The organism is Rhizobium lusitanum (assembly GCF_014189535.1).
Taxonomy (GTDB): Bacteria; Pseudomonadota; Alphaproteobacteria; order Rhizobiales; family Rhizobiaceae; genus Rhizobium; species Rhizobium lusitanum_C.
This window is the reverse complement of sequence record NZ_CP050308.1, coordinates 679,101-908,315: the sequence shown is the minus strand read 5'-3', so window position 1 is coordinate 908,315 and position 229,215 is coordinate 679,101. Positions and strand designations below refer to the sequence as shown.

The window sequence follows — 229,215 nt, the reverse complement described above, 5'->3', positions numbered from 1 at the left end:
CTTCCATTGTGTGGAAGGCGCTCGCGGGCTCGGAGACAAGTCTCCATACCGCCGGTGGGGAATCTCACCCCGCCCTGAGAACGATTGGAATATAAGTGCAGCGCAGCAGAAATCAAAGAAAAACACCGGGCGATTAACCCGGCGCTTGTGAAAAATTTGTTCAAGAGCGGTCGATCAGTCCTGGATGACCAGCAGATCGGAGGAGGCGAAGCGCAATGTCACCTTTTCACCGACGCTGGGCGGCAGCAGGCCGGGGCTATTGAACATGTCGAAGGAGATGGTATTGCCGCCGACATTCATGCGCGTGCGGATCACCGAACCGAGGAAATGCGCCGAGGAGACTTCGCCGGTCAGCGCGGTGTCACCCTTGGCCGATTCGGCCAGCGAGCCGGCTTCCGGACGCAGTGCCAGCGATACGGTGTCGCCTGGCTTGTAGGCTGTGACCGACTGCTTCAGCGTCACGCCCTGATCACCGATCATGATGCGGTTATTGTCCGGATCGACGACCTTGCCTTCGATCAGGTTCAGCGTGCCGACGAAGGAGGCGACAAAGCGGGTGGCCGGGGTGTTGTAGATCTCGTAGGGCGTACCGATCTGATCGGCGCGACCGCCATTCATGACGACGATGCGGTCGGAGATCGACAGAGCTTCTTCCTGATCGTGCGTCACGAAGACGGTGGTAATGCCAAGCTGCCGCTGGATGGCGCGGATTTCCTCGCGCAACGATACGCGGATCTTGGCGTCGAGCGCCGAGAGCGGTTCGTCGAGCAGCAACACCTGCGGCTTGACGGCGATGGCGCGGGCGAGCGCCACACGCTGCTGCTGGCCGCCGGACATCTGGTAGGGATAGCGGTCGGCAAGATGATCGAGCTTGATCAGGCCGAGCATTTCCTTGACTCGGCTGTCGATGTCGGGCTTGGCCATGCCGGCGACCTTGAGGCCGAAGGCGACGTTGTCGTGCACGGTCATGTTCGGAAACAGCGCATAGGCCTGGAACACCATGCCGATATTGCGCTGGTTCGGTTTCAGCGGCCGCTGGTCCTTGCCGTTGATCGTTAAGGTGCCGGCGGTCGGGTTTTCGAAGCCGGCGATCATGCGCAGGACTGTCGTCTTGCCGCAACCCGACGGTCCGAGGAAGGAGACGAATTCTCCCTTCTCGATGTGCATGGTGAAGTCGTGAACGACCTGGACCTCGCCGAAGGATTTTTTGAGATGGGTAAGTTCGAGAAAAGCCATGGTGAGGAGCCTTACGCCTTAATCGGAGCGGATTTTGAGAAACGGGACACGAGCTGGAGCAAGCCCATGCTGAGCCAGGTTATGGCGAGTGCGATGATCGCCAGCGCTGAGGACTGATAAGCTTGGTTGGCGCCGACGAGCTGCATATAGGGGCCGAATGCCGGACGATTGAGGAGTGAGGCCATGGTGAACTCGCCCATGACGATCGCAAGCGTGATGAAGGCGCCGGAAAGCACGCCGCTCATGACATTCGGGAAGATGCATTTGAACATGATGGTCGTCCAGCTGGCACCCAGGCTTTCGGCGGCTTCGGTCAGCGTGCCAATGTCGATCGTGCGCATCGCCGTATCGACCGAACGATACATATAGGGCAGCGACAGCACAATGTACGAACAGACGAGCAAGATATTGGTCGTTTGATTATAGCCCGTCAGCGGCAGGATCGACGACGAGTTATAGAGACGCAAATAGCCGAAGACGATGACGATTGCCGGGATGACCAGCGGCATCAAGGTGATGAATTCCACCAGCGGGCGTATTTGCGGCAGCCGCAGGCGAACCCAATAGGCCGTCGGCACCACAAGCAGCATGCCGAAAATGATGGTCAGCACGGCCATCAGCATGGAATAGCCAAAGGCGTAAAGGAAGTTGGGATCGGAAAAGACCGAGGTATAGGCATCAAAACTGTAGGCGTTGCGGCGCATGCGCAACGAGAATTCCAACGTGCCGATAAGCGGTACGATGAAATAGAAGGCGCCGATGGCGACCGCGATCCAGGCAAAGAATTTTTGCAGCTTCATTTTTGCCACCGTTCAGCGCGCATGCGCATGAGAATGTAGATGACGTTCGAGATGCCGGTGATGACGATCATGCCGAGCGCCATGGCATAGCCGAGATTGGCATTATGCAGCACATCGCCGCGAATTTGGGCGTAGAGCTGGATCGGCACGATATTGAGCGAGCTGCCGGTCAATGCGATGGCTGTCGCGATCGCGCCGAAAGCATTGGCAAACAACAGCAGCGTCGTGCCGAGCAGGCTTGGCCAGAGGATGGGCAGTGCCACCATCAGCCAATATTGCCCGTTGGTGGCGCCGAGAATGGAGGCTGCCTCGCGCCATTCCTTCTTCATGCCGTCCAGCGCCGGCGTGATAATCAGCACCATCAGGGGGATCTGGAAATACATATAGGTGATGGTGAGGCCGATGAAGCTGTAGAGGTTGAAGCCGGTCGAGTAAAGATTGAAGCCGAACAACTCAACCATCAACACGGTGACGAGCCCGAGACGGCCGATCGTGGCGATGAACGCGAAGGCTAGCGGTACACCGGCGAAATTGGAGGCCACGCCCGAAAAGGTCAGAAATGTATGGCGGACCCAGGCCGGAAGGCCGCCCATGACCAGTGCCCAGGCGAGATAGAAACCGATCAGCGCGCCGCCAAGCGCGGAAACAACCGACACTTTGATGCTGATCCAGTAGGAGTTCATGATGGACGGCGTGAACAGGCCGACGATGTTCTGGAGGGTGAGGCTTCCATCGGGCGTCAAAAAGGCGCCGGCGACAAGATAGATCGTCGGGAAAATCAGAAACAGCAGCGCGAAGATCAGGAAGGGCGCAATGCCCAGCCAATCGATGACCGCGCGCTTGCTGATCAGGGGAGCAGAACTGATCGTTGATGTTGTGACGGTGCTCATGAAGTGCCCAATCTGCGGCATCGAAAACGGAAAACCTCCCCGTCGAAACGGGGAGGTCATTTCAAGTCGGATTACTGCACGTTCGAACCGACGACGCTGTCCCAATTGGTGGTGATGGCGGTCTTGCCAGCAGCCTGTTCGTCGAGCGTCGGGAACACGGCCTTTTCATAGGCGGCAGCCGGGGGCAGCTTGTCGAGGAGCTCCTTCGGAACCTTGCCGTTCTTTGCAAGGTCGTTGAAGCGGATCGGGTGGCAATAGCCCTTCAGCCAGCCAATCTGGCCTTCGTCGGAATAAAGGAATTCCATCCAGAGCTTGGCAGCGTTCGGGTGCGGAGCGAAAGCCGAGATCGCCTGGACGTAGACGCCAGCGACAACGCCCGAAGCCGGAACCGTAACATCGACCGGCGGGTTGCCGTTCAGGCTGTCACGCCATGCAAGACCGTTATAGTCCCAGGCGACGACGATCGGGGTCGCGCCCTGAGCGAGCGAAGCGGACTTGCCGATGACCGGAACGAAATTACCAGCCTTGTTGAGCTGAGCGAAATACTTCAGGCCGGCTTCGCCGATCTTGGTCGCATCCTTTTCGCCAGCGGCGAGGCCGGCAGCGTAAGCGGCCTGGACGGCCTGATTGGACGTGCGCGGGTCGCCAGCGAGCGATACCGTGTTGGCGTATTCCGGCTTCAGCAGGTCAGCCCAGTCCTTCGGCGGGTTCTTGACGATGTCCTTGTTCACGACGAAGGAGAGAACGCCGTAATAGTCGCCGTACCAGTAGCCGTCGGCATCCTTGGCGCTGTCCGGAATCGAATCCCAGGTCGAGACCTTGTAAGGCTGGATCAGGCCGTCTTTCTTGGCGGACGGACCAAAGGAGAGACCAACGTCGATGACGTCGGGAGCCTGCGGGCCGGTGTTGCCCTTGTTGGCGCGGATGGCTTCAACTTCGTCGCCCGAACCGGCGTCCGGGTTGAGTTCGTTGACTTCGATGCCATATTTCGCCTTGAAGGCTGCGATAAGGTCGCCATAACCGCACCAGTTGTGGGGCAGGGCGATGGTGGTCAGCGTGCCTTCCTTTTTGGCGGCAGCAATGAGGTCCGCGCTCGGTTCAGCAGCGGCGATGGCGGTCGACGCCATGATCATCGCGGTGGAGAGCGTCAGAAGACGATGAATTTTCGTGATCACTGGTATTCCTCCTTTTAGGTTTTCAGTGTCTGGCGTTGCTGTTAATGACGTTGCATGAAGGTTGTGTGACGGGTTCAATGAGTTGCGTTTCCAGCAAATGCAAGGATTTACTCTTATTCACGAACTATGACGGACAATGTCTCGCTGGCGAATTCGTAGGTCGCTATTCAATACTTCTTTTCCTTCTAACTTAGCTTGCGGAACAGGCGCGTCTGTTCGAAGAGGCCCTCCAGGGTTTTCATGCGCTCGCTCGTCTCGTCCCAGGTCGAACTCTGCACGGCCTCGATCAGCGCCTCGACGATGAAGAGGGTGACGACAGAGGAATCCCAGGCCGAAGGTGCTTCAATTTGCACGCGAAAGGTGTGCTTGGCATGCTTGGCGGCTGGAGTCGCCCATTGGTCGGTGAAGACGATGATCTCTGCCCCGTGGCGGCGGGCGGCGGCGGCGAGATTGACCATCTCCTGCTCATAGCGCCTGATATCGAAGATCACGAGCAGGTCGCCGGGGTTCATGTTCAAAACATATTGCGGCCACGAGCTGGAATTGGAGGAGAGCAAGGTCGTGTTCGGGCGGATGACCTGCATATGGGTGAAGAAATATTCCGCAAGCGCGCCGGTGATGCGCCCGCCAACGAAATAAAGCCCGCGTTTACGCTCCGACAGCAGCGCGGCGACGCTCTCGAAGGTCGCCACATCGAGATCCGTCAGGGTCTGGCGAAGATTGCCCATGATGGCGTCGGCAAATCGGTTGAGGATATGCGTGCCAGGGGCCTTGGATGCCCAGCGATCATGCTTCGTCAGCGGATTGGAGATGGTCGCCTCGACCTCGTGATGGAGGTGCGACTGAAAATCCGGATAACCTTTGTAGCCAAGTTTCTGCACCATGCGCGCCACGGTCGGCGTGGACACGCGGGCGTTCTCGGCGACCGTCGTAATACTGCCCAACCCCGAAACGGGGTAATTGTCGAGCAGGCTCTTGGCGAGCTGCTTCTCGGCGCGCGTCAACGCGTCGAATTGGGCATGGATTACGTCCGAAACTGTCTTCGACGCATTGCTCACTCGATTTTAGCTCCCCGGGACGGTCTTATGCCAGTCTCCTGCGACGATATAACAACGCTGTCACATTTCGAGTCAATGTCACAAATGAAGAAATAATTTCAGTTTGCAGTTGACAGTCGCCGGAACCTGAAGAATTCTTTTCTTATAAAAAATTTATTAAGTAGCGATGGGGCGCCTGCAATGCTTGCCCAGCAAGGCATTTTGACGGAAGCGGATGGCGAGTGCGTTGCGGTCGAGCGGCCGGACGGAAAGAGTCCGTTTTTCATCATTTGCGAACATGCATCTCGCAGGCTGCCGGAGCGCTTCGGCGATCTTGGCCTGTCACCGGAAGCGCTTTCCAGCCACATTGCTTGGGATCCGGGGGCATTGGCTGTTGCCCGGAAAATCTCCGATAGCCTCGATGCAACATTGGTTCATCAGCGCTTCTCGCGCCTGATTTATGATTGCAACCGGCCACCGGAAAGCGCCGGCGCCATGCCGGAAATCAGCGAGATCTACACGATCCCTGGCAATCAGCATCTGCGGGCTGTGGATCGGGAGGCACGGACCGAGGCGCTTTACATACCGTTCCACAATCGCATTCGGGCGCTCCTGAAAGAGCGGGGGGCCAGGGGACAAAAAAACGTGATCGTCACTGTCCACAGTTTTACGCCCGTCTACAACGGCAAGCGTCGGGCAGTAGAGCTCGGCATTCTGCACGATAATGATCGCTGGCTGGCGGATCGCATGCTGGACGCGGCGGCTGAGGCGCCGCTCTATCGTACCGAACGCAACGAGCCCTACGGGCCTGAGGACGGAGTGACCCATACGCTGAAATTGCATGGGATCGCCAATGGTTTGCATAACGTGATGATCGAGGTCCGCAACGACCTCGTCGTGGATGACGTCGGCCAAGGGGTCGTGGCCGACTATCTGACAGGGCTTCTCCAGAGCAGTCTGGAAGCCTGATTAGAAGAAGAAAAGACCCCGGGGAGCAGCTCAACTGCGATCGGGCCATACGGCAAAAAGTCGGTGGTTCACATGAGATACGGTCTTTCGCAATTCCGCGGAAGGCTTGGTTTTAGGGGGAATGACATGTCTGATTACACAGACTTAGACAAGAAAGAGGATGTGCATATCCTGCACTCCATGGGCTATGCCCAGGAGTTGGAACGGCGAATGAGCTCGTTCTCGAATTTCGCGGTTTCCTTTTCGATTATTTGTATTCTTTCCGGCGGTATCAATTCGCTTGCCCAGGCAACGTCAGGTGCCGGCGGTGCCGCGATCGGCATCGGCTGGCCGGTCGGATGCTTTATTTCTCTGGTCTTTGCTGTTGCTATGGCACAGATCAGCTCGGCCTATCCAACAGCGGGTGGGCTCTATCACTGGGGTTCGATCCTCGGCAACCGCTTCACCGGCTGGCTGACCGCCTGGTTCAACCTCCTCGGTCTCGTCACGGTTCTCGGCGCGATCAATGTCGGCACCTACTACTTCTTCATCGGCGCTTTCGGTGAGTATTTCGGCATGACCGATACGACATTGGTCCGCATGGCGTTCCTGGTCGTCATCACCGGCCTTCAGGCGCTGGTGAACCATATGGGCATCGGTCTGACGGCCAAGTTGACCGACTTTTCCGGTTACCTGATCTTCGCAACGGCGATCGCACTGTCGATCGTGTGCCTGGCCGCCGCGCCATCCTTTGACTTTGCACGGCTGTTCACCTTCACCAACTATTCGGGCTTGGCCACGATCGCCGCCGACGGCACAGCGACCGGCGCTCCGGTCTGGCCGCAGGTGTCTACCTTCTGGGTCTTCGCTCTCGGTCTGCTGCTGCCGATCTACACGATCACCGGTTATGACGCCTCCGCGCATACCTCGGAAGAGACCGTCAAGGCGGCCCATTCCGTTCCGCGCGGCATGGTAGGCTCCGTGCTTTGGTCGGCATTGTTCGGCTACATCATGCTGTGCTCGTTCGTGCTGATGCTCCCGAACATGGACGATGCTGCCAAGCAGGGCTGGAACGTGTTCTTCTGGGCGATGAACTCTCAGGTGAACCCGATCATCAAGGATATCCTGTACTTCCTGATCCTCATCAGCCAGTGGCTGTGCGGTCTGGCGACGGTAACGTCGGTGTCGCGCATGATCTTCGCATTCTCGCGTGACGGCGGCCTTCCGGCTTCGAAGGCACTCGCCAAGGTCAGCCCGAAATACCGCACACCAGTTTCGGCGATCTGGACCGGTTCGATCCTTTCGGTGCTGTTCGTCTGGGGTTCGTCGCTGGTGTCGATCGGCGATACGCCGGTGTACAGTATCGTCGTTTCCTGCACCGTCATCTTCCTGTTCTTCTCCTTTGCGATCCCGATCACGCTCGGCCTGTTCGCATGGGGCACGTCGAAGTGGGACAAGATGGGTCCGTGGAACCTCGGCGAGGGGTTGTTCAAGCTCTTTGCCGTGCTGACGGTCATCTCGATGATCATCATCTTCGTTATTGGCATTCAGCCGCCGAATGATTGGGCGGGTATCATCACGGTCGGCTTCCTCGTGCTGACGGCAATCGTCTGGTTCGGTTTCGAGCGCCGCCGCTTCAAGGGGCCGCCGATCGGTGACGCAATCGCCAAGCGCAAGGCCGATATCGCAGCGGCTGAAGCGGCTGTCGGCGAAAGCTGAGAGCTGGGCCGCAGGTCCTAAAACCAAAACCAAGAGGCCGCATGCGTGCGGCCTCTTTCACCGGCACAAACGCAGCACGGAATACGCGTTGTTCCCGCCAGGGAATGTCGTTTCGTTGTCCGATGTCACCATTAGTATTCAGGCGGATCGATCATGAGCACCAGCTATACGTTAGACGACCTCAGACAGGATGTGGCCGAGGGGCGCATCGACACGGTTCTGGCATGCCAGGTGGATATGCAGGGCCGCTTGATGGGCAAACGCTTCCAGGCGGAATTCTTCGTCGAAAGCGCCTGGAAGGAAACGCATAGCTGCAACTATCTGCAGGCGACCGACATCGAGATGGAGACCGTTTCCGGCTACAAGTCGACAAGCTGGGAAAAGGGCTATGGCGACTATACGATGAAGCCTGATCTCTCCACGCTTCGCCGTATTCCCTGGCTCGAAGGCACGGCGCTCGTACTCTGCGACGTGCTTGACCATCACACCCACGAAGAAGTGGCTCATTCGCCGCGCGCCATCCTCAAGAAGCAGATCAAGCGTCTAGAGGCTCTGGGCATGAAGGCCTACATGGCCTCGGAGCTCGAATTCTTCCTGTTCGATCAAACCTATGACAGCGCCCGCGAGTCCGGCTATCGCAACCTCAATCTCGTCAGCGGCTATAACGAGGACTACCACATCTTCCAGACCACCAAGGAAGAGGATGTCATGCGGGCGATCCGCAAGGGCTTGCAGGGCGCCGAGATCCCGGTTGAGAACTCCAAGGGCGAGGCTTCGGCCGGCCAGGAGGAGATCAATGTCCGCTACGCCGACGCGCTTGATATGGCCGACCGGCATGTGATCATCAAGAACGGCTGCAAGGAGATCGCCTGGGCAAAAGGCAAGGCCATCACCTTCCTGGCGAAGTGGAACTACAGTGCCGCCGGCAGCTCGTCGCATATCCATCAGTCGCTGTGGAGCGCCGACGGCAAGACACCGCTGTTCTTCGACAAGGAAGCAGAGCACGGCATGACGCCGCTGATGAAGCACTATGTCGCCGGCCTCTTGAACCATGCCAGCGAGATCACCTATTTCCTCGCTCCCTATATCAATTCCTACAAGCGTTTCGTCGCGGGCACCTTCGCACCCACCAAGGCGATCTGGAGCACGGACAACCGCACGGCGGGCTATCGTCTCTGCGGCACCGAGACCAAGAGCATCCGCATCGAATGCCGCGTCGGCGGCTCCGACCTCAATCCCTATCTCGCCTTTGCCGCGCTGATCGCCGCCGGCCTTGACGGCATCGAGAACAAGCTTGAGCTGGAAGCGCCGTTCGTCGGAGATGCCTATGGCGCTCGCGAAGTCCGCGAAATTCCGCGCACGCTCCGCGACGCTGCAGTGGCGCTGTCGGGCTCGAAGATGCTGCGCGCAGCCTTCGGCGACGAGGTGATCGACCACTATACCCGCGCTGCCGAATGGGAGCAGGAAGAATACGACCGCCGCATCACCGATTGGGAGGTGGCGCGCGGATTCTGAAAGGGCGTAAGCCTGCGTTGATTGTGAGCCCTGCCCAATTTTCGTCGCCAGGCGAGGGCAGGGAAGGTTGCTGCGGAAAACGCTTCTTTCGGCGGCGCAGGGCTTGCGAAAACCTTCTTCGCGGCTAGCCGAAAATATGTTCGTGACTATAAAAACAGGATTTCGATCATGACCATGATCACATGCGTATCACCCGTGAATGGCGAGGTTTATGCGGAACGTCCAGCGCTGTCGCTGGAGGCTGCCAAGGATGTGGTGGACCGCGCCCGCAAGGCGCAGAAGGATTGGGCGCGCCGTCCGCTGGAAGACCGCGTTCAGCTGGTGCTGAAAGGCGTTGCCCGCCTTAACGAAATGGCCGATGTCGTCGTGCCGGAGCTGACCTGGCAGATGGGTCGGCCGATCAAGTATGGCGGCGAATATCGCGGCTTCAATGAGCGCTCCAACTATGTCGCCTCGATCGCCGCCGATGCGCTGTCGCCGCTGGTGGTGGAAGACAGCGCGAATTTTGCGCGGCGTATCGAGCGCGAGCCGCATGGCGTCGTCTTCGTCATCGCGCCGTGGAACTATCCCTATATGACGGCGATCAATACGATCGCTCCGGCGCTGATGGCCGGCAATACCGTCATCCTGAAGCATGCCAGCCAGACACTTCTGGTCGGCGAGCGGCTTGTGCAGGCCTTTGTCGAGGTCGGTGTTCCCGCCGACGTCTTCCAGAACGTCTTTCTCGATCACGCGACGACCTCGGCGCTGATCGCCGCCGGCAGCTTCAACTTCGTCAACTTCACCGGTTCGGTCGAAGGCGGACGCTCCATCGAGCGCGCCGCCGCCGGCACTTTCACCAGTCTTGGCCTCGAGCTCGGCGGCAAGGATCCGGGCTATGTCATGGAAGATGCCGATTTAGAGGCTGCCGTCGATACGCTGATGGACGGCGCCACGTTCAATTCCGGCCAGTGCTGCTGCGGCATCGAGCGCATTTATGTCCATGAATCGCTCTACGACGCCTTCGTTGAAAAGTCGGTTGCCTGGGTGTCGAACTACAAGCTCGGCAATCCGCTCGATCCGGAAACCACGCTCGGACCGATGGCGCATAAGCGCTTCGCCAAGGTCGTGCGCGAGCAGATCGCCGATGCCGTCGCCAAGGGCGCCAAGGCGCTGGTCGATCCCAAGCTTTTCCCGGCGGATGATGGTGGCGCCTATCTCGCGCCGCAGATCCTCGTCAATGTCGATCACTCCATGGCTTTCATGCGCGAGGAAACCTTCGGTCCGGCAGTTGGCATCATGAAGGTAAAGAGCGATGCGGAAGCGCTGGAGCTGATGAATGACAGCCCTTATGGCCTGACGGCGTCGCTCTGGACCAAGGATGTCGAGCGCGCCGCCCGTATCGGCCGCGACATCGAAACCGGCACTGTCTTCATGAACCGTGCAGATTATCTCGACCCGGCGTTGTGCTGGACTGGTGTCAAGGAAACTGGCCGTGGCGGCTCGCTCTCTGTCATCGGATTCCACAACCTGACGCGCCCGAAATCTTACCATCTGAAGAAAGTAACAGCATGAGCACTATCTCAGCCAATTGGAGCTATCCCACCGCCTTCAAGCTCGGTCGCGGCCGGATCACGGAACTGGCGGATGCCTGCAAGAGCCTGGGGATTAAGAAGCCGCTGCTGATCACCGACCGAGGCCTCGCCTCGATGGCGATCACCAAGACGGCGCTGGATATTCTCGAGGATGCCGGTCTCGGCCGCGCCATCTTCGCCGATGTCGATCCCAATCCGAACGAGAAGAACCTCGAGGCCGGCGTCAAGGCGTTCAAGGATGGCGGGCATGACGGCGTTGTCGCTTTCGGCGGCGGCTCTGGCCTCGATCTCGGCAAGTGCGTTGCCTTCATGGCGGGCCAGACACGTCCGGTCTGGGATTTCGAGGATATCGGCGACTGGTGGACTCGTGCCAATGTCGAAGGCATTGCCCCGATCGTTGCCGTGCCGACGACGGCCGGCACCGGCTCCGAAGTTGGCCGCGCCAGCGTCATCACCAATTCCCAAACGCATGTGAAGAAGATCATCTTCCATCCGAAGTTCCTGCCGGGTGTTGTCATCGCCGATCCGGAACTGACGGTCGGCATGCCGAAGGTCATCACCGCCGGCACCGGCATGGATGCGTTCGCCCATTGCCTGGAAGCCTATTCCTCACCCTTCTACCACCCGATGTCGGCGGGCATCGCGCTGGAAGGCATGCGGCTCGTCAAGGAATTCCTGCCGCGCGCCTATAAGGAAGGGACTGACCTCGAAGCTCGCGCCAACATGATGAGTGCCGCCGCCATGGGCGCCGTTGCGTTCCAGAAGGGCCTCGGCGCCATTCACGCGTTGTCGCATCCGATCGGCGCCGTCTACAACACGCATCACGGCATGACCAATGCCGTTGTCATGCCGGCCGTCCTGCGCTTCAACCGCAAGCTCATTGAAGACAAGATCGCCCGTGCGGCCGCCTATCTCGGCATTTCCGGCGGTTTCGACGGGTTTTATGACTATGTGCTTCAACTGCGCGCTGAACTTGGTGTGCCGGAAAGCCTCTCGGCCATGGGCATCGCTCCGGATCGGATCGACGAACTCTCGGCCATGGCGATCGAGGATCCCAGCGCCGGTGGTAATCCGGTGCCGATGACGCTGGAAAACACCAAGGTGCTGTTCCGCGATTGCTTCTAAAAGACCATCGGTGCGCCGTGGCTGGATTGCGGCGCATCGACCATCTTAAGACAAACAAAAGGGCCGCCGGGAGATCTCCCGGCGGCCCTTTGTTTGTTTAGACTATCAATCAATCGACGAATTCAACGACCACGCCGGGCTTGACCATCTTGGCGAGTGCGGTGGCGTCCCAATTGGTAAGGCGCACGCAGCCGTGGCTCTGCGACTTGCCGATCTTCGAGGGCTCGGGCGTGCCATGGATGCCGTAGGTCGGCTTCGATAGCGCCATCCAGACAACACCGACCGGGCCGTTCGGGCCGGGTGGAATGTCGAGGATCTTGTCGTTGGCGCCCTGCTTGAAATTGATCTTCGGATTGTAGGTGTAGCCCGGATTGAAGGCGACGCGTTCGACCGTGACCGTACCGGACGGCGAAGGCGTGTCGGTCGAGCCGATGCTGGCGGGATAGGCGGCGATCAGCGTACCGGCAGCGTCATAGGCGAAGACCTGCTTTCGACCCTTGTCGGCAAGAATCTTTGCGACGGTACCGGTCTTGCTCGGGCCGGTATTGACCACTTTGATCGTGTTGCCCGGGACGGTGAAATCGACACCCGGGTTCAGCTCCTTGAGATAGCCTTCATCCATATGGAAGCGCTCGGCCAGCATTTCGGTGGTCGAGGTATAGCCGAGCGACGGCATCTGGGCCTTTTCGGCGTAGTCCTCAGGGATCGACGCGACATAGGGGCCGGCTGCGTCGGCGGGCGTGATCGTGTAGTTGATGATCGGCATGCCGCCTGACAGGCGCAATTGCTCGAGGATCGAATCGGTATCCTTCGGATCAAGCGCCTGGCCGGTCATCTGCTGATAAGCGTAGATGGCCTTGGTGACATTGCCGCCCATGCGGCCGTCGATGGCGCCTGGCGAAATGCCCTGGCGAGCGAGGAAGACCTCGATCGCCGTGATCTCCATCTTCGATTTGCCCTTCAGCGTGATGACTGGTTCGGCCGGAGGCTTGCTCTGGACCTCGGGCGTCTGCTGCGGATCGATCGAGGCATAGTCGTTGCCGTTCGGATTTGCCTGACCCTGCTGGGTTTGTGCGTCCGTATTCGGCTGGGCCTGGTCATCGAGCGGCACGCGCTGAATGGAGCTGTCGCGAGGGATGCCGCCGGTAATGACGCTACCATCACTGCCGTCGCCGCGATATTGTCGATAATCGCGGTAGCCGCCATTGTTGGAAAGCTGCGTGTCGCCATAGCCGCCGCCGTTGCTGGATCCGTCGTCACTATAGGCGTCGTGAGCTGGTGCCTGAGGGTAGTACGTGCTGGCCCGCATCTCGGTGGCGACGACATTGCCGTAGCGATCCACCAATACGCGCCGGCCGCGCCCGTCTCGCGTTCTCACATAATCCTGCTCTGAATACTGATCGAGGATCCGCCCGTCCGGCGTCACCAGAACGACGTCGTTGTTCCCGCCGCGATAATACTGCGCCTGCGCATCGGTCAATGCGAGAGCGGATGCCGTGGCCGTCAGGGCCAAGGAAAGGCTTATTTTCAGGAACCGGTTCACGTCAGTCGAATCCTCGGATGGTGGCTGAGCCGACACACACATGGCAATTTTGACACTAGTGTGGAATTTAAGATTATCATGCTGAATAAAATATAAAAATTTGTGTGATCAAGGCGTCAAATTAACGTTCGGTAAGAGAAATCGCCATTTATTCTTGCCGTACCCCATTTTGAGGCCACTTTCGGATGGGTGTCTAATCAGACGCCGACCAGGGAGAATTGCCAGACATGATCGACTTTGCCGCGGCCAACGGGCCGAAATTGACGCTGGATGAGGACTCCGTGCTGGATATCGGCGCCTGCGTCGTCGATGGCAACAACCTCGCGCCGGGACGCGCCATTCCCGATGACGGCGATCCGCGTATCGATCATTCCCTGGAGGGGTTTCTCTTCACCTGCGGCCCTGATCACATTCGTCATCCGCAGCCGATGTCGGGTGCTTTCGAGGGCAGGCGCTATCCTTTGCACGGCTCGTTCTCCTCGCATCCGGCCAAAATTCTCTGGACCCGGTTCGAGGATGGCGATGCCGAATGCCGTGCCGATATCGATGTTGTCACCGCCGAAGGCCGCCCGGCGCGGCTGGAGCGTCATTGGCGAATCGATGGCGCCACGGGCGAGGTTTCGCTCACGGATCGCGTCGTCAATACCAGCACCGAGGCGATGCCGGTCTTTCTGATGTATCACATGAATGTCGGCGGCAAATGGTTCGATGACGGCGTGCGTCTCTCCGGCCAGATGCTGGAGAATGGCGGCTTTCCCTGGACTTTTGGCGAGGAGCACGGCGGGATTTTCTGTGTGCCGTCGGCGGGAAAGGGCGAGGATTGGTCGGAGCTCAGCCTCGGGCCGATCGCCGCCATTGGCGGCAAGTCGCTCAGGGTGCGATTCGGCACGGAGACGTTGCCGTTCCTGCAGGTTTGGCGCAATCAGCGTGCGCCTGCGCATGTCCTCGGCATCGAGCCTGTTTCGCACCGCTGGGTGTCGCGCGACGAGCTGGAGGAAGCCGACGAATTCAACATTCTTCAGCCCGGCGAAGCCCGGAGTTTTACACTCAACTTTGCCTTCGTCTGAGGGGCTTCAGCGGTTGACGCTCGCTTTGTGGCGGCGTAGATCAAAGCCCTCGGTTTTATAGAGGAAGCGAACGATGGATATCCGCCCGATCGATGACGAATACTCGGTTTCCGGCCAGATCAGCCTGGAGGATCTCGACCAGATCAAGGCATTAGGTTTCAAGTCGCTCGTCTGCCATCGTCCGGACGATGAAAGCCCGGACCAGACGCCGTTTGCCGTCATCGAAGCACGCGCCAAGGAGCTTGGCCTCGAAATCACCCATGTGCCTGTCGGGCCGATGGGCGTGACCGAAGAGGCCGTGCAGGGCATGGTCGACGCGCTCGACGAATTCCCGCGCCCGATGCTCGGATATTGCCGTTCCGGCGCGCGTTCGACCGCGATCTACCAGAAGACACACCACATTCGCGGCTGAACCGCCGCTTCCCGAACATAGAAGAGATTTTGGGCGTTGCTGGTGAGCAGCGCCCGGTTTGTGATCCGTCACCGGACAACATCAGGAGAGAACCATGAGCATCAAGCGTATCGACGTCGGAGCCCGCATGAGCGGCGCCGTCATTCACGGCAACACCGTTTACCTCGCCGGCCAGGTTGGTGAAGGCGCAAGCGTCACGGATCAGTGCAAGTCGGCGCTGGCCGAAGTCGATCGCCTGCTGGCCGCTTCCGGCTCCAGCAAGTCAAAGATCCTGCAGACGCTGATCTATCTCTCCGACATTTCCGACTTCGCCGAAATGAACGCCGCCTGGGAAGCATGGGTCGATCCGGCCAACACCCCGGCTCGCGCCACCAGCGAAGCCAAGCTCGCTGCACCGAAGTACAAGGTCGAGTTCATCGTCATTGCCGCGATCGACTAATTCGATCTGACGCGTTTTATAAGGCCGGTGAGTAGGAGCAATATGCTCCTACTCACCGGCCTTTTGCTTGCGAAATTTCCGTCAGCGTCCGTGACGGCGTAATGGCTTCTGGATCGAGCACGATCTCGATGATCGCCGGCTTACCGCTGGCACGCGCCCGTTCAAAGGCCGGACCGAATTCCTCGGTCGCCTTCACTGTTTCGCCATGGCCGCCATAGGCGCGGGCCAAGGCCGCGAAGTCGGGATTGTTCAGCGCCGTGGCGCTGACGCGGCCGGGGTATTCCCGTTCTTGATGCATGCGGATGGTGCCGTACATGCCGTTGTTGATGACGAGTGCGATCAGCGGCAGACCATATTGAACGGCGGTCGCGAATTCCTGACCGTGCATCATGAAGCAGCCGTCGCCGGCAAAGCAGATCACTTCGCGCTCCGGAAAGAGCTGCTTGGCGGCAACCGCTGCCGGCAGGCCGTAGCCCATCGAGCCGGAGGCGGGAGCCGCCTGGGTGTTGAAGCGGCGAAAACGATGGAAGCGGTGCAGCCAGGTGGCATAGTTGCCGGCACCGTTGGTGAAGATCGTATCGGCTGCCGTGTTGGCTTCGATCCAGTCCATGATCCGGCCCATATGCACCGCACCGGGGTTAGTTTCCGGCGTCTTCGACCAGGCGAGATAGGCGGCGTGCATGCGCTCCGTCCGCTCAGCCCAGCGCGGCTCCGCCGGCGCATCGAGGTCGGCCAGGGCCGCCACGAAATCGTCCGGGCTGGCGCAGATCGCCAGATCCGGGCGATAGACGCGGCCGAGCTCGGAGGGATCGGGGTGGATATGGACGAACTGTTGTTGTGGGTAGGGGATGTCCATCAGCGTATAGCCGGAGGACGGCATTTCCGAGAAGCGGCCACCGAGCAGGATCAGCAGGTCAGCTTCCTTGATCTCCTTTGCCAGTGCCGGATTGATGCCGATGCCGACATCGCCGGCGTAATTCGGATGCAGATGATCGAACAGCATCTGCCGGCGGAAGGAGCAGCCGACCGGCAGCTTGAAGCGCTCTGCGAAACTTTTGATGCCGGCTACCGCATTCCCGTCCCAGCGCGTGCCGCCGAGGATGACCAGCGGCCGTTCAGCCGTGCTCAGGCGCCGGTGCAGATCATCGATTTGGGAGCCACCCGGATGGGCCGCTACCGGCGTGTAGGGCTTGGCATATGCAGCTTCGACATCATCGCGCAGCATGTCTTCGGGCAGGGTCAAGACGACCGGGCCGGGTCGGCCTGATGTCGCGACGGCGAAGGCGCGGGTGACAAATTCCGGGATGCGGGCGGCGTCATCGATCTCGCCGACCCATTTGGCAAATTCGGTGAAAGCGCGGCGGTATTCCACTTCCTGGAAGGCCTCGCGTTCGCGGGCATCCCGCTGAACCTGGCCGACGAAGAGGATCATCGGGATCGAATCCTGCCGGGCGATATGTAGGCCGGCCGAAGCGTTGGTCGCGCCGGGGCCGCGGGTGACCATGCAAATGCCGGGCTCGCCGGTGAGCCGGCCCCAGGCATCTGCCATCATCGCCGCACCGCCCTCCTGGCGGCAGACGAGGACCTTGATATCGCTATCGTGCAGCGCGTCGAGCACAGCGAGAAAGCTCTCGCCCGGAACGCAGGAAATGCGCTGGACGCCATTTGCCTTCAGGGCTTCGACGATGAGCTGGCCGCCGGTGCGTTTCATGCTTTTGCCTTTCCCTCCAGTTCCGCCAATTCGGCCAGAACCTCCTCCTGATGTTCGCCAAGGCGCGGGCTCGGCCGCGTGTAGGTGAGCGGTGTCTCCGACAGGACCACCGGCGTGCGCACGCTCGGGATGACGGTGCCCACGGCATCCTCGAGATCGATCTTCAAGCCACGCGCCTGAATTTGCGGATCCGCGAACATGTCCTCGATCGTATTGATGGCGCCGACCGGCACGGCATTGTCCCCGCAGGCTTTCAGTAGATCCGCCTTGTTCCATGCCAACGTTTTTGCCGAGATGAAGGCCCGGACGTCATGACGATGAGCGACGCGGGCCTTGTTGGTGGCATAACGCTCATCGTCCGCATGTGTATCGATGCCGAGGATCGCGCAGAGGCGGCGGAATTGCCCGTCATTGCCGATGGCAAGGATCAGATGGCCGTCGGCGGTCGGTACGACCTCATAGGGTGAGATATTGGGATGGGCGTTGCCGAGGCGCACGGGTGCCTTGCCGGAGATCAGATAGTTCATATTCTGGTTGGCGAGCACGGCGGATTGAACGTCGAGCAGAGCCATGTCGACAAGCTGGCCTTCGCCGGTCTTCAGCGCATGGATCAGCGCTGCTTCGATTGCGGAGACCGCATAGATGCCGGTGAAGATATCGGCGATCGCCACGCCTGCTTTCATCGGCTGTCCGTCCGGCTCGCCGGTGATAGACATGAAGCCGGACATGCCCTGGACGATATAATCATAGCCTGCAAGGCCGGCATAGGGACCAGTCTGACCGAACCCGGTGATAGAGCAATAGACCAGCTTGGGATTGATTTTGATCAGGCTTTCATAGTCCAGGCCATATTTCACCAGCCCACCGAGCTTGAAATTCTCGATCACCACATCGGCGGTCAGGACCAGCCGGCGAACCAGATCCTGCCCCTCTTCGGTCTTGAGATCGGCAATGATCGAACGCTTGCCGCGATTGGTGGAGTGGTAGTAGGCGGCCGAAAGGTTTTCGCCATCCTTGCCCTCGACGAAGGGCGGCCCCCACTGGCGCGTGTCGTCGCCACCATCGGGATTTTCCACCTTGATGACATCGGCGCCGAGATCGGCCAGCATCTGCCCCGCCCAGGGGCCGGCGAGAACGCGGGCCAATTCGATAACGCGGATGCCGGTGAGGGGCGGTTTCTTAGTGCTATTGGCTGTCATGTCGATCCGGATGGCGGCTAGGGCGTGAAGGTGACCTCAGATGTATCGGATACCGGCTTGGAAGCAAAGCGGCGCTCGCGCCAGAGGATATAGAGGCCGGAGGCGATGATGATGAAAATGCCGGCCCATTTGATCACGTCTGGGAAGTTGCCGAAGACCAGCCAGCCGAAGATCGTCGCCGAGACGATCTCAAAATATTGCAGCGGCGCAAGCGTCGAGGCCGGTGCGGCGCGATATGCATGGATGGTAAGGACGCCGGCGACAGCGGCAGACACGCCGACACCCAGCAGATGGAGCATGGCGATGCCGTCCGGTACGACGGGGTCGATGATCGGCGAACCTGTGCCCTGGCCGATCGCCAGCAAAATAAAGCAGATGACCGAGCCCCAGATGCCGGTCTGGAACTGCATTGGCCATGCATCCTCGCTATGCGAGACGACGCGCGTAATCATAACGTAGACGGCGATGCAGAAGGCGGTGACGACCGGCAGCAGTGCAACAAAACCGACCTCCGCGAAGCTCGGTTGGATGATCAGCATCGCGCCGAAGAAACCGACGGCGCAGGCTGTATAGCGCCGCCAGCCAATGGTCTCCTTCAGGAAGATGCTGCTGAGGATGGTTAGTATTATCGGCTCGACAAAGAAAATGGCGATGGCGTCGGCCACTTCCATGACCTGCAGCGTTGTGACGAAGGAAACCATCGACAGCGTCAACACCGCGGCGCGAATGGCATGAACGCCGCTTCGGCGCAGCGACCACAAGCCCCATTGTCCTCGTAACGCCATCATCGGCAAGGCGAACAGCGATTGGAAGACGAAGCGCGCGGCCGTGACTTCCGCCGGCGGGATGGTCGTGGCGGCAAGCTTTGCGAAAATGTCGATGATCGGCGACAGGATCACCGACAGGAACATCATCATCAGGCCGAACGTCAGATCCGACTGACGAAAACGGGGCAGGTAACCGCCGGTGGCATTCATTCGAAAAATCCTTTGGGGATCAGGCTTTTGCCGTTACTTGCCGACACCAGTCCGCAAAATCGGAAATGGCTGCGGCCGCGCCGATCTCGTTCAGCGTCTCATGGCGCATGTCCTGGTAGATAGTCAGGCTAGTATGCGAGAAACCGGCCTTTTTCAAATGGTTTGACAGCCAGGACATCGCCTTTCCGTTGTTCGTCGCCGGGTCGTGGCCGCCGCCGACCAGATGGATCGGCATGTTGTGCCGGAGCCGGTCAAGATAGGTCTTTTGCGGCGCGCGGAAGGTTAGTTCGAAGAGATCCAGCCACAGGGATACCGAGGCATCGAAGCCGCAGAGCGGATCGGCGATATATTTGTCCACCTTCTCAGGGATGCGCGTGAGCCAATCGAATTCGGTACGTCGGTCGGCGATCGCTTTGCCCCAGACGCCGAAGGTCAATTTCGGCAGCAGCTCGCTCGGCACGTCCGACCCTTTGAGCATGCGTTCCGTCTTCAGAATGATCTGCGCCGCACGCCCGGCAAGACCGGGATTGAAATTCGAGTTCCAAACCGTAACGGCATCGAACTTGTCGGGATGCGTCACCGCGGTGTTAAGGCTGATCAGCCCGCCCATGGAGTGGCCGAACAGGATGATCGGCAGGCCGGGATGGGCGGTCGCGGCAAGCCCGCGCATCGCCAGAACATCGGCGATGACCGCATCGACGCCATCCCGCCGGGCAAAACGGCCGAGTGGCGCATCGCTGGCCGTTGTTTCGCCATGGCCGCGATGATCGTGGGCATAGACATGAAAGCCGCGAGCGGCCATGGCCTCGGCGAAGCCTTCGTAGCGGCGGGAATGCTCGGCAAGGCCATGGCTGATGAGGAGAATGCCATGCGCTTCGTCCCGCGCCGGCAGGTGATGATAAGCCAGCGTCGCGCCCGTCGGGCTGTCCAGATGCCTCGTTTCGGCAAACATGTGCATTTCCTCTTCACGCAGACGAAAGGTTATCACCTACCGGATTGCAATGGAGTGTTGGTGAAGCACACAGAAATAATCTCCATGACGTCTTTGAATCAGGGTTGCGTCCGGTCAATCAAACTGCTTATTTGTTCTCATATTGTTCTATCTGGAGACGTGGGATGAGGCATTGGGTTCGCGGATGTGTGGTCGCGGTTCTGTCTATGATGATGGCAGCGAGTGCCGTGGCACAGGAGAATAGTCGGGGCCGGACGCGGTTTATTTTGGCGGCAAGCTGGGAGCCTGCCTTCTGCCAGACGAACCAGAGGAAAGCGGAGTGCCGCAACCAGTCATCCGATAATCATGATGCGAAGAATTTTTCGCTGCATGGCCTCTGGCCGATGCGACAGGAATATTGCGACGTTTCTGATGATCTGAAGCAGGCCGATCGCAGCAGTGACTGGAAGGATCTGCCGGCTGTCGAGCTGTCGGCGGACACCAAGGCTGCACTGGACAAGGTCATGCCGGGCACGCAATCTGGTCTGGAGCGGCATGAATGGATCAAGCACGGCACCTGCACCAAGCTTAGCGCCGATGATTATTTCGGCGCCGCAGCCGGTTTGATCGATGAGCTCAATGCGTCCGCCGTACGCGATCTCTTCGTGCAGAATATCGGCAAGACGCTCGATGCCGATACGATCAAGGCCGCTTTCGACAAGAGCTTCGGCGAGGGCGCCAGCGACCGCGTGAAGATGAGCTGCCGCCGTGTGGGCAAGGTGCGGGTGATCTCGGAATTGACAATTGGCCTCTCCGAGGACGCCATTCAGCCTGCGCCAGGGAACGAGCCTCGGCTTGCGGAACTGATCCAGAGTGCCGGCAGGACGTCGTTCGGTTGCGATCAAGGTGTCGTGGATGCAGCCGGTTTTTGAGGTCTTGCGGCCCCGCTGAAGCGGATAAATAGCTCTCGGACAAGGTTTCGCCGTTGCCCGAGAGCGGGGTTTCGCCTACATAGCGGCACAATTCGCATTGTTATCCGCCCGTGGAGTAACCCAAGCTATGGCACGTCAGTTCATTTATCATATGACCGGTCTGAATAAGGCCTATGGCGCTAAGAAAATTCTCGAGAATATCCATCTCTCCTTCTACCCCGACGCCAAGATCGGTATTCTCGGCCCGAACGGCGCCGGTAAGTCGACGGTGCTGCGCATCATGGCCGGCCTCGACAAGGAATATACCGGCGAAGCCTGGCTGGCCGAAGGCGCCACCATCGGCTACCTGCCGCAGGAGCCTCAGCTCGATCCGGCGAAGACCGCGCTTGAAAACGTCATGGAAGGCGTTGCAGCAAAGACGGACGTTCTCAATCGCTACAATGAGCTGATGATGAACTATTCCGACGAGACCGCGGAAGAGGGCGCCAAGCTCCAGGACATCATCGATGCCCAGAATCTCTGGGACCTGGAAAGCCAGGTCGAGATGGCGATGGATGCGCTGCGCTGCCCACCCGGCGATGCCGACGTCACCAGTCTCTCCGGTGGTGAACGCCGCCGTATAGCCCTATGCAAGCTGCTGCTGTCGCAGCCGGACGTGCTGCTGCTCGACGAACCGACCAACCATCTTGACGCCGAAACCATCGCCTGGCTGGAAAAGCATCTGCGTGCCTATCCGGGCGCAGTACTGATGATCACCCACGATCGCTACTTCCTGGATAACGTCACCGGCTGGATCCTTGAGCTCGACCGCGGCCGCGGCATTCCCTACGAAGGCAATTACTCCTCGTACCTGCTGGCGAAGGCAAAGCGCATGCAACAGGAAGGTCGCGAGGAGGCTGGTCGCCAGAAGGCGATTACGCGCGAACAGGAATGGATTGCCTCCAGCCCGAAAGCACGTCAGTCGAAGTCCAAGGCTCGTATCCGCGCCTATGACGAGCTGGTCGATGCAGCAGAGAACCAGCGTCCAGGCGATGCGCAGATCATCATTCCGGTCGGCGAGCGTCTCGGCCAGGTGGTCATCGAGATGGAAGGCATCAACAAGGGTTACGGCGACCGGATGCTGATCGAAGGTCTGTCGCTGAAACTGCCGCCGGGCGGCATTGTCGGCGTCATCGGTCCGAACGGCGCCGGCAAGACGACGCTCTTCCGCATGATTACCGGCCAGGAAACGCCGGATAGCGGTTCTATCCGCGTCGGCGACAGCGTTCATCTCGGCTATGTCGACCAGAGCCGTGATGCGCTCGATGGCAACAAGAATGTCTGGGAAGAAATCTCCGGTGGTGCTGAAGTCATCAAGCTTGGCAAGTATGAAATGAACTCGAGAGCTTATTGCGCGACGTTCAATTTCAAGGGCGGCGATCAGCAGCAGAAGGTTGGCAACCTCTCCGGCGGTCAGCGCAACCGCGTGCATCTTGCCAAGATGCTGAAGGCCGGCGGCAACGTTCTGCTGCTCGACGAACCGACCAACGACCTCGATACCGAAACGCTCGGTGCACTCGAGATCGCGCTCGAAAACTTCGCCGGCTGCGCCGTGATCATCAGCCATGATCGCATGTTCCTCGATCGCCTGGCCACGCATATCCTCGCCTTCGAAGGCGATAGCCATGTCGAATGGTTCGAAGGCAACTTCGAAGATTACGAACAGGACAAGATGCGCCGCCTCGGTGTTGACAGCATCAATCCGAGCCGTGTGACTTACAAGCGTCTGACACGATAGGTCTGCTGCTTTCGCGACTTAAAAAAACCCCGGCCTGTCCGGGGTTTTTCTTTGTCCTGACGCAGGAAGATGCATTCCCCCGCCGACAGATACTAACAGATTTCCGACGTCGAATTCCGCCGGGAATGAATTGGCCCTTGCAGATTTCAGCGAAATGACATAAAGATATCTTTATATCTTGATTGGGTGGAAAATGGCGGATTTGGTAAAATTGGGCCTTGATAATCTGGTGGATGTGCTGAAGGCGGCCGGTGAGCCGACGCGGCTGCGTCTGCTGGCGCTTCTTGCCGCCGGCGATCTGACCGTCACCGATCTTACCGAAATTCTGGGCCAGTCACAGCCGCGCATCTCGCGGCATCTGAAGCTGCTCGGCGAGGCCGATCTGATCGATCGCTACCAGGAAGGCGCCTGGGCTTACTTCCGCCTGAAACAACAGGGCAAGGCGGTGATCCTGGCGCGCGAGCTTCTCCGGCATACGGCCGAAAACGATCCCGTATTGCTGCGCGACGGCGAGCGGTTGACTGCCGTCAAGCGTATTCGCGCCGAGCGGGCGCAAGCCTATTTCAGCCGCAATGCCGCCGAATGGGACGAACTTCGCCGCCTGCACGTTGCCGACGAGGATGTCGACAAGGTGATGATCGAATTGATCGGTCCGCAGCAGATCGACGCCTTTCTCGATCTCGGCACCGGCACGGGCCGGATGCTGCAATTGCTGGCGGGCCACTATCGCCGCGCAGTCGGTATCGACGCCAGCCGGGACATGCTGGCCGTTGCGCGCGCCAATCTTGACCGGTCGAACATTACGGCCGCATCGGTGCGGCATGGCGATATCTTCAACCTGCCGCTCGAGGCGCAGGATTTCGATCTGATCACCATCCATCAGGTGCTGCATTTCCTGGATCAGCCGGAGATCGCCATCAACGAGGCGGCGCGAATGCTCCGTCCCGGCGGGCGGCTGGTGATCATCGATCTTGCACCGCACGGGCTGGAATATCTGCGCGACGAACATGCGCATCTAAGGCTCGGCTTTTCCCATCAGATGATGTCGGATTGGCTGAAGACGGCGGGGCTTGATGTCGAGCAGGTGCAGGACCTTCATTCGGGGAGGGAAGGCGGCTCGGGGCTGACGGTTACGATCTGGCTGGCGCGTGACCCGCGTCTGTTGATCGCTGCCGAACATAGCCGACAGGCATCCCCCATTCTTGCTGGGAGAGTTTGATATGTCTTCGAAAATCGAGAACGGCCAAAGCGAGATCCGTATTTCCTTTGAGTTCTTTCCTCCGAAATCGGAGGAGGCCGAAGCGCAATTATGGAATACGGTCGAGGAACTCAGCGAATGGGAACCGGAATTCGTTTCGGTGACCTATGGCGCTGGCGGCACGACCAAGGCGCCGACATTGTCTGCCGTGCGCCGGATGATCCACGAGACGCCGTTCACCACCGCCTCACATCTGACATGCGTCGGGGCAACGCGTGAAGACACGCATCGGGTCATCGATGATTTTCTTGCGACTGGTGTGCGCCGCTTCGTGGCATTGCGTGGCGATCCGCCAACAGGCGTCGGCTCCGCCTATCAGCCGCATCCGGATGGTTATGCCAATGCCGCCGAACTGGTAGCGGCCCTGCGCGAGCGCGGCGATTTCGATATTTCCGTGTCTGCCTATCCGGAAAAGCATCCGGAGAGCCGCGATACCGCGGCCGACATCGACATGCTGAAGCGCAAGGCCGACAATGGTGCCGACAGGGCTCTGACCCAGTTCTTCTTCGACAATGACGCGTTCTCGCGTTATCACGACCGCGTTCGTGCTGCGGGTATCACGATTCCCGTCGTGCCGGGCATCATGCCGATCCAGAACCTCACGCAGCTGAAGCGCTTTGCCGGTGCCTGCGGCACCAGCATTCCTTCCTGGCTGGACGATCGTTTTGACGGCCTCGACGATAATGCCGACGAACGGGCCAAGGTCGCCGCCGATGTCGCCGCCGAACAGATCAAGGATCTGGTTCGCCGGGGCATCCACGAGTTTCATCTCTACACGATGAACCGTTCGCCGCTCGTCTCGGCTGTTCTGGAGCGATTGGGCATGCAGCGCAAGGCGGATGCACGCGCCGTCGCCTGATAAGATCTCGGAAACGCAGCCATGAAAAAGCGCATGTTGATCTTCGGCATGCGCTTTTTAAATGGATAGGGTGTTTTGTTTGCTTTCAGGAGTTCGGTTGTCTGTGACGGTCGTTCTTCGTCAGATGAAAAGCATTGTCACGACGAATACGAAGGCTGCACCGACCACTAGGACGTTGATGGATCGTGTCAATCCCATGTCTTCCTCCTTAGTCAACCGTTAGAGTCTATGTCGGAAATGTGTCGCTTGGAAAGCGAATTCGATGCTGCAGCGCGTCATGCGGCGGAGAATTTGAATCTAGATATTCGAATAAGCTGTTGTTTTAATATGGAAAATCTGAAAAAATTTCCGTTCACGAAATTTAATGCATCGTTAATTTAGCTGTGAACTCAGAATGATGTCTGCGCCATAAAAGCAGAAAGGCGGCCCGAGGGCCGCCTTTCGCAGAAAGAGAAGAAATTCTCAGAGAGCGTTCAACAGCGCTTGCGTCGCCCAGCCGTCGGCCGGGAGGCCGAGGCGGAACTGTTCCTTCTGGATGGCAACGCGCGTGCCGGAGCCGAGGATACCGTCGATCTTGCCGACATCGTAGCCGCGAGCCGTGAGCTTGGTCTGAAGCGCCTTCATATCAACATCGTTCAGGCCCGGTTCCGGCGTGCCCTTGTTGTAGGTTGGAGCGCCGCTGAAGCGGGTAGCGAAGTAGGCCGCTGACGTTGTGTAGATGAACGACTGGTTCCATTCGAGATAGGCGTTGTAATTTGGGTAGGTCAGGAAAGCCGGACCTTTGCGACCCTGTGGCAGGATGAGAGCGGCCGGCAGTGAACCGAAACTTGTATTGCCGTCTCGTGGCTTGACGCCGAGCTGGAACCAGTCTGCGGCCGTGAGCGCGCCGCCAAGGCCGGATTTTTCCCACGGCAGATTATCCGGAAGGGTTACTTCCTGCAGCCAAGGCTGACCGCGCTGGAATCCGAGACTTTGGAGGAAGCGCGCTGTCGTCAGAATGACATCGGGAGCGCTTGTCTTCAAGTTGACATGGCCGTCGCCATCGCCATCCGTGCCAAAAGCGATGATCGAGGGCGGGAGCATCTGCGTCTGACCGATTTCGCCGGCCCAAGCGCCGGTCGTCGTTTCCGGATCAGCATCGCCGTGTTGAACCATTTCGATCAGCGCTATCAGACGCGGGCGGAAAAATTCAGGGCGACGGCAGTCATGCGAGAGAGTGACAAGCGCGTTCCGGGTATTGAAATTACCCTGAACGGCGCCGAAATCGGTCTCCATCGCCCAATAGGCGGTAATAACGCCGGGGGGTACGCCATAGTCCTTTTCGGCCTTGGCGAAGACATCGGCATACTGCTTCATCTTCTGGCGACCGATATCCAGGCGGCCCTGGCTGACGGTGCGCTGCGAGAATTCGAGAAAGGTCTGGCGGAATACGCCCTGGCTACGATCCATGGCGAGAACCTTGGGATCGATCTGCGCGCCGGCCAAGGTCTTGTCGGCGGATGCGGCATCGGCGCCATCGGCGATGGCTTCGGCCTTGACGCCGGCCAGGAAGGCAGAAAGGTCACCGCCGCAGGCAACTTTGGGATCGCCGCTACCCTGTGCATTCGACGGGGCAGCCGGTGTTGCGCTCTGTGCCATCGCCATGCTCGTCACGGCTGAAGCGAAGATCAACGCGAGTGCGCTGCGTCGGATGGTATAGCGGTGCATGGGCGATCCTCTTTTCTGACAGAATAGGGTCGCTTTCACAGAAGATTGTGACGGAAGCAAGAGAGAAGTTAGAGCAGACTCAAGAATTTCCCTGCTTCTCTACTGCAGCCAACCAATTGTGCCAATTCTGCTCGGAACCGGCGAAAACATTGATGTCCGTCGGCCCCTTGATGCCGGGGATGACGCCGGTTGAGGTGTACTGCCAGAAAGCCCAGGAACGGTCGGTATAGGTCGCTGTCGGATGCTTGGCGACCGAGCGAACCCAGAAGTGATAGTCCTTGAAGTAACCCGCAAGATTCTCGCGATGGAAATCGACTGAGGTGTAGATGATCGGGCGCTTGCCGTAATAGGCTTGCAGGCGATCCATGAAACGCTTCATTTCCGTCCGAACCGTCTCCGGGGCCGGTCTGGTACGGCAGGTCGGTGAACCAGGATTCCATTCGACGTCAATAACAGGCGGAAGCGCCATGGCATCCTTCGGCACGTTGCGGATGAACCAATCGGCCTGCTCATCTGCCGTCGAGCAGAAATAATAGAAATGATAGGGTGCGTGCAGGATGCCGGCCGTGCTGGCTTCCTGCCAATATTCGCTGAAGCGAGGATCGATCCTGTCCTTGCCTTCGGTGGCCTTGATGAACACGAAGGCGACGCCGGAGCCCTTGACCGTCTGCCAGTCGATATCGCCCTGCCATTTGGAAACATCAATACCGTGGATGGGATGGCGCTCGGGGTGATCGCGGCCGAAATCCTGCGGCTTGGTATCCTTGAAGCGGGTCTTAGGAAGGGACGCCGTCTCGAGGGCATCATAGCCCGTCGTGCAGCTATTCAGGAGAAGGGCGAGCGGCAGTAAGCACAACAGAAGCCTGCGCATGGATATCCCGTTATGACGCGAGTGATCTTGCTGCCCCAAGGCTTGGCTTCCGTGATGTGTGGTCCCCGAAGATCCAAAAGAGGCAACAGCCAAGCTGATTGCAGCCCGGCCTTACCACTTTACTCACCATATCAACGTAAAAAATCCGTTATCTTCAAGTAAATTCTTATACTTGGAGCACTGAATAGGTGGATTTCGCGCCGAATTTGCCTCTTTGGCTAGGTGGCCGGCTTGATGATAACGGCTCTCCAGGCGTACCCCCGCCCAATCTCTTCGAAGATCAGCTTCGCGCCGCAGGCCTTAACCCGTTCTTCCAGCACCGTACGCAGGTCGGCGCGCGGGGTGACGTGGAACTTCTTCAGCCAGCCCTTCAGCATGGTGCGGAACCAGCCGGGCAGGCGCTCCTGCTGACCGAAATCGACAATATGCAACTCGCCGCCGGGCGCGACAGCATCGAGCGAAGCATCGATCGCGCTCTTCCAGTCGGGGATCATCGACAGGGCGTAGGAGACCATGACGCGGTCAAAACCGCCGACACCGAAATCAGTGGGCGAGAAGTCGGTGGCATCGGCGACGCGGAAGTCCGGTATCTGCTTCATGCCGCGAAAATTATTGCGGGCCGAGATCAGCATTTCCTGGGAAATGTCGAGGCCGTAGAGCTTGGCCGACGGGAAGCGGCGATGCGCCAGTAACATGTTGCGGCCGGTGCCGCAGCCGACTTCGAGCAGCGAGCCGCCGAAGGGCACGTTGAGATGGGCGATCGTACGGTCGCGGCCGAAGAGGTAGTATTTGCGGGTCAGGTCGTAGACATGCCGCTGGTAGCGGTACATGCCGTCCATCAGCCCGGCATGGTTCTTCGAATTCGCCTCGAGGCCTGTATCCGCCTGGCTCACGCTTTTTTCCCGTAAATATGGAAGCCGCCATAGATCGCCGAGCGGTCGCGAAGGTTAAGCGCCTGCGAGCGCTCTTCGTGATAGACCCATTGATCGCGGATCGCGGTCGAAAGTCGGCCCTCGATGATGCTCTTTTCAGCCGCAGTGCGGAAAATGACGCGGGCGCCTTCGCGGGCCGTGCGGGTGATTTCCGCCCAGAGTTCGTTGAGCTGCTCGTCGGTCATCCAGTCTTGTGCGTCGAGCAGGATGTAGCGGTCGCGCGAGGCGGCGGGCTTGGAGGCGAGCAGCTCGGTGAAGTTGGCGTGATGCACGCTGACACGGTCAGCGTTGGCGCGGATGGCGGCATAGTGCTCGGGCTTCAGGTAGGTTGGCAGCGGTCCCTGGTGCTGGGCGGCATAGCGACGCGCGAAGGCCTGCCAGGCAAAATAATTATCCTGCATCGGGAAGTGGCATGCCAGCTTTTCCAGGCGATGCTTCAACACTCCGGCTATGGAATCGTCACCGGCAAGGCTTGCGAGCTCGTCATATTGCTGCGGCGGAATGCCAAGTCCGAAAAGGGAGCTCTTGCGGCCGAGCAGCCAGCGCACCATCGGCCTGTCGAAGATCGGTGCGATCTCGTTGTCGAAAAACTGCCGCTGTTCGCGCAATGTACGTGCTTCGGTCAAGGGGGCGAGACGGACGCCGTGCAGGCGGGCCAATATATGCGCCGCGCCGATGAAGCGGCCAAGTAGGCCCGTCTTGTAGATGTTACGGTTGAACACCGTAACGCGGCGGCGACCGTACATGTCGCGGCCATCCCAATAGGCGGCGGTTGCCGGATCGAGCCGCGGTGCTATGAACTCTTCGTAGGCTTGGCTGTTCGTGTCTACGCCGGGCGTGGCGAAGAATCGCACCAGATCGGCATGACCGGGCAGCAGCCGGAAGGCGGCCAGCTTGAGCTTGTTCAGCGCGATATGGTGGCGATTGAGGTCGACCACGTCGATCGAAGCAGGGCTCTGCGAGAGATAGGCAAGCATGTTGCAGCCGCCGGAGCCGATGGTGACGATTCGATGATGGGGCTGAAGCTCCATCGCTTCCATGTCGATATCCGGGTCTTCCCAGATCTGCGGGTAGACAAGGCCGGAGAACAGCATACCGAACAGACGCTCGGAAAAGCCGGCCTTGGACAGGGCCTTATGTTGCAGCAGAGCGTCCTTGAGTTTCCGATTCTTGTGGAGACCGGCTTCCGGGGCGAATTCCGTCATCTGAGTCTTGTCACCAATTTGTCAGGTTCAGGGCGTGTAACCCGGCAATGCTACAGTCTGATGACGTGGGCTGTTGGTAGGTTCGGCCGCGCGGCGGTCATGCGGATATTTGCGAAACTGTAATGATGAAGGTCTTTCATATTGCACCGTTTCCTGATTGTGTCCGCATACCTTTGGAGGTGTATGGCATGCGTTTGATATCGAGAGCGATTACGGCTCTTGTTCTTTTATTGTTGATCATTGTCGCCGGTGGCGTCGTCTGGCTTTCCGTTTCGCCGCCTGAATTGCTGAGAGTCGGTGACGGCTATGCCGCCAAGATCGTCTGCTCGAATGTTTTTGTCGCCAAGCGCGATCCGGAGCAGGTGCTGGCTGACGATGTGCAGGCGCCGGGCAATCCGGCGCTGAAGCTCGTCCGGGTTTCGGTCGATCGGGAGGAGGGGGTGGTGACCGCCCGTATCCTTGGGATGTTTGCGCCGAATTATGCGCTCTATCGTGGCGCTCTCGGCTGCACGACGGTGTCGGATGGCGACCTACAGGCAGCGCGCAGTGCGGTCTTTCTGAACAAGGTGAAGGTGCCGAAGCGCGATTCTCCCTGGCCGGATGGCGACAAGGTCGCGAGCGATCAGGATGAGACGAATGCGACGCTGTCGAAGCTCTTGACCAATACGGATCTTGCCGGCCCATCCATGCGCGCCGTCGTCGTGATCAAGGATGGTCGCGTTGTGGCGGAGGCCTATGGCGAAGGGTTCGGCAAAGGCACACCGTTGATCGGCTGGTCGATGACGAAGACGGTCAACGCCGCGATCATCGGCCGGCTGATGCTGACCGGCCGCATGTCCTTTGACGACGAGAACCTTTTGCCGCAATGGAGCGGCGACGCCCGTAAAAGCATCAAGCTCAGCGATCTCCTCGCCATGGAAAGTGGTCTCGTCTTCAACGAGAGCTATGGCGCGGTATCGGACGTGACGCGCATGCTCTATCTCGATCCGGACTCGACCGGGATTGCCGCAAACGCGCCGCAGCAGGCTCCGGCTGGCGAGCGTTTCAGCTATTCGAGCGGCACGGCGACGCTGCTCTCAAGGCTCTGGATGAACAGGCTCCCGAATGAAAGCGCTGCGATCGCCTATCCGCGCGATGCGCTGTTTGCGCCGCTCGGCATGTCGAGCGCCGTGCTGGAGGCGGACGAGCGCGGCACCTTTATTGGCAGTTCCTATCTCTATGCAACGGCCCGCGACTGGGCGCGCTTCGGGCAATTCCTGTTGCAGGACGGTGTCTGGAAGGGCCAGCGCCTTTTGCCGGAAGGTTTTGTCGGTGCGATGCGCACGCCGACCAAGGCATCGGAAGGCGTCTATTCGCAGGTTCAGGCCTGGCTTGCTGGGCCGGGCGGTTCCAACGCACAGTTCGGCCTGCCGGCGGATACGTTCTGGATGCTCGGGCATGATGGTCAAAGTGTCGCCATCGTCCCATCCGCCAATCTTGTGCTGGTGCGCATGGGGCTGACGCCGAGCTGGCTGAATTACAAGCCGCAAATTCTGCTGAAGAAAATCCTGGATGTGACAACGCCGGCCAAGACTTGAGGTCGGGCCGGCGTTTGCAAATCTAAAGCTAGGATCAGTAATTGCCGTTGGCGACGTCCGTCAGGCCCTTGCGCTTGGCGTCATAATAGTAACCACGTGCGTAGAGCTGAACGGCACTGGCCTCTTTATTGGTGGCCTTGTTGTCGGCAACCATCCAAGCGCCGCGTAGGTATTTTGCCGCGTATTTGATGTTGGTCTCGGCATCGAGCAGACCCGACGCCGGGCCTTCATAACCCATCGACTTGGCGGTGTTGTACTTGATCTGCATCAGGCCGAAATAACCGGCCTTGTTATAGGCTTTCGGATCGTAACGGCTCTCGCGATGAACGACGCGATGGATCAGCGATTCAGGTATTTCGTAAATCTTGGCGTATTTCTGGATGAGCTTCGTAACGTAGCTCTTTTCCGCTGGCGGCACGTTGGATTCGTAATTCGGAGTGGTCAATACGGCTGAAACGACAGTGGGACCGCTGGTGTCGAAGTTGAAGTCGTAGCGCATGCGGTTGTCGGCATAACGCAAGGCGCCGATCTGCTGGGGAGCGGCATAGGCGACCTCGGCAGGTGCCATCACCGGTGCATCTTCATCGGGGCGTGGTGTTGGCACTGCTACTGAGCGGATTGCCGCGACGTCCGACGTCATAGGAATGGTCGCTTGAGCAGCGGAGGCCGAACTCGAGACCGGAAGCAGCGCGTTATCGCCGGGACGTGCCGGGTTTGGCATCGGGATGGCGACGACGGAGGGGACCGGCGGTTCGTCGGAGGCGGCATAGGCGGCCGCTGGTGACGTGTTCGCGGTCGGTGCACCAGTAGCGGCAGCGATGGCTACCGTGCCCTGGTTCGCGGCGTTGAGAGCATTTGCGCCCGGAGTGCCCATGCGGTCCTGAGCTGCCTGGATCTGGCCCTGGCCAACCGAACCGGCTTGAACGCGGTCGGACTTCGTCAGGACTGCCTGCTGCTGGGGTTGACCTTGCACGCCGGTCGCAGGAGCGGCGGCCGCCAAGGCAACGCCGCCAACGGGCGCGGCGACAGTCGTCGAGGCTGTATTCGGATGCGGCACGTTGGTTTGTGCCGACGGGAGACCGGCCTGGGACGTCTGCTGCTGAGTGCTTGCACACCCCGCAAGAGCGCCGCACATCATCGCCGAAAAGGCAACGCTGCGCTTCAGGCTGGAAAATCCAATCGCTACCATTCTGTCACTTTCGAAAAACCACCCCGTGTCCTGCGATGCAAATTCGTCACAGGATCAGCATATTTATGAATTCCCATTAACCTATGAATGATCCCATCGCAACCCTGGACGACCTCACGCGGCCATTCGACGGTATCCGGCGGTGACTGCGCCGGCTGCGATCAACAGGGTTCCGCCCGTGCGATTGACGGCGCGTTGCACGCTTGCCTTGCGAATAAAGCCGCGCGCCATGTCAGCAACGAAGACGTAAACCAACGAATTCAAAGCCGCCAAGGTCAGGAAAGTGGCTTCCAGAATAAAGGTTTGCTGGAGGAATGGTTTCGACATGTCGAGAAACTGCGGCACGAAGGCGATGAAGAAGATGATGCTTTTCGGGTTCAAGGCCGTTACAACATAGGCGTGTAGCATAATCTTCAGCGGTTTTTCCTCTGGAAGATTGTCGTTGTCACCCATCGGACCAGTGACGATCGGCGCACGCCAGAGCTTGATTCCAAGAAACATGAGGTAGGCCGCGCCGACCAGCTTCAGGACAGTAAACAGTGTCGCAGAAGTGGCGAGCAGCGTGCCAAGGCCGGCAAGTGAAGCCGTCATCGCGGTGAAGTCGCCAAGCGTTACGCCGGTCACGGTTGCCAGCGCCGTCTTGCGACCATGGCCCAGCGCATATGAGATCACGAGGAGAATGGTCGGGCCGGGAATAGCCAGCATGATGCAGGATGCGGCGGCGAAAGCGAGCCAGGTTTCAATCGTCATGGAATCCTCCTCTATTCCTTTTCGCCGCCAGCAAAGACATTGGATTTGCAATCCGTCAATTAGGATTGCGTGTATTTCTGGCCGATATGGTCCATGACCCCAGCAAACCACGGCAAGGACAGATCGAAGGGTTTGCCACCCTTGATGCGCGGGAATTCGATGGTGCGCAGCTTGCCGCCCTGGCCTTCGTCATGGCCGGTGACGCCGGATACCTTGTTCTGGGCGCTTTCGACTGCGAGGTCGACCATGCCCTGGATCAGGCGCAGATCTTCGCCGTTGGCGGGCGCGGAGCGAGCGAAATAGCCTGACTTCTGCACCATGGAGCGTTCGGCGCCGAGGAGGGCCGCGAATTGCTTTTGGAACCAGCTGCCGACATTGATGGTGTCGATCTTCACATGGCCGAAGGCGTCGCGCTTGATCGTTTCACCGGCGGCCTCGCGCTCGGCGACGATGGCGTCGAGTGCCGCACCTTCCGAGACGAACAGCGTCACATGACCGGTCTTTTCCATCAGCGATTTGAGACGGTCGGCCTCGGCCTCGATGTCGAAGGCCATCTCCGGGAGATAGAGGCCGTCGATGCTCTTCATCTCGGCATTGGTCATGAAGCCTTCAACATATTCGTTGGCGCTGGTCTTCTGGATATAGGCACGGGCAGTTGCAGCCGTCAGCCAGCCGCAGCTACGGCCCATAACTTCATGGATGACGAGAGTGCGCGGAGCGGCCGTCTGTTCGTTGCTGACATTGTCGAAGAAATGCGCCCCGACTTCGGCCGCCGTCCAGGCGCCGAGAGACTGGCGGATCGGCACGACATCGTTGTCGACCGTCTTCGGCAGGCCGACCACGGTGAGGTCGTAGCCATTGGCGCCGAGATAGGCGGCGAGATCGGCCGCTGTCGTGTTGGTGTCATCGCCACCGATCGTATGCAGGATGGTGACGCCATCGGAAGCGAGACGTTCCGCGGCGACGCGCAGCGGATTTTCACCTTCCTTGACCAGACCGCGCTTGACGCAGTCGGCGGCGTTGGTGAGCTTGACGCGGCTGTTGCCGATCGGCGAGCCGCCGTAGCGGTGCAGCAAGTACGCATCCTCGCGCATGCGGGGGGTGATTTCGATGCGATCGCCGAGCAGAACGCCCTGATATCCGGAGCGATAGGCGATGAGATCGAGATCGGGCGCTACGTCGGTATAGCGCTGGATCAGGCCGCCGACAGCGGAAGAGAGACAGGGCGCCAATCCGCCTGCGGTGAGCATTGCGACTTTCTGTTTGGCCATGGGGATCCTCCTTGCAGCCGTACTGCATCATTTCGGTGAGTGCCGTCGGAATGGATGCGACAGGCGGGCATGGGTGTAAAGTAAAGAATTTAAGAAAATCGCGGTTTGTCGGTTATCTCCATGGGGATTATTCCCGGTCGCACGAGTTTGAAAATGACGGTATCGAACACGGTATCATTACCGAATTGTGAAAAGTGTTTTCGGCCTTGCGACCAATGGACAGCTTGCAATTGCAACCATTATTTGATCAACGTGTTTCCTATCAGGAAGGATGATTAAGACCGTGATGTCGTTTTGGGAAAAGTTGCTGAATGCTGTTGGCGGCACCGCTGGCAATGCCCTGTCGGCTGTGGTTGAAGCTATCCGCACGCTGTTTGAAGGTGACCCGGAAACCCGCCGCAAGGTGGCTTTTTCGGTCTCCATAATAGCGCTTTCCGCCAAGATGGCGAAGGCAGACGGCGTGGTGACCGAAAAAGAGGTCAATGCCTTCCGCGAGATTTTCGAGTTTCCGGACGATCAGGCGAAGAACGTTGCTCGCCTTTATAATCTGGCGCGTCAGGACGTTGCTGGTTATGAGGCCTATGCCGAGCGGCTGTCGTCGCTTTGCGTCACCTGCGCTGCCAATTGCCCGGTCTTGGAAGAGGTGCTCGACGGCCTTTTCCATATCGCCAAGGCCGACGGCTTGATTCACGAGAAGGAAATGGCCTTCCTTCAGCACGTCGCGCAGATTTTCCATATGAGCGAGCAGCGCTTCGAGCAGATCATGGCGCGCCATGTCAGCGCCAATGGCCGCGATCCCTACAAGGTGCTGGGGGTTTCGCCCCAGGATGATTTCACGACCATTCGCCGCCGCTATCATGGACTGGTGTACGAGAACCATCCCGACCGTCTCGTTTCGCGTGGCGTGCCGGAGGAGTTCCACGTCATCGCCAATGAACGCATGGCGGCTCTGAATGCCGCATACGAGGAAATCGAGAAAGAACGCCGCGCCGCATGACGTCCTTTCCGGCAGATTTTGCGGGAGCCAGCGTGCAGCCGTCGCCGAACCATAGTGAGCGGAAAGACGGGCGCAAGCCGGATATGATCCTTCTGCACTACACCGGCATGGGCACTGCCGGAGGCGCTCTTGACTGGCTCTGTCGCAGTGAGAGCCAGGTGTCGAGCCACTATTTCGTCCACGAGGACGGCCAGGTGATCCAACTCGTGCCGGAAGAGCGTCGTGCCTGGCATGCCGGCAAGAGCTTGTGGCAAGGCGAAGCGGACATCAATTCGCTATCGATCGGCATCGAGATCGCCAATGCTGGCCATCCCGGCGGGCTGCCGGATTTCCCTGACGCGCAGGTCGAAGCGGTCATCGAACTATGTCGTGATTGCGGCAAACGCTGGGCAATCGCGCCTGAGCGGGTGCTTGGACACTCGGATGTTGCCCCTGTTCGCAAGGTCGATCCGGGCGAAAAATTCCCCTGGGCGCGACTGGCTGCGGCGGGTGTCGGCCATTGGGTCGAGCCGGCACCGATCACCGGCGGACGGTTCTTCCAGAAAGGCGATGTCGGTCAACCGATCGAGGCGTTGCAGTCAATGCTCTCGCTCTATGGTTATGGAACTGAAACCACAGGTGAATTCTCCACCAAGCTGGAGGGCGATGTCGAGGCGTTCCAGCGCCATTTCCGTCCGGAACGGGTGGACGGGATTGCCGATTTTTCGACCATCGACACGCTGCACCGCCTGCTCTCCGGCCTGCCTCGCTTTTCCTGACTCTAGCAGTCCTTTGTCTGCGGTTGCAGGCCCGCCTTCGTGCTGGAAATGCCTAAGGTGCTGCACTGCCACATCATTTCCCTATTATCTCCGCATTGCACTGGTCTAACGGCGCTTGCTGAACGGCGGCCGTGCAAGTTTAGTTTGTGTGTCGCACGGCCGTAAACAAATAACGGGGACCGTGCCCTCCGGCGGCTCTTTTTGCCTCCCGCCGGACTGATGGTGAATGCCATCCGCGATCCCACGCCCGGAGACAAAAGACTACATGAAAAATTTGATTGTTGCGGCGGCAGCGTGCGTGAGCGTGCTGCTGACAGGGTACGATTCTGCCTTTGCTGGCCCGCGTGGCGAAAAAACCGAGACCGTTTCCCTGCGGATCACCAAGCGCATGGCCAACTACCCGATGTCGGGTGTCCCCGCCGAATTACGTGACGTGGAAAACTCCTTCACCGGAAGAAAAGCCTATTCGGCTCTGATTACCAAATACGCCAAGCAAAATGGCGTGCCGGTCGAACTGGCGACCGCTGTCGTTCAGATCGAAAGCAATTTCAATCCAAGAACGCGCGGCAGCGCCGGCGAGATCGGCCTGATGCAGATCAAGCCGGCGACGGCACGGCTGATGGGTTATGCTGGCACCACCAAGGGTCTCTACGACCCCGAGACGAACATCAAGTTCGGCATGAAATACCTTGCCATGGCGCAGGATCTTGGCGGTGGGCAGACCTGCAACACCATCCTCAAGTACAATGCCGGCCACGGCGCGACCCGCATGAATCCGATCTCCAAAAGATATTGCGGCAAGGTGCTGGCACTGCTCGATTAAGCTCGCTTTCCAGTGGGATCGCGGGTAGGGCGGAATCGCTTTCCATGTTATCGAACACGCGTTCATTTGCGAGGGACGTAACATGGCAGCGGATTTCAGGTTCATCGTCGTCGGTCGGGGAATGATGGGGGCGGCTGCCGCCCGCCATCTGGCCAGGCAAACTGACGGTATCGCCGTCATCGGCCCGGATGAGCCTGAAGACCGAGCCACCCATCAGGGTGTGTTCGGCAGTCACTACGACGAGGGCCGCATCACCCGCACCATCGACCCCGACGCTGACTGGGCGCGGCTCGCCAATCGCTCGATCGCCCGCTATGCCGAGATCGAGCGTGATAGCGGCATCCAGTTCTACTCGCCGGTCGGTTGCCTCGTTGTCGGACCGAAGCGGGGTGGCGCCGATGCCTATGTTGGCGATGTCATCGATGCGGCCACTCGACTGGGCGTCCAGACGGAGCTTTTGGACGATGTCGGGCTGAAGGCGAAGTTTCCGTTCTTCTCCTTCGCGGCGAAAAACGAAGGCGTCTACGAGCCACAGGGCGCGGGCCATATCAGTCCGAGACGGCTGGTGAAAGCGCAGTCGCTGCTGGCGGAGAAAGCGGGAGCGAAGGTCATCAAGCAGACCGCTGTCTCGATCCGCGACGAAAGCGGTCTGGCCGCGGTCACCACGGCGGAAGGCGAGACGTTTCGTGCCGAGAAAATCCTGCTTGCCGCTGGCGGTTTCTCCATTGCGGAGAATCTGTTGCCGCGACCTGTTGAGATGAAGGTTTATGGGCGCACGGTGACTTTCTTCGAGGTCAGCAAGGACGAAGCCGAGGCGATGTCGGCGATGCCGTCGCTGATATCCAAGACGCTCGACGATATCGACAGCATCTATATGCTGCCGCCGATCCACTATCCTGACGGCAAATATTACATGAAGATCGGCGGCGATCCGGACGACCTCCAGTTCGATAGCGAGCCGGAGTTGCGCGCATGGTTCCGCACAGCCGGCCGCGACAAGGCGCGCGATCACCTGGCGCGGATTTTCCACGAACTGGTTCCCGGTGTGACCCGGCCGTCCTCACTGACCAATTCCTGCGCCGTTTCCTACTCGCCCACCGGCTATCCCATGATCGGTTACACGTCTTCGCCGCGCGTGGCGGTTTTGACCGGCGGCTGCGGCGCAGCGGCCAAGAGTTCGGATGAGATCGGCAGGCTCGGTGCCGAGTTGCTGCTCGAAGGTCGAATCAAGGACGACGGCTACCACACGGATTTCTCAGCACATTTCGACGCCTAGGTCGAAGCTGGGATAAAGCCACATATTTCGGTGGCAATTGCTGGCGGTCTCGGCTAATGAGCCCCTGCCAGTTGGCTGGGCAGCCGCGCTTTACCAATGCCGAAAGGCGGTAGGGGGAGGAAAGTCCGGGCTCCACGGAAACACGGTGCCGGATAACGTCCGGCGAGGGCGACCTCAGGGAAAGTGCCACAGAAAGCAAACCGCCCGATCCTCGGATCGGGTAAGGGTGAAAGGGTGGGGTAAGAGCCCACCGCGTCTCTGGAAACAGCGACGGCACGGTAAACCCCACCGGGAGCAAAACCGAATAGGGATGACGCGGAGCGCGAAAGCGTTCCAGCCCGTTTCCGGGCCGGTCATCCGGGTGGGTTGCATGAGGCGGCGCGTAAGCGTCGTCCCAGATGAATGGCTGCCACGTTCCGGCCTCGGTCGGAGCCATACAGAACCCGGCTTACAGGCCAACTGGCAAATCATCCTTCGCGACGCTGATGCATCGTCATCCGGGCTCGCGAAACATTTTTCAGGCGATCGAAAGCCTTGGTTCCCAGCCTCTTCGCCATGTCCGGAGAAGGCGTTTTCGCCTGTGAAAACAAACTGTTTTGGAGCATCCGCTCAGGGTGATCATAACCTTTCGTTAAACTTAACGGGTTATGAATATTTAAGCTGTGGCCACGTCTCTGTGGCTTCATCCCATTGACGCCCATATGGTCCCATGGTATCCCAAAAGCACATTGCACAAGGGCAAATCAGTGCCCATTCATCGCAAAGCCATGATCCCTCCCGTCAAGGAGGCGTCGGAAGAGTGTTCGTTCTTTCGGCTTGCGAAGCTGTGTCCGATTTTGGCTGTGTCTGTGGGCGAGTAGTTGCCCGTGGGTCATGGGGAACGGGTGTTTCGCGTCATGAACCGCTTCCTGTCGAATGCGACAAACAGGATCGATACCAAGGGCCGTGTATCGGTGCCGGCGGCGTTTCGGTCCGTGCTGGCGGAGCGCGATATCCAGGAGCTGTATTGTTTCCAGGATTTTGTGTTCCCGGCGATCAGCGTCGGTGGTCTCGATCTGCTCGACCGCTTCGAGCGGCAGATTGCGGCGGACGATCCATTTTCGCCGGCGGCGAACCAGATGTCGCTCCTCATTCACGGGGGCGGGGTCTTTATGAGGCTCGATGCGGAAGGGCGGTTGATGGTCACGGATTTTATCCGCGACTTCACCGGTATCACCAACGAGGTGACCTTTGTCGGTCGGGCGGACCATTTTCAACTGTGGCAGCCGGAGGCCTTTCAGGCCTTGCAGGCGCACGCACGAGAGGAGCGCAAGCTGGTGGGGCGGCGCTCAGAATAGAACGGGGAAGCGGAATGGTGGCGAATTCAGGCGGAGGTTTGACTGATGCCGATGGCGGACCGGTTCGCCACATCCCGGTTCTTCTTGCTGAAGTGCTCGATGCGCTGGCGCCAGCGGTCGGTAAAGTTATTCTCGATGGCACGTTCGGTGCTGGCGGGTACACATCGGCCATCCTGTCGGCCGGCGCCGACGTGATTGCGCTCGATCGCGATCCCTCGGCAATCTCCGCAGGGCAGGCCGTGGTCGCAGCGCATGCGGGCCATCTCACGCTCATCCAAACGCAGTTTTCGCAGCTCGCCGATCACGCTCCTCAGGGTGGGCTCGACGGTATTGTGCTCGATATCGGCGTTTCCTCCATGCAGCTCGACGAGGCCGAGCGCGGTTTCTCGTTCAACAAGAACGGCCCGCTCGACATGCGTATGTCGGCGAGCGGCGTGTCGGCGGCCGATGTTGTCAATCACGCCAAGCTTGCCGATCTCATCCGCATCTTCGTCTTTCTCGGCGAGGAGAAGCAGGCTCCGCGGATCGCCCATGCGATCGAAAAGCGCCGGGCGGAAGCGCCCTTCGTCACGACCCGCGATCTTGCCGGCCTTATCGAAATCGTTACGCCGCGGAAGGCCAAGGACAAGATCCATCCGGCAACCCGCGTCTTCCAGGCGCTGCGTATCTTCGTCAATGACGAGTTGGGTGAGCTCGCGCAGGCGCTGTTTGCCGCCGAGCGCGCGCTGAAGCCGGGCGGGCGTCTGGTGGTCGTCACCTTCCATTCGCTGGAGGATCGCATCGTCAAGAAGTTCTTCGCCGATCGTTCCGGCCGCGCAGGCGGTTCTCGCCATATGCCCGTGGTGCATGAGCGGCTGGCAACATTCGATCCGATCGGCAAGCCGATGATTTCGGCTAGTGATGCGGAGGCGGAGGTCAATCCGCGGTCGCGTTCGGCCAAGCTGCGCGCTGGTCTTCGCACAAGCGTACCGGCTGAAGCCGCCGATCTATCCATCTTCGATCTGCCCAATCTCGCCAGTCTCGGAAAGCTTGGAGGTTGATATGCTGAGGACTTTTGACATCGTTCTGATTGGCGTCATGACGGCAACGGCCAGTGTCACCTACACGATCAAGCATCGTGCCGAGCTGAAGCTCGAGGAGGTTCACCGCCTTGAATCCGAGATCAAGCTGGAGAAGGACACGATCGAGCTTCTGAAGGCGGACTGGGCGCTGGTCGTTCAGCCTAACCGCCTGGAACGGCTGGTCAACAACTACAATAGCGAACTCAAGCTGCAGCCGACGCTCTCGACCGCGATCGTGCAGCCGAGCGAATTGCCGATGCTGCGCACGCAGCTTCCGCCTGAAATAGTCGCTGATGCCAAGGATGATACGACGTCAGGGAATGCCAAGGCCGGTGGCGCCAAGACGAGCGGCGGCAAGGTGACTGCTGCCGCGGCTGCGAAGAATAGCGATACGACGGATGCGGCGATCAGGAAGGCGATCGCTGACGTCGCCTCCGCTCCCGCGCCGCGCCAAGCTACAAAGCAGCCGTCGCTGGCAAAGCGCAAGAAGCAGGATGTCGACAATATCGCAACGGGATCGGTGAACGAGTGATGTCTTTTCTTTCGCGCATCATGGTCTTGAAAAGCAAGGCGCATTTCTCCACCGACGGCAACAATCGCCCGAGTGGCGGCTTCGGAAATTCGACCTTCGAAGGCGTCCGTAAGCGCAAGTCCAATCAGGCCAAGAGCCGCGTTGTTCTGCTGGTTGCAAGCTTTGCCGTTGTTTACTGCGTCATCGGCGGACGTCTTGCCCAGTTTGCCATGACGGCGCCGGATACGACGTCGAGCATCCTGCCGCCGGACCGGCTGATGGCGTCACGCCCTGACATCGTCGACCGTAACGGTGCACTGCTTGCGACTGATATCCGCACCGTTTCGCTGTTTGCCGAACCAAACAAGATCATCGATCCCGACGAGGCGGTCGAGGAGTTGCGCACCGTTCTGCCAGATCTCGATACCAAGGGCACCTACAAGAAGCTTGCCGCCAAGACCTCGCATTTTGCCTGGCTTCGCCGTCAGCTGACGCCGAAGCAGCAGAGCCAGATCCTGGCACTCGGGATTCCCGGCATTGGCTTTCGTCCGGAGAAGCGCCGCTTCTATCCGGGCGGCTCAACCGCTTCCCACATTCTCGGCTACGTCAATATCGACAATCGCGGCGTTGCCGGGATGGAGAAATACATCGACGATCAGGGGCTTGCCGATCTCGCAGCTGCCGGCATGACCAACACTCAGCCGCTGCAGCCGGTCAAGCTTTCGATCGATCTGCGCGTGCAGGACATCGTCCATGACGCCGTCGTCAACGCCGTCAACAATTTCCAGGCCAAGGGCGCCGGGGCGGTGGTGCTTGACGTTCATACGGGCGAAGTGGTCGCGATGGCGTCCGCCCCTGATTTCGATCCCAATTATCCGAACGAGAGCGCTTCGGAAGGCTGGCTCAACCGCATGACGAACGGCACGTTCGAAATGGGGTCGACCTTCAAGACCTTCACCATGGCGATGGCGTTCGATTCCGGCAAGGTCACGATGCGTGACGCCTTCGATGCCACCAATCCAATCCGTATCGGTGGTTTCACCATCAAGGATTTCCATGGCCAGCGTCGCGTGCTGACCGTTCCGGAAATTTTCCAGTACTCCTCGAACATCGGCACGGCGAAGATCGCCGATCTCGTCGGCATCGAAGGTCACAAGGAGTTTCTGACGCGCATAGGGCTGCTCAGCAAGATGCACACCGAGTTGCCGGAAGTGAAGATGCCGAGCCAGCCGCGCGTGTGGAAGAAGATCAACTCGATCACCATTTCCTTCGGACACGGCGTTTCCACTACCCCGCTGCAGACGGCCGTCGCCGGTGCCGCCCTTGTCAACGGCGGCAAGCTCATCGACCCGACCTTCCTGCCGCGCAACCGCTCCGATGCTGACGAGATCGCGAAAACCGTCATCAAGAAAAGCACCAGCGACAATGTGCGCTTCCTGCTCGACTTCAACGGCTCGAAGGGTTCCGGCCGCGCTGCCCGTGTTCCGGGCTATGATGTCGGCAGCAAGACCGGCACGGCCGACAAGGTCGTCCATGGCCGCTATTCGAATACGCTGAACTTCAACACCTTCCTGGCGGCGTTCCCGATCGACAATCCGCAATACATCATCATGACCTTCTGCGACGAGCCGAAGACCGGTGAGCATGGCGGCACGATCTCGGCCTATACAGCGGCGCCGATCGCTCGCGATATCATCGCCAGGGCCGCGCCGATCCTTGGAATCCAGCCCAGCTTTGGAAAAGATAACTCGGCCTTGCTGGTGTCTTATTAAGCGTGAAAGAATACACGGGTCGATTCGCGAGAGGGCGGAGCGATCAAAAACGAAAAGTATATTCGATGAACTTGCGGGACATTGCCGGAAATACGTTTCCGGAACTCAACGGACAGGTCGGCGGGACACTTGGCGATCTCGAGATAACTGGCCTTTCCGCCGACAGTCGCAAGGTTACACCGGGCATGGCGTTTGTCGCTGTTGCCGGCACGAAGGCTGACGGCGCAAGTTTCATTGCCGACGCCGTTTCCCGTGGCGCATCTGTCGTTATCGCCGGCCATGGCGCAGCCGCAACCGGTGCGCCGCTTTTGACCGTTGCCGAGCCGCGCCGTTTTCTCGCCGTTGCCGCTTCACGCTTTTATAACAAGCAGCCCGAAACGATGGTTGCCGTAACCGGCACCGCCGGCAAGACCTCGGTCGCTTCCTTCACCAGGCAGATCTGGGCATATGCAGGTCATCCGGCCGCGATGATCGGCACGACCGGCGTCGTATCGCCGACACGCAACGACTACGGCTCGCTGACGACGCCCGACCCGGTGTCGCTGCACCAGTTGCTTGTCGAACTTGCCGACGAAGGCGTCACCCATGCGGCGATGGAAGCTTCAAGCCACGGTCTCGACCAATTCCGCCTCGACGGCGTCAGGCTGGCTGCCGCCGCCTTCACCAATCTTGGCCGCGACCACATGGATTATCACCCGACGGTCGAGGATTATATGGCCGCCAAGATGCGGCTGTTCCGCGATCTGCTGCCCAAGGGCTCGCCGGCGGTCATCTTTGCCGATGATCCATGGTCGGAACAGGCGATTGCCGCTGCGCGTGACGCCGGGCAGGAGATACGGACTGTCGGCCGCAAGGGCGAATTTTTGGCGCTGAAGCGCGTCGAGCATTTCCGTCATAAGCAGATTGCCGAAGTGCATTTCGGCGACGATATTTTCGAGATTCACATTCCGCTCGCCGGCGACTTCCAGGTTGCCAACGCACTCGTCGCAGCAGGTCTTGCCATATCAACCGGCGTTGCCGCGCCGGTCGCGATGGCGGCGCTCGAGAAACTCGTAGGTGCTGCAGGCCGATTGGAGCTTGTCGGTCATACGCATGACGGCGCGCTGGCCTATGTCGACTACGCCCATAAGCCGGATGCCCTGGAAAATGTGCTGAATTCCGTACGGCCGTTCACCACCGGCCGCATCATCGTCGTCTTCGGCTGCGGCGGTGATCGTGATCGCGGCAAACGGCCGATCATGGGAGAAATTGCCTGCCGTCTGGCTGACGTGGTCATCGTTACCGATGACAATCCGCGCTCTGAAGAGCCGGCGGCCATTCGCGCCGAGATCATGGCGGCGGCATCCTGTGCCACCGAGATCGCCGATCGCGCCGAGGCGATCCGCGAAGCTGTCGGCATGTTGAAATCCGGCGACACGTTGATTGTCGCGGGCAAGGGGCACGAGGAAGGTCAGACGATCGGTAGCGTTACGCTGCCCTTCTCCGATCATGCTGAACTGCGCAAAGCATTGGAAGAGGTAAAGTCTTGAGCTGGCTATGGACAACTGAAGACATGATCGCCGCCATTGTGGGCCGCTCCTTCGGGGCGATGCCTGAAGGCATTACGGGGATTTCCATCGATAGCCGCTCGATCAAGCCCGGCGAAGCTTTCTTTGCCATCAAGGGCGATCGTGTGGATGGTCACGACTACGCCAATCTGGCGATGGCCAATGGTGCGGCAATGATCATCATCAGCGAGGCGCGGCTGCCGGCCATGGGGCGGCTAACCGTGCCGAAGATCGTTGTCGATGACGTCCTGGCGGCGCTCGGAAGATTGGGTGTTGCCGCTCGCCAGCGCACACAGGCGAAAATCATCGCCGTCACGGGATCGGTCGGCAAGACGACCACAAAGGAGATGCTGCGTCGGACACTCTCGCCGTCGGGCAAGGTGCATGCTTCCGTCGCTTCCTTCAACAATCATTGGGGCGTGCCACTCACCTTGGCGCGCATGCCTGAGGATACGGATTTCGGTGTCTTCGAAGTCGGCATGAATCATGCCGAAGAGATCCGGCCGCTTGCCAAGATGGTGCAGCCGAATGTGGCGATCATCACCACGATCGCACCGGCTCACCTCGGCAATTTCAAGAGCATCACGGAAATAGCCGCCGCCAAGGCGGAGATTTTTGACGGCGTCGCGCCGGGCGGTCATGTCATTCTCAACCGCGACAACGACCAGTTCGAATTCCTGGAGCGTGCCGCATTGGCGGCCGGTGTCGAGCATGTGCATAGCTTCGGGCAGCATGCCAAGGCGGATGTGCGGCTGGCGGAATTCAACGCCTCGGAAGAGAACTCAACGCTGTGGCTGACGATTGGCGGCGAGACTATGGAAGTGGCGATCGGCGCACCCGGACGGCATATTGCGGAAAACGCGCTGGCCGTTCTCGGGGCTGTGATGCTGGTCGATGCCGATCTCGACAAGGCGATCGATGCGCTGGCGGGCCTGCAGGCCGAAAAGGGCAGGGGACAGCGCCACAAGCGGGCGGTCGGCAACGGCTATTTCACGCTGATCGACGAAAGTTACAACGCCAATCCCGCTTCCATGCGCGCGGCTATCGCGCTGCTGGCGACATCTTTGCCGGATGCGAATGTCGGGAGCAGGGCGGGCAGGCGGATCGCTATCCTCGGCGACATGCTGGAAATGGGGGATTATGTCCAGCGGGTGCATGCCAACCTTGCCGGGCCGCTGCTTGCGGCCGGCATCGAGCATGTCTGGCTGGCGGGTCCGGAGATGGTGGCGCTAAGGGATGCGCTGCCGGAAAGTGTTTATGTCGAATACCGCGAGAACACGGAAGAACTCTCGGAATTCGTACTCAATTCCGTCGCCCCTGGCGACGTCTTGATGGTGAAATCGTCGCTGGGGACAGGTTTCGGGAAGATCGTGACGGCTTTGCTTGACAAGTTTCCAGCATTCTCCGACACGGAGCCCCACTCCCATCAGGGGCTTTAGAAAGGGCTCTTATGCTAATCTGGCTTGCCGAACTGTCGGACCATATTCATTTTTTCAGTACCCACTTCAGATTTCTCAATCTGTTCAGATACATCACGTTCCGCACAGGCGGCGCCTTGTTCACCTCGGCGTTGATCGTATTCCTCTTCGGACCGCGAATCATCGCTTCCCTGCGTGTGCGTCAGGGCCGGGGACAGCCGATTCGCGCCGACGGTCCGCAGACCCACTTCAAGAAGGCCGGTACGCCGACCATGGGCGGCCTGATGATCCTGGCCGGCATCGTGGTGTCGTCGTTGTTGTGGGCCGATCTTGCCAATGTTTACGTGGTTGCGACGCTGCTCGTCACCCTGGGCTTCGGGGCTATCGGTTTTTATGACGATTATCTCAAGGTAACGAAGCAGAGCGACAAGGGTTTCTCCGGCCGCGCCCGCCTCGGCCTCGAATTTATCATCGCCGCGATCGCCGTCTACTTCATGATGAACACGGCGCTGTCCTCCGGTCCCGCCGGCTCGACCTTCGGTTCGTCCGTTGCCTTCCCGTTCTTCAAGAGTTTCATGCTCAATCTCGGCATGTTCTTCGTGTTGTTTGGGGCTTTCGTCATTGTTTCGGCGGGCAACGCCGTGAACCTGACCGACGGCCTTGACGGGCTTGCCATTGTGCCCGTCATGATCGCCGCGGCGTCCTTCGGCGTCATCTCCTATCTCGCCGGCAACTTCGTCTTCGCCGACTATCTGGCGATCAACTTTGTGCCCGGCACCGGCGAATTGGCCGTGGTGCTTGGCGCAGTCATCGGCGCCGGCCTCGGATTTCTTTGGTTCAACGCTCCACCGGCGGCCATCTTCATGGGCGACACCGGTTCGCTGGCGCTCGGTGGCCTGATCGGTACGGTGGCGGTTGCCACTAAGCATGAGATCGTCATGGCGATCATCGGCGGTCTCTTCGTGTTGGAGGCACTTTCGGTCATCATCCAGGTCGGCTTCTTCAAAATGACCAGGCGGCGCGTCTTCCTGATGGCGCCGATCCACCATCACTTCGAAAAGAAGGGGTGGACGGAAAGCCAGGTGGTTGTTCGTTTCTGGATTGTCGCGGTCATCCTGGCGATGGTCGGCCTTTCCACCCTGAAGCTCCGGTGAGGCGACGATGATCCCAGTCACCACGCTCAAGGGAAAAAAGGTCGCATTGTTCGGCCTCGGCGGCTCAGGCTTTGCCACGGCGCGGGCGCTTGTCGCCGGCGGCGCCGAGGTGACTGCCTGGGACGACAATCCCGATAGCGTGGCAAAGGCTTCGGCCGAGGGTATCCCGGTCGCCGATCTTAGAAGCATCGACTGGAACGCGCTGTCGGTCTTCGTATTGTCGCCGGGCGTGCCGCTGACCCATCCGAAGCCGCATTGGACGGTCGATCTCGCCCGCGCCGCCGGTGTCGAGGTTATCGGCGATGTCGAGCTGTTTGTCCGCGAGCGGCGGGCGCATGCGCCGGATTGCCCGTTCATCGCCATTACCGGCACGAACGGCAAATCCACCACGACGGCCTTGGTCGCCCATATCCTGCAATCGAGCGGTCGCGACACGCAGCTTGGCGGCAATATCGGAACGGCCATCCTGACGTTGGATCCGCCGAAGGCGGAGCGTTACTACGTTGTCGAATGCTCCTCCTATCAGATTGATCTTGCCCCGACGCTCAACCCTTCTGCCGGCATCCTGCTCAATCTGACCCCCGATCATCTCGATCGGCACGGCACGATGCAACACTACGCCGACATCAAGGAACGGCTCGTCGCGGGCAGCGGCGTCGCCATTGTTGGTGTTGACGACAGCTATTCCTCGCTGATCGCCGAGCGCATCGAGCGGGCGGGCGCCAAGGTCACTCGCATTTCGCGGCGGCATGTGTTGGCGGACGGGTTCTTTGCCGAAGGCAGTCGCATTATCGAGGCTTCGGCCTGCGCGATAGCGGAGATTGCCGATCTCGACGGGATCCAGACGCTGCGCGGCAGCCATAATGCGCAGAACGCCGCGGCTGCGATCGCTGCCTGCTTGGCGGTCGGTGTTTCCGCCGACGATATACGTGCCGGGCTCCAATCCTTTCCCGGCCTCAAACATCGCATGCAGCCGGTCGGTCGTCGCGGTCGCGTTGTCTTCGTCAATGATTCCAAGGCAACCAATGCGGATGCGGCCGCTCCTGCGCTGTCCAGTTACGATCGCATCTACTGGATCGCCGGCGGCTTGCCGAAAGAGGGTGGCATCACGACGCTGGCTTCGCTCTTTCCGCGTATCGCCAAGGCCTATCTGATCGGTGAAGCTGCGCCCGCCTTTGCGGCGACGCTCGGCGAACAGGTGCCATACGAGATTTCCGGCACGCTGGAGCGCGCGGTCGCCCATGCGGCTGATGATGCGGACAAGGACGAGCATGACGCGGCGGCGGTGATGTTGTCACCGGCCTGCGCAAGCTTCGACCAGTATAAGAATTTCGAAGTCAGGGGTGACGCCTTCGTCAGCCATGTGGCTGCGATTGAGGGTGTCACCATGCTGGTTGGTTCAGCAACAGGAGGCAAATGATATGGTAAGCCGCGTTGAACGTGGGGCCTTGGCCGAATGGTTCTGGACCATCGACCGTGTGTTCCTGGCATTATTCGTTCTGCTGATCGGTATCGGCTTCATGCTTTCCTTCGCGGCCTCGCCCGCGGTTGCGGAGCGCATCGGGCTCGAACCCTTCCATTTCGTCAAGCGCCATGCCCTGTTCCTGGTTCCCGCGATTTCGGCGATGATCGGCATCTCCTTCATGACGCCGCGGCAGGTACGGCGAACGGCGGTCATTCTGCTGATCGTCTCGCTGGCGATGATGCTGTTCGCCTTGTTTTTCGGCATTGAGGTCAAGGGGTCGCGACGCTGGGTCAATATCGCCTCGCTCTCCGTCCAGCCGTCGGAATTCATGAAGCCGGCCTTCGTCGTCGTCTGCGCCTGGCTGTTTGCCGAGCACGCACGCCAGCCGGAGATTCCGGGTAATCTCTTTGCCATCATCCTTTTCGGTATCGTCGCCGCACTCCTCGTTGCCCAGCCGGACCTTGGCCAGACGATCCTCACTTCGGCCGTCTGGGGCGGCATGTTCTTCATGGCAGGCATGCCCTGGCTGTGGATTTCGGTGCTCGGCGGTCTCGGCGCCGGCGGGTTCGTGACGGCCTATTACGTCTTTCCGCATGTGGCGCTTCGCGTCGACAAGTTCCTGACTGGCGAAGGCGATACGTTCCAGGTCGATACTGCCAAGGAAGCCATCATTCATGGCAATTGGTTCGGGGTCGGTCCGGGCGAAGGTATCGTCAAGCGCATCATTCCGGACGCCCATACCGACTTCATCTTCTCCGTGGCTGCCGAAGAGTTCGGCGCCGTCTTCTGCATGGCTCTGGTCTGCATCTTCGCCTTCCTGGTTTTGCGCGGGCTGTCACATGCCTACAAGGAAAAGAACGACTTCAACCGCTTTGCAGTTGCCGGCCTGGTGCTGCAGATCGGTATCCAGTCGATCATCAATGTCGGCGTGAACCTGCAACTGCTCCCGGCCAAGGGCATGACCCTGCCGCTCATCTCATATGGTGGTTCGTCGATGACCGCCATTTGCGTGACGGCGGGCTTCATCCTGGCCCTGACGCGCCACCGGCCGGAAAAGCGGGCTCAGGACCGCACCCAGTTCCGTGTGACACATGGATTGCCGGCGGAGTGATCGAGTTGGACCTGTCTATTCCTTGCTCCCGTCCCCTGGTTTTCGACCATTCTCCGTTCGCATTTGCGAAGAGGGCGGTTTATGAAGGAAGCATGACGCACTTCGATGACGCAGCCGTGGCGACTTCCTATATGAGGGAGATGCCCCGCGTAGAGGGGTATTCGCGGGAGCGAAGATTATGAGTAAAGGCATTATTCTGCTTGCCGCCGGTGGAACCGGCGGCCACGTATTTCCGGCCGAGGCGCTGGCTCACAAGTTGAAGGAGCGCGGATATTCCGTGCACCTCGTCACCGATAGTCGCGCCGAACGCTATGCCGGCAAGTTTCCGGCCGACGAGATTCATGTCGTGCCATCGGCAACGATTGGCTCGAAGAACCCTGTTAAGGTCGCCCGCTCGTTGTGGACGCTGTGGACCGGCATCCGCGCTGCGCGCAAGCTGATCCGCACCATCAAGCCGCTCTGCGTCGTCGGCTTTGGCGGTTATCCGACTGTGCCGCCGCTGCTTGCCGCCACCCGCATGGGCGTGCCGGCGATGATCCACGAACAGAATGCCGTGATGGGCCGCGCCAACAAGGCGCTTGCCGCGCGCGTGCAGGCGATCGCCGGCGGCTTCCTGCCGGAGAACGGCGGGGCTTTTCCCGAGAAGACGGTGACGACGGGCAATCCCGTGCGTCCGGCGGTCATCGAGGCCGCCAAACAGCCCTATGTGCCATCCGTCCCGGACGATCCTTTCAATCTGGTCGTTTTCGGCGGTAGCCAGGGCGCGCAGTATTTTTCCAAGGCGGTGCCGACGGCAATCAGCCTGCTGGAAGAGCCGCTGCGCAAACGCCTTCGCATAACGCAGCAGGTGCGCCCCGAGGACATGGAAACGGTCAATAGCTGCACCAGGAAACTGGAAATGGGCGCGGATATCGCGCCGTTCTTCAGCGACATGGCAGAGCGCATCGGCGCGGCTCACCTGGTTCTCTGCCGCTCCGGCGCATCGACGGTGTCGGAGCTGGCGGTCATCGGCCGTCCGGCAATCCTCGTGCCCTATCCTTATGCTCTCGATCATGATCAGGCTGCCAATGCGGCGGCCCTGGCGGCCACTGGCGGCGTTAAGGTCATTCCGCAAGCCGAGCTCACACCGGAGAAGCTTTCGACCATCCTTCGCGGTGCGATGACGATGCCGGAGAAGCTCGCGAAGATGGCGGCCGCAGCCAGGCAGGCCGGCAAGCCGGATGCAGCAAGCTTGCTTGCCGATATGGTAGAGGCTATTGCCGCAAAACGTTCAATTCAAGACTTCAAGGGGGCAGGCGTATGAAGCTGCCGAAGGCCATTGGCCTTGTGCATTTTATCGGTATCGGCGGGATCGGGATGAGTGGCATCGCCGAGGTGCTGCATAATCTCGGTCATCGCGTGCAGGGGTCCGACCAGTCGGAGAGCGCCAACGTCCAGCGGCTGCGCGACAAGGGGATCCCGGTCCATATCGGCCACAAGGCGGAAAATCTCGGCGATGCCGAGGTCGTGGTCGTTTCCACCGCCATCAAGAAGAGCAATCCGGAACTTGCTGCAGCGCGCGAAAAATTGCTGCCGGTGGTGCGTCGCGCCGAAATGCTGGCCGAGCTGATGCGTTTCCGCAATGCCATCGCCATCGGCGGCACGCATGGCAAGACCACCACCACCTCGCTGGTGGCGACGCTGCTCGAAGCCGGCGGGCTTGACCCGACTGTCATCAACGGCGGCATCATCAACGCCTATGGTACCAACGCGCGCATGGGCGAGGGCGAGTGGATGGTGGTCGAGGCCGACGAATCGGACGGCACCTTCCTGAAGCTGCCCGCCGATGTGGCCGTCGTTACCAATATCGACCCGGAACATCTCGATCACTACGGCAATTTCGATGCCGTGCGCGCCGCCTTCCGGCAGTTTGTCGAGAATGTGCCGTTCTACGGCTTCGGCGTGATGTGCATCGACCATCCCGAAGTACAGTCGCTGGTCGGTCGCATCGAGGATCGCAAGATCATCACCTATGGTGAGAACCCGCAGGCCGATGTGCGCTTCTCGAATGTCCGCATCGACGGCACGCGCTCGCTGTTCGATATCGAAATCCGCAGGCGCCGCACGGGCAAGGTGATCCAGATCAAGGATCTCGTCATACCGATGCCCGGTCGCCATAATATTTCCAATGCCACGGCAGCGATAGCCGTCGCCAACCGCCTTGGCATCTCAAACGAGGCCATCGCCAAGGGGCTTGCCTCTTTCGGCGGCGTCAAGCGGCGCTTCACGCTGACCGGTGAATGGAATGGGGTTAAGGTCTTCGACGACTACGGCCATCATCCGGTCGAGATCAAGGCCGTCCTGAAGGCGGCGCGCGAGGCGTGCAATGGCCGTGTCATCGCCGTTCATCAGCCGCATCGCTACACGCGCCTGTCGAGCCTGTTCGAAGAATTCGCCGCCTGCTTCAACGATGCAGACAGTATCTTTCTCGCACCGGTCTATGCCGCTGGCGAAGAGCCGATCGAGGGCGTGGATTCGCAGGAGTTGGTATCTCGCATCAAGGCTGGCGGTCATCGCGATGCGCGCTATCTCTTGTCTCAAGAGGATCTAGCCCCTCTGATTGCAGAGATTGCGCAACCGGGTGATTTTGTGGTTCTCTTGGGGGCTGGTAGCATCACATATTGGGCAGCATCATTGCCAAAGGAATTGGAAGGCCTCTCGGGTAAGTCCGCATGAAACAGGTAAACGGGGAAAAGCTTCTGGCGTCGCTCGGCGACAGTGTAAAGGATATCAGGGGTCGGCTGACGCCGGATGCGCCGATGGATCGCGTTACATGGTTTCGCGCCGGCGGGTTGGCGGAACTGATGTTCCAGCCGCATGATACGGACGATCTGATCGATTTTCTGAAGGTGCTGCCGGACGAAGTGCCGTTGACGGTGGTGGGTGTCGGTTCGAACATTCTGGTGCGTGACGGCGGTATTCCCGGCGTCGTCCTGCGGCTTTCGGCCAAGGGCTTCGGTTCGGTCGAGCTTGTCGGCGAGAACCGCATCCTGGCCGGCGCCATCTGCCCGGACAAGCATGTGGCTGCCATGGCCATGGATAACGGCATCGGCGGCTTTCACTTCTACTATGGCATTCCCGGCGGCATCGGTGGCGCTGCGCGCATGAATGCCGGCGCCAACGGTGCCGAGACGCGCGATCGTGTGATCGAGGTGCATGCGGTTGACCGCAAGGGCGTGAAGCATGTGCTGACCAATGAAGAGATGGGTTATACCTATCGTCACTCGGCGGCAGCGGATGATCTGATCTTCACGCATGTTCTTTTCGAGGGCTATCCCGAGGATCGTACCAAGATCCGGGCCGAGATGGATGCCGTGCGTGCGCATCGCGAGACCGTGCAGCCGATCCGCGAGAAGACCGGTGGTTCGACCTTCAAGAATCCCGACGATCTGTCCGCCTGGAAGTTGATCGACGAAGCGGGTTGCCGCGGTCTTGTTATCGGCGGGGCGCAGATGTCGTCGCTGCACTGCAATTTTATGATCAACATGGAACAGGCGACCGGCTACGATCTCGAATATCTCGGCGAGCAGGTTCGCCGCGAAGTCTTCGAAAAGTCCGGTGTAAAGCTGGAATGGGAAATCAAGCGTCTCGGCGGCTTCATGCCCGGTCGCGAAGTTCGCCCGTTCCAGGGCGTCACGACGGAGTAGAGCAACTCCATTTGTTTTGACTTCATGTATTGATTCAACAAAAAAGGCCGGGTTTTCACCCGGCCTTTTCAATTGGTTATGTCGAGATCCTCAGATCTCTTCGTTGCCTGACAGCAGGATGCCGACGAGCGACAGGGCGGCTGCGCCGGCGAGATAGTAGCCGACATAGCCAAGACCGTAGTTCGTCGCCAGCCAGGTGGCGATATAGGGCGCCAACGAGGCGCCGACGATGCCGCCGAGGTTGAAGGTCATCGACGCCCCGGTATAGCGCACCGCCGTCGGGAAGGGCGCGGAAAGTGCCGCGCCGATCGGGCCGTAGGTGAAGCCCATCAATGCCAGGCCGATGATCGAGCAGGCGAAGGCGCCGGCGAGGCCGGCGGTCAGCAACGACGAATAGAACAGGCCGAAGATCAGAATGCCGACCGTCGTCAGGCCGAGGATCAGCCGGCGCGAATAGCGGTCCGACAGCAGGCCGGAGATCGGGATCGTCAGGCCGAAGAAGACGACGCCGACGAGCTGGACGACCAGGAACTGACCCTGCGAATAGCCGAGGCCCAAAGGCAGCGGTCCATTGCCGGGTGCTCTGGTGCCCCAGCTCAGCGTAAACGCCGTCATCAGGTAGAAAAGCACGAAGGTCGCGACGGCAATGATGGTGCCGAGTACCAGGCTGCGGAAATGCGAACGGAAAATCACCACGATCGGAACGGAGACACGCTCTTCCTTTTCGATGGCGCGGCGGAATTCCGGCGTTTCGGTGATCTTCAGACGGACGTAGAGGCCAACGCCAACCAGCAACAGGCTAAGCAGGAAGGGAACGCGCCAGCCGTAGCTGAGGAAATCCGCGTCCGACATGGTTTCGCGCAGGATGAGGAAGAGGCCGGCGGAGAGAATAAAGCCGATGGGTGCACCGAGCTGCGGGAACATGGCGTACCAGCTACGCTTACCCTCTGGCGCATTCTCTGTGGCGAGCAGTACCGCGCCGCCCCATTCGCCGCCGAGGCCGAGACCCTGGCCGAGGCGGCAAAGCGCCAACAGGATCGGCGCGAGAACGCCGATCGATTCATAGCCGGGCAAGAGGCCGATCACGACGGTCGAAAGGCCCATGGTCATCAATGCCGCCACCAGCGTTGCCTTGCGGCCGACCCTGTCGCCGAAGTGGCCGAAGATCATCGCGCCGATCGGACGAGCGAAGAAAGCGATGGAGAAGGTCGCGAAAGACTGCAGCGTCGCCGAGGTTGGGTCGCTGGCCGGGAAGAACAGCTTCGGGAAGACGAGAACCGCCGCCGTCGCATAAACATAAAAGTCGAAAAATTCGATTGTCGTGCCGATAAGGCTCGCGATCAGAACGCGCGCCGGGGAGTTCGCAACAACGCTGTTTGATGACGAGGGGGTCGGCGATAAGGGGGATATCGCGTCAGTCATGGTTCCACCAATTTTTATGATGCTAAAATGCTGCCTCAGTAGGCAACGCGTGTCCTTAGCGTAATTTTTGTTCAGCGCAAATGTTAAAAAAACAAGAAATCAACAAATGCGTGCTACTATTTAGCCGTAATCGTTGAGTCGCAAGTAGTTAGGTGGGCGTTTGCCGTTTTCGTAGGCATCCAATCGGCGGGTTGGGAAGACTCTATTTTTCGCAAATGGCAGGCTTTCACTTTGGTCTAGGGCAAAGGAGAGGGGTTCATGCAGAAAAAGCTTATTGCGGAGTTTCTTGGGACGTTCTGGCTCGTATTCGGCGGCTGCGGAAGTGCAATTTTCGCAGCGGGGTTTCCGGGCCTTGGCATTGGTTTTCTGGGCGTCGCACTGGCGTTCGGCTTAACCGTACTCACCATGGCCTATGCGGTCGGCGGTGTCTCGGGCGGTCATTTCAATCCGGCGGTTTCCGTCGGGCTTACGGTTGCGGGTCGTTTCCCAGCTTCGCAGCTCATTCCTTATATCGTCGCTCAGGTGATCGGCGCTATCGCGGCGGCGGCCGTGCTTTATCTGATCGCCAGCGGCAAGGCCGATTTCCAGCTCGGGGGCTTTGCGGCCAACGGCTATGGTGAGCATTCGCCGGGCGGTTATTCGCTGGTTTCGGCGCTGGTTGCCGAAGTCGTCCTGACGTTGTTCTTCCTGGTCGTGATTCTCGGCTCGACCAGCAGCAAGGTGCCGGCAGGGTTTGCGCCGATCGCCATCGGTCTCGCGCTGACGCTGATCCATCTGATCTCGATCCCAATCACCAACACATCGGTCAATCCGGCCCGTTCGACGGGGCAGGCGTTGTTCGTGGGTGGTTGGGCGTTGCAGCAGCTCTGGTTGTTCTGGTTAGCTCCGATCGTCGGCGGCGCGATCGGTGGCCTCGTCTGGAAACTGGTCGACGATAAAGACTGAGATCAGGCGCCATAATCCTAACGAAGGCCCGTGCCGGATACCCCGTCGCGGGCCTATTTGTTTAAAAAAACTAAAGTTGGATATTTCCAACGTAGCAACTCTCTGATTCTAATGGCAGAATTCTTTAGACCGGTTTGATTCGAGAAAATCGATTTCAGCGCGAGCGGTTAGAAGTTAACGAAAGTAAACGCTTCATTAACCTTAATGTCGTTCTAATCGGGTCACGGAAGACGTAGCGAGAATCGCTGCAAGGCGGACCGAGCGGACGTCAGTTGAAGATGGTGAACTGGGGGTATTGATGGGTGGTGGCAAGCATGTGGCTGTCCTTTTGGGCGGATTTTCCTCGGAGAGGCCTGTCAGCCTGTCCTCGGGAAATGCATGCGCTGATGCCCTCGAAGCTGAAGGCTATCGCGTTACGCGCGTCGACGTCGAGCGCGATGTGTCCGCACGTCTTGCCGACCTGAAGCCTGATGTCGTTTTCAATGCTTTGCACGGTCCCTTTGGTGAGGACGGCACGATCCAGGGCGTCCTCGAATATCTGCAAATTCCCTACACGCATTCCGGCGTGATGGCTTCGGCGCTGGCGATGGATAAGTCGCGCGCCAAGACGGTTGCGGCCGTCGCCGGCGTTCCTGTTGCCGCTTCGCTCGTTCTGGATCGCTTCGCCATTGCCGGCGAGCATCCGATGGAGCCGCCTTACGTCGTCAAGCCGGTGCGGGAAGGGTCCAGCTTCGGCGTCGTGATCGTCAAGGAAGATCAAGCGCATCCGCCGCAGATCGTCACGTCGTCCGAATGGCGATATGGCGACGAGGTTCTGGTCGAACGTTATATTCATGGCCGCGAACTGACCTGCGGTGTCATGGGCGATACCGCGCTTGGGGTCACCGAGATCGTGCCGCTGGGGCATAGCTTCTACGATTACGACTCCAAATATGCGACGGGTGGCTCAAAACACGTCATCCCGGCAGAAATTTCACCGAATCTTTACCAAAAGATACAAATATTGGCGCTAAGGGCGCATCAAGCTATCGGCTGCCGTGGCGTCAGTCGGTCTGACTTCCGTTTTGACGATCGCTTCTCCGAGGAAGGTGAGCTTATCTGGTTGGAAATCAACACCCAGCCAGGCATGACTCCTACCTCGCTGTTGCCCGAAATGGCGGCTCACGCCGGTTACACTTTTGGTGAATTTCTCCGGTGGATGGTGGAGGACGCGTCTTGTTCGCGCTGACGGTCAAAAATATGAGGCGGTCCCGCCACCGTGTCCAGCTCGAGATCGATGATGTCGAGGACGCATTTGTATTGCCTCGGCCGATGCGTCGCGTTGTGCGCTTCCTCGTGAGTCTCGGTTCGGGTCGCGTCAATATTCCGGCGCATATCGGCACTGTCTCCGCGCTGGCTTTGTTCGCTGCGACCGGCCTCTATGGCATGTCGATCGGTGGTCATGCGCAGGATGTCGCGCAGGCAACGACTTCGGCTGCCGGCTTTGCGATCGAGGACGTGAAGGTTTCCGGCAATGACCAGACCTCGGAAATCGAAATCCTGCAGCTTCTCGGTCTTGATGGCACCACGTCGCTGGTAGCGCTCAATGCCGACGCGGCGCGCCAGAAGATCGCCAACTTGCCGTGGGTAGAGAACGTCGAAGTCCGCAAGGTCTATCCGAAGGCTATCGAAGTGAAGCTCACGGAGCGCAAGGCTTACGCGATCTGGCAGCACGGTTCCGAACTGTCGCTGATCCAGAAGGACGGCAGCGTGATCGCTCCGTTGCGCGACAACAAGTTCGCCAAGCTGCCTCTTTTTGTCGGTCGCGATGCGGAGACGGCTGCTGCATCGATCGATGAAGCCTTCGCCAAATGGCCTGATGTTCGCAGTCATGTGAAGGCGTTCGTGCGTGTCGCCGGCCGCCGTTGGGATCTCTATCTCGACAATGGCGTGATCATCAAACTGCCGGAAGACAACATCGACGGCGCACTGGCCCGGCTGACCAAGATAGACAAGGATCAGAACCTGTTGCAGCGCGATATCGCAGCCGTGGATCTTCGTCTCGACGATCGCATGGCCATTGAATTGACTCCGGATGCAGTGGTTCGTCGCCAGATGGCGGTGGATACAAGAACCAAGGCTTTGAAGAAAGCAGGGCAGGATACATGAGCTTGTTCAGTTCGTCCCATTTCGGTCTGCCGCGTCTGAAGCCGCTGTCTTCCAAGCGGTCGCATATCGTATCGGTCCTCGACATCGGCTCGACGAAGGTCGTCTGCATGATCGGCCGGCTTACGCCGCGCGAGGAAAGCCAGATTCTTCCGAACCGCACGCATAATATTGAGGTCATCGGCATCGGACATCAGCGTTCGCGCGGTATCAAGACCGGTGTGATCGCCGATCTCGATGCGCTGGAAAACGTCGTCCGTCTCTCGGTGGATGCAGCCGAGCGTATGGCCGGCCTCACCGTCGATAGCCTGATCGTCAATGTTTCCGCCGGTCGTCTCGGCAGCGACATCTATACGGCCACCATCGATCTGGGCGGCCAGGAAGTCGAAGCCAACGATCTGAAGAAAGTGCTTTCCGCCGCTTGCCAGCAGTCGCTCCGTCAGGAACGCGCCATTCTGCATTCGCTGGCAACCGGTTATTCGCTCGATGGGGAACGCGGCATTCGCGATCCGCTTGCGATGTTCGGCGATGAGCTGGGCGTTGACATGCATGTGGTCACCGCCGAGCGGGCAGCACTTCGCAATCTCGAACTTTGCATCAACCGGGCGCATCTGTCGGTCGAGGGTATGGTGGCAACGCCTTATGCCAGCGGTCTTGCCGCGCTTGTCGACGATGAAGTCGAGCTCGGCTGCGCCGCCATCGACATGGGCGGCGGCACGACGACCATCTCGGTCTTTGCCGAAGGCAAGCTGGTGCACACCGATGCTGTCAGCCTTGGCGGCCATCATGTCACCACCGATCTTGCGCGCGGTCTTTCGACCCGCATTGAGGATGCCGAGCGGCTGAAGGTGGTACATGCCTCGGCGCTCGCGAATTCCTCGGAAGAGCGCGAACTGATTTCCATCCCGTCGATCGGCGAGGATGAACGCGACCAGCCGACACAGGTGCCGAAGGCGCTGGTGTCGCGCATTGTCAGGGCCCGTGTCGAAGAGACGCTGGAGCTGATCCGCGATCGCATTCAGCGCTCGGGCTTCAGCCCGATCGTCGGCAAGCGCGTCGTGCTGACAGGCGGTGCCAGCCAGTTGACCGGTCTGCCGGACGTGGCGCGGCGCATCCTTGCCCGCAACGTCCGCATCGGCCGCCCGATGGGCGTGTCCGGCCTGCCGACGGCGGCCAAGGGGCCTGCCTTTTCGACGGCAGTCGGACTGATGATCTATCCGCAGGTCGCGGACATGGAGACACATGCGGCGGGCGGCGGTCTGCTCTCGTCGCTTGGAGGTAACAACAGCCGCATCGGCCGCGTAGGCCAGTGGCTGAAGGAGAGTTTCTGAGTGCCTGATCCCGGATCGCGACAAGCGCTTTCCGGGCAGGGGTCAGGCGAGTGAAATTTAGTGAATTGGCCGGCGTGGCGATGCGGCCATAAAGAGAAGGAACGGGTACAATGACTATCAAGCTGCATAAGCCAGATATCACCGAGCTGAAGCCGCGGATCACCGTGTTCGGTGTTGGTGGCGGCGGCGGCAATGCCGTCAACAACATGATCACGGCAGGCTTGCAGGGCGTCGATTTTGTCGTCGCCAATACGGATGCACAGGCTTTGACGATGACGAAGGCGGAGCGGATCATTCAGCTCGGCGTTAATGTCACCGAAGGCCTCGGTGCTGGTTCGCAGCCGGAAGTCGGTCGCGCCGCCGCTGAAGAATGCATCGACGAGATCATCGACCACCTGAACGGCACCCATATGTGCTTCGTCACCGCCGGCATGGGCGGCGGCACGGGCACGGGCGCTGCACCGGTCGTTGCACAGGCAGCCCGCAACAAGGGCATCCTGACCGTCGGCGTCGTCACCAAGCCGTTCCACTTCGAAGGCGGCCGCCGCATGCGGCTTGCTGAAATGGGCATCCAGGAACTGCAGAAGTCGGTCGATACGCTGATCGTCATTCCGAACCAGAACCTGTTCCGTATCGCCAACGACAAGACGACCTTCGCCGACGCATTCTCGATGGCCGACCAGGTTCTCTATTCGGGCGTTGCCTGCATCACCGACCTGATGGTGAAGGAAGGTCTCATCAACCTCGACTTCGCCGACGTCCGTTCGGTCATGCGCGAAATGGGCCGCGCGATGATGGGTACCGGCGAAGCCTCCGGCCAGGGCCGTGCGATGCAGGCTGCTGAAGCCGCTATCGCCAACCCGCTGCTCGACGAAACCTCGATGAAGGGCGCGCAGGGCCTGTTGATCTCGATCACTGGCGGCCGTGACCTCACGCTGTTCGAAGTCGACGAAGCTGCGACCCGCATCCGCGAAGAAGTTGATCCGGACGCCAACATCATCCTCGGCGCCACCTTCGACGAATCGCTGGAAGGCATCATCCGCGTTTCCGTCGTTGCGACCGGTATCGATCGCGCGATGAACGAAGCTGCCGAAAGGAATATGGAATTCCGCCAGGCCGCAAAGCCGGCTATCCGTCCTTCCGCGGCCGCCGCTCCGGTAGCGGCCGCAGCCCAGCCTGCCCATGTTGCGCAGGCCCATACCGCACAGGCGCACGTCAACCAGGCTCCTGTTGCACCGGCTCCAAGAGCCGCCGACCCGATCGCGCAGACCATTCGCATGGCCGAAGCCGATATGGAACGTGAGTTGGAAATCCAGATGGGAGCGCGTCAGGTTCCTGCTCCGCAGCCGGTCATGCAGCAGCAGCCTGTCGCTCAGGACGAAAGCTTCCGTCCGCAGAGCCGCATCTTCGCAGCCGCGCCCGAGGCTCAGCCGGTGCGTCAGGCTCCGGTTCAGCCGCAGCCGGCCGTGTACCAGCAGCCGGTGATGCAGCAGCCGATCGTTCGGCAGGCTGTTGAACAGGTCCGCATGCCGAAGGTCGAGGATTTTCCTCCGGTCGTTAAGGCCGAGATGGAACATCGCGCTCAGCCGGCTGCCGCACAGGCCGCCGAGGAGCGTGGTCCGATGGGCCTGCTGAAGCGAATCACCAATTCGCTCGGCCGCCGCGACGAGGACCCGGCCTTCAACGAGATGACGGCTTCGGCTCCTGCTGCTGCTCCGCAGCAGCGCCGCGCCCCGTCGCCGGAGGCCAGCCTCTACGCACCGCGTCGTGGCCAGCTCGACGACCAGGGCCGTCAGGTTCCGCAGGCTCGCATGACGAACCAGGAAGACGACCAGCTCGAAATCCCGGCCTTCCTGCGCCGGCAGTCGAACTGATCCGGTCCAAGACATCCTTTTAATAGGATGCTAACCATGTTTGGTGAATCCGGGGCTCACGAGCCCCGGATTTCTTTTTTTGATGCCCATCTTTAATCCTAAAATTACCTAGTAAATTCAATCATCTGCTTTCGTAACAAAGCGAAAGAAACAGTGATTTGGAATGCTATCCCCCCGCGCGTATGTAAAGGGCGAGCGAGCCTGCGGAATCGCATTCGGCAATGATTGCATGCGGCTTCTGCGGACTAGGTAACAGACTGAACCAGCCATGAGGGCAGAGGTCCAAAGGTGACCGCCCCGGCTTGGTACAGACAGACGAAGGCAGATTTTATATGGCAATCGGATTGCTGGGTTTTCAGACCACCATTGCAGAGCCTGTAACACTTTCGGGTATCGGCGTTCATTCTGGCGCCAATGTGTCGATCACGTTCTACCCGGCCGAAGCTGGCGCAGGTGTTATTTTTCAGCGCATGCATGACAATGGCGACGTTACGGAACTGCGCGCGGTTTCTTCGCAGGTCGGCAATACCGATCTCTGCACGGTTCTCGGTTTTTCTCCGGCGCGCTCGGTCGCGACGGTCGAGCATGTCATGGCGGCAATCTATGCAATGGGCCTCGACAACGTCATCGTCGAAGTCACCGGCGCGGAAATGCCGATCATGGACGGCAGCTCCTATCCTTTCATCGAAGCTATTGAGCAGGTCGGCATCGTTTCGCTCGGCGAGAAGCGCCGTTACATCCGTATCACCAAGCCGGTTCGTATCGAAGCCGGCGGTTCCTGGTGCGAATTCCGCCCCTATGACGGCACGCGCTTCGAAGTCGAGATCGACTTCGATTGCCCGCTGATCGGCCGCCAGAAGTGGGAAGGCGACATGACCGCGGAGACCTTCAAGAAGGAGCTGTCGCGCGCCCGTACCTTCGGTTTCATGCGTGACGTCGAGCGGCTCTGGGCTTCTGGTCATGCGCTTGGCTCTTCGCTGGAAAATTCCGTCGTCATCTCCGACGACAACACTGTGATCAATGTCGAAGGCCTGCGTTACGCCAAGGATGAATTTGTCCGTCACAAGACGCTGGATGCCGTTGGCGATCTGGCGCTGGCCGGCACACAGTTCATCGGCTGCTACCGCTCTTATCGTGGCGGTCACCGCATGAATGCAAACGCATTGAAGGCGCTGCTGAGCGATTCCTCCGCTTACGACGTCGTCGAAACTTCGGCGCCGCGCCAGCGCGCGCACAGCCGCGATTTTGTCACCGTGAATGCTGCTGAATTCGCTCCCTGGTCGGCGTGACCTCCAGAAATCCAGATGAGCAAAGTCGCCGCTCCCGCAAGGGGGCGGCTCTTTTTTGACAGGAGATTCGTGGGTGATGCCTGGAGATCGAGCACTTTCTCGCAATGGCGCAGCTTCGAAAGAAATCTCTTGTCAATACAGCGGTTAAAGCCTGCCATTCGGCGGGCTTTGCCACAAAAATGCGTTAATGCTTCATCATTGCGTTGCCCTGATGGTGCTTTTGCGGCTAGAAACGCCAGCGAGAGAACGCCGTTTCCGCAACAACGGCTAGTGGGACAGTCATCCGATGGGTTTTGCAGGGTCTGAAAGCATGAAGATTACAGCACGGGCGTTGCTCGTATCGCTTCTCCTGGCCGGTACCGGTGCGGTGGTAACGGGTTGCAATACGGACAAGGATATCGACATCAGCAAGCTCGGTGTCGAGACCGATCCGCCGGAAACCCTCTACAATCAGGGCCTTGCCAATATCAAGGCCGGCAACATGGCGGAAGCCGGACGCAAGTTCGACGCCATCAACCAGCAGCAGCCGTTCTCCGAATGGGCGCGCAAGGCGCTGGTGATGAGCACCTTCGTCAAGTATCGCACCGGCAGCTATGACGACGCCGTGCAGTCGGGCAATAGCTACCTCAAGCAATATCCCGGCTCGGAAGATGCCGATTACGTGCAGTATCTCGTCGGTTCGTCCTATGCAAAGCAGATCGTCAGCGTGACGCAGGATCAGCGCGCGGCGCAGCAGACGATCGAGGCGATGAGCAAGGTCGTCAGCAACTATCCGAACTCGCAATATGTCAGCGACGCACAGGCGAAGATCCGTTTTGCCCGCGACCAGCTCGCCGGCAAGGAAATGCAGATCGGCCGCTACTATCTGGAGCGCAAGGATTACCTTGCAGCCATCTCACGCTTCCGTATTGTCATCGAGCAATACCCGACGACGAATCAGATCGAAGAGGCGCTGGCTCGCCTTGTTGAGGCCTACTATGCCATGGGCATCGTTCAGGAAGCGCAGACGGCAGCCGCGGTTCTGGGTCACAACTATCCGGATAGCCGTTGGTACGCCGATTCCTTCAAGCTTCTGAAGACTGGCGGGCTTTCGCCGAATGAAAACGAAGGCTCCTGGATTTCAAAGGCGGGCAAGAAACTTCTTCTTGGGACGTGAGATTGAGCGCGCATGCTGATCCAGCTTTCGATCCGCGATATCGTTTTGATCGAGCGGCTGGATCTTGCCTTCGAGACCGGGCTCTCGGTGCTTACCGGCGAGACCGGAGCGGGCAAATCCATCCTGCTTGATAGTCTGTCGCTGGCCCTTGGCGGGCGCGGTGACGGCGATCTTGTGCGCCATGGCGAGGACCGCGGTCAGGTGACGGCGGTGTTCGATGTCGGCATGCAGCATGCCGCTCGCAAACTCTTGCGCGAAAACGGCATCGATGACGATGGCGACCTGATTTTCCGCCGCACACAATCCGCAGACGGCCGCACCAAAGCTTTCGTCAATGATCAGCCGCTCAGCGTTCAGCTGATGCGCCAGGCCGGCCAGCTTCTCGTCGAAATTCATGGACAGCATGACGACCGCGCCCTTGTTGATACCGATGCGCATCGCATGCTGCTCGACGCTTTCGCCGGCAATACCGAGGACGTGCAGGGTGTCGGTCGGCTCTACAAGGTCTGGCGCGATACCGAGCGGACGCTCAGGAAGCAGCGCGAGCAGGTGGAGAATGCCGCTCGTGAAGCCGATTATATCCGCGCGGCGGTCGAGGAGCTGGAGAAGCTGTCGCCGCAGGATGGTGAAGAAGACGATCTGGCCGAGCGCCGCGCGCGGATGATGAAAGCGGAGCGCATTGCCGGCGATATTGCCGAAGCCTCCGAGTTCTTGAACGGCAATGCCTCTCCGGTGCCCCATATCGCCTCGCTGGTGCGCCGGCTGGAGCGCAAGAGCCATGAGGCGCCGGGTCTGCTAGAAGACACTGTAGCCCTGCTTGACGCGGCTCTGGACCAGCTTTCCAATGCGCAGATGGAGGTGGAGGCCGCCCTTCGCAAGACAGAATACGATCCGCGTGAATTGGAGCGGGTCGAGGAGCGATTGTTCGCGCTGCGCGCCGCCTCGCGCAAATATTCCGTGCCGGTGACCGAACTGCCGGCGCTGGCCGAAAAGATGATTGCCGATCTTGCCGATCTTGATGCCGGCGAAGAGCGACTGGCGCGACTGGATGCCGAGCTTGCTGTAGCCAAGGCTGCCTATGATGCTGCCGCGCACAGCCTCTCCGACAAGCGTCATCATGCTGGCGAGGCGCTTGCCGCCGCTGTCATGGCGGAATTGCCGGCGCTGAAGCTGGAACGCGCGCGCTTCATGGTGGAGATCACCACGGATGCCGAAGGCGCCACGGCCGAGGGCATCGATGTCATCGAGTTTCATGTACAGACCAATCCGGGCACGCGGCCAGGGCCGATCACTAAGGTCGCGTCCGGTGGTGAGCTGTCGCGTTTCCTGCTGGCGCTGAAGGTGGCGCTGGCCGATCGCGGCTCGGCTCCGACCCTGGTCTTCGACGAAATCGACACCGGTGTTGGCGGCGCAGTGGCTGACGCGATTGGCCAGAGGCTCAAGCGGCTGTCTGATCGCGTGCAGGTGTTGTCCGTGACCCATGCGCCGCAGGTCGCGGCGCGCGCAGCCACGCATCTGTTGATCTCCAAGGGGCCGGTCGCAGACGGTTCCGAGAAGATTTCTACCCGTGTCGCCACCATGGCGCCCACGGACCGCACCGAGGAGATCGCCCGCATGCTTGCCGGTGCATCGATTACCGAGGAGGCAAGGGCGGCTGCCAAGCGGCTGTTGGCGGGCAACGGCTGAGAGCGTCAAGCCTTATCCTACGCACTTCCCATTCCGCAAATTTTCACTAAAACATCTCGGAAATCCGGGAGTGCGAATCCATGAGCAGCGAACAGAAGCCCGTCGAAGATTTGACCGAAGAAGAGGCAGCCGCAACGCTTGCCTATCTGGCAGCCGAGATCGCGCGCAATGATGCGCTTTATCACGGCAACGATGCGCCGGAGATTTCAGACGCGGAATACGATGCGCTGAAGCGGCGCAACGATGCCATCGAAGCGCGCTTCCCGGCGCTGATTCGTGCCGACAGCCCATCGCGGCGGGTCGGTGCCGCCCCATCCGAAACCTTTATGCCCGTCGTCCACGCAAGACCGATGCTGTCGCTCGACAATACCTTCTCGCAGGAAGACGTGCAGGATTTCGTCGCCGGCGTCTATCGCTTCCTCGGCCGGTTGCCCGACCAGTCCATCGCCTTCACCGCCGAGCCGAAGATCGACGGTCTCTCGATGTCGATCCGCTACGAGAATGGCCGGATGGTGAGCGCGGCGACGCGTGGCGACGGCACGACCGGTGAAAACGTCACGGCCAATATCCGCACCATCAAGGAAATCCCGCAGACCTTGCCGGCCGGCGCGCCCGCAGTCGTCGAGATACGCGGCGAAGTCTATATGGCCAAGAGCGATTTCCTGGCGCTGAACGCGCAGATGGAGGCGGAGGGCAAGCAGACCTATGTCAATCCGCGCAATACCGCAGCCGGCTCGCTGCGTCAGCTCGATGCCAAGGTCACGGCCAGCCGCAAGCTGAAATTCTTCGCCTATGCCTGGGGTGAGATGTCCGACATGCTGACCGACACGCAGTTCGGCATGGTGCAGACATTCGGGGAATGGGGTTTCCCGGTCAATCCGTTGATGAAGCGGCTGAATTCGGTCGCGGACATTCTCGCGCATTATGACGAGATCGGCCTTCAGCGTCCGGATCTCGACTATGATATCGACGGCGTCGTCTACAAGGTCGACAGTCTGGAACTGCAAGCGCGCCTCGGCTTCCGCTCGCGCTCGCCGCGTTGGGCAACGGCACACAAGTTCCCGGCAGAACAGGCGCTCACCCGGCTGCTCGATATCGACATTCAGGTCGGCCGTACGGGCGCGCTGACGCCGGTCGCGCGGCTGGAACCGATCACCGTCGGTGGTGTCGTGGTGACCAATGCGACGCTGCACAATGCCGATTACATCAAGGGCATCGGCAACAAGGGCGAGCCGATCCGCGACGGCCGCGACATCCGTGTTGGCGACATGGTGATCGTGCAGCGCGCCGGGGACGTCATTCCGCAGATTGTCGATGTCGTGCTGGAGAAGCGGGAGGCGTCGAGCGTCGCCTATGAGTTCCCCAAGACATGCCCGGTCTGTGGCAGCCATGCGGTGCGCGATATCAATGAAAAGACCGGCAAGGTCGATGCGGTGACGCGTTGCACCGGCGGCTTCATCTGCCGGGCGCAGGCGACGGAACATCTGAAGCATTTCGTGTCGCGCAATGCCTATGACATCGAAGGTCTCGGCGCGAAGCAGATCGATTTCTTCTTCGAGAGCGAGGACCCGGCGCTACAGGTGCGTACCGCGCCCGATATCTTCACCCTGGAAAGGCGTCAGCAGTCGTCATTGACCAAGCTGGAGAATATCGACGGCTTCGGCAAGGTCAGCGTTTCCAAGCTCTATGCGGCCATCAACGAGCGGCGCGATATCGCCCTACATCGCTTCATCTTCGCGCTTGGCGTTCGCCATGTCGGCGAGACCACAGCAAAGCTGCTGGCGCGCTCCTACGGCACTTACGAAGCCTTTGAGGCGGGAATGAAGGAGGCGGTTCCGCTTTCGGGCGACGCCTGGAACGACCTCAATAATATAGAAGGCATCGGTGAAGTGGTCGCCCGCGCCGTCGTGGAATTCTACAAGGAGCCGCGCAACGTCGAGGTGATCTCCAAGCTGCTTGACGAGGTGCGTCCGCAGGAGGCCGAGCAGCCGACGACCTCGGGCAGTCCCGTCGCCGGCAAGACGGTGGTCTTCACCGGTTCGCTGGAAAAATTCACCCGCGACGAAGCCAAGGCCAGGGCCGAAAGCCTCGGCGCCAAGGTCTCCGGCTCGGTTTCGAAAAAGACCGACATCGTCGTGGCGGGACCTGGCGCGGGCTCGAAGCTGGACAAGGCGCGGGAATTCAACGTGCAAGTCATGAGTGAGGATGAGTGGCTGGAGCTGATCGCGGGGTGACCGGCGGCGGCGATCCGTGGACCGCTGCGTGTTGCCATTTACATCCTGATGCGTGCCATTGTGAACGCGTCCACATACTCGCCGTTACGAAACGCAAAGGCCTTGAGCCTTCCCTCAGTCTCGAATCCGAATTTCTCGTAGAGTCGGATCGCGGGCTCATTGTCGACATAGACGGTCAGCTCCAACCGTTTGATCGCCAGCCAGTTGTCGGCGGTGTCGATCAGGGCGGCGAGCAGTGCCGAGCCTATGCCCCGGCCGACGAAATTGTCGTGGACGCCCATGCCGAGGTTGCCGATGTGGATCTGCCGACCGGAATGGCGGCGCAGACCGGCATTGCCGACGACCTGTCCGGCGACGACCGCGACGAGGCTGATCGAGGTAGGGGAGGGCTTTTCCAGCCATCGCCGCGTCTCTTCGATGTTCTGAAAGGGCAGGCGTAACGTGCCGGCGCGAAAGCCGGGCAGGTTGGCGATGAGGGCTATGCCTTCGGCGTCGGACGGACTTGCGGCGCGAATCTCCACTCCAACGGCCTTTTGCGGTCGTCGCTGGTCTGGATCTTCCTGTTCTGAATTCATTTGGCTCTCCTTGATGTTCGGGAGGAGAGCAAGGACTTCAAACCCTGCTCGCCTCGGCAGGGTTGAAGGGGATCGCTGTCAGCTTAACGCAATGCAGCTTCCACTCGCCCTGCAAGGGGTGAGGTGGTGAGAATATGCATCATGGTGGCGCGGTTTGCGATCATGCCGGAAGCTTCCAGCGCTTTTGCTCCGAAGTCAACAGGATTGCCGACGGTGGCTTTTCATCGTGGTGCTTGACATGCAACCAAACAGTTGCTTATAAGATCTCCAACAGGCAACCAAATGGTTTCATATTTAACATGAGCGATGACGCGGTCTTTCGAGCTTTGGCGGATGCGAGCCGGCGGCAATTGCTGGACCGGTTGTACGAGCAAAACGGCCAGACGCTCGGCGAACTTTGCCAGGGGCTGGAGATGACACGGCAGGCGGTGGCGAAGCATCTTGCCATCCTGGAGGAGGCAAATCTTGTCTCCGCGCAGCGACAAGGCCGGGAGAAGCTGCATTTCATCAATCCCGTTCCGATCAACGATATTGCCGAGCGCTGGATCAACAAGTTCGAGCGCCGGCAGCTCACCGCTCTTTCCGCTCTCAAGAAGGCGCTCGAGGGTGAGGGCGGCCAATAGCAGCGAGGCGACAGCGGAGATCCCAACCAACAGGAGGAGAAAGATCATGACTGGCAGCAATTTCGTATACGTCACCTATATCCGCACCACGCCGGAAAAACTCTGGTCGGCGCTGACCACGCCGGAGTTCATCAAGAAATACTGGTTCGATGCGACGCATGTGACTGACTGGAAAGTCGGCTCGCCATGGAAGATCGTCTTTGCGGACGGCCGGGTCGCCGATACCGGCGAGATCGCGGAGTTCGAGCCGCCAAAGCGCCTCGTCATCAAATGGCGCAATGAATTCATGCCCGAGATGAAGGCCGAGGGCTGGTCTCTATGCGTGATGGACATCGAGCCCGCAGGCGATGCGGTGAAACTCACAGTTACCCACACGATGGAGCGGGAGAATGCCAAGTTCATCGGCGCGGTTTCGGGCGGCTGGCCGAAAATCCTCTCCAATCTCAAATCGCTGCTGGAAACCGGAGAGATCGTGTTGTCTGGTAAATAGATTCGCGGCGCTGCTCGCGGTTCGAGGCTTTGTCGCCCAGGCGGCGTTATGGAGTCTCGAACCACGAGCGTAGCCGATGGCTCCTCGACGCCTCTTGCATCCCCCGAGTGCTAACTTACTTTAGCAATGCCGCTTGAACTCTCGGCGGCGCATGTCGGAGGATGATTGATGACGTCTTTGAAATTGCATGCCGCCATTGCCGCCTTGTTTCTGGCGCTGGCACCTGTTTCCGCATCCGCCGAGGTCGTCGGCAAGGTCGGGGTGGACTGGACCGGCAATGATATTCTGGTCGATGCCGTGCCTGATCCGGGCGTCACAGGGGTCACCTGCCACGTCACCTATTTCGACCGCAGCGTCATCGACCGGCTGAGAAAAGGCAACTGGTTCGAGGATCCCTCCAATAATTCCATTGCCTGCCGCCAGACCGGGCCGATCTCGATCGGGGACATTGACTTGTCGCAAGGCGGCGAGGAGGTGTTTCGTGCCGGGTTGTCGCTGATCTGGAAGAAGCTGGTGGTCACCCGGATCTACGACAAGAAGAACGATACGCTGATCTATCTCATTCATTCGCGCGAATTGACCAACGGCTCGGCGAAGATGGCGATTTCCACTATCCCGTTGTTCGGTCAGACGGTGTCCTGGAAGAATGGCAAGCCCAATTGAGATTGCCTGGATACCGCTCGAACAACCATAAGGGGGATTGTACCAAAAAAGTTTAGCCTTTTGGTTGCTAAACCCACTTAAATGCTTCCGCATTGCGTCATTTTAGTGCAATTTTATGGACGAACGTGGGAGTGCCACTTCCATCTGTTCACGGCCTGCATGATCCGCCCGCGTCGGCTGCACCCCTGCCGACGTCGGTTTAATAACATGATCGCCCTGAAGCAGCTGCTTCAGGGCGATTTTGGTTGGAGCTATTTTCCCAGATCAGGCTGCCTGCGCCAACTGCTCGGCGATGACCGTGTCGAGGTTGAGGAAGCAAACCATCGTCTTTTCCCGCGCTACGATACCGCGGCAGAAAGCCCGCTGTGTTTCCGGAATGATTTCCGGCGCCGGCTGAAGGTCTTCGCTCTTGATGGTCATCATGTCGGACACCTGTTCGACCAGCAGGCCGACGAGCTTGCCGGCGATGTCGGTGACGATGATGGCTGAGCGCTCGGACGGCTCGGTCATCTTCATGCCAAGACGGCAGGCCATGTCGATGACCGGGATCACCGCGCCACGCAGGTTGATGAGGCCGAGTACATAGGGCGGCGTATGCGGCATCGGCGTCACTGGCGCCCAACCGCGGATTTCGCGGATGGCCATGATGTCGATGCAGAATTCCTGGCCGCCCAGATGGAAGGAGACAATCTCCAGATAGGCGCCCGATTGTTTGATGGCATTCGTCATGGTCGAGGACTTCCCGTTTGGCGCCGGCGGCAGGCGGCGGTGGCGATTACAAGGGGATCGGCTGAAGCAATTGAAGGCTGCTACAGCATCCGAAGGCTTGGGCGCTCGAAAGGCGACTGGCTGCTTCGGCGGGCGTCATGCCCTTCTGAACGAAAATGGATTTGCCGCGGGTCTCGCGGTTGGCGAATCTGACTTCGCCTACAGGATTTTGATGTTGGCGCGAACTGATTAGGATAGCTTTAACGCGGGCGCGATTTCGGGACGTTCGAAAACATCTTCTTGAATTGCGTCGTCCGATTCAACCCGTTACACCCGGGCAATGATCGCCCGCCGTCTCGCATACCGAGTTGTCGCCGGGCGTGGTGGGGAAGAAGCATTGATGAAAACCGTGCGAATTGTTGTCTGGGTGGCCGTGTTGATCATGGCGGGAGTGCTGGGATGGTTGACTTTCGGGGTCAACAAATCGCCGGAGGCGGCGGCCGAAGGGCCTTACGGGGTGCCGTTCACGCTCACGGCGCAGAATGGCCAGCCGGTCAGCGAGCAGGCTTTTCGCGGAAGGCCGACGGCGCTGTTCTTCGGCTATACGCATTGCCCTGATGTCTGCCCGACCACGCTGTTTGAAATGAACGGCTGGATGCAGAAGGTCGATCCTGACGGTACCAAGCTCAACGCCTATTTCGTCACCGTCGATCCCGAGCGCGATACGCCCGCGATCATGAACCAGTATGTGTCCAACGTCTCGAACCGCATCACCGGCATTTCCGGCGACCCCGCCAAGGTGATAGACATGGTCAAGGGCTTCCGGGTCTACGCCAAGAAGGTTCCGCTCGACGAGAAGGATCCGAACGGCGATTATACCATGGACCATACCGCCTCGGTCTTCCTCCTCGATGCCTCTGGCCGTTTCGCCGGCACGATCGCCTATCAGGAGGATCCGGATATTGCGGTCAAGAAGCTGGAGAACCTGATCAAGAAGGGATAGGGCGCCTATGGGAGATAGCGCCGGGGGAGAGAGGAAATCCAAGTCCATTCTGATTGCGGGTGCGGGACCAGCTGGTCTGACCGCAGCGCTGGAATTGGCCCACCGCGGCTTTGCGCCTCGCATTATCGATGATGGCCAGGGGCCGACGCCCCTGAAAGAGAGCCGGGCTCTCGGCATCAATGCCCGCACATTGACGCTGCTTTCACCTTCCGGCGTTGCCGAGCGCATTGTCACGGCTGCCCAGCCGATCATGCATTTTCGTATCCGCTCCGGAGCGAAAGTCCTGGCCGATGTCGATACGCGGCAGGTGCCGGGGCGCTTTGGCGCCATGCACGTTCTGGCGCAGGGCGCGACCGAGCGGTTACTGATCGAGGCGCTCGCCGCTTACGGCATTGCGCCGGAATGGCAGACTGCTGTCGTCGCGGATCCGATCACCAATACCTGGAAGCCGGAAGTGACGCTGCGACGCGCCGATGGCGGCACGGAAGCTGTTCGTCCCGATATACTGATCGGTGCCGACGGGGCGCATTCCGCTGTGCGCAAGGCGCTTGGCGCCGGTTTTCCCGGTGAGGCGTTGGAGGCTTATTTCTATATTGCCGATTTTCGCTATGCCAAACCGGTGGACTCGCATTTCGTTGAGATCACCCTTTGTGATCCCGGCATGATCGGGCGTCTGCCGGTATCTTCCGATGTCCTGCGCTATATCTCGACGCGGGAGGATTTTGAAAGCCGCATCGTTCATCCGGAGGCGGTTGCCGAGAAGATCTGGGTCTCGCAGTTCCGCATTCATTTCCGCCACGTCGAGCCGATGGCCAAGGGCAATGTGTTCCTGGCGGGCGACGCGGCTCATATTCATTCTCCGGCAGGGGCTCGGGGTATGAATCTTGGTATAGAGGATGCCTGCTGGCTTGCCTGGCTCATTGCGGAAGGGCGCGAAGAGGAGTATTCGGCCCTCAGAATTCCAGCCGTGAAACAGGTGCTGAAGCAGACCTATGGTCTGACCCGCTTGATCACCATGGAAAATGCGCTGGCGATCGCGGTGCGCAATCTGCTCGCGCCGCTGTTTTTGCGTTTCGGGCCGGCGCGGCGCAGGCTGCTTTACAATGTCGCCGGCTACGATACGCCGAAGCCGCCTTGGATCGACTGGGCCGAGTAAGAACAAGAGAGAGCGAAGAGTTGAGTGAAATCCGCCTTTACGTGACGACGACCGAGAAAAAGGCCGAACTGGTTCTCGATCTGATGACGCCGGTATTCGAAGACGAAGAATTACCGATCGCGACCAGCGAGATCGATGAGAAGAAGGACATCTGGGAAGCGTCTATCTATCTCTACGCGGATGATGAAGACGACGTGCGCGCGCGCTTTGCAGCTTTGCTGAAGCCGACATTTCCCGAGCTTGTCGTCGAAAAGGAAGTCATTCCCGATGTCGATTGGATCGCCAAGTCGCTGGAAGGCCTGAAGCCGGTCCGCGCCGGGCGCTTTCTGGTGCATGGTTCCCACGACCGCGACAAGATCGGCTCGAGCGATATCGCCATCGAGATCGATGCCGGCCAAGCCTTCGGGACCGGCCATCACGGCACGACGGCGGGCTGCCTGGAGACGATCGAGACGGTGCTTGCCAGCCGGCGGGTGCGCAATGCGCTCGATCTCGGCACAGGCAGCGGTGTGCTGGCGATCGGCGTGCGCAAGCTGCGCAATATCCCGGTTCTTGCCACCGATATCGATCCGATCGCCGTCCGTGTCGCCCGCGAGAATGTCCGCCGCAACGGCATTGCGTCTGGCATCGCCCTGGAAACAGCACCTGGCTTTCATTCCACGGCCTTTTCCCGCCATGGGCCTTTCGACCTGATTATCGCCAATATCCTGGCCCGGCCGCTGATCAAAATGGCGCCGCAGCTGGTCGCTCATCTTGCCCCCGGCGGCTCGGTCATTCTCTCGGGCATCCTTGCCACACAACGCTGGAAAGTGCTGGCCGCCTATAATGGTGCGAAGATGCGGCATGTCCGCACCATCTGGCGCAACGGCTGGGTCACCATTCATCTCGACCGGCCCTAAATCCTTCGCCCCGCTCCTGAGCTTGTCGAAGGGGCGGGGAGAGGAGACTTTAGTATGGCCCTTAAAACGCAAAAGGCGGTGCCGAAGCACCGCCTTGCTGATCGGTATTTGACCGATCTTGCCCGCGAGCGTGTGGAGGAGTGCTCAAGCGGGCTCTACCGTTCTGGTTCGATCCGGGTAGGAGGAGGAGTCCCGGGCCGATCCAATAGGAACGCTAGCTCTTGGAATTGTTAGTAGCGACCGCCACGGCTTCCGCCGATTGCTTTCGACGTTTCGACTTCGAGCTGACGAAGTGCGCCGATGGAGTGGCGTACAGTGCGCCGCTCGCCAGCCAGTGCCGGGCTAACATATGCGGAGCGAGAGATAGGCATTTTTATTGTCCTTTTCGAGCGGGTTCGTTGTGAACCCCGTTTGATGTGCTGCATATAGCGACTCGCCCTCTCGCGTGGCAGGGGGTATGTCTCATGGGAGCTATGCATTTAATGCATATTGCCTGCCGCTATGATGTCACAATCGACCTCGTTTGCTCACGAAATGGGCGAAATCGTTAACGAGCGACTCGCATCGCCGACCGGCGCGTCTGTTGAAAATTCTTGCCCGCTTATTCGTGCGTGATCTCGCGTGAAAATCGTTTCGCACTTGCCGTGATCATGCTCTAACATGCTGTTGCCGCTCAGTTTCGCGGATTCTCGGTTAGTTCTTGGATTAAGCCATGTTCCAGTCTTTCGACGTCACATCCACCCCGCAATTCGGTCGCGAACGCGTTACCGGCCTGCGCACCGCCTTCAGCGACCTTGGTATTGACGGCTTCCTCGTGCCCCGTGCCGACGAATATCAGGGCGAATATGTGCCCAAATGTTCGGAGCGCCTGGCTTGGCTGACGGGATTTACCGGATCGGCCGGTGTGGCACTTGTGACACAGTCGCAAGCCGTTGTTTTCGTCGACGGTCGCTACGTGACGCAGTTGGCCGAACAGGTGGACCGATCCGTCTTCACCGGCGGCGATCTCGTCGACGAGCCGCCGCATGTCTGGCTGCCGCGTCATGCGAAGAAAGGGTTCAGGCTCGGCATCGATCCGTGGCTGCACACCGGCGCCGAAGTCCGGCGGCTGGAAAAGGCGCTGGCGGAAATCGGTGGCAAGCTGGTCTTTCTGCCGCATAACCCGCTGGACAAGCTCTGGAGCGACCGGCCGGCCGAGCCGCTCGGCGGCGTCATCGTTCAGGACATCGGGCAGGCCGGCATCTTGGCGAAAGACAAGCTGGTGACCATCGCGGCCGATCTGAAGGCGAAGAACCTCAAGGCGGCGTTGATCACTGACCCATCCTCGGTCGCCTGGATCTTCAATATTCGCGGCAACGACGTGCCGCATACGCCGCATCCGCTGGCGCGCGCCATCATCTATGCCGAGGGTGAAGCCGAAATTTTCCTTGACAAGCGCAAGACCAAGATCGAGGCGGAAGCTTACCTCACGCAGATCTGCAAGCAGCTTCCGCCATCCGAACTCGTCAAGCGACTGGCAGCTGCCTCCGCGAATGGCGGGCGCATCCTGGTCGATCCCGATCTGGCGTCCTATGCACTAACCGACATCATTCGCCGCGAGGGTGGCGAGGTGGTGGAGGGCACGGATCCGGCCAAGCTGCCGCGCGCCCGCAAGAATGCCGCCGAGATCAACGGCTCGGCCGCCGCCCATCTGCAGGATGGGGCTGCCATGGTCGAGTTTCTCTATTGGCTGGAGACCAGCAAGCCGGGCACGGTGACGGAAATTGCTGCCGCCGAGCGGCTGGAAGCAAGCCGCGCCCGCGTCGGCCAGAGCATGCAGAACCCGCTGAAGGATATTTCCTTCGACACCATCTCCGGCGCTGGCGAGCATGCGGCCATCATGCATTATCGCGTGACGACGGAGACCGACCGGCTGATCCAGGCGGGCGAGCTGTTCCTGATCGATTCAGGCGCACAATATATCAATGGCACCACCGATATCACCCGCACGGTCGGCATCGGCGCGGTCCCCGAGGAGCAGAAGCGGCTGTTCACGCTGGTGCTGAAGGGCATGATCGCCATCAGCACGGCGCGTTTCCCCAAGGGCACACGCGGCTGCGATCTCGATCCGCTGGCGCGCATCGCGCTCTGGAAATCCGGCGTCGACTTTGCCCATGGCACTGGCCATGGCGTCGGCTCCTACCTCTCGGTGCATGAGGGGCCGCAGCGCATCTCGCGGCTATCGACGCAGGAACTGCTCCCCGGCATGATCCTGTCGAACGAGCCCGGCTATTATCGTCCCGGCCATTTCGGTATTCGTATCGAAAACCTGATCTATATTCGCGATCCCGAGGAGATCGAAGGCGGCGATATCCCGATGCTCGGCTTCGAAACGCTGACCTTCTGCCCGATCGACCGCAGCGTTATCCTTCCGGAACTGCTGACCCATGACGAACTGCATTGGCTGAACGACTATCACGCCAGGACTCGTGAAGCGCTGATGCCGCTGATCCACGATCCGGATATTCGGGCTTGGCTGGAGAACGCGACGCTGGAATTAAGTCATTGAAGTAACTTACCTTCTCCCCACCGGGGAGAAGGCTTTAAATCCCGGCGAAGTGCCGCCAAGCCATCACGACGATCCATCCCGCGATCAGCATGAATGTCGACGAAAAGCGCAGGCCGACCAATAGCGCGGCGAACATGGCCACCTTGATATCCCAGCCGCCGTTGAAGAAGGCGGGGGCGACGAGGGTCGTCAGCACGGCGGCGGGCACGGCGTTCAGCGCGGCTTCCACGCGCGGCGGAATGCGGTTCATCTTGACGATCAGGATATAGCCGCCGATGCGCGTGAGGAAAGTGACGACGGCGGCCGTGAGGATCAGCAGGACCATATGCAGGTCGAAATCAAGCATGATCAGACCTCGTGATTTTCGTGCGCGAGGTCGGGCTTGCGGTTCGCCTTGACCGGCGGCAGCACGGCGGCGAGGGCGACGCCCGCGAGCGCGCCGATGCTGACATGCCAGGGCGAGCCGACATAGCGATAGGCAATGGCCGAAACACCGGCGCTGGCGATCACCACGGGCAGGAAATTATCGCGCTTGCGGAAGCCGATGACGATGCCGAGGAAATAAACCGGCAGCAGAATATCGAGGCCGATCGCCTTGGGGTCGCCGATCATGCTGCCAAGCAGGCCGCCGATGAGGCTGAGCGCCACCCAGACGACATAAACGACGGCTGCGAAACCCAGATACCAGGCGAAGGTGACAGGCTTGCCGCTCTCGTGCCGCTTGACCGTTTCGGCAAATTGCGGATCGACCAGCAGGAAGAAGGTGAAGAATTTCTGGACCGGCGAGAAATGCCGGATGTAGCGGGCGATCGCTGCCGAATAGAGCACATGGCGGAAATTGACCGCCAGGATCGACAGCACGATCAGCCAGGCCTGTACGTTGTGGCCGAAGAGATCGATGCCCACCATCTGGCTGGCGCCGGCATAGACGGTGCCGCTCATCAGGGTCAGTTCGCCAAGCGACAGGCCCTGGTCGCGCGCCAGGGCGCCGAACAATGCGCCGAATGGTGCTGCCGCGAGAGCGACAGGAATACCGCCTCTCAAGCCGTCAAAAAAATCCGCGCGACTCATGGTCCGCTCTGCCCTTCATGGAAATTCCCGCACATAACCCGTTAAATCCACGTGGATTTAACGGGTTATGTGCGGAGCAAAATGCAACTGGCTTTGCGCGTCAGGTGGGATGCGCGGCGCACGGAGGAGCTGTAAGCTGGGAGGCAAGCATCGGCAATTCAATTTCCTTGATAGGGCTATCGATTCCGTTGAACTGCCGATGGGATGTGCCCACGAAGCGCATGGATGTCATCGATAAAGAAAATCACTGCTTCTTCACCTGAAACGTATGCTCCGGCCCCGGAAACGTCCGCGCCTTCACCTCTTTCGCATAGGCTTCCACTGCCTTTGAAACCGTCGGCGCCAGTTCGGCGAAGTGCTTCACGAAGCGTGGTTTGAAATCGCTGAAAAGGCCGAGCATGTCGTCGGAGACGAGGATCTGGCCGTCGCAGGCCGGGGAGGCGCCGATGCCGATCGTCGGGATACTGACCGATGCGGTGATCTCACGGGCAAGCGGCTCGACAGTGCCCTCGACGAGGAGCGCGAAGGCGCCGGCTTCATCGATTGCTTTCGCATCCCGCCGAATCTTCTCGGCTTCTTCCTCAGACCGGCCGAGCGCGCGATAGCCGCCTGCCGTTTTCACCTGCTGCGGCATCAGCCCGACATGGCCGAAGACCGGCACGCCGCGGGCAGTCAGGAATGCGATGGTCTCGGCCATCTCCTCACCGCCCTCCAGCTTGACGCCGTCACAGCCGGTTTCCTTCAGGATCCTCACGGCATTGCGGAAGGCTTGCTCTTTTGATTCCTGGTAGGAGCCAAAGGGCATGTCGACGATGACGCAGGCTTTTTGGACGCCGCGCATGACGCCTTGGCCATGGGCAATCATCATCTCCAGCGTTACGCCGACCGTCGATTCCATCCCGTAGAGCACCATGCCGAGGGAATCGCCGACCAGAAGCAGGTCGCAATGCGGGTCGAGCAGCCGGGCGATCGGCGTCGTATAGGCCGTCAGACTGACGATCGGGCGCGTGCCCTTCATCGCTTCGATCTGGGCTATGGTGTTGCGTTTGGTCTGTCCGGTAGCGCTCATGTCAGGCGGCCTTGTCGCTGGCGGCCTGCTTGCGGCCGATCACGCGGTTGTCGAGCAGGCGGGTCGCGCCGATGCGCACGAAAAGGGCGACGAGGATGGGCTGGCCTTGCAGGTTTGTCAGGGGCTCCAGCGTGTCGGGATGGCGGACGGCGGCGACTTCGGGTGTTGCCAATGGTTCGCTGGCGATGAAGTCGCGCAGTATCGCCTCGAATGCGATGGGATCGTCGGCGCCCTCGCTATACAGCCGTTCGGCTTCCGCCAGCGCTTTCGGCACGATGACGGCGGCGGCGCGCTGTTCCGTCGAGAGGTAGACGTTGCGCGAGGACAGCGCCAGGCCATCGGTATCGCGGACGGTCGGCACTGGCACGACACGGACCGGCTGGGCCAGATCCTCCACCATGCGGCGGATGATCGCCACCTGCTGATAGTCCTTCTCGCCGAAATAGGCGCTGTCGGGTTGGACGATATTGAAAAGCTTGGTGACAACAGTGGCGACGCCGGCGAAATGGCCCGGGCGAACCGCACCTTCCAGCTCCATGCCGAGCTTCGGCACATCGACAAGCGTTTCCATCGGCCGGGGATACATGTCGGCGACACCGGGCGCGAAGATGAAATCGACCTTGCCGTCGCGCAGCATGGCGCTGTCACGCTCGAGATCGCGCGGATATTTCGCCAAATCCTCGTTGGCGCCGAATTGCAGCGGATTGACGAAGATCGAGACGACGACGATGTCGTTTTCTGCTCTGGCGCGGGAGACCAGCTCCATGTGACCGGCATGCAGATAGCCCATGGTCGGCACCAGGCCGATGCTTCTGCCGGCCTTGCGATGTGCGGCAAGGCGCTCGCGCAATGCGGCTATCGTGCTGATCGTTTCCATGATGCTCCTCCACGAACCGCGCGACCCAACGCCTGTCCGTCTCCCGTCTTTTGATTTTGGCGGCTCTTCTAACGTGTGCAGTGCAAAAAGGCAATTCAAGGAGAGGCGGTCACCCACCCTCGTGGTTCGAGACGGCTCTGCGGGCCTCTCCACCATCGGGGCTAACCCTCCGGGTAATCTAATGCCAAATCAGTGCTTGCGAGCAGCGCGGCGTTCTCTTCACCTCACCCTGAGGAGCGCGGCTCAAAGGGTGGCGCCTCGAAGGATTGAGGCGGCCCGGATCCATCAAAGCTTCTCATATAACTTAGCGTTTTTCTCAATCTTTTGCTGTTAGCTGCCGCCATGGCGAAGATCGTGGCATTGGCGGCATATTTTTATCAGGCAGCGATTGCCTTCGGGCTGCTGATCGCGGTGGCGCATCTGTTGGCGCCGGCGGATTATGCCGCCTATTCGTTGTTCATCTCCATCAGCCAGTTTGCGGCGATCTTCTGTTTCGAGTGGATCCGTTTTGCCTGCAGCCGCTTCTATCCCGGCCAGGCGCCCGGCAGCGAGGCGGCGGAGCGTACGGCGTTGAGCATCGAGTTTGCCGCTTGCGCGGTGATCTGCGTTCTGGTTGCCGGTGCATCAATCTTCTTTTCTGTCGCGCCTGAAATTGCGGTGGTTGGCTGCCTTGTTGTCGTCCTTCAGGGTGGCAGCGACCTGCATCTGACGATGCTGCGCTTCCGCCAGGAGTTTCACGCCTTTTCACGCCTGCAGGGCTCACGCGCCACCATTCTAGCCATCGGTACGCTCGCCGGTGCGGCGATTGCGCCGAATTTCACCTCGACAGTGGCCGGTCTGCTGGGCGGTTATGTCGTCTATAGCGTCCTGGCGATGTTTCTCACCCGCAACAGCCTTCGCGAGGCAGCAAGCTTCCAGCCGCCGCTGGTGCGAAAGCATTTCGTTTACGGCAGCGTCGCGGCTGGTGCCTCGGTGATCGGGCTTCTGGCGCCGCTGGGCCTGAAATCGATTCTGACGGCGGTGTTGGGTGCAGGTGGCGCTGCGGGTGCGCTGCTGGCGCTCGATCTACTGCAGCGGCCCTTCGTGCTTATTGTTGCGGCTCTGCAGGCCATACAATATCCGGATGTGGTCGCGACCTATGATCGCGAGGGGCCTACGCCGGCGTTCCGGCGGCAGCTTGGCGGTTATTATTCGCTGCTTTCGGGTTTCACGCTGATGACGGCGGCGGGGATTTTCGCGCTGTTGCAGCCGGTCGGTCATTTCGTCATCGCAGCCGGTCTGCGCGACGGCTTTCTCAGTGCCGCGCCATTCGTCACCGGCCTTGCCGTCTGTCGGGCCTTGACGCTCAATATGTTGCCGACGCCGGCGCATCTGCGCCACCGGCTGCTGGCGATCTTCCTGCTGGCGGTGGTGGATTGCGTGTTGCTCAATGCCGGAGCTTTGGCGGGCGGCTATCTTCATTCCTTTAGCGACGGTGCGTTGATGGCCGGCGGCATGGTTGGGGCGCTGATTGCGATGGTGATCGGCGGGAAGGTGCTGATGGCATTGCCGTTTGATTTCGTCTGGCAGCCGGTCGTGCTTTCCGCCGTCGGGCTTGCCGTGCCGGTCCTTGCGACCGCTGGCTTCGACTATTCGCTGTGGATCTCGGTGGGGGCGGGCATCATCGGCGGCGGCACTTTCTGCCTGCTCGGCCTCTACAGTTATTTCGTGACGATGTTCCGTCCACGGATGGCGTCGTAGCTCAGAGACTTTCGAGCATTCTAAGCACTTTTTCGGCGCTGCTGTCCCAGGAGAAGCGGGCGACATTCTCTTGGCTTTTTTGGCGGAGATCCGCGCGCAACGCCTCATCGCCGGCGATCCGGCGCATGGCCGTGACCAGTTCATCCTGTTTCGTCGGATCGAAATAGAGCGCCGCGGTGCCGGAAGCCTCGCGCACGGCGGGGATATCGGCTGCAAGCACCGGGCAGCCCTGCGTCATGGCTTCCAGCGGCGGAATGCCGAAGCCCTCATAGAGGCTTGGGAAGACGAATGCGGTGGCATGGCGCTCAAGTGCGGCGATCTCGGCATCGCTCAGCCGGCCGGGGAAGAGCATATGGTCGTTGGATCGAGGGCCGGCCGATTTGAACACGGTTGGCGCGGTGCCGCCGACGACCACAAGCTTTTGATCGGGATCGCCGAGAGCCTCAAAGGCGCGGATGGCGAAATCGAGGTTCTTGTTCGGCTTCATCGTGCCGACCAGCAGGAAAAAGCCGTTCTTGTTGAGGCCGAGGCGCTGGATGATGGTTTCGTCCGGCTCGATGGCGGCGAAATGATCGACGGCGTTGTAGACGACATCGATGCCGTCTGCGGGGACGCGGAAAACGGAGGCCAGTTCCTTGCGGGAGAAGTCCGAGACGGTGCCGATCTTCGCAGTGCGGGTCAGCACCGAGCCGAGCGCGCCATGCAGCAGTCGATAGCTGCGCTTGAATGACTGCGGATGCCGGAAGATCGTCACGTCATGGATGATCACGACTTGCCGGCGATGCAGCAGCGGACCACTGCCGCCGAAACCGATCAACCGGCCGCCTCGCGAGCGGGCAAGCAGCGCCGTCTGCTCCCAGAGATGGCCGGGACCGGAGCCGAAGGCATCGACCGATATGGCCGAGAGCTTGATATCGACCGGCGTGTCGTGCGGCACGGCCAGCCGCCAGCTTGCGCCCTTCAGTGCAGTAGGCACCGCGCCGGTAGCGATCTTGCGGTCAAGCGCTAGCGTCAGCTCACGCGCGAAACGCTGCACGCCTGAGAGAGGCTGGCCGAGAAAACGCCCGTTGATGGTGATCGACTGCACACTAATATCCCGATTTTCTAATATCTGGAATAGTTTGCGTCATTTTCTTTATAGAAGCTTTAGCCTGCCAGAAGAGATTTTAAGCAAGCGCATCTTTACTGCTGATAATGGCGACGCCGCGCGTCCGCATCTCGTTGATCGCCGCCGTAACGCCGGTGGGATCGATACCACGGCTGGCGTCCTCGATGAAGCGAACGGTGACGCCCGGCAGCATCTCGACGGCGTCCAGCGCCGAGAATTTCACGCAATAGTCCGTCGCCAGCCCGCAGAGATCGAGCTCGGTCACGCCCTCGGCGCGCAGCTGCGCGGCAAGGCCGGTGAGAGCCGCCTGATCATTGTCGCGGAAGGCGGAGTAGCTGTCGACATCCGGCTTCTGGCCCTTCTGCTGGATGAAATCGATGCCGTCGACATTGAGAGCGGGGTGAAGCCGGGCGTCCTCGGTATTCTGAACGCAATGGTCCGGCCACATCATCTGCGGCTTGCCGGAAAGCATGCCCATCTCGAAGGGCTTCTTGCCAGGATGGGCGGAGGCGAAGCTGCCATGGCCCGCCGGATGCCAGTCCTGAGAAGCAAGGACCATGTCGTATTTGCCGCTGTCGATAAGCTTGTTGGCAACAGGCACCACCTGATCGCCTTCGGGAACAGGCAGATTGCCGCCGGGGCAGAAACCGTTCTGGATGTCGATCAGCAGCAATGCTTTCATGAGGCCTGTCCTTCCGTTTCTGTTGCACTGCACGATGCCAAGCGTTGCGCCGCGGATCAAGCCTTTTGCGCCGCGCCTGATGATCAGGCGCGGCGCAAGGTTTTCGAAAGCTTACTGCATAACTCCTTAAATCGGCATCGATTTAAGGATAAAATTATGCAGCAAATTTAAAGTGCTACAGCGACCTTTGCGCGTCAAATGTGACGCGCGGCGCTGTAGGACGGCTTGTGGCCCTTGAGGCCGTAGAAGGCGATGTAGACGTAGCAGATGATCGGCATCAGGAAGGCGAGGTGGATGCCGATGGTGTCGGCAAGCCCGCCCTGGATCATCGGCAGGACGGCGCCGCCGACGATGGCGAGGCAAAGGATGCCGGAGCCCTGGCTCGTATATTTGCCGAGGCCGTGCAGCGCCAGGCTGAAGATCGTCGGGAACATGATCGAGTTGAACAGGCCGATCGCCAGCACCGACCACATGGCGACATGGCCGGTCGTGAGCACGGTCACCAGAAGCAGGATAGCGACGATGACGGCGTTGAAGGCCAGCGCATTGCCGTCGTCGACATGGCGCATGACCAGCGAGCCAACGAACCGGCCGATCATCGCGCCGCCCCAGAAATAGGATACGTAATGCGCGGCTTCGGACTCGGAGAAATGTGCGATATCCGGCTGGCTGAGGAAGTTGACAAGGAAGCTGCCAATGCTGACTTCAGCGCCGACATAGAGGAAGATGCCGACAGCGCCGAGGACGAGGTGGCGGTACTGCCAGGCCGATCCGCCGCCGCGCATGGGCTCGATCGTTTCCTCATCTTCGACCTGTGGAAGCTTCAGCGCCGCGAAAATGGCGGCAAGCAGGAGGAAAGCGGCTGCAAGCATCAGGTAGGGGAGTTTCACCGCGCCAGCCTCTGCAAGCCTGCTGGCATCGAGCTGTTCCGGTGTCGCATTGGCGATTGCCCCCGTTGCGGCAGAGAGGATCAGCATGGCGCCGAACCAGGGGGCAAGCGTGGTGCCGAGCGAATTGAAGGCTTGGGTGAGATTGAGGCGGCTTGCGGCGGTATCCGGTGGGCCAAGCACGGTGACATAAGGGTTGGCCGCAACCTGCAGGATGGTGATGCCGGCGGCGAGTACGAAGAGGGCGCCCAGGAAGAGGGCATAGATGCGATAGCTGGCAGCCGGGATGAACAGGGCGCAGCCGATGGCGGCAATCACGAGGCCGACGACGATGCCCCATTTATAGCTGATACGCTTCACCAGCGCGCCCGCCGGCAACGACACAACGAAATAGGCGCCGAAGAAGCAGAGCTGAACCAGCATTGACTGCGTATAGTTGAGCTGAAAGACGCTTTTCAGGTGCGGCACCAGAATATCGTTCAGGCAGGTGATGAAACCCCACATGAAAAAGAGTGAGGTGAGTGCGACAAGCGCGAATTGATAATTGCCCTGGCCTTGATGTGCGGATGCACCGGCGCTCGTGGGCGCAGAGCGTGTTGCTATGCCAGCCACTTTTTTATCCTCGATTTTTGTTTTGCCAGACCAGGGTGGGGGCCCTTCAGGTGTGCCGAACGGCAGGCTGGCAACGGCTTGCCGAGACATCGCGGGAGGCGCGCTGACTCGAAGCCGTGGGGTTGGATATAAGGGAATGGTCCGAGATTGGTAGTGTGCTAGCGATGCGGAATCCGCAGGGCAGAGGTGTTGTGGGCGGGAGGCTGGAGTAAGGGCTCACCACAACTCATAATATAGGTCGCGCCAATCCGGATTGGCATTTCCCGCCTGCTGTCCAAAGCGAAGTCAAAGGCTGTGCCGAAATGCTTGTGCCTGGATCCTCGGGTCAAGCCCGAGGATGACAGAGTGTGTGAGGAGCGCGGAGACACCCGGAGAATTCAGTGTGCATTCTCCGCTATTTGCTGAGCCATTCGATCCTCTCGTCCTTAACCAGAGGCGCTACTTCACTCACACCCGCTCCACAAACCCATCCAGCACCCTTTTCTGCCCCGCCCGGTCGAATTCGATCGTCAGCTTGTTCCCCTCGACGCCCGAGACATTGCCGTTGCCGAACTTGATGTGGAACACGCGGTCGCCGACGAAGAACTTTGAGGGTTCGGAGGAAGTGGATTTGGCGATGAGTTCGCCGTCGATGGTGCGGGTTTTCGGGCCGCTTTCGCCATAGCCGATACGCTCAACAGCGTGGCCGGAGCGGGAGCCCCAGTTGTCGCGGGTGGCGTCGGTCTTGTTGGCCTGGGCGCGTTTCCAGCCGGGGGTGGAATAGGAGTTGGCGAAGGGCTCGGTCTTGTCGAAGCGCGACTGGCCATAGCCGCCGCGGCCGTAACCGCCGTAGGATTGCTCCACTTCGGCGACTTCGACATGGGTGACCGGCAGTTCGTCGAGGAAGCGCGACGGAATGGTCGATTGCCATAACCCGTGGATGCGGCGGTTGGAGACGAACCAGATGTGGCAGCGGCGCTTGGCACGGGTGAGGCCGACATAGGCGAGGCGGCGTTCTTCCTCAAGGCCGGCGCGGCCGCTCTCGTCGAGAGAGCGTTGGTGCGGGAACAGGCCTTCTTCCCAGCCGGGCAGGAAAACGGTTTCGAATTCCAGGCCCTTGGCGGAGTGCAGCGTCATGATCGAGACGGCATCGAGATTTTCGTTCTGCTCAACGTCCATGACGAGCGCGATGTGCTCGAGGAATCCGCGCATGGATTCGAAGCTGTCCATCGAGCGGACGAGTTCCTTCAGGTTTTCCAGCCGTCCGGGCGCTTCCGCCGATTTGTCGTTCTTCCACATGTCGGTATAGCCGGACTCTTCGAGGATCTGCTCGGCAAGTTCGGTATGCGGCGTGTTTTCGAGCAGGCCCTGCCAGCGGCGGAAGGATTGCACGACGTCGAACAAAGCCTTGCGTGGCTTCGGCTTCATCTCGTCGGTCTCGATGATGTCGGCTGACGCCGCCAGCATCGGGATATCGCGGGCGCGGGCGTAGTCGTGCAGGGCGCGGACCGTGGTGTCGCCGAGGCCACGTTTCGGCGTGTTGACGATGCGCTCGAAGGCGAGATCGTCGGCCGGCTGGCAGACCAGGCGGAAATAGGCCATGGCGTCGCGGATTTCGAGGCGTTCATAGAAGCGCGGGCCGCCGACGACGCGGTAGTTGAGACCGAGCGTGACGAAGCGATCTTCGAATTCGCGCATCTGAAAAGAGGCGCGCACCAGAATCGCTATGTTGTTCAGCTTGTGTTGATTGCGCTGGAGCTGCTCGATCTCCTCGCCGATGGCGCGGGCTTCCTCTTCGGAATCCCAGGAGGCATGCACCTGCACCTTGATGTCGTCGGGGTCGGAGCGGTCGGTGAACAGCGTCTTGCCGAGGCGGCCTTCATTATGGGTGATCAGGTGCGCGGCGGCGCCGAGAATGTGCTCGGTGGAGCGATAGTTGCGCTCCAGCTTGATCACCTTGGCGCCGGGAAAATCCTTTTCGAAACGCAGGATATTGTCGACTTCCGCGCCGCGCCAGCCATAGATCGACTGGTCGTCGTCGCCGACGCAGCAGACGTTCTGCAACTCGCCCTTCGGCCGCTGTGCGAGCAGCCGCAGCCACATATATTGCGCCGTGTTGGTGTCCTGATACTCGTCGACGAGAATGTAACGGAAGCGCTGGTGATAGTCCTTCAATATATCCGGATTCTGCCGGAACATATTGATCGGATGCAGCAAAAGATCGCCGAAATCGCAGGCATTCAGCGTTTTCAGTCGCGCCTGATAGGCGAAATAGAGCTCGCGGCCCTTGCCGTTGGCGAAAGCGCGAGCGTCGCCCTCGGGAATATCGGCTGGGCTGAGACCCTTGTTCTTCCAGGTGTCGATCATTCCGGCGAATTGCTTGGCCGGCCAGCGCTTGTCGTCCAGGCCCTCGGCCTGGATCAGCTGTTTGATCAGGCGGATGACATCGTCGGTGTCGAGAATGGTGAAGCTGGAGGAGAGGCCGACCAGCTCGGAATGACGGCGCAGCAGCTTGACGCCGATCGAGTGGAAAGTCCCGAGCCAGGGCATGCCTTCGACCGCACCGCCGACAAGCAGGGCGACGCGCTCCTTCATCTCGCGGGCCGCCTTGTTGGTGAAGGTGACAGCGAGGATTTGGCTGGGGAAGGCGCGGTTGGTGGAGAGGATATGGGCAATACGGGTCGTCAGCACCCGCGTCTTGCCGGTGCCGGCGCCGGCGAGGACGAGAACCGGCCCGTCCAGCGTTTCGACGGCTTCCGTCTGTTCCGGATTGAGGCCGGTGAGATAGTCGGGCCGCCGTCCGCCGTCGCGTGCCGCCATGGCGCGGGCCGCAATGCCGCCGCCTACGATGGCAGGGCCAGGTGCGGGAGCAGGTTGGCGCGGAACCAGGTGTTCCGGCTCCTCGTCGAAGAAGGGAATGTCGTCATGTCCGATGGTCATGCGGCTCAATGTAATGATTCTGCCCTGAAAGGCAAAAGAAACGGCCCGAAAACAGAACAAAAAGTGCACATTCACAGGTGCATCGGGGTTATAGAGAGGCTATTCCCGCGCCTGAACGGAGATGTGCAGATGCGAATGAAATGCCTCGTTGTCCCCGCCAAAATTACAACTTCGTCATAATGCGCGGCAAAGCTTGCCGCATATGTTCAAAAAAACGATAGTGCAACAAATAGGCACAATCCTGCGTTATATCGCCGCTTGCCCGATACTTGGCCTCAGTCAGTGCGCTTGACGTGACGAGGCCATACCAAACTGATGACGCGATTTCATCGCCTCTGACACAATGAGCCGGAGACGTACATGACCGCCTGGAAACAGCTTTCTTTGTTTTTTCTCCTGCTAGCGGCGGGCATTGTCGCGGTCGTGGCTTTCGTGCCCGGTGCAGCCGGCCTGCTGCGGGGAGCTGGCGTCCCAGAATCCGTCGTGGGGGCTGTTGCGCCTGGCGAGGGTGACAAGGGTGAGAAGGTAGCGAGTGGCGGTGCGCGGCGTGGCGTCGATACGCCGTTGGTGGTGACCGAGGCTGTGGTCAGCGGCGTGGTCAACGATCGCCTGAGCGCCATCGGTACCGGCGATGCCATCCGCTCCGTCGTCGTCATGCCGCAGGCAACGGGCACGATCCGCGAAATCCTCATCAAGTCAGGCGATCATGTGAAGCAGGGCCAAGTGCTGGCCCGCCTCGATGATGACGAACAGATCATCGCTCGCGGTCAGGCAGAGGTGGCGCTGAAAAGCGCCGTCGAGAAGTCGCAGCTGTATCACACCATCAAATCCAGCGTGTCGCGCATGGATGTCTTCGACTCGGAGATCGCCGAGCAGGGTGCCAGACTGGCGCTGCAATCGGCCGAGCTGGCGCTGAAGCGCCGGGATATCGTCGCGCCGATCGACGGCATCGTCGGTATCGTGCCCGTCGTCATCGGCGACAACGTCACGACGACGACCAGCATCGTCACGCTTGACGACCGCTCGGAAGTGCTGGTCGATTACTGGGTGCCGGAGCGGTTCGCCAATACGGTCAAGGTCGACCAGCCGGTGGAGGCGACGTCGGTGGCGCGGCCGGGACGGTTGTTCTCGGGTGTGGTCGAGGCGGTCGACAACCGTGTCGATGGCGCCAGCCGGACATTGCGGATCCGAGCCCGTATCGACAATGCCACGGACGAGTTGCGCGCCGGCATGTCCTTCAATGTCGGCATGCGCTTTGCCGGCGAGACCTATCCCTCCGTCGATCCGCTGTCGGTGCAGTGGGACGGCGAAGGTTCCTATGTCTGGCGCGTGGTCGAGGCCAAGTCGTCCAAGGTGCGCGTCAGTGTCGTGCAGCGCAATCCGGATGCGGTGCTGGTTCAGGCCGATCTCAAGGACGGCGACCGGATCGTCACCGAGGGATTGCAGCGCGTGACTGAGGGCGGCGCCGTGCGCTTTGCCCGTGAAGTTGCCGAGGCCACGGAGGCCGTGACGCAATGATGGGGCACGACAAGGACACCGGCGATGGGGCCGAGACCGGCGCAGGCTCCGGCAAGCAGGCTTTCACCGCGCTTTTCGTGCGCCGGCCAATCCTGGCGCTGGTCCTCAACACGCTGATGATCGTTGCCGGCCTTGCCGCCTATTTCGGCGTCGAGGTGCGTGAACTGCCCGATGTCGACCGTCCGGTGGTCACCGTGCGGACCATGTTTGACGGAGCTTCGCCGCAGACGGTGGATCAGGAGCTGACCAAGGTCATCGAAGGCGCGGTTGCCCGCGTCAGCGGCCTGAAATCGGTCTCGTCGAGTTCATCCTTCGGCCAGAGCCGTGTAACGCTCGAGTTTTCCGACGCCATAGATCTCTCCGTTGCCGCCAATGACGTTCGCGATGCGATCGGTCGTGTCACCGAGCAATTGCCCGATGAGGCCGACGCGCCCCAGATCGTCAAGGCGGATTCGGATTCGCAGCCGATCATGCGCCTTGCCGTCACCTCCAATACACTCACCATGGACGACCTGACGCAACTCGTCGATAACGAGATCACCGACCGGCTGGCCTCCGTCGATGGCGTCGCCGATGTCGAGCTTTATGGCGACCAGGAGAAAGTCTTCCGCATCGATGTCGATCAGGGTGCGCTTGCCGGGCGAGGGCTGACGATCGGCGACCTGACGACGGCGCTGGCAACGGCCGCGCTCGATGTCCCGGCGGGATCGCTGAAGAGCAACCGGCAGGATATTGTCGTGCGCGCTACGGCGGCGCTGCAGACCCCCGAGGATTTCTCGCGGCTGATCGTCAAGGATCGCGTCCGGCTCGCCGATGTCGCGACCGTGACACTCGGCCCCCGCGACGGCACGACGGCCCTGCGCTCCAACGGCGTGCAGGGCATTGGTCTCGGCATCATCCGTCAGGCGCAATCAAACACCCTGAACATTTCCAACGGCGTGAAAGCTGTGGTGGCGCAACTGTCGAAATCCCTGCCTGAGGGAACCCATATCGCGATCACCAGCGATGACGCCGTGTTCATCCAGGGGGCGATCCATGAGGTGGTGCTGGCGCTGGTGCTGTCGGGGCTGATCGTCACCATCGTCATCTACCTTTTCCTGCGCGATTGGCGCGCGACACTAATCCCGGCGGTCACTATGCCGGTGGCACTGACGGGGACGCTGGCGGCGCTCTACATGGTCGGCTTTTCCATCAACATCCTGACGCTTCTGGCGATCGTGCTTGCCACCGGCCTCGTGGTCGACGATGCCATCGTCGTGCTCGAAAACATCGTGCGCCGCAGGTCGGAGAAGATGGGGCCGCGCGCGGCGGCGGTGCTTGGCACGCGTGAGGTCTTCTTCGCGGTCATCGCGACGACCGCGACGCTTGCCGCCGTCTTCATTCCGCTATCCTTTCTGCCCGGGCAGGTGGGTGGCCTGTTCCGCGAATTCGGCTTCGTGCTCGCTTTTTCCGTCGGCCTCTCGTCGATCGTGGCGCTGACGCTTTGCCCAATGCTGGCCTCGCGCATGCTGACCAGGGAGATGCGCGAGGATCACGGCATGCTCGGCCGCTTCGGTGAGCTGTTTTCCGGTGTCTATCGCCGTACGCTCAGTGCTTGCTTGAATGCTCCGCTGGTGGTCATCATCTTCTGCGTGATATTCTCCGCCGCTGCGATCTTTGCTTTCCTGGGCATCAAGAGCGAGCTGACGCCGAATGAAGACCGCGCGCTGGTAATGCTCAGGCTGACCACGCCGCAGGGCGCCAGCCTCGGTTACACCAAGGATCAGCTGCAGCGCGTGGAAGAAAACCTGCAGCCGTTGATGGACAGCGGCGACATCCGCAATGTCTATGCGATCTCCGGCCAGAACGGGCAGGTGAACACCGGCTTCATGGTGCTGACGCTGGCGCCCTGGAGCGAGCGTAATCGCACGCAGACGGAGATTGTAACGGATATCAACCGGGCGATGGCTCGCGTTCCTGCTTTACGCGGCAATGTCTTCCAGTCGAACAGCCTGCGCATTCGTGGCGCCGGCAGCGGTGTGCAGATGGCGCTGACGGGCAATGATCACGAGGCTTTGACCCAGGCGGCGCTAAAGCTGGTACAGGCGCTGGACGCTACCGGGCAGTTCGACACGCCGCGACTCAACAACGAGCCGACACAGGCGCAGGTGTCCGTTGCGATCGACCGCGAGCGCGCCTCCGATCTCGGCGTCGACATCACCGGCCTGTCGACGGCGCTGCAATCGCTGCTCGAGGGTCGTTCCGTCGTCGATGTCTTCGTCAAGGGTGAGGCCTATCCGGTGCTTCTCACCTCGACCATGCGGCCGATCGACGATCCGACCGATCTCGAAAACGTCTTCCTGAAGACCGGTGACGGCAAGATCGTGCCGATGTCGGTGATCGCCAGCCTGAAGGAGGGCGCGGTCGCGCCGCAGCTCACCCGCGAGCAGCAGCTGGCGTCGGTTGCAATCACCGCTGGGCTCAAGAATAACATGTCGCTCGGCCAGGCCGTCGAGGAAGTGACGCAGATCGCCGCGCCGCTTCTGCCGCCCGGCGCGCGGCTCATCCCGCTCGCGGAGGCGGCGACGCTCAAGGAGAATTCCAGCGGTATGGCGCTCACTTTTGGCTTTGCCATCATCATCATTTTCCTGGTGCTGGCGGCGCAGTTCGAGAGCGTGCTGTCGTCGCTGATCATCATGTCCACCGTGCCGCTCGGCCTTGCCTGCGCTGTCTTTGCGCTCGTCATCACCGGTTCCAGCCTCAACATCTACAGCCAGATCGGTCTGGTGCTGTTGGTCGGCGTCATGGCGAAGAACGGCATATTGATCGTGGAGTTCGCCAATCAGCTGCGCGACGCGGGCGAGGGCGTGCGTGAGGCGATCGAGAGAGCCTGCGCGCTGCGCCTGCGTCCGGTGATGATGACGATGATCGCCACCATCCTTGGCGGCGTGCCGCTGGTGTTTGCCCATGGGGCGGGCGCGGAAGCACGCATTGCGCTCGGCTGGGTGATCGTCGGTGGCCTCGGTTTCGCGACCCTGGTGACGCTGTACGTCACACCGGTCGCCTACCTCCTGATCGCGCGCTTCGCCAAGCCACAGGCCCACGAGGAGCAGCGGCTGCACGAGGAAATGTCGGATGCCGCGCTGCGGACGAAGCTGACGAAACTCAGGGCGGCGGAGTAATCGCCCGTTTCGACGTAATAGACAAACTGGCTTCAACTGAAGATTTATAGTAAATCGACTGTTTCGATTAGCTGTTTATTAAGCATGCTCGCTAATCATAGGTACCTGTAACCGATCGAGTTCAGGCGCTGTTTTTTTGCCGGACTCACGTTCGCCGACACCGTCGGCCCGCGCGCATGAGCGCTCGCGGCATGGTTCCAATGTCTCCTTGTGCTTGTGTTGTGTATCGTTGCGTTCCGGAGTCCGTGTGTCGTGAGTATTTTTTCGACCTTCATCAGGGTTAGTCCCTCCGTCAATACCGCCCTTGAAGTCCTCAGAAAGACCCAGTCGGATTTGAATGTCGCCCAGCGTCAGATGTCGTCCGGCCTGCGCGTGCAGACCGCCAAGGACGATGCCACCTATTGGAGGATCTCGACACTGACGCGCACCGATATCGGCGCGGTGTCGGCGGTGCAGGACGCCCTTGGGCTTGCCTCCGCCACGGTGAGTACCGCCTCCACGGGCGTCACCAGCGCGATCGATATTGCTACCCAGATCAGGTCGAAGCTGGTGAGCGCCTACGAGGACAGCGTCGATAAGACCAAACTCAATGACGAGATCAGCCAGCTCAAGGATCAGCTTCGCAGCGTCGGTCAGTCCGCGAGCTTCAACGGCGTCAACTGGATCGTGCTTCAGGACGGAGAAGACCCTACTGAGCCGCATCGGATCCCAGGCTCGGTCATCCGCAGCACCGATGGCACTATTTCAATCGGGATGTTGAACTATGAGGGCGTTACTTCGACCAGCGGTTCAATCGTATCGACGGATGCGCGATATCTCATCGACGATCAGTCCGGCGGTACCGGCGGATATGGCGTGCTTACCTCCACCGCATTTGCGACGGAAGCCGGTGCGGCCCGGAATTATGTGCTGGTCAGCAGCAAGTACGGCGACACCAGCGGACAGGTGGAAATCTCGCTCGATGCAAATACGACCAACGGCGCTTTGACGGACATGGTCAATACCGTCACAGCCATGCTGCATCAGCTCAACACGATAGGCTCGGCTTTCGGCTCCCTGGAGACACGCGTCAACTTGCAGAGTGAATTCGCCAGCAGCCTCAGTGATTCGCTCACCAGCGGCGTCGGCAAGCTCGTCGATGCCGACATGGAGCAGCAATCGAGCAAGCTATTGGCATTGCAGACCCAGCAACAGTTGGGGATACAATCGCTGTCGATCGCCAATGCGAGCTACAATACGGTAACGCAGCTTTTCCAGAATTTTTGAGAATAGGGCCTGAGTTTCAAGGGAAATAGTGGCGGTATCGGGGGATGTCGCCGCGTTTTCCGTGCCGATTTATATCGGAGCAGTGTGTCGCCGGATGGTCGCGAAAATAGTGGTCGATAGCCACATGAAGATTCCGCTTCATCATATTGCCGCAATGCTCCATATCTGCTTCGGACCATCGAACCGGAGAGCGACGATTCCATGATCAAAAAAATTGCCATTCTTGCCATCTCGGCAGCTTTTCTTAACGCATGCACGACGACCGATCCCTACACGGGCGAGCAGAAAGTATCCAACACGGCGGGGGGCGCTGCGCTCGGTGCCGGCGTCGGTGCGGTCGCTGGCCTTCTCATCGGACATTCGCCGGCATCGCGCCGCAATGCCGCGCTGATCGGCGCAGGTGTCGGTGCGCTGGCGGGTGCCGGTATCGGCAACTACATGGACCAGCAGGAATCCGAACTGCGTGCGCAGTTGCAGGGCACCGGCGTTTCCGTCACGCGTGTCGGCGATCGCATCATCCTGAACATGCCGTCGGCCATCACCTTCGATATCGACCGGGACGAGATCAAGCCGGAATTCTTCGCAACGCTGAACTCGGTCTCGATCGTGCTGCGCAAGTTCAACCGCACGCTGATCGACGTCAACGGCCATACGGATTCGACCGGCAGCCTGCAGCATAACCAGGATCTGTCCGAACGCCGCGCCGGCTCGGTCGCGTCCTATCTCGGCAGCCAGGGTATCGACCAGCGCCGCGTTTCGGCCGTCGGCTTCGGCCCGACGCAGCCAGTCGCCAGCAACGCCAATGAATCCGGCCGCGCGCAGAACCGCCGCGTCGAAATCCAGATCGCGCCGATTACGCAGAACTGATCTGGCATCAGTATCAGAAACGAAAACGGCCGGGTTTTGCGACCCGGCCGTTTTTTGAGGACTATTCCTTCACGCATGCATCGTCGCACCCTTGGTGATCTTGTCGACGATCTTCTTGTCGGCGCGTAGCGCAATGCCGACAACCTTGGCGTCTTCAGGAGCGAACTCCGAGAAGACCGCGCGGTTGGCGGCGTCATGGCCGGTCGCGAACATTTCCTCGATGAAGATCGAGGAAATGATGCCGCGTTCCAGCGAACGACGATGGATCGTGGCGATCGTCTCGTCATCGGCGGATAGCACGATCATCGGCTGGATCGACAAGGCATTGTAACTGTTGCCGGCGCGATCGCTGTAGGGTTCGCCGATAATATCAGGAAATTGCCCGGCAATCCCGGTTGACAGGAAAGCTGTCACGTTCAGTTTTTGCCAGGATTGAAGATTGTTTCGCAGAACGATCGCGATTTTGGTATCAAACATCGGTAGCCACTTTCATGCTGTCTGGGAATGAGCCATTGCGCGAGGATGTAGCCGGTCGGGCCTTCGAGGGTCTTGAACGTTTGTGCACGGGGCCGGACGCAAACCGCATCGTATCGGCGCCTGCCTATCCCGGCATCGAGCGCATCCATGCGCAATTCCATGGCGACGCCTTCGATTTGCACCGGCACGACACCTATGCCCTCGGCGTCACTATCCGCGGCGTGCAATCCTTCAGCTATCGCGGCGAGCGCCGTTACAGCCTGCCAGGCCGGGTGATCATCCTTCACCCGGACGAGGTACATGACGGTGGTGCCGCGACCGATGACGGGCTGGTCTACCGCATGCTCTATCTCGAGCCGTCGATGCTGATGCAATGTCTGGAAGCGGCGCGCATCGGGCTGCCTTTCGTCGGTGAGCCGGTGATCGAGGATGACCGACTTGCCGGTCTGCTGTTGGGAGCACTCGGCGAACTCGACCGCGAACTGGACGAGCTTTTCGTCGACGATTTCATCTCACGAGTGGCGACGGGGCTCGCCTCACATGCGCGTCTGCCGCAGAGGTCGTTGGGAGTTGTGGCCTGGGGCCAGGTCAAAATGGCGCGGGATTATCTGGAAGCGCATGCCATGCGCGGCGTTCGCTCGGAGGAGTTGGAGCGCGTTACCGGCCTCGATCGTTTCGCGCTGTCACGCCATTTCCGCGCCGCCTTCGCCACCAGCCCGCATCGCTTCCTGTTGATGCGGCGGCTGCAGCAGGCCAGGGCGATGATCGGTAATGGCGAACCCATTGCTGAGGTCGCGGTCGCCACGGGTTTTGCCGACCAGAGCCATCTGACGCGGCATTTCAAGAAGGCTTTCGGGATGGCGCCAGGCGCATGGGGCGGGATGATCGGGGCCGCGCGACTATCGGCGCGGCACCCATAGCATTCTTGCCGACAATGCTCAGAGCATGCCGAGGAACTGCTTGAGTTCCGGCGTCTTCGGATTGGCGAAGACTTCGGCTGGCGGCCCGATCTCATGGACGCGGCCCTGATGCATGAAGACGACGCGCGAGCAGACGTCGCGGGCAAACTTCATCTCATGCGTCACCATCAGCAGCGTCATTCCTTCGCTGGCAAGTTCCCGGACGACAGCGAGAACCTCGGCCACCAGTTCGGGGTCGAGCGCCGAGGTGATCTCGTCGCAAAGGAGCGCGATCGGCTGCATGGCAAGCGCTCTCGCGATCGCCACGCGCTGCTGCTGGCCGCCCGAGAGTTCGTCGGGAAAGGCATCGAACTTATGCCCGAGCCCGACGCGGTCGAGCATGCGCCGCGCCATTGCCTCGGCGGCGCTCTTGGAGGCCTTCTTGACGACCATCTGCGACAGCATGACGTTGCGACCGGCGCTTAGGTGCGGGAAGAGGTTGAACTGCTGGAAGATCATCCCGACTTTCAGCCGCAGCGCCTTCAGATGCAGCTCGTCAGGCAGAAGCTGCGCGCCGGCCACGGAAATCGAGCCGTCGTTGATGTTTTCCAGTCCGTTGATGCAGCGCAGCAGCGTCGATTTGCCCGAGCCGCTCTTGCCGATGATGGCGATCACCTCGCCGGGCTCGACGTCGAGGTTGATGCCTTTCAGCACCTCGTTCTCGCCAAAGCTTTTGCGGACTTCAGTGACCTCGATGAGCGACATTCAGTTTCCTTTCCAGGATCTGGCTGCTCTTCGACAGCGGCCAGCACATGGCAAAATAGATAAGGGCGACGAAGCCGTAGACGGTGAACGGCTGGAATGTCGCATTGGTGATGATCGTGCCGGCCTTCGACAGTTCGACGAAGCCGATGATCGAAGTTAGGGCCGTGCCCTTGACCACCTGCACCGAGAAACCGACGGTCGGCGGCACGGCGATGCGGAGCGCCTGCGGCAGGATGACGTAGCGCATCTGCTGGAGGTAGCCCATGCCGAGGCTGGCGGAGGCTTCCCATTGACCTTTCGCCACCGCCTCGACGCAGCCGCGCCAGATCTCGATGAGGAAGGCCGAGGACCAGAGGATCAGGGCGACAGCCGCGGCCAGCCAAGCCGGCACGTCGATGCCGAAGAGCCCGAGGCCGAAGAAGGCGAGGAAAAGCTGCATCAGCAGCGGCGTGCCCTGAAAGAGTTCGACGAAATATTTGACGGCGACGCGAGCGACCTTGTTCTTGCCGATGCGCAGGAACAGCAGGATCGCCCCGACCGTGCCGCCGCCGATGAAGGAAACGAGCGACAGCAGGATGGTCCAGCGTGTGGCGAGCAGCAGGCCGCGCAGAATGTCCCAGGTGGTAAATTGAATCATCGGCGGACCCTGCGCGGAAAGATGAGTGAACCGGCGGCGGCCAGCAGTTGCCGCAGGATAATGGCCAGAAGCAGGTAGATCGCCGTGGAGACGAAATAGGCTTCGAAGGCGCGGAAGGAGCGGGACTGGATGAAGTTCGCCGCAAATGTCAGGTCCTCGGCGGCGACCTGTGAGACGACCGCGGAGCCAAGCATGACGATGACGACCTGCGATGACAGGGCTGGCCAGATGCGCTGGAGCGAGGGGACGAGGATGACGTGGCGGAAGGTTTCGAACGGCGTCATTGCGAGGCTGGCGCCGGCCTCGAACTGGCCGCGCGGCGTCGCCTGGATGCCGGCGCGGATGATCTCGCAGCTATAGGCGCCAAGATTGACGACCATGGCGAGATTGGCCGCCGTGATTTCGCTCATATGAATGCCGATGCCGGGTAGCCCGAAGAAGATGAAGAAAAGCTGGATCAGGAACGGCGTGTTGCGGATTAGCTCGATATAGGTCGCAACAACGGGCTTGAGCCAGCCTGGACCCAGAGCTCGTGCCCAGGCGCAGGAAATGCCGAGCGCGATGCCGACCACCGCGCCGACCAGGGTCAACTCTATGGTGATGAGGACGCCCTTGATCAGAACCGGGTAATATTCGGCGATCCAGCCGAAATCGAAGTGATAGCGCATGAAACGGTGCCTCGCTCGGCTCCGGCCGCACCTTCGGATGAGCGCGCGACCGGGCTTGCGTTAATCAGAAGCCGGCGGGGAGGTCGGCGCCCAGCCATTTCTGCGATATCTTGCCGAGCGTGCCATCGGCCTTGGCGGCGGCGATGATGTCGTTGACCTTTTTCTGCAGCGCGGGTTCGCTCTTGTTCAGGCCGATGAAGCAGGGGGAGTTGGTGATGAGGAATTTCATCTCCGGCTTCTTCGGCGGGTTCCTGGCGAGGATCGCCGCGGCAACGACGTTGCCGGTGGCGACCAGGTCAACCTGACCCGACAGGAAGGCGGAAATGGTGCCGTTATTGTCTTCGTAGCGCTTGATCGTCGCGTCTTGGGGGGCGACCTTCGTCAGCGCCAGATCCTCGATGGCGCCGCGCGTTACGCCGATCGTCTTGCCGGAGAGATCCTCGGGCTTGGCGGCTGTGACATCAGCGGGGCCGAAGACGCCGTTGAAGAAGGGCGCGTAAGCGTCGGTAAAGTCGATCACTGCCTGGCGCTCGGCGTTCTTGCCGAGGCTTGAGATCACCAGATCGACCTTGTTGGTCTGGAGATAGGGAATACGGTTGGCGCTGGTGACCGGCACAAGCTCGGTCTTTACGCCGAGTTTTTCGCCGATCAGGTTTGCCATGTCGATATCATAGCCCATGGGCGCCATATCGGTCCCCACGCTGCCGAAAGGCGGGAAGTCCTGGGGGACGGCAACGCGGATGGTGCCGCGCGAAGCAATATCGCTCAAGGCGTCCGCCCGGGCTGCATGCGGGCTCGACAGCGATCCCGTTACCAGCATCGTCATACCCAGGGCCATGAGCAATTGTCTGCGCTTCATCGAATGTCCTTCCAAACGTGGCTATGTAAACTGCCGGACAGCACGCAAGACGTATGCCAGTCGGTTGAAGGATATGCCCGCTCGCTCAAGGCGTGCTTTCCCTTGGAAAGGATTTTGTGGCAATTGCACATTTTGGTCAGGTTTTGCTTAAAAAATAAGCAGAACTACCAATCGTCCGCGCCGTCCGTCACTTACAGGTGATCACAATCGAGGCGGCTTGATCTTGGGCTGCCGAGCGCTTGCTCCGTGTGGAAACCACGGGCTATTTTCATGACTGGACAGCGTCGTCCTGATGCCCCATAGAACCGCAAAAGGTTAACGCCCTATTATATGTTTTTGATGGGAGATTCGGGACGATGGCTCTGGCTGATGCGAAGGCGGGGATACGCAACGAGGCAGGGATCGCTGTCGTTCTCGGCATCCTGAAACAGGCCTTCGGCGAGCGTTTTCAGACCGGCGAAAGTTTTCGCGCCCAGCACGCGCATACGACCACCTATATCCCGACCCAACTTCCCGACGGTGTTGTTTTCGCCGAAACGGGCGAGGATGTTCAGGCGGTCGTCAAGGCCTGCGCCGATCACAAAGTTCCGATCATCGCCTTCGGTACCGGTTCCTCGCTGGAGGGACAGGTGAACGCGCCGCAGGGCGGAATTTCCATCGATTTCAGCCGGATGAATCGGGTGCTTGAAGTGAACGCCGAGGATCTCGACTGCACGGTCGAGCCGGGCGTCACCCGCGAACAGCTCAACACCTATCTACGCGATACCGGCCTGTTCTTCCCGATCGATCCTGGCGCCAACGCCTCGATTGGCGGCATGACGGCCACGCGCGCTTCCGGCACCAATGCCGTGCGCTATGGCACGATGAAGGACAATGTGCTGGCCGTGACCGTGGTTGCCGCCAATGGCGAGGAAATCCGCACCGCCCGCCGCGCCAGGAAGTCGTCCGCCGGCTATGATCTGACCCGGCTCTTGGTCGGCTCCGAGGGAACGCTTGGCGTGCTGACCTCCGTGACGCTGCGCCTGCAGGGTATTCCCCAGAAGATTGCCGGTGGCGCTTGTGCGTTTCCGACCATCAAGGCAGCTTGCGACGCCGTCATCATGACGATCCAGATGGGTGTTCCGGTTGCTCGCATAGAGCTGCTCGATGCCGTCCAGATGCGCGCCTGCAATCGCTACTCGGGCCTGAGCTATGCGGAGCAGCCGATGCTGTTCCTCGAATTTCATGGCACCGAAGAGACCGTCGCGCTGCAATCGGAGCAATTCGCCGAGATCGCGGCGGAATGCGGCGGCGGCGAATTCCTCTGGACCAGCAATCTCGAAGAGCGCAACAAGCTCTGGAAGGCGCGCCACGACGCTTATTGGGCGGCGAGGGCGCTGGCACCGGAACTGGCAGCGCTGTCGACGGATGTCTGCGTGCCGATCTCAAGGCTTGCCGAATGCGTTGCCGAGACTCAGGCCGACATCGAAGAACATGGTTTGCTGGCGCCGATCGTCGGGCATGCCGGCGATGGCAATTTCCATGTGCTGCTGCTGTTCGACGACAAGAGGCCTGAAGGCATCGCCGTCGTCGAGGCCTTCGTTGCGCGGTTGAACGCACGGGCGCTGGCGATGGACGGAACGTGCACTGGCGAGCATGGCGTGGGGCAGGGCAAGATGTCGTTTCTCGAGCAGGAGCTTGGCGGCGCGGTCGATCTGATGCGCCAGATCAAGCACGCGCTTGATCCTGACGCGATCTTCAACCCCGGCAAGATCTTCCATGGCCATTGAAAAATGGAATACCCCATGATCCCGGCTTGCCCCCGGCGTGAATGGCGCTAGGCTATGATATCCCGTATCTCAGGGAGCCGCGACGCGGTTTGGATAGAGATTGGGTTCGCTAAGGATCGCGGCCGCTTTTTTGCCTATACGGCCGGTTATGTGACGCCTTGGATATTGTAATCGGAATGCAGAATGGAGACGGTGCGCATTGTTAGGTAGGGTCCTGGTTTTCTTGGGAGGATTGCTTGTAGTGGTGCTGTTCGTGGCGCTGCTCGCTCCGCTCTTCATAGACTGGACCGATTTTCGCAAGAATTTCGAAGATCAGGCGAGCCGCATCATTGGCAAGAAAGTGACCGTTCACGGCACCGTCGATGCTCGTTTCCTGCCGTTTCCCTCCGTGACATTGCATGACGTCCGCGTCGGCCAGGAAGCTGACGGAACGCCGCTCGTGCAGATCGCGGAATTCTCCATGGATGCCGAGCTGGCGCCGTTCCTGTCTGGTGAAGCGCTGATTTTCGATATGCGCGTGTCCGAGCCGAAAGTGCGCCTGCGACTGCTGAAGGACGGCACGCTCGACTGGATGCGCGGCAGCCAGCCGGAAATGCCCGCCAAATCGGTCGTACTGGAAAGCGTGCATGTCGATGGCGGCGATATCCAGTTCATCGATGAACAATCCGGCCGCACCCGGCATATTACCGGCTTTAATGCCGAAATGTCCGCGAAGTCGCTCGCCGGCCCCTGGCGGATCGAAGGGGACGCGGCACTTGATGGCGAGCACGGAAGTTTCACCATTTCGAGCAGCCAGCCGGATGATAGCGGCGTGCTGCGTGTCCGAACCCGGCTTAATCCGGATCGTCATCCTCTCATTGTCGATCTCGACGGCGAGCTGAAGCTGATCGACCGCAAGCCGGATTATCTTGGTCTCTTCACGGCAGGGATCGAGGATAAGCAGACGCGTAAAGCTGCGGACGAGCAAGCTCAGCCCCGCGTCAAAGGCCGCTTCGAGCTGACCAACGAGCGCATCCGCATCCCGGAATATCGCCTTGAGGTCGGAGCGGCGGACGATCCTTACGTGGTGACCGGGGAAGCGACGCTGGATACCGGCACAAAGCCGGAATTCCTGCTGACCGCCGATGGCCAGCAGATCGACGTCAACCGTCTCGGCAACAATCAGGGCACCAGCGGCAAGACCAACCGCAATCCCGCCGTTTCAGCCCGCCAGCGCCTGAACAACCTGATCGCGATTGCCGCCGAGGTCCCGATCCCGCAAGTGCCCGGCAAGGCGACCTTCAGACTGCCGGCGATCGTTGCCGGTGATACGACGATCCGCGACGTGCAGCTGGACCTTGAGCCCGCCGGAAGCGGCTGGAAGATTGACCACGCGATCGGCATGCTGCCCGGGCGTACGCAGATCGAGGCCACCGGCAAGCTGATGCTGCAGGGTGAGCCGAATTTCATCGGCAATCTCGTCGTTGCCTCCAACCAGCCGTCGGGTCTGGCGTCCTGGCTGGTGGGTTCGGTCGATCCGGCGATCCGGCAGTTGCGACAGGCCGGCTTTTCCGCCGATGTCAGCTTGCGGCACGAGGAGCAGCGCTTCGACAATCTCGAAATCGCCATTGGTTCGGCGACGCTTAAGGGCAAGCTGGACCGGCAGGCGCCAGATAAGCAGGCGCCGAAGCTTGCCGTCGATCTTAGTGGTGACGCACTCGATCTCGATGCGCTGAGGGCGCTGACGGGCCTGATCACCGGCCAGGATGCGGGCGAGGCCCTGCTCGATCACCGGATCTCGGCACATCTGAAGGCGGACAAGTTCGCGGCCTTCGGCGTGCAGGCCGACAATGTCGAGACATCCTTTTCGATCACCGATGGAGCGCTGACACTCGACAAGTTGTCGGTGCGCGATGTTGCCGGAGCTGAGATCACAGCGACGGGCCGTGGCGATGGCTCGCTGCTGGATTACAAGGGATCGGGTGAAATCACCTTCAAGGCGGCCGACCCCGGTCCTTTCCTTGAAATGCTGAGCCGACATCTGCCGCATCACCCGGTCATGGATCGGCTGGTGCGCAATGCTGCCTGGTATGGCAACACCGCACTGCGCGGCGCGCTGACCCTCGGCGGCGACGAGGGCGATGGGGTGGCGGTGACGCTCGCCGGCGTTTCCAACGGCAGCCGCGTCAACCTCGATTACCGTATGTCCGACCTGCTGGCGTTGACCGGCAAGGGCACGACGACGCTGGAAGCGACACTCGAGAATTCGGTGACATCGATCCTGTTCGGGCAGGCGGGGCTCGATCCGTTGCCCGTCGAAGCCGATGCCAATGGCCGCCTGACGCTTAAGGTGACGGCGGACGGGACCGAGCCGGCGGATGCGGCGCTGACTTTTGCCACCGACAAGACCTCGTTCACGGCCAATGGCAAGGTCGACGTTCGTCCCAGCACCTTCCTCAACGGCACCATCGCGCTGTCGCTTGATAGCGCGGATCTTGATCCCTATTTCGTCATGAACGGCATCGGCATTCCGCAGATGGGCACGGGCCTACCTGTCAAATTCCAGGCGAATGCCGTCTTCGACGCCAACAAGATCGCGCTCTCGGACATGAAGGGCCAGCTTGCCGACAACAATGTCTCGGGCGCGCTGACCTTCGATCGCAAGTCTCCAAATACCAAGGCGACCGGCGAACTGACGCTCGACAAGGTTGATCTTGGCTGGTTGGGTGAAGCGATCTACGGGCCGATGACGGATGCCGCGACGGGTAACCTGACCAAGGTCAAGCTGGGTCTTCCGACGTTCAGCGGGCTCGATCTCAACATCAAGCTTTCGGCGAAGCAGGTTTGGCCGGGGATATTCGGTCCGATCTCCAATTTCAGCGCCAACGCTGCCTATAAGGGCGAAGAGTTGCGGTTGAACGATATCGCTGGCGCCTGGAACGGTGGAACGCTTGGCGGCAATGTGATGCTTGCCAATTCCGACGGCACCGGTCTGATGCAGACGAAGCTCAACCTCACCAATGGCGATCTCGCTGATGTTGCTTGGCAACGCGACGGCACGCCACTGGCCACCGGCCGCTTTGGCCTTGACCTGACCATGGAGACCAGCGGCAAGAGCATGGGTGAGCTTGCCGCCAATGCCAGCGGCTCGGGCGAGGCCAAGCTTGGCGAGACGCATGTCCGCGGTCTCAATCTCTCGGTACTCCCACCGTTATTGTCGGCCACCGACCAGATCCAGGGCGATATTACCGCCGACAAGGTATTGCCGATCGTGCAGACGCTGCTCAACAACGGCGAGGCGGCGCTGCCGGCGATGAGCATACCTTTCAACATCTCCACCGGCGTCATCCGCGCCACCAATCTCAGCGCCGGCAATGACGTGGCGAAGCTTTCGGGCAGCGCCGAGATCAGCCTGCCGGACGAGCGCATGCGCGGATCTCTCGGTATCGACTTCAATGCCGGCAGCGAGATGCTGAACGGTGCCGAGCCGGCGCTACGTCTCAACTTCGCCGGTCTATTGGCGAGCCCCGGCCGAACCATTGATGTCACCGACATCACCAGCTTCCTGTCGCTGCGTGCCTTTGAACGCGAGCGCCGGCGCGTCGAGCGGCTTCAGGCGAGCGTATTGGAAAAGCAACGGCTGCGGCGCGAGGTGGCGCTGTACAAATACACCGCCGTCGTACGTGACGCCCAGCGCCAGCGCGACGCGGTATTCGAGCAGCAGCGGAGCCTTGAAGAGACGCGCCTGAGGGAACTGGCGCGCGAGGCTGCCGCCGAAAAGCAAGCAGAAGCCGCGGCCAAGGCAAAAGCCGAGGCGGAAGCTCGCTCGAAGGCGCAAGCCCAGCAATTTCCGGTTCTCAACGGACAAGGGCCGCAGAAGGTAGCGCCGCTGAACTTCAACGGCCTTCCCGGTATCGCCCAGTAGGGGCGTCTTTTGGATGATCTGCCCTGAAGACGAAGGCACGGATGCTCTTTTGCTAAGCGCGCTCTTTTAGCCATTTCAAGACATAGAGCCGAAGTGCCGAGGAAAGGTTGCTCACCGGCTCCCGCCCGTCGTCGATTTCGGAGATCAGCGCGGCGAGCGAGGTGTCGCGCGTTTTGGCGATTGCCTTCAGCTCACTCCAAAAGGCGTCTTCAAGGGAAAAGCTCGTGCGGTGGCCATGCAGCGTCGCGGAATGTTTGCGGATCATCGGGGGATCGATCAAAAAACTTGGAAAGGGGGGGCTTCTGAAAATGATTCAAAGTGCTGGGGTAAGCTTATAATTTTCTAGGATATTTCGTTAGTCTAGTCTTCAGTCTTGGCCGGGTCGATGTGACCGGCCTCGTGCGTTTGGGTGGCCTTGTCGTTGAGCGCCTTGGTCAGGTGCTTCTCCGCCTTGGTGCGGCCGAAGCTGATACGATTCTGTTCCGCCTGCTTTTCCTTTTCGGAGCGGGCCTGCTTTTTCCGGAACTGACGCAGATTGACGACTTCGGCACTCATCACTGTCCCCACGGACGATGTAGAAAGGGGAAGCCTTGCGCTCCCCCTTGGATCTATTGCTTCTTGCGGAATGCGTCGAGCGAGACGACCGAGCCCGGTTTTTTCTCTTCGCCTTCCTTGGCTTCTACCGCTGGCTCTTCGCTGCCTTCTGCCGGCACCGGGTAGGCGGTGATTTCGCCGGTTGGCATTTCCTCGTCGTCGTCGGCGAGCGGCACATCGAACTCCAGCTCGAAATTCACGGATGGATCGTAAAAGCCGCGAATCGCATTGAAGGGAACGACCAGCTTCTCGGGGACGTCGGAGAAGGAAAGGCCGATCTCGAACAGGCTCTCGGTGATCTTCAGATCCCAGAATTGATGCTGGACGACGATAGTCATCTGTTCCGGATATTTCGACTTCAGGTGCTGCGAAATGCGCACACCGGGCGCTCCGGTCAGAAAGGTGATGAAGAAATGATGGTCACCGGGCAGACGACCGGTGGCGCCGACCTCGGTCAACACCTTACGGATAACTCCACGCAGGGCGTCCTGTGCCAAAATGTCGTAGCGGATATGATCCTGCCCCATGCTTTCCTGTCTTTCGTTGGCCATGTTTTTTCTAAGGCTTATGCCACGCCGGGCGCAGACGGAAAAGCCCTCGCGCGAGTCACTGCCTCATCATACATAATATCCAATATAGGGAGAAGGTGAAGGTTTCTGTTGCCAGGTACCTTCGAACCCCGCCTTAAGGTGCGAACCTTCAGGACTTGATTTGAAGTGTCACACTGCGATTAAGCAGCGAGACGAGCTTCCGCATAGTTGTCATTTGCAACTACAATTTTAGCCCGATAACGGTGGTACAATGCCGAGCAAAAAGTCGATCTTTACGCCCTTGTCGATCCTGTTTCGCCCCCATCAAAAGCCGGTCTGAAGCAAAGCTCGCCTGGCCGGTTTTTGGTGGAGGCGCCGGGTACCGCCCCCGGGTCCAATAGGTTTATTACACCGCTCATTTATCGCCATAGCCGGCCCGAAGACCGGCAAGGCTGATATAGTGTTTTCCTTGGGCGAAGGGAAGGGCAATTGTCACAAATGCGTCGCCGAAACACCGGTTTGCCGCGATCACTGGCCATCGGGGGCGAGATTTGCCGGGATTATGCCCTGATACGGTTGGTTTCGCATCGACTTGCCATTAAATTGGCAACAAATGGAATCGGTGACGGAGGCAATGGCGTTGCTCTTGCCGGGCGCCATCGCGGAAATGTCGGAGCTAAGAATGGTTCGCCACCCGGAATATCAATATCTCGATCTGATGGCGCACCTGCTCGAAAACGGCGATCGCCGGATCGACAGAACGGGCGTCGGCACGCTGAGCGGGCTTGGCGCGATGATGCGCTTCGATCTTTCCAAGGGCCAGCTTCCGGTTTTCACGACCAAGCGGGTCTATTGGAAGCTCGCCGTGAAAGAGATGCTCTGGTTCCTGACGGGCGACACCAACATTCGCAATCTCCTGAAACAGAACGTGCGGATATGGACCGACTGGCCGCTGGCGGCCTATCGCAAGGCGACGGGCGAGACCATCAGTCAGGAAGATTTCGAGGCGCGGATACTGGCCGATGAAGCCTTTGCCGAGACGTGGGGCGATCTTGGCCCCGTTTACGGGAAGCAATGGCGGCAGTGGCGCGATGCCGACGGGCAGGTGCATGATCAGATCGCGACGGTCATCGACCAACTCAGGCATAATCCAAGCAGCCGCCGGATGATCTTCCATGCCTGGAATGTCGGCGAACTCGCCGGAATGGCGCTGCCTCCGTGTCACATGGTTTATCAGTTCCATGTCTCGAACCTGCCTTCTCTGGGCGAGACCAAGCGGCCGCGGCTGAGCATGATGGTTTACCAGCGGTCCTGCGATCTGTTTCTGGGCAACCCATTCAACATCTCCCAACAGGCCGTGTTGCTGGCCATGGTTGCCCAGCAGGTAGACATGGATGTGGGCGAACTGGTCTGGGCCGGCGGCGACGTCCACATCTATCTTAACCATCTCGACGCGATCCGCGAGCAGCTGAGCCGGGAACCACGGCCATTTCCAACCTTGCGCTTGCTCCGCCGGCCGGAAAGCATAGACGATTACCGCATTGAGGATTTCGAGGTCAGCGACTACGAGCCCCATGCGGCGATAGCGGCGGAGGTTGCGGTTTAACTACCGTTATCCGCGTTGGGCATTTCCGGCGATAGCGCAAAAGTGAATTCAAGAACTGGCTTAAGTGTTTAGGCTGCTCGTCGTAGACACGAGGGGAGCGCCAATGACACGTCTGACCGCCAAGGATTTTCATCCGGAACTGCTGGAACTCTACGACTACTACGCCCATGGGAAAATCACGAAGCGCGAGTTTCTCGATCGGGCCGGCAAGTATGCCGTAGGCGGTCTGACGGCCGTCGCGATCCTCGGGTTGATGAGCCCCAACTATGCGCAGGCGCAGCAGGTCGAGTTTACCGATCCCGATATCCTGCCCGAATACATCACCTATCCGTCGCCGCAGGGAAACGGAACCGTTCGGGCCTATTTCGTCCGGCCGGCTGCGGCCAAGGGCAAGGTGCCGGCGGTCGTTGTCGTGCATGAGAACCGGGGGCTGAACCCTTATATCGAGGACGTCGCGCGTCGCGTTGCCAAAGCGGGCTTCATCGCGCTTGCGCCTGACGGCCTGACGTCGGTCGGCGGCTACCCCGGCAATGACGAAAAGGGTCGGGAGTTGCAGCAGCAGGTCGATCCGCAGAAGCTGATGAACGACTTCTTCGCCGCGATCGAGCTGCTCATGAAGCATGAGGCAACGACCGGCAAGGTCGGCATCACCGGCTTCTGCTATGGTGGAGGCGTGTCGAATGCCGCAGCCGTCGCCTATCCCGAGCTAGCAGCTGCCGTGCCCTTTTATGGGCGCCAGCCACGCGCGGAGGAGGTGTCCCGCATCAAGGCGCCTCTGCTGCTTCATTATGCGGGACTGGACAAGGGGATCAATGAGGGATGGCCGGCCTATGAGGCGGCGCTGAAGGCGTCGAACAAGGTCTATGAGGCCCATATCTATCCCGACGTCAATCATGGCTTCCACAATGACTCGACGCCCCGCTATGACGAGGCTGCGGCCAAACTTGCCTGGGACAGAACGATAGGCTGGTTCAAGCGCTATCTGGCTTGAGGGCCGATGTCGTTGCTGCGTCCATCTGCCATAAAGTCGAGTGGATGGACGCTGTTTGAGAGCTCGTGGCCGGGACTGTAATAAAGGCTATAGCCGCTCGCCCGTTTTGCTGACCCTTTCTCGCACGAAATCCAGAAACTGGTCCTGAGCCGCCGTCGGCATCCAGCCGGATCGCAGCGTCAGGCCGATGGGCCGCGCGGTGTGGTCGAGGTCATAGGGCAGGGCCTTGATGAGCCCCCGGGTCAACTCCGCTTCCGCTTGCAGATGGGAAATGCAGCCGAGATGATCGGTTCGGTCCAGGAGCTCGCGCATCAGGATCAGCGACCCCGACTCGACGATGCTCGCCGGCCTTCGTCCAAGGCTGTCGAACATGGCGTCAAAATGTTTCCGGATCGGCGTTCCGCTTAAGCCCACCACCCAGGGGTAGGAGGCGAGCTCCTCGAGGGTGATATCGTCCTTCCCGACAAGCGGATGATCGCGGCCGGCGACCAGCACGAGCGTGTCGGTGAAAAGCAGGCGCTGTTCCACATCGCCAATCGGCGCGGGATCGCGCAGGGCGCCGATCAGGAAATCGATCTCGCCACGCCTCAGCCCGGCCAGAAGGTCGGCATAAGGACCTTCCACAATCTGGATCGGTATTTTGGGGCGAAGCGTGCGGAAGTTGGCGATTGCCTGCGGCAGGACATAGGATCTCGACAATGGCATTGCGCCGATGACGATGCGCCCGGCCTCCTCGGACACGGTTTCGGCAAGGTCGGCTTCGGCTTGGCTCAGTTCGGCGAAAGCAAGTCTTGCTGCCTGGGCTAGCGTCTGCGCGGTCCGCGTCGCGACGATGCCGTAGGATGTTCGCTCAAACAGGGGACGTGCTGCCTCCTGCTCAAGTTGTGTGACGGCGCGGTGCACGGTCGGTTGGGCAAGGCCCAGGCGGCGTGCAGCGAGCGTGAAATTCTCCATTTCGCGCACGGCAATCAGCGCTTGAAGCTGTGCCGTCGTCGCGGTTATGCGCAGCCTGGGGCTAAGATCGGACAGCGCCGGATCGAGATAGCTGAAAGCGCGCCGGACGCGCTTTGCAAGGACTTCGCCCTGCTTGTTGACGAACAGTCCCTGGGCGGTCCGCGTGAAGAGCGCCATCCCCACGCCGCGCTCGATTTTCGACAGTGCCTGCGTCACGGCCGGCTGCGACACATGGCATAAATCCGCGGCCTTCGTGACAGAGGCCGTATCGACGACCATCAGGAATACCCGGAGATGGCGAAGATTATGCTGTAGCTCACGCTCTGACGGCTGTGCGGAATTCAAGGCAGGAGGTGCTCCAATATCCGATCGATGCGCTGGTTCAGCGAGAGATCCGCAGCGCTGACGCCAAGATTTCCGATTCTGCGCTGCCAGTCGACGGCGGCCGATGCCATTCCGTCGGGAAGACCGAGATCGCGAAGCGTTGCCGCCACTTCCACCATCTCCGCCGCACGCCGCGTTCCGTGTACCATCATCCGCTCAAGGTTGTAGGACGAACGGGCCGTCCAGTCGATCCCCGGATCGGATGCCTGCAAGGACGCCAGAACGGCATCCTCCACGCCCGCCCGGCGCGCCGCCAGCACGCATTCGGCCGTGAGCGCCTCGAACCCCTTGATCATGACGGAGCGCAGCATCTTGATCGAGGATGCCTGTCCGATCTTATCGCCGGCAACGCGGGCATTCATTCCAAGGCTTGCCAGCAGCGCTTCAGCGTCCGTCGCCTCGCTGCCGGACAGAAGGAGAGGGGTGCGATGGCGGGCGGGATAGACCGGCGCCATCACCGCCACGTCGATGTAGCGGGCGCCAGCCTCCTCGACGATCTTCGCAGCCGCGACCTTTGTCGAAGGCGAGCAGGAGTTGCAGTCGAGATAAAGCGAGCTCTTGTCGAGGTAGGCGGCCACCATTTTGGCGGCTTCGAGCGCGCGGTCGGCTGTCACGAGGCAGAAGATCGCGCTTTTGCCGGTGGTGGCATCGCGCGGGCTCTCGCCAGATATGACATCAAGCCGTGTGCAGGCATCAAGCAGGCCCCGGCGTTGATCGGCGCTTTTTATCTTGATATCGAAGGTGGCGATGGGAGCTTTGATCGGACTGTCTTCGACAGTCTTCCAGCCGGCGACAAAGGCTTGTGCTGCTTCCCCGAATCCGATGATTGCAATCGTCGACATGCTGCCGGTTCCTCGTGCGAACATTCAGCCAAACAAAAATGTATAGCGAAAACTTATCGTGAGGACCGCGATATCGCCGCGATCCTCGGGTTGTATGGCCCTCGCTTAGTGCGCCGGATCCTTGACGTTGTTGTAGGTCTGGAACTCGACGTTGTACAATTCTCCACCGACCTTCTCGACCTTGCGCATGTAGATATCCTGGACGATATCGCGTGTGGCAGGGTCAATCGAGATCGGGCCGCGTGGGCTCTGCAACTGCATTCCCTTCGCTGCGTTGACGAAAGTATCGCCCGTCGCATCGCCCTTGGTCTTGTCGAGGGTCTTGTAGATCAGGTCGAGGGCATCCCAGGCGGCAACGGCGACCATGTTGGGACGCATGCCGTCATTGGCCTTCTTGAAGGCTTCCACGAAGGCCTTGTTCTCGGGCGAATCGTGGCTTGCCGAATAGGGACCGCCGGTGATGACGCCGATGGTCGGATCCCCCATATTGTTGAGGAGATCGTCGTCCGTGACGTCGGCCATGGCGATGACCTTGATGCCCGACTTGTCGAGGCCGCGCTCGACGAACTGCTTCATGAAGGCAGCACCCCCGCCTGTCGGAACGAAGACGAACAGGGCTTCCGGTTTTTCATCCGCGGCGCGCTGCAGGAAGGGCGCGAAGTCCGGATTGGCAAGCGGCACCTTCAGTTTTGAAACGACGGTGCCGCCATTGGCCTCGATCGCTTTCTGGAACCACTTCTCCGCGTCGGCGCCCGGACCATAGTCGGAAACGATGCTGACGAATTTCTTCACGCCGTTTTCCGGAGCCCACTTACCGATGACGCTGGCCATCTGCGGGACGGTCCAAGATGTTCGGAGAATGTAAGGCGACGCATCCACGATCGACGAGGTCGCCGCCACCATGATGACCTGCGGGATCTTGGCGCGCTTGGACAGTTGCGCCACGGAAAGGGCCGCTGGCGTGTTGCCGAAGCCGGTCAGGATGGACACCTTGTCGTTGGTTACCAGTTCCTGGGACAGGCGCAGCGCGTTGTCGGCGGCACTTCCGTCGTCCTTGACGATCAGCTCGACCTTCTTGCCACCGGCTGTGTCGCCCTTGGTCGCGACATAAGTCTTGATCGCGGCGCTGATCTGCCGGCCGTTGGACTGGAACCCGCCGGTGAGCGGAATGACGACACCGACCTTGACCGTGTCTTGGGCAAAGCTCATTGCGGGAGCCCCGATCAAGCTGATCGCGGCGACGGCGCCTAGCGCCAGTTTCTTAATGCTCATGTCTCTCCTCCTCCTATTGAAAAATCTATGTGTTTGGACGTTGTTCAAACCGGCCCTCTTTCCGGCTTAGGCTTCCATGATCAGTGTTTTCGTTCTCCAGCGGCTGGCGTTGCGGCGGCCGATGTTCCCGCGCCGACCCCAAGGAATTTGCCAAGGGTGGCGCTGTCTTGCGCCAGCGCGGCGCTGCTTCCGGAATAGGCGACCGCGCCGCGTTCGAGGATCACGGCCTTGTCGGTGATCGCCAGGATCTGCTGCGCGTGCTGCTCGACGATGATGGCGGCCATGCCCTCGTCGCGGACGATGCGGCGGATGGCGGCGAGCAGTTCTTCCACGATGATCGGCGCCAATCCCTCGGTCGGCTCATCGAGCAGCAAGATTTTCGGATTGAGAACGAGTGCGCGGGCGATTGAGAGCATCTGCTGTTCGCCGCCCGACAATTGGTTGCCGTAGTTGCTGCGGCGTTCTTCCAGCCTCGGGAAGAGCAGATAGACGGCCTGAAGGCTCCATTTCCCGGGGCGTGCGACCGCCGTGATGTTCTCCTCGACCGTCAGTGACCGGAATATGCCGCGCTCCTGTGGCACCCAGCCGACACCCGCCTCGACGCGACGCTCCGGCGTCATGCGCTCGATGCTTTGACCGCTGACCATGATTCTGCCGCTGTGATAGCGCGTCAGACCAACAATGCTGTTGAGCGTCGTTGTCTTGCCAACGCCATTGCGGCCGAGGAGGGCCACCGCTTCACCCGGGCCGACCGCGAGGCTGATGCCGTGCAGAACCACGGCTTTGCCGTAGCCGGCTTTCAAGCCGTCCAGCGTCAAGAGTTCAGTCATTGTGCGCCCCTCCCAGATAGACGTCCTTGACGCGGGGATCCGTCGAGATCTCGTCGACGGTGCCTTCGGCGAAGAGCGCGCCGGCGACTAGAACGGAGATCCGGTCGGCGAAATTGAAGACCAGGTCCATGTCGTGTTCGATCAGCAGAATCGAGACATCAGCGGGCAGGGCCGCAAGCCTTGCCAGAACCTCGTGCCGATCGGCTTCCGGCACGCCGGCCGCCGGTTCGTCAAGCAGGAGAACCTTGGGCTTGCAGGCGATCGCCATGGCGATTTCGAGAAGCCGTTGCTTGCCGTAGGGCAGGCCGGAACAGGGTTGGTCGAGGACTGTATCCAGACCGAAATCCTGAACCAGGCCGGCAATTTCGTCCTCGATGCCCGGAAGCTTTCCGGCGAAGCGAAACCAGTTCTTGCCGTGTCCCTGCCGTTCACTGATAACAAGGCCCAGGCTTTCCACGACGGTCAGATCGCCGAAAAGCTGGTTGATCTGAAACGTGCGAACCAGACCACGCTGCACGCGCTTTTCGCGCTTGAGGGACGAGATGTCCTCGCCATTCAGCAGGATCTGCCCGCTGGAAGGCGCGAGCACGCCGGTCAGAAGATTGATGAGCGTCGTCTTGCCCGCGCCGTTCGGTCCGATCAGCGCATGGCGGGCACCGCTTTCCAGGCGGAACGAGACGTCGGTCGTGGCCTTCAGGGCGCCGAACATCTTGTTGAGCTGTTTTGTTTCAAGAACAGCAGCGGTCATGGTGCCCTCCGGGTCGACGTGCGGCCTCTGAAGAGATTGCCGCGAATGGTGGCGAGGCGAGCGGAGAGCGAGAGCACGATCTGGCGAGGACGATCGCGACCGATGAGGACGAAGGCAACCAGGAGCATGCCGAGCCAGAACTGCCAGTATTGCGGCGTAAGCGACGACAACCCGTCCTGGATCAGTTCATAGACCAGGGCGCCGATGATACCGCCGTAAAGATAGCCCGTGCCTCCGATGACCAGGATCATCAGGCCATCCGCGGACTTCTGGAACGACAGTGCATCGAGCGAGATGAATTGCTGTGTCTGGGCAAACAGCGCGCCGGCGATCCCCGCATAGGCGCCGGCCAGCGTGTAGACGGCCACCAATCGCGCGTTGACGGGAACCCCCACGGCTGAGGCGCGCAGCGGATTGTCCCGGATCGCTTTCAGCGAATAGCCGAAAGGTGAGGATACGATCAGTCGCGCCAGGAGGAACAGCACGAACAGCACGGCGAGACTGTAGGCGTAGCCCGTGTGTCCGTAGATATCGAAATCGAAAATCCCGAACAGGGGATCGATGCTGATGCCTTGCAGGCCGTCGGCACCGCCGGTGAGCCAGTTGGCCTGATTGGCGATTTCGGCAAAGACCGCGGCGACGCCCAGCGTCACCATTAGCCGTGTCAGGTCGCCGCCGCGCAGCAGCAGGAAGCTTGTCAGGAAGGCGACGACCGCGCCCGAGAGCGCTCCGACGACCAGCCCAGACAGTGGCTCTCCGGTGACATGGATCGAGAACAGACCGCTTGCATAGGCGCCAACGCCATACATGGCCGCCTGTCCGAGAGAAACGATGCCGGCATAGCCGAGCATCAGGTCGATCGAAAGCGCGAGGATGGCGAAGCCGACGATCTCGGTCAGGATCAAGTGCTGGTTGGGGAAGAGGAACCAGGAGGCAAGCGCCAGAGCCCAGAACGCCAGTTCAAGGACGCTCCAGCGCGCCGATCGCCTCATGACGTCTGATACCCGCTGCTTCAGAGCAGGGATAGCGGAATGGGGTGCCTGCATCAGTTGGCCCTCGCGAAGAGACCCTGAGGCCGGACAACCAGCACGGCCACGAGGATGATATAGATGATGAAGCCACCGAGCGATGGGACGTAATACTTGCCGAGAACGTCCGCGACACCGAGCAGGATGGAGGCACAGAGAGGGCCGTACATGCTCGAGGTCCCGCCGACGGAGACGACGATCAGGAAGTAGACCATGAACTTCAGCGGGAATGTCGGGTCGAGACCGAGGATCTCGGCCCCAAGCGCGCCGCCAAGGCCGGCGAGGCCGGATCCGACGGCGAATGTCACGGCAAAAATCGTGTTGACGTGAATGCCGACGCCGCGAGCGACGCGCCGGTCATCGACGGATGCACGCAACCTGCTGCCGAACCGCGTACGGGCCAGAACCATTTGCAGTGCAACGGCGAGCGCGCCGCAGACGAGGATGAGAAAGGCGCGATAGACACCGATGCCGACGCCGAAAATGGTGACGCGGCCGCGCAGGAAATCCGGCAGGTTGAGGATCTGCTGTTGTGATCCCATGACATAGTCGATGCCTGCTACCGCCATGAAGACGATGCCGATCGAAAACAGCACCTGGTCCAGGGCCGTCTTGTCATAAAGGCGGGCGTAGAGCGTCTTTTCGAGAACGACCCCGGCGATCGCCGTGGCAATGAAGGCGATCGGCAGCGTCAGCAGAAAGGGCACGCCCCATCTGTTGGTCAAAATAACGGTGACATAGCCGCCGGCCATCGCGAACGCGCCGTGCGCCAGATTGATGAAATTCATCAATCCCAAGGTGACCGCCAGTCCGCACGAGAGCACGAACAGCAGCATGCCATAGGCAAGGCCGTCAAATAAAAGGGTTAGCATTTTTCCTCCCTGTCCCGGATTGCGCTCCTCCAAGACCGCCAGATTTGGCTGATTCTCCCGAACGCATCTTTCGCAGGACCTTTTGGGTCTTGAGCGGTGATTAGCCATGACGGGAAGCAGGACTGTTGCCCATTTCAAAATGGTCGTAGCCTCATAAGAAAAAGCTATAGTCGCGTTGTTGGGATGGTAGGTTCGATCGCACGGCTATAGCTAAAACTTATCGATGGGGCATCAAATCCAAATTGGCAAAGGGGGCTCTCCGGCGTGAAATCACGCGCAATTCGGAAGGAGATCCCATGTCGGAACAAAAGACTGCACTTGTCATCAGCGCACACGCGGCTGATTTCGTATGGCGCTGCGGCGGCGCGATCGCTTTGCATGCGGAGCTTGGTTATAAGGTGACCGTCGTTTGCCTGTCCTTCGGCGAGCGCGGCGAATCCGCCAAGCTTTGGAAGAAACCGGGCATCACGCTCGAGCAGGTCAAGGCGGCACGACGGGCGGAATCGGAAAAAGCGGCCAAGGCGCTCGGCGTCCATGATCTCATCAGCTTCGACCTCGGCGACTATCCGCTTCGCCTCACGGATGAGGACAAATATCGGTTGGTCGACGTGATCCGGAAGGTGCAGCCAGCCTTCATGCTCAGCCATTCGCAATATGATCCCTATAATACCGACCATATGTATGCGACGCAGATTGCCCTCGAGACCCGGATGATCGCGCAGGCCTGGGGTCATAATCCAGGTGAGAAGGTTCTCGGCGCGCCGCAGCTTTACCTGTTCGAGCCGCACCAGACCGAGCAGATGGGCTGGAAGCCCGATGTTTTCCTCGACATTACGTCGGTCTGGGAAAAGAAGCGGGCCGCCATCGAATGCATGGAGGGGCAGGAGCATCTCTGGGAATTCTACACCCGCGTCGCCCAGAACCGCGCCAATCATTTCCAGCGCAACTCCGGCGGCCAATCGGGCGGGCGTGCCTCGCAATATGCAGAGGGTTTCCAGTCGATCTTCCCACGCACGGTCGATGAGCTCTAATGAGCTCTCGGGAGGAGCGTGACATGGAACCCTGCTTTGATATCGCCCATCTGGCACATGTGGAGATGTATTCCGACAAGTTCGAGGAAAGCCTCGACTTCTTCGTCAACGTCTATGGGTTGACGCTTGCCGGTCAGGACGAGCAGTCGGCCTATCTGCGAGCGTGGGACGATTACGAGTTCCACACTTTGAAACTCACCCGACATCACACCACCGGTGTCGGGCACATCGCCTATCGAGTGTCTTCGCAAGCGGCATTGGAGCGGCGCGTCGAGGCGATCGAGGCGAGCGGTTTCAAGGTTCTCGGCTGGGTGGACGGCGATCTCGGCCATGGCCGCGCGTTCCGGTTCGAGGACCCGTTCGGTCACGTATTCGAGATCTATTGGGACACCGTCCGCTATTCGCCGCCCGAGCAGGAAAAGCCGGTGCTGAAGAATGTCGCGCAACGATATCATGCGCGCGGCTGCCATCCGCGTCGTCTCGATCATCTGAACTTGCTGGCCTCTGATGTTGCCGAGTTCAGGCGCTTCATGGAGACCTGCCTCGGTTCGCGCGTGACGGAGATGATCCAGCTCGACAATGGCAGGCTCGGTGGTTGCTGGTTCACCGTCAACAACAAGACATATGACCTTGCCTGCACCGAAGAGCCTGGCGGCGGAGGCGGGCGTCTTCATCATGTGACCTACGCCACCGACAGCCGCGAAGAGATATTGAGCGCCGCCGACATCTTTCTCGAGAACGGCGTGCACATCGAAGCCGGTCCGCACAAGCATGCGATCCAGGGCACTTTCTTCCTCTACGTCTGGGAGCCTGCCGGAAACCGGGTGGAGCTCGCCAATTCCGGCGCGCGACTGATCCTGGCTCCGGATTGGAAGCCGGTGGTCTGGACGGAGACGGAGCGAAAGAAGGGGCAGGCCTGGGGCTTGAAGACGATCGAGACATTTCACACCCACGGGACGCCCCCGGTAAAAAAATAAGGAGACGCGTAATGGGTATTGTTGTGCAGGACATCGCTCGGGTTTCGCAGGATATAATCGAACGGCTGGCCTATGCCGGGGTCGCGACCGTGCATGAGGCGCAGGGCCGCAAGGGCATGCTCGCCAGCTATATGCGTCCGATCTATGCCGGCGCGCAGATCGCTGGTTCGGCCGTGACCATCTCGGCCCCTCCTGGCGACAACTGGATGCTGCATGTGGCGATCGAGCAGCTGAAGCAAGGGGATATCCTCGTTCTCGCGCCGACCTCATCCTGCGACAATGGCTATTTTGGCGATCTGCTGGCGACCTCGGCAATGGCGCGCGGATGCAGGGGCCTGATCATCGACGCCGGCGTCCGCGACATTCGCGATCTGACGCAGATGGGCTTTCCGGTGTGGTCGAAGGCGATATCGGCGCAAGGCACCGTCAAGGAGACTTTGGGTTCCGTCAATGTGCCGGTGGTCTGCGCCGGCGCGTATGTCGAGGCCGGTGATGTCATCGTCGCCGATGACGATGGTGTCTGCGTCGTCAAGCGAGAGGAGGCGGAAGCCGTTGTTGTCGCGGCGGAGAAGCGCCTGGCCAACGAGGATGCCAAACGCAAGCGGCTTGCGGCCGGTGAACTCGGGCTTGATATCTACGAGATGCGGCCGACCCTGCTGGCAAAGGGGCTGAAATATGTATGAGGATGGCATCCCTTGCCTGTGGATGCGAGGGGGGACCTCCAAGGGCGCATATTTCCTCGCCGAGCATCTTCCGGCGGACCCTGCCGAGCGCGATTCGCTGCTGTTGAAAATCATGGGATCGCCGGATCCCCGACAGATTGATGGGATCGGCGGTGCGGATCCGCTGACGTCGAAGGTCGCCGTGCTGTCGCCTTCGACGCGCGCTGATGCGGATGTGGACTATCTGTTCCTTCAGGTCTTCGTGGATCAGGCTGTTGTCAGCGATGCGCAGGGATGCGGCAACATTCTTGCCGGTGTAGGCCCGGCGGCCATCGAGCGTGGACTGGTCAAGTCAAGCAGCGGCATTACCGAAGTCCACATCCACATGCTGAATTCCGGCGACGTGGCGGTCGCTCGAATAGAGACACCGGGCGGCCGCGTGAACTATGCCGGTTCGACCGAAATTGCCGGTGTCCCGGGCAGCCATGCGGCTGTCCCTTTGCTGTTCATGAATATAGCCGGCTCGATGTGCGGCGCGCTGCTGCCGACGGGCAACGAGGTCGATGTCATCGATGGGATAGAGGCAACGCTGATCGACAATGGCATGCCCTGCGTCATCATGCGTGCCGCCGACTTCGGGCTGACGGGTGAGGAGACCCGCGAGGCGATCGAAGCCGATGCGGAGTTGAAGTCCCGGATTGAAGCCATCCGCCTAAAGGCAGGCCCAATGATGAACCTCGGCGATGTCAAGGCTGCGTCAGTTCCGAAGATGACCCTGGTGTCGGCGCCAAAGCAAGGCGGCGCGATCTTGACGCGAAGCTTTATCCCGCACCGGGTTCATGCATCCGTCGGCGTTCTCGCCGCGGTCACGGTCGCGACCGCGACGCGCCTTACGGGTAGTCCTGCTACGGAATTGGCGACGGCTCCATCGGACGGGCGTTATCTGATCGAGCATCCGACCGGCGCGATGGAGGTGTTTCTGGATATCGGCGACGATGGAGCGATCAGGGGCGCGGGAACGGTCAGAACGGCGCGAAAACTGTTTGATGGTCGGGTTTTCGCCGGATGATCTCAGCTGGGTCGAACAGACGTCGCGCTGGCGACTAGAGATCGGGATTATCGATTAGGATTGGTATAAGATGAGAGGGGTGCCGGCGACCGCGAGGTTGCCGGCATTTCCGTTTCTGAGGCATCGAAGCGAATACCAGCGCCGATTTTGCACGGTGACTGCGCTTGCGCGTGGCCACTGCTCTGGAAATAATACTGCTTGCTATGGAAATTTCGAGAAACAATCCCGTCGAAATTTTGCTCTCTATTTGAAATATTGCACGAATATCGAAAATGAATACGACAGATCTGAATGCATGCGCGATAAAAAGATATGATAAGTCTGTATTATTATCTCCGTGCTTCCGATTTTATAAATTAGCTTATTAAAAACAGGCGCAAATCTTCTTTGAGTATTGTTGCATCCGCTGCCGTAATTATGGCACGTTGCGCTTTGGACAGTATTCGTGCGCTATCTCGACATGCGTTCTTCGATATAGTCGCTGGAAGGATTTTGATGAAAAAAATTGCTGCCATTATACCTTTTTTCCAACGCAAAAGCGGCTTTCTAACTGCGGCCGTACAGTCCATTATTGACCAAAGACTGTCGGATGACGCCAGGGTTCATATCCTGATCGTGAACGACGAATCCCCCATAGATCCGCTGTCTGAAATCTCGCATCTGGAGTTTCCGGACAATGTCAGTTTTGAAATAATAGCGCAGGAAAATGCCGGCCCGGCAGCGGCCAGAAATAACGCGCTTGATGCCGTTCCCGTGCAAACGGAGTTTGTTGCTTTTCTCGATTCCGATGATGTCTGGTTTGAAGATCATCTGAGGACAGCCGTCACGGCGCTTGGCGACGAAGGCGTGTTCTACTTCAGCGACAATTACGAAGACAGGCCCGTCACGACTTTCGAGAAAACCAAGTATTTCAGCCGGGCCGCGAGTGCCGGCGATTGGGAGATTGTCGAGCCTGCTTTGAATATCTTCCAGTTCAAGCCGAGGTTGGCGTTCAAGGCTTTTATTAGGGAGTATATTTCGCAGACGTCCACGGTTGTTTACAGATTTTCCAAATTCAAGGATCTGCGGTTCGATTCCGATCTGCGCTATTCCGGCGAAGATTATTTTTTCTGGCTTTCGATCGCCAATAGCGGATCACCGGTGACATTTTCGAGTAATGTGAATGGTGATCGAGACAAGGGCGTCTCCGTTTATCGCGACGCTTATTCCTGGGATAGCCCGAAGGTTCTGGTCCGTCTGCTCGGCAACCTTCTGTTCTGGAAAAGGGTCGGCGCCAGTTTCCGGCTCGACGATGACGACAGAAGAGTTCTGGACGAGCATATCAACAAGACGAGGATGGGTATCTCCTATCTGATCATGCGCAACGGTCGCCGTGATCGCGCCAAGAGCGTGGGGGCCATCTTCAGTTTCTTGAAAATGGACCCGCTCGGCATCGCGCAGAGCCCGGCCTTGATCATGAAGGCTATCGGTCTCGCCAGGAAAGGCCTTTTGGAGTTCTAGGCCGGACTTGGCCTCTTCATCGCGTGAAGTTGACTTACATCCCGGGCCATTTTTATTTACGAATAGGCTCGAAGCTATCGCTCGTCGTTTCGCGCCTTACTCGCCATGCATTCCGCGAGGTCCTAGATAGCCTTCATCTTTGAACAAGGGGAAGGAGATCGCTGGTGGATATCGGAGTCATTGGAGCCGGTGCTATGGGGAGCGCCATCGCGAACCGATTGGTCGAGGGGGGGCGCACGTTCTCACTTATGTTGAAGGCCGCTCGCCAGCGACCATCGAGCGGGCAAAGGCGGTGGGCATGAAGGCCGTCGGGCTGGATCGCCTTATCGAGGTCGATGTCATCCTTTCCATCGTTCCGCCCGGAGAGGCCGTCGGCGTGGCCGAGCTTCTGTCCGCGGCCTTGCGCAGCCATGCCGGAACAACGACCTTCATAGACTGCAATGCGATCTCGCCGAAGACGATGGCGCAGGTTGCTTCGGTTTTCGGCAGCGACTGCGGGGAGGTTCTGGATGGATCCATCATCGGTGCGCCGCCGAAGCCCGGCCAGAAAGGTCCCAAGCTCTATGTCAGCGGCGACGCCGCCAACAGGAGCGGCGTGCTTGCCGACTATGGGCTTCAGGTGCGCCGTATCGATGGGGGGATTGGGGCCTCGTCGGCACTGAAGATGTGTTATGCCGGCATCAACAAAGGGGTTACGGGCCTCGGCACCGCCATGCTACTTGCGGCGATCAGGTCCGGAGCGGATGAGGGTCTGAAACGGGAGCTCCAGGAAAGTCAGTCCGATCTTGACCGCAAGTTTGCCCAGAGCATTCCAGACATGTATCCGAAAGCCTATCGTTGGGTTGCTGAAATGGAAGAGATTGCCGAATTCCTCGGCGAGGACGATCCCGCCGCCCTGATCTTCAAGGGCATGGCCGGCCTCTATCGCAAGATGGCGGATGATCGAGCCGCCGGCGGCGTGCTTGCCGGCGAGCTGGATAAGCTCAACGGCGCCGCTTGAGGTTGTGGCAGGGCCAACATTTTTGCCGGCATATCCGCGGATATCAGCTTGCAAGGCGACGATCCCACCGCGCATATGGGGTCGTCGATCGCTGAGCGATATCGAGATTGGACTTGCGATGCTGGCTCGTACAAACTATGGACGGACCTTCGATTTGCTCCTTAGTTGGCGATTAGACGGTGCGTTCTAAGTTAATGAAAAAAACGCGAAGAGAGTGCGGATGCCATCCGCATCTTCAATAGTTGCGCGTAGTTATCCTGACAAAATCATTGGGGTCGATAATTCTCTTCCGTGGCACCTGCGGACTGATTTGCAGCTATTTAAGAAACGTACCCAAGGTCACGCGGTCATTATGGGGCGCAAAACCTTTGAGTCTATTGGTCGGCCGCTACCGAACCGCACAAACATAATTCTATCGAGAACGGAGCCTCTATTCCTGAAGAGCTTTCCTTCTTTGAAATGGGCGCAGAATCCTGAGACAGCACTTCTGCTCGCAGATATTGAATCTATAATATCTGGTAAGATGCAATTTTTTGTTATTGGTGGCGATCAAATATATAAAGTGTTCGAGCCATACATAAATACTATATTTGTTACAGATGTGTTCTGTGGAAACATTAATGGTGATGCTAAATTTGAATTAGATTTTGGGGATCCTCTCGCTGGTGAGAAAAGTGAATGGATTATAAAATCGGAAGAAGAGTACCCGAAGACGGATTCTGACGAGTACCCATTTCGAGTAACAAAATATGATCGCCGCAAACCATTCCATCGGTATCGCTCGAAGGAAGAGTTTATGGGGCGCGTACCTAATTTTGACGTTCTGCTAGAGCAATATGAGGTTAGATTGAAACTGGAGCCGATTGAAGAGGGTCAATTGGATTTCTTTGAATAGAGTTTTTACAAAGGACTCTAGTTCAACTGCTAATTAGGTGCGAGTAAGCATCACACGCGGCTTTTCCCTTCATATTTGGCGATGCATATCGCGCCAAATTTGGTTGTGACTGGTTACAGAATTCAATTATTTTCCAATAAATCCGCCTAACTTCCTGAAGTTGCGTTGAAAGCAGGTGCGTCGATACCTATAACGGGGACTATCGCCGCAACTTGTGGATTTCGCACTGCGAATGACAAAGTTTAGCGCGATTATTGGGAGTTCACTAACAAAGAGGTTTTGATGCCCTGGAGCAATCAGAATGGCGGCGGCGGCCCATGGGGTGGCGGCGGCAGCGGAGGCGGCGGCGGAAATAATCAAGGGCCATGGGGGCAGGGACCGAACCGGCCTCGTGGAAACGGTAGCGGTGGGCCACCTGACCTTGAAGACATTATTCGCCGTGGCCAGGACCGGCTGAAGGGGCTCGTTCCCGGCGGTTTTAATGGCGGTGCTTTTCTTATTGTCGCGGCGGTAATTGCAGTTTTCTGGCTTATTCAGTGCGTTTATACGGTTCAGCCGGATGAACGTGGTGTCGAATTGCGTTTCGGTCAGCCGCGTGCCGAGGTGTCCATGCCTGGCCTGCATTTCCACTTCTGGCCGATGGATCGTGTCGAAATCGCCAAGGTTACCGAGCAGCAGCGCAATATTGGCGGGCGTTCGGGTTCCGGCTCCAATGCTGGTCTGATGCTGACCGGCGACCAGAACATCGTCAATGTTCAGTTCTCGGTGCTCTATACCGTCACCAATCCGCAAGCCTATCTTTTCGAGGTTGAAAGCCCTGACGAGACACTTCAGCAGGTTGCCGAAAGCGCCATGCGCGAAGTGGTCGGCCGTCGTCCGGCCCAGGACATTTACCGCGACAATCGTCAGCAGGTCGCTGTCGAGGTGAGAAACATCATTCAGGATACGATGGATCGCTATAGCGCCGGTATTTCCATCAATGCCGTGCCGATCGAGGATGTGTCACCGCCGCGCGAAGTGGCTGATGCCTTCGACGAGGTGCAGCGCGCCGAGCAGAACGAAGATCAGCAGGTACAAGAGGCTAACCAATACGCTAACCAGAAGCTGGGTCAGGCCCGTGGTGGTGCCGCCCAGGTTCGCGAAGAGGCCGCTGCCTACAAGGATCGTGTCGTCAAGGAAGCTCAGGGTGAGGCACAGCGTTTCATCTCGATCTATGACGAATACGTCAAGGCGCCGGATGTGACCCGCAAGCGGTTGTTCCTCGAAACCATGGAGACCGTTATCGGCAATTCCAACAGCATCATCATCGACGACAAGCAGAGCGTTTTGCCCTACTTGCCGCTGAATGATCTCGGCAAGTCCACGACGCAGACGGGCGGCAAGCCTGCAACTGCAGTTCAGCCGGAGGCCAAATAATGACTTCCAGCCGTTTGCCAACCATTCTCATTGCGCTCGCGTTGTTGCTGCTGATCGTTTATTCCTCGGTTTTCGTGGTCAATGCCCGCGAGCAGGCAATCGTTCTGCGCTTCGGCCAGATCCGTGAAGTCAAGACCGAGCCGGGCCTTTACTTCAAGCTGCCTTTCGCCTTTATGGACGCTGATCGGGTGCAATATATCCAGGATCAGGAACTGCGCTTCGATCTGGACAATATCCGCGTCCAGGTTTCGGGCGGTAAGTTCTATGAGGTCGACGCATTCGTCGTCTACAGGATCACCGATGCACGGAAATTCCGTGAGACGGTGTCGGGCGATCGTGATGCGGCGGAATCCCGCCTTAGAACCCGCCTCGACGCGTCGCTGCGCCGGGTCTACGGTCTGCGCGGCTTCGAAGCCGCTCTTTCCGAAGAGCGCGCCTCTATGATGACGGAAGTGCGCGACGACTTGCATCGCGATGCAGAGACCCTCGGTCTCAACATCCAGGATGTTCGCATCCGCCGCACCGACCTGACTCAGGAAGTGTCGCAGCAGACCTACGACCGCATGAAGGCCGAACGTCTGGCGGAGGCGGAACTGATCCGCGCCCGGGGTAACGAAGAAGGCCAGCGCCGCCGCGCCGTCGCCGACCGCCAGGTGGTCGAGATACTCGCGGATGCGCAGAAGGACTCGGAAATCCTTCGCGGTCAGGGCGAAGCCGAACGTAACGGCATCTTTGCCGATGCTTCCACGCGCGATCCGAGCTTCTACGAGTTCTATCGCTCGATGGCGGCCTATCGCACGTCGTTCGGCAAGGGTGGCAAGACGCTGGTCCTGCCGCCGAACCAGTCGGAATTCTTCAAGTATTTCGACAGTTCGATCGGGTCGGCCGTCACGTCTGGCGCTCCGGCACTGGCTAAGCCACCGACGACGGCCCCCGCGAATTGACGCGCGGCAAATCACTGTAATCCAAGGGGCTGCCGGTTGGCGGCCCCTTGTTTTATGTGGGGCCGTGTCGGCTTTACCATGATTATAAAGGTTGGAAGGAGCTGCGGGGATATCGCAAAAAGGTGATTACACGCTTCATCATTCCGCCTTATGGTGATGCTTATACAAGTTTTCCCTTTTTCGATGAGGATGCCTGATGGCCTCGACCAATCGCCTGCCTTTCAGACGTTCGTTCGCTCTTCTGGCCAGTGTGGCGCTGATTGTCGGCCCCGTCCTGGGCAGCGTCGAACGGGCGCATGCACAGGCGGCGCAGACGCCCTCGGCCTCCGATAATCAGGCGCCAGCCGCAGCAGCCAATCCAGCTCAGGCTCCGACGGTCGGCACGACCGCGCCGACTGCCAATCCGGCGGCAGCGCCCACAATCGCCACCAATCCGGCGATGAATGCCGGCCCGGCTTCCGTTGCCGATCTGGCATCCGGCCTGCTCGATGCGGTGGTCAATATTTCGACGTCGCAGAAGGTCAAGGATCAGGGCGATGGTCCGGCAGATCCCAAGGTGCCTGACAATTCGCCGTTTCAGGATTTCTTCAACGACTTCTTCAAGAACCGGAACAACGATAATAGCAATCGCAAGGTCAGCTCGCTCGGCTCCGGCTTCGTCATCGATCCCACGGGCTATATCGTCACCAACAATCACGTCATCGAAGGTGCCGACGATATCGAGGTGATCTTCCCGAATGGTAACAAGCTGAAGGCGCGGCTGATCGGCACGGATACGAAGACCGACCTTTCCGTGCTCAAGGTGGAGTCGAAGCGACCGCTGGTGTCGGTTAAGTTCGGCGATTCCGCCAAGATGCGGATCGGCGATTGGGTGATGGCGATCGGCAATCCCTTTGGCCTCGGCGGTTCGGTGACTGTCGGCATCGTCTCGGCGCGCGGTCGCAATATTAATGCCGGACCCTATGACAATTTCATCCAGACGGATGCGGCGATCAACAAGGGTAATTCCGGCGGACCGCTCTTCAACATGAAGGGCGAGGTGATCGGCATCAACACGGCCATCATTTCACCGAGCGGCGGCTCCATCGGCATCGGCTTCTCCGTGCCCTCCGAATTGGCCGAGGGTGTCGTCAAGCAGCTCATGGATTTCGGCGAGACCCGACGCGGCTGGCTTGGCGTGCGTATTCAGCCGGTAACCGATGATGTCGCCAACAGCTTGGGGCTTGATGGCGCCAAGGGTGCGCTGATTGCCGGTATCATCAAGGGCGGGCCGGTCGACAATGGTTCGGTCAAGGCCGGCGATGTCATCCTGAAATTCGATGGCAAGGACGTCGATGACATGCGCGATCTGACGCGCATCGTGGCTGAAAGCTCCGTCGGCAAGGAAGTCGATGTCGTCATCTTCCGAGACGGCAAGCAGCAGACCGTCAAGGTTACGCTTGGCCGGCTTGAGGATAGCGACAAGGCTGCAGTAGCAAGCAGCGACAAGAGCGGTGGTGACAAGGATAAGTCACCGAAGCTCGCGCCGGACGACAATGGCAACGGCAGCAAAGACGGTGTCATCAATCCCGACGGGGATGACGATGGCGATGACGGCATGGATGGCCAGGACCAGGGCGGCGACCAGCAACCGCAGGCACCACAGCAGCAGGCTGCTCAAAATGTACTTGGCATGAAGCTCGCGACGCTGAACGCCGAGAACCGCAAGAGCTTCGGCATCGCCGACAGCGTCGACGGCGTTGTCATCACCGAGGTCGCGCCGGGTTCGGCTGCGGCTGAGAAGGGGCTGAAGCCCGGCGATGTCGTTGTGGAAGTGGCGCAGGAGTTCGTGCAGTCACCGACTGCGGCCTCGGAGAAGGTGGCGTCGCTGAAGCGGGAGGGCCGGCGCAACGCGCAGTTGATGATCGCCTCTCCGAGCGGCGATCTGCGTTTTATCGCCGTGGCTCTGGAATAGTCGTCAGCCCTTGGGCGCTTACCGCAGCCGCCATTCGGCGGCGGTTAGGCTATAGAGAACATGGCGCTTCAAATGCGGATACGTATCGGGAACGCTGGGATGATCGAAATCCCCGTCCTCGACACGATGCATGCCGATCCGCTCCATCACGGACGTAGACCTGATATTGTTGTGAACGGCGAAGGAAACGATCCGGTCGAGATCGAGCGTTTGGAAGCCATGGGCGAGCAACGCCCGCGCCGCTTCGCTGACAAACCCCTTGCCCCAGAACGGCGTCGCCAGCCGCCAGCCGATCTCGACCGTGCCTACCGGCACGAACGGCTCCAGATGATCTGTCCGCATCAGCCCGCAATATCCGATGGCCTCACCACTGGCCCTGAGCTCCAGCACATAGAGGCCAAGACCAGTGTCGGCGATCATGGAGCGGACCCGCTCGAAAAATTCATCTGCTTCCGTGCGACTGCGGCGAAAAGGAAAGAACTCCATCACCTTGTCATCGGAATTGATTTCATAGGCGAGATCGCGATCCTCATCGCGCCAGTTGCGGATGATGAGGCGTTCGGTTTCGGCAATGATCATGATGGCATCCGATCCTTGGCGGGTTTCCGCCGACATTATGCTCTGACGAAATCACTCTTCCGATAGCCCTGGATATAGAGCAGAGCGGTCAGGTCTCCGTGGTCGATGCGCATTTTCGCCTCAGCGGCCACCGATGGCTTGGCGTGCAGGGCGACGCCGGAGCCGGCGAGTTGCAGCATGCCGAGATCATTGGCGCCATCGCCGACCGCGAGTGCGTCTTCCGGGGAGATGCCAAGCTTTTCGGCGATATCGTTGAGCGCGTCGATCTTGGCCTGCTTGCCGAGGATCGGTTCGGCGACAAGGCCGTTCAGGATACCATCATCTTCCAGCAGGATATTGGCGTGATCCTCATCGAAGCCCAGGGTCGCGGCGATGCGGCTCGTGAAAACGGTGAAGCCGCCGGAGACGAGGGCGGTGTAATAGCCCTTGGCCTTCATCGTAGCGATCAGCTCGGCTCCGCCTGGGGTAAGGGTGATGCGCTTGGCTATGACCTCGTCGACAACGGAAATCGGCAGGCCCTTCAAAAGAGCGACACGCTCGCGCAGTGCCGGCTCGAAGGCGATCTCGCCGTTCATGGCGCGGGCGGTAATCGTCGCGACCTTGTCCTTGAGGCCAACTTCGGCCGCCAGTTCGTCGATGCATTCCTGGCCGATCATGGTCGAATCCATGTCGGCGATCAGCAGCTTCTTGCGGCGTGTCTCCGCGTCCTGGATGACCAGATCGATCGGGGCACTGCCGATGACCGCTCGAATATCGGCTTCGGCGGCCTGCGGATCGGCGCCGTCGCGCAATGCGATATCGCAGGCGATGCCGTCGGCCAGCCAATAAAGTCCCGACGCTTTAACGGCGTCCGACGCACGCTCGGCGATGGCCGGAACGAGAACGGGGTTTGACGGATTGGCAATAAGCGTGGCAACGAAGGCCATGATCAGAAATCCTGTGAGCGATATCGACGCGATCCTGATAACCGGGCCGACCGCCAGCGGCAAGTCCGCGCTTGCGGTGGAATTGGCGCGCGCGCATGGCGGCGTTGTCGTCAATGCCGACAGCATGCAGGTTTACGACACGCTCAGCATACTGACGGCCCGCCCATCTGAAGCCGATATGGAAGGCATTCTGCACCATCTCTACGGTCATGTACCGGCGGGGCAAGCTTATTCCACGGGCGTCTGGCTGCGCGAGGCGGCGGCATTGCTGGCGCAGTTGCGCGAGGAAGGTCGGGTGCCCGTCTTTGTCGGCGGCACCGGGCTCTATTTCAAGGCGCTGACCGGCGGGCTTTCCGATATGCCCGATATCCCCAGGGAGATTCGTAGCCGCTTGCGGGAGCGATTGCTGGCGGAGGGACCCGACGAGCTTTATCGCGAGCTGGTCCTTCACGATCCTACGGTGGCGGAAAGCCTCAACCCACAGGACGGCCAACGTATCGTGCGAGCCCTGGAGGTGATCGAGGCGACTGGGCAATCTATCGCCGTTTTTCAGGGCCGGACCGGGCCGGTCATTATCGATGCTGATCGCGCTCGGAAGATCGTCGTGCTGCCGGACCGGGCCGTCCTGCATCAGCGCATCAACGGTCGTTTCGAGAAGATGCTCGCCATGGGGGCCGAGGATGAGGTGAAAGCGCTACTGGCGTTGGATCTGTCACCGGAGATGCCTGTCATGAAAGCGATCGGCGTGTCGCAGATCGCCGCGATGCTGACGGGCGAGATGACACGCGCGGAGGTTCTGGAAACCGGGGCTGCCGCGACGCGGCAATATGCCAAGCGGCAAATGACCTGGTTTCGCAATCAGATGGATGAGAGTTGGGAGCGCGTCATCCCGTAGCCGACGTCAGTCCTTGTTATAAAGGCTGCTCAGCGGCTTCTTCAGGATGCTGTCGCGCAGTGACAGACCAGGTTCGCGCCGCGGCGGGGCGGCGTCTCGTGCCTGGTATGGCTGGCTCCCCGCATTGTCATCGCCGCGATAGTCACGACGCAGTTCGGCAAGCCGGCTATCGATCGAGGTTCGGGGTGTGGCGTCGACGGCTGGTGTCACGGGGCGCGGCAGCATGTCGGGCCGATAGGGTTCTATCGGCGGCGCGGCAATTCTGGTCGGTTGCGGAATGGGGATAGGCTGCTCGACATAGTCATCATCGATATCCTTGTCCATATCATCAGCTGCGTCGTTCAAGGTCGCGTAGCTCTGCTGGAACGAGGAGATATCGGGGCCTGCAATCGAACGCATGCGGCTGACGATGGTGCGCAGATCGACGGTATCAGGCGTGTCCTCGCTGGTTCTGGCAACGCTGCTATTGGCCTTCGGCAGCAGATGCTCCTCGACACGGGAGAAGCGCATACGCATCGGCACGGCGATCGCCTCGCCAAAGGCGATGGCTTCGCCATTGCCGATGGAGGAGAGGAAGCTGGTCGTCGAGATCGAGGAGTTCGGAATGGCCGAACGGATGATGTCCTGGTCGCGGTCATTGGCGAGGCGCATGGCAAACACCGTCGAGCATTGCGACAGGATCGTCTGGTCGAGCTCGCCCGGGCGCTGGGTGATGATGCCGAGAGACACGCCGTATTTACGGCCTTCCTTGGCAATGCGGGCAATCGCCTGGCGGGTCGGGAAGAAGCCGAGCGTCGGGTCGGCGGGGATATAGCGATGCGCCTCCTCGCAGACGACGAGCATATGGATTGCGCCGTCACTCCACAAAGTCAGTTCGAAGGCCATCCGGCAGAGGACGGAGGCGACGGAATTGACGACTTCGGAGGGGATGCCGGCGAGCTGAAAGGTGCAGATCGGTCTATCGTCGCCCGGAATGCGGAAGATCTGCGCGATCGTTTCCATGATCGTGTCGCTGATCGTGCTGTTGGAAAACATGAAGTGGTAGCGCGGATCGTTGATCGCCGAGATGACGCGCATTTTCAGCGAGCGCAGATGCGGTTTTTCCTGGCGGCCCTCGAGCCGGCCGATGCGCTCGTCGATCAGAGCCAAGAGGTCGGCCATGCGATAGGGTACCGGCGTATCGGCGGTCACCGAGCTTTTCTCGGACTGGCGGCGCATCAGCGGTGAGTCGCTGCCGCGAAAGGCGCGCTTTGCCTCCGGAATAATATCGCGCAACATGTCCAGTTCGTCGGCGATCGGCGGACGACCGCGAAAGATGACCTCGGCGAATTCCTCCAGCCGCATCAGCCAGAAGGGCAGGTCGAGCGTATCGGTATCGATGACGACGGAATGCTTGGGGAAGGCGGCGGCGAATTCGTTGTGTGGGTCGAGGATCAGCACGCGCAGCTTGGGATCGGAGGCGATCGCCTTGTGCAAGAGCAGCGAGACGGCGGTCGATTTACCGACGCCGGTGGAGCCGACCACGGCAAAATGCTTGGCCAGCATCGAAGGAATATGGATGGCGGCGTCGATGCTCTCGTCCTGCGTCAGCTTGCCGACGACGCAGCTGCTGTCCTTGCCGGCGTCATAGATACGCATCAGGTCGGCGGCTCGGATGCGATGCGCTACGGCGCCGAGATAGGGATAGGCCGAAATGCCGCTCGAAAATTCCTCGCGCCCATTTGGTCCGACGCGGACTTCGCCTAGCAGCTCCACTTCGATGCGGAAAAGATTGTCCTGTCCTTCGCCCCAGCCATTATTGCCGGTATTCATGGCGTAGACGAGGGCGGCAACGCGATTGGTGCCGACGCTGATGGAAATCAACTTGCCCACCGACCAGAGTTCGGTCAGATCGGTGCCGCCATCCACGGCGACGGCGGCGATGGTTGCCCTGGAACCGGTGCACGCGACAACGCGGCCGAGGAAACGATTTCCCGGCTTTAGCTCGTCACGGCGATCAAGGTCTCCAGCTTTGCCGGACGTCTGCAAGTCGTTATTGAGCAAACGGCTACTCCCAGCGTTAGGAAATGGAGCATAGGGATGGCGGCTTAATAAAACCCTTTCGGCCAGCCGCGCTTTTTAAAGGGAACGGGATGCGCCGCGATTTTTTATTGCGGAATGCGTTGACGCTTGGAAATTTTCTGTCTATCACTCCAGCCCATGAAAAACTCGACGGCTCTTATTGTGGTGGGACAGCGCATGGGCAGGATGGTGTAACCATCCGGCGGTAGCCACCCATGCGCAAGACGACAGGCTCCCCAAGGAGCCTTTTTTTATGCCCGAAATCGAGATTTCATTTTTCCAAACCTCCAGCAGATACGGAACAAACGTATGACCGGCACAGATAATCAGGCGAGCAGCAACCAGATGACAGGCGCGGAGATCGTGTTGCGGGCGCTCAAGGACAATGGCGTCGAACACATCTTCGGTTATCCGGGCGGCGCTGTTCTTCCGATCTATGACGAGATCTTCCAGCAGGACGACATCCAGCACATTCTCGTTCGCCACGAGCAGGGCGCGGGTCATGCGGCCGAAGGCTATGCTCGCTCGACTGGCAAGGTCGGCGTGATGCTGGTTACTTCCGGCCCCGGCGCGACGAATGCGGTCACGCCGCTGCAGGACGCTCTGATGGATTCGATCCCGCTGGTCTGCCTGACCGGTCAGGTTCCCACTTCGCTGATCGGCTCGGACGCGTTCCAGGAATGTGACACGGTCGGTATCACGCGGCCCTGCACCAAGCACAACTGGCTGGTCAAGGACGTCAACCAGCTCGCCGCCGTCATTCACGAAGCATTCCGCATCGCCCAGTCCGGCCGTCCGGGTCCTGTTGTCGTCGATATTCCGAAGGATGTTCAGTTCGCCACCGGCACCTATACGCCGCCGGAAGCGCATGACGCCCAGAAGAGCTATCAGCCCAAGATTCAAGGCGATCTCAACAAGATCAAGCAAGCTATCGAGCTGATGGCGAATGCGCGCCAGCCGGTCATCTATTCTGGCGGCGGCGTCGTCAATTCCGGCCCGGAAGCCTCGAAGCTGCTGCGCGAGCTGGTCGAGCTGACCGGTTTTCCGATTACCTCGACGCTGATGGGTCTCGGCGCCTATCCGGCATCGGGCAAGAGCTGGCTCGGCATGCTCGGCATGCACGGCTCTTACGAAGCAAATCTGGCGATGCATGATTGCGACGTCATGGTCTGCATCGGCGCGCGCTTCGACGACCGTATCACCGGTCGCCTGAATGCCTTTTCGCCGAATTCCAAGAAGATCCACATCGACATCGACCCGTCGTCGATCAACAAGAACGTCCACGTTGATATCGGCATCCTCGGCGATGTCGGCAATGTTCTGGAAGACATGGTTCGCCTGTGGCGGGCCCTGCCGCAGAAGCCGGCTGCCGATCGTCTTGGCGACTGGTGGGCAAACATCGCCCGTTGGCGTGCGCGCAATTCCTTTGCCTACAAGCAGAGCGGCGATGTCATCATGCCGCAATATGCCATCCAGCGTCTCTATGAGCTGACCAAGCATCGCGATACCTACATCACGACCGAAGTCGGTCAGCATCAGATGTGGGCGGCGCAGTTCTATGGCTTCGAGGAGCCGAACCGCTGGATGACCTCGGGCGGCCTGGGCACCATGGGTTATGGTCTGCCGGCAGCTCTCGGCGTGCAGATCGCCCATCCGGAAAGCCTGGTCATCGATATCGCTGGCGATGCCTCGATCCAGATGTGCATTCAGGAAATGTCGGCGGCGATCCAGCACAATGCGCCGATCAAGATCTTCATCCTGAACAACCAGTACATGGGCATGGTGCGCCAGTGGCAGCAGCTGCTGCACGGCAACCGCCTGTCGAACTCCTACACCGAGGCCATGCCCGATTTCGTCAAGCTGGCGGAAGCCTACGGCGCTGTCGGCCTGCGCTGCGAAAAGCCCGGCGATCTCGATGCGATGATCCAGGAGATGATCGATGTCGACAAGCCGGTCATTTTCGATTGCCGCGTCGCCAATCTTGCCAACTGCTTCCCGATGATCCCCTCGGGCAAGGCGCATAACGAGATGTTGCTGCCGGATGAAGCCACCGATGAAGCCGTCGCCAACGCTATCGACGCCAAGGGCCGTGCGCTCGTTTGATCGGATCGCCGGGACACGGGAATTTCCCGGGTCCCGGGCCTTTCGATTAGCCGCTATATTGCAGACGCCGTGCTGACTTCCCGAAGATAAGAACCGAGGAAACGGAACAAGGACAATGAACGCACACCTTCAACCCACAGGCTCCGCCTACTTCATTTCGCCGGAAACGGCGGCGGCCGAGAGCCATACGCTATCGGTTCTCGTCGATAACGAGCCCGGCGTGCTAGCGCGCGTCATCGGCCTTTTCTCCGGTCGCGGCTACAACATCGAAAGCCTGACCGTTTCGGAAACCGAGCACCAGGCGCATCTGTCGCGCATCACCGTTGTTACGCGCGGTACGCCGCAGGTGCTGGAACAGATCAAGGCACAGCTGGAGCGCATCGTGCCGGTTCATCGCGTCGTCGACCTGACGGTGCGCGCCCGCGAACTCGGCCAGGAGCGGCCGATCGAGCGCGAAGTGGCGCTGCTGAAGGTCGCGGGGAACGGCGAGACCCGCTCCGAAACGCTGCGCCTGGCCGACGCCTTCCATGCCAAGGTAGTGGATGCCACCGTCGAGCATTTCATTTTCGAAATCACCGGCAAGTCCTCGAAGATCGACCAGTTCGTGGCCATCATCAAGCCGCTCGGCCTGATCGAAGTCTGCCGCACCGGCATCGCGGCGATGAACCGCGGTTCGCAGGGGATGTGAGACACGCCCGTCATTGACCGATCTCCGGGCGTCGCATAGGTTTCGCGGCGTTCGGGGCGGTGACAGACCCCATCTCAGGCAGGGGTAGCATAGGTGGAATTTTCGACCGGGGATCATTTGCCGGAAGCCGGTGAAAAGAGCTGGTATCCGCCTGATGGTATGCGCCTCGGCGCCACCTTTTATGTCCGCAATGCCTTTCCCTGGCTCGGTCACTATTTCGGGGCGCAGACGATCGCGACCACCCTGTCGCCCGGGATTGGCGGCGTGTTATCCTGGGGCGGCCGCGTGCCGGCAAAGACGGCGGCGGCGATTGCGCGGTTGCGCGGTCTGCCGCGCTGGAATCTCGAAGACGGTTTTCTGCGCTCGGTCGGACTGGGGAAAGCGGGCGCCATGCCGCTCTCCATCGTGGTTGACGATCTCGGACTGCCGGTGGATGCGAGCCGGCCCTCGCGCCTCGAGTGGCTGATCGCCGGCGCAGACGAGGCAGGCGCGCTGGGCAAGGCCATCCGCGAGCAGATCGTCCTTCACAGGCTGTCGAAATACAATCACCTGCCGCACAGGGCGCCGACCATCGAGCGGACGACGAAGCGTCGCATCCTGCTGGTCGACCAGGTTGTCGGCGATATCTCCGTCGGCAAGGCGCTCGGTTCACGCGCCTCATTCGAGCGGATGCTGGCCGATGCGCTGGCAAGCGGCGCCCAATGTCTGATCCGGACCCATCCGGACGTCATGGCCGGCCACGCCAAGGGATATCTGACCACGGATACCGCCGCCAAGGGTGGTGTGATATTTCTCAATGATGCGGTATCGGTGGCGTCGCTTCTTGATATCGTGGACGAGGTCTGGACGGTCTCCAGCCAGTTCGGCTTCGATGCGCTGCTGCGTGGCATTCCGGTTCGCTGCTATGCCGCGCCCTTCTATGCCGGCTGGGGTGTAACGGAAGATCGTTTTGGCGTGCTTGCGAAAGTGACGCTTGCCGGGAACAGAACGAAGCTGCGAACGGTCGACCAGATCGCGGCCGCGGCTCTTTCGTTTTATCCGACCTATCGAGATCCCTCGAACTGGCAATTGATGGATGTCTTTCAGGCGATCGAGCTGATCGTTGCGCAGCAGCGTGCCGAAGCCTAGCAAAGATCTCGATTAGAGCATTTCCAGCGGCTTCTTCCGCGATGGCGGCGGGAAGGCGGCGTCGAGGGTGGCCCAGTCCTCATCGCTGATGTCGAGCGAAACGGCGCCGCGATTTTCCTCGACACGCTGCGGATTGGAGCTCTTGGGGATGGCGATCACATCGTCGCGCTCCAGCAGAAAGGCGAGCGCCACCTGGGCCGGGGTCGCCTGATAGGTCTTGGCGATATGGATTAAGTCCGGATGATGCAACAATCGGCCCTGTTCGATCGGCGAATAAGCCATGATTGGAATGTTACGCTCCTGGCACCAGGGCAGCACATCATATTCGATGCCGCGTCGAGCGAGATTGTAGAGAACCTGATTGGCGGCGACGTTGACACCGTCGGGCACCGCAAGCAGTTCCTCCATATCGTCGACATCGAAATTCGACACGCCCCATGCGCCGATCTTGCCGGCAGCCTTCAGGCTTTCGAAAGCGGCCACCGTTTCGGCCAGGCGATGCTCGCCGCGCCAATGCAGCAGATAGAGGTCAATGCGGTCGGTCTTCATCCGCTTGAGGCTGCGCTCACAAGCCTCGATCGTGCCCTTGCGGCTTGCGTTATGGGGATAGACCTTGCTGACCAGGAATACCTCGTCGCGCCGTCCTTCGATGGCCTTGCCGACGATTTCCTCGGAGCCGCCGTCGCCATACATCTCGGCGGTGTCGATCAGCATCATGCCAAGGTCGAGGCCGGCCTGCAGGCTGGTGATTTCATCTTCGGCGCGGGCGGTATTTTCGCCCATATTCCATGTGCCCTGGCCGAGTGCGGGCACCATGATGCCGGAGGGGAGGGTAACGGTGGGAATGGGATCGTGCATGGTCTATCCTCGTTGCCAACAAGGGCAAGGATAAGTCCGTTCACCGGGATTTCAATGAGGACCATTCATGTCACTGTGACAATCGTCGGATGGCATTCGAATCCAGGGCGAATTAGGGATGTGCCAGATATGCGCCGCCATGATATGGCGCATCGCAATGGATGAAATGGACACCGCTTGTCACAACGGAGCGATGTCCGAGGAGGCTTTATGGCGCTGGATACGTTTCTGGCTCTTCTACTGTTCGCTTTCACGACCTCGATCACGCCGGGGCCGAACAATATGATGCTGTTCGCATCGGGCGTGAATTTCGGTTTTCGCCGCACGATCCCGCATATGCTCGGCATTGGCGCCGGCTTCTTGTCGCTGCTGCTCGGTGTCGGACTGGGTTTGGGTGCGCTGCTGCATACTTTGCCGCTCCTTTACACCGTCCTGAAATTTGCCGGCGGCGCCTATCTCGTCTGGATCGCCTGGAAGATCGCCACTTCGCGCAGCATTGCAGAGAAGGAAAGCGGTGCGCAGCCGATGAGCTTCCTGAGTGCTGCGGCCTTTCAATGGGTCAATCCCAAGGCCTGGGTGATGGCTGTGACGGCGATGGCGACCTACACCAACGAGCAGCTTTATCTCGTCAGCGTCCTGCTCGTCGGCGTCGCCTTCGCAGCCGTCAATGTGCCAAGCGTCTCGACCTGGGCGGGCTTCGGCTCGGCTCTGCGCGACTGGCTCTCTGACCCGGTCCGGTTGAAATGGTTCAATATTACCATGGCGGTTCTCTTGGTTATCAGCCTCTGGCCGATGCTAAAATAGTGTAATCGCCGGCTTGTTGAGCATCAGCCAGATTATGCCGAGCACGGCGAAAAAGGCGGGAAAGCCGCAGGCAAACCAGATGCGATAGAGCCGATGATAGGCTGCTGGCAGCGGCAATCCCGTCGCTGATGCCGTGCGGGCGAGATTGCGCAGCCGGATCTGTATCCAGACCACCGGCAGCCAGAAGATTCCGGTGAAAACGTAGAGCAGCAAGGACAGGGCGATCCATCCCTCCTGAAGCGACCAGCCGATCGATTGCGCCAGAAGATAGCCGGTTACCGGCTGGAGAATGGCGGCAGTTGCGGTAAAGATCGTATCGGCGATGACGACCGTTCCGGCGACATGCGCAATGAGTTTGGGATCGCCGGTGCGATGCGCCATGACCATGAAGAAGGCGATGCCCGCGCCGGTTCCGAAAAGAACGGTGGCGCCGATGACATGCAAGAGACGAAGAAGCTCTTCCGCCAGCATCAGCGTTCCTCCAATACCGCGAGCGTCGCAACCGTCAAAAGGATCGATGGCAGGACTTTGACGAGCGGCCCGAGCGGATCGAGCCAAAGGGATGGTTCAAGCAAAGTGCCGCCAGTGAGATAGGCGAGGGTGACGACAAGCATTCCGTAAAGTGCCGCGCGTGAGAAAGGCCGCACCAGCACGAGCGCGCCGAGGGCAATATCGAGAAAACAGGTGGCGATCGTCAACGTCGTCGCCATGCCCGAGGACATGAAGGGCAGGAAATGCCTGCTTGCGGCGATCGGGGCCAGCAATGGCACAATTCCGGACGGCATCCAGAACAGCGCCAGGCCAGCGATCATCAGCGGTTTCAGCAGATAGAGGCGGGCGGACCACAAATCCTGAATGCCGGAAGGATTGGCATCGAGGATTTCTGCCACTGTTGCCAGAGGCTGGCCGGGACGGTGTTGCGCGTCCCCGCGGCTCAGAACGCCTTCGGACATCACCGCCATCGCAGTTGAGCGGAGCGGCGAACGCCATCCGAACCGCCCGGCGATATCCGCCGCCCATGTGACCGGTCTTGCCAGACCGGTCGGTATCGGCACGACTGGTGCCGGCGGAAGGCCGAGCCAGTTTCGATGAAGAGCGACCAGATCGCGGAGCGTCAACACGTCACCACCGGCGAGATCGATATCTGCGCCGGATGAAAATTGACCGGCGACTGCCTTTGAAACGGTCGCCGCGACGTCGTCGACCGAGACAGTTTCGATCGGGCTTTGCGCATGAATGAGTGGCAGGATGAAGGGCATGGCGGCAAGCGCGCGTAGCAGCGCCGTGCCGCCATGCGCGTTGCGCCCGATAACAAGTGCGGGTCTCAGGATCACATGGTTGAGTCCGCTGGCCGCCAGTGCTTCGTCGGCGCTGCGTTTCGTTGCCAGGAACGGTTGCTCCCTGCCGCCGCCGTCGGTGCGTGCAGAAATCTGCACGATAAGCTCAGTTCCGGATTGCTTGGCGGCAGCGTAGAGGGCGAGCATCGCTCTTTCCTGGGTCGCGGAGAGATCGTCCGAAAGCCCATCTTGAAGCGCGCCAGCGCAATTGATGACGGCCTGATGGCCACTCAGCAGCACCAGCCAGTCGGAAGGTTCCGTCATCGTCGCCAGATCGGCTTTGATCCAAGTGATCGAGGGATGTTTGATGCGCGCTCGGTCGGGATTGCGGGCGAGGCCCGTAACCACATGCCCGTCCGCGCGCAGTCGCGTCGCGACCACGGAGCCAATGAAACCAGTTGCGCCGAGAATCAGAATGTTCATGGCAATAGACTAGCCAAAAGCGCCAGCAAAGGCAGTGGGTTGCGGCATCTAAGCGCGGTTGAAACAATGAAGAAGGTGCTTGGCGACCGTTTGACCAAGGCTTAGACTTGAGTCTCATTCGACAGGGAGATCCATGATGCACGATCATGACGACCATCATCACCATGATCACGACAACCACTATTCCGACATGCAGGCCCGCGTGAAAGCGCTGGAGACGTTGCTGACGGAAAAGGGGTTGATCGATCCCTTGGCGATCGATGCCATCGTGGAGGCCTATGAGACGAAGGTCGGGCCGCGCAACGGGGCGCTGGTGGTGGCCAAAGCCTGGAGCGATCCGGAGTTTACCGACTGGTTGAAGCGCGATGCGGCGGCGGCGATTGCCAGCCTCGGTTTCACGGGCCGGCAGGGCGAGCATATGCGCGCGGTCTTCAATACGCCGGAGACCCATAACCTCGTCGTCTGCACGCTTTGCTCCTGTTATCCCTGGGCGGTGCTTGGCTTGCCGCCGGTCTGGTACAAGGCGCCGGCATACCGCTCCCGCGCAGTCATCGATCCGCGCGGCGTGTTGGCGGAATTCGGCCTGACCCTGCCGGAAGGCCAGAAAATTCGCGTCTGGGATTCGACGGCGGAACTGCGTTATCTCGTCATTCCCGAACGTCCGGATGGCACCGAGGGTTTGGATGAAGCGGCTCTGGCCGATCTCGTCAGCCGCGATGCCATGATCGGTACGGCGATCGCCAAGGCTCCGGAGGCGGCGATATGAACGGGCCGCATGATCTCGGCGGGCAGATGGGTTTCGGTCCGGTCGCGCCCGAGCCGAATGAGCCCTATTTCCATGCAGAATGGGAAAAGCGTGCGCTCGGCATCACGCTTTCCTGTGGCGCGTTCACTGCCTGGACCATTGATGAAAGCCGGCACGCGCGGGAAAGTATCCCGCCCGCAGAATACCTTGGCGCCAGCTACTACGAGATCTGGACGCGCGGTATCGAGATGCTGCTGGAAAGGCATGGCTTTGCTACACGCGAGGAATTGCAGGCCGGCCATTCGTCGCAGCAAGGGACGGTGCCGAAACGCGTGCTGAGGGCCGATATGGTTGCCGGCGCTCTCGCCAAAGGCGGTCCCTGCGACCGGCCGGTCGAGACCGCGCCGCATTTTGCGGTTGGTGATCGCGTGCGGACGAAGAACTTTAACCCAACGGGACATACCCGCCTGCCGCGCTATGCCCGCGCCAAGACGGGGGTGGTGGAGGCCGTGCAGGGCTCGTTCGTTTTTCCGGACGATAATGCCCATGGCAAGGGCGAGAACCCGCAATGGGTCTATACGGTCGTCTTCGACGCGCTGGAGATCTGGGGCGAGGGCGCCGATCCTTCGCTCACCATCTCCATCGACGCATGGGAGAGCTATCTTGAGCGCGTGTGAGGTAGTGTCACCCCTAGCGCAATCGCCGCAACTGCCGAAATCCGCCGATGGCGAGCCGGTCTTTCCCGAGCCCTGGGCGGCGGAGGCGTTTGCCATGACCGTGCATCTGCACGAGAAGGGGCTGTTCAGCTGGGGCGAATGGGCGGAGCGGCTTTCAGCCGAGCTGCACAAACCCGGTCGGGCAGAAGACGGCAGCGACTATTTCGATTGCTGGGTGGCGGCACTTTCTGGTCTGCTAGTCAGTCGTGGTGTCGCCGATGCCGGCGCGATCCTCGATCTGCAGAAAAGCTGGCAGCGCGCTGCGGAGGCAACGCCGCATGGCAAGCCGATCCTGCTGGAAAACGATCCGCGGCGCTGAACGGCTTTTACTGCTTGCGTCCATGGGCCGAATCCTGCCAAGTCGAGCCATGCAATTCGCGCCGCAACAAGATGAAGCCCTCAAGGCCGTTGCCAAATGGCTGAAAGAGGGGCGCTCGCCGCTGTTCCGTCTGTTCGGCTATGCCGGCACGGGCAAGACAACGCTTGCCCGGCATTTTGCCGAGCATGTCGATGGCGAAGTCCTGTTCGCGGCCTTTACCGGCAAGGCGGCTCAAGTGCTGCGCTCGCGCGGTGCCAGCAATGCCAAGACCATTCATTCACTGATCTATCGTCCGCGCGGCGAAGAATCCGTCGAGGATGAGGAAACCGGCAAGACCTCCATGGCGCCGATGTTCACCATCAATCGGCAGAGCCCGGTCGCCAAGGCGGCGCTGATCATCGTCGACGAATGTTCGATGGTGGACGAGGCGCTCGGCAAGGATCTGATGAGCTTCGGCACGCCGATCCTCGTGCTCGGCGATCCCGGCCAGTTGCCGCCGATCTCGGGAGGCGGCTTCTTCACCAACGAAGAGCCGGACTATCTGCTGACGGATATTCACCGTCAGGCCCGTGACAACCCGATCATCCAGCTCGCCATGCATGTGCGTGAGGGCAAGGAGATCATGCATGGCGACTACGGCGCGGCAAAGGTGATTTCGAAGAACGAGGTCACGCAGCCCTTGGTGATGGATGCGGACCAGGTGCTGGTTGGCACCAACCGCACCCGCAAGCGCTACAATCAGCGTCTGCGCGAACTCAAGGGCTTTGCGACCGAATATCCGCAATCCGGCGACAAGCTGGTGTGCCTGCGTAACGATCCCGCCAAGGGGCTGCTCAACGGCTCGCTCTGGCAGGTGATGACCTCTTCGAAGGAAACGACGAAGCCCGGCATCAACCTGCTTATCCGCCCGGAAGACGACGACATGGATCGGGGCGCGGCGAAGATCAAGCTTCTGAAGCAGGCCTTCGAGGATGTCGAGGGCGAGATTCCCTGGGCGACGCGCAAGCGCTATGATGAGTTCGATTACGGCTATGCGCTGACCGTTCATAAGGCGCAGGGTTCGCAGTGGAACAATGTGGTGCTGTTCGATGAGAGCTGGGCATTTCGCGACACGCGTGAGCGTTGGCTCTATACGGCGATCACGCGCGCCGCCGAGACGTTGACCATCGTCCGCTAGGTCCGCTTTTCTCCTTCGAAACGTTGACGATGACGCTCTTTGCATCCCGCGAGGGTGGGCGACATTGTCTCGAGCAAAAAATGATCAATCTTTTGCATGGATCGATGTTCGAATCTCGTTGGTCTTGCGGCGCGCAATGGCATAAAACGACGCCATCATCCTCTTTGAAAATCATGGATTTCGATCATGCCTGCCAAGCTTTCCGTGAACCTCAACGCCATCGCAATGCTGCGCAATCGGCGTGATCTGCCCTGGCCGAGCGTCACAGGGCTCGGACGCATTGCACTGGCCGCCGGCGCCAGTGGCTTGACGGTGCATCCGCGGCCGGATCAGCGGCACATCCGTTTCTCCGATCTGCCCGAGATCCGGGCACTGATCGACGACGAGTTTCCGGAAGCCGAGTTCAATATCGAGGGCTATCCGTCCGATGAGTTTTTCGATCTCTGCGCCTCGGTCGAACCCGAGCAGGTGACGCTGGTGCCCGACGATCCGTCGCAGGCGACTTCCGATCACGGTTGGGATTTCCGCAAAAATCATAACCTGCTTGCCGACGTCATCGTCCAATACAAGAAGATAGGCTGCCGTGTTTCGCTATTCGCCGATGGCGACGGCGACGCGGAAGCCATGCAGATCGCCAAGGCGATCGGCGCAGACCGTATCGAGCTTTACACCGGCCCCTATGGCGGCTGCTACGATGCGCCGGAGCGGGCGTCTGTCATTCTCGATGGTCTCGGCAAGACTGCGGACGCGGCCATCGCCAACGGCCTGGCCGTCAATGCCGGCCATGATCTGACGGTTGCGAATTTGCCGGCGCTGCTCAAGCGCATTCCGGCGCTCGCCGAAGCCTCCATCGGCCATGGGCTGACGGCCGATGCGCTGGAATATGGCATGGCCGAGACGGTGCGGCGGTTCTGCCGGGCTTGCGGGCAGGCGGTTTAAGGGGAGAGGTTTTGGTGCTGGTCAGGCGAGGGTGTCGTTGAGGCCGCTATAGTGCCTAGTCCCTCATCCTAGCCTTCTCCCCGCATCGCGGGGAGAAGGGACGACGGATATCCGAAAACTCAACCTAGCAGCGCAGCCTTATGCGCCTCGAAGAAGGCGCGCACTGTCTGTGGCTCCTTGCCCGTCAACTTGTTGAAATCATTGGTGAGGATGTCGAATTTGCCGGCGCGGGTGTTGGCGTCGGCGGAGACGAGCATGTCGACCACGAATTTTGGCAGACCGGCACCGGTGAGGCCAGCGGCGAATTGTTCGTCGTTTGCCTGCACGACCTCAAGCGGACGGCCGGTGATCTTGCTGACAACAGATGCAACATCTTCGATCGTCAAGGATGTGGAGCCGGTCAAGGTATAGGTTGCGCTTTCCGTCGTGTCGGAGGCGAGTGCTGCGGCAATGGCGAGTGCGCAGTCGTCGCGGCTGATGTTGCTGGTGCGGCCGCCGCCGGTCGCGGTGTACCATTTGCCGGCTTCGAGGCTATGCGGCAGGCCCATCAGGAAATTGTCGAAATACCAGGCGTCGCGCAGGATGGTGTAGCCGATGCCGCTCGCCTTGATGGCGTTTTCGGTGCCGAGGTGGTCGGGAGCGAAGCTGACGAGCGAACCCTCCGGGGCGGGCATGGAGGTGTAAAGGATATGCTTGACGCCGGCCTGCTTGGCGGCCTCGACGGCAGCCGTCTGCTGCTTCAGGCGCAGACCGGGAACTGCGAGCGCGTCCGTGCTGATGATCAGCAGACGGTCGACGCCGGCGAAGGCGGCGGGAAGAGTAGCGGTATCATCGAAATCGGCTTTGCGGGTAACGACGCCTTTGGCGGCGAGATCGGCGAGCTTCTCGGGGCTGCGGGTGGCGGCGATGATGCGGCCGGGCGCAACCTTGTAGGTTTCCAACAGGTGATGAATGACGCGCTGGCCGAGCTGGCCGGCGGCGCCGGTGACGAGAAGGGTGCTGCTCATATCTTTATCCTTGTTTGACCGCCGCGGACTCGCGAGGTTTGTCGCTCTCAAAAAGAGACTAACACTAGAATAGGAATTGACTTCGACCTGTAAAGGAGGCAGTTTTTCAGCTCTACGTTACCAAAAGGGAACCAGCATGAGCGCCAGCGCCGTCGTCAATCTGCGCAGCATAGAGGCACCGCTGCGTGCCGTCGATATCAGCAAACTCGATTTCACGAATTGCCCCGTGCGGGATCTGATTTCGCAGATCGGCGGCAAGTGGTCGATCCTGCTGCTTGAGGCATTGGCGCAGCGGCCCTATCGCTTCGGCGAACTGCGCCGGATGGTGCCCGATATTTCCCAGCGCATGCTGACCCAGACGCTGCGCGACCTGCAGCGAGATGGCTATGTCGGTCGTGAGGTATTCCCAACCAAGCCGCCGAGCGTCGAATACCGCATGACCGATCTTGGCCGCTCGCTCTACGTGCCGCTGGCGCCGCTTTTGAACTGGGCCGAGGCCAATCATGAAGCGGTGCGCGCCGCGCGCGTCCATTTCGATCAATCGCAGGACTGAGCGCGACCCCGTGAGATCCCTGAAAATTGCCATTGTCGGCGCCGGACCCGCCGGGCTTGCCGCTGCCCTGTTTCTGTCGCGTGCCGGCCATGAGACCGAGATTATCGAGCGTTTCGATAATCCCGCGCCGGTCGGATCCGCGCTGATGCTTCAGCCGACCGGGCTGACCGTACTGGAATCGCTCGGCCTTGGCCCCGCCATTCACGCGGCCGGCAATCGCATCGACCGGCTGTTCGGCACCGAGACGAAGCGTGGCCGTACCGTTCTCGACGTGCGCTATGACGCCTTGGCCGGCGGGCGCTATGGGCTCGCGGTTCATCGCGCGGCGCTGTTCGACACGCTTTATCATGAAGTCTCCGCGAGGAGACATCTGGTTTTCACCGGACGGCGGGTGGTCTCTTCGCTGGAAGAGGGCGGTCAAACCTATCTTGTCGTCGAGGGCAATGAGCGGCTGGGACCATATGATCTCGTCATCGACGCCAGCGGCGCGCGTTCCGAACTGGTCACGGCTTCGCCGGCCGCGCCGCGTGCACGCAATCTCACCTACGGTGCCTTCTGGGCGACGCTGGATTGTCCGGATGGATTGGTGGATGAGAGGGCGCTGACGCAGCGCTACGATCAGGCGAAGGTGATGATCGGCGTGCTGCCGATCGGGCGAAGGCAACCGGATGTGCCAAAGCAGGCGGCATTGTTCTGGAGCCTGAAGGTGGCGGATGTCGACGAGGTGCGCCGCCAGGGTCTCGATCGCTGGAAGGCGGCGATCCGCGGCTATTGGCCGGAATGCCAGCCCTTGCTCGATCAAATCAGCGATTGGGATCAGTTGACGCTGGCGCGCTACGCCCATCGGACCATGGGTACACCTTATAACGGCCGCACGGTATTTGTCGGCGATGCCGCGCATTCCACCAGTCCGCAGCTCGGGCAGGGCGCCAATATGGCGTTGCTGGACGTGGCCGCACTTGCGCATGCGCTGGCGGGCAACGAGGATATCGACACGGCACTTGCCTCCTATGCGAAAGCGCGGCGGCTGCATGTGCGGCTGTTCCAGCTGCTGTCGCTGGCGTTCACGCCGTTCTACCAGTCGGATTCGGCAGCTCTTGCCTGGTTCCGCGACCGGCTGGTTGCCACCATCGCCAAGGTGCCGCCGGGACCGCAGATATTGGCCTCGATTGTCTCCGGCACTCTAGTCGATCCCTTTGCGACGGCGGGCCTCAGCGAATGCGATTGGCTGCGGAACGTCGTCCCGCAGCTATCCTGATCATTTTCCCCGTTCGGTCAGGAAGATAAGCAAGGCCACGACCGGGAAAGCGACACCGATCCACGAGGTAAGGTTCCAGCCGCCGGTGGCATAAGCCCAGCCGCCGAGCGCCGAGCCGATCGCGCCGCCACCGAAGAATGTTGCCATGTAGAGCCCATTCAGGCGGCTGCGGTGTTCGGCGCTGAGAGCGTAGATGGCGCGCTGGCCGACGACGAGATTGGTCTGCACACCGAAATCGAGCATGATGCCGGAGAGCGTCAGCGTGATGAGCGCCAGCAGCGAGCCGCTGCCCGAGACATGGCCGATGAGGAAGGCGACGATGGCGAGAACCATGGCAGAGCCGGTGGCGAGCTTCGTCAAGCCACGATCGGCAAGACGACCGGCGATCGGCGAAGCGATGGCGCCTGCGGCACCAGCCAGTGCGAACAGGGCGATGCCGTTCTGCGTCAAGCCGAAGGCCGGGCTTGCCAGCAGCAGCGGCGTCGTCGTCCAGAACAGGCTGAAGGCGCCGAACATGCAGGCCTGATAGAGGGCGCGCCGTTGCAAGACCGGCGTATGCAGGGCGAGATGGCCCATCGACGAGAGCAGTTGACCATAATGCAGCTTGGTGTGTGGACGGCGGGTTGGCAGGACGATGCGCAGGATGACGGCAAGGACGATCATGACACCGGCGGAGATAATGTAAACGGCATGCCAGGAGAGCAGTTCCGACAGGAAGCTGGCCGCCGGCCGGGCCAGCATGATGCCACAGAGCAGACCGCTCATGACATTGCCGACGACCGCGCCGCGGCTGGCATCCGGCGCCATATGGGCAGCGAAAGGCACCAGTACCTGTACTGCGACGGAGGCAAGGCCAATACAGAGCGAGGCCAGCAGGAAGAGCGACGGCGACCATGCAAAGGCGGCGCCGACGAGCGCCACGGCCGCCAGTGCTACCAGCGTCAGCACCAGCCGGCGGTTTTCCAGGAGATCGCCGAGCGGCACGATCAGCAGCAGGCCGAGGCCATAACCGATCTGGGTCAGCGTCACGATCAGGCCGGTTGCCGCCGGCGTGAAGCCGAGCGCCTGGCTGATCGGGCCGGCCAGCGGCTGGCCGTAATAGAGATTGGCGGCCACCAGCCCGCAGGCGGCGGCGAACATGAAGGTCATCAACGGTGAAATGGTCTTTTCAGGGAGCGGTGTGCTCTCCCGCGTGGCGGCAGCGGTGGCAGGCATGTCTTGATCCTTGATGCGGTTGGGGGACGCAATCTCCCCCGCATTTTAGCGAGAAGTCAGTTCAGCAATGTCATGGCGGTCTCGAGGACAGCGATCATCTGCTCTCGGGTACGGCCGGTCTTACCGATCAGGCGCATGCCTTTCATCAGGCAATGCATCGTACGGGCGGTGTTTTCCGCGTCGAGATGGTTCGGCACCGAACCGTCCGTCTGTCCGAGGCGGATCAGGTCGACGAGATGCCGTTCGTCAGTTTCGAAAGCGAAGGCGACGCGGTTGGCAGCTTCCTCGTCAAAGAGCGCCAACTCGGTCGCGCTACCGACGACGAGGCAACCTCTGCGGCCAATGTCGCCGCAGGATGACTCCGCATAGAAGGTCACGAGTGCCCGCAGCTTTTCATAGCCGTTGGGGGCAGCAGAGAGACGCTCCTCCATGAGACCGCGCCGCACTTTACGATAGCGGTCGAAGGTGGCGAGAAAGACGCCGCGCTTGTCCCCGAACGCCTTATAGACGCTGCCGGCCGTCAGCCCCATGGCCTCGGTCAATTCGCTGATCGACGCAGCGTAATAGCCGCGCTCGGAAAAGACGCGCAGCGCCTCGTCGAGGGCTGCGTCCATGTCGAATTCCCGTGGGCGGCCGCGGAGTTTCGGCGAAATGTCCAGTGAGTCCGTTGTCATGCGGCTTCTTTAGGAAATGATCGTTTCCAAATCAAGCGGAATTTTGCGCCGCAACAAAATCGTGATGAGTTCGCCCGGTTTTCGGTGACCTCCGGCAGGTCTATTCGTAGAGGATCGCCATGTTGATGGTGTCGATATAGCGACCGTCTATGCAGGCGGATTTGCGCGATATGCCCTCCCGGACAAAGCCGACCCTTTCATAAAGGGCGATGGCACGGGGATTGTCGGCGTGCACGCTGAGTTCCACGCGCACGAAGCCCGCATCGCGCGCCACCTGCAGTGTGGCTTCTATCAGCCGCTGCCCCAGGCCTCGACCGCGATAGGAGGGAATGATCCCCATGCCGAGTTTGCCGCCATGGGCGTGCGAAGGGAAAAAATGGCGGCTGATATCGCACCACCCGACCACCGTTTCGCCGTCCAGCGCGACGAATTGCGGATTGCCGTCCCTGATCATGCCGAGCACGAAGCTACGTGTTTCCTCCAGAGGAAATGCTTCCAGCAGGGATAGATATTTTCGCTCACGCGCAACGGTATCGAGTGCCTTATGAAAACCCTCGATATGGTCGTTGGCAATCGGCAGTATCTGTATCTCGGTCGTGCTGGTCATGGATGTCGATATCCCCATGCAAATCAAGGCTATATCGACATTATTGATCGATCTGGCGGCTGTCCATATTCATGCACGCCAATGACAGGTCACAAGTCCAGCACCCAGGTCTGGCCGTTCAATTCCGGGCCGAACATCCGGTGCTTCTCCTCGGAGACAAGCTGGAAGCCAGCCTTGATATAGATGGCCCGGGCGGCGTCGAGGATGTCGTTGGTCCAGAGCGAGAGTTGCCGGTAACCGGCATCGCGTGAGAAGCGTATGCATTCGTCGACCAGCAATTTGCCGAGGCCGAGACCGCGCGCCGCCTTGTCGATGTAAAGAAGCCGGAGCTTCGCAACGCCGTCGCCACCGTCGGTAATCATGACGGAGCCGACATTCTGGCCGCCACGCTCCGCGATCCAGCATCGTTCCTTATCCGGGTTGAACCTTGACAGGAACTCGCCCCCAACTTTCGCGACCAGTCCTTCAAAACGGTCATCCCAGCCGAATTCCTCTGTGTAGAAGCGGGCCTGACTTTGCACGATCCAGCCAATGTCGCCTGCACGGTGGGTTCGGATGACGAGGGGCGGTGGTGTATGGCGGTCCGATCCGAGCGTGGTCTGGATCGTCCGCATCGCCTCGACGATGCGCTCGGGCTCGCCGGGGGCAAGCGCGTCGAAATGCCCGGCGAGCTGGGCGCGGGAGCGGCGAACAAATTCGAGGAACTGCGCCTTTCCCTTGTCGGTGACAGTGATGATCTGGCTGCGTAGATCACTGGGATCAGACTTGGTCTCGATCAAGCCGTCTTCGCGGAAACGCTTCAGGATGCGGCTGAGATAGGCGGGATCGAGATGCAGATCGCGGGTGAGCGTCGAGGCGGCGATGCCGCCATGGGAGCCGATCTCGAACAGCACACGGGCGTCGGTCAAGGTGTAAGAGCTGTCGAGATAGGCTTTGTTCAGAACGCCGAGGAAGTTCGTGTAAAAACGGTTGAAGTCGCGGACCGCGTCTATGGTCGCGAGTTCCGTGGTAATAGACATGGACATCGTCTCCCTGCAATATGGGAAACGATGTCCATTGTTTGTTGGACTCAGTCAAGTAAATTCGATTTTACCTACGCGGCGCGGCTGTCGCTGGCCTTTTCGGCACCGAGCGTAAAATCGACGGCGGCCTGCGCGTGGATCGTGGTGGAATCAAAGCCCGGCAAAGCAAGCCCGTTCGGATCGAGGATCAGGCAGATCTCGGTGCAGCCGAGGATGACGCTATCGGCACCTGCGGCTTTTGCGCGTTCGATGATCTCTATCAGTGCCTCGCGCGACTCGTGCCTGACGATGCCGGCGCAGAGTTCGCTGAAGATGATATCATGAGTGACCGTGCGGTCGTCGGCGTTCGGCACCATAACGGAAATGCCGTTACGCGCCATACGATCGGCGTAGAAGCCATGCTCCATCGTATAGCGGGTAGCCAGCAACAGCGGCTTGACGCGGCCGGCCGCCTTCAGCGCGATGGCCGTCTCGTCGATGATGTTGAGCAGCGGCACGGAGATGCGGGCAGCAACTTCCGGCGCGATCAGGTGCATGGTGTTGGTGCAGATCAGCACGCATTCAGCGCCGGCGGCCTGCAGGCGGTGTGCAACATCGCCGAGACGGGCTGCGGCGGCATCCCAGCGTCCGGCCTTCTGCATGCTGACGATCTCTTCGAAATTGACGGAGTACATCAACACCTCGGCGGAGGCGAGACCGCCCAGTCTGCCACGAACCATCTCGTTGATCATGCGGTAATAGACCGCCGAACTTTCGAAACTCATGCCGCCGATCAGGCCGATGGTGCGCATAATGCTGCTCTCCGTTATTGTTCTGAATGACGGAATAGTGCGGTATTTCAGCCGCCTTATGTTTGCAATCTTTGTCGCGAGTCCGTTTTCTTCTGCAGTTTTTTGCGCCATTATGTTGGATGACGCAAAAATACAGCGTCGCCAAGGAGATTGCCACGCATGCTTGACGAACGCGACCGGAAGATTCTCGATCTCTTGCAGGCCGATGCCGGCATCTCGGTGACGGATCTTGCCGACCGCGTAGCGTTGTCGGTCTCGGCCTGCTCGCGGCGCATCCAGCGGCTGGAGGAAAGCGGCCATATCGCCCGGCGCATCGTCGTGCTCGATCGCGAGAAGATGGGTGTGCCCACGACACTCTACGCGCTGATCAAGACTGCGCATCATGCCGACGAATGGATCGAAAAGTTCCGCAAGGTTATCGGCGATATTCCCGAGATCGTCGAGGCGCATCGTTTGACGGGCAATTATGACTACATCCTGAAGATCGTGTTGCCTCGCGTCGAGCATTACGACGTCATCTACAAACAGATCGTCCGCAAGGTGGAACTGTTCGACGTTTCCGCCTCGATCTCGATGGAGGAGCTGAAAAGCGGCGCCTCCATTCCCGTCGGCTATGCGCAATAGGTCCATAGAGTCGCAGGCTGGTTTTGCATATTATCTCAGCGAATTCTCTCAGCTAAGGTGTCATGGCGTGTGTGCTTTAGAGGCAATTTGTCATGAGCAATGCGGACATCCAGAACTATGCTCTGCCCGGCGAGAAGTTGTTATGGCATGGCCGGCCGAAACAAGGCCTTATGTTTAGCAGGAAGGACCTGCTTTTGGTGCCATTTTCGCTGATGTGGGGTGGCTTTGCGATCTTTTGGGAAAGTATGGTTGCACGCCAGGCCAATGCACCGTTGTTTTTCAAGCTGTGGGGTCTGCCTTTCATCCTGATCGGCTTGTACCTCATCATAGGTCGCTTCGTGCTGGATGCATTCGTCCGCGCCAGGACGCAATATGCGGTCAGCGATCAGCGTATCATGGTCTTGCGCGAAGGCTGGTTTTCCAAGCTTCTGACCGTACCGCTGGAGCGGTTGCAGACCCTGGATCTGGATCAGAATGGCAATGGAACGGGTACGATCAGCTTCGGAAACGATGTCCAGATCGGCTATGGTCGCCGTGGCGGCGGTATCGGTCTTTGGACACCCGCGCTTTCGAATACCCCTAAATTTCTAGGCATCGCCAATGTGCGTGAGACATTCGATCTGATCCAGCGAGCGCGAAATCGATGACGGCATTCTCTATCCCCCAGTAAGAATCACGCCCGCACAGGTGCCATGCATAAAAGGCAGTTGCTGGCCGTCGCCCTCAACTCTACGTTTGCGGCGATGTCATAGATGCGGGGTGTCGTTATGCAGGATCGTCATATCGTTGTCGTCGGAGGTGGTTTCGGCGGATTGCAGCTTGCGAACGATCTGAAGGGCGCGCCAGTCCGCATAACATTGATCGACCGGCGTAACCATCACCTGTTCCAGCCGCTGCTCTATCAGGTTGCGACCACCTTGCTCGCGACATCCGAGATCGCCTGGCCGATCCGCAACTTTTTCCGCGACCGGCCGGAGGTGACGACGCTGTTGGCGGAAGTCGTGGATGTCGACAGCAGCGCGCATACGGTCACGCTGAAGAATGGCGATACGATCGGCTATGATACGCTGGTGCTGGCGACGGGGGCGACCCACGCCTATTTCGGCCATGACGAATGGGAGCCAGTGGCGCCGGGGTTGAAGACGCTTGAGGATGCGACGACCATTCGCCGCCGCGTGCTTCTGGCCTTCGAGCAGGCCGAGCTGGAAAAAGATCCGGCCATTCGCGAGGCGCTCCTGACCTTCGCCATCGTTGGCGCCGGGCCGACCGGGGTCGAGCTTGCCGGCATCATCGCGGAGCTCGCCAGAAAAACGCTGCCAAAGGAATTCCGCAACATCGATACCAGCAAGGCGAGGATCATCCTTGTCGAAGCAGGCCCACGCGTGCTCGCAAGTTTTGTCGAGGAATTGTCGGACTACGCCCAGAAGGCGTTGGAAAGGCTGGGTGTCGAGATCCACTTCGGCAAGCCCGTTACCTCATGCACTGCCGAGGGCGTGACGATCGGGGACACCTTCGTGCCATGCCGTACCATCGTCTGGGCAGCTGGCGTGCAGGCGTCGCCGGCGGCGAAATGGCTTGACATTCCCGCCGATCGTGCCGGCCGTGTCGTGGTCGACAAGGAATTGCGAGCGCCGGGCCAGCCGGATATTTTCGTCATCGGCGATACGGCGGCGGTCACGCGTGAGGACGGTAGTCCCGTGCCGGGCATCGCGCCGGCCGCCAAGCAGCAGGGCGCCTACGTTGCCAAGGTGATCCGGGCCAAACTATCGGGCCAACCGGCTCCAGGACCGTTCCATTATCGGCATCAGGGAAGTCTCGCCACCATCGGCAAGAGTGCCGCGATCATCGATTTCGGCCGGATCAAGCTCAAGGGCGGCATCGCCTGGTGGGTCTGGGGTCTTGCCCATATCTATTTCCTGATCGGCACGCGCTGGCGCATCGCGGTCGCCTGGAGCTGGCTGTGGATCTATATCAGCCGCCAGCACAGCGCCCGGCTGATCACGCAAAGGGAAACCATGCGCGAGGAATGAAAAAGGGCAGCCGCGATGGCTGCCCTTTCCTTGTAAGGCCTGCAACGCGAGGCTTATGCCAGCGAGGCGATATCGATGACGAAGCGGTAACGGACGTCGCTCTTGAGAACGCGCTCATAGGCTTCATTGATCTTGTCGATGTTGATCAGCTCGATTTCCGAGACGATGTTGTGCTCGCCGCAGAAGTCCAGCATTTCCTGGGTTTCCTTGATCGAGCCGATCATCGAGCCGGAGAGGCTGCGGCGGCCGGGGATCAGCGAGAAGGCATGGACCGGAACGGCATGTTCCGGAACGCCGAGCAGCACCATGCTGCCGTCATACTTCAGCAGGTTCAGGTAGGCATTCCAGTCGATGGCGGTGCCGACCGTGTTGAGGATCAGGTCGAAGGTGCCTGCGAGCTTGGTGAAGGTTTCGGCATCGCTGGTGGCGTAATAGTGGTCGGCGCCGAGCTTGAAGCCGTCTTCCTTCTTCGACAGCGTCTGGCTGAGAACCGTGACGTCGGCGCCCATGGCGTGCGCCAGCTTGACGCCCATGTGGCCGAGGCCACCCATGCCGACAACAGCGATCTTCTTGCCAGGGCCGGCCTTCCAGTGGCGCAGCGGCGAGTAGAGCGTGATGCCGGCGCACAGCAGCGGTGCACCTGCGTCGAGCGGGATGTTGTCCGGGAAGGAGAGGACATAGCCTTCCTTGACGACGATCGAGTCGGAATAGCCGCCATAAGTCGGCGTCTTGCCGTCGGCTTCGACGTCGTTGTAGGTCTGGACCAGGCCCGGCATAAAATGTTCGTAGTCGAGGTCGCGCGTGGCGCAGGTCGTGCAGGAATCGACGAAGCAGCCGACGCCGACGCGGTCGCCGACCTTGAACTTGGTCACTTTCGAACCGACGGCGGTCACGATGCCGGCGACTTCATGGCCGGGTACCATCGGATACTTCGAGCCGCCCCATTCGTTGCGGGCCTGGTGGATGTCGGAATGGCAGACGCCGCAATATTTGACGGAGATGGCGACATCATCGTCATTCGGAGCACGGCGTTCGAAGGTGAAGGGGGTGAGCGGCTTGGACGCGTCGGTGGCGGCGTAGCCCTTTGCAATAGCCATGGGGAGTTCCTTTTTGGTAGGATTGGCTTTAGATGTAGGTCGAAATTCTGGTGATTGATATGCATCAGAAGCGAGCGACAGCGTTAGAGCGATCCTGCAAGCTTTATGTACGATTCTCCGAATCTGGGTGAGCGGCGCTCTTTCGAAACGGCTGGCGACGACCTAGATAGATCTCGACAAATCCTCAAAACAATTGGTTGCGCATGACCCTGCCTTTCAATCCAAACCAGGAACTCGCTTCCATCATTGCCCGTTTCGCCCCTGGCGAAGGAGAGCATCGTACGCCGATAGAGGGCCTTAATCTCTATCGGCAATCGGCTGCGACGGTTTGGCAACATGGGGCCTACCGGCCCTGCTTTGCCGTTGTGGTCCAGGGGCGCAAGACGTTGACTGTCGGTGCAGATACATACCACTACGGCGTCGGCGAGTATATTCTGACCGCCCTCGATCTGCCAGTATCGACGCAGGTCACCAATGTCGGCAGCGAAACCCCCTATCTTTGTTTCGGCATGGCGCTCGACAGCGAACGGCTGAAGGAGTTGTTGTCGCGTGTCAGTATTCCGCGCGAGGCGATGACGGCGGAACCCGTGCGTGGGTTGGCGGTCAATCCTGCCTCGCCAGAGCTGCTCGACGCTTCGTTGCGGCTGCTCCGATTGCTCGACCGGCCGGAGGATATTCCGGCCATGGCGCCGCTGATCGAGCAGGAAATCCTCTATCGCCTGCTGACCGGCCCGAATGGACCCCGGTTGCTACAGGTTGCCATGGCCGAGAGCCAGAGCAACAGGGTGGCGCGCGCCATCGCGTGGATTCGCGGCAATTTCGCCCAGCCGCTGCGCATCGAGGAGCTGGCCGAGCGCGCCGGCATGAGCGTTTCCTCGCTGCATCATCATTTCAAAGCTGTCACGGCCATGACGCCGATACAGTACCAGAAGCAGCTCCGTCTGCATGAGGCACGGCGGCTGATGATCGTGGAGCAGCTCGATGTCGGCTCCGCCGGTCATCGCGTCGGCTATCAGAGCCCGTCGCAGTTCAGCCGCGAATATAGTCGCCTTTACGGCCTGTCGCCGCTCCGGGACGTCGAAGGCATGCGCAGTCCGATCGCCGCGGAATAGTTTCTCGTGCTTTATTGATGCGGTGCAGCGACGATTTTCGCTTGACGCTTGCGGTGCTCTACGCCATAACGCGCCACGAACCGTACCGTACGGTACTCATTTGAGGATAACCATCGTGCTTAGCGAAGCAGGACAGTCGAGCGAGTTTTCGCCGCGCCAGAACGCCGTTCTGGAGCAGGCGTTGCGTTTGCTCGTCGATGGCGGCGAAAAGGCGCTGACGACCTCGGGCGTTGCGCGCGCCGCCAATTGCTCAAAGGAAAGTCTTTATAAGTGGTTCGGCGATCGCGACGGCCTGCTGTCGGCGATGATCACCTATCAGGCAAGCAAGGTGCGCACGTTTGAGCGCAACGGCGAGCGGCTGACAGGGACGAGCCTGCACGATCATCTCGTGGTGTTCGCGCGTGATCTGCTGGAGGTTCTGGCAGGCGACGTGTCGCTGGCTTTGAACCGCCTGGCGATTGGCCAGTCGAACCGCGACGGCTCCAAGCTCGGCAAGCTGCTGCTGGAGCGCGGTCGCCGCCAGATCGACCGTCGCGCCAGCGGCCTCATCGATGCCGGCAAGCGGGCGGGGTTACTGCGCTTCATGGATGCCGACGAGGCTTATCACACGCTTTACGGGCTCATCGTTTCCGATCTGCATGTGCGCATGCTGCTCGGCGAGCCCGGTTTGAAGGATACGAGCCGTCAGGCGGAGAGGGCGGTCACCGCTTTCCTCAAGCTTTACGGCACGGAAAAGGTTTCGGCGGAAGCAGCAGCAACCGTCTGAGAAGTTTCAATTTACGCTTTACACCAGACAAGCAAAGGGAAGGAAAAACAATGCGCGTCTATTACGATCGTGATGCTGATCTCAATCTCATCAAGTCGAAGAAGGTTGCCATCATTGGCTATGGTTCGCAGGGCCGCGCTCATGCGCTGAACCTGAAGGACAGCGGCGCACAGAACGTTGTGATCGCGCTGAAGGCCGGTTCGCCGACCATCAAGAAGGCCGAAGCCGATGGCTTCAAGGTCATGACGGTTGCTGAAGCTGCCGGCTGGGCCGACCTGATGATGATGGCGACCCCTGACGAGTTGCAGGCCGACATCTACAAGGCCGACATCGCTCCGAACATCCGTGACGGCGCTGCGATCGCTTTCGCACACGGCCTCAACGTTCACTTCGGCCTCATCGAGCCGAAGGCTTCGGTCGACGTTGTCATGATCGCTCCGAAGGGCCCGGGCCACACGGTTCGCGGCGAATACCAGAAGGGCGGCGGCGTTCCTTGCCTCGTTGCCGTTCACCAGAACGCTTCCGGCAATGCCCTTGAACTCGCTCTCTCCTACGCCTGCGGCGTCGGCGGCGGTCGTTCGGGCATCATCGAAACCAACTTCCGCGAAGAGTGCGAAACCGACCTCTTCGGCGAACAGGTCGTTCTCTGCGGCGGTCTCGTCGAACTGATCCGCGCTGGTTTTGAAACCCTGGTCGAAGCCGGTTACGCACCGGAAATGGCCTATTTCGAGTGCCTGCACGAAGTGAAGCTGATCGTCGACCTGATCTATGAAGGCGGCATCGCCAACATGAACTACTCGATCTCCAACACGGCTGAATGGGGCGAATACGTCTCCGGCCCGCGCATCATCACGGCTGAAACCAAGGCTGAAATGAAGCGCGTCCTGAAGGACATCCAGACTGGCAAGTTCACCTCGGATTGGATGCAGGAATACCGTTCGGGCGCCGCCCGCTTTAAGGGTATCCGCCGCATGAACGACAGCCACCAGATCGAAGAAGTCGGCGCCAAGCTGCGCGGCATGATGCCTTGGATCGGCAAGAACAAGCTGGTCGACAAGAGCGTCAACTAAGCTTTTCGGCGATTGCTGGAATGGGAAAGGCCGGGGCGAAAGCTCCGGCCTTATTCTATTTCCGCGCTTTGACGTAGAGCCATTTCGTCGGCTTGCCGTCGAAACCGCCGCCGTCGGCTTCGGTCATTGCGATATCTCTCCAGCCGCCTTTGTCGAGCAGAGCCGTCAGCCATGCGACCGAGGGGTAGTTATAGTAGCGGCCGAACGTGTCATGGCCTTCGGCTTCGCCGGCTTTGAAGCTGGCGTGGAAGATGCCACCGGCTTTCAGCGCGCGATGGATTCGATCAAGAATATCGGGCAGGGCGGCACGAGGCGCATGCAGCAGGCTGGCTTCGGCCCATACGCCGTCGTGAGCGTCTTCGATGTCGAGCGTTTCGAACCGCAATATCTGCACGGGCCTGCCGATCAGGGCTTCCGCCTGTTTGGCAAGCTCGATCGAGCCGTCAGTGGGCGTTACGTCGAAACCGCGCGAAATCACATAGGCCGCGTCCTGTCCAGCGCCGCAACCAAGTTCAAGGATGGATGCGTTTGAGGGAAGAGCGGCGAGGAAGGCATCAAGCCGGCTTCGCGGCAGGTTGCGTTCGCGCGTTGCGTAGATGGTGGCGTTGTCGTCGTAGAAGGAGGAGGTGGGGTCGTCGTTTGTCATGTCAGACTATTGCCTTCGGAAGATAAATTACGTTTTCCAGCCCCTTGAAATGCGCGTCGCAAGTCAGGACATCGGCATCGTGCTGGAGGGCGGTCGCATAGATAATCGCGTCGGCCGTGGCGAGCTTGTGTTGCACGGTGATCTCAGCGGCGCGACGCGCGATGGCCGTGTCCAACGATACGACGTTGCATAGCATTGTGTAGGCGATGAAATTGTTCAGGGCGTCTTCGCCTTGCTCTCGAAGAAGCCATTTGGAAAGTTCAAGCTGGACAATCGTTGGAACGATGCAGTCGCCGGGTTCTGGAATTTGATCGGAGAGTTGCTGTCCGAGGGGGCTATCAAGAATCCATTCGATCCACGCGGAACTATCAACCACGCGCATCAGAAGCGGTCGTCCCGATCACGGTAGTTCTCCGGATTTGCGCCACGCGCCATACCTTTGAGGTCTTCCAAAGTCGGGACAGGCATGAGGAGAACGCCTTTGCCTTTCGGAATGAATACGAACTCCTGGCCCGCGCTCCAGTGCTGCTGCTCGCGTACTTCTTTCGGGATCGATATCTGAAATTTCGAGGAAAGTGTTGCGGTAGCCATTCTTACGTTTTTCCTATCGACTGATATTACGTAAGAATAACACTTAAGCAGAGGAATGTGTAGGCCCTTCAAGAAGCGGAAAACAGCGCGCCGCGCTGGCAGAAAGCCCCATGCTCCCGATCAATCCTGATTCCTTGTCACCATTACAAACAAAATAGGTCAGCATTGTTGACTTATATTTTATTGCGTGATTTTGTGTCGCAAAGACCAAAAATTACGAGGAAGCCCCATGTTGAATTGGGAAAACATCTTTGCGACGCGTTCCAGCCGTATGCGCGCCTCCGAAATCCGCGAGCTGCTGAAGCTTTTGGAGCGGCCTGATATCATCTCTTTTGCCGGCGGTATTCCCGATCCGGCGCTGTTTCCCGATCAGGAATTCAAGCAGGCCTATGCGGACATCTTTTCCGGTCCGGCGGTCAACGCGGCGCTGCAATATTCGGTCAGCGAGGGCTATAAGCCGCTGCGCGAATGGCTGGTCGGCCAAATGGTGGCGCTTGGGGTTCCCTGCGAGCTCGAAAATGTCTTCATTGTCTCCGGTTCGCAGCAGGGTCTCGATTATCTCGGCAAGCTGTTCCTGTCGCCGAAAGATACGGCACTGGTAACGGCGCCGACCTATCTTGGTGCGCTGCAGGCCTTCAATGCTTATGAGCCGACCTACGATCAGCTCACCCCCGGCGGCAACCGCACCCCGGTCTCCTATCGCGCGGCTGCGGAACAGGCCGGCGGCAGGGTGAAATTTGCCTATCTCTCCGCCGATTTTGCCAATCCGACCGGCGAAACGGTCGATCTCGCTTCCCGCGAAAAGCTGATCGATCTCGGCGACGAGCTGGATATCGCCATCATCGAAGATGCCGCCTATCAGTCGCTGCGTTACAACGGCGAGCCGGTTCCGCTGATCCTGGCGCTGGAAATCGCCCGCAAGGGCCATATCAATGATACGCGCACGATCTATTGCGGCAGCTTTTCCAAGACCTTGGCGCCGGGGCTTCGCGTTGGCTTCGTCGTTGCCAATGCGCCCGTTATCCGCAAGCTGGTGCTGATGAAGCAGGCGGCTGACTTGCATTCCTCGACCATCAACCAGATCGCTATCCATCAGGTCGCCGAGCGCGGTTTCGATGCGCAGGTCGCCAAGGTTCGCAAGGCCTATAGCAAACGCCGCGACTGCATGCTGACCGCGCTTGCGAAATATATGCCTGATGGTACGAGTTGGACCAAGCCGGAAGGCGGTATGTTTGTCTGGGTCACCCTGCCGAAGGGCATGGATGGCGCCAAGCTGCTGGCGAAATCGCTGGAAACCGTCAAGGTCGCCTTTGTGCCCGGCCAAGCCTTCTTCGCCGACGGCTCCGGCCCGAACACCTTCCGTCTCAGCTTTTCCTGCGCCAACGAGCAGATGATCGACGAGGGTATTTCGCGCCTCGGGACATTGATCGCTGGCGAGCTGGGGGCGATGGCGGCCTGAGCCGCCACGCCATCTTCCATGCTTACTTCGCCAGATGCGGGGCGATCAGCGACAGGTCTGCCTCGCTGAGCCGGTCGCTGGCCGTATTGCGCTGGTGCCAGTAGGGGTAGAGCAGCGGCAGCAGGCTGACATCGTCGAGGCGCTTGCGCTCTTCGTCGGTCAGCTTCAGCTCGGCGCTGGCAAGGTTGTCCTTGAATTGTGCCTCCGTGCGTCCGCCGATGATGACCGAGGTGACGCCCTTGCGGCCGATCAGCCAGGCGAGCGCCACTTGCGCCGCCGAGACGCCGCGGCTGTCGGCAATGTTCACCAGCGTATCGACGATATTCCACAGGCGGTTCTCGTCGCGGATCGGCGGCTCGGTCCAGCCGGCGAACTGGCGGGTGCCTTCCGGCGTCGCCTGATTGCGGCGGTGCTTGCCGGAAAGAAGTCCGCCGGCGATCGGGCTCCAGACCAGCACGCCGAGGCCCTGGTCGATGCTGACCGGCAGCAGTTCGTATTCGGCGTCGCGGGCCTCCAGCGTATAATGGATCTGCTGGCTGACGAAACGCTGGTACTTGTCGTGCTCGCTGACGCCGAGCGCCTTCATGATGTGCCAGGCGGAGAAATTCGAGCAGCCGATATAGCGCACCTTGCCCTGGCGGACGAGCGTGTCGAGCGCCTCCATCGTCTCTTCGAGCGGCGTTTGGCCGTCCCATTGATGCAGCTGATAGAGGTCGATGACATCAGTCTTCATGCGCTTCAGGCTGGCTTCGCAGGCCTGGATCAGGTGTTGGCGCGAGGAGCCGGCATCATTGACGCCATCGCCCATCGGGAAGCGGGCCTTGGTGGCGATCAGCACGCCGTTCTTGCGCGGTCCGCCGATGATCTCGCCAAGGATTTCCTCCGAAGCACCTTGGGAGTAGACATCGGCCGTGTCGAGCAGGTTGACGCCGGCGTCGAGGCACATGTCGACAAGCCGCTTCGCCTCGCTGACGCCGAGATCGCCGACGGTCTTCGCCCAGCCAACGCCGCCGAAGGTCATGGTGCCCATGGTGATGGTGGAAACCTTGAGGCCAGAACGGCCCAGCAGACGATATTCCATAGATTTATCCTCCAAAAATCAGATCTGAAATGCGTGCGCTAGGAAATAGCGCGGGGTGCCGATGGTCAAGGTCGAATGATAGTATGAACGGTACTGACACTCTAAATTGAACTGTCACAATCATGTTAAGCCACACGTCTAAGGAACCTGCCTGATCTTCCAGCCAAGGACGCTCCATGAAGACGTTTGTTTCCGCTTTCGCCGGCCTTTTGGCCGGTGCTCTCTTCTCCGGTTCGGCCATCGCTGCCGACCTCGTCCTTTATACCAGCCAGCCGAATGCCGATGCGCAGGCGACCGTCGATGGCTTCATGGCCGCCAATCCTGAAATCAAGGTCGATTGGGTTCGCGACGGCACGCCGCAGATCATTGCCAAGCTGCAGGCGGAGATCCAGGCCGGCGCTCCGGTCGCCGATGTTCTCCTGATCGCCGACACGGTCACGCTGGAGCGTCTGAAGGAAGCCGGCAAGCTGCTGGCCTACAAGTCGCCGGAAGCTGCAAACTACGATGCGGCGCTCTATGACGCCGACGGCTATTATTATTCGACCAAGCTGATCACCACCGGCATCGTCTACAACACCGCCGCTGCGATGAAGCCGACGAGCTGGCAGGATCTGACGAAGCCGGAGGCCAAGGGTCTGGTTGCCATGCCAAGCCCGCTTGCTTCGGGTGCCGCTCTCATTCATGCGCAGACGCTCGCTGGCGTCGGCAGACTCGGCTGGGATTTCTATAAGAACCTCGCCGCCAATGGCGCGGTCGCTGCGGGCGGCAACGGCGCGGTGCTGAAGTCGGTTGCTTCCGGCGAAAAGGCCTACGGCATGGTCGTCGACTACATGCCGATCCGCGAAAAGGCCAAGGGCGCGCCGCTGGAATTCGTATTCCCCACCGAAGGCGTTTCGGCCGTGACTGAGCCGGTCGGCATTCTCGCCAGCGCCAAGCATGCCGACGCTGCCAAGAAGTTCGTCGATTATGTCCTGTCCGAAAAAGGCCAGGAAGGCTTCCTGAAGCTCGGCTATATCCCGGCTCGCAACGGCATGTCGCTGCCTGCCGGTTTCCCGGCGCGTGACAGCATCAAGGTTTTGTCATTGAATGCGTCTGAAGCCCTGAAGAATACCGATCAGGACCTGAAGACCTTCTCCTCCTACTACGGATCGAAGTGATCCGATCTGGACAGTCGATGTACGGATATATGCGTAAGGGAAACAGCCAGCCAGCCTGGCTGTTTCCTTTGTCGTCACCATCGTGTTGCTTCTGAGCGTGCTGCCGCTGGCGCGGCTGGCGGAGGCCGGCATCGCGGCGCTGCTGCGCGGCGGCGCCTATGAGCTGATCACCGATCCCGCCCTCTGGCGCTCCGCCTGGTACACCATCGAGACGGCCGTGCTCGGCACGCTAATTTCCGTGTTGCTTGGCTGCCTCTTCGCTTTCCTTCTGACCCTGACCGACATGCCGGGCAGGGGGGGCGCTCGGTTTCCTCTTCGTCCTGCCGATGATGATCCCGCCGCAGGTGACGGCGCTGGCATGGGTGCAGATGTCCGGTCCGTCGAGCCCGTTGTTGAAAGCGTTGCATATCGCCCCGCCGCTCGGTTCGCCGCAACCGCTCTATTCGGTCGGTGGCATTGCGCTGCTTTACGGCGTGCAGCACGCGCCGTTGGTCTATCTGGCGCTTCGAGCCGGGCTGATGGCATTGCCGCGGGATGGCGTCGAGGCGGCGAGATTGTCAGGCGCTTCCGGGCTGCGCGTTTTCCGCGACATTATCCTGCCGCTGTCGCTGCCCGGCATGATCGCCGGTGTTGCCATCGCCTTCGTTTCCTCTGTCGGCAATTTCGGCATTCCGGCGATCCTCGGCATACCGGCTTCGATCTTCACACTATCGACGCTGATCTTCACCAAATTCTCCACCTTCGGCCCGCGCACCTTCGGCGATATCGCCCTGTTGTCGGCGATGATCGCGGTGATCGCTGTCGCCGGTCTTGCTGTTCAGAGCAGGGCGCTGAGGGGGCGGGATTATCGGGTGATCGGCCTGTCCGGCGCATCGGCCGCCTTCTCACTCGGTCGCTGGCGTCTTGTTGCCATGCCGCTGCTCTGGGCGATCCTGTTCGTCATGCTGGTCGCGCCCTTCTTCGCGCTGGTCGCAGGTGCACTGGTGCCGGCTTATGGCGTGCCGTTGACCTTCAAGACGGCGTCTTTGAATGCCTTTGCCGAAATCCTGTTCCGCCAGACGGTGACGCGCACCGCCTTTTCCAACTCCCTGTTTCTTGCCGGAACGACGGCACTTGGTCTCCTGGTGGTGACAGTCCTCGCGGCCTATGCGCTGACAAAGCGCAAGGACATGCTGAGCCGGATCGTCGCGGGCTTGATCGAGATTCCCTATTCGTTGCCGGGGATCATCATCGCCGTCTGCTTCATTCTTGTTTTTGCTGCTCCCCTGCCGATCCTCAACATCACGCTCTACGGCACGATCTGGATCATTCTGCTTGCCTATTTCTCCGCCTATTTCGCCGTCAGCCTCAAGCCGGTGATGAGTGCCTTCCTGCAGCTCGATCCGGCGCTGGAAGAGGCGGCGCGTCTATCAGGAGCCGGCTTCTTCCGGCGTCTCTTTGATATCATTGTGCCGCTGATCGCGCCGGCAGCGGGCGCCTCGGTGATCCTGGTCTTTCTCATCGCCTGCAACGAATTGACGGTCTCGGCCCTGCTCTGGTCGGCAGGTACGCAGACGCTCGGTGTCGTCATCTACAATCTCGATGACGGCGGCAGCTCTGATCTTGCCTCTGCCATGTCGGTCATCGTCATCGCCATGGTCGTCAGCATGATGCTGCTGCTGGAAATCCTGGCCAAGCGGCTGCCGAAAGGAGTGGTGCCGTGGCGAAGCTGATCCTCAATCACGTCAGCAAGGATTTCGGCACTGGCGGACGTGCCGCCGTCCATGCTTTGTCACTGGATGTTCGTGAAGGCGGTTTTCTGGCGCTGCTCGGGCCGTCCGGCTGCGGCAAGACGACGGTGCTCAGAATGATAGCCGGCTTCGAGCAGCCGACGGATGGTTCGATCCATCTTGGCGAACGCCTGCTGGCCGACGCCGCCCATACCTTGCCGCCGGAGCGCCGCAACATGGCGATGGTCTTCCAGTCCTATGCGCTCTGGCCGCATATGAATGTTGCCGACAATGTCGGTTATCCGTTGAAGGTGCGCGGTATTTCCGGCGAGCGCTACCGTCAGAAGGTGCGCGAGGCGCTATCGACGGTGCGGTTGGAGGATTATGCCGAACGGCGGCCCGCCGATCTCTCCGGCGGCCAGCGCCAGCGTGTGGCGCTGGCGCGCTGCCTGGTGACATCGCCCGATGTCGTGCTGCTTGACGAACCGCTCGCCAATCTCGACCGTCACCTGAAGAAGGAAATGGAGGAGACGTTCCGCGAGTTCCATCAGCGCTCCGGCGCCACCATGGTCTACGTCACCCATGACCAGAGCGAAGCCATGGCGCTGGCAACCGATGTCGCGGTGATGTCCGAGGGACAGTTGTTGCAGGTGGCGGCACCGGCGGAGATCTATGCGCGGCCTGACGGGCGGCTGGTCGGCGGATTGGTCGGTCAGGGCGCGATCCTGTCGCTTGCCATTCCGGATGGCTGGCCACGGTCGATCGATTGGCCGGCATTGAAGGCGATCTGGAGCGAGCAGGAAGAGAAGATCCCACGTGCCGATATTCTCGTTCGACCAGAGGACGTTGTGGCCGATGCGGAGGGCATTGCATGCCGGGTAGACTCCGTTCTCTACGAGGGCGAGCGTTATGCGCTACGGCTGTCGCTGCCGGACGGTCAGGTGCTGAGAGCCTATAGCCGTGAAGCGGTAAAGCCCGGCGATGTCTACGCCGTCGCCATTCGTTCGGCTTGGCGGCTCTGATCGATACGGCGAGACGGAAAGACAAGATGGTTGTTCGATGCCTCCACCTGTGCTTGATTTGCCTGATCTCACGAATGGGAGTCGCGCCATGTCCGACCAGAGCTTCCCGATTTTCGACCTTGGCGCTTTCGAGGCGGCTGGTGATCAGGAGAAGAGGCGGCTTGGTGCCGAGGTCGACGAGATTTGCCGTTCGACCGGTTTCTTGGCGATCGCCAATCACGGTGTCGATGACGCGGTGGTTCAAGGCGTATGGGCCAAGACCCATGCGTTTTTCGACCGGCCGGCCGATGTCAAGCAGCGGGTGAAGGCACCTTATCCCGGATATCCCTACGGTTATCTCGGCCCCGGCACCGAGGCTTTGGCGAAATCGCGCAATGTCGATACGCCGCCGGATCTCAAGGAAAGTTTCAACGGCGGACCGCTTGCCGTGCCGCCTGATATGACCGATCCCGAGGCGCTCGGCTTCTGCTATGCCGCCACTATCTGGCCGGAGGGGCCTGAAGGCTTCGTGGACGCGTGGAAGGCCTACTACCGCTCGATGGAGGATCTGGCGCGGCGGATCATGCGGGTCTTTGCGACGGCGCTTGGTCTCGACGAGCATTTCTTCGACAGCTACGTCGATACACCGATCAGCGCGCTCCGGGCCCTGAACTATCCGGAGCAGCGTGTTGCGCCGCAGCCGGGCCAGCTGCGCGCCGGCGCGCATACCGATTACGGCAGCCTGACGATCCTTTTGCCGCAGCCGGGCTCCAAGGGTCTGGAGATTATCGCTCCGGATGGTCAATGGACGCCGGTGCCGCCGGTAGCGGGTGCCTTCGTCATCAATATCGGTGACCTGATGGCGCTGTGGACGAACGATCGCTGGGTTTCGACCGTGCACCGCGTCGTCAATCCGCCACCGGAGGAAGGCGGCATGCAGCGTCGACAGTCGCTGGCTTTCTTCCATCAGCCGAACTGGTTCGCCGAAATTGCCTGCTTGCCGTCCTGCTTGCCGCCGGGAGAGGAGCCGAAATATGCGCCGGTGCTCTCGGGCCCCTATCTCATGGGCAAGTTCAAATCGACCGTCACCGCCAAAGCTGGTTGAGATGCGCGAGCCGAGCCAATCCCGATATCCATAAACCGGAATGCTTCATGTCCCTGCGTCTTGCCACCTTCAATGTCGAAAACCTGCTGACCCGTTTCGATTACACCGGTTTTCGCAATCAGTTGCGGCAGGACCGGGTGCTGAAGCTGTTCGATGTAAAGAACGAGAATATCTACCAGCAGCTTGAAGCGGCCCGCGTCGTGGCTGCGACTGACGACACGCGGCAGATGACGGCGCTCGCCATTGCCGATGCGAATGCCGATATCATCTGCCTGCAGGAAGTCGACAGCATGGCCGCCCTGCAGGCTTTTGAATATGGCTATCTCTTCCGCATGGTCGGCAATGGCTATCGGCAGAAATTCCTGATCGAGGGCAATGACTCCAGGGGTATCGACGTTGCCGTCATGATGCGCGAGCAGACGAGCGACGGACAGCCGATCGTACTCATCGATATCAAAAGTCACGCCATGGTGACTTATCGCGATTTCGATCTGTTCACCGAAGAACTGGCGGCGCTCGGCCTTCACGAGGACGACAAGATCTTCAAGCGCGACTGCCTGGAACTCGATCTGACCGTTGGCGGCGTGCCGTTCTCACTCTATGTCGTGCATCTGAAGTCGATGGGTCCGGCGCGGGAGGGCGCCGATGGTCGCCATTCGACCATGCCGGTGCGCCGCGCCGAGACGCTGGCGGTGCGCCACATCATCGAGACCCGTTTCGGCGCCGGTCATACGGCCGCCAAGAATTTCGCCATTTGTGGTGACATGAACGACTATCAGGAACGCGTCGATGTTATTGGCACGCGCCATACCGGTTATCGCTTCGAACACCGGGATGAAGAAGCGAGTGCGCTCGATGTCTTTAGCGAAGACGGTTTCGTTGAAAACGTCATGCGGCGGCGTGACGAGCTCGACCGCTGGACGCTCTACCACGCGCGCGGGCCACAGGAGCAGTGGCTCTGCCAGCTCGATTACATCTGGCTGTCTCCGGCCCTTGCGCAAGCCAATGCGACGCGGTTGCCCGACGTCGTCCGCTCCGGCCAGCCTTTTCGCACCATCTTTCCGCCCGGACAGGAGGTGGAACGCTATCCGCGTACGGGTTGGGACAGGCCGAAGGCTTCCGACCATTGCCCCATCGTCATGACATTGGATCTTTTATGAACTCCGCTTTCAAACCGCAAAATGACATGGCCGGCTGGCCGCCGGAGAATACCGTATTTCCGGTCGCCCGCATCGACCTCAAGGTGATTGCCGGCGATCATCCCTTTCATCTCAACGAAGCCGAAGCGGCGGGTGAGAACTGGAAGAGGGAGATTGCCACCAATCCGGCGCTTTACGACGGCCGTATGATCTTCCAGTATCGCCTCGAGGTCAGCGAGCTAGCCGTGGCGGGCGAGGGCTATCTAACGCCTTTCTCCACATTCATGTGGTGGCGCAAGCACAGGGAGCGTGGCGGTGGCTTTCATGTCTTCGCCTTTCCGGTCGCCGTCTCCTCCGATGGCGCGATCATCGCCATCCGCATGGCGCAGCATACTGCCAACCCCGGTCAGGTCTATTGCGCTGCGGGTTCGATGGATGAAAACGACATTGTCGACGGTCGTTGTGATGTCGAGGGTAATATGCGGCGCGAGGTTTTGGAGGAAACCGGTCTCGATCTTGACGTAGCCATTGCCGAGGCCGGCTATTATGCGACGCATGCCAACCGCTCCGTCACCCTGTTCCGCATCTTCCGCTTTCCCTGGACCGCCGACGAGATGCTCGAAAAGATCAGGGCGCATATGCTGGTGGACGAGGAAAAGGAGATCGACGATGCGGTTGCCATCCGCTCCGCCGATCCGACGGCGCATCGCTACAGCTCGGCAATGCCGCCCATCCTGGCATGGTTCTTCGCTCGTGCGGAACAGCTTTAGCTTGCGCTCAAAGGTGTTGCCGTTATGTATGAGGAAGCCGGGTGGCTATGCAGTCTAAAGTCATGTGAGGGAGGCAGGGGTGGCCCGCAGCTTCAGTGTCTATGATGTGTTCACCGATAGCAGGCTTGCGGGCAATCCGCTGGCCGTGATTTTCGATGCCGAAGGCCTGAGCGATGAGGCGATGCAGGCGATTGCCAAGGAGATGAACCTTTCCGAGACGGTCTTCGTTCTGCCGCCGCAGAACCCGGCACATACGGCGAACCTGCGCATTTTCACTCCCGGACGCGAACTGCCTTTTGCCGGCCATCCGACGGTCGGTACGGCGATCGCGCTTGCCGAACGGGCGCACGCCAGCCATGGCGGCGAGATCGATCTGGTCTCGGTGCTGGATGAGCGGGTGGGGCCGGTGCGCTGCGCGGTCAGGCTCCGGCAGAATAAGGCGAGTTTTGCCGAGTTCGACTTGCCGCGAAAATCACAGCAAATCCTGCTGCCGCTCGACAAGGCTGATATCGCCAATGCGCTTAGTCTGAAGATCACCGAGGTCGGCTTCGAGAATCACGTTCCGTCGATCTGGAGCGCTGGCGTGCCGTTCCTGTTGGTACCGGTGCATGATGTTGGAGCGGCCGAGCGGCTGGAATTCGATCTGCCGCTTTGGGAAAAGATGGTGCCTTTCGTCGATGGCGCGCTTGCCTCCGCCTTCGTCTATTGTCGCGGCGGCGTCAATCACAACGCCAAGTTCCATGCCCGCATGTTCCCAGTCGGGATGGGCATTGTCGAGGACCCCGCGACGGGCTCGGCCGTGGCGGCGCTCTCCGGCGCCATTCATCAATTCGACCAGTTGCCGGATGGGCATCATCCGATCATCGTCGAGCAAGGAGTCGAGATGGGCCGTCCGTCCTTCATTCACCTCCATATCGATATCGATGGCGGCGAGATCGCCAATGCGCGTATTGGCGGCCAAGCGGTGCGTGTTGCGACCGGAATTCTTGAGCTTTGATTTTGTTTGGTTTTTTTCATTATACGAAATTTTTTTGACGAATAACCAAAGAAAATGCGTCTGTCCGCTAGACAATCAAACCGATCCTATTTATATGCCCGTTCACACCGCCAGCGAGCGGTTACGGGTGATTAGCTCAGTTGGTAGAGCAGCTGACTCTTAATCAGCGGGTCGTAGGTTCGAACCCTACATCACCCACCAAATTCTCCTAGATTACATCGGGATAGAAGCGTCAGTTCATGCTGGCGGCTTTCCCTTTTGGGGTTCGTTTGCAGGATCTTAAGGTCATAAAGCCGTAGGCATCATCATCGGTTTGCGGATCGGTTCGAGGACGTTGACCCGATGATAATGCATCTGGCCGCTGGACAATCAAACCGATCCCATCTATATGGCCATTCAAGCCGCCAGCGAGCGGTTACGGGTGATTAGCTCAGTTGGTAGAGCAGCTGACTCTTAATCAGCGGGTCGTAGGTTCGAACCCTACATCACCCACCAAATTCTCCTAGATTACATCGGGATAGAGGCGTCAGTTCAAACTGGCAGCCTTTCCTTTTGGTTTTCGTTCGCGGGATCTCAGGACCATCAGGCTGTTGCCATCATCAGCTTGCGGATCGGGCCGAAGAGATCGACCTGATGACCAGGAATGAGCGGCTTCATCCATATGGACGCTAAGCGGCGCACTTTTTCAAAGCAGAATCAGGGTTCGGAAATTTTCGCGGAGAAAACCGCGGAAATACGGACGATTGTACGCGCCAGGCGTTCAACCAATCGCCGTTGACCTTAGGTATCTGACATTCGCGCCAGTGCTTACCTAATGCCTTTTATGCCCGCCTTCCATCATACTGAAGACGAAGATCACGACCAGGAGCAGGATCAGCGTGTAGTCGAAGGCGGATAGCATGTGGAGCAGTTCCATGATGTTTCTCCTCCCAGAGAACATGAACGAGAACAATCATTAGTATGTTCTTTTATTGGGTGTATGCCAAGTTTTTTACATCCTGCGGTGCAATAACGCCGTTGTGCGCGGCACAAAGAAGTGTTTGTTCGCAAAGGCGATATCGGTTTTTGACACCGATGAGCGGGTTGGCGGGAACCATTCGGCTTGCCACGGCATTCTATTGTCAATAAAATTTGTAGAGTATATTGCTATGAAGCATGCGCGATTGGCGGCGCTAAGATCGTCCGCGTGATCGATCGGACTGGAAGGATTTGCGATGACCACTTGTTCTCACGATTCGTCGCGTGGTCGGCCAGTCATCGCAATTATCGGCGGCGGTGTTTCCGGCGCGGCGGTCGCCTTTCACCTGCTGCAGCGCCGGCGGCTGCTGCCCGGTCAGCTTTTCATTTTCGAACCACGCACCAGGTTGGGGGCGGGGCTTGCCTATGATACCCAGGATCCCGCGCATCGCATCAATGTGCCGGCGGCGAAGATGAGCCTGCTGCCTGATGATCTCGAACATTTTCAACGCTGGATCGAAGCGAAGGATGCACTGGCCGGCGACGACACGGCTGTGGCGGCGAATGGCAGCCTGTTTCCACGGCGCGAGGTTTTCGGACGTTATATCAATGACATGGTGCAGCCCTTTGTTGATGATGGCCGCATCACCCATGTGGCTGAAAAGACTGAGAAAGTGCAGCGACTGGATGGTCGCTGGTTGATCAGTGGTGAGGCGGGCAGGCGGGTAGAGGCGGATATTCTTGTCATTGCCACGAGCCATCCGTCGCCGTTGCCACCGGAGCCGTTGCGGAGCGTTTTGGCCGGCCATCCGCTTTTTGTCGTCGATCCGACGCGGCCGGATGCACTCGTTGCCATCCGTGCTGACGATCGCGTACTCGTGGTGGGCAACGGCCTGACTTCCGCCGACGTCATCGCCTCCCTTACCCTGCGCGGTCACAAGGGACCGATCACCGCCATCTCCAGACGTGGTTTGCGGTCACGCGGCCATGCGCCTGTGAGGCAGGAGCTGTTCGGCGATTTCGTCAGTCACCCATCGCGCACCGCGCTCGATCTGTTGCGGAATGTGCGCGCCACCATTCGCCAGGCGGAAGCCGAGGGGCGGAGCTGGCACGCGGTCATCGATCAGGTGCGTGCGCAAGGACAGGATTTGTGGCGGGCGATGTCACTCAAAGAGCGGCGGCGCGTGGTCCGGCATTTGCGGCCCTTCTGGGATGTCCATCGTTTCCGCGTCGCCCCGCAGGTGGAGGCCGCCAGCGAGGAAGCGATTCGCGATGGCAGGCTGGAGGTGCTGGCAGCCTCCATCGCATCCGTGGAGAGCAAGGATGGGGCGATTGATTGTCGGCTCGACCTCAGCCATTCCGCCGGGAGTATCGATCGTCAGTTCGATGCGGTCGTGGTGACGACCGGGCCGGGCCATCGCGGCATATTGGAAACGCAAGGCTGGATCGGCGCACTTGCGGATGCCGGCTATCTCGCCATCGATGCGACACGCCTCGGCCTTGCCTGCAATACGACATCCCAGGCGCAGGGGCCGGATGGCGCGGTGTCACCGTCGCTGTTCATTTCAGGACCACTGGCGCGGGGTACTTTCGGCGAACTCATGGGCCTGCCGGAAGTGGTCGAACATGGCGTCTTCGTCGCGGAGCAAGTGGCGTCGGCAATCGGCGACCATGCCAATCGCAAGCACGACAGGCCACAATTCGATATTAACGCTGCGTAAAGGCAAGAAAAACTGCAAAATCGTTGCTTGGACGATACATTTGCCTAAATTTACTCATATAAACTATACAATTTGTGAGTTATTGTCTTGTTCGTCGAAGGCGACGGTATTATTTCCGTGGTTAATGATGACAGGATCGGCAGGCTGAGTCTTGATCGGTCAGCCGGGCTCCCAACAATCGAACTTGTAGTAAAGCGGACAGCGATGCTTACGAAAAAAGGAAAATACGGGTTGAAGGCGCTGGTGGATCTGGCACGCCTCGCGCCGGGCGAAACTGCGTTCATCAACGACATTGCTTCGCGTAACAATATCCCGAAGAAGTTCCTCGACACTATCCTGCTGGAATTGCGCAATTCCGGCGTGCTGCGTTCGAAGAAGGGGCCGGGCGGCGGCTATTCGCTGTCGCGTCTCGCTTCCGAGATCCGCATTGGCCATGTCATCCGCACGCTCGACGGTCCGCTCGCGCCGATCCGTTGCGCCAGCCGCACGGCCTATGAGGCCTGTGACGATTGCGCCGATCCGGAGCACTGTCATGTGCGGCGCTCCATGACGGAAGTCCGTGATGCGGTCGCCGACATTCTCGACAACATGACGCTGGAACAGTTCGTCGCTGGCGGTGGGCCGGGGATCGATACGGAAGAGCGGGAAGATTACCGCGCTTCGAAAATCGGCTGAACCGACTTTCTGATCTTTTTGAACTCTCCCGCCGGCTTCAAGCCGGCGGTTTGCGTTTCACGGCGTCCAGTTCTTCGGCGGGGTTATGCCGTTCAGGTGATAATTGCCGACGAGATGATATTTCCAGCGTGTGGGATCCTGCAGCGTGTGGGTGCGGGCATTGCGCCAATGGCGGTCGAGATTGAGGCCGACGCGCGTGGAGGAGGTGCCGGCAAGTTCGAACAGCGTATTCGAAGCCTTGATGGCGATTTCCGTCGTCAACGCCGTTGCGGCCGCAACGGCAAGCGTGGCGTCGATCACATGCTCTTCGGTCGGATTGATCTGGGCGATATCGATTTTCCGGCCCGCACGTTCCAGTAATGCCGCTGCCGCCTCGAGGCGGATGGCGATCTGGCCGACCCTGGTGATGGTCAATGGGTCGTCCGCCGCGCGCTCGACGCCGCTGTTCATCCAGGGACGAGCGCTGGTCGTCACGAATTCCACGGTTTCGGCGAAAGCGGCTCGAGCAATGCCGAGATCGATGCCGGCATGGATGATCTGCTCCACCGGACCTATGGTCGTTGCGCGTTCGAGGCCTTTGTGAGGCCCAAGGACGGCATCTGCGCTGACATAGACATTGTGCAGGATGATCGTGCCGCTGCCGGAGGTACGCTGGCCGAAACCGTCCCAGTCGTCGATGATCTGGATGCCTTCAGTGCCGCGCGGCACGAGGGAGATGGTCAGCTCGTCCCGCGTATCGAGCGCGAAGATCGTGATCCAGTCGGCGAAAAGAACGCCGGCGGCATAGGATTTGCGGCCGTTGACGCGATGACCAGGTCCTTCCGGCGTCAGGCGCGTGTTGTACTGTCCGGCCGTTGTGGTGCCGGTCTCGGAGAGGGCGTTGCCGAAGCGATCACCGGCCAGCGCCCTGGCGAAGAAGGTGTCCTTCTGCTCTTCGCTGCCGCCGGTGCGCAGTGCTTCGAGAATGTAGAAATGGTTCTGTGCAATCTCGGCGATCGAGGGATCGGCTTCCGCCAGGATAGCGATGATTTCGGCGAGAATGGAATTGGAGATGTCGAGGCCGTCATATTCGGAGGCTATGGTGATGCCGAGCAGGCCGGATAGCGACAGGGCGTCGACTTCCTCGTATGGGAGCACGCGGTTGATATCGCGATCGCTCGCCTGCTGCGCGAAGCGGGCGGCCAGCGATCGGGCGATCTGCAGCGCTTCTTCTTCGCTTTGAATGTGGTGCGCGAGCGGCCTGATATGCTCGTGCAACTGCGAAACAGTTCCCATCCATCACTCCATCAGCCGATGGCATATTCAGTGACTTAGCGGCGCTAAATCGATAAGCTCTTAATTTCTATAGATGTACTGTACATTAGATTTTCTTTGCTTATCCCGATCTGGCTGTTTGGCATAATAGGCGTTGAATGGAGAAATTGTAAGCGCGCGGCGCAATGAGCCGCCGATTGCCATCCAGGAGAGCGCCATGGTCGCGACACTGATCATTCCCGGTTTGAACGGCTCCGCCGAAGGGCATTGGCAGCGCCATTGGGCGCGCGATCATGCGACTGCGACCATCGTCCGGCAGGCCTCCTGGGCAAGGCCAGTACTCAAGGATTGGCTGGCGGCGCTCGAAACCGAGCTGGAGCGGGCAGGGGAAGTCTGGCTCGTCACGCACAGTCTCGGATGTCTGCTTGCCGCAAATCTCGCAAATCGGCCTGCCGCTCGCCATGTGAAAGGGGCTCTTTTGGTTGCGCCTTGCCATCTTGGGCGGACGGAGCGGCTGCATCCCGGCGCCATCGATTTCGGCGCGATGCCGACCGAGGCCCTGCCGTTCCCAAGCCTCGTCGTCGGCAGCCGCGACGATCCCTACATGGATTTTGCCGAGATTCGCGGCTATGCCGCGCTATGGGGCAGCGAGCTTCATGATCTCGGCCATGCTGGCCACATCAATATTGCCAGCGGTTTCGGTCGTTGGGAGCAGGGCTACCGATTGTTTTCCGACTTCGCCAAGCGGTTTGAAAACCAAGGGAATAAGCGCGCAAGACCGCGATTGCACGATGTTCTGTGCCCAGCCATGTCGTAGGTGCCATCCGCGACCAGAAGCGCCGGTCGCAAGAAAGCGCTTGCTACCGGCGCATTTTCGCGCTTTCATATACGACTAAATAAGTAGACAATATGAGCAACCACATTCCTCCGGACCGAACGGTTCGCAGCATGAAGGTTGACGAAGGGAACGGGATTTCGCTCTGGAGCGGAAACCCACCTGAAGCACCCTCTTTCGGATGAGAGCCGAAATGGGAAATGCGCTTCAGGTTCAAGGAACCAAAGCGGCCCTTGTGTGTTTACGGGCGCGCAGCGCTTCGCGGCCTGATGGCTGCGAGCCGCATGAGGTTCACCGGCAAAGTATCAGTATGCCCTTAGAAAAGCATGATCGACCACCTCGTCCCCCAGGAGTTGATATGACGGTTCAGGGATTTTTCTCCGCCAAGGCAAATGCCGCGGCACAAGCCTATGGGATACCGCGCATCGCCGTCATCGGCCGCGGCTTTTCCGGCATGATGATGGCGATCGCCTTGATGAAGACGGTGCGGACGCCCTTTCACCTGCAGCTCTTCGACCCCAATTCCAGCGTTAGCGGCGGCCAGGCGCTAGCCTCCGGCCATAGCAGCGAAATCCTCAACAGCCGTGTGCGCGATCTCTCGGTCTCGGCCGGTGACCCCGATGATTTCAACGACTGGCTCTGTAGCAACGCCCCGTTCCGCAGTGCCGTGCCGGCGGCGATACCGGGCTTTTTGCAGATATTCGTGCCGAAGAGCATTTTCAGCGATTATGTCTATCAGCGCTTCTCCGAGGCGCTATCCTCGCGGCGGGATATCACGGTGCAGGTCAGCGGCGAGACGGTGGTCGGCCTTCGCCGCAGCCGTGGCGGCCGTTTTCTGGTGGAGAGTGCCGGCGTTGCCAATCCGCTGTTCGACATGGTGGTTTTGGCGACCGGTTACGGCATTACCGACGACCAGCCGCAGAGCGGCGAGCGGGTGGCGACGCCGACGACTGTGCGCGCCCGTCGCCTGGTGTCGCGACCGCATACTGTATTGCTCGGCAGCGGCCTGCGCGTCGTCGACCGGCTGCTGCAGCTGCGCGATAGCGGTTATGACGGCCAGGTCACCCTTGTTTCAAGACGAGGCTTCCTGCCGCAGAGCCACACCCGCAGCAATGCCGATCCGGTCTTTCCGGCCGAAGCAATGCCTGGCAATCTCAGCGAGATCGTCCGCTTCATTCGCGCGGCTTGCGAAAATGCCGAAGCCAGCGGGCAGAACTGGCAATCCGTCATGAACGGCCTGCGCAAACATGCCCGTTCGCTCTGGCGCTCGCTGCCTGCGGGCCAGAAGCAGCAGTTCAACCGCCATCTGCGCGCCCTTTACGACAGCCACCGCAATCGTCTGCCGGAGGCGCTGCATGTCCGGCTACAACAGGAACTCGCGGAGGGCAACACGCTGTTGCGTCGTGGACACTTCCTGCGGCGCACGCCGACCGGGTTGACGATGAAGCCGGCTGGCCAGCAGGGCATCGAGCAGATCTATGCCGACGAGGTCATCGACTGCCGCTGCCAGGCGCCTGACCTCACCACGCCGCTGATGCAAAGCCTGATCGATACGGGCCTTGCCATGCCGGATGAGCTTGGTCTCGGCCTTGCCGTCGAGGCCACCGGCGCGCTTTCGGTGGACGGCCGGGCGACGGACGGGCTTTTCGCTGTGGGACCACTGGGGCTCGGGAGCCTGCCGGACATCGATCTGGTGCCGGAGATCGTCACACAGGCCTATGCGGCGGCCGAAGGTGTTGCCAGGCGATTCTATCCGCAATGCAAGGCCGTCTGATTGAACCGTCTTTTGCTCGTTGAGGGCGGCATATCGCCCGGCGCTGGCGGTCACGAGAGCTGTCAATCTGCGTAGTCTTCATCCGATCCTGCGAAAAGGGTGACTGGCGGCGAGCTTTGCCATTGTCGCCATGTGTTGGCGGACCTATCTCCCGAAAGACAATGTTGGGAGATAGGAAATGGCGGTAAAGCCGATCGTTTGTACGCCGGAAGAAGTATTGAGCTTCTGGTTCGAGGAATGCACCAGCGAGGACTGGTTTCGCTCGACCATTGATCTCGACCAAGAAATCGGTCGTCGGTTTCGCGACACGCATCTGGCTTTGGCGGCCGGGGTGACCGATCTCTGGCAGGCAACGCCGGCAGGCCGGCTGGCCGCAATCATTGTCCTCGATCAATTCCCGCGCAATATCTATCGCGGCACTCCGCTTGCTTTTGCAACCGATGGCCTTGCATTGCGGGAGGCGAAAGCGGCTTTGGAGGCCGGGTCGGATCAGGAGATGCCGCCGGAATGGCGAATATTCTTCTATTTGCCGTTCGAGCATGCTGAGACTCTCCTCGAGCAGGATCGGGCGGTTGCGCTTTTTCAATCGCTCGGCTTGGATGAACAGATCGATTACGCGCTTCGACATCGCGCCGTCATTGCCGCTTACGGCCGATTTCCCCATCGCAACGCCATGCTTGGGCGCGTATCGACAGCGGCCGAGAAAGAGTATCTCGCCCAGCCGGGAGCGGGTTTCTAAGGGGACAAGGGCGGCAGATGCCTTTCTGTCGCCTTTCTTTGCCTTACAAGGCTTACGCGTAGGGACTATGAAATGCGCAGTCGCAGTATAGATAGATTCCGTTCTTTCATTTCTTCCGCGCGGCGAATCCGTTTATTGAGGCCGCCAGCGACTTTATCCGCGACGAGGAGCTTTGCTTGCGCCTGCTGAAACACCACCTCCGTTTTTTGTCCTTGCTGCTTTTGGGATTGAGCTTCGCCGTGATGGCGAGTTCTTTGACGGGCAGGGATGCCTTTGCGCAGGATCAGCCGCAGGCACAGCCGGCCGAACAATCGGATCAGCCGCCGCAATCGGCTCCGCTCGCCAATGGTTTGCTGGACGCCACCGTTACCGATCTCAACAAGGCGAAGAAGGATTTTTCCTCGATCGAGGACGCTTCCAAGAGCGAAGGCGCGGACGATGATACGCTGGTGGCATTGTCCGGTCGGGCTGATGATCTCAATCGCTCGGTCGTGGCGCTCTCTGCGCGGTTGAAGCCGCGCTTTGCCGAGATCGACACGCGTCTGACGCAGCTCGGCGCTGCCCCCAAGGAAGGACAGCCGCCGGAAGCGCCGATCGTCACGCAGGAACGCGACCGGCTCACGGCCGAACGCTCGCAGATCAGCGCCGCTACCCTGGATGTCGATAATCTTGTCGGGGCTACCAACCGGCTTTCGATGCGGCTCGTCGAAATGCGCCGGAAGCTATTCGCCGAAACGCTGTTCAAGCGCACGGGGATTTCGGCCGGAACCTTCGAGGATGCGGGAACGGCTTTCGTTGACGAGGGCGTAAGGTTTAGCGATGCGATAACGAGCTGGATTAGCTTCGTTATAAAGGCCAAGCTCGGATCGCTCCTGGCCGCCGTCTTTCTGTCACTTACCGCAGCCATGATTTTCCTTTTGGGTGGCTATCGACTGTTCGGACGCTACTACGTCCGGGACGAAACCATCGAGAACCCGCCTTATATCAGTCGTCTCTCGGTCGCCTTCTGGTCGACATTGATCCGCACGCTGACGCTGGCCGCTTTTCTCGTTACGTCCTTTCTGAGCCTGTCGAACTTCAACGTGCTGCGGCCGGATATTGCGCCGGTGCTGGCGGCCTTCTTAGGCTTCATCTGGCTGGTTTATTTCGTCGGTCGTCTGAGCAACGCCGTTTTTGCGCCATTCAGGCCGCATTGGCGGCTCGTCAAGCTTTCGAACAAGGGCGCCAAGTCGCTCAGCTGGTGCATGCAGGCCATGGCCGTGGTCAATGGTCTCGACTATGTCTTCGATCGCATCAGCGAATCCATGGGGTCGCCCGTCGTCGTCACGGTGGCGAAGAGCTTTTTCGCCGCGCTGTTGATCGGCCTGATCCTGATCACGTCCTCCTTTGGAAAACCGATTCTCGCCAAGAGCGGCGATCCGGATGACCCTGGCCGTCGCTGGCCGCACGGCATGGCGATCATCCTTCGGGTACTCGGTACATTGCTGATCTTCACGGCGGTCATTGGCTATGTCGGCCTGGCGCGCTTCATCGCGACGCAGCTGATCATGACCAGCGCCGTGCTGGTCACCATGTATATCGGCTTCCAGCTGGGCAAGGCCGTGTCGCGGCAGGGCGTCTTTGGCGAAACGATCATCGGGCGCTTCCTGGAAAACCGCTTCAAGCTTGGCGATGTTGCGCTCGATCAGGCGGGGCTTGTCGCCGGCCTTGCGACCTATGCTGTCGCGCTTTTGACCGGCATTCCCCTGATCCTGCTGTCCTGGGGTTTCCATATCCAGGATCTGGAACTGTTCGCCTATCGGCTGTTCACCGAGATCCGGATTGGCAATATGTCGATTTCGCTGGTCGGTATCCTCGCTGGCGTCCTGTTGTTTGCCGGCGGTTATCTGGTGACGCGCTGGTTCCAGCGCTGGCTGGACGGCAATGTCATGGCGCGCGGCCAGATGGACCTGGGTGTGCGCAACTCGGTCAAGACAGGTATCGGTTATCTCGGTATCGCGCTGGCGGCTATCTTTGCCATTTCGGCTGCTGGTATCGACTTGTCGAGCCTGGCGCTCGTCGCCAGTGCGCTTTCGGTTGGTATCGGTTTCGGCCTGCAGAATATCGTGTCGAACTTCGTTTCCGGCCTGATCCTTCTCGTCGAACGGCCGTTCAAGGTTGGCGACTGGATCGTTTCCGGCGCCTCGGAGGGTATCGTCAAGCGCATCTCCGTGCGCGCCACCGAGATCGAGACCTTCCGCAAGCAGTCGATCATCGTACCGAATTCGGAACTGATCAATGCCTCCGTCGGCAACTGGACACACCGCAACCGTCTGGCGCGCTCGGAAATCCCGGTTTCCGTGAGCTTCGAATCCGACCCCAAGAAGGTGATGGAGATTCTGCTGGAACTGGTGCGCAGCGTCCCCAAGGTGCTGAAAAATCCGGAGCCGCATGTCGAATTCCTGCGGTTCGGTCCTTCCTCGCTCGATTTTGAGATGCGCTTTTATCTCTCGGATCTTTCCGACGGCATGGAGATCCGCAATGGTCTACGGATCGAGATCCTGAAGCGTTTTCGCGAAGAGAAGATTTCCATTCCCTATCCGCATCAGGAATTGCATATCGTTCGCGATGGCAAGCGGGGCAAGCCGAGCAGCATTCTCGCCGAATCCGCTGACGGGCCGCAAGACGAGAGCGAAGAGGTTGTGAAAGAGATCGTTTCTCCGACCAAGGAACAGCCGCTGCAGTCATCGGAAGCCAAGAGCGTTGGTCGCCGCCGTGGTAGTGCGCCAGCAGAATGATGTGACCGGTTTGGGTTTGCGGTGCCGCGCGTCTGAAATCAAAAAATCGAAAGTATAGAACCGGGATGCTCTGGTTTTGAAAGACTAGGGCATCGCTCGGTATCCAGACGCAAGGCCGCTGCTCTGACGGCTGCTTTCTTCATCTATGGGAAACCAGTCGACTTAACAAATACTCAAAGGCTTTGCTGTAGAAACCCGGACGAGGCGGAGTTTTTATTAGCAGGTTTTTACCATGTCATTTTTGGGTATTTCCGGAATGCAATATTCCGGCGGGTCGCTTTCCGGGGCACGCATTCTCCTTGCCGAGGATTCTAATGTCTTTACGTCGATGATCAGCACGAAGCTGAAAGAGCTCCTCGACATCGACATCGAAATTTGCCGGAACTTCGAAGAGTTGCAGCTTGCCTACGACAAGTCGTCGGAGCCGATCCGGCTGGCGATCTCCAACATCAATCTGCCCGGCGCGGAAAAGGGTGAGGCGCTCGAATATCTCATCGATCTCAGCATCCCGACGATCGCCTTTACCGGCACTTTCCTTGCAGGCATGCGCGACGCGCTGATCGCCAAGGATGTTGTCGACTATATTCTCAAGGACAATGTCTTTGCCGTCGATCTTCTGGTGGAATCGATCTGCCGTTTTCTCACCAATCATCGCCATCATGTGCTGATCGTCGATGATAGCGCCACGGCGCGGGCTTTGCTGTCCAGCCGCCTGAAACGCTATAATTTCCGCGTAAGCGTGGCGGAGAACGGCGCCAAGGCGCTGGAAATCCTCAAGGCCAACCGCGACATCGGCTTGATGGTCACCGACTACAACATGCCGGATATCGACGGCTTCGAGCTGACGCGCCGCATCCGCGCGAGCATCGGTTCGCATGAGCTGCGTATCATCGGCGTCTCGTCTTCCACCAATCGGCTCTTGTCGGCGCGGTTCCTCAAGGCCGGTGGCAACGATTTCATGCTGCGGCCATTTATCGACGAGGAATTCTACTGCCGCGTCAATCAGAATCTCGACACGCTGCTGCAGATCCAGTCGGTGCGGCAGGTGAAAATGAGTGCCTGACATGCTGGAAGGGGAGAGCCGTGGATGTTCAACCAAGAAAAATGTGAAGGTAATTCATGTTTTTCATAAGGTTTGTACAATCCATGGTTCCGCTTTCTTCACGAATTCTGTTCACGATGGAATCGATGGCACTGTCTATTCGCCCGCAATTGCGATGACGAATAGACAGTGCCGGGCGGCTCGGAGGGCCTGAAGGAAATGGTGTTCGGCGTGGATTTCCTCAGTGATGGCCATGGTCATCGCCGTGGCAGCCAGAAGATACTTCTGGTGGAAGATTCGCGCATGTTCTCCGCCGTTCTCCGCCACCGCTTCCAGACCGAACTTGGACTTAGCGTCACCCATTGTGCTTCGCTGAAGCAACTGAACGACGTGCTGGAGGTCGGCGGGTCTGGTTTCACGATGGCGGTCATCGACCTCAACCTGCCGGATTCTCCGGATGGCGCGGCGCTGGATGTTGCCATTGCCCACCAAATACCCTCCATCGTCTTCACAGCATCTTTCGACGTGGCGATGCGCAGCCGTATCATGGAGCGGCGTATTGTCGACTACGTCCTGAAGGACAATGAATTCGCCCTCGACAATCTCGTTTCTTCCGTCAGGCGCGCCATCTCCAACCGCAGCACGCGCGTGCTGGTGGTGGATGATATGCCGTCGGCACGGCGCGTACTGGTCGAGATTCTGGAGGCGCAGCAGTTCAGGGTCGTTGAAGCCGGATCCGGCGTCGAAGCCCTGGCGGCGCTCGAGGACTATAGCGACATCGAAATGGTACTCACCGACTATCATATGCCCGACATGAATGGTCAGGAGCTGACGCGGCGCATTCGCCATCGCTTCGGCTCGGATCGGATGCGCGTCATCGGCGTCTCCTCTTCGAATGATCGCCTGCTTTCAGCGGCCTTCCTCAAGGCTGGCGCGAACGACTTCATCTACCGCCCCTTCGTGGAGGAGGAGCTGCAGTGCCGCATTGCGCTTAATGTCGAGACACTGTTGCAGCTCAAGCAGTTGCGCGTTTTGGCGGCGAGCGACTATCTGACCGGGCTCTACAACAGGCGGTATTTTTACGATCAGGGTCCGAGGATCGTGAACGAGTGCCTGCGCCGTCAGCGGCCGAGTTCGGTTGCGATCCTCGATATCGACCATTTCAAGAAACTGAATGACACCTACGGTCACGAAATCGGTGATCAGGTGCTGAAGGCGGTCGCCGACCGGCTCAGATCCCTGTTCGAAGGCAGCGATAGCTTGTTGTCCCGGCTCGGTGGCGAAGAGTTTGCCATTCTCTTCACGGAGACGGATTCACGCGCAGCCACCGCCATTTGCGACGATGTGCGCGTCAGTCTCTCGAACCTGAAGGTCAATGCGGATGACGAGGAATTGTCGGTGACCGTGTCGATCGGCGTGGCCGAGATCGCTGGCTACGAGGCATTCGAGAATTATCTGAACGCCGCCGACCAGTTTCTTTACATGGCCAAGCACAATGGCCGCAATCAAGTCTATTCCGACTTCAAGATGACGAAAGAAGCGGCCGAATAGGCCGCTTCCATAGGCAGACACGAAGGATGAGCGTCAGATAACAACGCCGGTGCGATTGTTCGACATGGTGAGCTTGCGTTCGGCGCGCTCTTGCTGCGGCGAGCGATTGTAGAGTTCGCGATAACACTTGGAGAAGTGCGAGGCGGAAACGAAGCCGCAGGCGACCGCCACTTCCACCACAGGCATGGAGGACTGCACCAGCAGGTGGCGGGCGCGGTCGAGGCGGATTTCGAGATAGTAGCGAGCCGGCGAACGGCCCATCTCCTGGCGGAACAGGCGTTCGATCTGGCGGCGCGACAACCCGGCATCGTCGGCGATCTCCAGCAGCGACAGCGGCTCGGCAAGATTGCTTTCCATCAGTTCGATGATCGACAGCACCTTGGCGTTCTGGACGCCAAGGCGGGCGCGCAGCGGCAGGCGCTGGCGGTCGTGCGGGCTGCGGACGCGGTCGGTCAGTTGCTGCTCGCAGACGCGATTAACGAGGTTCTCGCCAAAATCCTGGCCGATCAGGTTCAGCATCATGTCGAGCGACGCCGTGCCACCGGCGCAAGTGTAGAGATTACTGTCGACCTCGTAGAGGTCGGCATAGACTTCGGCCTGCGGGAAGGTCTCGGAAAAGCCGGGCAGATTTTCCCAGTGGATGGCGCAGCGCTTGCCGTTCAGGAGACCTGCCTGGGCGAGCACATGCGCCCCCGTACAGAGGCTTCCGACGGCGACGCCGCGATTGTAGGTCTCACGCAGCCAGGCATTGACCGACTTGTTGTTGAATTCCTCGACATAGATGCCCGAACAGACGAGCACCATGTTCGGCCGGTTCTCGCCGCCGAGATAGCGTCGTTCATCGGCCAGCGCCGAATTGACCTCGAGGCCGATGCCGCTGGAGGAATAGACCTTCTGACCATCGGTCGAGGCAAGCCGCCAGGAGTAGGCGGGGTAGCCCAGCATGCGGTTGGCGATCCGTAGCGTTTCAACCGCTGCGGAAAACGGCAGCATGGTAAAATGGGGAACGAGAAAGAAAACCAGCGAACGCGTCTTAGTCGGAATCTTGCTCATATCGGGAAAATCCATGCTTCAGGACCATTCCGTATACCTTGCGTCAAATGCGTCGGCTCGATGGTCTAATAGCGACATTGGCATGGATAATAGCGGCCGCAAAGGAATATTTGCGCTGACGGATTAAAATTGCCCCAGGAAAGAAAGCAGGCTGGGCAGCCAAGCAATTCCCTTAGATAGCCAAATATATATGGGGATTATAATCAAGATAAAACAAAGGCAGGTTTTCAGGGACTAGATGTTCGAAAGGCGACACTCGTTACAGTTGAGTGTCGCCTTCAAGCTTTAGGGCATATTGCAATCATCGCATCGCCTTGGAATTCTTGGTTTCGTCGGCGACTGGCCAGCCCAGATCCTTGCGCATGTCGTCCGAAAGGGACTCAAGCTCGCGCTCGGAGTGCCATTGCTGCCAGCGATCTGCAATCCGCGTGATAAATGGTACAAAACCACCGCTCGACGCAGGCGTGCCCCGTGTCCTGTCGGTATCTCTATAGGTAATCGTCGTCATTTCCAGGTTCCTTTCGGTTTTTAGACGCCCGAAAGGTCGCGACCTCTACGGGCTAATATGGGCTTGGTTCATTTATCAATCAAACGAATAGATTTTATAGCTGCCATAAGCATTATTGAACGATGGCGCTTTGGCGGGCTTCCGCTCGTGGGCAGATAGCATGCGATCCGGCGGTAAACCGCGTGCGTTGACGTCGTCGATCAGATGCGCCGGAAAGCGCGCCACGATCTCATCGAGTGTGTGTTGTGCCGTCCGCTGGACGACGCGGACACGCAAGAGGTTGAACAGGCGAGATGCCTCGTAAAGTATCGTGTCAGCCATGGTCATCGCTCCTTTTCGGCTGCCTTATTCGTTTCATTCAGACAAATATGGCCCCTCGTTGACATTCAGACAAACGAAATGATATGGTGCTAAGGATCAGAAAAATTGAAGGATGCCGATATGACCGTACCGTTTCGCCGGCCCATACCGTTGCTCGACAATGAAGTTCTGCGCACCTTTGTCGCCATCGCCGAAACTGGTAATTTCTCCACCGCCGCCGATGCGGTCTTTCGCACGCCGTCGGCCGTCTCGATGCAGATCAAGAAGATGGAAGAGCAGCTGGGCGTGACGTTGTTCCTGCGCGATGCGCGCTCGGTCAGCCTGACGCAGCATGGCGAAATGCTGCTCTCCTATGCCCGCAATATCCTGGCGCTCTCCAATGAAGCCGTATCGCGCTTCATCATGCCCGAGCTTAGCGGCGTCGTGCGCCTTGGTGCGCCGGATGATATCGGCGAGCGCTTGCTGCCGAGCATTCTTAAGAGTTTTTCGGAGAGCTATCCCGGCATCATGGTCGATGTCGTCGTGGATATGAGCCTCCAGCTGAAGAAGCGCATCGAGGAGCAGCGTCTGGATCTGGCGCTGATCAACTGCGCGACACGGCCGTTCCCGACCGACGGCGAGGTGATCTATACGGAGCGCTTGGTCTGGGCTGGAGCTAAGTGTGGCACGGCTTATCGGCGCGATCCCCTACCGATCTCGATCTGGGAAGAGGGCTGTATCTGGCGGTCGGAGGCCTTGGCGCAGCTCGAGCGGCAGAAGCGGCCTTACCGTGTCTCCTATCTCAGCGCACACACGATGGCCCAGCGTGCGGCAATCGTCTCGGATCTGGCGGTCGCGCCATTTCCGCGCTCCTACGTCACCGATGACATGACCATTCTCGGGCCGAACGAAGGTCTGCCGGAGCTCACCTCTTTCGAAATCCGTCTGCTGACGGCAGCAAAGATGACCGGTCCGATGCAAGCGGTCGCCGATAGCATTCGCGAGGCTTTCGTGGAGATTGGACGCAGGGTAGCGGCGTAAAGTCAAAGCCCAATCACGCGGCACGACCAAATTTGATCAAAGTGGTTTTTCACTGTGTCGCGACAAGCGTGTAAGCTCGATCGTTGATCGCAGGGGAGATTGCCATGCCTAAGATCGACATCGCTGCCGTATCGAAACGCAAGGGTTCGGGTTATCCCGCGCCATTCGATGTGCCCTGTGCGGAGCGCATACGGCAGCGGCTGGGCAATGCTGGCGGGCTCACGGATTTCGGGATCAATCTCATGCACCTGCCGCCAGGCAATTGGTCGAGCCAGCGTCACTGGCATTCGCATGAAGACGAATTCGTCTATGTGCTCGAAGGCGAGCTGACGCTTGTCGAAGATGCCGGCGAGACGGTATTGCGCGCAGGCGATTGTGCGGCCTTTCCGAAAGGCTCCGGCGATGGCCATCATATAATCAACAAATCAGGCGCAATGGCGGTTTATCTCGAAGTCGGCACGCGCTCGCCCGCCGACGTCACCACCTGCTCCGACGTCGACATGATGAGCACGAATGCCGACGGTCGGTTCGTGCACAAGGATGGCACGGCTTATCCCGAGCCCTAGATTGCAGGCTTACAGTTACTCGCGGCTGCGGCGACGTCTGCGGCCGCCACCTTCGCCGCCCGCATCATCGGCGGACTGCTTGCGTTCCGGCAGGGTCATGACCTTCGACAGTTCCGGAAAGGCATCGACCTTGTTCGGCAGCGCCATGGCGTAGACGAAATGCTCCTGAAACTTTGATTCAAGCGCCGTCTCTATCTTCTCGATTTTGCTGACGGTTTCCTCGATCTCGCGGCGATAGCCGCGGTTGAGGAGCGCCATGCGCGCGCCGGTCCCGGCGGCGTTGCCGACCGCTTTCACCTTGTCGAGGGCGCAGTCCGGTATCAGGCCGAGCACCATTGCATATTTCGGATCGATGAAGGTGCCGAAGGCGCCGGCAAGGCCGATGCGATCGACGTGACCGATACCCTGCTTATCCATCAAGAGCTTGACGCCGGCATAGAGGGCGGCCTTGGCAAGCTGGATTGCGCGCACGTCGTTTTGCGTCACTGTAATGCGCTGTTCGCCGTCGCGCAGCAGATAGGAATAGGTGCGGCCGTTCTGCAGGATGCGTGGCGAGCGCGCCATCATGCCTCCGTCGACGACGCCGTCTTCAGAGATGATACCGGCGAGGAACATTTCGGCGACCACCTCGATGATCGCCGAGCCGCAAATACCGGTGACGCCGACCGTTGCGGCTGCCTCGGCAAAACCGGGTTCATCCGACCATGGTTCGATGCCGATGACGCGGTAGCGCGGCTCGAGCGTCACGGGGTCGATGCGCACGCGCTCGATCGCGCCCGGAGCCGCACGCTGGCCGCTGGAAATCTCTGCGCCTTCGAAGGCGGGGCCGGTGGGCGAGGAGGCCGCGACGACGCGGTGGCGATTGCCGAGCACGATTTCGGCGTTGGTGCCGATATCCACCAGTAACATCATTTCATCCTGCCGGTGCGGCCCTTCGGCCAGCGTCGCGGCGGCAGCGTCGGCACCGACATGGCCTGCGATGCAAGGCAGCATGTAGACCCGCGTGCCCGCATTCATAGGCAATGCGACTTCGGCCGAGGTCAGATGCACCGCACCCGAAACCGCAAGCGCGAAGGGTGCTCCACCGAGTTCGGTCGGGTCAATGCCGAGGAAGAGGTGATGCATGATTGGATTGCCGACGAAGACGGCGTCGAGAATGTCCTGGCGTGACACGCCGCCATCGGCGCAGACCTTGTCGATCAGCCCGTTCAGCGCTTCGCGTACGGCATTGGTCATCGCGGGCCGGCCATCCGGGTTCATCATCACGTAGGAGACGCGGCTCATCAGGTCTTCGCCGAAGCGGATCTGCGGGTTGGATGTGCCAGCGGACGCCACCGTGCGGCCCGACAGCAGCGAGGAAAGATGCATGGCGATTGTGGTCGAGCCAATATCGCAGGCGATGCCATAGGCTTCATTCTTGAGGCCCGGATAGAGCGCAATCAGGCGTGGGGGATCGCTCTCATGATCCCTGTGGATCGCGGCGGTGACTTTCCATTCACCCTTGCGCAGGATCGACTGCACCTGCGGGATGATGTGAAAATCGACCTCGAGATTGTCGTATTTCCAATCGGCGGCCAATGCCGCCTTCAGCCGGTCGAGATCGCCTGTTGGCTTGTGCATGTCTGGCTCTTCGACCTCGACATAGCACATGTGCACGGCCGTATCGCGGGCGATAATGCGCTCGTCGACGGCCTTGCGGACCACCTGCGCATTGATCACCGTATCCTGCGGCACGTCGATGACGAGATCGCCCTGGATCAGCGCCGAGCAGGAGAGGCGGCGTCCGTCCGGCAGGTCGCGCACCTCGGCGTAGCGCTTTTCCTTCGGGCCGATCGGCGAGAGATGGTCGTTGGCGGAAACGATCTTGTGCTTGGCGAAATTGCCTTCCTGCACGGAGACCTGACAGCGTCCGCAGGTCGCGCGGCCGCCGCAGACGCTCTCGACATAGACACCAAGCTGCCTTGCTGCCTCCAGAACCGGCGTGCCGACCGCGAAACGGCCACGCTTGCCGGAGGGCATGAAAAGGACGAGGGGATTCGTGCTGTCGCTGGCTTGAGCCACGGATCAGCCTTTCTGTTTGCTGAGGCGGCGTACGTTCGAACGAACGCGTTTGCTATAGGGCTTGACCATGGCCTGAGCGACTGCGTCGGCGGCTGCTTGGTGTGAGGAGGCACCGCCGCCCTTTGTCATTGCCGCCATATTCTGCTGGGTCATGGCGATATTGGTGGCAACGGCGCTCTCGGCCGCCGCCATCATCTTTTCCGAGACCATGCGGTTGAATTCCGTCATGTTGACACCGCCGCCGGTCATCGCGGTCATCCACATCTGTTGCATGCGCATCGCCATCACCATGGGTGCTTCGATCCATAATGTGGCGAGATCGTTGGAAAGCTTCCGGCTCGGATATGTCATCGCTATTCCCTTGCTGTGCTTGTGCCGGTGCGTGCAGCACGTCCGCCACGTCGTCCGCCACCGCCAGCCGAGGGGGCCGTAGCTGTTGGGGCGACACCACCTTCTGCTTGCTTGTAGTCGCGATAGGTCATGATCCAGTTGGTGCAGTTGGCGTCGGTGCCGTTCAGCACGTTGGCGGCGCGTACTGCCTCCATTTCCTGCGGGCGGCAGGGGTTCATGATCGCCGAGGTCATACCGGCGCCGATCACCATCGGGATGAAGCCGGCATTGATGCCGTGGCGGTGTGGCAGGCCGAAGGAGATGTTGGAAAGGCCGCAGGTGGTGTTGACCTTCAGCTCGTTGCGCAGGCGGTGAAGCAGCGCGAAGACCTGGCGGCCGGCGTCGCCGAGCGCGCCGATCGGCATGACGAGCGGGTCGACAATGATGTCCTCAGGCTTGATGCCGTAGTCCATGGCGCGCTGGACGATCTTCTTGGCAACGGCGAAACGCACGTCCGGGTCCATGGAAATGCCGGTCTCGTCGTTGGAAATGGCGACGACCGGCACGTCGTATTTCTTGATCAGCGGCAGGATGGCTTCGAGCTTTTCCTCTTCGCCGGTGACAGAGTTGACCAACGGCCGGCCCTTGGCGACCTTTAGCGCCGCCTCGATAGCGGCCGTTACCGAGCTGTCGATCGACAGCGGTACGTCGACGAGACCTTGGACGATTTCCAGTGTCTGCACCAGCAGGCCCGGTTCCGTCTCGTTCGGGTTGACCGAGGTGACGCCGGCATTGACGTCGAGCATGGTCGCGCCAGCGGCCACTTGTTCCAGCGCATCCCTGATGACGGTATCGAAATTGCCCTCGATCATCTCGGCGGCCAGCTTCTTGCGCCCCGTCGGGTTGATGCGTTCGCCAATCACGCAAAAGGGCTGGTCGAAACCGATGATGATTTCGCGAGTGGCGGATGCAACGATGGTGCGCGTCATGTCTGATCCTCTGGTCAGTTGGCACGATAGAGAAGATCTATCGTGCCGCGATGGGCGTTACAAGCGGGCCGGGCTCCTCCGCCCGCCGCTCGTTTCAATGCGTCTGATGCGGCGGTTGGTGGGAGGCGGCTTCGGCCATTTCCTGCTGGTTCTCTTCCTTGCCCTCGCGGATGCGTTCCAGTCTCTCGGCAACCAGCGCATCGGTGCGGTTGGCTTCGTGCTTCCAGGGCCGGCGGCCTTTCAGCACGCCGGAATCATGCACCATCTCCGCGACATATTCTTCCTGGCGATAGGCCATGACGTGGACGCCGGACACACCCTCGATCTCCTTCACCTCGTTGATGATGTCGATGCAGAGCTGCTTGCCCTCTTTCTTCTGATCCTGTGCGCCTTCGATGCGCTTGATGATTTCATCCGGAATATGCACGCCCGGCACGTTGGAGCGCATCCAGCGGGCAGTCTTGGCCGAGGCCAGGGGACCGACACCGACCAGGATGAAGCATTTCTCGTGCAGGCCGAGATCACGGACCTTCTTCATGTAATCCCGGAACATCGGCACGTCGTAGCAATATTGGCTCTGAACGAACTGCGCGCCCGCCTCGATCTTCTTTGCGAGCCGATAGGGGCGGAAGTCGTAAGGTGGCGCAAACGGGTTGATGGCAGCGCCGAGGAAGACCTTCGGCGGCGAGGTCAGCTTGCGGCCGGAGAGGAATTTCGCATTGTCGCGCATGACGCGCACGGTTTCGAGCAGCGACATGCAGTCGAGGTCGAAAACCGGCTTCGCGCCTGGCTGGTCGCCCGCCTGCACGCCGTCGCCGGTCAGGCACATGATGTTGCAGACGCCCATGGCGGCAGCGCCCAGCACATCGCCCTGGATGGCGATGCGGTTCTTGTCGCGGCAGGCGATCTGCATGATCGGGGCATAGCCCATGCGCGTCAGCAGCGCGCAGATGCCGACGGAGGACATGTGGCAATTGGCGCCGGAGGCATCCACCGCGTTGATGCCATCAACCCAGCCGGAGAAGATTGCAGCGCGTTCGTAGACATCTTCGGGGTTGGCGCTATCGGGAGGGTTCAGCTCGGCGGTGACAGCGAACTCGCCGCGGCGGAGCACGCGCTCCAGCCGCCCGAGCGAGGAATGGCCGGGGAGGGGATCGAGCGGCAGATGGGCGCCCAGCGGATTTTCATCGATAGGCGCCATCGATCAGGCTTCCTTTTTTGCCGCTTCACGTGCAGCAGCGGCTTCGGCCGTGACACGCAACCATGAAGAGGTCTCGCGTAGCGACTGGTTCACCGGCTTCTGGACGTTGAGGATCGCATCGCCAAAGGCCATGTTGCGCGAGCCGTTCCAGGCCTGCACCCAGACGCAGGGCATGTCCGGTTCGACTTCGCAATTGCCATTGGCGCGCACGCCGCCGCAGGGGCCGTTGCGCAACTGCTTCGGACAGTTCATCGGACAGGACATGCCGGTCGACGACAACGCGCACTGACCGCACATGCGACAGTCGAACAGAAAGCCCTTCACATTGCGCTCGATGAACGTGATGGGACGTTCGACGTGCTCGTAGCCGATTTTTTTCCAGAGCGGATGCAGCAGCAGGAAAACGTCGGCAAAGCGGCGGTAAAACCATTCGAGGAAGCGCGAATGGCGCACGGCCCAGAGACGGACGGTGTATTTGCGCCGTGCGCGACGGTTCGGCGAGACGCCGGCGGGCGTATAGGCGCCGCTGGCGGCCTTCGCGCCCGGGGCGGCATTGCCCGGTTTCTGGGCGGCATCAGCCATTGTCGCGGCCCCCGGCCTTCACCAACGCAATGAGACGCTCCCGGTCAAAGGCGGCCTCGAGTTCGCTTGCTGCCCTGTCGGCCTCGGCTTCCAGGTCGTCGGAGACAGGCACAGGATCGGCCTTGCGCCATTCGGCCAGATAGTCATCCGTCTCAGCGGCGCCGGTGCGCATGGCGCACATATCGATCGCCTCGGTGAAGCGCAGAGACAGCTCGCGCTTGGCCGCCTGCCGCCCCTTCTTGATGATCACCTGGGCCGGAATATCCCTCCAATAGACGACAATGCGATCCGCCATGCACAAGTTCTCCTCTTTGATCAAGAATGCACGTCCGCCGATCCCGGGACTGCGCTCGCCACGACGCGGCGCATGCCGAAAAACGACGCTATAAGCAAAGCATCTTCACAAGCGACGATAAACTTCACCATCGCGCATGGCGGCGGGTTTTTTCGGCCGCGATTCAACGCCTTCGATGGTGTCCAACATGGCGATATCGCGGGGAGGCTGCAAGCGGCGATATAGGATGGAATGTCGTAATCAGACGGCCAGCAATTCACGGGCAAGATCGCCATAGCTAGTGAAGCGGTATTCGTAGTCCAGGCCGAGATAGAAGGCCGCCGCTTTTGCCTTTTCCTGCAGTGCCGGATCCTCTTCCTGCGAGAGATAGACTACCTTGCGGTAATTGCCGAAATAGATGTCCCGCAGCTTCGGATGCCGGTCGAGGCCAAGCGGCACGATGACGAAGGCTTCGAATTGGCGGGCAAGAAAGTCGGTGAGGAAAAACGAGGTGATGTCATCCTCGCGTGCAGCGAAAGCCTCGTTGCCGCTGAAGAAGGAATAACAGTGCGGGCCGGAGAGGCGTTCGATACCCTCGCGCTCGCAAATCTTGTCGATATCACCGCCGGTCCCGCAGTCGGCATAGCCGATGAAGATCCTCTCGAAGCCGCGTGCGCGCGTTTTTGCAATCGCTTCTTCCAAAGCGGGTGCGATCTTCTGTGGGTAGGAATGGTAGATCGCGGGAAGACAGTGCAGGTCGATGTGATCGAGACTATTAATTCTGGTGATTGCCAGTATCTCGCGCGCGATTGCGCCGCACGCGATCACATGAACCTTTTGCGATGTTGCGCGTTTCTTGAGCGGAGGCTTTTTCTCCACCTTTTGCCGATCAATATCCATTCCGAGAGGGTTCCCGATCATGACTTCACCGACATTCACCAAAATCGCCGCCGCCTGCGCTGTCCTTATGTTGCTCGCTTCATGCGCCAACACAATTCGTGGTGTAGGCAGGGATACGGCCAGTGCCGTCAACGCGACGGAAGATGCCGGTCATACCGTCAAGAGGGCCGCCCAATAACTAATTTGGGATGCCAATGGGCCGGCGGCAACCTTTCGGTTGTCGCCAGTTTGGATTTCGTTGCGATCAGGCGCCGGCCGCCAGGCTGTTGTGCTTGCGCTTCATGAAGTCCTTGGCGGTTTCAACCGCCACGGCCGCATCGCGGCAATAGGCATCGGCGCCGACTGCCTTGCCGAATTCCTCGTTCAGCGGCGCGCCGCCGACGAGAACGACGTAGTCGTCGCGCATGCCCTTTTCCTTGAGCGTATCGATGACGACCTTCATGTAGGGCATGGTCGTCGTCAGCAGTGCCGACATGCCGAGAATGTCGGGCTGTTCGCGCTCGATGGCATCGAGATAGTTTTCGACAGGATTGTTGATGCCGAGGTCGATGACGTCGAAACCTGCGCCCTCCATCATCATGCCGACAAGGTTTTTGCCGATGTCGTGAATGTCGCCCTTGACTGTGCCGATCACCATCTTGCCGAGCTTCGGTGCGCCCGTCGCTATCAGCAGCGGCCGCAGGATAAACATGCCGGCCTTCATCGCATTGGCGGAAAGCAGCACTTCCGGCACGAAGAGGATGCCATCGCGGAAATCGATGCCGACGATGCGCATGCCCTCGACGAGCGCTTGCGTCAGGACATCATAGGGCGTCCAGCCGCGTTCGAGGAGGATCTTGGTCGCTTCCTCGATTTCCTCCTTCAGTCCGTCGTACAGGTCATCATGCATCTGCTGCACGAGTTCCTCATCAGAAAGTTCAGAGAGAATGATTTCGTCGTCAGACATGCGCTCCATCCCATTTTCGTGCAGTGCATCAGAGGCTTGTATAAAATACTGCCTCAATAAGCGATAAACCTCAACGATGACAAAATTCTTTTCGAAAGCGACGTTGCGCGGATAAATCGCGACGGATGGAAATGAGGCAATTCCGCCTTGTCCATGTCTGTCCTATGCTAGTCGCTGGCGCATAAAGGAATGTCCGTGCGACGGAATAGGGTAGCATGGGGCAGAATAGGCGTATTCATGCGGAGGAGTGAGGAAGCATCATGGACGATATCATTGAGCAACCGGCCGCGGGCGGTGATGGTGGTGGGCGGCGTTCGCGCGGCGAGGGCAGAGGCGCGGCCGCACGGCGCGCATCGCGCAGCGGCGGCGGGCCAGGCCTGTCGCTTCCCTATATCGTCCGGAAAATCGGCGTCTATGAGGTGCTGGACGAGGAGGGCCTGCAGCTCATAGAGCGCAATGCCGACACCATACTCGAGGAAATCGGCATCGAGTTTCGTGATGACGCCGAAGCGCTGGCGCTATGGAAGGAAGCCGGTGCCGACATTAAGGGGCAGCGGGTGCACTTCCCTAAGGGGCTCTGCCGCGAGCTTTTGAAGACCGCGCCGAAGGAATTCACCTGGCATGCGCGCAACAGCGACCGCAACGCCCATGTCGGCGGCAAAGCGACGATCTTCGCGCCGGTTTATGGACCGCCCTTCGTCCGCGATCTCGAAGGCAATCGCCGTTATGCGACGATCGAGGATTTCCGCAATTTCGTGAAGCTCGCCTATATGGCGCCGTCGATACATTCTTCAGGCGGTACGGTCTGCGAGCCTGTCGACGTCCCCGTAAACAAGCGCCACCTCGATATGATCTACAGCCATATCAAATATTCCGACAAGCCGTTCATGGGCTCGGTCACCGCGCCGGAGCGCGCCGAGGACACGATTGCCATGGCGAAGATCGTTTTCGGCGACGATTTCGTCGAAAACAATTGCGTGACGCTGAACCTGATCAACGCCAACTCGCCGATGGTGTTCGACGAGACCATGCTCGGTGCGTTGAAGGTCTATGCACGGCATAACCAGGCCTCCGTCGTCTCGCCCTTCATCCTCTCCGGTGCGATGAGCCCGGTGACAGTCGCGGGTACGTTGACGCAGATCCTGGCCGAAGTGCTGGCCGGCGCCTCCTTCACGCAGCTGATCCGCAAGGGATCTCCGGTGCTTTACGGCACCTTTGCCGCGTCCATTTCGATGCAGTCGGGCGCTCCGACCTTCGGTACGCCGGAGCCGTCGCTGGTGTCTTATGGTTCAGCCCAGCTTGCCCGGCGTCTTGGCCTGCCGTTCCGGACCGGTGGTTCGCTTTGCGCCTCCAAGGTGCCGGATGCGCAGGCAGCACACGAATCGGCCAATACGTTGAACATGACGCTGCTTGCCGGCACGAATTTCGTGCTGCATGCGGCCGGCTGGCTCGAAGGCGGTCTTGTCTCCTCCTACGAGAAATTCATGATCGACCAGGATCAGCTCGGCATGATGCAGAAGATGGCCGAGGGCGTCGATCTCTCCGAAAACGGCCAGGCGCTGGACGCCATCCGCGAAGTCGGCCCCGGCAGCCACTATCTCGGCTGCGCCCATACGCAAGCGAACTTCCAGAGCGCTTTCTACCGCTCGGCTCTGGCCGACAACAACTCATTCGAACAATGGGAAATCGAAGGCGAAAAGCGTGTCGAGCAGCGCGCCAATGCGCTTTGCCGTTCCTGGCTCGACCATTACGAAGCACCACCGCTCGATCCGGCCATCGACGAAGCGCTGCTCGCCTATATCCGGGAGCGCAAGGATTCGATGCCGGACGCCTTCACTTGAAGAGAGCCCGATGCCGCCAGGGAGCAAGGCGGTGCAGTACGCGTTGCCGATCTGATCCAGAAGGAAGTCTGGCGACCGCACTATCAATATAAGGGGCCGCGATGATCAGCGGCTCCCCTATTATCGGAAAACTCCGTGCGGTGCTTGGCGCCCACGGAGTTTTTGTTCGTGGCCTGGTATGGTTTGACGAAGGCGCGGGGCCGTTATTGCGCGATGGGACGCCGGCACGAAGCGTGATGCTGCTCGGCAATATCGGCGGCTCGATCTGGCCGCCGTTCTCGCGCTGGCGGCAATTGCCGGAAAACGCCGGCCGCGGCGACCCACTTGACGACTGGTCGAAGGCGATCATCCAACCGATTGCCACAGCCTTGGCTGCGACTGCCTATTTTCCGTCCGATCCGCCTTGGCAGCCGTTTCAACGTTGGGCGATGCAGGCGGAAGGCTTGAAGGCATCGCCGCTCGGCATTCTGATCCATCCGGAATATGGTCTGTGGCATGGCTATCGCGGCGCCTTGGGGTTTGCCGATGCTATCGAGGCAGTGGAGCCAGCCGAGGTTGCTGCGCATCCTTGCGATCATTGCGTTGAAAAGCCGTGCCTGACGGCTTGTCCCGTCGGTGCGGTCACATCCGCTGGATTCGATGTAGCGGACTGTCGATCGCATCTCAGAACGGATGCGGGCCAGGCCGGCTGTGTGTCCGGTGGCTGTCTGGCGCGCAACGCCTGTCCCGTAGGAGCCAACTATCGCTATTCGCCGGCGCAGCTTGCGCTTTCACATGGCGGCGCTCCAGCCTTAGAAAGGCGAGGGCGCCCCTTCTTTCGCCGTATTTGCGATGCGCTTTAGCGTTGCCGAAATTTTCTCCGGAGTTGTCGCTTGATTCGATTGCTGACCGTGCTTGCCATTCTTGCCTGCGCCACCACGGCATTTGCCGACGAGGCCTGCCGCAAGGTTCTGCATCTCGGTGATAGCTACACCGTTTGCACCTTCGATCCCGCCATCGACGGCATCCAGCTTTATGAATATGACCACGGCGGCAAACCTTACGGTTCGTTCCGGGCGCTCGAAAGCGATCTCCACCAGAACCGCCTCTTCGTGCGTTTCGCGATGAACGGCGGCATGTATCAGGACGATCTTTCACCGGTCGGCCTCTATGTCGAGGCAGGCAAGCAGTTAAAGGCGATCAATACCAACAAAGGCTGGGGCAATTTTCATCTCCTGCCCAACGGTGTCTTCTATATCCAGCCGGGCCGCGCCGGCGTCATGGAGAGCAAGGCCTTCCTTGCCTCCGGCATCAAGCCATTCTATGCGACCCAATCCGGACCGATGCTGCTGATCGACGGCAAGCTGCATCCATCATTCCTTGCCAACAGCACCAGTTTCAAGATGCGCAACGGTGTTGGCGTCTCGGCGGATGGCAAGGTCGTCTTTGCCGTGTCCGACGGTTTCGTCCGCTTCCATGATTTCGCAACCCTGTTTCGCGACGATCTCGGCTGCGCCAATGCGCTTTTCCTTGATGGCAGCATTTCCAGCCTCGATATTCCGGAATGGCAAAGGCGGGATGGCCTATTTCCGCTCGGTCCGATCATCGCGGTGACGCAATCGCTGCCGGGCTGAGCGCAATGAGGCGTAAGGTTGGAACCAGCCACAATCGCTAATCCACATCGCGGGGGATTTTATCCTCCGTATGCGGATTGTCGGATTGGGGCTTCGAACATCGATGACGGAAATTGCAAGCGAGGCAAAAGCGCTGATCTTCATGACGGCGCGCGATTGCGAAATGTATGTCAGGCAATCCCTGGCGAGCCTTTCCAGGCAGACGCTTGACGATCTGCACGTCCTCTTTATCGACGATCGCTCCGACGACGACACCGGTGTTATCGCAGCGGCGCTGCTCAACGATCTTTTCCCCAATCGCCACACCTTCATCCGCAACGAAACGCGCCTCGGAAAATCGCGCAACGTCTGGGAGCATCTGAGGCCGCGCACCAAGATGGCCGAGTTCATCGCCATGCTCGACGGCGACGACCAGTTGATCATTCCGACTATCCTGGAGCGGATGTCTGAGAGCTATGCCGGCGGGCAGGATGTCGTCTGGACAAACTTCGTCACCGATGGCGGCGGGGTCGGCGGGAATGGTGCTCTCGATCCCAACCTTTCGCCGCGCAGGCAAGGTTGGAAGACCAGCCATCTCTTCAGCTTCCGCGCATCGCTGTTGGACAATGTTCCCGAGGGCTATTTGCGCGACGATGCCGGACAATGGTTCATGGCGGCCTGCGACATCGCCCTTGCCCTGCCCATACTCGATCAGACCCGCCGTTATGAATTCATCCCGGTGAATGCCCATCGTTACACGGCGACCAATCCCTATTCGCACCACAATCTCGATCCGCAGTCGCGCGGGCTGAATTCCACCACGCAGCAGCGTTCTGCGCAGGAGGTATTCAACAAGCCGCCGCTGCCGCTGACCCGGCCGGCAAAGACAGCCGCGACGCCGGTGGTGGCCAACGTTGCCGCCGAACATCGTGCGCCGGCTACTCGCGTTGCCACCGATGCATCGCAAGCCTGGCAGGAGACAGCGGGCCAGATCCTGGTCGCCGGCTATCCGACCTTGCTCGACGCGCAATCCGCGGCCGGTCGCGATATGCTGACGCCGATGCAGATCTGGGCGCTTCGCCGCGCAGCCCTCAGCAGGGGCGATACCCCGAATATCCTGCATATCGGCGCTCCGCGCTCGGCTTTGGCGCTGGCATCCATTCTCTCCGGCCTCGATGCCGGGCTGAACTGCCTATGTCTTTCGCCCGAACAGGTCGGCGATATGGACGCTCGCTTCGTGGCCAGTGGCCTGACCGAGGGCATTTCCATCATCGAATCCGAAGCAACCAGCATAAATTTCGAGGAATTCTCCGCTGCGTTCCCCGACACAAGGCAGATCAGCGAGGACATCAAGTTCGATCTCGTGGTCGTCGACCTGTGGAATACGTCCTATCCGGCCGAGAGCGCGCTCGTCGCCCTGCCGGCGCTGGCAAACAACCTGTCGCCGCGTGGCTTCGGCTTCTGCCTCTTCGCCCAGGACAGTGCCACCGAGGCGATGGCCGCCAAACGTTGGGCGAGCGTCAGCTCCGGCCTGAAATTCTGCCTCGATGCCATCGGCGGCAGCGGATTGATGGTCATCGGCGGCCGCTGATGATGCTCTCGAACGCGCCGGCATATTCTCGATAAACCTTTGCATGTTGGAAAGAACCGCGATGACTCTGCAAGCCACCGTCGCCTGCGAAGTGAACAGCTACCGGACCCCGGTCCGCTTCCACCTTCCCAATCCGGACGATCATATCCAGAGGTTCATCCTGCAGAACCGCGCTTTCTACGAGCGGGCGATGCTGGAAGATATCGGATCGTCGCTGCCGGAAGATGCACTTGCGGTCGATGTGGGCGCCTATATCGGCAACCACACACTCTTTCTCAGCTCCGTCCTTGGTGTCCGGACGCTCGCCATCGAGCCGAACCCGGCTGCCTTTGCGGTGCTTCAGGCGAATGTCGAGCTTAACGGCATAAACAGGCTGGTCGAGCTCCACCCGCTTGCGCTGGGTGCCACCACTGGAACGGGCGAGATCGTCGCTGCGGATGCCGCCAATCTCGGTGGCGCGCGGTTCCTGCAGGCTGATCACGGCGATATCCGCATGGTGAGCCTTGACGATGTCGTTGGCGAGCGGCGGGTTCATCTCATCAAGATCGATGTCAACGGTGTGGAAGCCGATGTGCTGCAAGGGGCGGTGGCAACGATTGCACGTTGCCGGCCGAAACTGGTCGTCAGCGCCGGCACTGTCGCCGTGTTGGCGGCGGTAGAGGCCGTTCTTCGCCCCTTGGGCTATCGCAAGATCCAGCTTTATAACGAGACCCCGACCTATCTTTTTGAGGTGTCGCATGCCGAAGCCGCCATGCCTGGGCGAGCCATCGACCTGCTCGATCCGCGTGACCTCGCCGCATTGCCGCCGACTCGGGAGATTGCCGCCGGCATGGCGACCGTGGCTGGCAACGAGATTGCCTTGCGAGCAACGGTCATGTCGCTACTGCCGCAGGTCGATTGGCTTTATGTCTATCTCAACGGCTTCACCGAGGCTCCACGCTTCATCGCCGAGCATCCTAAGATCCGGCATTTCATCGACACCGATGGCAGCCGCTATGGCGACGCCGGCAAGTTCTGGGGGCTGGAGCAGGTCGAGGATGCCGTCTACGTCACCTGCGACGACGACATCATCTATCCCGACGATTTCGTCGCTCGGATGATTGGTGAGCTGGCGCAGTTGCGCGGCCAGGCGGTCGTCAGCGTGCACGGTTCGATCATCCTGCAGCCGAGCCGTGGCTACTATAAGGAACGCGGCCGTGCCGTCTTCCACTACGAGCGTTCCCTCATGCGGCGCCGGCGGGTTCATGTGGCGGCGACCGGCACCGGCGCGTTTCACTCCAGCCTCATCAAGATGACGCTCGCCGATTTCCGCCATCGCAACATGGCGGATATCTGGCTTGCGGAATATCTGCATCGCCATGGTATTCCGGCCTATGCCGTGCCGCGCAAGGAAGGCTGGTTGCTCTCGATAGAGGTGCCGCGCTCCTCGATCTATGCGCAATCGGCGGCCAATACCGGATCGTCTTACGACAGTTCGCGCTGGCAGGACGAGGTGTTGTCGTCGATATACCCACTCTCGCTCCTCGCATCGGACGCGGCGGATGCCGCATCGATTGTCTACCTTGTGGATACCGACCGTGCTGACGGGCTGGTAGAGTTCATCCTGGCGGTCGTCGGACGTGAGCGCGACCCAATCGTTTTCGTCACGTGTGATCACGAGACGGAGGATATGCGCAATGTGACGCTTCATCCGGATTTTCTCTGCGAAGTGCATCTTGTTGCCCGCAGCGGCGGGCACACATCCGCCTACCGGGAATTGCTGTCGAAGCATGCGGGACGCGTCAAGGCCTGGACTCTTCGCAACGGCAACGAGTTGAAGCCGGCGGCAGGCAGCGAGTGGGAAAAATGGCTCGAGCCGATTGCCCCGCTCGCCGGCTTCATATCCCCGGCACTTCCAGCGGCAGTACCTACGGTGCCGGGCATCGTGGATAGTCGTCCGGGCTTTGATTCCGCGAAATATTGGGAGCAACGCTATCTGGCTGGCGGCAATTCAGGAGCTGGCTCCTACAATAAATCAGCCGAATACAAGGCTCATATCCTGAACGCCTTCGTGGCTGAAAAGCATCTGAAGCGGGTAGGTGAACTCGGCAGCGGCGACGGCAACCAGCTCCGCTATCTTGCCTTCGAAGATTATACGGGATTCGACATCTCGCAGACGGCGGTCGATCTCTGCCGGCAGATGCACGGAAATCGTCCCGGTCGCACCTTCGTCTGGCTTGGCGATCCGCAGCTGGACATAAGCAGCTACAACGAAACTTTCGAGCTGACCCTGTCACTCGACGTCATTCTTCATCTTGTCGAGGACGAGGTTTACCGCGCCTATATCGACAGGTTGTTCTCCCTGTCGAACCGGTATGTTGTCGTCTACACCTCGAATTACGATGCCCCTGACCGGCACGGTGCGATCCATGTGAGAAACCGGCGGTTCACCGATGATGTGGCGCGCTTGCTGCCGGAATGGAAGCTGCTCAAGCACGTCGACAATCCCTACAAGCACCCGCTGATTTCGGAGGCGGACTTCTTTGTCTTTGGCAAGGACGGCGCCGAGGACATGTCTTTCCTCGATACGATCAATGAGCGCCCGCTCGGACAATAAGGCGGGTATTACGCGCCGAAAGACAGGCTCAAGTGAAAGCCGGCCGACATGATTTCGCGGCCGGCTTTTATATTGGCGATGCTCAGCCGCGACGCCGGCGCTCGCGCACTGGCGCGGCTCCGCCTTCGTTGGCGCTTTTGTTGCGCAGTGGGCCGATGCGTTCGATGATGACCTCCAACGTCGGGCGCGGGCCGGGCGTGTAGTTATCGAGCGCGTGGCGCATGGCGGCGAGGTGATTGCAGGACGTGCCGCAGCAGCCGCCGATGATCTTGGCGCCGGCGTCGCGGGCAAGGCGTGCATAGTCGGCCATCAGCGGCGGCGTGCCGGAATAATGGATTTCGGCGCCGCGATATTCGGGAATGCCGCAATTGCCTTTGACGATGATGATCGCGGTCGGGTCAGCCTCGGTCATGTCGAGCAGGCTTGAGAGGATATCCGACGCGCCGACGCCGCAATTGGCGCCCGTGGCGAGCGGGCCTTCGCCGACGTCCTTGGCAACGCCATGGAGATCTTTCGGATGCAGGCCCATCATCGTCTTGCCGGCAGTGTCGAAGGAGCCGGTGTAGGTGTAGGGCAGGCCGACCTTGACGGCGGCCTCCGCCGCGGCGCGGATTTCTTCCGCTGCCGACATGGTTTCGATCCAGGCGACATCGGCGCCCCCGGCTTTCAGACCTTCGATCTGTTCGGCAAAGGCGGCAACGGCATCCTCATAGGTCATCGCGCCGAGCGGAACCAGCAGCTCGCCGGTCGGGCCGACGGAGCCGGCGACGATGACCTTGCGTCCGGCATTGTCTGCGACAGCGCGGGCGATTTCCGCCGCCGTCTTGTTCAGGCTGTGAACGCGATCCTGCGCATGGTGTAGCTTCAAGCGGTGGCGCGTGCCGCCGAACGTGTTGGTGAGGATGATATCGGCGCCGGCATCGACGAAATCCTGATGCAGCTTGGTGATCCGTTCAGGATGCTGCTCGTTCCAGATCTCCGGCGCTTCCCCGGCCTCCAGCCCCATGGCGAAGAGATTGGTGCCCGTCGCGCCATCGGCAAGCAGCACGCCCTTTTCGGCGAGAAGATCGGTCAGGGGATTGGCTGTGACGGTCATGGCGTCTCCTCGGGTGTTCTGGATTGAAATGCAGATATAAACATTTCTTTATGTGATCGCAATGTCGGGATGAAGGCAGAGCTTGCTCGATACTGCGATCTGAAGAAAAAGCGCCCGGGCAGGGCGCTTTCCACTGTGCGACGGCGATGGATTTCAGGCTGCTGCCATTCTTGCCGTTTCATGCGTCGTCGGCGTCACCATGGCTGTGATGATGCCTTGCAGATCGATAGTGCCGATTGGCCGGCCAGTGGCATCGGTGACGATGGCAGCGTTCTGCGCATTGTCGGTCATCTGCTTGGCTGCCATTTCCAGCGTCATGTCACCGGGCACGCGAGCTCCGTGGGCCTCGCCGGTAATTGGCTTCATGATGGTCTGGGTCTGGATGATGCGGCCGCGGTTCACTTCCCTGACGAAGGCGGTGATATAATCGTCAGCGGGTTTCAGCACGATGTCCTGGCCACTACCTTGTTGCACGACCTTGCCATCACGCAGGATGGCGATCTTGTCGCCGAGGCGCAGGGCTTCGTCGAGATCGTGGGTGATGAAGACCACGGTCTTCTTCAATTCCTTTTGCAGGTCGAGGAGCACGCTCTGCATGTCGACGCGGATCAATGGGTCGAGCGCGGAATAGGCTTCGTCCATCAGCAGGATGTCGGCATCGTTGGTCAGCGCCCGGGCAAGGCCGACGCGCTGTTGCATGCCGCCGGAAAGCTGGTTCGGATAATGGTTTTCGAAACCTCGCAGGCCGACGCGCTCGATCCAGTATTGGCCCTTTTTAGCGCTCTCGGAGCGGGAGATACCCTGGATATCCAGGCCGTAGATGGTGTTTTCGATCACGGTGCGGTGTGGCAGCAGGGCGAATTTCTGGAACACCATCGCCGTCTTGTGGCGACGGAATTCGCGCAGGGCATTTTCGCTCATCTTGCAGACGTCGACGCCGTCATAGAGGACCTCGCCGGCCGTCGGCTCGATGAGCCTGTTGATATGCCGGATCAGCGTCGATTTTCCGGAGCCGGAGAGGCCCATGACGACGGTGATGGCGCCGGCCGGCATGTCGATGTTGATGTCCTGCAGGCCGAGAACATGGCCGTGCGTCTCGTTGAGTTCGGCCTTGCCGAGGCCGTTCTTGACCGCATCCACATAGTCGCGCCCGCGCGGGCCGAAGATCTTGTAGAGGCTCTTGATCTGGATCGCGTGACTAGCCATGGATGACCTCCGAGTGCTTCTGGAGCCGTCTGCCATAGGCCTGGCTCGTACGGTCGAAAATGATGGCGATGGCGACCAGGGCGAAGCCGTTGAGGAAGCCAACCGTGAAGAACTGGTTGTTGATGGCCTGCAGCGTGTTCTTGCCTAGCCCGCCGACGCCGACCATCGAGGCGACGACGACCATGGCGAGCGACATCATGATGGTCTGGTTGATGCCGGCCATGATGGTGGGCAAGGCAAGCGGGATCTGCACGTTGAACAGTTTCTGCCTGTGCGACGAACCGAAGGCGTCGGCCGCCTCCAGCACTTCCTTGTCGACGAGGCGGATGCCGAGATTGGTCAGGCGGATCATCGGCGGGACGGCGTAGATGACGACGGCGATCAGGCCCGGCACCTTGCCGATGCCGAAAATTACGACGACGGGAATGAGATAGACGAAGCTTGGCATCGTCTGCATCACGTCGAGGGTCGGATTGATGATTGACTGCAGCCGATCGGAGCGGGCCATCAATATGCCGATCGGAAGACCGATGACGATGGCGATGAGGGTACAGACCGTCACCATGGCGAGCGTCACCATCGTGTCGCCCCAGAGACCGCAGACGCCGATCAGGATCATGGAAATGGCAGTGCCGGCGACGATCTTGAGATTGCGGCTGGCGGCATAGACGACGCCCATCATGACAAGGATCACGATAAACCAGGGCGTGTTGGTGAAAAGCCATTCAAGATGGTTCAGAAACCATTGCAGCGGCTGCACCACGGTATCGATGATATTGCCGTAGGAGCGGACAATCGCCCTGAAGCCATCATCGATATTCTTGCGCGCGAGGCGGATCAGCGTCTCGTCGATCGCCGGAAAATTACAAAGAACTTCCGGCAGGAAACTACATTGAATAGCCATGAACTTCCCCTTTTACCCGGTTCTTGTCCAGTTCATGCGTGTGGCCTTCACGCAAGATGGTACAGCAACACTGAGCCGGTTCTTCAGGCTGCTTCTTCCTTTTTACACCACTCGCAGGCGCCGTTCTTGACTTGTTGCGACCTCAGGCCATGCCGGCCTGTCGGTATATGAGCGGCGCCGCAGTCGTTGTGAGTTCGGAACTGGCGGTCGGCGAAGCGCCTGCCGCCAGTTCCGTCGTCTCGTGTCAGAGAGAAGCCTTGACCTTGGTCGCGACATCGGCGGAGACCCACTTGGTCCACATGTCGGGGTAGGTCTTAAGGAAGTACTTTGCCGCGTCTTCGTTTGTGCCCTGGTTATCCGTCATCCAGGCCAGAACCTTGCCGACCGTGCCGTTGTCCCATTTGCGGGTCTTGACGTAGTCCATGGCAATGCTTGCCTTGGATGCGAAGTCCTTGGTCACGACGGTATAGACGTCGGAGACCGGATAGGAATTGACCTTCGGATTGGCGCAATCCTGGATCGCCGTGCAGGCGTCCCATTCCTTCTTGTCGTGCGGCACGCCGAAGCTCAGGCGCACCATGTCGTACTTGCCGAGAATGGCGGTCGGTGCCCAATAGTAGCCAAACCAGCCGGTCTTCTTCTCGAAGGCATTGGCGATCGAGCCGTCGAGGCCGGCGGCAGAGCCGGTATCGACCAGCGTGAAGCCAAGCTTCTCGGCGCCGATCGCCTTATAGAGATTGGCCGTGGAGATCTGGCAGTTCCAGCCCGACGGGCAATTGTAGATGGCGGCTTTGGATTTGTCTTCCGGAGCAGGGAAGAGTTCCGGATGCTTCAGAGCGTCCTGGACGGTCTTGATATCAGGATGCGCGTCGGCGAGGAACTTCGGAATCCACCAGCCTTCGACACCACCGTCGCTGAGAAGCGGCGCTGCCTCAATCAGGCGGCCTTCGGAAACGGCCTTGTCGAGCGCCGTGCGCACGGCATTGACCCAGAGTTCGGGCGCGATGTCCGGCGTACCCTTCTCGTTCATGGAGGTGAAGGTCGGCTGCGTGTCGCCGGTGACCAGCGTTACATTGCAGCCGTAGCCATTCTGCAGGATGATCTTGTCGACCTGAGCGGCGACGCCGGCGGATGCCCAGTTCATTTCGGCGATCGAAATGTCGCCGCATTCCGCAGCCTGTGCCGAGCCAGCCAAAGCATAGGCACCCATTGCGAAGATGGCGGAAGCGATAAGCTTCTTCATTGGATTACGTCTCCCAGTTTCTCGTTAAGTTACGGAAATCGGCACCAGGCGGACTTGGTGCCCGCCGATCTCCCTTCAGCGTGGTCGAACCACAACCGTTCACGCGCCGCTGACGACGTTTGTCCGGTCCCCTATGCTGCTGTCGTGCGGTTTGCTTCTTATGTGGCCGCGGAAGTCTGTCGCGACCGTGCTCTTTTCACATCGACGTGATGTAGCCTAATGATTTGAGGGGGAAATCAACCTGCTGTTGGTCAGTCCGACTTACGGCGACATGTCGGGAAGCCTATATAAGCGTTTGAATTAGCCTATTTTCCGCTATTCATGGCTGTAAAATGGGCGTTGAGAGCCGGGGTTGAGCGCTCGGATCCGGTAGAGATGAATTGTCTCTAGAATATCGCGTCCGGCAGAGACTTTTTGTATTCCATTCACGCCGTTTTCGTCGTCTTGAGAAAAACCGAAAATTTTTGGAAAATTTGTCGGATTCATCCTTATTTAAGCACTTAATAACCCTCCGGTAACGATGTCCGGCTATCAATCGAGATGTGGCGGGGGATACCGCCCCATCTTCGGATCAGGTAGTGCGTCCCGGAGATGGCGAGCCTTGCAGTGTAATATGCAAGCGAGCCGGCGTTTTTGGCAAACCGCGTCGATCCCCGGATCGCGCGGTTTTCGCGTTTCAGGCCTTGGTCTCACGGTCTCCGTCAGAATCGATATAGCATGTGAACTCAGCGCGCGAGCAGACGTTCAGTTTGCTCGCTGAAGGATGAAGACAAACGAAAGCCGCCGATGCGGTTGCATGGCGGCTTGTTTTGCGGGCAGGCTATGGCTTGACGGTCGATCAGCCGACGCTGTAGGTGCGGATGAAACCGATGGGGCCGGAGCGGGTGTCGAGCTGCTGTAGTCGGTTGTCGGGGCGGGGTGACGGCAGCTTTGAATTCCAGGCGATCTGAATGGAATTCTTGTTGTTGAAGATGAAGAGCATCGGGGTATCCTCCAGGCCGTATTGGCCAGCTTTTGTTGTATGATTTGGCCGTGGAGATAATCCTGTTCGATGAGGCGAGCAATGGATGAAATCGTCATCCGATGTCGCAAATAGAGTAAATGGTGAAGTGGTGCATTCTTGCCCGGGACTGCCAGTTTTCGGCCGTTGGTGATGGCGGCGAAATCAAGGCAAAATTCCGGTATTGCAGTGGCAAGGCCCAGATGGAGCGATGACGAATGACGAAGGCGATCATGCTGCAGGGAACCGGCTCCGATGTCGGAAAAACGGTATTGGTCGCCGGCCTTTGCCGCCTGTTCGCCAACAGGGGCGTCCGGGTCCGTCCGTTCAAGCCGCAGAACATGTCCAACAATGCCGCAGTCGCCGAGGATGGTGGTGAGATTGGCCGGGCGCAATGGCTGCAATCGCTGGCCGCGCGCGTGCCGTCCTCGGTGCATATGAACCCTGTGCTCCTGAAGCCGCAGTCGGAGACTGGCAGCCAGATCATTGTACAGGGCAAGGTCTGGGGATACGCGAAGGGCAGGGATTATCAGGCACTGAAGCCGCAGCTGCTGGGCGCAGTGCTGGAAAGCTTTGCGACCATGCGCGCCGGAACCGATCTGGTCATCGTCGAGGGCGCCGGCTCGCCCGCCGAGATAAACCTCCGGCAGGGCGACATCGCCAATATGGGCTTTGCCACCCGCGCCAATGTGCCCGTCGTGCTGGTCGGCGATATCGATCGCGGCGGCGTCATCGCCTCGCTTGTCGGCACGCATCATATCCTGCCGGAGGAAGACCGGCGGATGATCCGCGGCTATATCATCAACAAGTTTCGCGGAGATGTTTCGCTGTTCGGCGAGGGGGTCGAGGCCATTGGCAGCTTCACGGGCTGGCCCTGCCACGGCATCGTGCCTTGGCTGAAGGCGGCGGGCCGGTTGCCGCCCGAGGACTCGGTCGTGTTGGAGCGGCTGGCGCGCGGCTCCGACGGCGCGCTGAAGATCGCGGTTCCCGTTTTGCCGCGCATCGCTAATTTTGACGATTTTGATCCGTTGCGCGCCGAGCCGGATGTCGATCTGGTCTTCGTTCGCGCCGGCGAAAGGCTGCCTGTAGATGCGGGGCTCGTGATTTTGCCGGGTTCAAAATCGACCATCGGCGATCTCATGGATCTGCGGGCGCAGGGATGGGACCGGGATATCGCCACCCATGTCCGGCGCGGCGGTCGCGTCATCGGCATTTGCGGCGGCTACCAGATGCTCGGCAACGTGGTCTATGATCCACTCGGCATTGAGGGATCGGTCACGGAAACGCCGGGGCTTGGGCTGCTCGATGTCGAGACCGAGATGGCGCCGGAAAAGACCGTGCGCAACAGTATGGCTCAATCCACGGAGTACGACGCGCCGCTTTCCGGCTATGAAATCCATCTTGGCGTGACACGTGGCAACGATTGCGACCGGCCCTCGACCATGATCGACGGCCGGCCGGATGGGGCGCGTTCTGGCGATGGCCTCGTCATGGGCACTTATCTGCACGGGCTTTTCACCAGCGATGCCTATCGGGCAAGGCTGCTGGCAAGTTTTGGCCTGAGCGGCGAGCGGATGGATTACCGCGCCAGCGTCGAGACGGCGCTGGACGAGATTGCCACGGAACTGGAAGCGGTGCTCGATCCGGCCTGGCTCGACAGTCTCGCGGGCTAAAGCTCGCCGGAGACCTCGCGGCGGCGGCGGTCTAGTTCTTCGCTGTAGCGGCGCAAAGTGTAGCTCTCGGTGAGCAGGCCTATCACCTTGCGCTCGATGAGGTCGTTGACCACCACCAGGGCTTCGCTTGCCGTCTGGTCGAACAGGGCAGCGGCCTGCTTGGCATTCATCTGCGGTTGTAGGAAGTCGTTGCGGTGGCGGATGAAGTCGGCAAGGCCGTGCTGCTCATCATCCTTTTCGACCGGGCTAGCATAAATGTCCGGCACCAGCACCATGCCGGCATATTTATCGTCCTTGTCGAGCAGAATGACGCGCTGGGCCGAGCCGATTGGAAAATCGTGCCGAAATTCCTCGATTCGCATGCTGACGCTTGCCGTGTGCACATCCGGACGCATCATCCGCGCGACTGTCAGGTTGCGGATCCAGCCGACGTCATGGGCGCTGCGAATGCTTTCGCCGCGCAAATGGAAGCGCCAGGTGGCGAAGGAATAGCCGAAGGTCGTGCGCACCACCAGCGACGAGGTGATGACGGCGGCCAGCACCAGCGCGGTGATCGGGAAATCGCCGGTGATCTCCAGCGCCAGGAAGGTCATGGTCAGCGGTCCGCCGATGATGGCGACAGCAAGCGAGCTCATGCCGACGACGGCGTAGATGACCGGTGTCAGCGTGGTGTGATCGAAATAAGGGGCGCAATAGGCAAAGATCTTGCCGAGCAGCGCGCCCATGAACAGCGAGGCGAAGAACAGGCCGCCTCGGAAACCGGAGCCGATGGATACCGCGGAGGCAAGCGACTTCAGCAAAAGGAGGCTGGCAAGTCCCCATAGGGTGACTTCACTGCCGAGATTCAGGTGCAGCGCACCGTGGCCGGCGGAGAGAACCTGCGGCGAAATCAGCGCCAGAAGGCCGACGACCAAGCCGCCGAGCGCCGGGCGAAAGGGCGGCGCGATCGAACTCTTGCGTGCCAGCTCCTCGACAAAGGCGACACCCTGCATGATCAGGATGCCGACACCGGCGCAGAAGCCGCCAAGCAGGATGGCCGGGATGTAGTCGGCGGGGACCACGGCACCGAACCGGCCGACATCGATGGTGAAATCATCGCCGGCAAGCATGCGGGCGATGAAGGTCGAAATAAGTGCCGAAACGACGACCGGAGTCAGCGTTAGGATGGAATAGGTGCCGATGATCAGCTCAAAGGCGTAGAAGGCTCCGGTGAGCGGCGCGTTGAAGGCGGCGGCGATTGCGCCGGCAGCACCACAGCCGACCAGCATCCGAAGATCGGCGCGGCGAAACTGCATCTTGTAGCCGAATTTCGAGGCGATGCCGGCGGCGAGCTGCGTGTAGCCGGCTTCCAACCCGACGGAGGCGCCGAAACCGTTGGAGATCAGGTTCTGCACGGCGACAAGGATGCTGTCGGTCAGCGACAGGCGGCCGCCGTGGAGCGCATTGGCTTCGATCGGATCGATCATCGGCTTTTTGCGGGTGCGTGACATAATGAAGATCATCAGGCCGAGCAGGATGCCGCCGGCGATCGGGGCGATCAGCAGCAGCGACTTGTCGGTAATCTGCATGGCGGCCGAGCTCAACCGGTCGTCGTCGGGGATGCCGTAGACGAGGCTATGGAGCTCACGCGATATCAGGCTCATCGCCGTGACGGCGCAGCCGGAGGTCACGCCGACGAAAGCGCCGGCAATGACGAGCCCGAGCTCGCCACGGCGAAAAAGCGCCCTCAGCCGGCTAGGGCTGAAAAAGGCGGAGAGAACACCGAGACGGCGTGGTTGAAATTTCTGCAACATGGGGAACTGACGATAGTTTCGTGCTCAGATGTATATACCTGGCTTCCATAAACTCCTAACATCAAACAATTACGGCAAAAAGACTGCGCGATCAGTGGTTCCCGAGCTATTTTCGCTGTCGGAACAGCGGATGTCGCATCCGCCGCCTTGATTGACTTGCCTGGGCCGAAAGCCTAATCATTGCGGCATAACGAATGGTTCCCGAGCGGCGATCTGCCGCATGGGATGAAAAGGGAATGTGAAGGGGCGGACCCAACTCGGGCGTTCTCATCACAGCCGACCCCGCGACTGTAGAGCGGTCAGGGTTTTCCATCCGGTTTTGGGGGTATTTCGTTGGTAGTCCGCATGGTGCGGGCGAGCGAAAGCAGCTCCAGAGCAGGAAAAGCCACTGGCGTGGCATCGTGATCAACCAGGGCTGGGCGCCTCTATTATCTACGAATCGTCCGCTTTTTCATGATGACCTGCCGGGAAGGCGAGGAAGATCCGCTGGTGCAAGAGCGGGGGCGACCGGTTTCGGTTCGCCTCCGCTTGCCGCACCTCACCCGCGAGCCAGGAGACCTGCCATGCGTACCGGGCGTAAAGCCTATCTTGGGACGCATGTCTCGTTGCCAGCACGGAGGTTGTCATGGCGCCAAACGAATTTTCGCGTGTAAACGCCTGTTTTTCGGGCTTAGCTGCTTTGCGCCGATCTGCCCGTTCGTGCGGGAGCGACAATAGCTGATGCCATCCTCACCATCCCGCGCGGTCTTCGTTCTCGGCGGCGCGCGCTCCGGGAAATCCCGATTCGCCGAAAAGCTGATCTCCGATACCGGCCTTGACCGTCACTACGTGGCGACCGGGCAGGCTTGGGACGACGAAATGCGCGATCGTATCGCACAGCATCGGAACGATCGCGGCGATCTGTGGACGACACATGAGGAGCCGCTCGATTTGACCGCACGTCTGGCGGCGATCGATAGCGTTGGCCGCGCTGTTCTCGTTGATTGCCTGACGCTATGGGTCACCAATCTGATGATGGCCGAGCGCAATATCGCGGCGGAGTTTTCCGCTCTTACCGAATTTCTGCCGAAGGCCAAGTCGCGGCTCGTTCTCGTTTCCAACGAGGTCGGGCTCGGCATCGTGCCGGAAAACCGCATGGCGCGCGAGTTTCGCGACCATGCCGGCCGGCTGCACCAGATGATCGCGGCGGCAAGCGCCGAAGTCTATTTTATCGCGGCGGGACTGCCGCTGAAAATGAAGGGTTGATCCGCATGAGCCAAGAAAAGATTCCCGCCACTGTCATCACCGGCTTCCTTGGCGCCGGCAAGACGACGCTGATCCGCAATCTCTTGCAGAACGCCGGCGGCAAGAAGATCGCCCTGATCATCAATGAATTCGGCGATCTTGGCGTCGATGGCGATGTGCTGAAGGGCTGCGGCGCAGAGAATTGCACCGAGGACGATATCATCGAGCTCACCAATGGCTGCATCTGCTGCACCGTCGCCGACGATTTCATTCCGACCATGACGAAGCTTCTGGAGCGCGACGTGCGCCCGGATCATATCGTCATCGAGACGTCCGGCCTGGCGCTGCCGCAGCCGCTGGTCGCCGCCTTCAACTGGCCGGATATCCGCACCCAGGTCACCGTCGATGGCGTCATCACCGTGGTCGATAGCGCCGCCGTCGCCGCCGGTCGTTTCGCCGATGATCATGACGCCGTCGAAGCCCGCCGCGTCGAGGACGATTCGCTCGATCACGAAAGCCCGATCGAGGAATTGTTCGAGGATCAGTTGACCTGCGCGGACCTGATCGTTCTCAACAAGACCGATCTCATCGACGTCGCCGGCCTTAGCCGTGTGCGTGCCGAAGTTGCCTCGCGCACCGTTCGCAAGCCGACGATCATCGAGGCAAAGAATGGTGACGTCCCCATCGCCATCCTGCTCGGCCTTGGCATCGGCACGGAAGCCGATATCGCCAACCGCAAATCGCATCATGAGTTGGAACACGAGGACGGCGCACCGCACGACCACGACGAGTTCGACAGCTTTGTCGTTGAGCTAGGCCCAATCGCCGACCCCACCTCGTTCATCGAAAAGCTGAAGGGCGTGATTTCCGAACACGATGTCCTGCGTCTCAAGGGCTTTGTCGATGTTCCCGGCAAGCCGATGCGCCTGCAGATCCAGGCCGTCGGCAGCCGTATCGACCATTATTTCGACCGCGCCTGGGCGCCGGGCGAAGCGCGGGCGACGCGGCTGGTGGTGATTGGGCTACATGAGATGGACGAAGGGATCGTGCGCAAATCGATCGAGGCGTCGGTCTAAGGCAGAGCCATGCATCTCCTCCTAGCGCAAAAAGGAACGATCAGCGACGGCGAGGAGGCGATTGATCTTGGTCAGTCGCCGGGCGATATCCTGTTCCTGTCGGCGGCCGATACCGAGCTTGCGGCAATCGCCGCCGCCCACGGGCAGGGGGAGGCTGGCTATTCGCTGCGGCTCGCCAGCCTGATGAGCCTCAAGCATCCCATGTCCGTCGATACCTATGTCGAGCGGACGGTGCGGCATGCGAAGCTGATTATCGTCCGCGCGCTTGGTGGCGCCAGCTATTTCCACTATGCGCTTGAGGCGCTGCATGCCTGTGCTGCGCGCAGCGGCGCTCTTATTGCGGTGCTGCCGGGGGATTCGAAGTCCGATCCGGGGCTGATGCCGTTTTCCAACATCGTGCTCGATGATCTCAACGCGCTGTGGTCCTACCTGATCGAAGGCGGGGATGCGAATTCTCGGGCGTTTCTTGGCTATGCCGAGGCGATGCTGTCGGGGGCGGAGAAGCCGGCAACGGCATCACCGCTGATGAAGGCCGGGATCTGGTGGCCGGGCAGGGGCGTGATTGGGGTTGAGGAGTGGAGAAGCGTCTCCGAATTGGCAGTCCCAGAGGGACTCGAACCCCCCACCATCGTAATCTCGTTCTATCGCGCCCTCGTCCAGAGCGGCGAAACCAAGCCCATCGAAGCCTTGATTGACGTCCTCGTTGCCCAGGGCATGCTGCCGCTGCCGGTGTTTGCCTATAGTCTCAAGGACCCCGTCTCGATCGGCATTCTGGAAAGCGTGTTCACCGAATTGAAGCCGGATGTCGTCGTCAATACGACCGGGTTTGCGGTTTCGGCGCCGGGTGCCGATCGCCAGCCGACCGTATTGGAGACGAGCGATGCGGTCGTGCTGCAGGCGATCTTTTCGGCCTCGTCGAGACAGGCCTGGGAGACGTCGTCGCAAGGGCTTTCGGCGCGCGATCTCGGCATGAACGTGGCGCTGCCGGAGGTGGATGGGCGTGTGCTTGCCCGCGCCGTTTCGTTCAAGGCGGCCGCACGCTATGATGATCGTGTCGAGGCCAATATCGTTGCCAGCGAGCCGGCCGAGGACCGCATGCGCTATACGGCGCGGCTTGCCGCCAATTGGGCGCAGCTGCGCAGGACGCCGCCGCCAAAGCGGCGCGTGGCGCTGGTCATGGCCAACTATCCGAACCGTGACGGAAGGCTTGGCAACGGCGTCGGGCTCGACACACCGGCAGGTACGATCGAAGTGTTGAAGGCGATGCGGACGGCGGGTTACCCGGTGGCCGATCTGCCTGGTGATGGCGATGCGCTGATCCGGCATCTGATGGATGGGCCGACTAATTCGGGTCACGATGGCAAGGTTGTTCGCGAGACGCTTTCTTTAAGCGAATACAAATATTTCTTCTCATCTCTTCCTAAACAGATTCAGGATGAAATCGTTGCCCGTTGGGGTGATCCCGAGAGCGATCCCTATGTTCGCGACGGCGTTTTCGCGCTGCCCTTCACCCGCTTCGGCGAAGTGCTGGTCGGTATCCAGCCGGCGCGTGGCTATAATATTGATCCGAAGGAAAGTTATCATTCACCGGATCTTGTGCCGCCTCACGGCTATCTCGCTTTCTATGCGTTCCTGCGCCAATCCTTTGGTGCGCATGCGATCATCCATATGGGCAAGCACGGCAATCTCGAATGGCTGCCTGGCAAGGCCCTGGCGCTGTCGGAAACCTGCTATCCTGAGGCGATCCTCGGGCCGTTGCCGCATCTCTATCCTTTCATCGTCAACGATCCCGGCGAAGGCACGCAGGCAAAGCGCCGCACGAGCGCCGTGATCATCGACCACCTGACGCCGCCATTGACCCGCGCGGAAAGCTACGGTCCGCTGAAGGATCTCGAAGCGCTGGTGGACGAATATTACGAGGCCTCCGGCGGCGATCCGCGCCGTATCCGGCTGCTGCGCAAGCAGATCCTCGATCTCGTTGCCGATATCGGCCTCGATCAGGATGCCGGCATCGCCAAGGGTGAGGGCGAGGATGAGGCGCTGAAGAAACTCGACGCCTATCTCTGCGATCTCAAGGAAATGCAGATCCGCGATGGGCTACATATTTTTGGTGTCTCACCGACAGGCAGGTTGCTGACCGATTTGACGGTGGCACTGGCGCGTGTGCCGCGAGGTTTGGGCGAGGGTGGCGATCAGAGTTTGCAGCGGGCGATTGCGCGGGATACGTTGGAGGGAGTGGGATTCGTCGAGAGTGCGGCACCCCCCTCTGTCGCTCTCGCGACATCTCCCCCACAAGGGGGAGATCGTTAAATCGCGGCGCTTCCTCGTATCAAACAGACATCGAACCCGTTGACGCTGCGCTTGGCGTTTCGGGAGAGCGGAGCGGCATACTCCCAACAATCTCCCCCCTTGTGGGGGAGATGTCAGCGAAGCCGACAGAGGGGGGTATCCCTCCGCGCAAGCCGTTCGATCCTTTGGATTGCGATATGGCCGCCGAATGGACCGGCCAACGCCCCGACATTCTTGCCGATATTTCCGACGATCCCTGGCGTACCCAAGGCGATACCGTCGAGCGCATCGAACTCCTGGCCGCGAAATTCGTTGCTGGAGAGATCGGATGCCCCGAGGATTGGACGCACACGCGCGCTGTTCTAGCCGAAATCGAAACCCGCCTGAAACCCTCGATCCTTGCCTGCGGAGATGCCGAAATCTCCGCCCTGATGAAAGGCCTGGACGGCCGGTTCGTGCCCCCCGGTCCTTCCGGTGCGCCGACGCGCGGCCGGCCGGACGTCCTGCCGACGGGCCGGAATTTCTATTCGGTCGATAGCCGCGCAGTGCCGACGCCGGCTGCCTATGAGCTTGGCAAGAAATCGGCCGAGCTGTTGGTCCGTCGCTATGTGCAGGATCACGGCGAATGGCCGGTTTCCTTCGGGCTGACGGCCTGGGGTACGTCCAACATGCGTACCGGTGGCGACGATATCGCCCAGGCGCTGGCGCTGATCGGCGTCAAGCCGGTCTGGGACATGACCTCGCGGCGGGTCACCGGCTACGAGATCATCCCGCCCGCTCTGCTGCGTCGCCCGCGCGTCGATGTCACGCTGCGCATTTCCGGCTTCTTCCGCGATGCGTTCCCGGAGCAGATTGCGCTGTTCGACAAGGCGGTCCGCGCGGTCGGTGCGCTGGAGGAGGATGCGGCGGACAATCCGATCGCGGCGCGGATGCGTGGCGAGATCGCGCGGCTAGAGGCGGCGGGCTTGGATCAGGATTCCGCCAGCCGCCGTGCCGGCTATCGCATTTTTGGCTCCAAGCCCGGTGCTTATGGTGCCGGGCTGCAAGCGCTGATCGACGAGAAGGGTTGGGAGCGGCGCGCAGATCTGGCGGAAGCCTATCTCGTTTGGGGCAGCTATGCCTATGGGGCGGGCGAGGACGGCAAGGCGGAGCGCGGCGTGTTCGAGGAGCGACTACGTTCGATCCAGGCTGTCGTGCAGAACCAGGATAATCGCGAGCATGACCTGCTCGACAGCGACGATTACTACCAGTTTGAGGGCGGCATGGCAGCGGCGGCGGAGCAGCTCGCCGGCGCGCGCCCGTCGATCTATCACAACGACCATTCCCGGCCGGAGAAGCCGATCATCCGCTCTTTGGAAGAGGAGATTGGCCGGGTCGTGCGCGGCCGTGTCGTCAATCCGAAGTGGATCGATGGCGTCATGCGCCATGGCTACAAGGGTGCCTTCGAGATTGCTGCGACGGTCGACTATCTCTTCGCCTTTGCGGCGACGACGGGCGCTGTTCGCAATCATCATTTCGAGGCGGTCTACCAGGCTTTCGTGGTCGATCAGAAAGTGCGCGACTTCATGGCCGAGAAAAATCCGGCCGCACTTCGGGAGATGAAGGAACGCCTGCTGGAAGCCATCGACCGCCAGCTCTGGACGCCGCGCAGCAATTCTGCCCGGTTCGATCTGGAGGCTCCGGTGCGGGGCAAGGAGGCTGTGGCGTGAGTGCAGCCGGCGATCTTCTTCAGGCTTTCGAGGGTTACGTTACGTCGCGGAGCGATCCCTTGTTGCGCCGCTTCATGGACGGCTTCGATTGGCGGATGGATGAGCGGCTGCTTGCTGCCCATAGATTGCCCGTGTTGGACCATCTGAATATCCTCCACAAGCCGTCGGCCGACGCCGGAGAAGGAGATCTGTTCTCCACCCTCTCAAGCACCGCAAGCGCTCTGCATTGGGGACAGACCTATAGCATTGCCGATTTCGGTGTGGACTTTCTGCAGAGATACGGTTGGGTCGAGCTGTTCGGCACGCGTGGTCACTTCGTAAGCGATGATATGGCCGGCGGTTTTCTGCTGCTCGGACCGGACGTCCACTATCCGGATCACCATCACACGGCCGAGGAAATCTATATTCCGCTGACCGATGGCTCTCTGTGGAGCAAGGACCGGCAACATTTCCTGCCGCGCTGGTCCGGCGAGATCATTCATCATCCCTCGGACATCCGCCATGCGATGCGGACCGAGAGCACGCCGTTGGTGGCGCTCTACCTTTGGCGAGGCGGACCGCTGGCGCAGAAATCCATCATTTCAGGGAGAGAAAAATGAGCGAAGACATAGCCGAAACCGGCACTGACGCACCGAGGAACGATGACGCTCGCCATTCCGACAAGATGGCCAAGAAGAAGGCCGCGCGTGACAAGATCATGGCGACGAAGACCGACGAGAAGGGTCTGATCATCGTCCATACTGGCAAGGGCAAGGGCAAATCATCCTCAGCCTTCGGCATGATCTTTCGGCATATCGCCCATAAGAAGCCATGCGCGGTGGTGCAGTTCATCAAGGGCGCGATGTGGACCGGCGAGCGGGATCTGATCGAGACGCATTTCTCCTATATCTGCCAGTTCCACACGATGGGCGAAGGCTTCACCTGGGAGACGCAGGATCGCGCCCGCGACGTGGCTGCTGCTGCTGCTGCCTGGGAAAAGGCCAAGGAACTGATCCGCGACGAGCGCAACTCGATGGTGCTGCTCGACGAGATCAACATCGCGCTGCGTTATGACTATCTCGATATCAACGAGGTGGTGGAGTTCCTGAAGGAAGAGAAGCCGCACATGACGCATGTCGTGCTCACCGGCCGCAACGCCAAGGAAGAGCTGATCGAAATCGCCGATCTCGTCACCGAGATGGAACTGATCAAGCATCCCTTCCGCTCCGGCATCAAGGGTCAGCCGGGCGTTGAGTTCTGATTTGGTAAGAGACGCTTCTTAGCCGGTGGACATCATCTCCCTCAACACATCAGCCGTCCGCTGATCCGCCGGGAAGAAGGATTCGATTGCCAGTTCCGACAGGGTGACATCGACTGGCGTGCCGAAGACGGTGGTTGTGGAGATGAAGGAGAGGCGGCCGGCGTCGGTGATGAGTTCGAGCGGCACGGCGATGCCGGCATAGTCCCTGTCGGTCGGATTCGGCCTGTGTGCTGGCGGAGCGGGGTAGGCTGAAAGCTCTTTTAGCAAGGCCGAGAGCGTGGGATCGCCGCTGGCTGCGATCTGTTGGCGCAGGCGCTCCAGCAGATGCGCGCGCCATTCAGCAAGGTTAAGGATTCGCGGCGCGAGGCCGCCCGGATGCAGGCTGAGCCTCAACACGTTGACAGGTGGTTCGAGCAGCGAGATGTCGGCGACGCCGGAGAGCAGGGGCGCAAGTGCAGCGTTTGCGGCGATCAGCGTCCAATGTCGGTCCACTGCCAGTGCCGGAAAGGGTTCGTGGCCCTTCAGAACCAGATCGATGGCCCGGCGTGCCGGGGCAAGCGCCGGGTCGTCCAGCGAGCGTTCCGGGAAGACCGGCGCGAAGCCGGCGGCCAGCAGCATCGGATTGCGGTCTCTAAGTGGCACGCCCAGCCGTTCGGCAATATGCATCAGCATGTCGCGGCTCGGAAGCGCGCGCCCGCTCTCGATGAAGCTGAGATGCCGTTGCGATATCTCGGCTTCAAGGGCGAATTCGAGTTGGCTCAAACGGCGGCGCTGCCGCCATTCACGTAGGTAATCGCCGAGAGAGCGGGCGGGCATCATCATGCGGCTGCCGGCATCTGGTCGATGAAACCATGAACGGCTTTCAGCCGCTCGCCATCGAGGATGGCGAAATCGGTGCCCTTGACCAGCGGCTCGCTGCCTTCCGGGCCGAGATCCCAGGAGAAGCGGATATTGTCGCCATGGCGATCGGCGGAACCGGAGAGTTTGAAGCGGAAATCGGGAAAACGGTCCTGCACGGCGGCGACCAGCGCATCGATCTGCTCGCGGCCTTCGCCGCGCATCAGCGGGTCGATGTAGGTGCAGGATTCCGTCCATGCTGCGGTGATCAGCGCGCGTCTGCGCGTGACATCGGTCTCATTCCAGACGGCGATATAGCGTTCGGCAATGGTTGTCGCATCGGTCATCGGGTCATCTCCTTTGGATCGCCTGAACCGTTCAGGCATGGGGATCATGGGTGAGCCCACGGATGGTATCAATTACCTCGAAGGTAATCAAAGTCGCCTGATATCAGATGCCGATCCACACACGGACGGGGTTGGTCGGGTCGGCCAGAAGTTTGATGGCGAAGGCTATGCAGACGATGACCAGCAGCGGTTTGATCAGCCGTCCGCCGATGCGCATGGCGAGCCGTGAACCGAGTTGAGCCCCGAGGAACTGGCCTAACCCCATGGTCAGGCCGACCTTCCAGAGGATGGCGCCGGAGAAGATGAAGACGATCAAGCCGCCGAGGTTTGAGCCGAAATTCAACAGCTTGGTATGCGCGGTCGCCTTCAGCAGGCCGAAGCCGGCGAGTGTGACGAAGGCGAGCATCAGGAACGAGCCCGTGCCGGGGCCGAAGGCGCCATCGTAGAAGCCGATCAGCGGCACCAAGGTGACGCCGAAGAGGCCGGCACTCATGCGGCGATGTTTTTCGATATCGTTGAGATTGGGCTTGACAGCGAAATAGAGCGCGATGGCAATCAACAGGAACGGTAGGATGATGCGCAGGACATCGCCGGGCATGATCGTCGCCAGTGCCGCGCCCAACATGCCGCCGATCACGGCCATCAACGCCATCGGCAATTGCTCGCGAAGCTGCACATGGCCTTGCCGGGCATAGGCGATGGTCGCGGAGGCTGCGCCGCAGATCGATTGTACCTTGTTGGTGCCAAGCGTCTGCAGCGGCGGGATGCCGGCCAGCAGCATGGCGGGCACGGTGACCAACCCGCCGCCACCGGCGATCGAATCGACGAAACCGGCGAAGAACGCGGCGGCAAAGAGCAGAAGCAGCAGATGAAGGGTAATGTCTGGCAAGGGGGGAACTCAGCGGCATGAAATTGAGGCGTCTTCTTGCACTCTGGATACGCCAAGGCAATTGCCGATGGGACACACCGGGCGAAATTGACGCGCTGAGGATGGCTGAGTAGATGTGTTTGACCATAACCGCCGCTGCCGAGGAGTGACTATGACGACCTATTCCAATTCTACTCGCCGCTATCTCCTCGGTCTCGGTTGTGAGCGCGGCACGGACTGGAATGATGTGCGTCTGCTTGCCGAACGGGCCATGCGAGAGGCCGGGATCGGAGCCGACCAGATCCTTGCGGTGGTCTCGATCGATACGCGGATGAATGAACCGGCGATGCTGGAGGTGGCCACGCATTTTCGCCTGCCGCTGCGGTGTTTCAATGTTGCGGCGCTGGAGCGGGAGACGCCGCGTCTGAAGAATCCATCCGAACTCGTTTTTGCCCATGTCGGTTGCCATGGTGTTGCCGAAGCGGCCGCGTTGGCTGCCGCTGGACCCGATGCCGAACTGGTTCTACCGAAAATCAAATCCGCTTTTGCCACGGCGGCGATTGCAAAAATCGGCTGAGCTGCCGCCGGTCTTTCAGCATCGTTTTGTCGCAATCTGTGACGAATTCGCGCGATACCGCTTCCGATATTGCAGAAATGGCGGCTGTGGGTATGGTGAGGTATCTCGCCGATCGCGGTTCTCGCGTGTCCCGGCAATCCCGAAACATGATCTCCGAAATTGCAGCGCCATTTTTGGAGAAACTTATATTTTATCAGAATGATAAGAAGGAAATATCATGCACAAGGTAATTTACGATACGGACCCTGGCGTCGATGACGCCATGGCGCTTCTCTTCCTGCACCGTCATCCGGATATCGATCTTCTCGGCGTCACCACGGTGTTCGGCAATGCTTCCGTCGATACGACGACGCGCAATGCGTTGTTTCTGAAACGCGAGTGGAACATCCCGTGCCCCGTCGCTCGCGGCGCCAGCGTTACGTTCGATCCCTCGCGGCAGGAACGGCCGTGGCCGACCTTCGTGCACGGCCATAATGGCCTCGGTGATATCGATGTGCCCGCAACGATCGATCTGGCGACGGATCCGCGCCCGGCCTATCAGTTCATCATCGATACTGTCCGCGCCAATCCGGGCGAGGTGAGGCTGGTTGCCGTCGGCCGCATGACCAATCTGGCGCTGGCGCTGAAGCACGATCCGGAGATCGCCAAGCTGGTCAAGGATGTCGTCATCATGGGCGGCAATTTCTATGTTCCAGGCAATGTCACGCCGGTGGCGGAAGCCAATATTCATGGCGATCCGGAAGCCGCAGATGCCGTTATGACCGCATCGTGGAAGGTCGTGATCATCGGCCTCGACGTGACCGGAGTCACGACGATGAGCCGGACCTATCTTGCCGACATGGCGAAGGTAGGCGGCCCGTCCGTGCAGCTCCTGTCGGACCTGTCGCAATCCTATATCGATTTCTACGGCCATATCGTCGATGACGGCATGATGGTGCATGATAGCTGTGCTGCGGTCTATATCGTCGCGCCGGAGCTGTTCCATACGATCGAGGGATCGGTTCGCGTCGTCTGCGGCGGCATCGCCGACGGCCAGACGATCGTCAAGCCGAATGGCCGGCATTTCCCGCCGAACGAATGGGACAACCTGCCGAGCCAGATCGTCTGCACCGGTATCCGTTCGCAAGCGGTGATTGACCTGATCCGCGACGCGATTCTCGGCAAATGAGCCGCTGAAGTGAGACTTGGGGAGGGCGGCAATGCTGTCCTCTCCAAGGGGTCTTGGTTCGTAGTTCTGTTTATTTAATAATATTATCAAATTGTTGCGTGCGCCTCATGGCAATTTGAGTCAAAGACTTAAAGCGTTGAATCGGGTTTCCTTTCGTCGTCTTCGAGAAAACGGATATCGCGCAGTTGCCGTCGTCCTGATCCGATCTGCCTTATCATCCCATCCTGGAAACGGGAGTCCGGCTGCCGCCACCTTATCCCGTTCTCAAGATTGCAATTTTTGCCATCCGGGCATAGGACAGATGGGATGAACGATACCGCATTTTCCAATCTGCCGGCGCTGGAGCCGGGCTCCGTCTGGCTCGTTGGCGCCGGGCCGGGCGATCCCGGTCTGCTGACCTTGCTGGCGGCCAAGGGATTGGCGGAGGCGGACATTATTGTGCACGATGCGCTCGTCAACGAGGATTGCCTGAAGCTCGCGCGCCCTGGCGCAGCACTCGAATATGCCGGCAAGCGCGGCGGTAAGCCGTCTGCTAAACAGCGAGACATTTCGCTGCGTCTGGTCGAGCTGGCGCGTGCCGGAAAACGGGTGCTGCGGCTAAAGGGCGGCGATCCCTTCGTCTTCGGGCGTGGTGGCGAGGAAGCGCTGATGCTGGTAGAGCATGGCATTCCCTTTCGTATCGTTCCGGGCATTACCGCCGGGATCGGCGGTCTCGCCTATGCCGGCATTCCCGTCACCCATCGCGACGTCAACCACGCCGTCACGTTCCTCACCGGTCACGATTCCTCCGGCCTCGTGCCGGATGCGATCAATTGGGAGGCGATCGGCAAGGGTTCGCCTGTCATTGTCATGTATATGGCGATGAAGCATATCGCCCAGATAAGCGCCAATCTCATCGCCGCCGGCCGCTCAGTCGACGAACCGGTTGCCTTCGTCTGCAATGCCGCCACGCCGGCGCAGCAGGTGCTGGAGACCACGCTCGGTCGCGCCGAGGCGGATGTCATAACATCCGGCCTGGAGCCACCAGCGATCGTCGTTGTCGGCGATGTGGTGCGACTGCGGCCTTCCCTCGATTGGCTGGGCGCTTTGAACGGCCGCAAACTCGTCCCGGCAACGGACATGCGGGCGGGTGGCGGTCGCAAGGTGCCGGCATGAGCGGTTTGCTGATAGCAGCGCCAGCCTCGGGCTCGGGCAAGACCACGATCACGCTCGGCCTGCTCAGGGCTCTGCGGAAAAAGGGGATTGCGGTTGCGCCGGGCAAGGCCGGTCCTGATTACATCGATCCCGCGTTTCTTGCTGCGGCGGGCGGTTCGCTCTGCCTCAATTTCGATCCCTGGGCCATGCGCCATGAGCTGATCTCCGCCAATTCGGCGCTGCATCGTGCTGGCGATCGGATGCTCGTCATCGAAGCCATGATGGGATTGTTCGACGGCGCGGCGGATGGCTCCGGCACACCGGCCGATCTTGCCGCCTTCCTGGGGCTTTCCGTGGTGCTGGTGGTCGATGCCTCGCGCATGTCGCACTCGGTTGCCGCCCTTGTCAGCGGCTTTGCCAATTTCCGCACCGATATCCGCATTGCCGGTGTCATCCTCAATCGGGTCGGCAGCGATCGGCATGAGGCGATGTTGCGCCGGGCGCTGGAAGCGGTTCGGATTCCCGTCGCCGCCGTTATTCGTGCCGACAAGGGGCTGACATTGCCGGAGCGACATCTCGGGCTGGTGCAGGCCGGGGAACATGCTGGTCTGGAAGACTTCATCGAACACGCGGCGGAGACGCTCGCCAAGGCGTGCGATTTCGGATTACTGCTGCGTGCCGCGCAACAGAATGTCGTTCGGCCATCGGCCGCCAACGTCGCCCGGCTCATGCCCTTCGGCCAGCGGATCGCTGTTGCCCGCGATATCGCTTTTGCTTTCTGCTACGAACATATGCTGCTCGGCTGGCGCCGGCGCGGGGCGGAGATTTCGTTCTTTTCGCCTTTGGCCGATGAAGCTCCGGCCGTGGATGCGGATGCCATCTATCTGCCGGGCGGCTATCCCGAGCTGCATGCGGGGAAACTTGCAGCCGCAACGCAATTTCATGAGGGGATGAAGGCTGCGGCGGCGCGCGGCGCTCGAATTTATGGCGAGTGCGGTGGCTACATGGTGCTTGGCGAGGGATTGGTGGATGCAACGGGCACGCGACACGCAATGCTTGGCCTGCTACCGGTCGTCACCAGCTATGAGAAGCGTCAACGCCATCTCGGCTACCGGCGCGTGACGCCGCTTGCCGGGTCATTCTTCGAGCGGCCGATGACGGCGCATGAGTTTCACTATTCGACCATTGTCTCGGAAGGTGAGGCGGATCGGTTGTTTGCGGTCACGGATGCGCTTGGTGCCGACCTCGGCGCGGCGGGCCTGCAACGCGGCAATGTCGCCGGGTCCTATATGCATCTGGTCGACCTTGCCGGTGACAGCGCGTGACGGGCAGGATCGTACATGGCGGCGGCATCACCGCCGCAGCGCGTCTTCATGGGGGACGACCGGAAGACTGGCTAGATCTGTCGACGGGGATCAATCCCAATCCCGTCACCTTGCCCGACATCCCTGTTTCCGCCTGGCATCGGCTGCCGGATCAATATCTGGTGGAGCGAGCGCGGAAGGCGGCGCGGGACTATTATCGTAGCGGCGATATTCTGCCGCTGCCGGTTCCCGGCACGCAGTCGGTGATCCAGCTTCTTCCGCGACTAGTGATGGCCGGCAGTGCCGCGATCCTGTCGCCAACCTATGGGGAATATGCCCGCGCTTTTGTGCTGGCCGGGTTGCCCGCTCGTGAAATTGCCGAGATTGCCGATCTGCTGCCCGAGCAGAGCCTTGTGGTCGTCGTTAATCCCAACAATCCGGATGGCCGGCTGTTGCCCGTCGATCGGCTCCGGGAATTGCATGACCGACTGCGGGAGCGCGGTGGCGTGCTGGTGGTTGATGAAGCCTTCGGGGATATGGAACCGGAGGGCAGCCTTGCGCCGTATGCCTCCTCCATGCCGAACCTCATTATCTTCCGTTCCTTCGGCAAGTTTTTCGGCCTGGCCGGCCTGCGCCTCGGGTTTGTCATCGCGGAAGCCTCTCTCCTCGCGCGTTTCGAGGATTGGCTCGGTCCCTGGGCGGTCTCCGGGCCGGCGCTTTCGCTGGCTGCTTCCTTGATGGAAAACGATACGGCCACTATCCGCAATCGCATTCTCGACCGCCGTTCGGCGCTGGATGCTGTTCTTCGCCAGGCTAAGTTTAAGGTGGCAGGTGGCACGGGGCTGTTTGCTCTCGCTGCCGACGAGCGCGCAAGCGATATACATGCGCATCTCTGCCGCCATCATATTCTTGTCCGTAAGTTCGACTATGCGCCGAATTGGCTGCGTTTCGGGCTTGCTCCGGACGAGGAGGCCGACCGCAGGCTTGCCGGGGCGCTGGAGAATTATTCGATATGATCATCGACGAACATTTGCTCATTCTCGTTCTGGCATTGCTGCTGGATCGCATCATCGGTGATCCCCACTGGCTTTGGCAGCGGTTGCCGCATCCGGTCGTGCTGTTCGGCAAGGCGATTTCCTTTTTCGACCGCCATTTTAACGCCGAGCATCTGCCGGATCTGACACGTCGCCGCAATGGTGTGATGTCGATCGTCGCGCTGTTGTTCGGTGCGGCTATCGCGGGCTGGGCCGTTCATGGGCTGCTCGCCTTCTTCGGCTGGTTCGGCATTCTGGTCGAGGCTGGGCTAGTGGCGATATTCCTGGCGCAGAAGAGCCTGGCCGATCATGTCGGCGAGGTGTCGAACGCGCTACGCAGTGAAGGCTTGGAAGGCGGGCGCCGAGCCGTGTCGCGCATCGTTGGCCGTGATCCGGAAACGTTGGATGAACCGGGCGTTTGCCGCGCCGCGATCGAGAGCCTTGCCGAGAATTTTTCCGATGGCGTGGTGGCGCCGGCGCTCTGGTATGGCGTTTTCGGCCTGCCGGGCCTGTTTATCTACAAGATGCTGAACACCGCCGATTCGATGATCGGTCATAAATCCGAGACCTATATCGATTTCGGCTGGGCCTCCGCCCGGCTGGACGACGTCGCCAATTGGCCGGCTGCGCGGCTGTCGATCCTGCTGATCGCGGCTGGCGCACTGGTCAAGAAGGGGATTTCCGCGCTCGGTAATACGATCCGCGTTGCGGTCCGCGATGGCGGTCTGCATCGTTCGCCGAATTCCGGGAGGCCCGAAGCGGCAATGGCCGGCGCCCTGGACATCCAGCTTGCCGGACCGCGCGTCTATGGCGGCGAGGTTGTACGCGAGCCGATGATCAATGGTTCCGGTCGGGATACAGCCACCGTCAGCGATGTCGAGGCGGGCATCTCGATCTTCTATTCCGCCTGCTCGATGCTGACGCTCCTTGCTTTCGTGGCCTTCCTGCTGCTGCTCTGATCGTTCGGTTTGCGTTAATCAATCGCATACCATACGTATTAATTTAGTATAATCTGATGTATGATAGTGGTTTCCTTCGTCGGAATTGTTTCACAGAGAAGCAAACGATGGAAGGGGACAAGATGAAACGGATACTGGCAGCCGCTACCGCATGTCTATTCCTGCAGTTTCATGTCGCTTCGGCGCAGGCCGGAACTGTTGTTGCCAAGATTGATCTTCGCTCACAGACCATGACCGTTTCCGAGGACGGCGTCCTTAAGTATCGTTGGAAAGTATCGACGGCGCGCAAGGGCTATGTGACGCCGACCGGTTCCTATACCGCGAAGTGGCTGTCGCGTGATCATCGCTCCAAGAAATACGATGACGCGCCGATGCCCTATGCGGTGTTCTTCAATGGCGGCTATGCGGTGCACGGCACCTACGAGCTGAAGCGCCTTGGCCGGCCGGCATCACATGGCTGCGTGCGGCTGGAACCGCGAAACGCCGCGACCTTCTTCTCGATGACATCGGAAGTAGGGCTGAAGAACACGCGCATCGTCATCACCGACTGATCGGCTTTTGTCCGGGCAAATTTGCCAGGCATTGAAGCTGGGCCGCAATGCTGCCGCATCCGTCTCGCATGCCGGGCGCAATCCAGAGCCTGGAGCGTCTTTGCTGTTTGCGCAACAGTGCTTCGCCAAATTGCCGGGGTTTCCGGTGGAGACCATTGGCTTTTGGAATGGATTTCCCTATGAGGGGGATTGAATTATTATTTCATGAGGTATGGGCGTGACTGCTACATTCGACAAAGTTGCCGACATCATCGCTGAGACAAGCGAAATCGATCGTGAAACGATCACCCCGGAAAGCCATACGATCGATGACCTCGGCATCGACAGCCTTGATTTCCTGGACATCGTTTTTGCCGTCGACAAGGAATTCGGCATCAAGATTCCGCTGGAAAAGTGGACGCAGGAAGTCAACGACGGCAAGGCTTCGACCGAGGAATATTTCGTCCTCAAGAATCTCTGCGCCAAGATCGACGAATTGCGCGCCGCCAAGGGCTGAGCAACGTCTTTGCATTTTTGCCGCCCAGCCGCTCCTGACTATAGCGGCCGGGCGGTTTCATTCTTAACTATCGTATCCTGCCCGGACCGTCAGAGGTCAGCGGGTAGGATCGGAGGCGTTGATGCTGCTGGAATATTTCCAGATGATCGACCGGGTTGTGTCCGTCGATCTGTCCAAGGGCCTGTTGAAGGCACATTCGGTCGTGCCGGCGAAGAGCCCTGTTTTCGAAGGCCATTTTCCCGGCATGCCGCTGGTCCCCGGCGTTCTCCTGATCGAAACCATGGCCCAGGCTTCGGGCATGCTGGTGCTGGCGGCGACCAACTTCGCCTCCATGCCGTTCCTGATGTCGGTCGATGGCGCCAAGATGCGCACCTTTGTCGAGCCCGAGGCGGAACTCGACATCGAGGCGGAACTGGAGCATGACGGCTCGGGCTTCGCGGTGACAAAGGCGCGGATCACCATTGTCGGCAAGAAGATCTGCGATGCGCAGTTGAAGCTGCGTACCATGCCGTTTAATGAGGTGCCGCTCGCCGATATCGTGCGCAAGCGGGCAGGCGAGGTCGGTCTTTTCGACGCCATCGCCGCCAATGGCTGATGCATCCGGCTTGCATGACGCCGCATTGTTAGAGGATTGATGAATGAGCAAGGCTCAGAATGATGTGGTGATCACGGGTGTCGGCATCGTCACCTGTCAGGGTGTTGGCAAGGATGCGCATGTCGCCCTGCTGACCGCGGACAAGACGCCGACGACCATCGTTGAAACCGAGAAATTCAAACCATATCCCGTGCATCCGTTGCCGGAAATCGATTGGTCGCAGCAGATCCAGAAGCGCGGCGATCAGCGGCAGATGGAAAATTGGCAGCGCATCGGCGTCTTCACCGCCGGCCTGGCGCTGGACGATGCCGGCTTGAAGGACAACCTCGACGCCTGCGGCAGCATGGACATGATCGTGGCCGCCGGCGGCGGCGAGCGCGACCTGAATGTCGATACGCTGATCGTCGATGAGGGCCTGAAGCGCAACGATCGCGAACTGCTGTTGAACGAGAAGCTGACGACCGAGCTTCGCCCGACGCTGTTCCTGGCGCAGCTCTCCAATCTGCTCGCCGGCAATATTTCGATCGTTCACAAGGTGACGGGCTCGTCGCGCACCTTCATGGGCGAGGAAGCTGCCGGCATTTCGGCCGTCGAGACTGCTTTCCATCGCATCAAGTCGGGCGAATCCAGCCATGCATTGGTCGGCGGCGCGTTTTCGGCCGAGCGGCAGGACATGATGCTGCTGATCGCGTCGGTGAACGCGCATGCGATCGGCGATTGGCATCCGCTCTGGTCCCGCAAGCCGGAAAACGGCGGTGGCATAATCATGGGCTCGCTCGGTGCCTTCCTCGTGCTTGAGTCCCGCGCTCATGCCGAAGCACGCGGCGCGCGCATCTATGCGACGATCGACGCGATCGAAGGTGATCGCGGCAGCCGTGACGGCGGCAAGCTCGAGGCGCGGCTGGAGCGCCTGCTTGAACCCGCCAAGGATACGCAGGGCGACGACACGGTCATCTTCTGTGGTACGACGGCGATCGCCGATCTTGCAACGCGCGAGAAGGCCGTGTTGGAAGCGCAGCTCCCTGCATCTGCCATTCGCGGCTATGGCGGGGTTTCCGGCCACGGGCTCGAGAGCCAGTTTCCGCTGGGGATCGCTTTTGCGGCGCTCGCGCTTGCCAACAAGGCCAAGGTGCCGGCTTTCGATACCGTGCATGAAAAGCCGATGAAGGTCGGAGCGACAAAGGCGGTTGTGACGACCGTTGGCCACGCGCGCGGCGAAGGCATCGCCGTACTGTCCGGCGAAGCGTGAGGAGTTAGAATCATGACCGCATCCGCCTACAAGGATCATTTGGGACGCCCGATCGTCGCTGTTACCGGCATGGGCATCATCACCTCGCTTGGCCAGGGATTGCAGGACAATTGGAACGCGCTTTCCTCCGGCACCTCGGGCATTCACGACATCACCCGCTTTCCGACCGATGGGCTGTCGACGCGGATTGCCGGCACGGTGGATTTCATCGATATCCCGGCGCCGAACGCCGTCGAGCGCTCCTATGCGTTCGCTCGCGAAACGACGATCGAGGCGCTTGCCCAGGCTGGACTTTCCGGTGATTTCAATGCGCCGCTCTTCCTGGCTGCGCCGCCGATCGAGCCGGAATGGAGCGCACGCTTCGCCCTTGCCGACCGTTCGCCGCCGGCCGATCATCCGGGTGACGCCTATGATCGCTTCCTCGCCGCGATGCGTCAGCGTCCCGATCCGGCCTTCCATGAGGCGGCCCTGTTCGGCGCCATTTCGGAGCGTCTTGCCGATCGTTTCGGCACGCGCGGCCTGCCGGTGACCCTGTCCACGGCCTGTGCGTCGGGCGTCACCGCGATCCAGCTCGGTATCGAGGCAATTCGCCAGGGCCGCACGACGCGGGCACTGACAGTCGCGACCGACGGATCGCTCAGCGCCGAAGCACTGATCCGTTTCTCCCTGCTATCGGCTCTTTCCACCCAGAACGACCCGCCGACCAAGGCATCGAAGCCCTTCAGTAGGGATCGCGACGGCTTCGTCATCGCCGAGGGTGCGGCGACACTGGTGCTGGAATCGCTGGAATCGGCGGTTGCCCGCGGTGCAAAGATCCTCGGAATCATGAAGGGCGCCGGCGACAAGGCCGATTCCTTCCATCGCACCCGCTCGTCGCCTGATGGCGGCCCGGCGATCGCGACGATCCGCGCAGCACTTGCCGATGCCGGCATGGCCGAGACCGATATCGGCTATATCAATGCCCACGGCACCTCGACGCCGGAAAACGACAAGATGGAATATGGTGCCATGTCCGCCGTCTTTGGCGAGGGACTGGCCTCCATTCCGGTTTCGTCAAACAAGTCGATGATCGGCCATACGCTGACGGCGGCCGGCGCGGTTGAGGCGGTGTTCTCGCTGCAAACGATGCTGACCGGCACGCTGCCGCCGACCATCAACTATAACAATCCCGATCCGACGATCATCCTTGACGTCGTGCCGAACCAGAAGCGTGAAAAGCAGGTTGGCGCCATCCTTTCGAACTCCTTCGGGTTCGGCGGACAGAACGCCAGCCTTGTCATGGCACTCGAACCGGCTTAATCGGACCTTCGAAGAAAAAAGATACTGGAGAGAGACGACTTATTTTCCAATCGTTGTCTCGCTCCAGCGCTATTTGATGTGGCATGATCCTGTCCGAAAACCGGTTCGTACTTTCCAGGATCATGACTTAAGACGCCCGAGGGGCGGGGGATTTTGACATGCGCGCTTTGCAACTGGTCGACGACCGCAAACTTGAGATCACCGATCTGCCGGAGCCGGAAGCTCCAGGCGCGGGTGAGGTGACCCTGCGCGTCAAGGCGGTCGCCCTCAATCATATCGACGTCTGGGGCTGGCGCGGCATGGCATTTGCCAAGCGCAAGATGCCCCTGGTGATCGGTGCGGAAGCGTCCGGTGTCGTCGAGTCGATCGGGCCGGGCGTTGCCAATGTACTGCCGGGGCAGCTCGTGTCGATCTATGGCGCGCGCACCTGCGGTCTTTGCCGCCATTGCCGCGAAGGTCGCGACAATCTCTGCGAACATGTCAGCGGCGTGCATGGTTTCCATCTCGACGGCTTTGCGCAGGAGAAGGTCAATCTGCCGGCGCGCTTGCTCGTTCCGGCTCCTCCCGGCGTTGATGCGATCGGCGCGGCACTCGCGCCCGTCACCTTCGGCACGGTCGAGCACATGCTGTTTGACAATGCCAAGCTGGAGCCGGGCGAAACGATCCTCGTGCATGCAGGCGGCTCGGGCATCGGCTCGGCGGCGATCCAGCTCGCCAAGAAGATCGGCTGCACTGTTATCACCACCGTTGGTTCCGACGACAAGATTGAGAAGGCCAAGGCGCTTGGCGCCGATCACGTTATCAATTACCGCACCGAACGTTTTGAAGGTGTGGTGCGCAAGCTGACCAAGAAGAAGGGCGTCGACGTCGTCTTCGAACATGTCGGCAAGGACACCTGGGCTGGATCCATGCTCTGCATGAAGCGCGGCGGCCGCCTCGTCACCTGCGGCTCGACCTCGGGGGTCTCCGCCGAAATGAACCTGATGATGCTGTTCCAGCAACAGCTGAAGCTGCTCGGCTCCTTCGGTTGCCGCATGGAGAACATGGCGAACGCCATGCAGAAGATGGCGCGCGGGCTGGTGCACCCGGTGATCGACACTGAGGTGAGCTTCAGCGATATCGACCGCGCGCTGGAGCGGATGGAATCGCGCCAGATCTTCGGCAAAATTATCCTCAAGATGGATTGACCGGCGTGAAGCTCGTCATCACCCGGATCGTCATTGCGCTCAGAAACTTCCAACAGTGGCTGGTGGCGCAGATCATATTCGGGTTCCTGAACTTCCTGAAAATCTTTCCGGCTGATGGCGGCATCAATTTTTCCGACTG

The 229,215-nt window shown here is 60.1% G+C and carries 204 protein-coding genes, 2 tRNA genes, 2 other RNA genes, 4 pseudogenes and 2 riboswitches (2 of these 214 running past the window's edge); of the genes and pseudogenes, 129 read left to right on the top strand and 83 right to left on the bottom strand.

Annotated elements, in window-relative coordinates; genetic code table 11:
• A riboswitch (FMN riboswitch) is annotated at positions 1 to 86 on the bottom strand; it reaches 61 nt to the left of the window's first position.
• A gap of 88 nt (positions 87 to 174) precedes the next feature.
• The 5 genes from HB780_RS18160 to HB780_RS18140 all read right to left on the bottom strand — a co-directional run bounded on the left by HB780_RS18160 (position 175) and on the right by HB780_RS18140 (position 5,159).
• The gene (locus HB780_RS18160) at positions 175 to 1,236 is read right to left on the bottom strand and encodes an ABC transporter ATP-binding protein (RefSeq protein WP_183694568.1); all 1,062 of its coding nucleotides are present in this window, start codon (positions 1,234 to 1,236) and stop codon (positions 175 to 177) included.
• Between the two features lie 11 nt (positions 1,237 to 1,247).
• Complete coding sequence (locus tag HB780_RS18155) at positions 1,248 to 2,036, bottom strand: ABC transporter permease (RefSeq protein WP_007694062.1); 789 nt, start codon at positions 2,034 to 2,036, stop codon at positions 1,248 to 1,250.
• Positions 2,033 to 2,926, bottom strand: coding sequence for an ABC transporter permease (locus HB780_RS18150; RefSeq protein WP_183694565.1), 894 nt, complete (start codon positions 2,924 to 2,926; stop codon positions 2,033 to 2,035). The genes HB780_RS18155 and HB780_RS18150 overlap by 4 nt, the downstream gene beginning before the upstream one ends.
• Positions 2,927 to 2,997: 71 nt before the next feature.
• A complete protein-coding gene (locus HB780_RS18145) occupies positions 2,998 to 4,101 on the bottom strand; it encodes an ABC transporter substrate-binding protein (RefSeq protein ID WP_183694562.1) in 1,104 nt (367 codons plus the stop codon).
• Positions 4,102 to 4,286: 185 nt separating this feature from the next.
• A complete protein-coding gene (locus HB780_RS18140) occupies positions 4,287 to 5,159 on the bottom strand; it encodes a MurR/RpiR family transcriptional regulator (protein ID WP_183694559.1) in 873 nt (290 codons plus the stop codon).
• A 180-nt stretch (positions 5,160 to 5,339) separates the two neighbouring features.
• Between HB780_RS18140 and HB780_RS18135 the strand changes: the two genes are divergently transcribed.
• The 5 genes from HB780_RS18135 to HB780_RS18115 all read left to right on the top strand — a co-directional run bounded on the left by HB780_RS18135 (position 5,340) and on the right by HB780_RS18115 (position 12,019).
• Entirely contained in the window at positions 5,340 to 6,107 is a 768-nt protein-coding gene (locus HB780_RS18135; protein WP_183694556.1) for an N-formylglutamate amidohydrolase, read from the top strand.
• Between the two features lie 126 nt (positions 6,108 to 6,233).
• Positions 6,234 to 7,805, top strand: coding sequence for an amino acid permease (locus HB780_RS18130; protein ID WP_183694553.1), 1,572 nt, complete (start codon positions 6,234 to 6,236; stop codon positions 7,803 to 7,805).
• Positions 7,806 to 7,958: 153 nt separating this feature from the next.
• Entirely contained in the window at positions 7,959 to 9,320 is a 1,362-nt protein-coding gene (locus HB780_RS18125; RefSeq protein ID WP_183694550.1) for a glutamine synthetase family protein, read from the top strand.
• Positions 9,321 to 9,488: 168 nt separating this feature from the next.
• Positions 9,489 to 10,874, top strand: coding sequence for an aldehyde dehydrogenase family protein (locus HB780_RS18120; RefSeq protein ID WP_183694548.1), 1,386 nt, complete (start codon positions 9,489 to 9,491; stop codon positions 10,872 to 10,874).
• The gene (locus tag HB780_RS18115) at positions 10,871 to 12,019 is read left to right on the top strand and encodes an iron-containing alcohol dehydrogenase (protein ID WP_183694544.1); all 1,149 of its coding nucleotides are present in this window, start codon (positions 10,871 to 10,873) and stop codon (positions 12,017 to 12,019) included. Before HB780_RS18120 ends, HB780_RS18115 begins: the two co-directional genes overlap by 4 nt.
• 109 nt (positions 12,020 to 12,128) lie before the next feature.
• Here the strand turns inward: HB780_RS18115 and HB780_RS18110 are convergent, their stop codons facing one another.
• Entirely contained in the window at positions 12,129 to 13,562 is a 1,434-nt protein-coding gene (locus tag HB780_RS18110) for a L,D-transpeptidase (protein ID WP_183694541.1), read from the bottom strand.
• Between the two features lie 227 nt (positions 13,563 to 13,789).
• Here HB780_RS18110 and HB780_RS18105 point away from each other — a divergent pair, with 227 nt between their 5' ends.
• The 3 genes from HB780_RS18105 (at position 13,790) to HB780_RS18095 (ending at position 15,480) form a co-directional block, all read left to right on the top strand.
• On the top strand, positions 13,790 to 14,629 hold the full coding sequence (locus tag HB780_RS18105) for a DUF4432 family protein (protein ID WP_183694538.1): 840 nt from the start codon (positions 13,790 to 13,792) through the stop codon (positions 14,627 to 14,629).
• Between the two features lie 73 nt (positions 14,630 to 14,702).
• Entirely contained in the window at positions 14,703 to 15,041 is a 339-nt protein-coding gene (locus tag HB780_RS18100) for a protein tyrosine phosphatase family protein (protein WP_047455751.1), read from the top strand.
• A 94-nt stretch (positions 15,042 to 15,135) separates the two neighbouring features.
• Positions 15,136 to 15,480, top strand: a complete 345-nt coding sequence (locus HB780_RS18095) for a RidA family protein (RefSeq protein WP_047455750.1) — start codon at positions 15,136 to 15,138, stop codon at positions 15,478 to 15,480.
• A 52-nt stretch (positions 15,481 to 15,532) separates the two neighbouring features.
• Here HB780_RS18095 and HB780_RS18090 read toward each other — a convergent pair whose 3' ends face one another.
• Genes HB780_RS18090 through HB780_RS18075 form a run of 4 tightly spaced genes read right to left on the bottom strand, consistent with a single transcriptional unit; the run spans position 15,533 to position 20,319 of the window.
• Positions 15,533 to 17,191: a thiamine pyrophosphate-binding protein gene (locus HB780_RS18090; protein WP_183694535.1), complete on the bottom strand. Its 1,659-nt coding sequence runs from the start codon at positions 17,189 to 17,191 to the stop codon at positions 15,533 to 15,535.
• Positions 17,188 to 18,390, bottom strand: a complete 1,203-nt coding sequence (locus HB780_RS18085; protein WP_183694532.1) for a succinate--glutarate CoA-transferase — start codon at positions 18,388 to 18,390, stop codon at positions 17,188 to 17,190. The genes HB780_RS18090 and HB780_RS18085 overlap by 4 nt, the downstream gene beginning before the upstream one ends.
• A gap of 17 nt (positions 18,391 to 18,407) precedes the next feature.
• Complete coding sequence (locus HB780_RS18080) at positions 18,408 to 19,367, bottom strand: DMT family transporter (RefSeq protein ID WP_183694529.1); 960 nt, start codon at positions 19,365 to 19,367, stop codon at positions 18,408 to 18,410.
• Positions 19,368 to 19,386: 19 nt separating this feature from the next.
• Positions 19,387 to 20,319 (bottom strand): alpha/beta fold hydrolase, encoded by a 933-nt coding sequence (locus HB780_RS18075; protein WP_183694526.1) that lies wholly within the window; start codon positions 20,317 to 20,319, stop codon positions 19,387 to 19,389.
• Positions 20,320 to 20,483: 164 nt separating this feature from the next.
• On the opposite strand from HB780_RS18075, the gene HB780_RS18070 reads away from it, so the two are divergent.
• From HB780_RS18070 to metF, 4 genes are all read left to right on the top strand, one after another.
• The gene (locus tag HB780_RS18070; protein ID WP_183694523.1) at positions 20,484 to 21,230 is read left to right on the top strand and encodes a ribonuclease T2 family protein; all 747 of its coding nucleotides are present in this window, start codon (positions 20,484 to 20,486) and stop codon (positions 21,228 to 21,230) included.
• A 127-nt stretch (positions 21,231 to 21,357) separates the two neighbouring features.
• Positions 21,358 to 23,007 carry an energy-dependent translational throttle protein EttA gene (ettA, locus tag HB780_RS18065; RefSeq protein ID WP_183694520.1) on the top strand — a complete coding sequence of 550 codons (1,650 nt, stop codon included), beginning with the start codon at positions 21,358 to 21,360 and terminating at the stop codon, positions 23,005 to 23,007.
• Between the two features lie 193 nt (positions 23,008 to 23,200).
• Entirely contained in the window at positions 23,201 to 24,226 is a 1,026-nt protein-coding gene (locus tag HB780_RS18060; RefSeq protein WP_183694517.1) for an ArsR/SmtB family transcription factor, read from the top strand.
• 1 nt (position 24,227) lies between these two features.
• On the top strand, positions 24,228 to 25,124 hold the full coding sequence (gene metF, locus HB780_RS18055; protein WP_183694514.1) for a methylenetetrahydrofolate reductase [NAD(P)H]: 897 nt from the start codon (positions 24,228 to 24,230) through the stop codon (positions 25,122 to 25,124).
• A 462-nt stretch (positions 25,125 to 25,586) separates the two neighbouring features.
• Here the strand turns inward: metF and HB780_RS18050 are convergent, their stop codons facing one another.
• From HB780_RS18050 to HB780_RS18035, 4 genes are all read right to left on the bottom strand, one after another.
• Positions 25,587 to 26,831 carry a lytic murein transglycosylase gene (locus HB780_RS18050; protein WP_183694511.1) on the bottom strand — a complete coding sequence of 415 codons (1,245 nt, stop codon included), beginning with the start codon at positions 26,829 to 26,831 and terminating at the stop codon, positions 25,587 to 25,589.
• Between the two features lie 79 nt (positions 26,832 to 26,910).
• A complete protein-coding gene (locus HB780_RS18045; protein WP_183694508.1) occupies positions 26,911 to 27,702 on the bottom strand; it encodes a glycoside hydrolase family 25 protein in 792 nt (263 codons plus the stop codon).
• Positions 27,703 to 27,920: 218 nt separating this feature from the next.
• Complete coding sequence (locus tag HB780_RS18040; RefSeq protein ID WP_435693911.1) at positions 27,921 to 28,595, bottom strand: class I SAM-dependent methyltransferase; 675 nt, start codon at positions 28,593 to 28,595, stop codon at positions 27,921 to 27,923.
• Positions 28,592 to 29,839, bottom strand: a complete 1,248-nt coding sequence (locus HB780_RS18035) for a BtaA family protein (protein WP_183694505.1) — start codon at positions 29,837 to 29,839, stop codon at positions 28,592 to 28,594. The genes HB780_RS18040 and HB780_RS18035 overlap by 4 nt, the downstream gene beginning before the upstream one ends.
• Positions 29,840 to 30,027: 188 nt before the next feature.
• Here HB780_RS18035 and HB780_RS18030 point away from each other — a divergent pair, with 188 nt between their 5' ends.
• Entirely contained in the window at positions 30,028 to 31,416 is a 1,389-nt protein-coding gene (locus tag HB780_RS18030) for a serine hydrolase domain-containing protein (RefSeq protein ID WP_183694502.1), read from the top strand.
• A gap of 34 nt (positions 31,417 to 31,450) precedes the next feature.
• Here the strand turns inward: HB780_RS18030 and HB780_RS18025 are convergent, their stop codons facing one another.
• The 3 genes from HB780_RS18025 to HB780_RS18015 form a co-directional block, all read right to left on the bottom strand.
• Positions 31,451 to 32,605, bottom strand: a complete 1,155-nt coding sequence (locus HB780_RS18025; RefSeq protein WP_183694499.1) for a transglycosylase SLT domain-containing protein — start codon at positions 32,603 to 32,605, stop codon at positions 31,451 to 31,453.
• Between the two features lie 114 nt (positions 32,606 to 32,719).
• A complete protein-coding gene (locus tag HB780_RS18020; protein ID WP_183694496.1) occupies positions 32,720 to 33,355 on the bottom strand; it encodes a LysE family translocator in 636 nt (211 codons plus the stop codon).
• 59 nt (positions 33,356 to 33,414) lie between these two features.
• Entirely contained in the window at positions 33,415 to 34,626 is a 1,212-nt protein-coding gene (locus tag HB780_RS18015; RefSeq protein ID WP_183694494.1) for a pyrophosphate--fructose-6-phosphate 1-phosphotransferase, read from the bottom strand.
• Positions 34,627 to 34,912: 286 nt separating this feature from the next.
• Here HB780_RS18015 and HB780_RS18010 point away from each other — a divergent pair, with 286 nt between their 5' ends.
• From HB780_RS18010 to murB, 17 genes are all read left to right on the top strand, one after another.
• Positions 34,913 to 35,623 (top strand): J domain-containing protein, encoded by a 711-nt coding sequence (locus tag HB780_RS18010; RefSeq protein ID WP_183697235.1) that lies wholly within the window; start codon positions 34,913 to 34,915, stop codon positions 35,621 to 35,623.
• On the top strand, positions 35,620 to 36,381 hold the full coding sequence (locus tag HB780_RS18005) for an N-acetylmuramoyl-L-alanine amidase (protein WP_183694491.1): 762 nt from the start codon (positions 35,620 to 35,622) through the stop codon (positions 36,379 to 36,381). Before HB780_RS18010 ends, HB780_RS18005 begins: the two co-directional genes overlap by 4 nt.
• Before the next feature lie 265 nt (positions 36,382 to 36,646).
• Positions 36,647 to 37,204, top strand: coding sequence for a lytic transglycosylase domain-containing protein (locus HB780_RS18000; RefSeq protein ID WP_183694489.1), 558 nt, complete (start codon positions 36,647 to 36,649; stop codon positions 37,202 to 37,204).
• A gap of 82 nt (positions 37,205 to 37,286) precedes the next feature.
• On the top strand, positions 37,287 to 38,480 hold the full coding sequence (locus tag HB780_RS17995) for an NAD(P)/FAD-dependent oxidoreductase (protein WP_183694486.1): 1,194 nt from the start codon (positions 37,287 to 37,289) through the stop codon (positions 38,478 to 38,480).
• A 67-nt stretch (positions 38,481 to 38,547) separates the two neighbouring features.
• Positions 38,548 to 38,947, top strand: an RNA gene (gene rnpB / locus HB780_RS17990) — RNase P RNA component class A.
• Positions 38,948 to 39,376: 429 nt separating this feature from the next.
• Positions 39,377 to 39,817, top strand: coding sequence for a division/cell wall cluster transcriptional repressor MraZ (gene mraZ / locus HB780_RS17985; RefSeq protein ID WP_286203131.1), 441 nt, complete (start codon positions 39,377 to 39,379; stop codon positions 39,815 to 39,817).
• A 14-nt stretch (positions 39,818 to 39,831) separates the two neighbouring features.
• Positions 39,832 to 40,857, top strand: a complete 1,026-nt coding sequence (gene rsmH / locus HB780_RS17980) for a 16S rRNA (cytosine(1402)-N(4))-methyltransferase RsmH (RefSeq protein WP_183694479.1) — start codon at positions 39,832 to 39,834, stop codon at positions 40,855 to 40,857.
• 1 nt (position 40,858) lies between these two features.
• A complete protein-coding gene (gene ftsL, locus HB780_RS17975) occupies positions 40,859 to 41,410 on the top strand; it encodes a cell division protein FtsL (protein ID WP_183694475.1) in 552 nt (183 codons plus the stop codon).
• Positions 41,410 to 43,161: a peptidoglycan D,D-transpeptidase FtsI family protein gene (locus tag HB780_RS17970; protein WP_183694472.1), complete on the top strand. Its 1,752-nt coding sequence runs from the start codon at positions 41,410 to 41,412 to the stop codon at positions 43,159 to 43,161. Before ftsL ends, HB780_RS17970 begins: the two co-directional genes overlap by 1 nt.
• A 65-nt stretch (positions 43,162 to 43,226) precedes the next feature.
• Positions 43,227 to 44,690, top strand: a complete 1,464-nt coding sequence (locus HB780_RS17965) for a UDP-N-acetylmuramoyl-L-alanyl-D-glutamate--2,6-diaminopimelate ligase (protein ID WP_183694469.1) — start codon at positions 43,227 to 43,229, stop codon at positions 44,688 to 44,690.
• Entirely contained in the window at positions 44,687 to 46,147 is a 1,461-nt protein-coding gene (locus HB780_RS17960) for a UDP-N-acetylmuramoylalanyl-D-glutamyl-2,6-diaminopimelate--D-alanyl-D-alanine ligase (RefSeq protein WP_183694465.1), read from the top strand. Before HB780_RS17965 ends, HB780_RS17960 begins: the two co-directional genes overlap by 4 nt.
• Before the next feature lie 11 nt (positions 46,148 to 46,158).
• On the top strand, positions 46,159 to 47,280 hold the full coding sequence (gene mraY / locus HB780_RS17955; RefSeq protein ID WP_183694462.1) for a phospho-N-acetylmuramoyl-pentapeptide-transferase: 1,122 nt from the start codon (positions 46,159 to 46,161) through the stop codon (positions 47,278 to 47,280).
• A 7-nt stretch (positions 47,281 to 47,287) separates the two neighbouring features.
• Positions 47,288 to 48,700: a UDP-N-acetylmuramoyl-L-alanine--D-glutamate ligase gene (gene murD / locus HB780_RS17950; RefSeq protein WP_183694459.1), complete on the top strand. Its 1,413-nt coding sequence runs from the start codon at positions 47,288 to 47,290 to the stop codon at positions 48,698 to 48,700.
• A gap of 1 nt (position 48,701) precedes the next feature.
• Complete coding sequence (ftsW, locus tag HB780_RS17945) at positions 48,702 to 49,856, top strand: putative lipid II flippase FtsW (protein ID WP_183694457.1); 1,155 nt, start codon at positions 48,702 to 48,704, stop codon at positions 49,854 to 49,856.
• 178 nt (positions 49,857 to 50,034) lie between these two features.
• On the top strand, positions 50,035 to 51,159 hold the full coding sequence (gene murG / locus HB780_RS17940) for an undecaprenyldiphospho-muramoylpentapeptide beta-N-acetylglucosaminyltransferase (protein ID WP_183694454.1): 1,125 nt from the start codon (positions 50,035 to 50,037) through the stop codon (positions 51,157 to 51,159).
• Positions 51,156 to 52,571, top strand: coding sequence for a UDP-N-acetylmuramate--L-alanine ligase (murC, locus tag HB780_RS17935; protein WP_183694452.1), 1,416 nt, complete (start codon positions 51,156 to 51,158; stop codon positions 52,569 to 52,571). The genes murG and murC overlap by 4 nt, the downstream gene beginning before the upstream one ends.
• Positions 52,568 to 53,542: a UDP-N-acetylmuramate dehydrogenase gene (gene murB / locus HB780_RS17930; RefSeq protein WP_183694449.1), complete on the top strand. Its 975-nt coding sequence runs from the start codon at positions 52,568 to 52,570 to the stop codon at positions 53,540 to 53,542. Before murC ends, murB begins: the two co-directional genes overlap by 4 nt.
• A 90-nt stretch (positions 53,543 to 53,632) precedes the next feature.
• Here murB and HB780_RS17925 read toward each other — a convergent pair whose 3' ends face one another.
• Positions 53,633 to 54,964 carry an MFS transporter gene (locus HB780_RS17925; protein WP_183694446.1) on the bottom strand — a complete coding sequence of 444 codons (1,332 nt, stop codon included), beginning with the start codon at positions 54,962 to 54,964 and terminating at the stop codon, positions 53,633 to 53,635.
• A gap of 258 nt (positions 54,965 to 55,222) precedes the next feature.
• Here HB780_RS17925 and aqpZ point away from each other — a divergent pair, with 258 nt between their 5' ends.
• The 9 genes from aqpZ (at position 55,223) to ligA (ending at position 67,624) form a co-directional block, all read left to right on the top strand.
• A complete protein-coding gene (gene aqpZ / locus HB780_RS17920) occupies positions 55,223 to 55,909 on the top strand; it encodes an aquaporin Z (protein WP_183694443.1) in 687 nt (228 codons plus the stop codon).
• A 298-nt stretch (positions 55,910 to 56,207) separates the two neighbouring features.
• On the top strand, positions 56,208 to 57,137 hold the full coding sequence (locus tag HB780_RS17915) for a D-alanine--D-alanine ligase (RefSeq protein WP_183694440.1): 930 nt from the start codon (positions 56,208 to 56,210) through the stop codon (positions 57,135 to 57,137).
• Entirely contained in the window at positions 57,125 to 58,057 is a 933-nt protein-coding gene (locus HB780_RS17910) for a cell division protein FtsQ/DivIB (RefSeq protein ID WP_286203130.1), read from the top strand. The genes HB780_RS17915 and HB780_RS17910 overlap by 13 nt, the downstream gene beginning before the upstream one ends.
• Positions 58,054 to 59,385 (top strand): cell division protein FtsA, encoded by a 1,332-nt coding sequence (gene ftsA, locus HB780_RS17905; protein WP_183694437.1) that lies wholly within the window; start codon positions 58,054 to 58,056, stop codon positions 59,383 to 59,385. Before HB780_RS17910 ends, ftsA begins: the two co-directional genes overlap by 4 nt.
• A 110-nt stretch (positions 59,386 to 59,495) precedes the next feature.
• Positions 59,496 to 61,259, top strand: coding sequence for a cell division protein FtsZ (gene ftsZ / locus HB780_RS17900; RefSeq protein ID WP_183694435.1), 1,764 nt, complete (start codon positions 59,496 to 59,498; stop codon positions 61,257 to 61,259).
• A gap of 332 nt (positions 61,260 to 61,591) precedes the next feature.
• Positions 61,592 to 62,548 carry a UDP-3-O-acyl-N-acetylglucosamine deacetylase gene (lpxC, locus tag HB780_RS17895; RefSeq protein ID WP_183694432.1) on the top strand — a complete coding sequence of 319 codons (957 nt, stop codon included), beginning with the start codon at positions 61,592 to 61,594 and terminating at the stop codon, positions 62,546 to 62,548.
• Between the two features lie 286 nt (positions 62,549 to 62,834).
• The gene (locus HB780_RS17890) at positions 62,835 to 63,704 is read left to right on the top strand and encodes an outer membrane protein assembly factor BamD (RefSeq protein WP_183694429.1); all 870 of its coding nucleotides are present in this window, start codon (positions 62,835 to 62,837) and stop codon (positions 63,702 to 63,704) included.
• 12 nt (positions 63,705 to 63,716) lie between these two features.
• Positions 63,717 to 65,390 carry a DNA repair protein RecN gene (gene recN, locus HB780_RS17885; RefSeq protein ID WP_183694427.1) on the top strand — a complete coding sequence of 558 codons (1,674 nt, stop codon included), beginning with the start codon at positions 63,717 to 63,719 and terminating at the stop codon, positions 65,388 to 65,390.
• A gap of 80 nt (positions 65,391 to 65,470) precedes the next feature.
• A complete protein-coding gene (ligA, locus tag HB780_RS17880) occupies positions 65,471 to 67,624 on the top strand; it encodes an NAD-dependent DNA ligase LigA (protein WP_183694424.1) in 2,154 nt (717 codons plus the stop codon).
• 38 nt (positions 67,625 to 67,662) lie between these two features.
• Here the strand turns inward: ligA and HB780_RS17875 are convergent, their stop codons facing one another.
• Entirely contained in the window at positions 67,663 to 68,199 is a 537-nt protein-coding gene (locus HB780_RS17875) for a GNAT family N-acetyltransferase (RefSeq protein ID WP_183694421.1), read from the bottom strand.
• Between the two features lie 299 nt (positions 68,200 to 68,498).
• Here HB780_RS17875 and HB780_RS17870 point away from each other — a divergent pair, with 299 nt between their 5' ends.
• From HB780_RS17870 to HB780_RS17860, 3 genes are all read left to right on the top strand, one after another.
• A complete protein-coding gene (locus HB780_RS17870) occupies positions 68,499 to 68,822 on the top strand; it encodes an ArsR/SmtB family transcription factor (RefSeq protein WP_183694419.1) in 324 nt (107 codons plus the stop codon).
• A gap of 46 nt (positions 68,823 to 68,868) precedes the next feature.
• The gene (locus HB780_RS17865; RefSeq protein ID WP_183694416.1) at positions 68,869 to 69,312 is read left to right on the top strand and encodes an SRPBCC family protein; all 444 of its coding nucleotides are present in this window, start codon (positions 68,869 to 68,871) and stop codon (positions 69,310 to 69,312) included.
• Positions 69,313 to 69,480: 168 nt separating this feature from the next.
• Positions 69,481 to 69,975: a CreA family protein gene (locus HB780_RS17860; RefSeq protein WP_183694414.1), complete on the top strand. Its 495-nt coding sequence runs from the start codon at positions 69,481 to 69,483 to the stop codon at positions 69,973 to 69,975.
• 264 nt (positions 69,976 to 70,239) lie between these two features.
• Here HB780_RS17860 and HB780_RS17855 read toward each other — a convergent pair whose 3' ends face one another.
• Complete coding sequence (locus HB780_RS17855; protein ID WP_183694411.1) at positions 70,240 to 70,704, bottom strand: chemotaxis protein CheW; 465 nt, start codon at positions 70,702 to 70,704, stop codon at positions 70,240 to 70,242.
• A gap of 379 nt (positions 70,705 to 71,083) precedes the next feature.
• Between HB780_RS17855 and HB780_RS17850 the strand changes: the two genes are divergently transcribed.
• The 3 genes from HB780_RS17850 to HB780_RS17840 are packed head-to-tail and all read left to right on the top strand — an operon-like array spanning position 71,084 to position 73,741.
• Positions 71,084 to 71,686 carry an SCO family protein gene (locus HB780_RS17850; protein ID WP_183694408.1) on the top strand — a complete coding sequence of 201 codons (603 nt, stop codon included), beginning with the start codon at positions 71,084 to 71,086 and terminating at the stop codon, positions 71,684 to 71,686.
• 7 nt (positions 71,687 to 71,693) lie between these two features.
• On the top strand, positions 71,694 to 72,842 hold the full coding sequence (locus HB780_RS17845) for an FAD-dependent oxidoreductase (protein ID WP_183694405.1): 1,149 nt from the start codon (positions 71,694 to 71,696) through the stop codon (positions 72,840 to 72,842).
• Positions 72,843 to 72,862: 20 nt separating this feature from the next.
• A complete protein-coding gene (locus HB780_RS17840; protein WP_183694402.1) occupies positions 72,863 to 73,741 on the top strand; it encodes a 50S ribosomal protein L11 methyltransferase in 879 nt (292 codons plus the stop codon).
• Positions 73,742 to 73,971: 230 nt separating this feature from the next.
• Here the strand turns inward: HB780_RS17840 and HB780_RS17835 are convergent, their stop codons facing one another.
• Positions 73,972 to 74,112, bottom strand: coding sequence for a hypothetical protein (locus tag HB780_RS17835; protein WP_183697699.1), 141 nt, complete (start codon positions 74,110 to 74,112; stop codon positions 73,972 to 73,974).
• 341 nt (positions 74,113 to 74,453) lie between these two features.
• Between HB780_RS17835 and HB780_RS17830 the strand changes: the two genes are divergently transcribed.
• Positions 74,454 to 76,289: an aminopeptidase P family protein gene (locus tag HB780_RS17830; protein ID WP_183694399.1), complete on the top strand. Its 1,836-nt coding sequence runs from the start codon at positions 74,454 to 74,456 to the stop codon at positions 76,287 to 76,289.
• Positions 76,290 to 76,323: 34 nt separating this feature from the next.
• Here the strand turns inward: HB780_RS17830 and HB780_RS17825 are convergent, their stop codons facing one another.
• From HB780_RS17825 to panC, 4 genes are all read right to left on the bottom strand, one after another.
• Entirely contained in the window at positions 76,324 to 76,635 is a 312-nt protein-coding gene (locus HB780_RS17825; protein WP_183694396.1) for an AzlD family protein, read from the bottom strand.
• A gap of 2 nt (positions 76,636 to 76,637) precedes the next feature.
• A complete protein-coding gene (locus HB780_RS17820) occupies positions 76,638 to 77,360 on the bottom strand; it encodes an AzlC family ABC transporter permease (RefSeq protein WP_183694393.1) in 723 nt (240 codons plus the stop codon).
• Between the two features lie 244 nt (positions 77,361 to 77,604).
• On the bottom strand, positions 77,605 to 78,429 hold the full coding sequence (gene panB, locus HB780_RS17815) for a 3-methyl-2-oxobutanoate hydroxymethyltransferase (RefSeq protein WP_183694390.1): 825 nt from the start codon (positions 78,427 to 78,429) through the stop codon (positions 77,605 to 77,607).
• Position 78,430: 1 nt separating this feature from the next.
• A complete protein-coding gene (panC, locus tag HB780_RS17810) occupies positions 78,431 to 79,306 on the bottom strand; it encodes a pantoate--beta-alanine ligase (protein WP_183694387.1) in 876 nt (291 codons plus the stop codon).
• 342 nt (positions 79,307 to 79,648) lie between these two features.
• On the opposite strand from panC, the gene HB780_RS17805 reads away from it, so the two are divergent.
• Positions 79,649 to 81,046, top strand: coding sequence for a hypothetical protein (locus HB780_RS17805; protein WP_183694384.1), 1,398 nt, complete (start codon positions 79,649 to 79,651; stop codon positions 81,044 to 81,046).
• 1 nt (position 81,047) lies between these two features.
• On the opposite strand, the gene HB780_RS17800 is transcribed toward HB780_RS17805, so the two are convergent.
• The 4 genes from HB780_RS17800 to HB780_RS17785 form a co-directional block, all read right to left on the bottom strand.
• Positions 81,048 to 82,133 (bottom strand): glycosyltransferase family 4 protein, encoded by a 1,086-nt coding sequence (locus tag HB780_RS17800; protein ID WP_183694381.1) that lies wholly within the window; start codon positions 82,131 to 82,133, stop codon positions 81,048 to 81,050.
• 79 nt (positions 82,134 to 82,212) lie between these two features.
• Positions 82,213 to 82,836, bottom strand: a complete 624-nt coding sequence (gene pncA / locus HB780_RS17795; RefSeq protein ID WP_183694378.1) for a bifunctional nicotinamidase/pyrazinamidase — start codon at positions 82,834 to 82,836, stop codon at positions 82,213 to 82,215.
• A gap of 194 nt (positions 82,837 to 83,030) precedes the next feature.
• Positions 83,031 to 84,335, bottom strand: a complete 1,305-nt coding sequence (locus HB780_RS17790) for a sugar MFS transporter (RefSeq protein WP_435693910.1) — start codon at positions 84,333 to 84,335, stop codon at positions 83,031 to 83,033.
• A gap of 447 nt (positions 84,336 to 84,782) precedes the next feature.
• A complete protein-coding gene (locus HB780_RS17785) occupies positions 84,783 to 87,254 on the bottom strand; it encodes an ATP-dependent helicase (RefSeq protein ID WP_183697227.1) in 2,472 nt (823 codons plus the stop codon).
• Between the two features lie 360 nt (positions 87,255 to 87,614).
• On the opposite strand from HB780_RS17785, the gene HB780_RS17780 reads away from it, so the two are divergent.
• The 4 genes from HB780_RS17780 to HB780_RS17765 all read left to right on the top strand — a co-directional run bounded on the left by HB780_RS17780 (position 87,615) and on the right by HB780_RS17765 (position 94,066).
• Positions 87,615 to 88,772: an efflux RND transporter periplasmic adaptor subunit gene (locus HB780_RS17780; protein WP_183694374.1), complete on the top strand. Its 1,158-nt coding sequence runs from the start codon at positions 87,615 to 87,617 to the stop codon at positions 88,770 to 88,772.
• Complete coding sequence (locus HB780_RS17775) at positions 88,769 to 91,933, top strand: efflux RND transporter permease subunit (protein WP_435693909.1); 3,165 nt, start codon at positions 88,769 to 88,771, stop codon at positions 91,931 to 91,933. Before HB780_RS17780 ends, HB780_RS17775 begins: the two co-directional genes overlap by 4 nt.
• Positions 91,934 to 92,185: 252 nt before the next feature.
• Positions 92,186 to 93,199 carry a flagellin N-terminal helical domain-containing protein gene (locus HB780_RS17770; RefSeq protein WP_183694371.1) on the top strand — a complete coding sequence of 338 codons (1,014 nt, stop codon included), beginning with the start codon at positions 92,186 to 92,188 and terminating at the stop codon, positions 93,197 to 93,199.
• 201 nt (positions 93,200 to 93,400) lie between these two features.
• A complete protein-coding gene (locus tag HB780_RS17765; RefSeq protein ID WP_183694368.1) occupies positions 93,401 to 94,066 on the top strand; it encodes a YiaD family glycine zipper/OmpA-like lipoprotein in 666 nt (221 codons plus the stop codon).
• Positions 94,067 to 94,135: 69 nt separating this feature from the next.
• Here the strand turns inward: HB780_RS17765 and HB780_RS17760 are convergent, their stop codons facing one another.
• Entirely contained in the window at positions 94,136 to 94,543 is a 408-nt protein-coding gene (locus HB780_RS17760; protein ID WP_183694366.1) for a DUF2000 family protein, read from the bottom strand.
• 14 nt (positions 94,544 to 94,557) lie between these two features.
• Between HB780_RS17760 and HB780_RS17755 the strand changes: the two genes are divergently transcribed.
• A complete protein-coding gene (locus HB780_RS17755; RefSeq protein ID WP_435693908.1) occupies positions 94,558 to 95,463 on the top strand; it encodes an AraC family transcriptional regulator in 906 nt (301 codons plus the stop codon).
• Between the two features lie 18 nt (positions 95,464 to 95,481).
• On the opposite strand, the gene HB780_RS17750 is transcribed toward HB780_RS17755, so the two are convergent.
• The 4 genes from HB780_RS17750 to HB780_RS17735 form a co-directional block, all read right to left on the bottom strand.
• Positions 95,482 to 96,207, bottom strand: coding sequence for an amino acid ABC transporter ATP-binding protein (locus HB780_RS17750; RefSeq protein WP_183694361.1), 726 nt, complete (start codon positions 96,205 to 96,207; stop codon positions 95,482 to 95,484).
• Complete coding sequence (locus tag HB780_RS17745) at positions 96,185 to 96,844, bottom strand: amino acid ABC transporter permease (RefSeq protein ID WP_183694358.1); 660 nt, start codon at positions 96,842 to 96,844, stop codon at positions 96,185 to 96,187. The genes HB780_RS17750 and HB780_RS17745 overlap by 23 nt, the downstream gene beginning before the upstream one ends.
• Positions 96,841 to 97,512, bottom strand: coding sequence for an amino acid ABC transporter permease (locus HB780_RS17740; protein WP_183694356.1), 672 nt, complete (start codon positions 97,510 to 97,512; stop codon positions 96,841 to 96,843). Before HB780_RS17740 ends, HB780_RS17745 begins: the two co-directional genes overlap by 4 nt.
• Positions 97,513 to 97,576: 64 nt before the next feature.
• Positions 97,577 to 98,350: a transporter substrate-binding domain-containing protein gene (locus tag HB780_RS17735; protein ID WP_435693920.1), complete on the bottom strand. Its 774-nt coding sequence runs from the start codon at positions 98,348 to 98,350 to the stop codon at positions 97,577 to 97,579.
• Between the two features lie 377 nt (positions 98,351 to 98,727).
• Here HB780_RS17735 and HB780_RS17730 point away from each other — a divergent pair, with 377 nt between their 5' ends.
• Complete coding sequence (locus tag HB780_RS17730; RefSeq protein ID WP_183694350.1) at positions 98,728 to 100,140, top strand: FAD-binding oxidoreductase; 1,413 nt, start codon at positions 98,728 to 98,730, stop codon at positions 100,138 to 100,140.
• A gap of 199 nt (positions 100,141 to 100,339) precedes the next feature.
• Complete coding sequence (locus tag HB780_RS17725) at positions 100,340 to 104,044, top strand: AsmA family protein (protein WP_183694347.1); 3,705 nt, start codon at positions 100,340 to 100,342, stop codon at positions 104,042 to 104,044.
• A gap of 52 nt (positions 104,045 to 104,096) precedes the next feature.
• Here the strand turns inward: HB780_RS17725 and HB780_RS17720 are convergent, their stop codons facing one another.
• From HB780_RS17720 to ssrA, 4 genes are all read right to left on the bottom strand, one after another.
• Positions 104,097 to 104,309: a ribbon-helix-helix domain-containing protein gene (locus tag HB780_RS17720; RefSeq protein ID WP_183694344.1), complete on the bottom strand. Its 213-nt coding sequence runs from the start codon at positions 104,307 to 104,309 to the stop codon at positions 104,097 to 104,099.
• Between the two features lie 95 nt (positions 104,310 to 104,404).
• Entirely contained in the window at positions 104,405 to 104,599 is a 195-nt protein-coding gene (locus tag HB780_RS17715; RefSeq protein ID WP_183694341.1) for a DUF4169 family protein, read from the bottom strand.
• 53 nt (positions 104,600 to 104,652) lie between these two features.
• Complete coding sequence (locus HB780_RS17710; RefSeq protein WP_183697221.1) at positions 104,653 to 105,165, bottom strand: SspB family protein; 513 nt, start codon at positions 105,163 to 105,165, stop codon at positions 104,653 to 104,655.
• 118 nt (positions 105,166 to 105,283) lie between these two features.
• Positions 105,284 to 105,655: a transfer-messenger RNA gene (ssrA, locus tag HB780_RS17705) on the bottom strand.
• A gap of 195 nt (positions 105,656 to 105,850) precedes the next feature.
• Here ssrA and HB780_RS17700 point away from each other — a divergent pair.
• Together HB780_RS17700 and yghX are read left to right on the top strand one after the other, a co-directional pair.
• A complete protein-coding gene (locus HB780_RS17700) occupies positions 105,851 to 106,774 on the top strand; it encodes a thymidylate synthase (protein WP_183694338.1) in 924 nt (307 codons plus the stop codon).
• A gap of 103 nt (positions 106,775 to 106,877) precedes the next feature.
• Positions 106,878 to 107,765 carry a YghX family hydrolase gene (yghX, locus tag HB780_RS17695; RefSeq protein ID WP_183694335.1) on the top strand — a complete coding sequence of 296 codons (888 nt, stop codon included), beginning with the start codon at positions 106,878 to 106,880 and terminating at the stop codon, positions 107,763 to 107,765.
• 87 nt (positions 107,766 to 107,852) lie between these two features.
• Here the strand turns inward: yghX and HB780_RS17690 are convergent, their stop codons facing one another.
• The 7 genes from HB780_RS17690 to HB780_RS17660 form a co-directional block, all read right to left on the bottom strand.
• Positions 107,853 to 109,064 (bottom strand): LysR family transcriptional regulator, encoded by a 1,212-nt coding sequence (locus HB780_RS17690; protein ID WP_183694332.1) that lies wholly within the window; start codon positions 109,062 to 109,064, stop codon positions 107,853 to 107,855.
• A complete protein-coding gene (locus tag HB780_RS17685) occupies positions 109,061 to 109,945 on the bottom strand; it encodes an NAD(P)-dependent oxidoreductase (protein WP_183694329.1) in 885 nt (294 codons plus the stop codon). Before HB780_RS17685 ends, HB780_RS17690 begins: the two co-directional genes overlap by 4 nt.
• Positions 109,946 to 110,050: 105 nt before the next feature.
• Positions 110,051 to 111,217, bottom strand: coding sequence for an ABC transporter substrate-binding protein (locus HB780_RS17680; protein WP_183694325.1), 1,167 nt, complete (start codon positions 111,215 to 111,217; stop codon positions 110,051 to 110,053).
• A gap of 80 nt (positions 111,218 to 111,297) precedes the next feature.
• The gene (locus HB780_RS17675) at positions 111,298 to 112,047 is read right to left on the bottom strand and encodes an ABC transporter ATP-binding protein (RefSeq protein ID WP_183694322.1); all 750 of its coding nucleotides are present in this window, start codon (positions 112,045 to 112,047) and stop codon (positions 111,298 to 111,300) included.
• Positions 112,040 to 112,795 carry an ABC transporter ATP-binding protein gene (locus HB780_RS17670; protein ID WP_183694320.1) on the bottom strand — a complete coding sequence of 252 codons (756 nt, stop codon included), beginning with the start codon at positions 112,793 to 112,795 and terminating at the stop codon, positions 112,040 to 112,042. Before HB780_RS17670 ends, HB780_RS17675 begins: the two co-directional genes overlap by 8 nt.
• Complete coding sequence (locus tag HB780_RS17665) at positions 112,792 to 113,841, bottom strand: branched-chain amino acid ABC transporter permease (protein ID WP_183694317.1); 1,050 nt, start codon at positions 113,839 to 113,841, stop codon at positions 112,792 to 112,794. The genes HB780_RS17670 and HB780_RS17665 overlap by 4 nt, the downstream gene beginning before the upstream one ends.
• Positions 113,841 to 114,695 (bottom strand): branched-chain amino acid ABC transporter permease, encoded by an 855-nt coding sequence (locus HB780_RS17660; RefSeq protein WP_183694314.1) that lies wholly within the window; start codon positions 114,693 to 114,695, stop codon positions 113,841 to 113,843. Before HB780_RS17660 ends, HB780_RS17665 begins: the two co-directional genes overlap by 1 nt.
• A gap of 296 nt (positions 114,696 to 114,991) precedes the next feature.
• On the opposite strand from HB780_RS17660, the gene HB780_RS17655 reads away from it, so the two are divergent.
• The 10 genes and pseudogenes from HB780_RS17655 to HB780_RS17610 all read left to right on the top strand — a co-directional run bounded on the left by HB780_RS17655 (position 114,992) and on the right by HB780_RS17610 (position 126,143).
• A complete protein-coding gene (locus HB780_RS17655) occupies positions 114,992 to 115,726 on the top strand; it encodes a PIG-L deacetylase family protein (protein WP_183694311.1) in 735 nt (244 codons plus the stop codon).
• 23 nt (positions 115,727 to 115,749) lie between these two features.
• Entirely contained in the window at positions 115,750 to 116,703 is a 954-nt protein-coding gene (locus tag HB780_RS17650; RefSeq protein WP_183694309.1) for a VOC family protein, read from the top strand.
• Between the two features lie 11 nt (positions 116,704 to 116,714).
• On the top strand, positions 116,715 to 117,386 hold the full coding sequence (locus HB780_RS17645; RefSeq protein WP_183694306.1) for a 4-carboxy-4-hydroxy-2-oxoadipate aldolase/oxaloacetate decarboxylase: 672 nt from the start codon (positions 116,715 to 116,717) through the stop codon (positions 117,384 to 117,386).
• Positions 117,379 to 118,434, top strand: a complete 1,056-nt coding sequence (locus HB780_RS17640) for a 4-oxalomesaconate tautomerase (protein WP_183694303.1) — start codon at positions 117,379 to 117,381, stop codon at positions 118,432 to 118,434. Before HB780_RS17645 ends, HB780_RS17640 begins: the two co-directional genes overlap by 8 nt.
• Positions 118,435 to 118,821: 387 nt before the next feature.
• Positions 118,822 to 119,934, top strand: coding sequence for a glycosyltransferase (locus tag HB780_RS17635; RefSeq protein WP_286203129.1), 1,113 nt, complete (start codon positions 118,822 to 118,824; stop codon positions 119,932 to 119,934).
• 164 nt (positions 119,935 to 120,098) lie between these two features.
• Positions 120,099 to 120,934 (top strand): annotated as a pseudogene (locus tag HB780_RS17630) (DUF1932 domain-containing protein).
• 220 nt (positions 120,935 to 121,154) lie between these two features.
• The gene (locus HB780_RS17625) at positions 121,155 to 121,829 is read left to right on the top strand and encodes a dihydrofolate reductase (RefSeq protein ID WP_183694301.1); all 675 of its coding nucleotides are present in this window, start codon (positions 121,155 to 121,157) and stop codon (positions 121,827 to 121,829) included.
• Between the two features lie 282 nt (positions 121,830 to 122,111).
• Positions 122,112 to 123,245, top strand: a complete 1,134-nt coding sequence (hflK, locus tag HB780_RS17620) for an FtsH protease activity modulator HflK (protein WP_183694298.1) — start codon at positions 122,112 to 122,114, stop codon at positions 123,243 to 123,245.
• Positions 123,245 to 124,189 (top strand): protease modulator HflC, encoded by a 945-nt coding sequence (gene hflC / locus HB780_RS17615; RefSeq protein WP_183694295.1) that lies wholly within the window; start codon positions 123,245 to 123,247, stop codon positions 124,187 to 124,189. The genes hflK and hflC overlap by 1 nt, the downstream gene beginning before the upstream one ends.
• Before the next feature lie 196 nt (positions 124,190 to 124,385).
• Positions 124,386 to 126,143, top strand: coding sequence for a Do family serine endopeptidase (locus tag HB780_RS17610; RefSeq protein ID WP_183694292.1), 1,758 nt, complete (start codon positions 124,386 to 124,388; stop codon positions 126,141 to 126,143).
• 18 nt (positions 126,144 to 126,161) lie between these two features.
• Here the strand turns inward: HB780_RS17610 and HB780_RS17605 are convergent, their stop codons facing one another.
• Positions 126,162 to 126,722 carry a GNAT family N-acetyltransferase gene (locus HB780_RS17605; protein ID WP_183694289.1) on the bottom strand — a complete coding sequence of 187 codons (561 nt, stop codon included), beginning with the start codon at positions 126,720 to 126,722 and terminating at the stop codon, positions 126,162 to 126,164.
• A gap of 35 nt (positions 126,723 to 126,757) precedes the next feature.
• Complete coding sequence (serB, locus tag HB780_RS17600) at positions 126,758 to 127,648, bottom strand: phosphoserine phosphatase SerB (RefSeq protein WP_183694286.1); 891 nt, start codon at positions 127,646 to 127,648, stop codon at positions 126,758 to 126,760.
• Between serB and miaA the strand changes: the two genes are divergently transcribed.
• Positions 127,647 to 128,543, top strand: coding sequence for a tRNA (adenosine(37)-N6)-dimethylallyltransferase MiaA (gene miaA, locus HB780_RS17595; RefSeq protein WP_183694283.1), 897 nt, complete (start codon positions 127,647 to 127,649; stop codon positions 128,541 to 128,543). The genes serB and miaA overlap by 2 nt on opposite strands.
• Before the next feature lie 6 nt (positions 128,544 to 128,549).
• Here miaA and HB780_RS17590 read toward each other — a convergent pair whose 3' ends face one another.
• Complete coding sequence (locus HB780_RS17590; protein WP_183694280.1) at positions 128,550 to 130,586, bottom strand: ATP-binding protein; 2,037 nt, start codon at positions 130,584 to 130,586, stop codon at positions 128,550 to 128,552.
• 327 nt (positions 130,587 to 130,913) lie between these two features.
• Between HB780_RS17590 and HB780_RS17585 the strand changes: the two genes are divergently transcribed.
• From HB780_RS17585 to HB780_RS17575, 3 genes are all read left to right on the top strand, one after another.
• Entirely contained in the window at positions 130,914 to 132,707 is a 1,794-nt protein-coding gene (locus HB780_RS17585; protein WP_183694277.1) for an acetolactate synthase 3 large subunit, read from the top strand.
• Positions 132,708 to 132,822: 115 nt separating this feature from the next.
• Positions 132,823 to 133,395, top strand: coding sequence for an acetolactate synthase small subunit (ilvN, locus tag HB780_RS17580; protein WP_007696970.1), 573 nt, complete (start codon positions 132,823 to 132,825; stop codon positions 133,393 to 133,395).
• A 159-nt stretch (positions 133,396 to 133,554) separates the two neighbouring features.
• Positions 133,555 to 134,523 carry a capsular polysaccharide export protein, LipB/KpsS family gene (locus HB780_RS17575; RefSeq protein WP_183697215.1) on the top strand — a complete coding sequence of 323 codons (969 nt, stop codon included), beginning with the start codon at positions 133,555 to 133,557 and terminating at the stop codon, positions 134,521 to 134,523.
• 12 nt (positions 134,524 to 134,535) lie between these two features.
• On the opposite strand, the gene HB780_RS17570 is transcribed toward HB780_RS17575, so the two are convergent.
• Positions 134,536 to 135,381, bottom strand: coding sequence for an aldo/keto reductase (locus HB780_RS17570; protein ID WP_183694274.1), 846 nt, complete (start codon positions 135,379 to 135,381; stop codon positions 134,536 to 134,538).
• Between the two features lie 210 nt (positions 135,382 to 135,591).
• Here HB780_RS17570 and HB780_RS17565 point away from each other — a divergent pair, with 210 nt between their 5' ends.
• Positions 135,592 to 136,185 (top strand): LysE family translocator, encoded by a 594-nt coding sequence (locus tag HB780_RS17565; RefSeq protein ID WP_183694271.1) that lies wholly within the window; start codon positions 135,592 to 135,594, stop codon positions 136,183 to 136,185.
• Here HB780_RS17565 and HB780_RS17560 read toward each other — a convergent pair.
• Positions 136,177 to 136,653, bottom strand: coding sequence for a DUF2269 family protein (locus tag HB780_RS17560; RefSeq protein WP_183697212.1), 477 nt, complete (start codon positions 136,651 to 136,653; stop codon positions 136,177 to 136,179). The genes HB780_RS17565 and HB780_RS17560 overlap by 9 nt on opposite strands.
• A 2-nt stretch (positions 136,654 to 136,655) precedes the next feature.
• Positions 136,656 to 137,945 carry an SDR family oxidoreductase gene (locus HB780_RS17555; protein WP_183694268.1) on the bottom strand — a complete coding sequence of 430 codons (1,290 nt, stop codon included), beginning with the start codon at positions 137,943 to 137,945 and terminating at the stop codon, positions 136,656 to 136,658.
• A 136-nt stretch (positions 137,946 to 138,081) separates the two neighbouring features.
• Here HB780_RS17555 and nthA point away from each other — a divergent pair, with 136 nt between their 5' ends.
• From nthA to HB780_RS17530, 5 genes are all read left to right on the top strand, one after another.
• Entirely contained in the window at positions 138,082 to 138,711 is a 630-nt protein-coding gene (gene nthA / locus HB780_RS17550) for a nitrile hydratase subunit alpha (RefSeq protein WP_183697209.1), read from the top strand.
• Positions 138,708 to 139,367 (top strand): nitrile hydratase subunit beta, encoded by a 660-nt coding sequence (nthB, locus tag HB780_RS17545; RefSeq protein ID WP_183694265.1) that lies wholly within the window; start codon positions 138,708 to 138,710, stop codon positions 139,365 to 139,367. The genes nthA and nthB overlap by 4 nt, the downstream gene beginning before the upstream one ends.
• Complete coding sequence (locus HB780_RS17540; RefSeq protein WP_183694262.1) at positions 139,354 to 139,725, top strand: nitrile hydratase accessory protein; 372 nt, start codon at positions 139,354 to 139,356, stop codon at positions 139,723 to 139,725. Before nthB ends, HB780_RS17540 begins: the two co-directional genes overlap by 14 nt.
• Before the next feature lie 49 nt (positions 139,726 to 139,774).
• Complete coding sequence (locus HB780_RS17535; protein ID WP_183697206.1) at positions 139,775 to 140,902, top strand: ATP-dependent DNA helicase; 1,128 nt, start codon at positions 139,775 to 139,777, stop codon at positions 140,900 to 140,902.
• A 186-nt stretch (positions 140,903 to 141,088) separates the two neighbouring features.
• The gene (locus tag HB780_RS17530) at positions 141,089 to 141,841 is read left to right on the top strand and encodes a pyridoxine 5'-phosphate synthase (protein WP_183694260.1); all 753 of its coding nucleotides are present in this window, start codon (positions 141,089 to 141,091) and stop codon (positions 141,839 to 141,841) included.
• Between the two features lie 119 nt (positions 141,842 to 141,960).
• On the opposite strand, the gene HB780_RS17525 is transcribed toward HB780_RS17530, so the two are convergent.
• Entirely contained in the window at positions 141,961 to 142,848 is an 888-nt protein-coding gene (locus HB780_RS17525) for an SDR family oxidoreductase (RefSeq protein WP_183694258.1), read from the bottom strand.
• Between the two features lie 136 nt (positions 142,849 to 142,984).
• Here HB780_RS17525 and HB780_RS17520 point away from each other — a divergent pair, with 136 nt between their 5' ends.
• Positions 142,985 to 143,401, top strand: coding sequence for a winged helix-turn-helix transcriptional regulator (locus HB780_RS17520; protein ID WP_183694254.1), 417 nt, complete (start codon positions 142,985 to 142,987; stop codon positions 143,399 to 143,401).
• A gap of 10 nt (positions 143,402 to 143,411) precedes the next feature.
• Positions 143,412 to 144,659: an FAD-dependent oxidoreductase gene (locus tag HB780_RS17515; RefSeq protein ID WP_183694251.1), complete on the top strand. Its 1,248-nt coding sequence runs from the start codon at positions 143,412 to 143,414 to the stop codon at positions 144,657 to 144,659.
• Here HB780_RS17515 and HB780_RS17510 read toward each other — a convergent pair whose 3' ends face one another.
• The 5 genes from HB780_RS17510 to HB780_RS17490 all read right to left on the bottom strand — a co-directional run bounded on the left by HB780_RS17510 (position 144,660) and on the right by HB780_RS17490 (position 148,968).
• The gene (locus HB780_RS17510) at positions 144,660 to 145,874 is read right to left on the bottom strand and encodes an MFS transporter (protein ID WP_183694248.1); all 1,215 of its coding nucleotides are present in this window, start codon (positions 145,872 to 145,874) and stop codon (positions 144,660 to 144,662) included.
• Positions 145,875 to 145,930: 56 nt separating this feature from the next.
• Positions 145,931 to 146,548: a TetR/AcrR family transcriptional regulator gene (locus tag HB780_RS17505; RefSeq protein WP_183694245.1), complete on the bottom strand. Its 618-nt coding sequence runs from the start codon at positions 146,546 to 146,548 to the stop codon at positions 145,931 to 145,933.
• A gap of 100 nt (positions 146,549 to 146,648) precedes the next feature.
• Positions 146,649 to 147,155: a GNAT family N-acetyltransferase gene (locus tag HB780_RS17500; RefSeq protein WP_286203128.1), complete on the bottom strand. Its 507-nt coding sequence runs from the start codon at positions 147,153 to 147,155 to the stop codon at positions 146,649 to 146,651.
• Positions 147,156 to 147,244: 89 nt separating this feature from the next.
• Entirely contained in the window at positions 147,245 to 148,174 is a 930-nt protein-coding gene (locus tag HB780_RS17495) for a bifunctional helix-turn-helix transcriptional regulator/GNAT family N-acetyltransferase (protein WP_183694239.1), read from the bottom strand.
• Positions 148,175 to 148,248: 74 nt separating this feature from the next.
• Positions 148,249 to 148,968: an aspartate/glutamate racemase family protein gene (locus HB780_RS17490; RefSeq protein ID WP_183694236.1), complete on the bottom strand. Its 720-nt coding sequence runs from the start codon at positions 148,966 to 148,968 to the stop codon at positions 148,249 to 148,251.
• Between the two features lie 159 nt (positions 148,969 to 149,127).
• Here HB780_RS17490 and HB780_RS17485 point away from each other — a divergent pair, with 159 nt between their 5' ends.
• The 3 genes from HB780_RS17485 to HB780_RS17475 all read left to right on the top strand — a co-directional run bounded on the left by HB780_RS17485 (position 149,128) and on the right by HB780_RS17475 (position 151,622).
• A complete protein-coding gene (locus tag HB780_RS17485; protein WP_183694233.1) occupies positions 149,128 to 149,592 on the top strand; it encodes an Lrp/AsnC family transcriptional regulator in 465 nt (154 codons plus the stop codon).
• A gap of 92 nt (positions 149,593 to 149,684) precedes the next feature.
• Positions 149,685 to 150,239, top strand: coding sequence for a PH domain-containing protein (locus HB780_RS17480; RefSeq protein ID WP_183694230.1), 555 nt, complete (start codon positions 149,685 to 149,687; stop codon positions 150,237 to 150,239).
• A gap of 120 nt (positions 150,240 to 150,359) precedes the next feature.
• The gene (locus HB780_RS17475) at positions 150,360 to 151,622 is read left to right on the top strand and encodes an NAD(P)/FAD-dependent oxidoreductase (RefSeq protein ID WP_183697203.1); all 1,263 of its coding nucleotides are present in this window, start codon (positions 150,360 to 150,362) and stop codon (positions 151,620 to 151,622) included.
• 53 nt (positions 151,623 to 151,675) lie between these two features.
• Here the strand turns inward: HB780_RS17475 and HB780_RS17470 are convergent, their stop codons facing one another.
• Positions 151,676 to 152,719, bottom strand: a complete 1,044-nt coding sequence (locus HB780_RS17470; protein WP_183694227.1) for an NAD(P)-dependent alcohol dehydrogenase — start codon at positions 152,717 to 152,719, stop codon at positions 151,676 to 151,678.
• Positions 152,720 to 152,922: 203 nt separating this feature from the next.
• Between HB780_RS17470 and HB780_RS17465 the strand changes: the two genes are divergently transcribed.
• The 3 genes from HB780_RS17465 to ilvC all read left to right on the top strand — a co-directional run bounded on the left by HB780_RS17465 (position 152,923) and on the right by ilvC (position 155,667).
• Positions 152,923 to 153,831 (top strand): AraC family transcriptional regulator, encoded by a 909-nt coding sequence (locus HB780_RS17465; protein WP_183694224.1) that lies wholly within the window; start codon positions 152,923 to 152,925, stop codon positions 153,829 to 153,831.
• 115 nt (positions 153,832 to 153,946) lie between these two features.
• Positions 153,947 to 154,597, top strand: a complete 651-nt coding sequence (locus HB780_RS17460) for a TetR/AcrR family transcriptional regulator C-terminal domain-containing protein (RefSeq protein ID WP_183694221.1) — start codon at positions 153,947 to 153,949, stop codon at positions 154,595 to 154,597.
• A gap of 50 nt (positions 154,598 to 154,647) precedes the next feature.
• Complete coding sequence (gene ilvC / locus HB780_RS17455) at positions 154,648 to 155,667, top strand: ketol-acid reductoisomerase (protein WP_183694217.1); 1,020 nt, start codon at positions 154,648 to 154,650, stop codon at positions 155,665 to 155,667.
• Positions 155,668 to 155,722: 55 nt separating this feature from the next.
• Here ilvC and HB780_RS17450 read toward each other — a convergent pair whose 3' ends face one another.
• The 3 genes from HB780_RS17450 to HB780_RS17440 are packed head-to-tail and all read right to left on the bottom strand — an operon-like array spanning position 155,723 to position 156,904.
• Complete coding sequence (locus HB780_RS17450; protein ID WP_183694214.1) at positions 155,723 to 156,313, bottom strand: class I SAM-dependent methyltransferase; 591 nt, start codon at positions 156,311 to 156,313, stop codon at positions 155,723 to 155,725.
• Between the two features lies 1 nt (position 156,314).
• Entirely contained in the window at positions 156,315 to 156,695 is a 381-nt protein-coding gene (locus HB780_RS17445; protein WP_183694211.1) for a type II toxin-antitoxin system VapC family toxin, read from the bottom strand.
• Complete coding sequence (locus HB780_RS17440) at positions 156,695 to 156,904, bottom strand: AbrB/MazE/SpoVT family DNA-binding domain-containing protein (RefSeq protein ID WP_183694208.1); 210 nt, start codon at positions 156,902 to 156,904, stop codon at positions 156,695 to 156,697. Before HB780_RS17440 ends, HB780_RS17445 begins: the two co-directional genes overlap by 1 nt.
• A 229-nt stretch (positions 156,905 to 157,133) precedes the next feature.
• Here HB780_RS17440 and HB780_RS17435 point away from each other — a divergent pair, with 229 nt between their 5' ends.
• Positions 157,134 to 158,363 carry an aminotransferase-like domain-containing protein gene (locus HB780_RS17435; protein WP_183694205.1) on the top strand — a complete coding sequence of 410 codons (1,230 nt, stop codon included), beginning with the start codon at positions 157,134 to 157,136 and terminating at the stop codon, positions 158,361 to 158,363.
• A 22-nt stretch (positions 158,364 to 158,385) separates the two neighbouring features.
• Here the strand turns inward: HB780_RS17435 and HB780_RS17430 are convergent, their stop codons facing one another.
• The gene (locus tag HB780_RS17430; protein ID WP_183694202.1) at positions 158,386 to 159,444 is read right to left on the bottom strand and encodes an aldo/keto reductase; all 1,059 of its coding nucleotides are present in this window, start codon (positions 159,442 to 159,444) and stop codon (positions 158,386 to 158,388) included.
• Between the two features lie 176 nt (positions 159,445 to 159,620).
• Between HB780_RS17430 and HB780_RS17425 the strand changes: the two genes are divergently transcribed.
• From HB780_RS17425 to HB780_RS17375, 11 genes and pseudogenes are all read left to right on the top strand, one after another.
• Complete coding sequence (locus HB780_RS17425; protein WP_183694199.1) at positions 159,621 to 160,601, top strand: ABC transporter substrate-binding protein; 981 nt, start codon at positions 159,621 to 159,623, stop codon at positions 160,599 to 160,601.
• A gap of 17 nt (positions 160,602 to 160,618) precedes the next feature.
• Positions 160,619 to 162,313 (top strand): annotated as a pseudogene (locus HB780_RS17420) (ABC transporter permease).
• Entirely contained in the window at positions 162,301 to 163,332 is a 1,032-nt protein-coding gene (locus HB780_RS17415; protein WP_183694196.1) for an ABC transporter ATP-binding protein, read from the top strand. Before HB780_RS17420 ends, HB780_RS17415 begins: the two are co-directional and overlap by 13 nt.
• An 88-nt stretch (positions 163,333 to 163,420) precedes the next feature.
• A complete protein-coding gene (locus tag HB780_RS17410; protein WP_183694194.1) occupies positions 163,421 to 164,416 on the top strand; it encodes an isopenicillin N synthase family dioxygenase in 996 nt (331 codons plus the stop codon).
• Between the two features lie 47 nt (positions 164,417 to 164,463).
• Positions 164,464 to 165,576 (top strand): endonuclease/exonuclease/phosphatase family protein, encoded by a 1,113-nt coding sequence (locus tag HB780_RS17405; RefSeq protein WP_183694191.1) that lies wholly within the window; start codon positions 164,464 to 164,466, stop codon positions 165,574 to 165,576.
• Positions 165,573 to 166,325, top strand: a complete 753-nt coding sequence (locus tag HB780_RS17400; protein WP_183694187.1) for an NUDIX hydrolase — start codon at positions 165,573 to 165,575, stop codon at positions 166,323 to 166,325. Before HB780_RS17405 ends, HB780_RS17400 begins: the two co-directional genes overlap by 4 nt.
• A 79-nt stretch (positions 166,326 to 166,404) precedes the next feature.
• Positions 166,405 to 167,322 (top strand): PhzF family phenazine biosynthesis protein, encoded by a 918-nt coding sequence (locus HB780_RS17395; protein ID WP_183694184.1) that lies wholly within the window; start codon positions 166,405 to 166,407, stop codon positions 167,320 to 167,322.
• A gap of 125 nt (positions 167,323 to 167,447) precedes the next feature.
• Positions 167,448 to 167,523, top strand: a tRNA-Lys gene (locus HB780_RS17390).
• Between the two features lie 218 nt (positions 167,524 to 167,741).
• A tRNA-Lys gene (locus tag HB780_RS17385) sits at positions 167,742 to 167,817 on the top strand.
• A 719-nt stretch (positions 167,818 to 168,536) separates the two neighbouring features.
• Positions 168,537 to 170,000 carry an FAD/NAD(P)-binding protein gene (locus HB780_RS17380; RefSeq protein WP_183694181.1) on the top strand — a complete coding sequence of 488 codons (1,464 nt, stop codon included), beginning with the start codon at positions 168,537 to 168,539 and terminating at the stop codon, positions 169,998 to 170,000.
• 204 nt (positions 170,001 to 170,204) lie between these two features.
• Positions 170,205 to 170,675, top strand: coding sequence for an RrF2 family transcriptional regulator (locus HB780_RS17375; RefSeq protein ID WP_183694178.1), 471 nt, complete (start codon positions 170,205 to 170,207; stop codon positions 170,673 to 170,675).
• Positions 170,676 to 170,732: 57 nt separating this feature from the next.
• Here the strand turns inward: HB780_RS17375 and HB780_RS17370 are convergent, their stop codons facing one another.
• Positions 170,733 to 171,950: an SfnB family sulfur acquisition oxidoreductase gene (locus HB780_RS17370; RefSeq protein ID WP_183694175.1), complete on the bottom strand. Its 1,218-nt coding sequence runs from the start codon at positions 171,948 to 171,950 to the stop codon at positions 170,733 to 170,735.
• A 196-nt stretch (positions 171,951 to 172,146) separates the two neighbouring features.
• On the opposite strand from HB780_RS17370, the gene HB780_RS17365 reads away from it, so the two are divergent.
• The 6 genes from HB780_RS17365 (at position 172,147) to HB780_RS17340 (ending at position 180,647) form a co-directional block, all read left to right on the top strand.
• Entirely contained in the window at positions 172,147 to 172,746 is a 600-nt protein-coding gene (locus HB780_RS17365) for an RBBP9/YdeN family alpha/beta hydrolase (protein WP_183694172.1), read from the top strand.
• A 376-nt stretch (positions 172,747 to 173,122) separates the two neighbouring features.
• Positions 173,123 to 174,538, top strand: a complete 1,416-nt coding sequence (locus HB780_RS17360; protein ID WP_183694169.1) for an FAD/NAD(P)-binding protein — start codon at positions 173,123 to 173,125, stop codon at positions 174,536 to 174,538.
• A gap of 178 nt (positions 174,539 to 174,716) precedes the next feature.
• Positions 174,717 to 175,277, top strand: coding sequence for a DUF924 family protein (locus tag HB780_RS17355; protein WP_183694166.1), 561 nt, complete (start codon positions 174,717 to 174,719; stop codon positions 175,275 to 175,277).
• A 176-nt stretch (positions 175,278 to 175,453) separates the two neighbouring features.
• Positions 175,454 to 178,054, top strand: coding sequence for a mechanosensitive ion channel family protein (locus tag HB780_RS17350; protein WP_183694163.1), 2,601 nt, complete (start codon positions 175,454 to 175,456; stop codon positions 178,052 to 178,054).
• A gap of 232 nt (positions 178,055 to 178,286) precedes the next feature.
• A complete protein-coding gene (locus tag HB780_RS17345; protein ID WP_183694160.1) occupies positions 178,287 to 179,117 on the top strand; it encodes a response regulator in 831 nt (276 codons plus the stop codon).
• Positions 179,118 to 179,315: 198 nt separating this feature from the next.
• The gene (locus tag HB780_RS17340) at positions 179,316 to 180,647 is read left to right on the top strand and encodes a diguanylate cyclase (protein ID WP_183697201.1); all 1,332 of its coding nucleotides are present in this window, start codon (positions 179,316 to 179,318) and stop codon (positions 180,645 to 180,647) included.
• A 33-nt stretch (positions 180,648 to 180,680) separates the two neighbouring features.
• On the opposite strand, the gene HB780_RS17335 is transcribed toward HB780_RS17340, so the two are convergent.
• The 3 genes from HB780_RS17335 to HB780_RS17325 form a co-directional block, all read right to left on the bottom strand.
• Entirely contained in the window at positions 180,681 to 181,700 is a 1,020-nt protein-coding gene (locus HB780_RS17335) for a GlxA family transcriptional regulator (RefSeq protein ID WP_353622960.1), read from the bottom strand.
• A 301-nt stretch (positions 181,701 to 182,001) separates the two neighbouring features.
• Positions 182,002 to 182,208 carry a hypothetical protein gene (locus tag HB780_RS17330; RefSeq protein ID WP_183694154.1) on the bottom strand — a complete coding sequence of 69 codons (207 nt, stop codon included), beginning with the start codon at positions 182,206 to 182,208 and terminating at the stop codon, positions 182,002 to 182,004.
• Positions 182,209 to 182,283: 75 nt separating this feature from the next.
• Positions 182,284 to 182,529 (bottom strand): hypothetical protein, encoded by a 246-nt coding sequence (locus HB780_RS17325; RefSeq protein WP_183694151.1) that lies wholly within the window; start codon positions 182,527 to 182,529, stop codon positions 182,284 to 182,286.
• Positions 182,530 to 182,649: 120 nt separating this feature from the next.
• On the opposite strand from HB780_RS17325, the gene HB780_RS17320 reads away from it, so the two are divergent.
• Positions 182,650 to 183,549, top strand: a complete 900-nt coding sequence (locus tag HB780_RS17320) for a LysR family transcriptional regulator (protein WP_183694148.1) — start codon at positions 182,650 to 182,652, stop codon at positions 183,547 to 183,549.
• A 104-nt stretch (positions 183,550 to 183,653) separates the two neighbouring features.
• Positions 183,654 to 184,115: a cupin domain-containing protein gene (locus HB780_RS17315; RefSeq protein ID WP_183694145.1), complete on the top strand. Its 462-nt coding sequence runs from the start codon at positions 183,654 to 183,656 to the stop codon at positions 184,113 to 184,115.
• Positions 184,116 to 184,130: 15 nt separating this feature from the next.
• Here the strand turns inward: HB780_RS17315 and HB780_RS17310 are convergent, their stop codons facing one another.
• The 7 genes from HB780_RS17310 to HB780_RS17280 all read right to left on the bottom strand — a co-directional run bounded on the left by HB780_RS17310 (position 184,131) and on the right by HB780_RS17280 (position 190,452).
• The gene (locus HB780_RS17310) at positions 184,131 to 186,134 is read right to left on the bottom strand and encodes an ASKHA domain-containing protein (protein ID WP_183697198.1); all 2,004 of its coding nucleotides are present in this window, start codon (positions 186,132 to 186,134) and stop codon (positions 184,131 to 184,133) included.
• 45 nt (positions 186,135 to 186,179) lie between these two features.
• Positions 186,180 to 186,527 carry a hypothetical protein gene (locus tag HB780_RS17305; protein WP_183694142.1) on the bottom strand — a complete coding sequence of 116 codons (348 nt, stop codon included), beginning with the start codon at positions 186,525 to 186,527 and terminating at the stop codon, positions 186,180 to 186,182.
• A gap of 2 nt (positions 186,528 to 186,529) precedes the next feature.
• Positions 186,530 to 187,495, bottom strand: a complete 966-nt coding sequence (locus HB780_RS17300; RefSeq protein ID WP_183694139.1) for a methyltetrahydrofolate cobalamin methyltransferase — start codon at positions 187,493 to 187,495, stop codon at positions 186,530 to 186,532.
• 94 nt (positions 187,496 to 187,589) lie between these two features.
• Positions 187,590 to 188,696, bottom strand: a complete 1,107-nt coding sequence (locus HB780_RS17295; RefSeq protein WP_183694136.1) for a methylenetetrahydrofolate reductase — start codon at positions 188,694 to 188,696, stop codon at positions 187,590 to 187,592.
• Between the two features lie 3 nt (positions 188,697 to 188,699).
• On the bottom strand, positions 188,700 to 189,278 hold the full coding sequence (locus HB780_RS17290) for a methylenetetrahydrofolate reductase C-terminal domain-containing protein (RefSeq protein WP_183694133.1): 579 nt from the start codon (positions 189,276 to 189,278) through the stop codon (positions 188,700 to 188,702).
• Positions 189,271 to 189,573, bottom strand: coding sequence for a virulence factor (locus HB780_RS17285; RefSeq protein WP_183694131.1), 303 nt, complete (start codon positions 189,571 to 189,573; stop codon positions 189,271 to 189,273). The genes HB780_RS17290 and HB780_RS17285 overlap by 8 nt, the downstream gene beginning before the upstream one ends.
• Before the next feature lie 240 nt (positions 189,574 to 189,813).
• Positions 189,814 to 190,452, bottom strand: coding sequence for a DUF1638 domain-containing protein (locus tag HB780_RS17280; protein ID WP_183694128.1), 639 nt, complete (start codon positions 190,450 to 190,452; stop codon positions 189,814 to 189,816).
• Between the two features lie 19 nt (positions 190,453 to 190,471).
• Between HB780_RS17280 and HB780_RS33080 the strand changes: the two genes are divergently transcribed.
• A complete protein-coding gene (locus tag HB780_RS33080; RefSeq protein ID WP_286203127.1) occupies positions 190,472 to 190,630 on the top strand; it encodes an entericidin domain-containing protein in 159 nt (52 codons plus the stop codon).
• Positions 190,631 to 190,696: 66 nt separating this feature from the next.
• On the opposite strand, the gene HB780_RS17275 is transcribed toward HB780_RS33080, so the two are convergent.
• Positions 190,697 to 191,398 carry a corrinoid protein gene (locus HB780_RS17275; protein ID WP_183694125.1) on the bottom strand — a complete coding sequence of 234 codons (702 nt, stop codon included), beginning with the start codon at positions 191,396 to 191,398 and terminating at the stop codon, positions 190,697 to 190,699.
• A gap of 260 nt (positions 191,399 to 191,658) precedes the next feature.
• Between HB780_RS17275 and HB780_RS17270 the strand changes: the two genes are divergently transcribed.
• The 5 genes and pseudogenes from HB780_RS17270 (at position 191,659) to HB780_RS17250 (ending at position 199,018) form a co-directional block, all read left to right on the top strand.
• Positions 191,659 to 193,239, top strand: coding sequence for a trimethylamine methyltransferase family protein (locus HB780_RS17270; RefSeq protein ID WP_183694122.1), 1,581 nt, complete (start codon positions 191,659 to 191,661; stop codon positions 193,237 to 193,239).
• Between the two features lie 101 nt (positions 193,240 to 193,340).
• A pseudogene (locus HB780_RS17265) lies at positions 193,341 to 194,034 on the top strand (ferredoxin).
• A 77-nt stretch (positions 194,035 to 194,111) separates the two neighbouring features.
• Complete coding sequence (locus HB780_RS17260) at positions 194,112 to 194,852, top strand: phosphodiester glycosidase family protein (protein ID WP_183694120.1); 741 nt, start codon at positions 194,112 to 194,114, stop codon at positions 194,850 to 194,852.
• A gap of 103 nt (positions 194,853 to 194,955) precedes the next feature.
• Positions 194,956 to 196,422 carry a glycosyltransferase family 2 protein gene (locus HB780_RS17255; protein ID WP_286203126.1) on the top strand — a complete coding sequence of 489 codons (1,467 nt, stop codon included), beginning with the start codon at positions 194,956 to 194,958 and terminating at the stop codon, positions 196,420 to 196,422.
• A 61-nt stretch (positions 196,423 to 196,483) separates the two neighbouring features.
• The gene (locus HB780_RS17250; protein WP_183694114.1) at positions 196,484 to 199,018 is read left to right on the top strand and encodes an FkbM family methyltransferase; all 2,535 of its coding nucleotides are present in this window, start codon (positions 196,484 to 196,486) and stop codon (positions 199,016 to 199,018) included.
• 82 nt (positions 199,019 to 199,100) lie between these two features.
• Here HB780_RS17250 and bmt read toward each other — a convergent pair whose 3' ends face one another.
• The 5 genes from bmt to HB780_RS17225 all read right to left on the bottom strand — a co-directional run bounded on the left by bmt (position 199,101) and on the right by HB780_RS17225 (position 204,449).
• On the bottom strand, positions 199,101 to 200,114 hold the full coding sequence (bmt, locus tag HB780_RS17245; protein WP_183694111.1) for a betaine--homocysteine S-methyltransferase: 1,014 nt from the start codon (positions 200,112 to 200,114) through the stop codon (positions 199,101 to 199,103).
• Positions 200,115 to 200,267: 153 nt separating this feature from the next.
• Entirely contained in the window at positions 200,268 to 201,320 is a 1,053-nt protein-coding gene (locus tag HB780_RS17240; RefSeq protein WP_183694108.1) for a quaternary amine ABC transporter ATP-binding protein, read from the bottom strand.
• Positions 201,313 to 202,224 (bottom strand): ABC transporter permease, encoded by a 912-nt coding sequence (locus tag HB780_RS17235; protein WP_183694105.1) that lies wholly within the window; start codon positions 202,222 to 202,224, stop codon positions 201,313 to 201,315. Before HB780_RS17235 ends, HB780_RS17240 begins: the two co-directional genes overlap by 8 nt.
• A gap of 244 nt (positions 202,225 to 202,468) precedes the next feature.
• Entirely contained in the window at positions 202,469 to 203,467 is a 999-nt protein-coding gene (locus HB780_RS17230) for an ABC transporter substrate-binding protein (protein WP_183694102.1), read from the bottom strand.
• 838 nt (positions 203,468 to 204,305) lie between these two features.
• Positions 204,306 to 204,449 (bottom strand): hypothetical protein, encoded by a 144-nt coding sequence (locus HB780_RS17225; RefSeq protein ID WP_183694099.1) that lies wholly within the window; start codon positions 204,447 to 204,449, stop codon positions 204,306 to 204,308.
• Between the two features lie 236 nt (positions 204,450 to 204,685).
• Here HB780_RS17225 and HB780_RS17220 point away from each other — a divergent pair, with 236 nt between their 5' ends.
• Entirely contained in the window at positions 204,686 to 206,140 is a 1,455-nt protein-coding gene (locus HB780_RS17220) for a cobyric acid synthase (protein WP_183694097.1), read from the top strand.
• On the opposite strand, the gene HB780_RS17215 is transcribed toward HB780_RS17220, so the two are convergent.
• Entirely contained in the window at positions 206,137 to 207,933 is a 1,797-nt protein-coding gene (locus HB780_RS17215; RefSeq protein WP_183694094.1) for a chloride channel protein, read from the bottom strand. The genes HB780_RS17220 and HB780_RS17215 overlap by 4 nt on opposite strands.
• 178 nt (positions 207,934 to 208,111) lie before the next feature.
• Positions 208,112 to 208,513, top strand: a riboswitch (cobalamin riboswitch).
• A 140-nt stretch (positions 208,514 to 208,653) separates the two neighbouring features.
• Between HB780_RS17215 and cobU the strand changes: the two genes are divergently transcribed.
• The 5 genes and pseudogenes from cobU to cobO all read left to right on the top strand — a co-directional run bounded on the left by cobU (position 208,654) and on the right by cobO (position 215,471).
• On the top strand, positions 208,654 to 209,178 hold the full coding sequence (gene cobU / locus HB780_RS17210; RefSeq protein ID WP_183694092.1) for a bifunctional adenosylcobinamide kinase/adenosylcobinamide-phosphate guanylyltransferase: 525 nt from the start codon (positions 208,654 to 208,656) through the stop codon (positions 209,176 to 209,178).
• A gap of 5 nt (positions 209,179 to 209,183) precedes the next feature.
• Positions 209,184 to 210,233 (top strand): cobalamin biosynthesis protein CobW, encoded by a 1,050-nt coding sequence (cobW, locus tag HB780_RS17205; protein ID WP_183694089.1) that lies wholly within the window; start codon positions 209,184 to 209,186, stop codon positions 210,231 to 210,233.
• A gap of 9 nt (positions 210,234 to 210,242) precedes the next feature.
• Positions 210,243 to 214,231, top strand: a pseudogene (gene cobN, locus HB780_RS17200) (cobaltochelatase subunit CobN).
• Positions 214,228 to 214,830 (top strand): dimethylsulfoniopropionate lyase, encoded by a 603-nt coding sequence (locus HB780_RS17195; RefSeq protein WP_183694086.1) that lies wholly within the window; start codon positions 214,228 to 214,230, stop codon positions 214,828 to 214,830. Before cobN ends, HB780_RS17195 begins: the two are co-directional and overlap by 4 nt.
• Positions 214,827 to 215,471 (top strand): cob(I)yrinic acid a,c-diamide adenosyltransferase, encoded by a 645-nt coding sequence (cobO, locus tag HB780_RS17190; protein ID WP_183694083.1) that lies wholly within the window; start codon positions 214,827 to 214,829, stop codon positions 215,469 to 215,471. The genes HB780_RS17195 and cobO overlap by 4 nt, the downstream gene beginning before the upstream one ends.
• A gap of 18 nt (positions 215,472 to 215,489) precedes the next feature.
• Here the strand turns inward: cobO and HB780_RS17185 are convergent, their stop codons facing one another.
• The 3 genes from HB780_RS17185 to HB780_RS17175 all read right to left on the bottom strand — a co-directional run bounded on the left by HB780_RS17185 (position 215,490) and on the right by HB780_RS17175 (position 217,544).
• Positions 215,490 to 216,293, bottom strand: coding sequence for a helix-turn-helix domain-containing protein (locus HB780_RS17185; protein WP_183694080.1), 804 nt, complete (start codon positions 216,291 to 216,293; stop codon positions 215,490 to 215,492).
• Positions 216,290 to 216,655 carry a nuclear transport factor 2 family protein gene (locus HB780_RS17180; RefSeq protein WP_183694077.1) on the bottom strand — a complete coding sequence of 122 codons (366 nt, stop codon included), beginning with the start codon at positions 216,653 to 216,655 and terminating at the stop codon, positions 216,290 to 216,292. The genes HB780_RS17185 and HB780_RS17180 overlap by 4 nt, the downstream gene beginning before the upstream one ends.
• A gap of 103 nt (positions 216,656 to 216,758) precedes the next feature.
• A complete protein-coding gene (locus HB780_RS17175) occupies positions 216,759 to 217,544 on the bottom strand; it encodes a TSUP family transporter (protein ID WP_183694074.1) in 786 nt (261 codons plus the stop codon).
• Between the two features lie 151 nt (positions 217,545 to 217,695).
• Between HB780_RS17175 and HB780_RS17170 the strand changes: the two genes are divergently transcribed.
• The 13 genes from HB780_RS17170 to HB780_RS17110 form a co-directional block, all read left to right on the top strand.
• On the top strand, positions 217,696 to 218,100 hold the full coding sequence (locus HB780_RS17170) for a cobalamin biosynthesis protein (RefSeq protein WP_183694070.1): 405 nt from the start codon (positions 217,696 to 217,698) through the stop codon (positions 218,098 to 218,100).
• Positions 218,101 to 218,317: 217 nt separating this feature from the next.
• Positions 218,318 to 219,268, top strand: a complete 951-nt coding sequence (locus HB780_RS17165) for a nucleoside hydrolase (protein ID WP_183694068.1) — start codon at positions 218,318 to 218,320, stop codon at positions 219,266 to 219,268.
• A gap of 306 nt (positions 219,269 to 219,574) precedes the next feature.
• Positions 219,575 to 220,423 (top strand): uroporphyrinogen-III C-methyltransferase, encoded by an 849-nt coding sequence (gene cobA / locus HB780_RS17160; protein WP_183694065.1) that lies wholly within the window; start codon positions 219,575 to 219,577, stop codon positions 220,421 to 220,423.
• Positions 220,420 to 221,727, top strand: coding sequence for a cobyrinic acid a,c-diamide synthase CobB (locus HB780_RS17155; RefSeq protein WP_183694062.1), 1,308 nt, complete (start codon positions 220,420 to 220,422; stop codon positions 221,725 to 221,727). The genes cobA and HB780_RS17155 overlap by 4 nt, the downstream gene beginning before the upstream one ends.
• Complete coding sequence (cobD, locus tag HB780_RS17150; protein ID WP_183694059.1) at positions 221,724 to 222,722, top strand: threonine-phosphate decarboxylase CobD; 999 nt, start codon at positions 221,724 to 221,726, stop codon at positions 222,720 to 222,722. Before HB780_RS17155 ends, cobD begins: the two co-directional genes overlap by 4 nt.
• On the top strand, positions 222,719 to 223,699 hold the full coding sequence (gene cbiB, locus HB780_RS17145) for an adenosylcobinamide-phosphate synthase CbiB (protein ID WP_183694056.1): 981 nt from the start codon (positions 222,719 to 222,721) through the stop codon (positions 223,697 to 223,699). The genes cobD and cbiB overlap by 4 nt, the downstream gene beginning before the upstream one ends.
• 122 nt (positions 223,700 to 223,821) lie before the next feature.
• Positions 223,822 to 224,250, top strand: a complete 429-nt coding sequence (locus HB780_RS17140) for a L,D-transpeptidase (protein WP_183694053.1) — start codon at positions 223,822 to 223,824, stop codon at positions 224,248 to 224,250.
• A gap of 211 nt (positions 224,251 to 224,461) precedes the next feature.
• Complete coding sequence (locus HB780_RS17135) at positions 224,462 to 224,746, top strand: acyl carrier protein (protein WP_183694050.1); 285 nt, start codon at positions 224,462 to 224,464, stop codon at positions 224,744 to 224,746.
• 121 nt (positions 224,747 to 224,867) lie between these two features.
• Entirely contained in the window at positions 224,868 to 225,341 is a 474-nt protein-coding gene (locus HB780_RS17130; RefSeq protein WP_183694047.1) for a 3-hydroxyacyl-ACP dehydratase FabZ family protein, read from the top strand.
• 43 nt (positions 225,342 to 225,384) lie between these two features.
• Positions 225,385 to 226,590: a beta-ketoacyl-ACP synthase gene (locus HB780_RS17125; protein ID WP_183694044.1), complete on the top strand. Its 1,206-nt coding sequence runs from the start codon at positions 225,385 to 225,387 to the stop codon at positions 226,588 to 226,590.
• 12 nt (positions 226,591 to 226,602) lie between these two features.
• A complete protein-coding gene (locus HB780_RS17120) occupies positions 226,603 to 227,889 on the top strand; it encodes a beta-ketoacyl-ACP synthase (protein WP_183694042.1) in 1,287 nt (428 codons plus the stop codon).
• A 158-nt stretch (positions 227,890 to 228,047) separates the two neighbouring features.
• Positions 228,048 to 229,076 carry a zinc-binding dehydrogenase gene (locus tag HB780_RS17115; protein WP_183694039.1) on the top strand — a complete coding sequence of 343 codons (1,029 nt, stop codon included), beginning with the start codon at positions 228,048 to 228,050 and terminating at the stop codon, positions 229,074 to 229,076.
• Between the two features lie 5 nt (positions 229,077 to 229,081).
• Positions 229,082 to 229,215: the start of a lipid A biosynthesis lauroyl acyltransferase gene (locus tag HB780_RS17110; protein WP_183694036.1), read on the top strand. The gene runs 799 nt beyond the window's last position; 134 of the gene's 933 nt are visible here — the first part of the coding sequence; the start codon lies at positions 229,082 to 229,084; its stop codon lies off the right edge, out of view.

What these genes read in the sequence shown, in the direction of transcription:
- HB780_RS18060 (WP_183694517.1), top strand. Translation starts at nt 23,201, where the DNA reads ATGGCGGATTTGGTAAAATTGGGCCTTGATAATCTGGTGGATGTGCTG.
- HB780_RS17125 (WP_183694044.1), top strand. Translation starts at nt 225,385, where the DNA reads ATGAGCAAGGCTCAGAATGATGTGGTGATCACGGGTGTCGGCATCGTC.
- nthA (WP_183697209.1), top strand. Translation starts at nt 138,082, where the DNA reads ATGCACGATCATGACGACCATCATCACCATGATCACGACAACCACTAT.
- HB780_RS17225 (WP_183694099.1), bottom strand. Translation starts at nt 204,449, where the DNA reads ATGCTCTTCATCTTCAACAACAAGAATTCCATTCAGATCGCCTGGAAT.
- HB780_RS17625 (WP_183694301.1), top strand. Translation starts at nt 121,155, where the DNA reads ATGCCATCCGCATCTTCAATAGTTGCGCGTAGTTATCCTGACAAAATC.
- HB780_RS17410 (WP_183694194.1), top strand. Translation starts at nt 163,421, where the DNA reads ATGTCCGACCAGAGCTTCCCGATTTTCGACCTTGGCGCTTTCGAGGCG.
- HB780_RS17530 (WP_183694260.1), top strand. Translation starts at nt 141,089, where the DNA reads ATGCCTGCCAAGCTTTCCGTGAACCTCAACGCCATCGCAATGCTGCGC.
- murB (WP_183694449.1), top strand. Translation starts at nt 52,568, where the DNA reads ATGAAACAGGTAAACGGGGAAAAGCTTCTGGCGTCGCTCGGCGACAGT.
- HB780_RS18120 (WP_183694548.1), top strand. Translation starts at nt 9,489, where the DNA reads ATGACCATGATCACATGCGTATCACCCGTGAATGGCGAGGTTTATGCG.
- HB780_RS17470 (WP_183694227.1), bottom strand. Translation starts at nt 152,719, where the DNA reads ATGGCTATTGCAAAGGGCTACGCCGCCACCGACGCGTCCAAGCCGCTC.
- HB780_RS17720 (WP_183694344.1), bottom strand. Translation starts at nt 104,309, where the DNA reads ATGATCCGCAAACATTCCGCGACGCTGCATGGCCACCGCACGAGCTTT.
- HB780_RS17305 (WP_183694142.1), bottom strand. Translation starts at nt 186,527, where the DNA reads ATGACATATCCGAGCCGGAAGCTTTCCAACGATCTCGCCACATTATGG.
- HB780_RS17325 (WP_183694151.1), bottom strand. Translation starts at nt 182,529, where the DNA reads ATGGCTGACACGATACTTTACGAGGCATCTCGCCTGTTCAACCTCTTG.
- HB780_RS33080 (WP_286203127.1), top strand. Translation starts at nt 190,472, where the DNA reads ATGACTTCACCGACATTCACCAAAATCGCCGCCGCCTGCGCTGTCCTT.
- HB780_RS17300 (WP_183694139.1), bottom strand. Translation starts at nt 187,495, where the DNA reads ATGACGCGCACCATCGTTGCATCCGCCACTCGCGAAATCATCATCGGT.
- HB780_RS17640 (WP_183694303.1), top strand. Translation starts at nt 117,379, where the DNA reads ATGTATGAGGATGGCATCCCTTGCCTGTGGATGCGAGGGGGGACCTCC.
- HB780_RS17860 (WP_183694414.1), top strand. Translation starts at nt 69,481, where the DNA reads ATGACGTCTTTGAAATTGCATGCCGCCATTGCCGCCTTGTTTCTGGCG.
- HB780_RS17525 (WP_183694258.1), bottom strand. Translation starts at nt 142,848, where the DNA reads ATGAGCAGCACCCTTCTCGTCACCGGCGCCGCCGGCCAGCTCGGCCAG.
- HB780_RS18090 (WP_183694535.1), bottom strand. Translation starts at nt 17,191, where the DNA reads ATGAAACGCACCGGCGGCCAGCTCATCGTCGAAGCCCTGAAGGCAAAT.
- nthB (WP_183694265.1), top strand. Translation starts at nt 138,708, where the DNA reads ATGAACGGGCCGCATGATCTCGGCGGGCAGATGGGTTTCGGTCCGGTC.
- HB780_RS18100 (WP_047455751.1), top strand. Translation starts at nt 14,703, where the DNA reads ATGGATATCCGCCCGATCGATGACGAATACTCGGTTTCCGGCCAGATC.
- HB780_RS17675 (WP_183694322.1), bottom strand. Translation starts at nt 112,047, where the DNA reads ATGACTGAACTCTTGACGCTGGACGGCTTGAAAGCCGGCTACGGCAAA.
- HB780_RS17135 (WP_183694050.1), top strand. Translation starts at nt 224,462, where the DNA reads ATGGGCGTGACTGCTACATTCGACAAAGTTGCCGACATCATCGCTGAG.
- HB780_RS17670 (WP_183694320.1), bottom strand. Translation starts at nt 112,795, where the DNA reads ATGACCGCTGCTGTTCTTGAAACAAAACAGCTCAACAAGATGTTCGGC.
- HB780_RS17510 (WP_183694248.1), bottom strand. Translation starts at nt 145,874, where the DNA reads ATGCCTGCCACCGCTGCCGCCACGCGGGAGAGCACACCGCTCCCTGAA.
- HB780_RS17155 (WP_183694062.1), top strand. Translation starts at nt 220,420, where the DNA reads ATGAGCGGTTTGCTGATAGCAGCGCCAGCCTCGGGCTCGGGCAAGACC.
- HB780_RS17285 (WP_183694131.1), bottom strand. Translation starts at nt 189,573, where the DNA reads ATGGCGGATCGCATTGTCGTCTATTGGAGGGATATTCCGGCCCAGGTG.
- HB780_RS17970 (WP_183694472.1), top strand. Translation starts at nt 41,410, where the DNA reads ATGTCTTTTCTTTCGCGCATCATGGTCTTGAAAAGCAAGGCGCATTTC.
- HB780_RS17915 (WP_183694440.1), top strand. Translation starts at nt 56,208, where the DNA reads ATGGGTGGTGGCAAGCATGTGGCTGTCCTTTTGGGCGGATTTTCCTCG.
- HB780_RS17430 (WP_183694202.1), bottom strand. Translation starts at nt 159,444, where the DNA reads ATGGAATATCGTCTGCTGGGCCGTTCTGGCCTCAAGGTTTCCACCATC.
- serB (WP_183694286.1), bottom strand. Translation starts at nt 127,648, where the DNA reads ATGGCCTTCGTTGCCACGCTTATTGCCAATCCGTCAAACCCCGTTCTC.
- cobW (WP_183694089.1), top strand. Translation starts at nt 209,184, where the DNA reads ATGAGCCAAGAAAAGATTCCCGCCACTGTCATCACCGGCTTCCTTGGC.
- HB780_RS17320 (WP_183694148.1), top strand. Translation starts at nt 182,650, where the DNA reads ATGACCGTACCGTTTCGCCGGCCCATACCGTTGCTCGACAATGAAGTT.
- HB780_RS17355 (WP_183694166.1), top strand. Translation starts at nt 174,717, where the DNA reads ATGGCGGTAAAGCCGATCGTTTGTACGCCGGAAGAAGTATTGAGCTTC.
- HB780_RS17435 (WP_183694205.1), top strand. Translation starts at nt 157,134, where the DNA reads ATGTTGAATTGGGAAAACATCTTTGCGACGCGTTCCAGCCGTATGCGC.
- ilvN (WP_007696970.1), top strand. Translation starts at nt 132,823, where the DNA reads ATGAACGCACACCTTCAACCCACAGGCTCCGCCTACTTCATTTCGCCG.
- cobO (WP_183694083.1), top strand. Translation starts at nt 214,827, where the DNA reads ATGAGCGAAGACATAGCCGAAACCGGCACTGACGCACCGAGGAACGAT.
- lpxC (WP_183694432.1), top strand. Translation starts at nt 61,592, where the DNA reads ATGGCAATCGGATTGCTGGGTTTTCAGACCACCATTGCAGAGCCTGTA.
- HB780_RS17765 (WP_183694368.1), top strand. Translation starts at nt 93,401, where the DNA reads ATGATCAAAAAAATTGCCATTCTTGCCATCTCGGCAGCTTTTCTTAAC.
- panC (WP_183694387.1), bottom strand. Translation starts at nt 79,306, where the DNA reads ATGGAAACGATCAGCACGATAGCCGCATTGCGCGAGCGCCTTGCCGCA.
- HB780_RS17570 (WP_183694274.1), bottom strand. Translation starts at nt 135,381, where the DNA reads ATGCACGATCCCATTCCCACCGTTACCCTCCCCTCCGGCATCATGGTG.
- HB780_RS17290 (WP_183694133.1), bottom strand. Translation starts at nt 189,278, where the DNA reads ATGGCTGATGCCGCCCAGAAACCGGGCAATGCCGCCCCGGGCGCGAAG.
- HB780_RS17495 (WP_183694239.1), bottom strand. Translation starts at nt 148,174, where the DNA reads ATGTCTATTACCACGGAACTCGCGACCATAGACGCGGTCCGCGACTTC.
- ilvC (WP_183694217.1), top strand. Translation starts at nt 154,648, where the DNA reads ATGCGCGTCTATTACGATCGTGATGCTGATCTCAATCTCATCAAGTCG.
- HB780_RS17555 (WP_183694268.1), bottom strand. Translation starts at nt 137,945, where the DNA reads ATGAACATTCTGATTCTCGGCGCAACTGGTTTCATTGGCTCCGTGGTC.
- HB780_RS17450 (WP_183694214.1), bottom strand. Translation starts at nt 156,313, where the DNA reads ATGACAAACGACGACCCCACCTCCTCCTTCTACGACGACAACGCCACC.
- HB780_RS18150 (WP_183694565.1), bottom strand. Translation starts at nt 2,926, where the DNA reads ATGAGCACCGTCACAACATCAACGATCAGTTCTGCTCCCCTGATCAGC.
- HB780_RS18130 (WP_183694553.1), top strand. Translation starts at nt 6,234, where the DNA reads ATGTCTGATTACACAGACTTAGACAAGAAAGAGGATGTGCATATCCTG.
- HB780_RS17180 (WP_183694077.1), bottom strand. Translation starts at nt 216,655, where the DNA reads ATGACCGATGCGACAACCATTGCCGAACGCTATATCGCCGTCTGGAAT.
- ligA (WP_183694424.1), top strand. Translation starts at nt 65,471, where the DNA reads ATGAGCAGCGAACAGAAGCCCGTCGAAGATTTGACCGAAGAAGAGGCA.
- HB780_RS17310 (WP_183697198.1), bottom strand. Translation starts at nt 186,134, where the DNA reads ATGCCCTCCGGCAAGCGTGGCCGTTTCGCGGTCGGCACGCCGGTTCTG.
- HB780_RS17645 (WP_183694306.1), top strand. Translation starts at nt 116,715, where the DNA reads ATGGGTATTGTTGTGCAGGACATCGCTCGGGTTTCGCAGGATATAATC.
- ftsA (WP_183694437.1), top strand. Translation starts at nt 58,054, where the DNA reads ATGAGCTTGTTCAGTTCGTCCCATTTCGGTCTGCCGCGTCTGAAGCCG.
- cbiB (WP_183694056.1), top strand. Translation starts at nt 222,719, where the DNA reads ATGATCATCGACGAACATTTGCTCATTCTCGTTCTGGCATTGCTGCTG.
- panB (WP_183694390.1), bottom strand. Translation starts at nt 78,429, where the DNA reads ATGAGCGCTACCGGACAGACCAAACGCAACACCATAGCCCAGATCGAA.
- HB780_RS18035 (WP_183694505.1), bottom strand. Translation starts at nt 29,839, where the DNA reads ATGACGGAATTCGCCCCGGAAGCCGGTCTCCACAAGAATCGGAAACTC.
- HB780_RS18095 (WP_047455750.1), top strand. Translation starts at nt 15,136, where the DNA reads ATGAGCATCAAGCGTATCGACGTCGGAGCCCGCATGAGCGGCGCCGTC.
- HB780_RS18135 (WP_183694556.1), top strand. Translation starts at nt 5,340, where the DNA reads ATGCTTGCCCAGCAAGGCATTTTGACGGAAGCGGATGGCGAGTGCGTT.
- HB780_RS17835 (WP_183697699.1), bottom strand. Translation starts at nt 74,112, where the DNA reads ATGCCTATCTCTCGCTCCGCATATGTTAGCCCGGCACTGGCTGGCGAG.
- HB780_RS17740 (WP_183694356.1), bottom strand. Translation starts at nt 97,512, where the DNA reads ATGCGCTATCACTTCGATTTCGGCTGGATCGCCGAATATTACCCGGTT.
- HB780_RS17735 (WP_435693920.1), bottom strand. Translation starts at nt 98,350, where the DNA reads ATGGCCCTGGGTATGACGATGCTGGTAACGGGATCGCTGTCGAGCCCG.
- HB780_RS17380 (WP_183694181.1), top strand. Translation starts at nt 168,537, where the DNA reads ATGACCACTTGTTCTCACGATTCGTCGCGTGGTCGGCCAGTCATCGCA.
- HB780_RS17685 (WP_183694329.1), bottom strand. Translation starts at nt 109,945, where the DNA reads ATGTCGACGATTGCAATCATCGGATTCGGGGAAGCAGCACAAGCCTTT.
- HB780_RS17345 (WP_183694160.1), top strand. Translation starts at nt 178,287, where the DNA reads ATGTCATTTTTGGGTATTTCCGGAATGCAATATTCCGGCGGGTCGCTT.
- hflC (WP_183694295.1), top strand. Translation starts at nt 123,245, where the DNA reads ATGACTTCCAGCCGTTTGCCAACCATTCTCATTGCGCTCGCGTTGTTG.
- HB780_RS17170 (WP_183694070.1), top strand. Translation starts at nt 217,696, where the DNA reads ATGACGACCTATTCCAATTCTACTCGCCGCTATCTCCTCGGTCTCGGT.
- HB780_RS17370 (WP_183694175.1), bottom strand. Translation starts at nt 171,950, where the DNA reads ATGGGAACTGTTTCGCAGTTGCACGAGCATATCAGGCCGCTCGCGCAC.
- HB780_RS17440 (WP_183694208.1), bottom strand. Translation starts at nt 156,904, where the DNA reads ATGGCTACCGCAACACTTTCCTCGAAATTTCAGATATCGATCCCGAAA.
- HB780_RS18045 (WP_183694508.1), bottom strand. Translation starts at nt 27,702, where the DNA reads ATGCGCAGGCTTCTGTTGTGCTTACTGCCGCTCGCCCTTCTCCTGAAT.
- HB780_RS17340 (WP_183697201.1), top strand. Translation starts at nt 179,316, where the DNA reads ATGGTGTTCGGCGTGGATTTCCTCAGTGATGGCCATGGTCATCGCCGT.
- HB780_RS17965 (WP_183694469.1), top strand. Translation starts at nt 43,227, where the DNA reads ATGAACTTGCGGGACATTGCCGGAAATACGTTTCCGGAACTCAACGGA.
- HB780_RS17130 (WP_183694047.1), top strand. Translation starts at nt 224,868, where the DNA reads ATGCTGCTGGAATATTTCCAGATGATCGACCGGGTTGTGTCCGTCGAT.
- HB780_RS18155 (WP_007694062.1), bottom strand. Translation starts at nt 2,036, where the DNA reads ATGAAGCTGCAAAAATTCTTTGCCTGGATCGCGGTCGCCATCGGCGCC.
- cobA (WP_183694065.1), top strand. Translation starts at nt 219,575, where the DNA reads ATGAACGATACCGCATTTTCCAATCTGCCGGCGCTGGAGCCGGGCTCC.
- HB780_RS17185 (WP_183694080.1), bottom strand. Translation starts at nt 216,293, where the DNA reads ATGATGATGCCCGCCCGCTCTCTCGGCGATTACCTACGTGAATGGCGG.
- HB780_RS17375 (WP_183694178.1), top strand. Translation starts at nt 170,205, where the DNA reads ATGCTTACGAAAAAAGGAAAATACGGGTTGAAGGCGCTGGTGGATCTG.
- HB780_RS17115 (WP_183694039.1), top strand. Translation starts at nt 228,048, where the DNA reads ATGCGCGCTTTGCAACTGGTCGACGACCGCAAACTTGAGATCACCGAT.
- HB780_RS17400 (WP_183694187.1), top strand. Translation starts at nt 165,573, where the DNA reads ATGAACTCCGCTTTCAAACCGCAAAATGACATGGCCGGCTGGCCGCCG.
- HB780_RS17700 (WP_183694338.1), top strand. Translation starts at nt 105,851, where the DNA reads ATGGTTCGCCACCCGGAATATCAATATCTCGATCTGATGGCGCACCTG.
- HB780_RS17585 (WP_183694277.1), top strand. Translation starts at nt 130,914, where the DNA reads ATGACCGGCACAGATAATCAGGCGAGCAGCAACCAGATGACAGGCGCG.
- HB780_RS18050 (WP_183694511.1), bottom strand. Translation starts at nt 26,831, where the DNA reads ATGCACCGCTATACCATCCGACGCAGCGCACTCGCGTTGATCTTCGCT.
- HB780_RS17505 (WP_183694245.1), bottom strand. Translation starts at nt 146,548, where the DNA reads ATGACAACGGACTCACTGGACATTTCGCCGAAACTCCGCGGCCGCCCA.
- HB780_RS17240 (WP_183694108.1), bottom strand. Translation starts at nt 201,320, where the DNA reads ATGGCTAGTCACGCGATCCAGATCAAGAGCCTCTACAAGATCTTCGGC.
- HB780_RS17855 (WP_183694411.1), bottom strand. Translation starts at nt 70,704, where the DNA reads ATGACGAATGCCATCAAACAATCGGGCGCCTATCTGGAGATTGTCTCC.
- bmt (WP_183694111.1), bottom strand. Translation starts at nt 200,114, where the DNA reads ATGACCGTCACAGCCAATCCCCTGACCGATCTTCTCGCCGAAAAGGGC.
- cobU (WP_183694092.1), top strand. Translation starts at nt 208,654, where the DNA reads ATGCCATCCTCACCATCCCGCGCGGTCTTCGTTCTCGGCGGCGCGCGC.
- HB780_RS17445 (WP_183694211.1), bottom strand. Translation starts at nt 156,695, where the DNA reads ATGCGCGTGGTTGATAGTTCCGCGTGGATCGAATGGATTCTTGATAGC.
- mraZ (WP_286203131.1), top strand. Translation starts at nt 39,377, where the DNA reads ATGAACCGCTTCCTGTCGAATGCGACAAACAGGATCGATACCAAGGGC.
- HB780_RS17315 (WP_183694145.1), top strand. Translation starts at nt 183,654, where the DNA reads ATGCCTAAGATCGACATCGCTGCCGTATCGAAACGCAAGGGTTCGGGT.
- HB780_RS17250 (WP_183694114.1), top strand. Translation starts at nt 196,484, where the DNA reads ATGACTCTGCAAGCCACCGTCGCCTGCGAAGTGAACAGCTACCGGACC.
- hflK (WP_183694298.1), top strand. Translation starts at nt 122,112, where the DNA reads ATGCCCTGGAGCAATCAGAATGGCGGCGGCGGCCCATGGGGTGGCGGC.
- HB780_RS17365 (WP_183694172.1), top strand. Translation starts at nt 172,147, where the DNA reads ATGGTCGCGACACTGATCATTCCCGGTTTGAACGGCTCCGCCGAAGGG.
- HB780_RS18030 (WP_183694502.1), top strand. Translation starts at nt 30,028, where the DNA reads ATGCGTTTGATATCGAGAGCGATTACGGCTCTTGTTCTTTTATTGTTG.
- aqpZ (WP_183694443.1), top strand. Translation starts at nt 55,223, where the DNA reads ATGCAGAAAAAGCTTATTGCGGAGTTTCTTGGGACGTTCTGGCTCGTA.
- HB780_RS17650 (WP_183694309.1), top strand. Translation starts at nt 115,750, where the DNA reads ATGGAACCCTGCTTTGATATCGCCCATCTGGCACATGTGGAGATGTAT.
- HB780_RS18015 (WP_183694494.1), bottom strand. Translation starts at nt 34,626, where the DNA reads ATGGCCAAACAGAAAGTCGCAATGCTCACCGCAGGCGGATTGGCGCCC.
- HB780_RS17785 (WP_183697227.1), bottom strand. Translation starts at nt 87,254, where the DNA reads ATGACCATCGGACATGACGACATTCCCTTCTTCGACGAGGAGCCGGAA.
- HB780_RS17760 (WP_183694366.1), bottom strand. Translation starts at nt 94,543, where the DNA reads ATGTTTGATACCAAAATCGCGATCGTTCTGCGAAACAATCTTCAATCC.
- HB780_RS17535 (WP_183697206.1), top strand. Translation starts at nt 139,775, where the DNA reads ATGCAATTCGCGCCGCAACAAGATGAAGCCCTCAAGGCCGTTGCCAAA.
- HB780_RS18000 (WP_183694489.1), top strand. Translation starts at nt 36,647, where the DNA reads ATGAAAAATTTGATTGTTGCGGCGGCAGCGTGCGTGAGCGTGCTGCTG.
- HB780_RS17220 (WP_183694097.1), top strand. Translation starts at nt 204,686, where the DNA reads ATGACGAAGGCGATCATGCTGCAGGGAACCGGCTCCGATGTCGGAAAA.
- HB780_RS17465 (WP_183694224.1), top strand. Translation starts at nt 152,923, where the DNA reads ATGACCCTGCCTTTCAATCCAAACCAGGAACTCGCTTCCATCATTGCC.
- HB780_RS17520 (WP_183694254.1), top strand. Translation starts at nt 142,985, where the DNA reads ATGAGCGCCAGCGCCGTCGTCAATCTGCGCAGCATAGAGGCACCGCTG.
- HB780_RS18025 (WP_183694499.1), bottom strand. Translation starts at nt 32,605, where the DNA reads ATGGTAGCGATTGGATTTTCCAGCCTGAAGCGCAGCGTTGCCTTTTCG.
- HB780_RS18080 (WP_183694529.1), bottom strand. Translation starts at nt 19,367, where the DNA reads ATGAATGCCACCGGCGGTTACCTGCCCCGTTTTCGTCAGTCGGATCTG.
- HB780_RS17485 (WP_183694233.1), top strand. Translation starts at nt 149,128, where the DNA reads ATGCTTGACGAACGCGACCGGAAGATTCTCGATCTCTTGCAGGCCGAT.
- HB780_RS17660 (WP_183694314.1), bottom strand. Translation starts at nt 114,695, where the DNA reads ATGCTAACCCTTTTATTTGACGGCCTTGCCTATGGCATGCTGCTGTTC.
- HB780_RS17875 (WP_183694421.1), bottom strand. Translation starts at nt 68,199, where the DNA reads ATGAATTCAGAACAGGAAGATCCAGACCAGCGACGACCGCAAAAGGCC.
- murD (WP_183694459.1), top strand. Translation starts at nt 47,288, where the DNA reads ATGATCCCAGTCACCACGCTCAAGGGAAAAAAGGTCGCATTGTTCGGC.
- HB780_RS17925 (WP_183694446.1), bottom strand. Translation starts at nt 54,964, where the DNA reads ATGACTGACGCGATATCCCCCTTATCGCCGACCCCCTCGTCATCAAAC.
- HB780_RS17565 (WP_183694271.1), top strand. Translation starts at nt 135,592, where the DNA reads ATGGCGCTGGATACGTTTCTGGCTCTTCTACTGTTCGCTTTCACGACC.
- HB780_RS17255 (WP_286203126.1), top strand. Translation starts at nt 194,956, where the DNA reads ATGACGGAAATTGCAAGCGAGGCAAAAGCGCTGATCTTCATGACGGCG.
- HB780_RS17710 (WP_183697221.1), bottom strand. Translation starts at nt 105,165, where the DNA reads ATGGGGCAGGATCATATCCGCTACGACATTTTGGCACAGGACGCCCTG.
- rsmH (WP_183694479.1), top strand. Translation starts at nt 39,832, where the DNA reads ATGGTGGCGAATTCAGGCGGAGGTTTGACTGATGCCGATGGCGGACCG.
- HB780_RS17330 (WP_183694154.1), bottom strand. Translation starts at nt 182,208, where the DNA reads ATGACGACGATTACCTATAGAGATACCGACAGGACACGGGGCACGCCT.
- HB780_RS17890 (WP_183694429.1), top strand. Translation starts at nt 62,835, where the DNA reads ATGGGTTTTGCAGGGTCTGAAAGCATGAAGATTACAGCACGGGCGTTG.
- HB780_RS18125 (WP_183694550.1), top strand. Translation starts at nt 7,959, where the DNA reads ATGAGCACCAGCTATACGTTAGACGACCTCAGACAGGATGTGGCCGAG.
- HB780_RS17755 (WP_435693908.1), top strand. Translation starts at nt 94,558, where the DNA reads ATGCTGTCTGGGAATGAGCCATTGCGCGAGGATGTAGCCGGTCGGGCC.
- HB780_RS18115 (WP_183694544.1), top strand. Translation starts at nt 10,871, where the DNA reads ATGAGCACTATCTCAGCCAATTGGAGCTATCCCACCGCCTTCAAGCTC.
- HB780_RS17270 (WP_183694122.1), top strand. Translation starts at nt 191,659, where the DNA reads ATGGACGATATCATTGAGCAACCGGCCGCGGGCGGTGATGGTGGTGGG.
- ftsZ (WP_183694435.1), top strand. Translation starts at nt 59,496, where the DNA reads ATGACTATCAAGCTGCATAAGCCAGATATCACCGAGCTGAAGCCGCGG.
- HB780_RS17475 (WP_183697203.1), top strand. Translation starts at nt 150,360, where the DNA reads ATGCAGGATCGTCATATCGTTGTCGTCGGAGGTGGTTTCGGCGGATTG.
- HB780_RS18075 (WP_183694526.1), bottom strand. Translation starts at nt 20,319, where the DNA reads ATGTTTGCCGAAACGAGGCATCTGGACAGCCCGACGGGCGCGACGCTG.
- ettA (WP_183694520.1), top strand. Translation starts at nt 21,358, where the DNA reads ATGGCACGTCAGTTCATTTATCATATGACCGGTCTGAATAAGGCCTAT.
- HB780_RS17730 (WP_183694350.1), top strand. Translation starts at nt 98,728, where the DNA reads ATGGCTCTGGCTGATGCGAAGGCGGGGATACGCAACGAGGCAGGGATC.
- HB780_RS17360 (WP_183694169.1), top strand. Translation starts at nt 173,123, where the DNA reads ATGACGGTTCAGGGATTTTTCTCCGCCAAGGCAAATGCCGCGGCACAA.
- HB780_RS17850 (WP_183694408.1), top strand. Translation starts at nt 71,084, where the DNA reads ATGAAAACCGTGCGAATTGTTGTCTGGGTGGCCGTGTTGATCATGGCG.
- HB780_RS18085 (WP_183694532.1), bottom strand. Translation starts at nt 18,390, where the DNA reads ATGACAGCCAATAGCACTAAGAAACCGCCCCTCACCGGCATCCGCGTT.
- HB780_RS17280 (WP_183694128.1), bottom strand. Translation starts at nt 190,452, where the DNA reads ATGGATATTGATCGGCAAAAGGTGGAGAAAAAGCCTCCGCTCAAGAAA.
- HB780_RS18070 (WP_183694523.1), top strand. Translation starts at nt 20,484, where the DNA reads ATGAGGCATTGGGTTCGCGGATGTGTGGTCGCGGTTCTGTCTATGATG.
- HB780_RS17230 (WP_183694102.1), bottom strand. Translation starts at nt 203,467, where the DNA reads ATGAAGAAGCTTATCGCTTCCGCCATCTTCGCAATGGGTGCCTATGCT.
- HB780_RS17140 (WP_183694053.1), top strand. Translation starts at nt 223,822, where the DNA reads ATGAAACGGATACTGGCAGCCGCTACCGCATGTCTATTCCTGCAGTTT.
- HB780_RS17775 (WP_435693909.1), top strand. Translation starts at nt 88,769, where the DNA reads ATGATGGGGCACGACAAGGACACCGGCGATGGGGCCGAGACCGGCGCA.
- metF (WP_183694514.1), top strand. Translation starts at nt 24,228, where the DNA reads ATGTCTTCGAAAATCGAGAACGGCCAAAGCGAGATCCGTATTTCCTTT.
- HB780_RS17335 (WP_353622960.1), bottom strand. Translation starts at nt 181,700, where the DNA reads ATGAGCAAGATTCCGACTAAGACGCGTTCGCTGGTTTTCTTTCTCGTT.
- HB780_RS17830 (WP_183694399.1), top strand. Translation starts at nt 74,454, where the DNA reads ATGTTCCAGTCTTTCGACGTCACATCCACCCCGCAATTCGGTCGCGAA.
- HB780_RS17235 (WP_183694105.1), bottom strand. Translation starts at nt 202,224, where the DNA reads ATGGCTATTCAATGTAGTTTCCTGCCGGAAGTTCTTTGTAATTTTCCG.
- HB780_RS17665 (WP_183694317.1), bottom strand. Translation starts at nt 113,841, where the DNA reads ATGCAGGCACCCCATTCCGCTATCCCTGCTCTGAAGCAGCGGGTATCA.
- HB780_RS17865 (WP_183694416.1), top strand. Translation starts at nt 68,869, where the DNA reads ATGACTGGCAGCAATTTCGTATACGTCACCTATATCCGCACCACGCCG.
- HB780_RS17405 (WP_183694191.1), top strand. Translation starts at nt 164,464, where the DNA reads ATGTCCCTGCGTCTTGCCACCTTCAATGTCGAAAACCTGCTGACCCGT.
- HB780_RS17605 (WP_183694289.1), bottom strand. Translation starts at nt 126,722, where the DNA reads ATGATCATTGCCGAAACCGAACGCCTCATCATCCGCAACTGGCGCGAT.
- HB780_RS17680 (WP_183694325.1), bottom strand. Translation starts at nt 111,217, where the DNA reads ATGAGCATTAAGAAACTGGCGCTAGGCGCCGTCGCCGCGATCAGCTTG.
- HB780_RS17295 (WP_183694136.1), bottom strand. Translation starts at nt 188,696, where the DNA reads ATGGCGCCTATCGATGAAAATCCGCTGGGCGCCCATCTGCCGCTCGAT.
- HB780_RS17845 (WP_183694405.1), top strand. Translation starts at nt 71,694, where the DNA reads ATGGGAGATAGCGCCGGGGGAGAGAGGAAATCCAAGTCCATTCTGATT.
- HB780_RS17500 (WP_286203128.1), bottom strand. Translation starts at nt 147,155, where the DNA reads ATGACCAGCACGACCGAGATACAGATACTGCCGATTGCCAACGACCAT.
- HB780_RS17780 (WP_183694374.1), top strand. Translation starts at nt 87,615, where the DNA reads ATGACCGCCTGGAAACAGCTTTCTTTGTTTTTTCTCCTGCTAGCGGCG.
- pncA (WP_183694378.1), bottom strand. Translation starts at nt 82,836, where the DNA reads ATGAAAGCATTGCTGCTGATCGACATCCAGAACGGTTTCTGCCCCGGC.
- mraY (WP_183694462.1), top strand. Translation starts at nt 46,159, where the DNA reads ATGCTAATCTGGCTTGCCGAACTGTCGGACCATATTCATTTTTTCAGT.
- recN (WP_183694427.1), top strand. Translation starts at nt 63,717, where the DNA reads ATGCTGATCCAGCTTTCGATCCGCGATATCGTTTTGATCGAGCGGCTG.
- HB780_RS17870 (WP_183694419.1), top strand. Translation starts at nt 68,499, where the DNA reads ATGAGCGATGACGCGGTCTTTCGAGCTTTGGCGGATGCGAGCCGGCGG.
- HB780_RS17610 (WP_183694292.1), top strand. Translation starts at nt 124,386, where the DNA reads ATGGCCTCGACCAATCGCCTGCCTTTCAGACGTTCGTTCGCTCTTCTG.
- HB780_RS17805 (WP_183694384.1), top strand. Translation starts at nt 79,649, where the DNA reads ATGGCGAAGATCGTGGCATTGGCGGCATATTTTTATCAGGCAGCGATT.
- HB780_RS17995 (WP_183694486.1), top strand. Translation starts at nt 37,287, where the DNA reads ATGGCAGCGGATTTCAGGTTCATCGTCGTCGGTCGGGGAATGATGGGG.
- HB780_RS17490 (WP_183694236.1), bottom strand. Translation starts at nt 148,968, where the DNA reads ATGCGCACCATCGGCCTGATCGGCGGCATGAGTTTCGAAAGTTCGGCG.
- murG (WP_183694454.1), top strand. Translation starts at nt 50,035, where the DNA reads ATGAGTAAAGGCATTATTCTGCTTGCCGCCGGTGGAACCGGCGGCCAC.
- HB780_RS18005 (WP_183694491.1), top strand. Translation starts at nt 35,620, where the DNA reads ATGACGTCCTTTCCGGCAGATTTTGCGGGAGCCAGCGTGCAGCCGTCG.
- murC (WP_183694452.1), top strand. Translation starts at nt 51,156, where the DNA reads ATGAAGCTGCCGAAGGCCATTGGCCTTGTGCATTTTATCGGTATCGGC.
- ftsL (WP_183694475.1), top strand. Translation starts at nt 40,859, where the DNA reads ATGCTGAGGACTTTTGACATCGTTCTGATTGGCGTCATGACGGCAACG.
- HB780_RS17715 (WP_183694341.1), bottom strand. Translation starts at nt 104,599, where the DNA reads ATGAGTGCCGAAGTCGTCAATCTGCGTCAGTTCCGGAAAAAGCAGGCC.
- HB780_RS17750 (WP_183694361.1), bottom strand. Translation starts at nt 96,207, where the DNA reads ATGTCGCTCATCGAGGTCACTGAAGTCCGCAAAAGCTTTGGCGAGAAC.
- HB780_RS18010 (WP_183697235.1), top strand. Translation starts at nt 34,913, where the DNA reads ATGTCGTTTTGGGAAAAGTTGCTGAATGCTGTTGGCGGCACCGCTGGC.
- HB780_RS17820 (WP_183694393.1), bottom strand. Translation starts at nt 77,360, where the DNA reads ATGAGTCGCGCGGATTTTTTTGACGGCTTGAGAGGCGGTATTCCTGTC.
- HB780_RS17165 (WP_183694068.1), top strand. Translation starts at nt 218,318, where the DNA reads ATGCACAAGGTAATTTACGATACGGACCCTGGCGTCGATGACGCCATG.
- HB780_RS17745 (WP_183694358.1), bottom strand. Translation starts at nt 96,844, where the DNA reads ATGATTCAATTTACCACCTGGGACATTCTGCGCGGCCTGCTGCTCGCC.
- HB780_RS18160 (WP_183694568.1), bottom strand. Translation starts at nt 1,236, where the DNA reads ATGGCTTTTCTCGAACTTACCCATCTCAAAAAATCCTTCGGCGAGGTC.
- HB780_RS18105 (WP_183694538.1), top strand. Translation starts at nt 13,790, where the DNA reads ATGATCGACTTTGCCGCGGCCAACGGGCCGAAATTGACGCTGGATGAG.
- HB780_RS17825 (WP_183694396.1), bottom strand. Translation starts at nt 76,635, where the DNA reads ATGCTTGATTTCGACCTGCATATGGTCCTGCTGATCCTCACGGCCGCC.
- HB780_RS17480 (WP_183694230.1), top strand. Translation starts at nt 149,685, where the DNA reads ATGAGCAATGCGGACATCCAGAACTATGCTCTGCCCGGCGAGAAGTTG.
- HB780_RS17655 (WP_183694311.1), top strand. Translation starts at nt 114,992, where the DNA reads ATGTCGGAACAAAAGACTGCACTTGTCATCAGCGCACACGCGGCTGAT.
- HB780_RS17215 (WP_183694094.1), bottom strand. Translation starts at nt 207,933, where the DNA reads ATGTTGCAGAAATTTCAACCACGCCGTCTCGGTGTTCTCTCCGCCTTT.
- HB780_RS17120 (WP_183694042.1), top strand. Translation starts at nt 226,603, where the DNA reads ATGACCGCATCCGCCTACAAGGATCATTTGGGACGCCCGATCGTCGCT.
- HB780_RS17425 (WP_183694199.1), top strand. Translation starts at nt 159,621, where the DNA reads ATGAAGACGTTTGTTTCCGCTTTCGCCGGCCTTTTGGCCGGTGCTCTC.
- miaA (WP_183694283.1), top strand. Translation starts at nt 127,647, where the DNA reads ATGATCAGAAATCCTGTGAGCGATATCGACGCGATCCTGATAACCGGG.
- HB780_RS17275 (WP_183694125.1), bottom strand. Translation starts at nt 191,398, where the DNA reads ATGTCTGACGACGAAATCATTCTCTCTGAACTTTCTGATGAGGAACTC.
- HB780_RS18020 (WP_183694496.1), bottom strand. Translation starts at nt 33,355, where the DNA reads ATGACGATTGAAACCTGGCTCGCTTTCGCCGCCGCATCCTGCATCATG.
- ftsW (WP_183694457.1), top strand. Translation starts at nt 48,702, where the DNA reads ATGGTAAGCCGCGTTGAACGTGGGGCCTTGGCCGAATGGTTCTGGACC.
- yghX (WP_183694335.1), top strand. Translation starts at nt 106,878, where the DNA reads ATGACACGTCTGACCGCCAAGGATTTTCATCCGGAACTGCTGGAACTC.
- HB780_RS17575 (WP_183697215.1), top strand. Translation starts at nt 133,555, where the DNA reads ATGCGCCTCGGCGCCACCTTTTATGTCCGCAATGCCTTTCCCTGGCTC.